182 protein-coding genes, 6 tRNA genes, 3 rRNA genes, 5 pseudogenes and 1 riboswitch (2 of these 197 running past the window's edge) are annotated in these 230,686 nt (G+C 70.8%); of the genes and pseudogenes, 60 read left to right on the top strand and 136 right to left on the bottom strand.

What is annotated here, in order from left to right; genetic code table 11:
• From QF034_RS29805 to QF034_RS29790, 4 genes are all read right to left on the bottom strand, one after another.
• On the bottom strand, positions 1-766 hold the 5' portion of the coding sequence (locus QF034_RS29805) for a helix-turn-helix domain-containing protein (protein WP_307177792.1). It extends 89 nt beyond the left edge of the window; 766 of the gene's 855 nt are visible here — the first part of the coding sequence; the start codon lies at positions 764-766; its stop codon lies off the left edge, out of view.
• A gap of 261 nt (positions 767-1,027) precedes the next feature.
• Positions 1,028-3,769 carry an FtsK/SpoIIIE family DNA translocase gene (locus QF034_RS29800; protein ID WP_307177791.1) on the bottom strand — a complete coding sequence of 914 codons (2,742 nt, stop codon included), beginning with the start codon at positions 3,767-3,769 and terminating at the stop codon, positions 1,028-1,030.
• Positions 3,770-3,896: 127 nt separating this feature from the next.
• Positions 3,897-4,577: a response regulator gene (locus tag QF034_RS29795; protein WP_059418393.1), complete on the bottom strand. Its 681-nt coding sequence runs from the start codon at positions 4,575-4,577 to the stop codon at positions 3,897-3,899.
• Positions 4,578-4,884: 307 nt separating this feature from the next.
• Positions 4,885-10,356, bottom strand: a complete 5,472-nt coding sequence (locus QF034_RS29790; protein ID WP_307177790.1) for a HAMP domain-containing protein — start codon at positions 10,354-10,356, stop codon at positions 4,885-4,887.
• Between the two features lie 378 nt (positions 10,357-10,734).
• Between QF034_RS29790 and QF034_RS29785 the strand changes: the two genes are divergently transcribed.
• Positions 10,735-13,488, top strand: coding sequence for a SpoIIE family protein phosphatase (locus tag QF034_RS29785; RefSeq protein WP_307177789.1), 2,754 nt, complete (start codon positions 10,735-10,737; stop codon positions 13,486-13,488).
• Positions 13,489-13,531: 43 nt separating this feature from the next.
• Here the strand turns inward: QF034_RS29785 and QF034_RS29780 are convergent.
• The 8 genes from QF034_RS29780 to thyX all read right to left on the bottom strand — a co-directional run bounded on the left by QF034_RS29780 (position 13,532) and on the right by thyX (position 23,796).
• Positions 13,532-13,607, bottom strand: a tRNA-Thr gene (locus QF034_RS29780).
• 74 nt (positions 13,608-13,681) lie between these two features.
• Positions 13,682-14,344 (bottom strand): DegT/DnrJ/EryC1/StrS family aminotransferase, encoded by a 663-nt coding sequence (locus QF034_RS29775; RefSeq protein ID WP_307180005.1) that lies wholly within the window; start codon positions 14,342-14,344, stop codon positions 13,682-13,684.
• Between the two features lie 114 nt (positions 14,345-14,458).
• Positions 14,459-14,575 (bottom strand): 5S ribosomal RNA (rrf, locus tag QF034_RS29770).
• 72 nt (positions 14,576-14,647) lie between these two features.
• Positions 14,648-17,771, bottom strand: a 23S ribosomal RNA gene (locus QF034_RS29765).
• Between the two features lie 303 nt (positions 17,772-18,074).
• A 16S ribosomal RNA gene (locus tag QF034_RS29760) occupies positions 18,075-19,602 on the bottom strand.
• The 16S, 23S and 5S rRNA genes sit together here, the layout of an rRNA operon.
• A gap of 502 nt (positions 19,603-20,104) precedes the next feature.
• On the bottom strand, positions 20,105-21,790 hold the full coding sequence (locus tag QF034_RS29755; RefSeq protein ID WP_307177788.1) for a ribonuclease J: 1,686 nt from the start codon (positions 21,788-21,790) through the stop codon (positions 20,105-20,107).
• Between the two features lie 154 nt (positions 21,791-21,944).
• Positions 21,945-22,844, bottom strand: a complete 900-nt coding sequence (dapA, locus tag QF034_RS29750) for a 4-hydroxy-tetrahydrodipicolinate synthase (RefSeq protein WP_307177787.1) — start codon at positions 22,842-22,844, stop codon at positions 21,945-21,947.
• Positions 22,845-23,055: 211 nt separating this feature from the next.
• The gene (thyX, locus tag QF034_RS29745; RefSeq protein WP_020273646.1) at positions 23,056-23,796 is read right to left on the bottom strand and encodes an FAD-dependent thymidylate synthase; all 741 of its coding nucleotides are present in this window, start codon (positions 23,794-23,796) and stop codon (positions 23,056-23,058) included.
• Between the two features lie 177 nt (positions 23,797-23,973).
• Between thyX and QF034_RS29740 the strand changes: the two genes are divergently transcribed.
• Both QF034_RS29740 and QF034_RS29735 read left to right on the top strand, forming a co-directional pair.
• A complete protein-coding gene (locus QF034_RS29740) occupies positions 23,974-24,216 on the top strand; it encodes a hypothetical protein (RefSeq protein WP_307177786.1) in 243 nt (80 codons plus the stop codon).
• Positions 24,217-24,328: 112 nt separating this feature from the next.
• Positions 24,329-24,883 (top strand): SCO5741 family PH domain-containing membrane protein, encoded by a 555-nt coding sequence (locus QF034_RS29735; RefSeq protein ID WP_307177785.1) that lies wholly within the window; start codon positions 24,329-24,331, stop codon positions 24,881-24,883.
• Between the two features lie 101 nt (positions 24,884-24,984).
• Here QF034_RS29735 and QF034_RS29730 read toward each other — a convergent pair whose 3' ends face one another.
• The 5 genes from QF034_RS29730 to rpsO all read right to left on the bottom strand — a co-directional run bounded on the left by QF034_RS29730 (position 24,985) and on the right by rpsO (position 30,419).
• Complete coding sequence (locus QF034_RS29730) at positions 24,985-25,440, bottom strand: tetratricopeptide repeat protein (protein WP_086563214.1); 456 nt, start codon at positions 25,438-25,440, stop codon at positions 24,985-24,987.
• 13 nt (positions 25,441-25,453) lie between these two features.
• A complete protein-coding gene (gene dapB, locus QF034_RS29725) occupies positions 25,454-26,206 on the bottom strand; it encodes a 4-hydroxy-tetrahydrodipicolinate reductase (RefSeq protein ID WP_086563213.1) in 753 nt (250 codons plus the stop codon).
• Between the two features lie 27 nt (positions 26,207-26,233).
• On the bottom strand, positions 26,234-27,613 hold the full coding sequence (locus QF034_RS29720; RefSeq protein ID WP_307177784.1) for a M16 family metallopeptidase: 1,380 nt from the start codon (positions 27,611-27,613) through the stop codon (positions 26,234-26,236).
• Positions 27,610-29,826, bottom strand: a complete 2,217-nt coding sequence (locus QF034_RS29715; protein WP_086563210.1) for a polyribonucleotide nucleotidyltransferase — start codon at positions 29,824-29,826, stop codon at positions 27,610-27,612. Before QF034_RS29715 ends, QF034_RS29720 begins: the two co-directional genes overlap by 4 nt.
• Before the next feature lie 305 nt (positions 29,827-30,131).
• A complete protein-coding gene (gene rpsO, locus QF034_RS29710) occupies positions 30,132-30,419 on the bottom strand; it encodes a 30S ribosomal protein S15 (RefSeq protein WP_010042739.1) in 288 nt (95 codons plus the stop codon).
• A gap of 297 nt (positions 30,420-30,716) precedes the next feature.
• On the opposite strand from rpsO, the gene QF034_RS29705 reads away from it, so the two are divergent.
• The 8 genes and pseudogenes from QF034_RS29705 (at position 30,717) to QF034_RS29675 (ending at position 41,363) form a co-directional block, all read left to right on the top strand.
• A complete protein-coding gene (locus tag QF034_RS29705) occupies positions 30,717-31,019 on the top strand; it encodes a DUF397 domain-containing protein (RefSeq protein ID WP_307177782.1) in 303 nt (100 codons plus the stop codon).
• 311 nt (positions 31,020-31,330) lie between these two features.
• A pseudogene (locus QF034_RS41590) lies at positions 31,331-31,564 on the top strand (hypothetical protein); the annotation flags it as partial.
• 585 nt (positions 31,565-32,149) lie between these two features.
• Complete coding sequence (locus tag QF034_RS29700) at positions 32,150-35,203, top strand: MinD/ParA family ATP-binding protein (protein WP_370880971.1); 3,054 nt, start codon at positions 32,150-32,152, stop codon at positions 35,201-35,203.
• A gap of 306 nt (positions 35,204-35,509) precedes the next feature.
• Positions 35,510-37,363, top strand: coding sequence for an ABC transporter substrate-binding protein (locus tag QF034_RS29695; protein WP_307177780.1), 1,854 nt, complete (start codon positions 35,510-35,512; stop codon positions 37,361-37,363).
• A 19-nt stretch (positions 37,364-37,382) separates the two neighbouring features.
• Complete coding sequence (locus QF034_RS29690; RefSeq protein ID WP_307177779.1) at positions 37,383-38,429, top strand: ABC transporter permease; 1,047 nt, start codon at positions 37,383-37,385, stop codon at positions 38,427-38,429.
• The gene (locus QF034_RS29685) at positions 38,426-39,340 is read left to right on the top strand and encodes an ABC transporter permease (RefSeq protein WP_307177778.1); all 915 of its coding nucleotides are present in this window, start codon (positions 38,426-38,428) and stop codon (positions 39,338-39,340) included. The genes QF034_RS29690 and QF034_RS29685 overlap by 4 nt, the downstream gene beginning before the upstream one ends.
• Positions 39,337-40,356: an ABC transporter ATP-binding protein gene (locus QF034_RS29680; protein ID WP_307177777.1), complete on the top strand. Its 1,020-nt coding sequence runs from the start codon at positions 39,337-39,339 to the stop codon at positions 40,354-40,356. Before QF034_RS29685 ends, QF034_RS29680 begins: the two co-directional genes overlap by 4 nt.
• On the top strand, positions 40,353-41,363 hold the full coding sequence (locus QF034_RS29675; RefSeq protein ID WP_307177776.1) for an ABC transporter ATP-binding protein: 1,011 nt from the start codon (positions 40,353-40,355) through the stop codon (positions 41,361-41,363). Before QF034_RS29680 ends, QF034_RS29675 begins: the two co-directional genes overlap by 4 nt.
• Here the strand turns inward: QF034_RS29675 and QF034_RS29670 are convergent.
• From QF034_RS29670 to rimP, 9 genes are all read right to left on the bottom strand, one after another.
• Complete coding sequence (locus QF034_RS29670) at positions 41,360-42,310, bottom strand: bifunctional riboflavin kinase/FAD synthetase (RefSeq protein WP_307177775.1); 951 nt, start codon at positions 42,308-42,310, stop codon at positions 41,360-41,362. The genes QF034_RS29675 and QF034_RS29670 overlap by 4 nt on opposite strands.
• 168 nt (positions 42,311-42,478) lie before the next feature.
• The gene (locus QF034_RS29665) at positions 42,479-45,988 is read right to left on the bottom strand and encodes a trypsin-like peptidase domain-containing protein (RefSeq protein ID WP_307177774.1); all 3,510 of its coding nucleotides are present in this window, start codon (positions 45,986-45,988) and stop codon (positions 42,479-42,481) included.
• Between the two features lie 255 nt (positions 45,989-46,243).
• Positions 46,244-47,149, bottom strand: coding sequence for a tRNA pseudouridine(55) synthase TruB (truB, locus tag QF034_RS29660; RefSeq protein ID WP_307177773.1), 906 nt, complete (start codon positions 47,147-47,149; stop codon positions 46,244-46,246).
• Entirely contained in the window at positions 47,146-47,598 is a 453-nt protein-coding gene (gene rbfA / locus QF034_RS29655) for a 30S ribosome-binding factor RbfA (RefSeq protein ID WP_020269629.1), read from the bottom strand. Before rbfA ends, truB begins: the two co-directional genes overlap by 4 nt.
• Positions 47,599-47,642: 44 nt before the next feature.
• On the bottom strand, positions 47,643-47,936 hold the full coding sequence (locus tag QF034_RS29650) for a DUF503 domain-containing protein (protein ID WP_086565388.1): 294 nt from the start codon (positions 47,934-47,936) through the stop codon (positions 47,643-47,645).
• A 321-nt stretch (positions 47,937-48,257) separates the two neighbouring features.
• Positions 48,258-51,353 carry a translation initiation factor IF-2 gene (gene infB / locus QF034_RS29645; RefSeq protein ID WP_307177772.1) on the bottom strand — a complete coding sequence of 1,032 codons (3,096 nt, stop codon included), beginning with the start codon at positions 51,351-51,353 and terminating at the stop codon, positions 48,258-48,260.
• Positions 51,354-51,499: 146 nt separating this feature from the next.
• Positions 51,500-51,796: a YlxR family protein gene (locus QF034_RS29640; RefSeq protein ID WP_086561166.1), complete on the bottom strand. Its 297-nt coding sequence runs from the start codon at positions 51,794-51,796 to the stop codon at positions 51,500-51,502.
• A gap of 102 nt (positions 51,797-51,898) precedes the next feature.
• A complete protein-coding gene (nusA, locus tag QF034_RS29635) occupies positions 51,899-52,897 on the bottom strand; it encodes a transcription termination factor NusA (RefSeq protein WP_307177771.1) in 999 nt (332 codons plus the stop codon).
• Positions 52,898-52,899: 2 nt separating this feature from the next.
• The gene (rimP, locus tag QF034_RS29630) at positions 52,900-53,400 is read right to left on the bottom strand and encodes a ribosome maturation factor RimP (protein ID WP_307177770.1); all 501 of its coding nucleotides are present in this window, start codon (positions 53,398-53,400) and stop codon (positions 52,900-52,902) included.
• Positions 53,401-53,605: 205 nt separating this feature from the next.
• On the opposite strand from rimP, the gene QF034_RS29625 reads away from it, so the two are divergent.
• The 3 genes from QF034_RS29625 to QF034_RS29615 are packed head-to-tail and all read left to right on the top strand — an operon-like array spanning position 53,606 to position 55,533.
• Positions 53,606-54,124, top strand: a complete 519-nt coding sequence (locus QF034_RS29625; RefSeq protein ID WP_307177769.1) for a hypothetical protein — start codon at positions 53,606-53,608, stop codon at positions 54,122-54,124.
• Positions 54,121-54,585, top strand: a complete 465-nt coding sequence (locus QF034_RS29620) for a ferritin-like domain-containing protein (RefSeq protein ID WP_307177768.1) — start codon at positions 54,121-54,123, stop codon at positions 54,583-54,585. Before QF034_RS29625 ends, QF034_RS29620 begins: the two co-directional genes overlap by 4 nt.
• 48 nt (positions 54,586-54,633) lie before the next feature.
• Positions 54,634-55,533, top strand: a complete 900-nt coding sequence (locus QF034_RS29615) for an aminoglycoside phosphotransferase family protein (protein WP_307177767.1) — start codon at positions 54,634-54,636, stop codon at positions 55,531-55,533.
• A gap of 39 nt (positions 55,534-55,572) precedes the next feature.
• On the opposite strand, the gene QF034_RS29610 is transcribed toward QF034_RS29615, so the two are convergent.
• The 7 genes from QF034_RS29610 to QF034_RS29580 all read right to left on the bottom strand — a co-directional run bounded on the left by QF034_RS29610 (position 55,573) and on the right by QF034_RS29580 (position 64,853).
• Positions 55,573-57,273 (bottom strand): proline--tRNA ligase, encoded by a 1,701-nt coding sequence (locus QF034_RS29610; protein WP_307177766.1) that lies wholly within the window; start codon positions 57,271-57,273, stop codon positions 55,573-55,575.
• 69 nt (positions 57,274-57,342) lie between these two features.
• The gene (locus QF034_RS29605; protein ID WP_307177765.1) at positions 57,343-57,873 is read right to left on the bottom strand and encodes a GNAT family N-acetyltransferase; all 531 of its coding nucleotides are present in this window, start codon (positions 57,871-57,873) and stop codon (positions 57,343-57,345) included.
• Between the two features lie 30 nt (positions 57,874-57,903).
• Positions 57,904-58,752, bottom strand: coding sequence for a GNAT family N-acetyltransferase (locus QF034_RS29600; protein WP_307177764.1), 849 nt, complete (start codon positions 58,750-58,752; stop codon positions 57,904-57,906).
• A gap of 182 nt (positions 58,753-58,934) precedes the next feature.
• On the bottom strand, positions 58,935-60,092 hold the full coding sequence (ispG, locus tag QF034_RS29595; RefSeq protein ID WP_307177763.1) for a flavodoxin-dependent (E)-4-hydroxy-3-methylbut-2-enyl-diphosphate synthase: 1,158 nt from the start codon (positions 60,090-60,092) through the stop codon (positions 58,935-58,937).
• Between the two features lie 167 nt (positions 60,093-60,259).
• On the bottom strand, positions 60,260-61,564 hold the full coding sequence (locus QF034_RS29590; protein ID WP_503167797.1) for a M50 family metallopeptidase: 1,305 nt from the start codon (positions 61,562-61,564) through the stop codon (positions 60,260-60,262).
• On the bottom strand, positions 61,561-62,817 hold the full coding sequence (gene dxr, locus QF034_RS29585) for a 1-deoxy-D-xylulose-5-phosphate reductoisomerase (RefSeq protein ID WP_307177762.1): 1,257 nt from the start codon (positions 62,815-62,817) through the stop codon (positions 61,561-61,563). Before dxr ends, QF034_RS29590 begins: the two co-directional genes overlap by 4 nt.
• Before the next feature lie 95 nt (positions 62,818-62,912).
• The gene (locus QF034_RS29580) at positions 62,913-64,853 is read right to left on the bottom strand and encodes an acyl-CoA dehydrogenase family protein (protein ID WP_307177761.1); all 1,941 of its coding nucleotides are present in this window, start codon (positions 64,851-64,853) and stop codon (positions 62,913-62,915) included.
• A 333-nt stretch (positions 64,854-65,186) separates the two neighbouring features.
• Between QF034_RS29580 and QF034_RS29575 the strand changes: the two genes are divergently transcribed.
• The 3 genes from QF034_RS29575 (at position 65,187) to QF034_RS29565 (ending at position 69,700) form a co-directional block, all read left to right on the top strand.
• Entirely contained in the window at positions 65,187-66,236 is a 1,050-nt protein-coding gene (locus QF034_RS29575) for a LacI family DNA-binding transcriptional regulator (RefSeq protein ID WP_307177760.1), read from the top strand.
• 122 nt (positions 66,237-66,358) lie between these two features.
• Positions 66,359-68,401: a glycoside hydrolase family 31 protein gene (locus QF034_RS29570; RefSeq protein ID WP_307177759.1), complete on the top strand. Its 2,043-nt coding sequence runs from the start codon at positions 66,359-66,361 to the stop codon at positions 68,399-68,401.
• Positions 68,402-68,512: 111 nt separating this feature from the next.
• Positions 68,513-69,700 carry a sulfotransferase family protein gene (locus QF034_RS29565; RefSeq protein ID WP_307177758.1) on the top strand — a complete coding sequence of 396 codons (1,188 nt, stop codon included), beginning with the start codon at positions 68,513-68,515 and terminating at the stop codon, positions 69,698-69,700.
• A gap of 31 nt (positions 69,701-69,731) precedes the next feature.
• On the opposite strand, the gene QF034_RS29560 is transcribed toward QF034_RS29565, so the two are convergent.
• The 7 genes from QF034_RS29560 to QF034_RS29530 all read right to left on the bottom strand — a co-directional run bounded on the left by QF034_RS29560 (position 69,732) and on the right by QF034_RS29530 (position 80,659).
• Positions 69,732-70,445, bottom strand: coding sequence for a glycoside hydrolase family 12 protein (locus QF034_RS29560; RefSeq protein WP_307177757.1), 714 nt, complete (start codon positions 70,443-70,445; stop codon positions 69,732-69,734).
• A gap of 35 nt (positions 70,446-70,480) precedes the next feature.
• Positions 70,481-72,670 carry a glycosyl hydrolase family 95 catalytic domain-containing protein gene (locus tag QF034_RS29555; RefSeq protein WP_307177756.1) on the bottom strand — a complete coding sequence of 730 codons (2,190 nt, stop codon included), beginning with the start codon at positions 72,668-72,670 and terminating at the stop codon, positions 70,481-70,483.
• Positions 72,667-74,631: a beta-galactosidase gene (locus tag QF034_RS29550; RefSeq protein WP_307177755.1), complete on the bottom strand. Its 1,965-nt coding sequence runs from the start codon at positions 74,629-74,631 to the stop codon at positions 72,667-72,669. Before QF034_RS29550 ends, QF034_RS29555 begins: the two co-directional genes overlap by 4 nt.
• On the bottom strand, positions 74,631-76,829 hold the full coding sequence (locus tag QF034_RS29545; protein WP_307177754.1) for an exo-alpha-sialidase: 2,199 nt from the start codon (positions 76,827-76,829) through the stop codon (positions 74,631-74,633). The genes QF034_RS29550 and QF034_RS29545 overlap by 1 nt, the downstream gene beginning before the upstream one ends.
• 114 nt (positions 76,830-76,943) lie before the next feature.
• Complete coding sequence (locus QF034_RS29540; protein WP_307177753.1) at positions 76,944-77,906, bottom strand: carbohydrate ABC transporter permease; 963 nt, start codon at positions 77,904-77,906, stop codon at positions 76,944-76,946.
• Positions 77,903-78,937, bottom strand: a complete 1,035-nt coding sequence (locus tag QF034_RS29535; protein WP_307177752.1) for an ABC transporter permease — start codon at positions 78,935-78,937, stop codon at positions 77,903-77,905. Before QF034_RS29535 ends, QF034_RS29540 begins: the two co-directional genes overlap by 4 nt.
• Before the next feature lie 27 nt (positions 78,938-78,964).
• Complete coding sequence (locus QF034_RS29530; RefSeq protein WP_307177751.1) at positions 78,965-80,659, bottom strand: extracellular solute-binding protein; 1,695 nt, start codon at positions 80,657-80,659, stop codon at positions 78,965-78,967.
• A 325-nt stretch (positions 80,660-80,984) separates the two neighbouring features.
• On the opposite strand from QF034_RS29530, the gene QF034_RS29525 reads away from it, so the two are divergent.
• The gene (locus QF034_RS29525; protein ID WP_307177750.1) at positions 80,985-83,819 is read left to right on the top strand and encodes a glycoside hydrolase family 3 C-terminal domain-containing protein; all 2,835 of its coding nucleotides are present in this window, start codon (positions 80,985-80,987) and stop codon (positions 83,817-83,819) included.
• Between the two features lie 111 nt (positions 83,820-83,930).
• On the opposite strand, the gene QF034_RS29520 is transcribed toward QF034_RS29525, so the two are convergent.
• The 3 genes from QF034_RS29520 to QF034_RS29510 all read right to left on the bottom strand — a co-directional run bounded on the left by QF034_RS29520 (position 83,931) and on the right by QF034_RS29510 (position 89,607).
• Positions 83,931-85,376 carry an aldehyde dehydrogenase family protein gene (locus QF034_RS29520; RefSeq protein WP_307177749.1) on the bottom strand — a complete coding sequence of 482 codons (1,446 nt, stop codon included), beginning with the start codon at positions 85,374-85,376 and terminating at the stop codon, positions 83,931-83,933.
• 122 nt (positions 85,377-85,498) lie between these two features.
• Positions 85,499-87,166: a PucR family transcriptional regulator gene (locus QF034_RS29515; RefSeq protein WP_307177748.1), complete on the bottom strand. Its 1,668-nt coding sequence runs from the start codon at positions 87,164-87,166 to the stop codon at positions 85,499-85,501.
• Positions 87,167-87,408: 242 nt separating this feature from the next.
• Entirely contained in the window at positions 87,409-89,607 is a 2,199-nt protein-coding gene (locus tag QF034_RS29510) for an ATP-binding protein (RefSeq protein ID WP_307177747.1), read from the bottom strand.
• Between the two features lie 252 nt (positions 89,608-89,859).
• On the opposite strand from QF034_RS29510, the gene gabT reads away from it, so the two are divergent.
• Both gabT and QF034_RS41585 read left to right on the top strand, forming a co-directional pair.
• Entirely contained in the window at positions 89,860-91,194 is a 1,335-nt protein-coding gene (gabT, locus tag QF034_RS29505; RefSeq protein ID WP_307177746.1) for a 4-aminobutyrate--2-oxoglutarate transaminase, read from the top strand.
• Positions 91,195-91,297: 103 nt separating this feature from the next.
• Positions 91,298-91,521: pseudogene (locus tag QF034_RS41585) on the top strand (phosphatase PAP2 family protein); the annotation flags it as partial.
• A gap of 10 nt (positions 91,522-91,531) precedes the next feature.
• On the opposite strand, the pseudogene QF034_RS29500 reads toward QF034_RS41585, so the two are convergent.
• Positions 91,532-93,278 (bottom strand): annotated as a pseudogene (locus QF034_RS29500) (acyltransferase).
• A gap of 65 nt (positions 93,279-93,343) precedes the next feature.
• On the opposite strand from QF034_RS29500, the gene QF034_RS29495 reads away from it, so the two are divergent.
• The gene (locus QF034_RS29495; RefSeq protein ID WP_307177745.1) at positions 93,344-94,024 is read left to right on the top strand and encodes a phosphatase PAP2 family protein; all 681 of its coding nucleotides are present in this window, start codon (positions 93,344-93,346) and stop codon (positions 94,022-94,024) included.
• A gap of 3 nt (positions 94,025-94,027) precedes the next feature.
• On the opposite strand, the gene QF034_RS29490 is transcribed toward QF034_RS29495, so the two are convergent.
• The 7 genes from QF034_RS29490 to QF034_RS29460 all read right to left on the bottom strand — a co-directional run bounded on the left by QF034_RS29490 (position 94,028) and on the right by QF034_RS29460 (position 101,793).
• Complete coding sequence (locus QF034_RS29490) at positions 94,028-94,483, bottom strand: bifunctional DNA primase/polymerase (protein ID WP_307177744.1); 456 nt, start codon at positions 94,481-94,483, stop codon at positions 94,028-94,030.
• A gap of 142 nt (positions 94,484-94,625) precedes the next feature.
• Positions 94,626-96,053 (bottom strand): NAD(P)/FAD-dependent oxidoreductase, encoded by a 1,428-nt coding sequence (locus QF034_RS29485; RefSeq protein WP_307177743.1) that lies wholly within the window; start codon positions 96,051-96,053, stop codon positions 94,626-94,628.
• Between the two features lie 18 nt (positions 96,054-96,071).
• Complete coding sequence (locus QF034_RS29480; protein WP_307177742.1) at positions 96,072-96,872, bottom strand: ABC transporter permease; 801 nt, start codon at positions 96,870-96,872, stop codon at positions 96,072-96,074.
• Positions 96,873-97,802 carry an ABC transporter permease gene (locus QF034_RS29475; RefSeq protein WP_307177741.1) on the bottom strand — a complete coding sequence of 310 codons (930 nt, stop codon included), beginning with the start codon at positions 97,800-97,802 and terminating at the stop codon, positions 96,873-96,875.
• Positions 97,802-98,947: an ABC transporter ATP-binding protein gene (locus QF034_RS29470; protein WP_307177740.1), complete on the bottom strand. Its 1,146-nt coding sequence runs from the start codon at positions 98,945-98,947 to the stop codon at positions 97,802-97,804. The genes QF034_RS29475 and QF034_RS29470 overlap by 1 nt, the downstream gene beginning before the upstream one ends.
• Positions 98,948-98,953: 6 nt before the next feature.
• Positions 98,954-100,201, bottom strand: coding sequence for a polyamine ABC transporter substrate-binding protein (locus tag QF034_RS29465; protein ID WP_307177739.1), 1,248 nt, complete (start codon positions 100,199-100,201; stop codon positions 98,954-98,956).
• A gap of 56 nt (positions 100,202-100,257) precedes the next feature.
• Entirely contained in the window at positions 100,258-101,793 is a 1,536-nt protein-coding gene (locus QF034_RS29460) for a gamma-aminobutyraldehyde dehydrogenase (RefSeq protein ID WP_307177738.1), read from the bottom strand.
• 200 nt (positions 101,794-101,993) lie between these two features.
• On the opposite strand from QF034_RS29460, the gene ybiA reads away from it, so the two are divergent.
• On the top strand, positions 101,994-102,563 hold the full coding sequence (gene ybiA / locus QF034_RS29455) for a riboflavin biosynthesis intermediates N-glycosidase (protein ID WP_307177737.1): 570 nt from the start codon (positions 101,994-101,996) through the stop codon (positions 102,561-102,563).
• A gap of 45 nt (positions 102,564-102,608) precedes the next feature.
• Here ybiA and QF034_RS29450 read toward each other — a convergent pair whose 3' ends face one another.
• Entirely contained in the window at positions 102,609-103,073 is a 465-nt protein-coding gene (locus tag QF034_RS29450; protein WP_307177736.1) for a DUF4190 domain-containing protein, read from the bottom strand.
• A gap of 69 nt (positions 103,074-103,142) precedes the next feature.
• Positions 103,143-103,772 carry a DUF4190 domain-containing protein gene (locus tag QF034_RS29445; RefSeq protein ID WP_307177735.1) on the bottom strand — a complete coding sequence of 210 codons (630 nt, stop codon included), beginning with the start codon at positions 103,770-103,772 and terminating at the stop codon, positions 103,143-103,145.
• Positions 103,773-104,009: 237 nt separating this feature from the next.
• Here QF034_RS29445 and QF034_RS29440 point away from each other — a divergent pair, with 237 nt between their 5' ends.
• Entirely contained in the window at positions 104,010-105,071 is a 1,062-nt protein-coding gene (locus tag QF034_RS29440) for an adenosine deaminase (RefSeq protein WP_370880863.1), read from the top strand.
• Positions 105,056-105,823 (top strand): glycerophosphodiester phosphodiesterase, encoded by a 768-nt coding sequence (locus QF034_RS29435; protein WP_307177733.1) that lies wholly within the window; start codon positions 105,056-105,058, stop codon positions 105,821-105,823. The genes QF034_RS29440 and QF034_RS29435 overlap by 16 nt, the downstream gene beginning before the upstream one ends.
• On the opposite strand, the gene QF034_RS29430 is transcribed toward QF034_RS29435, so the two are convergent.
• From QF034_RS29430 to QF034_RS29420, 3 genes are all read right to left on the bottom strand, one after another.
• Positions 105,768-107,405 (bottom strand): RNA polymerase sigma factor, encoded by a 1,638-nt coding sequence (locus tag QF034_RS29430; protein WP_307177732.1) that lies wholly within the window; start codon positions 107,403-107,405, stop codon positions 105,768-105,770. The genes QF034_RS29435 and QF034_RS29430 overlap by 56 nt on opposite strands.
• A 128-nt stretch (positions 107,406-107,533) precedes the next feature.
• The gene (locus tag QF034_RS29425) at positions 107,534-108,061 is read right to left on the bottom strand and encodes a hypothetical protein (RefSeq protein WP_307177731.1); all 528 of its coding nucleotides are present in this window, start codon (positions 108,059-108,061) and stop codon (positions 107,534-107,536) included.
• Between the two features lie 107 nt (positions 108,062-108,168).
• Entirely contained in the window at positions 108,169-109,608 is a 1,440-nt protein-coding gene (locus QF034_RS29420; protein ID WP_307177730.1) for a gamma-aminobutyraldehyde dehydrogenase, read from the bottom strand.
• A gap of 164 nt (positions 109,609-109,772) precedes the next feature.
• Here QF034_RS29420 and QF034_RS29415 point away from each other — a divergent pair, with 164 nt between their 5' ends.
• The 7 genes from QF034_RS29415 (at position 109,773) to QF034_RS29385 (ending at position 116,800) form a co-directional block, all read left to right on the top strand.
• The gene (locus tag QF034_RS29415; RefSeq protein ID WP_307177729.1) at positions 109,773-110,288 is read left to right on the top strand and encodes an Lrp/AsnC family transcriptional regulator; all 516 of its coding nucleotides are present in this window, start codon (positions 109,773-109,775) and stop codon (positions 110,286-110,288) included.
• A gap of 19 nt (positions 110,289-110,307) precedes the next feature.
• On the top strand, positions 110,308-111,669 hold the full coding sequence (locus QF034_RS29410) for an aspartate aminotransferase family protein (protein WP_307177728.1): 1,362 nt from the start codon (positions 110,308-110,310) through the stop codon (positions 111,667-111,669).
• Positions 111,670-111,876: 207 nt separating this feature from the next.
• The gene (locus tag QF034_RS29405) at positions 111,877-112,626 is read left to right on the top strand and encodes an ABC transporter ATP-binding protein (RefSeq protein ID WP_307177727.1); all 750 of its coding nucleotides are present in this window, start codon (positions 111,877-111,879) and stop codon (positions 112,624-112,626) included.
• Positions 112,608-114,251 carry a hypothetical protein gene (locus QF034_RS29400; protein WP_307177726.1) on the top strand — a complete coding sequence of 548 codons (1,644 nt, stop codon included), beginning with the start codon at positions 112,608-112,610 and terminating at the stop codon, positions 114,249-114,251. Before QF034_RS29405 ends, QF034_RS29400 begins: the two co-directional genes overlap by 19 nt.
• A gap of 131 nt (positions 114,252-114,382) precedes the next feature.
• Positions 114,383-114,790, top strand: a complete 408-nt coding sequence (locus QF034_RS29395) for a VOC family protein (RefSeq protein WP_307177725.1) — start codon at positions 114,383-114,385, stop codon at positions 114,788-114,790.
• A 24-nt stretch (positions 114,791-114,814) separates the two neighbouring features.
• On the top strand, positions 114,815-115,936 hold the full coding sequence (locus tag QF034_RS29390) for an LOG family protein (RefSeq protein ID WP_307177724.1): 1,122 nt from the start codon (positions 114,815-114,817) through the stop codon (positions 115,934-115,936).
• Positions 115,937-116,140: 204 nt separating this feature from the next.
• Entirely contained in the window at positions 116,141-116,800 is a 660-nt protein-coding gene (locus QF034_RS29385; RefSeq protein ID WP_307177723.1) for an LAETG motif-containing sortase-dependent surface protein, read from the top strand.
• 68 nt (positions 116,801-116,868) lie between these two features.
• Here QF034_RS29385 and QF034_RS29380 read toward each other — a convergent pair whose 3' ends face one another.
• The 11 genes from QF034_RS29380 to rpsB form a co-directional block, all read right to left on the bottom strand.
• Positions 116,869-117,666 carry a maleylpyruvate isomerase family mycothiol-dependent enzyme gene (locus tag QF034_RS29380; RefSeq protein WP_307177722.1) on the bottom strand — a complete coding sequence of 266 codons (798 nt, stop codon included), beginning with the start codon at positions 117,664-117,666 and terminating at the stop codon, positions 116,869-116,871.
• Between the two features lie 25 nt (positions 117,667-117,691).
• Positions 117,692-118,711, bottom strand: a complete 1,020-nt coding sequence (locus QF034_RS29375; RefSeq protein ID WP_307177721.1) for an ABC transporter ATP-binding protein — start codon at positions 118,709-118,711, stop codon at positions 117,692-117,694.
• The gene (locus tag QF034_RS29370; protein WP_307177720.1) at positions 118,711-120,390 is read right to left on the bottom strand and encodes an ABC transporter permease; all 1,680 of its coding nucleotides are present in this window, start codon (positions 120,388-120,390) and stop codon (positions 118,711-118,713) included. Before QF034_RS29370 ends, QF034_RS29375 begins: the two co-directional genes overlap by 1 nt.
• Positions 120,366-121,403: a thiamine ABC transporter substrate-binding protein gene (locus QF034_RS29365; protein WP_370880970.1), complete on the bottom strand. Its 1,038-nt coding sequence runs from the start codon at positions 121,401-121,403 to the stop codon at positions 120,366-120,368. The genes QF034_RS29370 and QF034_RS29365 overlap by 25 nt, the downstream gene beginning before the upstream one ends.
• A gap of 124 nt (positions 121,404-121,527) precedes the next feature.
• Positions 121,528-121,634, bottom strand: a riboswitch (TPP riboswitch).
• A gap of 40 nt (positions 121,635-121,674) precedes the next feature.
• A complete protein-coding gene (gene rlmN, locus QF034_RS29360) occupies positions 121,675-122,781 on the bottom strand; it encodes a dual-specificity RNA methyltransferase RlmN (RefSeq protein WP_307177718.1) in 1,107 nt (368 codons plus the stop codon).
• A 93-nt stretch (positions 122,782-122,874) separates the two neighbouring features.
• Entirely contained in the window at positions 122,875-123,324 is a 450-nt protein-coding gene (locus QF034_RS29355; protein ID WP_307177717.1) for an SRPBCC family protein, read from the bottom strand.
• Between the two features lie 150 nt (positions 123,325-123,474).
• Positions 123,475-124,602 (bottom strand): phosphatidate cytidylyltransferase, encoded by a 1,128-nt coding sequence (locus QF034_RS29350; protein WP_307177716.1) that lies wholly within the window; start codon positions 124,600-124,602, stop codon positions 123,475-123,477.
• Positions 124,602-125,159, bottom strand: a complete 558-nt coding sequence (frr, locus tag QF034_RS29345) for a ribosome recycling factor (RefSeq protein WP_086560067.1) — start codon at positions 125,157-125,159, stop codon at positions 124,602-124,604. The genes QF034_RS29350 and frr overlap by 1 nt, the downstream gene beginning before the upstream one ends.
• Before the next feature lie 165 nt (positions 125,160-125,324).
• A complete protein-coding gene (gene pyrH, locus QF034_RS29340; protein ID WP_010044452.1) occupies positions 125,325-126,083 on the bottom strand; it encodes a UMP kinase in 759 nt (252 codons plus the stop codon).
• A 184-nt stretch (positions 126,084-126,267) separates the two neighbouring features.
• A complete protein-coding gene (tsf, locus tag QF034_RS29335; protein ID WP_086560066.1) occupies positions 126,268-127,104 on the bottom strand; it encodes a translation elongation factor Ts in 837 nt (278 codons plus the stop codon).
• A gap of 176 nt (positions 127,105-127,280) precedes the next feature.
• Entirely contained in the window at positions 127,281-128,204 is a 924-nt protein-coding gene (gene rpsB, locus QF034_RS29330) for a 30S ribosomal protein S2 (RefSeq protein ID WP_307177715.1), read from the bottom strand.
• A 273-nt stretch (positions 128,205-128,477) separates the two neighbouring features.
• Here rpsB and QF034_RS29325 point away from each other — a divergent pair, with 273 nt between their 5' ends.
• Positions 128,478-129,053 carry a M23 family metallopeptidase gene (locus QF034_RS29325; RefSeq protein WP_307177714.1) on the top strand — a complete coding sequence of 192 codons (576 nt, stop codon included), beginning with the start codon at positions 128,478-128,480 and terminating at the stop codon, positions 129,051-129,053.
• 44 nt (positions 129,054-129,097) lie between these two features.
• On the opposite strand, the gene QF034_RS29320 is transcribed toward QF034_RS29325, so the two are convergent.
• From QF034_RS29320 to proS, 18 genes and pseudogenes are all read right to left on the bottom strand, one after another.
• Complete coding sequence (locus tag QF034_RS29320) at positions 129,098-129,655, bottom strand: TetR/AcrR family transcriptional regulator (protein ID WP_307180003.1); 558 nt, start codon at positions 129,653-129,655, stop codon at positions 129,098-129,100.
• A 94-nt stretch (positions 129,656-129,749) separates the two neighbouring features.
• Positions 129,750-130,592 carry an RNA polymerase sigma factor WhiG gene (gene whiG, locus QF034_RS29315; RefSeq protein ID WP_086560062.1) on the bottom strand — a complete coding sequence of 281 codons (843 nt, stop codon included), beginning with the start codon at positions 130,590-130,592 and terminating at the stop codon, positions 129,750-129,752.
• 275 nt (positions 130,593-130,867) lie between these two features.
• The gene (dprA, locus tag QF034_RS29310) at positions 130,868-131,965 is read right to left on the bottom strand and encodes a DNA-processing protein DprA (RefSeq protein ID WP_370880969.1); all 1,098 of its coding nucleotides are present in this window, start codon (positions 131,963-131,965) and stop codon (positions 130,868-130,870) included.
• A 56-nt stretch (positions 131,966-132,021) separates the two neighbouring features.
• Complete coding sequence (locus tag QF034_RS29305; RefSeq protein WP_307177712.1) at positions 132,022-133,647, bottom strand: YifB family Mg chelatase-like AAA ATPase; 1,626 nt, start codon at positions 133,645-133,647, stop codon at positions 132,022-132,024.
• A complete protein-coding gene (locus QF034_RS29300; RefSeq protein ID WP_307177711.1) occupies positions 133,647-134,039 on the bottom strand; it encodes a YraN family protein in 393 nt (130 codons plus the stop codon). The genes QF034_RS29305 and QF034_RS29300 overlap by 1 nt, the downstream gene beginning before the upstream one ends.
• Positions 134,040-134,135: 96 nt before the next feature.
• Positions 134,136-134,444, bottom strand: a complete 309-nt coding sequence (locus QF034_RS29295) for a DUF2469 domain-containing protein (RefSeq protein ID WP_003993268.1) — start codon at positions 134,442-134,444, stop codon at positions 134,136-134,138.
• Between the two features lie 56 nt (positions 134,445-134,500).
• Positions 134,501-135,025: an NUDIX hydrolase gene (locus QF034_RS29290; RefSeq protein ID WP_307177710.1), complete on the bottom strand. Its 525-nt coding sequence runs from the start codon at positions 135,023-135,025 to the stop codon at positions 134,501-134,503.
• Complete coding sequence (lepB, locus tag QF034_RS29285; RefSeq protein WP_307177709.1) at positions 135,015-135,794, bottom strand: signal peptidase I; 780 nt, start codon at positions 135,792-135,794, stop codon at positions 135,015-135,017. The genes QF034_RS29290 and lepB (QF034_RS29285) overlap by 11 nt, the downstream gene beginning before the upstream one ends.
• A 51-nt stretch (positions 135,795-135,845) precedes the next feature.
• Complete coding sequence (gene lepB, locus QF034_RS29280) at positions 135,846-136,808, bottom strand: signal peptidase I (RefSeq protein WP_307177708.1); 963 nt, start codon at positions 136,806-136,808, stop codon at positions 135,846-135,848.
• On the bottom strand, positions 136,696-137,787 hold the full coding sequence (gene lepB / locus QF034_RS29275; RefSeq protein WP_307177707.1) for a signal peptidase I: 1,092 nt from the start codon (positions 137,785-137,787) through the stop codon (positions 136,696-136,698). Before lepB (QF034_RS29275) ends, lepB (QF034_RS29280) begins: the two co-directional genes overlap by 113 nt.
• A complete protein-coding gene (lepB, locus tag QF034_RS29270; protein WP_307177706.1) occupies positions 137,780-138,505 on the bottom strand; it encodes a signal peptidase I in 726 nt (241 codons plus the stop codon). The genes lepB (QF034_RS29275) and lepB (QF034_RS29270) overlap by 8 nt, the downstream gene beginning before the upstream one ends.
• A gap of 45 nt (positions 138,506-138,550) precedes the next feature.
• A complete protein-coding gene (rplS, locus tag QF034_RS29265) occupies positions 138,551-138,901 on the bottom strand; it encodes a 50S ribosomal protein L19 (RefSeq protein ID WP_010044485.1) in 351 nt (116 codons plus the stop codon).
• 135 nt (positions 138,902-139,036) lie between these two features.
• On the bottom strand, positions 139,037-139,870 hold the full coding sequence (trmD, locus tag QF034_RS29260) for a tRNA (guanosine(37)-N1)-methyltransferase TrmD (RefSeq protein ID WP_307177705.1): 834 nt from the start codon (positions 139,868-139,870) through the stop codon (positions 139,037-139,039).
• Positions 139,870-140,466 carry a ribosome maturation factor RimM gene (rimM, locus tag QF034_RS29255; protein WP_307177704.1) on the bottom strand — a complete coding sequence of 199 codons (597 nt, stop codon included), beginning with the start codon at positions 140,464-140,466 and terminating at the stop codon, positions 139,870-139,872. The genes trmD and rimM overlap by 1 nt, the downstream gene beginning before the upstream one ends.
• Positions 140,467-140,547: 81 nt before the next feature.
• Positions 140,548-140,787 carry an RNA-binding protein gene (locus QF034_RS29250; protein WP_005479813.1) on the bottom strand — a complete coding sequence of 80 codons (240 nt, stop codon included), beginning with the start codon at positions 140,785-140,787 and terminating at the stop codon, positions 140,548-140,550.
• A gap of 2 nt (positions 140,788-140,789) precedes the next feature.
• Positions 140,790-141,209 (bottom strand): 30S ribosomal protein S16, encoded by a 420-nt coding sequence (rpsP, locus tag QF034_RS29245; RefSeq protein ID WP_307177703.1) that lies wholly within the window; start codon positions 141,207-141,209, stop codon positions 140,790-140,792.
• A 295-nt stretch (positions 141,210-141,504) separates the two neighbouring features.
• Positions 141,505-142,107, bottom strand: a complete 603-nt coding sequence (locus QF034_RS29240; RefSeq protein WP_020270731.1) for a hypothetical protein — start codon at positions 142,105-142,107, stop codon at positions 141,505-141,507.
• A gap of 327 nt (positions 142,108-142,434) precedes the next feature.
• Positions 142,435-143,852 (bottom strand): annotated as a pseudogene (gene proS / locus QF034_RS29235) (proline--tRNA ligase).
• A 199-nt stretch (positions 143,853-144,051) separates the two neighbouring features.
• Between proS and QF034_RS29230 the strand changes: the two are divergent.
• Entirely contained in the window at positions 144,052-144,906 is an 855-nt protein-coding gene (locus QF034_RS29230) for a methyltransferase domain-containing protein (protein ID WP_307177702.1), read from the top strand.
• A 158-nt stretch (positions 144,907-145,064) separates the two neighbouring features.
• Complete coding sequence (locus tag QF034_RS29225; RefSeq protein WP_307177701.1) at positions 145,065-145,667, top strand: hypothetical protein; 603 nt, start codon at positions 145,065-145,067, stop codon at positions 145,665-145,667.
• Positions 145,668-145,743: 76 nt separating this feature from the next.
• Here QF034_RS29225 and ffh read toward each other — a convergent pair whose 3' ends face one another.
• The 5 genes from ffh to nsdA all read right to left on the bottom strand — a co-directional run bounded on the left by ffh (position 145,744) and on the right by nsdA (position 153,362).
• Positions 145,744-147,294, bottom strand: coding sequence for a signal recognition particle protein (gene ffh, locus QF034_RS29220; RefSeq protein ID WP_307177700.1), 1,551 nt, complete (start codon positions 147,292-147,294; stop codon positions 145,744-145,746).
• Positions 147,295-147,377: 83 nt separating this feature from the next.
• The gene (locus QF034_RS29215; RefSeq protein WP_307177699.1) at positions 147,378-149,825 is read right to left on the bottom strand and encodes a [protein-PII] uridylyltransferase; all 2,448 of its coding nucleotides are present in this window, start codon (positions 149,823-149,825) and stop codon (positions 147,378-147,380) included.
• A 28-nt stretch (positions 149,826-149,853) separates the two neighbouring features.
• Positions 149,854-150,192, bottom strand: coding sequence for a P-II family nitrogen regulator (locus QF034_RS29210; protein ID WP_086560046.1), 339 nt, complete (start codon positions 150,190-150,192; stop codon positions 149,854-149,856).
• Entirely contained in the window at positions 150,189-151,532 is a 1,344-nt protein-coding gene (locus QF034_RS29205) for an ammonium transporter (RefSeq protein ID WP_307177698.1), read from the bottom strand. Before QF034_RS29205 ends, QF034_RS29210 begins: the two co-directional genes overlap by 4 nt.
• A gap of 339 nt (positions 151,533-151,871) precedes the next feature.
• On the bottom strand, positions 151,872-153,362 hold the full coding sequence (nsdA, locus tag QF034_RS29200; RefSeq protein WP_307177697.1) for a transcriptional repressor NsdA: 1,491 nt from the start codon (positions 153,360-153,362) through the stop codon (positions 151,872-151,874).
• A 444-nt stretch (positions 153,363-153,806) separates the two neighbouring features.
• Between nsdA and QF034_RS29195 the strand changes: the two genes are divergently transcribed.
• The gene (locus QF034_RS29195; RefSeq protein ID WP_086560043.1) at positions 153,807-154,472 is read left to right on the top strand and encodes a bifunctional DNA primase/polymerase; all 666 of its coding nucleotides are present in this window, start codon (positions 153,807-153,809) and stop codon (positions 154,470-154,472) included.
• 99 nt (positions 154,473-154,571) lie between these two features.
• Here the strand turns inward: QF034_RS29195 and ftsY are convergent, their stop codons facing one another.
• On the bottom strand, positions 154,572-155,771 hold the full coding sequence (ftsY, locus tag QF034_RS29190; RefSeq protein ID WP_307177696.1) for a signal recognition particle-docking protein FtsY: 1,200 nt from the start codon (positions 155,769-155,771) through the stop codon (positions 154,572-154,574).
• 150 nt (positions 155,772-155,921) lie between these two features.
• On the opposite strand from ftsY, the gene QF034_RS29185 reads away from it, so the two are divergent.
• Together QF034_RS29185 and QF034_RS29180 are read left to right on the top strand one after the other, a co-directional pair.
• On the top strand, positions 155,922-156,893 hold the full coding sequence (locus QF034_RS29185; RefSeq protein ID WP_307177695.1) for an LLM class flavin-dependent oxidoreductase: 972 nt from the start codon (positions 155,922-155,924) through the stop codon (positions 156,891-156,893).
• Between the two features lie 52 nt (positions 156,894-156,945).
• Entirely contained in the window at positions 156,946-157,323 is a 378-nt protein-coding gene (locus QF034_RS29180) for a hypothetical protein (protein WP_307177693.1), read from the top strand.
• 112 nt (positions 157,324-157,435) lie between these two features.
• Here QF034_RS29180 and QF034_RS29175 read toward each other — a convergent pair whose 3' ends face one another.
• The 4 genes from QF034_RS29175 to QF034_RS29160 form a co-directional block, all read right to left on the bottom strand.
• Positions 157,436-158,854, bottom strand: a complete 1,419-nt coding sequence (locus tag QF034_RS29175; RefSeq protein ID WP_307177692.1) for a sugar porter family MFS transporter — start codon at positions 158,852-158,854, stop codon at positions 157,436-157,438.
• Between the two features lie 222 nt (positions 158,855-159,076).
• Positions 159,077-162,655 (bottom strand): chromosome segregation protein SMC, encoded by a 3,579-nt coding sequence (gene smc, locus QF034_RS29170; protein WP_307177691.1) that lies wholly within the window; start codon positions 162,653-162,655, stop codon positions 159,077-159,079.
• Positions 162,656-162,868: 213 nt separating this feature from the next.
• Positions 162,869-163,072, bottom strand: coding sequence for a hypothetical protein (locus QF034_RS29165; protein ID WP_003993245.1), 204 nt, complete (start codon positions 163,070-163,072; stop codon positions 162,869-162,871).
• A 381-nt stretch (positions 163,073-163,453) separates the two neighbouring features.
• Positions 163,454-163,735 carry an acylphosphatase gene (locus QF034_RS29160; protein WP_010044525.1) on the bottom strand — a complete coding sequence of 94 codons (282 nt, stop codon included), beginning with the start codon at positions 163,733-163,735 and terminating at the stop codon, positions 163,454-163,456.
• 162 nt (positions 163,736-163,897) lie between these two features.
• On the opposite strand from QF034_RS29160, the gene QF034_RS29155 reads away from it, so the two are divergent.
• Both QF034_RS29155 and QF034_RS29150 read left to right on the top strand, forming a co-directional pair.
• Entirely contained in the window at positions 163,898-165,037 is a 1,140-nt protein-coding gene (locus QF034_RS29155) for a CAP domain-containing protein (RefSeq protein ID WP_307177690.1), read from the top strand.
• Between the two features lie 74 nt (positions 165,038-165,111).
• Complete coding sequence (locus QF034_RS29150) at positions 165,112-165,510, top strand: winged helix-turn-helix transcriptional regulator (RefSeq protein WP_307177689.1); 399 nt, start codon at positions 165,112-165,114, stop codon at positions 165,508-165,510.
• On the opposite strand, the gene mutM is transcribed toward QF034_RS29150, so the two are convergent.
• The 8 genes from mutM to recG form a co-directional block, all read right to left on the bottom strand.
• Positions 165,500-166,360, bottom strand: coding sequence for a bifunctional DNA-formamidopyrimidine glycosylase/DNA-(apurinic or apyrimidinic site) lyase (mutM, locus tag QF034_RS29145; protein ID WP_307177688.1), 861 nt, complete (start codon positions 166,358-166,360; stop codon positions 165,500-165,502). The two genes, QF034_RS29150 and mutM, sit on opposite strands and share 11 nt — an antisense overlap.
• Before the next feature lie 110 nt (positions 166,361-166,470).
• A complete protein-coding gene (gene rnc / locus QF034_RS29140; RefSeq protein WP_208641431.1) occupies positions 166,471-167,322 on the bottom strand; it encodes a ribonuclease III in 852 nt (283 codons plus the stop codon).
• Between the two features lie 7 nt (positions 167,323-167,329).
• The gene (gene rpmF, locus QF034_RS29135) at positions 167,330-167,503 is read right to left on the bottom strand and encodes a 50S ribosomal protein L32 (protein ID WP_003951102.1); all 174 of its coding nucleotides are present in this window, start codon (positions 167,501-167,503) and stop codon (positions 167,330-167,332) included.
• A 2-nt stretch (positions 167,504-167,505) separates the two neighbouring features.
• Positions 167,506-168,150 (bottom strand): YceD family protein, encoded by a 645-nt coding sequence (locus QF034_RS29130; RefSeq protein ID WP_086560034.1) that lies wholly within the window; start codon positions 168,148-168,150, stop codon positions 167,506-167,508.
• 129 nt (positions 168,151-168,279) lie between these two features.
• Entirely contained in the window at positions 168,280-169,350 is a 1,071-nt protein-coding gene (locus QF034_RS29125) for a F0F1 ATP synthase subunit B (protein WP_307177687.1), read from the bottom strand.
• Positions 169,351-169,471: 121 nt separating this feature from the next.
• A complete protein-coding gene (gene coaD, locus QF034_RS29120) occupies positions 169,472-169,951 on the bottom strand; it encodes a pantetheine-phosphate adenylyltransferase (RefSeq protein ID WP_086560032.1) in 480 nt (159 codons plus the stop codon).
• Between the two features lie 26 nt (positions 169,952-169,977).
• Entirely contained in the window at positions 169,978-170,565 is a 588-nt protein-coding gene (gene rsmD / locus QF034_RS29115; protein WP_307177686.1) for a 16S rRNA (guanine(966)-N(2))-methyltransferase RsmD, read from the bottom strand.
• A gap of 109 nt (positions 170,566-170,674) precedes the next feature.
• Positions 170,675-172,912 (bottom strand): ATP-dependent DNA helicase RecG, encoded by a 2,238-nt coding sequence (gene recG / locus QF034_RS29110; RefSeq protein ID WP_307177685.1) that lies wholly within the window; start codon positions 172,910-172,912, stop codon positions 170,675-170,677.
• 191 nt (positions 172,913-173,103) lie between these two features.
• Here recG and QF034_RS29105 point away from each other — a divergent pair, with 191 nt between their 5' ends.
• The 3 genes from QF034_RS29105 (at position 173,104) to rpmB (ending at position 180,378) form a co-directional block, all read left to right on the top strand.
• On the top strand, positions 173,104-174,942 hold the full coding sequence (locus QF034_RS29105; protein ID WP_307180002.1) for an HSP90 family protein: 1,839 nt from the start codon (positions 173,104-173,106) through the stop codon (positions 174,940-174,942).
• Entirely contained in the window at positions 174,939-179,984 is a 5,046-nt protein-coding gene (locus QF034_RS41810) for a hypothetical protein (RefSeq protein ID WP_503167796.1), read from the top strand. The genes QF034_RS29105 and QF034_RS41810 overlap by 4 nt, the downstream gene beginning before the upstream one ends.
• A gap of 208 nt (positions 179,985-180,192) precedes the next feature.
• Entirely contained in the window at positions 180,193-180,378 is a 186-nt protein-coding gene (gene rpmB / locus QF034_RS29090; protein WP_003993230.1) for a 50S ribosomal protein L28, read from the top strand.
• A 125-nt stretch (positions 180,379-180,503) separates the two neighbouring features.
• Here rpmB and thiD read toward each other — a convergent pair whose 3' ends face one another.
• Together thiD and QF034_RS29080 are read right to left on the bottom strand one after the other, a co-directional pair.
• The gene (gene thiD, locus QF034_RS29085) at positions 180,504-181,295 is read right to left on the bottom strand and encodes a bifunctional hydroxymethylpyrimidine kinase/phosphomethylpyrimidine kinase (RefSeq protein ID WP_307177683.1); all 792 of its coding nucleotides are present in this window, start codon (positions 181,293-181,295) and stop codon (positions 180,504-180,506) included.
• Positions 181,292-182,257, bottom strand: a complete 966-nt coding sequence (locus QF034_RS29080) for a thiamine-phosphate kinase (RefSeq protein WP_307177682.1) — start codon at positions 182,255-182,257, stop codon at positions 181,292-181,294. Before QF034_RS29080 ends, thiD begins: the two co-directional genes overlap by 4 nt.
• A gap of 206 nt (positions 182,258-182,463) precedes the next feature.
• On the opposite strand from QF034_RS29080, the gene QF034_RS29075 reads away from it, so the two are divergent.
• Both QF034_RS29075 and QF034_RS29070 read left to right on the top strand, forming a co-directional pair.
• Entirely contained in the window at positions 182,464-182,697 is a 234-nt protein-coding gene (locus tag QF034_RS29075) for an Lrp/AsnC family transcriptional regulator (RefSeq protein ID WP_003997603.1), read from the top strand.
• 20 nt (positions 182,698-182,717) lie between these two features.
• A complete protein-coding gene (locus QF034_RS29070; RefSeq protein ID WP_307180001.1) occupies positions 182,718-183,239 on the top strand; it encodes a DUF3515 domain-containing protein in 522 nt (173 codons plus the stop codon).
• Positions 183,240-183,272: 33 nt separating this feature from the next.
• Here the strand turns inward: QF034_RS29070 and QF034_RS29065 are convergent, their stop codons facing one another.
• From QF034_RS29065 to QF034_RS29055, 3 genes are read right to left on the bottom strand one after another with little or no spacing between them, the layout of a single operon-like run.
• The gene (locus QF034_RS29065; RefSeq protein ID WP_307177681.1) at positions 183,273-184,430 is read right to left on the bottom strand and encodes a D-alanine--D-alanine ligase family protein; all 1,158 of its coding nucleotides are present in this window, start codon (positions 184,428-184,430) and stop codon (positions 183,273-183,275) included.
• A 59-nt stretch (positions 184,431-184,489) separates the two neighbouring features.
• Complete coding sequence (locus QF034_RS29060) at positions 184,490-185,500, bottom strand: NAD(P)H-dependent glycerol-3-phosphate dehydrogenase (protein ID WP_307177680.1); 1,011 nt, start codon at positions 185,498-185,500, stop codon at positions 184,490-184,492.
• Positions 185,497-186,327: a lysophospholipid acyltransferase family protein gene (locus QF034_RS29055; RefSeq protein WP_307177679.1), complete on the bottom strand. Its 831-nt coding sequence runs from the start codon at positions 186,325-186,327 to the stop codon at positions 185,497-185,499. Before QF034_RS29055 ends, QF034_RS29060 begins: the two co-directional genes overlap by 4 nt.
• Before the next feature lie 158 nt (positions 186,328-186,485).
• Between QF034_RS29055 and cofC the strand changes: the two genes are divergently transcribed.
• Both cofC and QF034_RS29045 read left to right on the top strand, forming a co-directional pair.
• On the top strand, positions 186,486-187,124 hold the full coding sequence (gene cofC / locus QF034_RS29050) for a 2-phospho-L-lactate guanylyltransferase (protein WP_307177678.1): 639 nt from the start codon (positions 186,486-186,488) through the stop codon (positions 187,122-187,124).
• 9 nt (positions 187,125-187,133) lie between these two features.
• Positions 187,134-187,337: a hypothetical protein gene (locus tag QF034_RS29045; protein ID WP_307177677.1), complete on the top strand. Its 204-nt coding sequence runs from the start codon at positions 187,134-187,136 to the stop codon at positions 187,335-187,337.
• An 80-nt stretch (positions 187,338-187,417) separates the two neighbouring features.
• Here the strand turns inward: QF034_RS29045 and QF034_RS29040 are convergent.
• From QF034_RS29040 to leuC, 4 genes and pseudogenes are all read right to left on the bottom strand, one after another.
• A pseudogene (locus QF034_RS29040) lies at positions 187,418-188,057 on the bottom strand (HU family DNA-binding protein).
• A 136-nt stretch (positions 188,058-188,193) separates the two neighbouring features.
• Positions 188,194-188,424 (bottom strand): SCO5555 family protein, encoded by a 231-nt coding sequence (locus QF034_RS29035; RefSeq protein WP_020270054.1) that lies wholly within the window; start codon positions 188,422-188,424, stop codon positions 188,194-188,196.
• A 277-nt stretch (positions 188,425-188,701) separates the two neighbouring features.
• Entirely contained in the window at positions 188,702-189,295 is a 594-nt protein-coding gene (leuD, locus tag QF034_RS29030; protein WP_059421950.1) for a 3-isopropylmalate dehydratase small subunit, read from the bottom strand.
• A gap of 5 nt (positions 189,296-189,300) precedes the next feature.
• Complete coding sequence (leuC, locus tag QF034_RS29025) at positions 189,301-190,731, bottom strand: 3-isopropylmalate dehydratase large subunit (RefSeq protein WP_307177676.1); 1,431 nt, start codon at positions 190,729-190,731, stop codon at positions 189,301-189,303.
• Positions 190,732-190,928: 197 nt separating this feature from the next.
• On the opposite strand from leuC, the gene ndgR reads away from it, so the two are divergent.
• On the top strand, positions 190,929-191,645 hold the full coding sequence (ndgR, locus tag QF034_RS29020; protein WP_020270051.1) for an IclR family transcriptional regulator NdgR: 717 nt from the start codon (positions 190,929-190,931) through the stop codon (positions 191,643-191,645).
• Between the two features lie 175 nt (positions 191,646-191,820).
• Here the strand turns inward: ndgR and QF034_RS29015 are convergent.
• The 9 genes from QF034_RS29015 to QF034_RS28975 form a co-directional block, all read right to left on the bottom strand.
• Positions 191,821-191,893, bottom strand: a tRNA-Glu gene (locus tag QF034_RS29015).
• A 28-nt stretch (positions 191,894-191,921) separates the two neighbouring features.
• Positions 191,922-191,993, bottom strand: a tRNA-Gln gene (locus QF034_RS29010).
• Between the two features lie 20 nt (positions 191,994-192,013).
• Positions 192,014-192,086, bottom strand: a tRNA-Glu gene (locus tag QF034_RS29005).
• A gap of 39 nt (positions 192,087-192,125) precedes the next feature.
• Positions 192,126-192,198, bottom strand: a tRNA-Glu gene (locus tag QF034_RS29000).
• A 40-nt stretch (positions 192,199-192,238) separates the two neighbouring features.
• Positions 192,239-192,310 (bottom strand) — tRNA-Gln (locus QF034_RS28995).
• 92 nt (positions 192,311-192,402) lie between these two features.
• A complete protein-coding gene (locus tag QF034_RS28990; protein WP_307177675.1) occupies positions 192,403-193,134 on the bottom strand; it encodes an HAD family hydrolase in 732 nt (243 codons plus the stop codon).
• A gap of 125 nt (positions 193,135-193,259) precedes the next feature.
• Complete coding sequence (gene gltX / locus QF034_RS28985; protein WP_307177674.1) at positions 193,260-194,744, bottom strand: glutamate--tRNA ligase; 1,485 nt, start codon at positions 194,742-194,744, stop codon at positions 193,260-193,262.
• On the bottom strand, positions 194,737-195,513 hold the full coding sequence (locus tag QF034_RS28980; protein WP_307177673.1) for a fumarylacetoacetate hydrolase family protein: 777 nt from the start codon (positions 195,511-195,513) through the stop codon (positions 194,737-194,739). The genes gltX and QF034_RS28980 overlap by 8 nt, the downstream gene beginning before the upstream one ends.
• A 173-nt stretch (positions 195,514-195,686) precedes the next feature.
• Complete coding sequence (locus QF034_RS28975; protein WP_167409544.1) at positions 195,687-195,878, bottom strand: hypothetical protein; 192 nt, start codon at positions 195,876-195,878, stop codon at positions 195,687-195,689.
• A 601-nt stretch (positions 195,879-196,479) separates the two neighbouring features.
• On the opposite strand from QF034_RS28975, the gene QF034_RS28970 reads away from it, so the two are divergent.
• The 8 genes from QF034_RS28970 (at position 196,480) to QF034_RS28935 (ending at position 207,150) form a co-directional block, all read left to right on the top strand.
• Positions 196,480-200,277, top strand: coding sequence for a nitrate- and nitrite sensing domain-containing protein (locus QF034_RS28970; RefSeq protein ID WP_307177672.1), 3,798 nt, complete (start codon positions 196,480-196,482; stop codon positions 200,275-200,277).
• A 9-nt stretch (positions 200,278-200,286) separates the two neighbouring features.
• Entirely contained in the window at positions 200,287-200,700 is a 414-nt protein-coding gene (locus tag QF034_RS28965) for a roadblock/LC7 domain-containing protein (RefSeq protein WP_020271453.1), read from the top strand.
• Between the two features lie 111 nt (positions 200,701-200,811).
• Positions 200,812-201,207, top strand: coding sequence for a DUF742 domain-containing protein (locus QF034_RS28960; protein ID WP_010044602.1), 396 nt, complete (start codon positions 200,812-200,814; stop codon positions 201,205-201,207).
• Positions 201,188-201,763: a GTP-binding protein gene (locus QF034_RS28955; RefSeq protein ID WP_020271455.1), complete on the top strand. Its 576-nt coding sequence runs from the start codon at positions 201,188-201,190 to the stop codon at positions 201,761-201,763. The genes QF034_RS28960 and QF034_RS28955 overlap by 20 nt, the downstream gene beginning before the upstream one ends.
• 377 nt (positions 201,764-202,140) lie before the next feature.
• Complete coding sequence (locus QF034_RS28950) at positions 202,141-205,485, top strand: sensor histidine kinase (RefSeq protein ID WP_307177671.1); 3,345 nt, start codon at positions 202,141-202,143, stop codon at positions 205,483-205,485.
• Positions 205,486-205,495: 10 nt separating this feature from the next.
• A complete protein-coding gene (locus tag QF034_RS28945) occupies positions 205,496-205,909 on the top strand; it encodes a roadblock/LC7 domain-containing protein (protein ID WP_004983065.1) in 414 nt (137 codons plus the stop codon).
• 94 nt (positions 205,910-206,003) lie between these two features.
• The gene (locus QF034_RS28940; RefSeq protein ID WP_045297456.1) at positions 206,004-206,588 is read left to right on the top strand and encodes a DUF742 domain-containing protein; all 585 of its coding nucleotides are present in this window, start codon (positions 206,004-206,006) and stop codon (positions 206,586-206,588) included.
• Entirely contained in the window at positions 206,569-207,150 is a 582-nt protein-coding gene (locus QF034_RS28935) for a GTP-binding protein (protein WP_014675207.1), read from the top strand. The genes QF034_RS28940 and QF034_RS28935 overlap by 20 nt, the downstream gene beginning before the upstream one ends.
• Positions 207,151-207,300: 150 nt before the next feature.
• On the opposite strand, the gene QF034_RS28930 is transcribed toward QF034_RS28935, so the two are convergent.
• The 4 genes from QF034_RS28930 to QF034_RS28915 all read right to left on the bottom strand — a co-directional run bounded on the left by QF034_RS28930 (position 207,301) and on the right by QF034_RS28915 (position 212,765).
• The gene (locus QF034_RS28930; RefSeq protein ID WP_086560316.1) at positions 207,301-207,495 is read right to left on the bottom strand and encodes an acyl-CoA carboxylase subunit epsilon; all 195 of its coding nucleotides are present in this window, start codon (positions 207,493-207,495) and stop codon (positions 207,301-207,303) included.
• Positions 207,496-207,530: 35 nt separating this feature from the next.
• A complete protein-coding gene (locus QF034_RS28925; protein WP_307177670.1) occupies positions 207,531-209,114 on the bottom strand; it encodes an acyl-CoA carboxylase subunit beta in 1,584 nt (527 codons plus the stop codon).
• Positions 209,115-209,268: 154 nt separating this feature from the next.
• Positions 209,269-211,638: a polysaccharide lyase 8 family protein gene (locus QF034_RS28920; protein ID WP_307177669.1), complete on the bottom strand. Its 2,370-nt coding sequence runs from the start codon at positions 211,636-211,638 to the stop codon at positions 209,269-209,271.
• Between the two features lie 275 nt (positions 211,639-211,913).
• Positions 211,914-212,765, bottom strand: a complete 852-nt coding sequence (locus QF034_RS28915; protein WP_307177668.1) for an SDR family NAD(P)-dependent oxidoreductase — start codon at positions 212,763-212,765, stop codon at positions 211,914-211,916.
• Between the two features lie 269 nt (positions 212,766-213,034).
• On the opposite strand from QF034_RS28915, the gene QF034_RS28910 reads away from it, so the two are divergent.
• Both QF034_RS28910 and QF034_RS28905 read left to right on the top strand, forming a co-directional pair.
• Positions 213,035-213,634 carry a YceI family protein gene (locus QF034_RS28910; RefSeq protein ID WP_307177667.1) on the top strand — a complete coding sequence of 200 codons (600 nt, stop codon included), beginning with the start codon at positions 213,035-213,037 and terminating at the stop codon, positions 213,632-213,634.
• A gap of 134 nt (positions 213,635-213,768) precedes the next feature.
• The gene (locus tag QF034_RS28905) at positions 213,769-214,554 is read left to right on the top strand and encodes a S1 family peptidase (RefSeq protein ID WP_307177666.1); all 786 of its coding nucleotides are present in this window, start codon (positions 213,769-213,771) and stop codon (positions 214,552-214,554) included.
• Positions 214,555-214,614: 60 nt separating this feature from the next.
• Here the strand turns inward: QF034_RS28905 and QF034_RS28900 are convergent, their stop codons facing one another.
• Positions 214,615-215,187, bottom strand: a complete 573-nt coding sequence (locus QF034_RS28900) for a YdeI/OmpD-associated family protein (protein WP_307177665.1) — start codon at positions 215,185-215,187, stop codon at positions 214,615-214,617.
• 39 nt (positions 215,188-215,226) lie between these two features.
• Complete coding sequence (locus QF034_RS28895) at positions 215,227-215,811, bottom strand: TetR/AcrR family transcriptional regulator (RefSeq protein WP_307177664.1); 585 nt, start codon at positions 215,809-215,811, stop codon at positions 215,227-215,229.
• 70 nt (positions 215,812-215,881) lie between these two features.
• Here QF034_RS28895 and QF034_RS28890 point away from each other — a divergent pair, with 70 nt between their 5' ends.
• Both QF034_RS28890 and QF034_RS28885 read left to right on the top strand, forming a co-directional pair.
• Complete coding sequence (locus tag QF034_RS28890) at positions 215,882-216,820, top strand: DMT family transporter (protein WP_307180000.1); 939 nt, start codon at positions 215,882-215,884, stop codon at positions 216,818-216,820.
• Between the two features lie 156 nt (positions 216,821-216,976).
• On the top strand, positions 216,977-218,143 hold the full coding sequence (locus QF034_RS28885) for a Cmx/CmrA family chloramphenicol efflux MFS transporter (protein ID WP_307177663.1): 1,167 nt from the start codon (positions 216,977-216,979) through the stop codon (positions 218,141-218,143).
• A gap of 65 nt (positions 218,144-218,208) precedes the next feature.
• Here QF034_RS28885 and QF034_RS28880 read toward each other — a convergent pair whose 3' ends face one another.
• The 5 genes from QF034_RS28880 to QF034_RS28860 all read right to left on the bottom strand — a co-directional run bounded on the left by QF034_RS28880 (position 218,209) and on the right by QF034_RS28860 (position 225,540).
• Positions 218,209-219,552, bottom strand: a complete 1,344-nt coding sequence (locus QF034_RS28880; protein ID WP_307177662.1) for a hypothetical protein — start codon at positions 219,550-219,552, stop codon at positions 218,209-218,211.
• 140 nt (positions 219,553-219,692) lie between these two features.
• On the bottom strand, positions 219,693-221,297 hold the full coding sequence (gene cimA, locus QF034_RS28875; protein ID WP_307177661.1) for a citramalate synthase: 1,605 nt from the start codon (positions 221,295-221,297) through the stop codon (positions 219,693-219,695).
• A 300-nt stretch (positions 221,298-221,597) separates the two neighbouring features.
• Entirely contained in the window at positions 221,598-222,845 is a 1,248-nt protein-coding gene (locus QF034_RS28870; protein WP_307177660.1) for a TolB-like translocation protein, read from the bottom strand.
• A gap of 320 nt (positions 222,846-223,165) precedes the next feature.
• Entirely contained in the window at positions 223,166-224,254 is a 1,089-nt protein-coding gene (locus QF034_RS28865) for a branched-chain amino acid aminotransferase (RefSeq protein WP_307177659.1), read from the bottom strand.
• A 242-nt stretch (positions 224,255-224,496) separates the two neighbouring features.
• Positions 224,497-225,540 carry a 3-isopropylmalate dehydrogenase gene (locus tag QF034_RS28860; RefSeq protein WP_307177658.1) on the bottom strand — a complete coding sequence of 348 codons (1,044 nt, stop codon included), beginning with the start codon at positions 225,538-225,540 and terminating at the stop codon, positions 224,497-224,499.
• Positions 225,541-225,699: 159 nt separating this feature from the next.
• On the opposite strand from QF034_RS28860, the gene QF034_RS28855 reads away from it, so the two are divergent.
• Complete coding sequence (locus QF034_RS28855) at positions 225,700-227,268, top strand: purple acid phosphatase family protein (protein WP_307177657.1); 1,569 nt, start codon at positions 225,700-225,702, stop codon at positions 227,266-227,268.
• Between the two features lie 64 nt (positions 227,269-227,332).
• Here the strand turns inward: QF034_RS28855 and QF034_RS28850 are convergent, their stop codons facing one another.
• The 4 genes from QF034_RS28850 to QF034_RS28835 form a co-directional block, all read right to left on the bottom strand.
• Positions 227,333-227,464 (bottom strand): hypothetical protein, encoded by a 132-nt coding sequence (locus QF034_RS28850; protein WP_020271485.1) that lies wholly within the window; start codon positions 227,462-227,464, stop codon positions 227,333-227,335.
• A 244-nt stretch (positions 227,465-227,708) separates the two neighbouring features.
• Positions 227,709-228,251 carry a GNAT family N-acetyltransferase gene (locus QF034_RS28845; protein WP_307177656.1) on the bottom strand — a complete coding sequence of 181 codons (543 nt, stop codon included), beginning with the start codon at positions 228,249-228,251 and terminating at the stop codon, positions 227,709-227,711.
• 72 nt (positions 228,252-228,323) lie between these two features.
• Positions 228,324-229,955 (bottom strand): L-glutamate gamma-semialdehyde dehydrogenase, encoded by a 1,632-nt coding sequence (pruA, locus tag QF034_RS28840; protein WP_307177655.1) that lies wholly within the window; start codon positions 229,953-229,955, stop codon positions 228,324-228,326.
• Positions 229,956-230,045: 90 nt separating this feature from the next.
• On the bottom strand, positions 230,046-230,686 hold the 3' portion of the coding sequence (locus QF034_RS28835) for a proline dehydrogenase family protein (RefSeq protein WP_307177654.1). Its footprint extends 286 nt past the window's final position; only the last 641 of its 927 coding nucleotides appear in the window; its start codon lies beyond the right edge, outside the window; it ends in the stop codon at positions 230,046-230,048.

Raw genomic sequence — 230,686 nt, 5'->3', positions numbered from 1 at the left:
AGAGGTCGATCACGCCGGCGTCCCCGAGGACGAGGTGCACCTTCGAGCTGTCCTGGAAGGTCTTGGTCTCGCCCTGCTCGAGGACACCGTCGAAGATCATCCGGCCGTTGTGGTCCTTGGCGGCGATCCAGCTGCGGCCGTCGGCGGCGGCCACCTGGACGGTCACCTTGTCCTGGGGCGCGGCCGCGATGGCGCTGTCGGACGCCTCGGGCTTGGGGTCGGTGGGCTTCTTGGTCTTGGTGGTCGGGGAGGCGGAGCCGCCGGTCGTGGGCGTGGAGCCCTCGGCCACGTTCGCCTCGCCGCCGCTGTCGCCGCCGCCCTGGAACATCGTGAATCCGACGAATCCGATCACGGCGACGATCGCGGCGACCATGGCGGCGGTCCAGTTGGGCCCGCGCCGCTCCGGACGGATACGTTCCGCCTCGAAGAGGGGAGCTGCCGGGGTGGGAGCCGGGCGCCCGCCGTGCTCGTCGCCGTACTGGGCGAGCAGCGGCGCCGGGTCGAGGTGGACGGCCTTGGCGAGGGTCCTGATGTGCCCTCGGGCATAGACGTCCCCACCGCAGGCGGTGAAGTCGTCCGCCTCGATGGCGTGCACGATGTTCATGCGGACCCGGGTGGCGCTACTGATGTCGTCGACGGTCAGCCCAGCGGCGATACGCGCCTGCTGAAGGGCACGGCCGATGGAGGGGCGGGCTTCCTCGCGGTCTTCTTCGACGCGCTCGTCTTCGAACGGACGCTCGTCTTCAGGGGAGTTGCCGTTGGACACGGGGGCGCCTTTCGAGCGTGTAGCCGCCTGTGCTGGAGGTTCAGTCTAGGGGGGGTACAAAAGGGTGGGGCAACCGGGCGGTGACACTTTGTACGCCATCGGAATGGCCCGACATCCCGATGGCCGGGGAAGCTGTTCCTCGCTTCCCTCAACTTGACGTACGCCGAAGGGAAACGGTTGCTCAAGGATCCCTTACGGGTGAGTCACGATCCGGACACCCGATTGCAGTACCACTCGGCGTGGCGGCCGTGACCCGCTTCCCTACCCTTCAGACTCCCCCCGGATCAGCGCGAGCACGCCATCCAGCTCATCAGGCTTCACAAGAACGTCACGAGCCTTCGAACCCTCGCTCGGACCGACGATGTTCCGGGACTCCATGAGGTCCATCAGCCGCCCCGCCTTGGCGAAGCCGACGCGCAGTTTGCGCTGGAGCATGGACGTCGACCCGAACTGCGTGGAGACCACCAGTTCGGCCGCCTGGCACAGCAGGTCGAGGTCGTCGCCGATGTCCTCGTCGATCTCCTTCTTCTGCTTGGTGCCGACGGTGACGTCGTCCCGGAAGACGGGCGCCATCTGGTCCTTGCAGTGCTGGACGACGCCCGCGATCTCCTCCTCGGTGACGAAGGCGCCCTGCATACGGGTCGGCTTGTTGGCGCCCATCGGCAGGAACAGCCCGTCGCCCTTGCCGATGAGCTTCTCGGCGCCCGGCTGGTCGAGGATGACCCGCGAGTCGGCGAGCGACGAGGTGGCGAACGCCAGCCGCGACGGCACGTTCGCCTTGATCAGGCCCGTGACGACGTCGACCGACGGCCGCTGCGTGGCGAGCACCAGATGGATGCCGGCCGCGCGCGCGAGCTGTGTGATGCGCACGATCGCGTCCTCGACGTCCCGCGGCGCGACCATCATCAGGTCGGCCAGCTCGTCGACGATGACCAGCAGGTACGGGTACGGCTGGAGCTCGCGCTCGCTGCCCTCGGGCGGTTTGACCTTGCCCTCGCGCACGGCCCGGTTGAAGTCGTCGATGTGCCGGTAGCCGTAGGCGGCCAGGTCGTCGTAGCGCAGGTCCATCTCGCGCACGACCCACTGGAGCGCCTCGGCGGCCCGCTTGGGGTTGGTGATGATCGGTGTGATCAGGTGCGGGATGCCCTCGTAGGCGGTCAGCTCGACCCGCTTGGGGTCGACGAGGATCATCCGGACGTCCTCCGGCGTCGCCCGCATCATGATCGAGGTGATCAGGCAGTTGATGCAGGACGACTTGCCGGAGCCGGTGGCGCCGGCGACCAGCATGTGCGGCATCTTCGCCAGCGAGTGCATGACGTAGCCGCCCTCGACGTCCTTGCCGAAGGCGACCAGCATCGGGTCGTCGTCCTCCGCGGACTCCGCGAGCCGCAGGACGTCACCGAGGTTGACCATCTCCCGATCGGTGTTCGGGATCTCGATGCCGACCGCGGACTTGCCGGGGATCGGGCTGATGATCCGCACGTCCGGGCTGGCGACGGCGTAGGCGATGTTCTTGGCCAGCGCGGTGATCCGCTCGACCTTCACGGCCGGGCCGAGCTCGATCTCGTAGCGCGTGACCGTCGGCCCGCGCGTGAAGCCGGTGACGTTGGCGTCCACCTTGAACTCGGTGAAGACGTTGGTCAGCGCGGCGACTATGGCGTCGTTGGCGGCGCTGCGGGCCTTGCCGGGGCCCCCGCGCGTGAGGAGGTCGAGCGACGGCAGCGCGTACGTGATGTCCCCGGACAGCTGGAGCTGTTCCGCGCGTGGGGGCAGGTCGCGGGGCTTGGCGGGCGGGGACTTGGTGAGGTCGCGGACGCCCGCCTTCGGCCTCTCCTGCTCGGGCTCGTCCTGCTGGAGCTTCTCCTGCTGGGGCCGGGCTGCCGGGACGGGCGTCGGCGTGGTCGCCTCGCGGTCCCCGACGGTCACGCCCTGGGTGAGGTCCGCGACGACCGGCGACGGCGGCATCCCGTGCAGCACGGCCCCGTCGAGCGCGGCGGCAGCCGCCGCGGCGACGTCCACGGCGTCCTTGGGCCGGTCCATGTCGGGCTGCGGCACGGCGGAGCGCCGGGGACGGCCGCGGCGCCGGGAGAGCGCCTCCTGCTCGGCGCTGTCTGGGTCGTACGCCGCGGGCGCCGGCGTCCGCCTGCCGCGCGGGCGCGCGGGCAGCGCCTCCCGCCACTGTTCGTCGTAGCGCTCATCGTCCTCGGCGAAGCCGAACTCGTCCTCGGCCGGATCGCGGACGATCCCGAGCCGCACCCCGGCCTGCCGCAGCCGCTGCGGAATGGCGTTGACCGGGGTGGCCGTGACGACCAGCAGCCCGAAGACCGTCAGCAGCACGAGCAGCGGCACGGCGAGCATGTCGCCCATGGCGTACGACAGCGGGGTCGCCATGGCCCAGCCGATGAGGCCGCCGGCGGCCCTTATGGCCTGCATGCCGTCGCCGCGGGCGGGCGCGCCGCAGGCGATGTGGACCTGGCCGAGCACGCCGATGACGAGCGCGGACAGGCCGATGACGATGCGTCCGTTGGCCTCGGGTTTCTCCGGGTGGCGGATGAAGCGCACGGCGATGACGGCGAGCAGGATCGGCACGAGCAGGTCGAGCCGGCCGAAGGCACCGGTCACGAGGATCTCGACCAGGTCTCCCACGGGGCCCTTCAGGTCGGCCCAGGTGCCCGCGGCGACGATCAGGGCGATGCCGAGCAGCAGCAGGGCGACGCCGTCCTTGCGGTGTGCCGGATCGAGGTTCTTGGCGCCCTGCCCTATGCCGCGGAACACGGCGCCGACGGCGTGTGCGACCCCGAGCCACAGGGCGCGCACGAGCCGGTAGATGCCCCCGGTCGGGCTCGGCGCCGGTTTGGGCGCGGCTTTCTTCGCCGCGGCCTTCCTGGCGGGCGCCTTCTTCGCGGGAGCCTTTTTGGCAGCGGCCTTCTTCGCCGGAGCCTTCGCCGAACCGGCCGCCTTCTTCGCGGGCGGCTTCTTGGCTGCGGAGGGACGTGAGGCCATGGGTGTGAGGTTACCGGGGGAGACGACAAGGGACACGTGTGCCTACGGCTTCACCCGTTCGTGTCGCTCCGGGAGAGGCACAGAACTGACGCGGGTTCATGGGCGCGCAACCGCGCCTGCCCGGGCGTCAGTTCTGCGAGGACACCGACGACGTGCTTCCGGTGCCGGGCTCCAGTGCGTCCAGCGCCCGCCGCAACCCCGTGAGCTTGCGCTCCAGATGAGCCGCCGTGGCCACCGCCGCCGCGTCCGTCGAGTCGTCGTTGAGCTGCTTGGTCAGCGCCTCGGCCTGCTCCTCGACGGCCGCGAGCCGCGCGGAGAGCTCGGCGAGCAGCCCGGCCGACTCCTTGGCCTCGCCGTCCGCGTCCTTGCCGTTGCCCTCCAACTGGAGCCGCAGCAGCGACGCCTGCTCACGCAGCTGGCAGTTCTTCATGTACAGCTCGACGAAGACGGAGACCTTCGCGCGCAGCACCCACGGGTCGAACGGCTTGGAGATGTAGTCGACCGCGCCCGCCGCGTAACCCCGGAAGGTGTGGTGCGGCCCGTGGTTGATCGCGGTGAGGAAGATGATCGGGATGTCCCGGGTCCGCTCCCGCCGCTTGATGTGCGCGGCTGTTTCGAAGCCGTCCATACCCGGCATCTGGACATCCAGCAGAATGACCGCGAAGTCGTCCGTGAGCAGCGCTTTGAGCGCTTCCTCCCCGGACGATGCCCGCACCAGCGTCTGATCGAGCGCAGAGAGGATCGCCTCCAGCGCAAGCAGATTCTCCGGCCGGTCATCGACCAGGAGGATCTTGGCCTTCTGCACCATGGCCCGCCCTCCTCGCCCCGGCGTGGGGCCTCCCCTGTCCGCAGGACCTGGGGTTGCACCGGTGGGTGCCGCCCCAGGGGACGACTCCCTTGCGCCGCCCGTCCTTGTGCCGGTCATCGTAGCCGCACCCCGCCTGTCGCCACACCCTGTCACCGTGATGTCACTGTGCTCGTAGCAGAAACGCAGCAGGAGACCAGAAGGTTCCCCAGATCTCGTACTTCTACACGACTATGCGCACACTGAGTTCGCAACTCCGTGTGAACACCGAACCTTCCCGCCAACGTTGCGTAACGGTCCAACGTTCCCCTCATTCCCCTCGCATCCACTGATCCATCACCGTCAGCAGGTGATCGGGGTCGACCGGCTTCGTGACGTAGTCGGAGGCGCCCGACTCGATCGCCTTCTCCCGGTCGCCCTTCATCGCCTTCGCGGTCAGCGCGATGATCGGCAGCCCGGCGAACTGCGGCATCCTGCGGATCGCCGTGGTCGTCGCGTACCCGTCCATCTCGGGCATCATGATGTCCATCAGGACGACCGCCACGTCCTCGTGCTGCTCCAGCACCTCGATGCCCTCACGGCCGTTCTCGGCGTACAGCACGGACAGGCCGTGCTGCTCCAGGACGCTGGTCAGCGCGAAGACGTTGCGGATGTCGTCGTCGACGATCAGGACCTTCTGGCCGCCGAAGCGGATGCCGCGCCGCGGCTTCGGCGCCGCCTCCTGCTCCGCCGGCGTCCACTGCTCCGGCTGCGCCGGGCGCGGAGCCAGCTCCGGCATCCTGCGCCGCCGCCGGAACAGGGCGGCCGGCCCGTTCTGCGTCTCGCGGTACGACTTGACCTCGGCCGGGGTCTCGGCCTCGACCTCGGACAGCTCGGACATGTCCGACGTCGAGGCCATCAGGTCACCGGGCTCCAGGGACGGCAGTTGCTGCTGGTAGCCCTGCGGCGGCAGTTCGCTGGGGTGCAGGGGCAGATACAGCGTGAACGTCGAACCCCGGCCCGGCTCGCTCTGCGCGTAAATCTCACCGCCGAGCAGCTGGGCGATCTCCCGCGAGATGGACAACCCGAGGCCCGTACCGCCGTACTTGCGGCTGGTCGTGCCGTCGGCCTGCTTGAACGCCTCGAAGATCACCCGCATCTTGCTGGACGCGATGCCGATCCCGGTGTCGGTCACGGAGAACGCGATCAGCTCGGCGTCCGGATCGGTCAGCGACCCGGTCTCCAGCAACTGCTCCCGGATCTTCTGCGGCACGTCGTCCCGCGCCGGCCTGATGACCAGCTCCACCGACCCGGAGTCGGTGAACTTCACCGCGTTCGACAGCAGGTTGCGCAGCACCTGGAGCAGCCGCTGCTCGTCGGTGTGCAGCGTCGCGGGCAGCTCCGGCGACACCCGCACGGACAGGTCCAGGCCCTTCTCCGCGGTCAGCGGCCGGAAGGTGGCCTCCACGTAGTCCACGAGCTGGACCAGCGCGATGCGCGTCGGGGAGACGTCCATCTTGCCCGCCTCGACCTTCGACAGGTCGAGGATGTCGTTGATCAGCTGGAGCAGGTCGGAACCGGCCCCGTGGATCGTCTCGGCGAACTCGACCTGCTTCGGGGAGAGGTTCCCCTCGGCGTTGTCGGCGAGCAGCTTGGCCAGGATCAGCAGCGAGTTGAGCGGCGTACGCAGCTCGTGCGACATGTTCGCCAGGAACTCGCTCTTGTAGCGCATCGACACGGCGAGCTGCTCGGCGCGCTCCTCCAGGACCTGCCGCGCCTCCTCGATCTCGGTGTTCTTCACCTCGATGTCGCGGTTCTGCTGGGCCAGCAGCTCGGCCTTCTCCTCCAGTTCGGCGTTGGACGCCTGGAGTGCCTTCTGCCGCTGCTCCAACTCCGCGGAGCGCTCACGCAGCTGCTCGGTCAGCTCCTGCGACTGCGCCAGCAGCAGCTCGGTCTTGGTGTTGACGGAGATGGTGTTGACGCTGGTGGCGATCATCTCCGCGATCTGGTTGAGGAAGTCCTTCTGGATCTGCGTGAACGGCGTGAAGGACGCCAGCTCGATGACGCCGAGCACCTTCCCCTCGAACAGCACCGGCAACACGATCACCTGCGCGGGCGGCGCCTCACCGAGCCCCGAGGAGATCCTCAGGTAGCCGCTGGGCGCGTTCTCCACCAGGATCGTGCGCTTCTCCGTCGCGGCCGTGCCGATCAGCGCCTCACCCGGCTGGAACGACGTCGGCATGGAGCCCATCGAGTAGCCGTACGAACCGAGCATGCGCAGCTCGTACTGGTCGTCGTCGGCGGCGTTCATGTCCTCGCCGTCGACCAGCGGCATCGCCAGGAAGAACGCGCCGTGCTGTGCGGACACCACCGGCGTCAGCTCGCTCATGATCAGCGAGGCCACGTCCTCCAGGTCGCGGCGGCCCTGCATCAGCGCGGAGATCCGGGCCAGGTTGCCCTTGAGCCAGTCCTGCTCCTTGTTGGCGATCGTGGTGTCGCGCAGGTTGGCGATCATCTTGTTGATGTAGTCCTGGAGCTCCTGGATCTCCCCGGACGCGTCCACGTCGATCTTCAGGTTCAGGTCACCGCGGGTCACCGCCGTCGCCACGCGCGCGATGGCGCGCACCTGCCGGGTCAGGTTCCCGGCCATCTCGTTCACGGACTCGGTCAGGTCCCGCCACGTGCCGTCGACGTCACGCACGCGTGCCTGCCCGCCGAGCTGTCCCTCCGTGCCCACCTCGCGGGCGACCCGGGTGACCTCCTCGGCGAAGGACGACAGCTGGTCGACCATCGTGTTGATGGTCGTCTTCAGCTCCAGGATCTCCCCGCGCGCGTCGATGTCGATCTTCTTCGTCAGGTCACCCTTGGCGATGGCCGTGGTCACCATCGCGATGTTGCGCACCTGACCGGTCAGGTTGGACGCCATCTGGTTCACGGACTCGGTGAGGTCCTTCCACGTACCGGCCACACCCGGCACGTGCGCCTGCCCGCCGAGGATGCCGTCCGTGCCCACCTCACGGGCCACCTTGGTGACCTGCTCGGCGAACGAACTCAGCGTCTTGACCATCGTGTTGATGGTGTCGGCGAGCTGCGCGACCTCACCGCGCGCCTCGATCGTGACCTGCCGCGTCAGGTCACCGTTGGCGACCGCCGCCGAGACCTGCGAGATGTTCCGCACCTGTGTGGTGAGGTTCTTGGCCATCAGGTTGACGTTGTCGCTCAGGTCCTTCCAGATGCCCGTGACACCCGGCACGTGCGCCTGACCGCCCAGAATGCCCTCGGTGCCCACCTCACGGGCCACCCGGGTCACCTGCTCCGCGAAGGAGGACAGCTGATCCACCATCGTGTTGACGGTCGTGACGAGTTCGAGGATCTCGCCCTTGGCGTCGACGGTGATCTTCTTCGACAGATCACCCCGGGCGACCGCGGTCGTGACCTCGGCGATGTTGCGCACCTGGATGGTCAGGTTGTTGGCCATGCCGTTCACGGACTGGGTGAGGTCCTTCCAGGTGCCGGAGACGCCCTGTACCTCGGCCTGGCCGCCCAGGATGCCCTCCGTACCCACCTCACGGGCCACACGCGTGACCTCCTGGGCGAACGACGACAGCTGGTCCACCATCGTGTTCAGGGTGTTCTTCAGCTCCAGGATCTCGCCGCGCGCGTCGACGTCGATCTTCTGCGACAGATCACCCCGGGCCACCGCGGTCGCCACCTGCGCGATGTTGCGCACCTGCGCGGTGAGGTTCCCGGCCATGCCGTTCACGGAATCGGTGAGGTCACGCCACACACCGGCGACGCCGGGTACCTGCGCCTGTCCGCCCAGTCGGCCGTCCGTACCCACCTCGCGCGCGACCCGGGTCACCTGGTCGGCGAAGGCCGAGAGCTGGTCCACCATCGTGTTGATGGTGTTCTTCAGCTCCAGGATCTCGCCGCGCGCGTCCACGTCGATCTTCTGCGACAGGTCGCCCCGGGCCACCGCCGTCGTCACCTGCGCGATGTTGCGCACCTGGGAGGTGAGGTTCCCGGCCATGGAGTTGACGGAGTCGGTGAGCTCCTTCCACGTGCCGGACACGCCGTCCACCTGGGCCTGACCGCCGAGACGGCCCTCCGTGCCCACGTCCCGGGCCATCCGGGTCACCTGGTCGGCGAAGGACGACAGCTGATCCACCATGGTGTTCACGGTGTTCTTCATCTTGAGCATCTCGCCGGAGACGTCGACCGTGACCTTCTGCGAGAGGTCACCGTTGGCCACCGCCGTCGTCACCTGCGCGATGTTCCGCACCTGACCGGTGAGGTTCCGGAACGCCGTGTTGACGGAGTCCGTCAGGTCCTTCCAGGTCCCGGCCACGCCCGGCACCTGCGCCTGACCGCCCAGCTCACCCTCGACACCGATCTCCCGGGCCACACGGGTCACTTCAGCACCGAAGGCGGAGAGCTGGTCGACCATCGTGTTGACGGTGTTCTTCAGCTCCAGCATCTCGCCGGCCACGTCCACGGTGACCTTCTGCGACAGATCACCGTTGGCCACGGCCGTCGTCACGGCAGCGATGTCCCGCACCTGAGTGGTCAGATTCCGAAAGACCGTGTTCACCGAATCGGTGAGGTCCTTCCACGTCCCCGCCGCACCCGGCACATTCGCCTGACCGCCGAGCCGCCCCTCGGCCCCGACCTCGTTGGCCACCCGCGTGACCTCGTCCGCGAAGATCCGCAGCGTCTCGGTCATTTGATTGATCGTCTCGGCGAGCTGCGCGACCTCGCCCCGCGCCTGCACGGTCACCTTCCGCGACAGGTCACCGTTGGCGACCGCCGTCGTCACCTCCGCGATCCCGCGCACCTGGGCGGTGAGGTTCCCGGCCATGGTGTTGACGGAGTCGGTGAGCTCCTTCCACACGCCGTCCACCCCGGGCACCTGAGCCTGCCCGCCCAGGGCACCCTCCGTGCCCACCTCACGGGCCACCCGGGTCACCTCGGAGGAGAACGCCGACAGCTGGTCCACCATCGTGTTGACGGTGTTCTTCAGCTCCAGCATCTCGCCGGCCACCTGAACCGTGACCTTCCGGGACAGATCACCCTTGGCGACCGCCGTCGTCACCAGCGCGATATCCCGCACCTGAGCGGTGAGCCGGTACGCCATCGTGTTGACGGAGTCCGTGAGATCCCGCCACGAACCCGACATACCACGCACACGGGCCTGCCCGCCCAGCTTGCCTTCGGTGCCCACCTCACTGGCCACACGCGTGACCTCGTCGGTGAACGTCGACAACTGGTCGACCAGGTTGTTGACGGTCCGCCCGACCTTCAGGAACTCGCCGCGCAACGGCTGCCCGTTCCCGTCCGGCACCTGCGTCCGCAGCTCCATACGGGGCGACAGATCACCCTCGGCCACCGCGGACAGCACCCTGCTGACCTCGGAAACCGGCCGCACCAAGTCGTCCACCAGGGCGTTCGAGTTGTCGATCGCGGTCGCCCAGGAGCCCTCGCAGGCCCCCGTCTCCAGCCGCTCGGTGAGCTTGCCCTCCCGGCCCACCATCCGCCGCACCCGCGAGAGCTCACCCGTCAGATGCAGATTGCGGTCGGCCACCTCGTTGAAAACCGCCGCGATCTCGGCCATCACGCCGTCCCCGGACACCGTGAGCCGCTTGCGGAAGTTGCCGTCCCGCATCGCCACCAGAGCGACCATCAGCCGGTTCAGGGCTGCCGTGTCCACCTCAGTCGTGCCACTGCGCACTTTTCCCTGGTTGCTCGGGGACTGTCCGCCTTTCGCGCGCGTCCTCTTGCCACGCGTCGCTGCGCCAGACTCCACTGTGTCCCTCCCGCAGGGGTCGACCATCACTGCTGTGCTGGGGTACCGCGCTCGGCGTACCGGTTACTACTGCGTATTCTCCGCCCTGCAAGCCAGGCCGTGCCCAGGGGGCTGCTGCCCCCCGTACGCAGACGACACTCAGCCTGCCCGGACTTTCACAAGAAGCTTGCCCAGTGTTTCACCCTGCCCGAACCAGGCCATAACAGTTCGGCAGCTTCGCACATCGTCCGCACACCCTCCGGACGGAAACACTGCAGACCGGCATCCGCATGGACCGCGAAGGTAAGTAACCTTGCATCCGGCTGTCCAGCCGCGCCGGTTCGTCCGGCCTGGGCGGTGGCACGAAGACGAGCGGGCATCGGAGGGGCGGCCGCACACATGACCACCGGACTGATCCCTGGGGGACAGCCCCCGGACCCCCGGCCGACGGGCGACCTGCCGCAACAGCGGCGCGAGCCGGTCGGCCACGCAGCCCAGCACGTCGAGAACCGGTCGAGGAGTTCTGTGATCACCGCGCGCGCGGCCGCCAGTTTCGAGCCTGTCGGGCGATCTGTCGCGAGCGCCCGCTCCTTCGTCCGCGACACCCTCCAGGGCTGGGGCTTCGCCGACATCGTCGACGACGCCGTCGTTCTCACCAGCGAACTGGTGACCAACGCCGTGGTACACGCCGGCACCTCCGCCGACCTGCTCTGCCTGCGCACCGACGAGGGCGTGCGCATCGAGGTGGCCGACCGGTACCCCGAGCGCGAGATCCCGCTCCAGGCCTCGGCCATCAACATGGGCAGCCCCGACCGCGAGGGCGGACGCGGCCTCCAGCTGTGCGCGGCCCTCGCCGGCCGCTGGGGCGTCGAGTACACCCCCACCCACAAGACCGTCTGGTTCCAACTCGACCTCCCCGCCAGGGTGGTGGGCACCCGCGCGGCCGGCCCGGCCCTCCCCGCCGACCTCCTCCCCCTCGCCGACGGCCGGGTCCGCGTGGCCGTCATCCAGATCGACCGCACCGGCCACATCACCGCCTGGAACGAGGACGCCGAAGACCTCTTCGGCTACCCGGCCGAGCAGGTCACCGGCAAACCCCTGACCGACCTCGCGGCCTGGCCGCACACCCCGGGCACCAGCACCGGCATCGCGGACGCTCTCCAGCTCTCCCGCTGGGAAGGCAGCTACGGCATCCGCGCCGCCAACGGCCGCGTAACCCCCGTCTACGCCTCCCACCTGCGCGTCCGCGACACCGGCGGCGAACCGTCAACCGTGTGCCTCCTGGTACGGGACCACGAACGGGCCGTTCTCCAGACACCCCTGCGCGTCCCCGCCTCCGACACGTCCACCACCTCCGAGGGCCAGAGCACCGACCCCTTCGAGGTGTTCATCGGCTACCCCGCTCCGGACGACCTCGACGGCCTCCTCCAGCGCACGGTCGAACGCGCCCGCGACATGCTCGACGGCGACTCCGCGTTCCTCCTCCTGGCCACCGACGACGAGACGGAACTGGAGGTCCGCGCCTCCACGGGCCTGCCCTCCGCCCGCCAGCGCTTCGCCCGCGTCCCCGTCGAGGCGGGCTCCGGCCGCTACGGCTCCGCCCGCATGCCGGCCGTCCACGACGACCTGACGGCGGTCCCCGGCGCGGTCCCGCTGCTGAACGGCACGGGCATGCGCTCGGTCGTCACGGTCCCGCTGAAGGTCGAGGGCCGCCTCACCGGCTCCCTCGGCGTCGCCGCCGAGGCCCCCGGCAGATACTCCAACGAGGAAGCCCTCCGCCTCCAGTTCGCCGCCGACCGCATCGCGCTCGCCGTCGAATCGGCCCGCCTCGGCGAACTGGAACGCCTGCGCCGCGGCTCCCTGAACTTCCTGGTCGAGGCCTCCGACCTGCTCGCCGGCACCCTGGACCGCGACCAGACCCTGGCCCTGATGGCCCAGATGACCGTCCCCACCCTCGCCACCTGGTGTGCCGTCTACACGATCGCCCACCAGGCCTCGGAGCCGTACCTGTCGTACGTCCTGCACGAGGACGAGGAACTCATCGACGGCATCAAGTCCCTGCTGTCGAAGGTGCCCCCGCCCGACCCGGTCCCCACCCCCGGCGCACGCGTCTGGACGGCCCCCGCCGAGGTGGCCCACCAGGCGGCCCTGCGCAGCTCCATGCGCAGCCTCGGCCTCAGCGGCGGCCCGACCCACCAGGTCACCCCCGGCATCGGCCCGACCCTCGCCACGGCATCCGCGGTGGGCGGCGAGACGGTCGTGCTCCCGCTGGTCGCCCGCAACCGCGTCATCGGCATGCTCACCCTCGGCAAGCCGACCGACGAGCACTTCCGTCAGGAGATCCTGGAACTCGCCGAGGACCTGTCCCGCCGAGCCGCCCTGGCCCTGGACAACGCCCGCCTCTACTCCGAGCGCACGGCCATCAGCCAGTCCCTCCAGCGCAGCCTCCTCCCCCCGGAACTCCCCACGATCGAGGGAGTCGAGGTCGAGGTCATCTACCGCGCAGCCGGCGAGGGCAACGAGGTCGGCGGCGACTTCTACGACGTCTTCCCCATCCGCGACGGCGCCTACGGCTTCGCCATCGGCGACGTCTGCGGTACGGGCCCGAACGCGGCGGCGGTCACGGGCCTGGCCCGCCACGCCCTGCGCCTCCTGGCCCGCGAGGGCCTCAGCGGCCCGGCAGTCCTGGAACGTCTGAACTCCGCCATCCTCGACGAAGGCGCCCGCAGCCGCTTCCTCACCCTCCTCTACGGCGAGATGCGCCCCCAGGAGGACGGCAGCGCCGAACTGAAGGTCGTCTGCGCCGGCCACCCGCTCCCGCTGCGCCTGCGCCAGGACGGCTCGGTGGAACCGGCAGCCGAACCCCAGCCGCTCCTCGGCGTCATCGACGACCTGGAACTCTACGAGCAGACGGTCACCCTGGACCCGGGCGACGTCCTCCTGTGCGTCACGGACGGCGTCACCGAACGCCGCGAAGGCGCCCGCATGCTGGGCGACGACGGCCTCGCCGACGTCCTGACGACCTGCACGGGCCTTACCGCCGGCGCCGTCGCGGCCCGCATCATGCGCGCGGTGGAACGCTTCGCGTCGGACGCCCCGTCCGACGACATGGCGATCCTGGCAATGCGCGTCCCGGGCCTCCACAAGGACTAGGACACGAAAAAGGCCCCACCCTTGAGGGTGGGGCCTTTTCTGTTGGAGCCCCCAAACGGAATCGAACCGTTGACCTTCTCCTTACCATGGAGACGCTCTACCGACTGAGCTATAGGGGCCTGTCGCTTTGCGGGGTTTCCCGCGCGGCAACGGAATAGATCATACCCCGAACAGACCCGTGCTCCCAACCACGTCAGAAAGCGGGCTGGAGAAGCCCTCCAAGGGCATTACAGGCGGACACGATCCGCTGCATGTCCCGCTTGGTCAGGGTGGCGTCCACCGGCAGTGCGAGCGTCTCGTCGGAAGCGCGCTCCGTCTCCGGGAGAGAAACACACCGCCGGAATTCGGGCAGCCGGTGCACCGGAGTCTTCACCGGCACCCGGCACTCGACTCCCCGGCCCCGCACAGCCCGTGCGAAAGCGTCCCGATCCGGCCGTCCATTGCCCGGAACGCGCACGACGTACTGCTGATAGGTGTGCCCGTCACCGTCGTCCGGCGTCCGCACACCCCTCAACTTCGCATGGAGATAAGCCGCCCGCTCCCTGCGCTGGGCTATCTCGTCGTACGGCGCCTCGGACTCCCCCTGCTCCAGCACGAGCAGCCCGTGCCGTGCTCCCAGCTCGTGCAGCCGCGCGATGTCGGCGAGCCGGCCGAAGCGGTGTACGACCACCACGGCCGCGGTCCGCGGAGTCACCGCCGCTTCCACAGCGGAGGCATCGAGGCAGTAGGTGAAGGGATCTATGTCAGCGAACACGGGCAGCGCCCCGGCCTTGGCCACGGCCTCGGCCACCTCGACGTTCCCGAAGGCCGGCACGACGACTTCGTCACCGAGTCCGACTCCGGCGGCCCTGAGCATTGCAGCAGTACCCATGCTCTGGATGCTGATCGCGCAACGTGAACTTCAAGTGACGGAGAACAAAAAAGGGCTGGGCCCGTAACCGAAGTTACGGGCCCAGCCCTGTCAATAATTGTTCGGCGGCGTCCTACTCTCCCACAGGGTCCCCCCTGCAGTACCATCGGCGCTGTAAGGCTTAGCTTCCGGGTTCGGAATGTAACCGGGCGTTTCCCCTACGCTATAACCACCGAAACACTATGAAACTGACAACCGGCACTTTGGTTGTTCGTGGTTTCAGAACCAACACAGTGGACGCGAGCAACTGAGGACAAGCCCTCGGCCTATTAGTACCGGTCAACTCCACACGTTACCGTGCTTCCATATCCGGCCTATCAACCCAGTCGTCTACTGGGAGCCTTACCCTCTCTAGGAGGTGGGAGTCCTCATCTCGAAGCAGGCTTCCCGCTTAGATGCTTTCAGCGGTTATCCCTCCCGAACGTAGCCAACCAGCCATGCCCTTGGCAGAACAACTGGCACACCAGAGGTTCGTCCGTCCCGGTCCTCTCGTACTAGGGACAGCCCTTCTCAAGACTCCTACGCGCACAGCGGATAGGGACCGAACTGTCTCACGACGTTCTAAACCCAGCTCGCGTACCGCTTTAATGGGCGAACAGCCCAACCCTTGGGACCGACTCCAGCCCCAGGATGCGACGAGCCGACATCGAGGTGCCAAACCATCCCGTCGATATGGACTCTTGGGGAAGATCAGCCTGTTATCCCCGGGGTACCTTTTATCCGTTGAGCGACGGCGCTTCCACAAGCCACCGCCGGATCACTAGTCCCGACTTTCGTCCCTGCTCGACCCGTCGGTCTCACAGTCAAGCTCCCTTGTGCACTTACACTCAACACCTGATTGCCAACCAGGCTGAGGGAACCTTTGGGCGCCTCCGTTACTCTTTAGGAGGCAACCGCCCCAGTTAAACTACCCATCAGACACTGTCCCTGATCCGGATCACGGACCCAGGTTAGACATCCAGCACGACCAGACTGGTATTTCAACGACGACTCCACACTAACTGGCGTTAGCGCTTCACAGTCTCCCAGCTATCCTACACAAGCCGAACCGAACACCAATATCAAACTGTAGTAAAGGTCCCGGGGTCTTTCCGTCCTGCTGCGCGAAACGAGCATCTTTACTCGTAGTGCAATTTCACCGGGCCTATGGTTGAGACAGTCGAGAAGTCGTTACGCCATTCGTGCAGGTCGGAACTTACCCGACAAGGAATTTCGCTACCTTAGGATGGTTATAGTTACCACCGCCGTTTACTGGCGCTTAAGTTCTCAGCTTCGCCACCCCGAAGAGTGACTAACCGGTCCCCTTAACGTTCCAGCACCGGGCAGGCGTCAGTCCGTATACATCGCCTTACGGCTTCGCACGGACCTGTGTTTTTAGTAAACAGTCGCTTCTCGCTGGTCTCTGCGGCCACCCCCAGCTCAGAGCGCAAAGCTCATCACCGGATGTGGCCCCCCTTCTCCCGAAGTTACGGGGGCATTTTGCCGAGTTCCTTAACCATAGTTCACCCGAACGCCTCGGTATTCTCTACCTGACCACCTGAGTCGGTTTAGGGTACGGGCCGCCATGAAACTCGCTAGAGGCTTTTCTCGACAGCATAGGATCATCCACTTCACCACAATCGGCTCGGCATCAGGTCTCAGCCTTGTGTGCGACGGATTTACCTACCGCACGGCCTACACCCTTACCCCGGGACAACCACCGCCCGGGCTGGACTACCTTCCTGCGTCACCCCATCACTCACCTACTACCAGATTGGGTCACCGGCTCCACCACTTTCCTTTCCCCGAAGGGTCCGGAACGGCTTCACGGGCTTAGCATCACTGGATTCGATGTTTGACGCTTCACAGCGGGTACCGGAATATCAACCGGTTATCCATCGACTACGCCTGTCGGCCTCGCCTTAGGTCCCGACTTACCCTGGGCAGATCAGCTTGACCCAGGAACCCTTAGTCAATCGGCGCACACGTTTCTCACGTGTGAATCGCTACTCATGCCTGCATTCTCACTCGTCAACCGTCCACAACTACCTTCCGGTGCTGCTTCACCCGGCAGACGACGCTCCCCTACCCATCACAGCCGGCGTTGGCCGTATATGCTGCAATGACACGACTTCGGCGGTACGCTTGAGCCCCGCTACATTGTCGGCGCGGAATCACTAGACCAGTGAGCTATTACGCACTCTTTCAAGGGTGGCTGCTTCTAAGCCAACCTCCTGGTTGTCTGTGCGACTCCACATCCTTTCCCACTTAGCGTACGCTTAGGGGCCTTAGTCGATGCTCTGGGCTGTTTCCCTCTCGACCATGGAGCTTATCCCCCACAGTCTCACTGCCGCGCTCTCACTTACCGGCATTCGGAGTTTGGCTAAGGTCAGTAACCCGGTAGGGCCCATCGCCTATCCAGTGCTCTACCTCCGGCAAGAAACACACGACGCTGCACCTAAATGCATTTCGGGGAGAACCAGCTATCACGGAGTTTGATTGGCCTTTCACCCCTAACCACAGGTCATCCCCCAGGTTTTCAACCCTGGTGGGTTCGGTCCTCCACGAAGTCTTACCTCCGCTTCAACCTGCCCATGGCTAGATCACTCCGCTTCGGGTCTTGAGCGTGCTACTAAAATCGCCCTATTCGGACTCGCTTTCGCTACGGCTTCCCCACTCGGGTTAACCTCGCAACACACCGCAAACTCGCAGGCTCATTCTTCAAAAGGCACGCAGTCACGAGAATGAAGACAAGTCTTCATTCCGACGCTCCCACGGCTTGTAGGCACACGGTTTCAGGTACTATTTCACTCCGCTCCCGCGGTACTTTTCACCATTCCCTCACGGTACTATCCGCTATCGGTCACCAGGGAATATTTAGGCTTAGCGGGTGGTCCCGCCAGATTCACACGGGATTTCTCGGGCCCCGTGCTACTTGGGTGTCTCTCAAACGAGCCGCTGACGTTTCGACTACGGGGGTCTTACCCTCTACGCCGGACCTTTCGCATGTCCTTCGCCTACATCAACGGTTTCTGACTCGTCTCATGGCCGGCAGACCATGAAAGAGAGATCCCACAACCCCGTATACGCAACCCCTGCCGGGTCTCACACGCATACGGTTTGGCCTCATCCGGTTTCGCTCGCCACTACTCCCGGAATCACGGTTGTTTTCTCTTCCTGCGGGTACTGAGATGTTTCACTTCCCCGCGTTCCCTCCACACTGCCTATGTGTTCAGCAGCGGGTGACAGCCCATGACGACTGCCGGGTTTCCCCATTCGGAAACCCCCGGATCAAAGCCTGGTTGACGACTCCCCGGGGACTATCGTGGCCTCCCACGTCCTTCATCGGTTCCTGGTGCCAAGGCATCCACCGTGCGCCCTTAAAAACTTGGCCACAGATGCTCGCGTCCACTGTGCAGTTCTCAAACAACGACCAGCCACCCATCACCCCACCCTTTACAGGCGAGTTCACTGGGGCCGGCACTGAGGAAAGTTCATTCCCTCAGACACCCAACAGCGTGCCCAACACACTCCCCGCTTCCCTCAACGTTCCACGCTCTTGCGAGCAGTACTGGAAGGAGAAGACGATCAAGTGTGCCGAGTAGTCAACGTTCCACCCATGAGCAACCAGCATCAGACATTCGCTGATGTACTGGCCTCTGACCCGGACTAGGTCCGAGTAAGAAGTGCTCCTTAGAAAGGAGGTGATCCAGCCGCACCTTCCGGTACGGCTACCTTGTTACGACTTCGTCCCAATCGCCAGTCCCACCTTCGACAGCTCCCTCCCCACAAGGGGGTTGGGCCACCGGCTTCGGGTGTTACCGACTTTCGTGACGTGACGGGCGGTGTGTACAAGGCCCGGGAACGTATTCACCGCAGCAATGCTGATCTGCGATTACTAGCGACTCCGACTTCATGGGGTCGAGTTGCAGACCCCAATCCGAACTGAGACCGGCTTTTTGAGATTCGCTCCACCTCGCGGTATCGCAGCTCATTGTACCGGCCATTGTAGCACGTGTGCAGCCCAAGACATAAGGGGCATGATGACTTGACGTCGTCCCCACCTTCCTCCGAGTTGACCCCGGCGGTCTCCCGTGAGTCCCCAGCACCACAAGGGCCTGCTGGCAACACGGGACAAGGGTTGCGCTCGTTGCGGGACTTAACCCAACATCTCACGACACGAGCTGACGACAGCCATGCACCACCTGTACACCGACCACAAGGGGGACCCTGTCTCCAGGGTTTTCCGGTGTATGTCAAGCCTTGGTAAGGTTCTTCGCGTTGCGTCGAATTAAGCCACATGCTCCGCCGCTTGTGCGGGCCCCCGTCAATTCCTTTGAGTTTTAGCCTTGCGGCCGTACTCCCCAGGCGGGGCACTTAATGCGTTAGCTGCGGCACGGACAACGTGGAATGTTGCCCACACCTAGTGCCCACCGTTTACGGCGTGGACTACCAGGGTATCTAATCCTGTTCGCTCCCCACGCTTTCGCTCCTCAGCGTCAGTATCGGCCCAGAGATCCGCCTTCGCCACCGGTGTTCCTCCTGATATCTGCGCATTTCACCGCTACACCAGGAATTCCGATCTCCCCTACCGAACTCTAGCCTGCCCGTATCGACTGCAGACCCGGGGTTAAGCCCCGGGCTTTCACAACCGACGTGACAAGCCGCCTACGAGCTCTTTACGCCCAATAATTCCGGACAACGCTCGCGCCCTACGTATTACCGCGGCTGCTGGCACGTAGTTAGCCGGCGCTTCTTCTGCAGGTACCGTCACTTTCGCTTCTTCCCTGCTGAAAGAGGTTTACAACCCGAAGGCCGTCATCCCTCACGCGGCGTCGCTGCATCAGGCTTTCGCCCATTGTGCAATATTCCCCACTGCTGCCTCCCGTAGGAGTCTGGGCCGTGTCTCAGTCCCAGTGTGGCCGGTCGCCCTCTCAGGCCGGCTACCCGTCGTCGCCTTGGTGAGCCATTACCTCACCAACTAGCTGATAGGCCGCGGGCTCATCCTGCACCGCCGGAGCTTTCCACCACCAAGAGATGCCCCTAGTGGTTGTATCCGGTATTAGACCCCGTTTCCAGGGCTTGTCCCAGAGTGCAGGGCAGATTGCCCACGTGTTACTCACCCGTTCGCCACTAATCCCCACCGAAGTGGTTCATCGTTCGACTTGCATGTGTTAAGCACGCCGCCAGCGTTCGTCCTGAGCCAGGATCAAACTCTCCGTGAATGTTTTCCCGTAATCGGGATGAACACCACGAGAGCGGAACAGCCAGGCGGAATAAGCCCGGCCGTTCACAGCGTCCTCGCTGTGTTTTTTCAAAGGAACCTCGCCCCAGCAGATGCTGGAGACGGGGTATCAATATATCTGGCGTTGACTTTTGGCACGCTGTTGAGTTCTCAAGGAACGGTCGCTTCCTTTGTACTCACCCTCTCGGGCTTTCCTCCGGGCGCTTCCCTTCGGTCTTGCGTTTCCGACTCTATCAGATCTTTTCTCGACCCGATTTCCTCGGTGCTTTCCAGGTTCCCGCTTCCGCGTTTCCCTTTCCGGCGGTTCCGACTTTATCAGAAGTTCTGAGTCGGATTTCCCTTCCTCGGCCGGGCATGGTCCCCGTGCCTGAGTCGGCCGGGTGCCCCTTCGGAAGGAGTTGTAAACCTACTGGAGCGGGGCTCCTCGATGCAAATCGAGGGGCCCCGCTCCCAGTTGGCGCCTGCTCAGGCCCGACGGACCGTCAGACCTCCACCACCACAGGCAGGATCATCGGCCGGCGCCGGTACGTGTCCGAGACCCACTTGCCGAGCGTGCGGCGGACGAGCTGCTGGAGCTGGTGGGGTTCGACCACGCCGTCCTGGGCGGAGCGCTCGAGTGACTCCGTGATCCTGGGGATCACGTCACTGAAGGCGGAGTCCTCGATGCCGGAGCCGCGGGCCTGGATGTGCGGGCCTCCGGTGATCTTCCCGGTGGACGAGTCCATGACCACGAAGACCGAGATGATGCCCTCGTCACCGAGGATCTTGCGGTCCTTGAGGGCCGGCTCCCCCACATCGCCGACCGAGAGTCCGTCGACGTAGACGTAACCCGCCTGGACCTTGCCGGAGATCTTGGCCTTGCCCTCGACGAGGTCGACGGCGACGCCGTCCTCGGCGATCACGATGCGGTCGTGCGGGACGCCGGTCAGGGCGCCCAGCTCGGCGTTGGCGCGCAGGTGGCGCCATTCGCCGTGCACCGGCATCAGGTTCTTCGGGCGGCAGATGTTGTAGAAGTACAGCAGCTCGCCCGCGGAGGCGTGGCCGGAGACGTGGACCTTGGCATTGCCCTTGTGGACCACGTTGGCGCCCCAGCGGGTGAGGCCGTTGATCACGCGGTAGACCGCGTTCTCGTTGCCGGGGATCAGGGACGACGCGAGGATCACCGTGTCGCCCTGGACGATGCGGATCTGGTGGTCCCGGTTGGCCATCCTCGACAGGGCGGCCATGGGTTCGCCCTGGGAGCCGGTGCAGACGAGGACCACCTCACTGTCCGGGAGGTCGTCGAGCGTCTTGACGTCCACGACCAGGCCCGGGGGGACCTTCAGGTAGCCCAGGTCACGTGCGATGCCCATGTTGCGGACCATGGAGCGTCCGACGAAGGCGACGCGGCGGCCGTACTCGTGCGCCGCGTCCAGGATCTGCTGGATGCGGTGGACGTGGCTGGCGAAGCTCGCGACGATGATGCGCTTGCGGGCACTGGCGAAGACCTGGCGCAGGACGTTGGAGATCTCCCGCTCGGGCGGGACGAAGCCCGGGACCTCGGCGTTCGTCGAGTCCGAGAGCAGGAGGTCGATGCCCTCCTCGCTCAGGCGTGCGAATGCGTGGAGGTCCGTGAGGCGGTTGTCCAGCGGGAGCTGGTCCATCTTGAAGTCGCCGGTGTGCACCGCCATGCCCGCCGGGGTGCGGATGGCGACGGCCAGCGCGTCGGGGATGGAGTGGTTGACGGCGACGAACTCGCAGTCGAACGGGCCGATGCGCTCGCGGTGCCCTTCCGTCACCTCGAGGGTGTACGGGCGGATGCGGTGCTCCTGGAGCTTGGCCTCGATGAGGGCGAGGGTCAGCTTGGAGCCGATCAGCGGGATGTCGGGCTTCTCGCGCAGGAGGAAGGGGACGCCGCCGATGTGGTCCTCGTGGCCGTGCGTGAGGACGATGCCCTCGATGTCGTCGAGGCGGTCCCTGATGGACGAGAAGTCCGGCAGGATCAGGTCGATTCCGGGCTGCTCCTCCTCGGGGAAGAGCACTCCGCAGTCGACGATCAGCAGGCGGCCGCCGTACTCGAAGACCGTCATGTTCCGGCCGATTTCGCCGAGGCCGCCGAGCGGGGTGACCCGCAGGCCGCCTTCGGGGAGCGGCGGGGGCGGGCTGAGTTCGGGATGCGGATGACTCAAAAGACTCTCCTCAACCACGCGCGCCACGTACCGGTAGGGCACGTGGCGCGCGTGACGTTCGTGCAGAAGCAGTTGTCGTGTGGGTGGTGCGGGCACCGGTGGCCCGCTTATTCAGTTGTGAAGCAGGTGCGCGGGGGCCGCGCGAAGTCTGATGTCAGAGCTGTACCCCGCCGGCGGCAAGATCGATCTTGAGTTGCTCGATCTCCTCGGGCGCGCATTCGACCATGGGGGCGCGCAGGGGCCCGCCGGGCAGGCCCTTCAGGGCGAGCGCCGCCTTGGTCGTCATCACGCCCTGGGTGCGGAACATGCCCGTGTAGACCGAGAGCAGCTTCTGGTGGATCTCGGTGGCCTTCTGGACGTCGCCCGAGGTGTACGCGTCGACCAGGGCGCGCAGCTCGGGGGTGACGACGTGGCCGACGACCGAGACGAAGCCGACCGCGCCCACGGAGAGCAGGGGCAGGTTCAGCATGTCGTCGCCGGAGTACCAGGCGAGGCCGGAGCGGGCGATGGCCCAGCTCGCTCGGCCCAGGTCGCCCTTGGCGTCCTTGTTGGCGACGATCCGGGGGTGCTCGGCGAGGCGGACGAGCGTCTCCGTGTTGATCGGGACGCCGCTGCGGCCGGGGATGTCGTAGAGCATGACCGGCAGCTCGGTGGCGTCGGCGACGGCCGTGAAGTGCCGGTAGAGGCCCTCTTGCGGGGGCTTGTTGTAGTACGGGGTCACGAGGAGCAGGCCGTGTGCGCCGATGCGCTCCGCCGCGCGGGCGAGTTCGATGCTGTGGTGGGTGTCGTTGGTGCCGACACCGGCCACCACGTGGGCCCGGTCGCCGACCGCCTCCAGGACCGCCCGTACGAGATCCCTTTTCTCCGCATCGCTGGTGGTCGGCGACTCGCCCGTGGTGCCGTTGATGACTAGGCCGTCGTTGCCTGCGTCCACGAGGTGGGTGGCGAGCCGCTGCGCGCCGTCGAGGTCGAGTGCGCCGTCCGCCTTGAAGGGCGTGACCATGGCGGTGAGGACCCGCCCGAAGGGGGTCTGCGGAGTCGAGGTCGGAGCCATGGGTTACACGCTACTCGTTGCTCAGGACCGGGTCTGCCCAAGGGGGAGGCGACAAGTCGTGACAAAGGTGGAGCCCGGCACTGCCTGCTCGGGGGTTCAAGCAGTGCCGGACCCGTTTGATCAGGCTAGATGAACTTCGCGAAATGCCGCAATACGGACACTTCATGCGGCTGAACCGTACATCTGTACCTGATCGGGGAACCGGGGCGCGTTACGGCGCCACGCGTCCGTTCGCATTGAAGGCCGCGTAGGTGAGCGGCATGAGCCGGGCCCACTCGGCCTCCATCTTCTCCCCGACCATCTCGATCTCGCGCTGCGGGAAGGACGGGACCTTGGCCAGCTCGTGCTGGGTGCGCAGGCCGAGGAAGTGCATCAGCGAGCGGGCGTTGCAGGTGGCGTACATCGAGGAGTACAGGCCGACCGGGAGGACCGCGCGGGCGACCTCGCGGGCGACGCCGGCGGCGAGCATCTCCTGGTAGGCCTCGTACGCCTGCCGGTAGGAGTCCTCCATCACGCGGCCGACCAGCTCCTGCTGGGCCTGGGTGCCCTCGACGAAGACGTACTTGCCGGGGCGGCCCTCCTGGACGAGCTTGCGGGACTCGTCGGGGACGTAGAAGACCGGCTGGAGCTCCCGGTAGCGGCCGCTCTCCTCGTTGTACGACCAGCCGACGCGGTGCCGCATGAACTCGCGGAAGACGAAGATCGGGGCGCTGATGAAGAAGGTCATCGAGTTGTGCTCGAAGGGGCTGCCGTGCCGGTCCCGCATCAGGTAGTTGATCAGGCCCTTGGAGCGCTCGGGGTCCTTGTTCAGCTCGTCCAGGGACTGCTCGCCGATGGTCGAGACACGGGCGGCGAACAGGACGTCCGCGTCGGACGCGGTGTGCTTGACCAGCTCGACGGTCACATCGCTGCGGTAGCCGGGCTTGGGGTCGTCGGCGGGGGTGTCGGTCACGGTTGGCAGGGCCTTCCCATCTCGTCGTGTGGCGACGCCACTCTACGGCCCGGCGAAATGCGTGCGATCGGTGGCGTGCCGCAATGAAGTCGGTGAAACAGGGCACCACTGAGGGAGTTCGTTCGTCTTAACGGACGAGAGTGATTCGTTCCATCCTCGAAGGGAGAAGCACCCCTGATGTTCGGTCGGCGTGAACCCGTACCGTTTGCCTTCGTTGCTGAGGCCGACAGGTTCCGCAGTAATGTCACTCCCCCACCGCGTGAGCGGCTGTCCTTTGGCCAGATGGCCGGGCGCTGGCTGCTGGGTATGACCATCGTGGCGGGGCTCGTGGGTTCCCTGGTCATCGGGACGCCCGCGCTGTCGACGGGCGACCAGCAGGCCTCGCAGCCCCAGCAGTCGCAGGCGTCGCAGAAGAACTGAGCCGCCGCAGACCGGCGATGACTCCATCCGGCCCCCCGCCAGTGGTGACCGGGGACACAGATCGGTAGCCTCACCGGGCACAGCCCACGCATGGATCGAGTGAGGACCAGCCGTGCCCCTGCCCTTCCTGACGGCCGACCGCGTTTTCGAGGCGACGGACGACATTCCGCTGCCGTACGACGACCGTGACCGCTGGCGGCGGCCGTACCGGCCCGGGCCCTGGCGGGTGGGGGCGGCGGCGCTGGCGCTGCTGCTCGCCTCGTTCGTGCTGTTCGCGGCGGTCATCATCGCGGCGACGGCCGAACTGGCCTCGGGCGGTGTGGTCTTCGCGCTCGCGCTGCTGGTCATCGCCGGGGCGCTGCGGCTGCTGCGCGTGGGCGTGTGGGTGAGCGCGCGCGGGCTGCGGCACGTGGGCTTCCTCACGACCCGTACGGCGTCCTGGAACCAGGTCGCCGCCGTGCGCACGGTGCAGCAGCCGGTGCGCTGGCTGGGGCTGCCCCGGACGGTGCAGGGGCAGGCGCTGCTGCTCGTCCGGCAGGGGCAGTCGCCCGACGGTGGGTCGGCGCTGCTGACCACGCACAACGCGGACTTCGTGGGCCGGTTGGAGGCTTTCGACCGGGCGGCGGACGCGGTGGAGGCGTGGGCGGACGAGTACTGCCCGCACTGACGTTTCCGGGGTGACCCCGGATTCTCGTGCCGGAGGGGCCGGACCGTTCGCGGTCCGGCCCCTCCGGCACGAGGTCCGGCGTGAGCGTGAGTGGGTGCGGTTCAGGCCGTCTCGGGCTGTTTGCCGTCGTGCAGGGCGATTGCGCGTTGCATCGCCTTGCGGGCGCGCGGGGTGTCGCGGGCGTCGTGGTAGGCGACGGCGAGGCGGAACCAGGTGCGCCAGTCGTCGGGGGCGGCCTCCGTCTCGGCCTTGCGCCGGGCGAAGACCTCGTCGGCCGAGTCCCGGTCGATCCGCCCGCTGGGCGTGCGCCTCAGTTCGTCGACGGGCAGGCCGCCCTCGGCGTCGAGTTCGGCGGCGAGGGCGTTCGCCCTGCGGACGAACTGGGTGTTCTTCCACAGGAACCACAGGCCGATGCCCGGCAGGATCAGCACCGCGACCCCGAAGGTGACGGTGAGGGGCGTGCCGGTCTCGATGAGCAGGACGCCGCGGCTGCCGACCAGGACGAAGTAGACGACCAGGACGGCGGCCGTGAGGGCGTAGGTGAGCTTCGCGCGCATGACGGTCAGGGACTCAGCTCAGGTCCAGGAAGTGTTCCAGGCCGAAGGTCAGGCCCGGGACGCTCCCCACACGGCGGGCGCCGAGCAGGATGCCCGGCATGAAGCTGCTGTGGTGCAGCGAGTCGTGCCGGACCGTCAGGGTCTCCCCCTCGGCACCGAGCAGGACCTCCTGGTGGGCGAGCAGGCCGCGCAACCGGACGGCGTGCACCGGCACTCCGTCGACGTCGGCGCCGCGGGCACCGTCCAGGGCGGTGGCCGTGGCGTCCGGGGCCGGGGCCGAGCCGGCGGTGCGGCGGGCCTCGGCGATGAGCTGGGCGGTGCGCGTGGCGGTGCCGGAGGGGGCGTCCACCTTGTTCGGGTGGTGCAGCTCGACGACCTCGACGGACTCGAAGTACGGGGCGGCGATCTGCGCGAACTTCATGGTCAGGACGGCCCCGATGGAGAAGTTCGGCGCGATGAGCACGCCCGTCTCCGGGGACTGCTCCAGCCAGCCCTTCAGCTGCGCGAGGCGTTCGTCGGTCCAGCCGGTGGTGCCGACGACCGCGTGGATGCCGTGGCGTACGCAGTAGTCGAGGTTGGCCATGACCGAGTCGGGCGTGGTCAGTTCGACGGCGACCTGGGCGCCGGTCTCGGCCAGCGTCTCCAGCTTGTCGCCGCGGCTCAGCGCGGCGACCAGTTCCATGTCCTCGGCGGCCTCGACGGCCCGGACCGCTTCCGAGCCGATCCGGCCCTTGGCGCCGAGGACCGCCACGCGCAGCTTGCTCATCTCTTGTGCTTCCTTCACCAGGGGTTGTCAGGCGACGGCGTCGTGCAGGCGGGTCGCCTGTTTGTCCTTCAGCGGGCCGATGACCGACAGGGAGGGCCGCCGTCCCAGGATCTCGCGGGCGACCGAGCGGACGTCGTCCGGGGTGACCGAGGCTATCCGCGCCAGCATGTCGTCGACGGACATCTGCTCGCCCCAGCACAGCTCACTCTTGCCGATACGGTTCATCAGCGCGCCGGTGTCCTCCAGGCCGAGGACCGTGGAGCCCTGGAGCTGGCCGATCGCGCGCCCGATCTCGTCGTCCGAGAGGCCGTGCTCGGCGACGTGGTCGAGTTCGTCGCGGCAGATCTTCAGCACATCGTGCACCTGCGACGGCCTGCACCCCGCGTACACGCCGAACAGGCCGCAGTCGGCGAAGCCCGAGGTGTACGAGTACACGCTGTAGGCCAGGCCGCGCTTCTCGCGGACCTCCTGGAAGAGGCGGGACGACATGCCGCCGCCGAGGGCGGTGTTCAGCACACCCAGAGCCCAGCGGCGCTCGTCCGTGCGCGACAGGCCCGGCATGCCGAGCACGACATGGGCCTGCTCGGTCTTGCGGTCGATCAGCTCGACCCGGCCGGCGGTGCGCAGGGCACGCCGGCCGCTGCGCGGGGCGACGGGCTCGGCGACGGGTTCCTTGAAGGCACCGGCCTTCTCGAAGGCGGCGCGGACCTGGCGTACGACCTTGGAGTGGTCGATGTTGCCGGCGCACGCGACCACGAGGTGGGTCGGGTCGTAGTGCTTCTTGTAGAAGCGGCGGATGCGGTCGGCGGTGAGGGAGTTGACCGTGGCGACCGTGCCGAGGACCGGGCGGCCGAGGGGGTTGTCGCCGAACATGGTGTGCGCGAACAGGTCGTGCACGCAGTCGCCCGGGTCGTCCTCGGTCATGGCGATCTCTTCGAGGATGGCGCCGCGCTCGATGTCGACGTCCTCTTCGAGGATGAGCGAGCCGGTCAGCATGTCGCTGACGACGTCGATGGCGAGCGGCAGGTCGGTGTCGAGCACGCGCGCGTAGTAGCACGTGTACTCCTTCGCCGTGAACGCGTTCATCTCGCCGCCGACCGCGTCGATCGCGGAGGAGATGTCCAGGGCGGACCTGCGGCTCGTGCCCTTGAAGAGCAGGTGCTCCAGGTAGTGCGTGGCGCCGTTGAGCGCGGGCGTCTCGTCACGGGAGCCGACGTGGGCCCAGATGCCGAAGGTGGCCGAGCGGACCGAGGGGAGGGTCTCGGTGACGATGCGCAGGCCACCGGGGAGGGTGGTCTTGCGGACGACGCCGATGCCGTTGGTGCCCTTGATCAGGGTTTGGGTACGGGCGACGGCCCGCGCCTCCGAGGAGGTGCGGGCCGTCGCCGTCGAGCTGGTCGACGTCACTGGTCGGTGTCGTCCTTCTTGTCGTCGTCGCCTTCGCCCTCGATCACGGGGATGAGGGAGAGCTTGCCGCGCGAGTCGATCTCGGCGATCTCCACCTGGACCTTCGCGCCGACGCCGAGGACGTCCTCGACGTTCTCCACGCGCTTGCCGCCGGCGAGCTTGCGGATCTGCGAGATGTGCAGCAGACCGTCCTTGCCCGGGAGCAGCGACACGAAGGCGCCGAAGGTGGTCGTCTTCACGACCGTACCCAGGTAGCGCTCGCCGACCTCGGGCATCGTCGGGTTGGCGATGCCGTTGATTGTCGTACGGGCGGCCTCGGCGGACGGGCCGTCGACGGCGCCGATGTAGATCGTGCCGTCGTCCTCGATCGTGATGTCGGCGCCCGTGTCCTCCTGGATCTGGTTGATCATCTTGCCCTTGGGGCCGATGACCTCGCCGATCTTGTCCACGGGGATCTTGACGGTGATGATCCGCGGGGCGTTCGGGGACATCTCGTCCGGCGTGTCGATCGCTTCCATCATCACGTCGAGGATGTGGAGGCGGGCGTCACGGGCCTGCTTGAGGGCGGCGGCCAGGACGGAGGCGGGGATGCCGTCCAGCTTGGTGTCGAGCTGGAGGGCGGTCACGAACTCCTTGGTGCCGGCGACCTTGAAGTCCATGTCACCGAAGGCGTCCTCCGCACCGAGGATGTCGGTGAGGGTGACGTAGTGCGTCTCGCCCTCGATCTCCTGGGAGATCAGGCCCATGGCGATACCGGCGACGGGGGCCTTCAGCGGCACACCGGCGTTCAGCAGCGACATGGTGGAGGCGCAGACCGAGCCCATGGAGGTCGAGCCGTTCGAGCTGAGCGCCTCGGAGACCTGGCGGATCGCGTAGGGGAACTCCTCGCGCGTCGGCAGGACCGGGATCAGGGCGCGCTCGGCGAGGGCGCCGTGACCGATCTCGCGGCGCTTGGGGGAGCCGACGCGGCCGGTCTCGCCGGTGGAGTACGGCGGGAAGTTGTAGTTGTGCATGTAGCGCTTGCGGGTCACCGGCGACAGCGTGTCCAGCTGCTGCTCCATGCGGAGCATGTTCAGGGTGGTGACGCCCAGGATCTGGGTCTCGCCACGCTCGAACACCGCGGAGCCGTGGACCCGCGGGATCGCCTCGACCTCGGCGGCCAGCGTGCGGATGTCGGTGACACCGCGGCCGTCGATGCGCTTCTTCTCCTTGATGACGCGCTCCCGGACCAGGGTCTTGGTCAGCGAGCGGTACGCGGCGGAGATCTCCTTCTCGCGGCCCTCGAACTCCGGCAGGAGCTTCTCGGCGGCGAGCTGCTTGACGCGGTCCAGCTCGGCCTCGCGCTCCTGCTTGCCGGCGATGGTGAGCGCCTGGGCGAGCTCCGGCTTGACGGCGGCGGTGAGCGCCTCGAGGACGTCGTCCTGGTAGTCCAGGAAGATCGGGAACTCGCCGGTCGGCTTGGCGGCCTTGGAGGCGAGGTCCGACTGGGCCTTGCACAGGACCTTGATGAAGGGCTTCGCGGCTTCCAGACCGGCGGCGACGACCTCCTCGGTCGGCGCCTCGGCACCGCCCTTGACCAGCTGAATGGTCTTCTCGGTGGCCTCGGCCTCGACCATCATGATCGCGACGTCGCCGTCCTCCAGGACGCGGCCCGCGACGACCATGTCGAAGACGGCGTCCTCGAGCTCGGTGTGCGTCGGGAAGGCCACCCACTGGCCGTTGATCAGTGCGACGCGGACGCCGCCGATCGGGCCGGAGAAGGGCAGGCCGGCCAGCTGCGTGGACGCGGAGGCGGCGTTGATCGCCACGACGTCGTACAGGTGGTCGGGGTTGAGCGCCATGATCGTGGCGACGACCTGGATCTCGTTGCGCAGGCCCTTCTTGAAGGACGGGCGCAGCGGGCGGTCGATCAGGCGGCAGGTGAGGATCGCGTCCTCGGAGGGGCGGCCCTCACGGCGGAAGAAGCTGCCGGGGATCTTGCCGGCGGCGTACATCCGCTCCTCGACGTCCACCGTGAGCGGGAAGAAGTCGAGCTGGTCCTTGGGGTTCTTGGAGGCGGTGGTGGCCGACAGCACCATGGTGTCGTCGTCCAGGTACGCCACGGCGGAGCCGGCGGCCTGCTTGGCCAGGCGGCCCGTCTCGAAGCGGATGGTGCGGGTGCCGAAGGTGCCGTTGTCGATGACGGCCTCGGCGTAGTGGGTCTCGTTCTCCACTAGCGTTTTCTCCGTTACTTTGTCGTCTTTCGTCCCTCGCTGCCCGTGTGGCAGGGGGACGGTGGCGGAGAAGCGCTCCGTGCGGTGCGGGCCGGTCTTCGATCGAAGCACCCGGGGCTCGCTTCCCCCCGGGGGCCACTACCGAGGACCGGCGGCGGCTAGGCGCGCTTCTCCTCTTCTTCTTGTCGTGCGGTGTCGTCCGTATTGCGTTGTGCTACCACACTACAAAGCAGCGGTGACACTCCGCACGTACAGCAAAGGGAGCGGTCCCCTTTCCTGCCGGGAACCGCTCCCTTCACGGCGTCTTACTTGGCGCCCGCCGCACCGCGGCGGATGCCGAGGCGGTCGACCAGCGCACGGAAGCGCTGGATGTCCTTCTTCGCCAGGTACTGCAGCAGCCGGCGGCGCTGACCGACGAGGATCAGCAGGCCACGGCGCGAGTGGTGGTCGTGCTTGTGGGTCTTGAGGTGCTCGGTCAGGTCGGAGATCCGACGCGACAGCAGAGCGACCTGGACCTCGGGGGAGCCGGTGTCGCCCTCCTTGGTACCGAACTCGGACATGATCTGCTTCTTCGTAGCGGCGTCGAGCGACACGCGTACTCCTCATGGTCTGTGAAGGGCCACCGAGTGCCCCCGGTCTGCTTCTCGGGGGAGCTTCCTTGACTCGGAAGGCGGGGATCCGCTGGGCGCGGCCTCCAGGGCGAGAGCTCGCTCCGGGGGTGCGTACACAAACGGCCGTCGACCAGCGTACCAGGCGGCCAGGGGCGTCTTTGCGCCGGTCCCCGATCCTGCCGGACGGGGCGGCCGGCGCCACTAGGGTGAGCGGGTTCGGATCGTTCGTACGGCATCCGGACGTTCGGAACCGGTACGTCGGGAAGGGGTCGCTGCGGCATGGCGGAGACGGCTGAGGAGATCAAGGCACGCAAGGAGCGGGAGCGGGACGAGCTCTACGCCCTCGACATCTCCGGTGTCGAATGGCACTGCGCGCCGGGCACCGAGGAGCAGGAGGAGCGGGTCGAGATCGCCTACCTGCCCGAGGGGGCGGTGGCGATGCGGTCCTCGCTCGACCCGGAGACGGTGCTGCGCTACACCGAGGCGGAGTGGCGGGCGTTCGTGCTGGGAGCGCGGGACGGGGAGTTCGATCTGGAGCCGCGGTCGCACGACGGGGGCTCGCCGGCGGAGTCCGGGCAGTAGTCGCAGAGGCGCGGTAGTTTCCGCGAGGCGCGGTAGCTTCCGCGGAGCGCGACGAGGGGCGTGGCGGGCCGGTGGCCGGCCGTCCCTCGTCGCGCTTTCTTCGTGTGTGGTCGCGGCAAGGTGGTTCGCGGTTCTTCACCTTTATCGCCCTGATTGTTCACCAAAGTGTGTGCTGTGTACGTCACTTCCGGGCAGCTTCTGGGCAGGTTGTGACGCGGCGGACAGGTGCTCGGGGGTGGACGGGCCTGCCGAGGTGGCGCTTGTGGTGATTAGGCTGGGACGGGGCGCGACGTCAGAACCCGTGAGTAGGCGTGGGCGTCCCAGGGGGAGAGCGGGGGAGCCTGGATTCGGACGACCTCGGACGACCCTTCTTACGCCTCAGAACGACTTCGTACGACGTCGGACGACAAGCAAGGGTCGCCCCAGCACGGCATGAGGGTGCTCGACCAACCAGGAGGAACACTGTGAGCAGCGATCGGGACGGGAACCGCGGGGGCTGGGCGACACCCGGCGATGACCAGCCCGACGCGGAGTCCGCGGCAGAGGTGACGGGCGAGTTCACCATCGACTACGCGCCGCCGGCCTGGTACACGCAGAACGCCTCGGGGAGCTCCGGTTCGGGGCAGGGGGCGGGTGCGTCCGAGGACTCCAGTGCTTCCGGGGCGCGTGGGGGTTCCGGTGGACCGAGCGGGCCGGTTCCGCCGCTGCCGGGGCTCACTCCGCCGCCGCATGCCAATCCTTCCGGTGCGGCGTCGTCCATTCCGAGGCAGGGGCAAGGACACGGGCAGGGACAGGGGCAGGCCGCCGGCTCGGCTCCGGCACCGGCTCCCTCTCCAGCGCCTTCTCCGGCTCCAGGGGCGCCTTTCACGCCGCCTGCGCCGCCGCCTGCTCCGGGCGCTCCGTTCACGCCTCCCGCTCCTCCCTCTCCTCCCGCGCCCGGGCCGGGTACGCCCTTCACGCCGCCCGCGCCTGCTAGCGGGGGGCCGTCCGCCGGAGGGCCGGCTGCCGTGCCCCGGCTTCCGGTGGGGTTCGAGCCGCAGGGAGCGCAGTCGCCGGCGCCGCAGTCGCCGGCGCCGCAGCCGCAGGGGCGGGCCGAGGCGTCTGCGGCGGATCCGGCCTCTCCTACGGCCGTGCCGAACATCCCCGTCGGCGGGTATCAGGCGCAGTGGGCGCCGGCCGCTCCGTCGGAGCCTCCGGCTGCTCCGGCCACTCCCGAGGCTTCGGCGGCTCCTGCCGCTCCGGCCACTCCGGCTTCCGAGGACGCCGAGCCGGAGAACGGTGACCTGGAGAGCGGTGCCACGATGCGGTTCTCCGCCGTCGCCCTGAAGCGGGAGATCGAGGAGCGTGCCGCCGAGGTCGAGGCGCGGCTGGAGTCGGCCGACGACCACCAGGACGAGGGCGAGGGCGGGGACGAGTCCGGCGGTGACGTCGAGGACACTCCCAGCGGCGCCGACGCCGACGCCCAGGCCGATGAGGACGTCTCCTCTGACACGGCCGTCGCGGTCGATGCGGCTGACGCGCCCGGGGCGGAGGGTGCTGCTTCCGACGACGCCGACAGCGGGGACGTGGACGCTGCGGTGACCGCACCGGAGGAGGCTCCCGAGGACGCGACCTCTCAGGAAGCGACTTCGGAGGAAGCGACTTCGGAGGAAGCCGCTTCGGAGGAAGCGGCTTCGGAGGAGGCGACGCCGGAGGCGGAGACGGACGAGGCCGTGCCGCAGGATGCCGAGCCTGAGGACTCCGTGCCTGCGGATGCAGTGCCTGCCGACGAGGACCCGGCCGACGCAGCGCCTGGGGACGAGGTCCCTGCTGCTCCCGAGCCGGCCGATGCACACCCCGCCGACGCCCCGCCCGCCGACGCCGCTGCCGAGGACGCCGCTCCCGAGGACGGCGTTCCGCAGGGCGCCGCCGTGCCGGGTACGGCCGACGCCCAGCCCGCCTGGACTCCCCCGGCACCGCAGGCCATGCCGCCGCTGCCGCCGTCGTATCAGCCGGCCGCCCCGACGCCGGCCAGCCAGTGGCCCGCGCAGCCGCAGCACCAGCCTCAGGCGCAGCCCACGGACCCGAACGCTCCCGCGCAGGGGCAGCCGCCGTTCCAGCCGCAGGCGCCGCAGCCCGCGCCCGCCGCCTGGAACTCGCCGGCCGCACCGGCGACGCCGCCGGACCAGCCGCCCGCCCAACCCGCGCCGCAGCCCGGCGCCTACGGCTTCCCGCAGCCGGGTACTCCGACCCCGGCCGCACCCGACGCCCAGGGTGGCTACGGATTCCCGCACCCCGGCACCCCCGCCCAGCCCCCGGCCGCACAACAGCCGCCGGCCCAGCAGCCCAACACCCCGCCCAACCCCGCGCCCCACGCGCCGGACGGCTACGGCTTCCCCCACCCCGGCACCCCCACCCAGCCCCCGGCCGCACCACAGCCGCCAGCCCAGCAGCCCAACACCCCGCCCACCCCCACCCCGAACCCCCAAAGCGGCTACGGATTCCCGCAGCCCGGGCCCAACGCCCAAGGCGGCTACGGCTTCCCCCACCCCGGCGCTCCTGCCCAGCCTCCGGCCGCACAGCAGCAGCCGGCCGCACAACCCCCCGCCCAGCAGCCCAACACCCCGCCCGCCCCCGCGCCCCACGCGCCGGACGGCTACGGGTTCCCGCACCCCGGCGCTCCCGCCCCTGGCGCGCCCAACCCGCAGGGCGCCTACGGCTTCCCCCACCCGGGCGCCCAGGGCCCGGCCGCGCAGCAGCCCCACCCCGGTGTGCCGTCGCAGGCGCAACCGCAGCCCGAGGGGCCCGTGGATCCGCGGACCGGGGCCGCCTGGCCGCAGCCCATGCAGCACGACCAGCGGCAGCCGACCAACCCGGGTGCCGCGCCGCTCGGTTACACCGCTGCCGTGGAGCTGTCGTCCGACCGGCTGCTCAACAGCAAGAAGCAGAAGGCGAAGAGCAGCCGTCCGGCGGCCGGTGGCGGGCGGTTCAAGATCGGTGGGAAGAAGGAGGAGGCCGAGCGGCAGCGGAAGCTGGAGCTGATCCGCACGCCCGTGCTCTCCTGCTACCGGATCGCCGTGATCAGCCTCAAGGGCGGTGTCGGCAAGACCACCACGACCACCGCGCTCGGCTCCACGCTCGCCACGGAGCGGCAGGACAAGATCCTCGCGATCGACGCCAACCCGGACGCGGGAACCCTGGGGCGTCGCGTGCGGCGCGAGACCGGGGCCACCATCCGTGACCTCGTCCAGGCGATCCCGTACCTCAACTCGTACATGGACATCCGGCGGTTCACGTCCCAGGCGCCGTCCGGCCTGGAGATCATCGCCAACGACGTCGACCCGGCCGTGTCCACGACGTTCAACGACGAGGACTACCGGCGCGCGATCGACGTGCTGGGCAAGCAGTACCCGGTGATCCTCACCGACTCCGGTACCGGTCTGCTCTACAGCGCCATGCGCGGGGTGCTGGACCTCGCCGACCAGCTCATCATCATCTCGACGCCGTCGGTGGACGGTGCGAGCAGTGCGAGTACGACGCTGGACTGGCTGTCGGCGCACGGGTACGCCGACCTCGTGTCGCGGTCCATCACCGTCATCTCGGGTGTGCGCGAGACCGGCAAGATGATCAAGGTCGAGGACATCGTGTCGCACTTCGAGACGCGCTGCCGGGGCGTCATCGTCGTGCCGTTCGACGAGCATCTCGCCGCCGGTGCCGAGGTCGACCTCGACATGATGCGGCCCAAGGTGCGGGAGGCGTACTTCAACCTCGCGGCGATGGTCGCCGAGGACTTCACCCGCCACCAGCAGGCGCACGGCCTGTGGACCTCCGACGGCAACCCGCCGCCGGTGGCCGCCCCGCCGCTGCCCGGCCAGCAGGTCCCGGGCCAGCCCGTCCCCGGCCAGCCTCCGTACCCCGGACAGCAGCAGCCGGGCCCGTACCCGCAGCAGCCCCAGCAGCCGGGACAGCCGTACCCCCAGCCCGGCCAGCCCTACCCCCAGCCGGGGCAGCAGCCGTATCCGCAGGCGGCCGGCCAGCCGTACCCGCAGCCGGGACAGCCGTACCCCCAGCAGCCCCAGCCCGGGCAGCCCCCGGCCGCCCCTCCGCAGCCGGGCTACGGCTACCCGCAGCCGGGGCAGCCCGGCCACCCCGGGCAGCCCGACGGGCAGGGGCAGACGCCGCCGCCCCCGCCCCCGACGCAGTAATCGCCTCACCCGATCGGCCCCTTTCGAGGGGCCGGTCCCCTTTCCGGCCCGCGCCGTTCCGACTCGGCGCGGGCCGCCGTGCGTTCCGGGGCCGTCAAGGGCGAAATCCGTTGCCAGGCCCTGGCCAGGGGCGCGTCAGTGGTCTCGACCAATGGCCGTGAAAAGCTCGCCAATTCGTTATTTCCGCAGGCCACAAGGGGTGAACGCGCCGTTGACGGGTGGAGACGGCCGCTGATACACACTCAGCATCCACTGACAGCTGATCAACCCGTCCTTCCCGTCCGAGCGATGACGCGAGGTCCGACCATGGGCACGAAAGATCAGACACGCAGCCTCCCGCGCGGCCTCAGGCTCGTCGCCGTGGCCGGGGCGGCCGCGCTCACCCTCACCGCCGGTCTCGCGACCCCGCTCGACCCGGCGCCCCGGCAGGCCCGGGCGGCCGACGACGGCAAGAAGGTGCTGACCGTCGCGGTGGCGCAGAGCGTGGACTCGCTCAGCCCGTTCCTGGCGGTCCGGCTGCTCAGCACGAGCATCCACCGGCTCATGTACGAGTACCTGACGAACTACGACCCCAAGGACAACCACGCCATCCCGGGCCTGGCCACCAAGTGGGAGCCGTCGCCCGACAAGCTGACCTGGACGTACACGATCCGCTCCAACTCCAAGTGGTCGGACGGCGAGCAGGCCACCGCCGAGGACGCGGCGTGGACGTTCAACAAGATGATGACCGACTCGGGCGCGGCCACCGCGAACGGCAGCTACGTCGGCAACTTCCGGAAGGTGACGGCGCCCAGTCCGACCAAGCTGGTCATCGAGCTGAAGAAGCCGCAGGCCACGATGACCGCGCTCGATGTGCCGATCGTGCCGAAGCACGTGTGGGAGAAGGTCTCGGACTTCTCCGAGTTCAACAACGACAAGAGCTTCCCGGTGGTGGGCAACGGGCCGTTCGTGCTGACCGGGTACAAGGCCGACAGCTACGTCCGGCTCAAGGCCAGCAAGAGCTTCTGGCGCGGGGCGCCGAAGTTCGACGAGTTGGTCTTCCGCTACTACAAGGACCAGGACGCGGCGGTGTCGGCGCTGCGCAAGGGCGAGGTGTCGTTCGTCGCCGGGTCGCCGTCCCTGACGCCCGCTCAGGCGGCATCCCTGGAGGGCGCGGAGAACATCAAGGTCAACGACGCCCCCGGCCGCCGTTTCTACGCCCTCGCCACCAACCCGGGCGCGAAGGCCAAGAACGGCAAGAAGTTCGGCGACGGCCACCCGTCCCTGCTGGACCAGCGGGTGCGCAACGCGCTGTTCAAGGCCGTCGACCGCAGGGCCGTCATCGACAAGGTGTTCCAGGGGCACGCCGTCGAGGGCGAGGGCTACATCCCGCCGCGCTTCTCGCAGTACTTCTGGAAGCCGTCCGGCAGCCAGAAGCTGACGTACGACCCGGCCGAGGCGGCCCGGATGCTCGACCGGGCGGGTTACAAGAAGAACGGCGACGGCAAGCGCGTCGGCAAGGACGGCAAGCCGATCACCTACCGCGTCCTGTGCCACGCCACCGACCCGAACGACAAGGCGGTCGGCAAGTACCTCCAGGAGTGGTGGGGCGAGCTCGGCATCGGCGTCCAGCTCAACTGCCTGGACAACGTGACCGACCCCTGGCTCGCCGGCAAGTACGACCTGGCCTTCGACGGCTGGTCGGTCAACCCGGACCCGGACTTCGTGCTGTCCATCCACACCTGCGGCGCGCTCCCGGCGACCCCGCAGGAGACGGGCGCGACCGACAACTTCATCTGCGACAAGAAGTACGACGAGCTCTACGCCCGGCAGCTCGCCGAGTACGACCCCGCCAAACGGGCGGACATCGTCCAGCAGATGGAGTCGCGGCTGTACGACCTCGGGTACATGAACGTCATGGCGTATCCGAACGCGGTCGAGGCCTACCGGACGGACCAGATCAAGTCCATCACGACCATGCCGGCGAAGGCGGGGAACATCTACGGCCAGGACGGCTACTGGAGCTGGTGGTCGGCGGTCCCGGCGGAGTCGAGCGGCTCCTCGGACAACGCGTCGTCGACGGGGGTCGTGGCCGGGATCGTCGGAGCTGTCGTGGTCCTCGCCGGGCTCGGCGTCTTCGCGGCGATGCGGCGGCGCTCCACCGCCGAGGACCGCGAGTAGAGCGGGCGACGGGACACTCATGACCGCTGACGCGACACCCGCGCTGGTCGAGGACAAGCACACGGCGGCCGGGCCGCGGGTACACAAGAGCTCGGCGTACCCGCGGTACCTCGCGGGCAAGGTGGCGGGCGCGGCCGTCTCGCTGCTGGCCGTGCTCGTGACCAGCTTCTTCCTCTTCCGGCTGATCCCCGGCGACCCGGTGAAGACCATGACGGGCGGCCGTCAGGTCTCGGCCGAGCAGCTGGCCGCCTATCGCGAGGAGTTCGGGCTCGACCTGCCGCTGTGGCGGCAGTTCACGGACTACTGCGGCAAGGCGCTCACCGGCGACTTCGGGACGTCGTACCAGTTCCGGGCGCCCGTCGTCGACAAGATCACCGAGGCGCTGCCGAACACCCTGCTGCTGACCGGGACCGCCTTCGTCCTCTACACCTCGCTGGGCATCTTCCTCGGCACGCGCTCGGCATGGCGGCACGGCAAGCTGGGCGACCGGGTCAACACCGGTCTCGCGCTGACGCTGTACTCCATCCCGTCGTTCTGGCTCGGGCTGCTGCTGATCATCGTGCTGGCGGTGGGCATCGGCCCGGTCCCGGGCATGTTCCCCACCGGCGGCATGGAGTCGGGCGGCAAGGAGGGCTTCGCGTACGTCGTCGACGTGGCGCACCATCTGGTGTTGCCGGTGGTGACGCTGGTGGCCGTGGAGTACGGGCAGACGCTGCTGGTCACCCGGTCGGCGCTGCTGGACGAGATGGGCAGCGACTATCTGACGACCGCGCGGGCCAAGGGGCTGCGGGACGACCTGGTGCGGCGCCGGCACGCCGTGCCCAACGCGCTGCTGCCGACCGTCACGCTGATCTTCATCAACCTCGGCCGGACGGTCGCGGGCGTGATCCTGGTGGAGACGGTGTTCTCCTGGCCGGGGCTCGGCGGGCTGTTCTACCAGGCGCTGAGCGTGCCCGACCTGCCGCTGGTGCAGGGACTGTTCTTCGTGTTCGCCGCCGCGGTGATCGTGATGAACACCCTCGCCGACCTGGTCTATCCCCTGCTCGACCCCCGGGTGGCCCGATGACGACGACGACCGGCACGGGCCTGGGCCCGCGCGCCCTCGCCCGGCAACGGCGCCGGGCCTCCGTCGCGCGCTTCTGGCGGCAGTACCGCGCCGAGCGGGCGGGGCTGTACGGCCTGACCGCGCTCGCCCTGTGCGCGCTGCTGGCGCTGTTCGCGCCGCTGTTCGTCGGCTCCGACGTGAGCAGTGTGACCGACGCGCCGGGGCGTCCGATGCAGAGCCCGAGTGTGGAGTTCCCGCTCGGCACGGACCAGTTCGGGCGGGACCTGCTGGGCCTGGTGGTCTGGGGCTCGCGGGTGTCACTGCTGGTCGGGCTGCTCGCGGCCGTGCTGTCGGTGGCCATCGGCACCCTGATCGGGGTCACGGCGGGCCACTTCAAGGGCTGGTACGCGACGGTGATGATGCGGATCACCGACTGGTTCCTGGTCATGCCGACGCTGGTGCTGGCGATCGCCCTGGCGACCGTGATGTCCCGCTCGCTGACCACGACCGTCGTGGCGATCGGCGTCACCACCTGGCCGACCACGGCCCGGTTGGTGCGCGCGCAGACCCTCGCCGTGGAGACCCGGCCGTACATCGAGCGGGCGAGGGCGCTCGGCGGCGGCCACTGGCACACCATGTCGAGGCACGTCCTGCCCAATGTGATGCCGCTGGTGCTGGCGCAGACGACCCTGATCATCTCCTCGGCCATCCTCGCCGAGGCGACCCTCGCCTTCCTCGGCCTCGGCGACCCGACGGTCGTGTCGTGGGGCGGGCTGCTCCAGGACGCGCGCGAGGCGGGCGCGGTCAGCGCCGGGGACTGGTGGTACCTGGTGCCGCCGGGCATCGCCATCGCCGTGGTGGCGCTGGCGTTCACGCTGTGCGGGCGGGCCGTGGAGTCCGTCCTCAACCCCAGGCTGGGGGTGTCGCGGTGACGCTGCTCGACGTCAGGGACCTGTCGGTGACGTACCCGGGCGGGGCGGCCGCCGTGCGCGGCGTGGACCTGTGCCTGGACGCCGGGCAGAAGCTCGGCCTCGCCGGGGAGTCCGGCTGCGGCAAGTCCACGCTGGCGCTGGCCCTGCTGCGGCTGCTGCCCGCCGGGACCCGCATCACGGGTGAGGTCCTGCTGGACGGCGAGGACGTGCTGACGATGAAGTGGGGCCGGGTCCGGGCGGTCCGCTGGGCCGGGGCCTCGGTCGTGTTCCAGGGGGCGATGCACTCCCTGAACGCCGTGCACCGCATCGGCGACCAGATCGCCGAGCCGATCCTGCTGCACAAGAAGGCGACCCCGGCCGGGGCGAAGAAGAAGACCGGGGAGCTGCTGGAGCACGTCGGTCTGCCCGCCGCCCGGGCGGACGCCTACCCGCACGAGCTGTCCGGCGGGCAGCGCCAGCGCGTCATGATCGCCATGGCTCTGGCCTGCGACCCGCGGCTGATCATCGCCGACGAGCCGACCACCGCGCTCGACGTGATGATCCAGGCACAGATCCTCCGGCTCATCGAGCAGCTCGTCGCGGACCAGGACCTGGGCCTGATCATGATCAGCCACGATCTGGCGGTCCTCGCCGACACCTGCGACCGGCTCGCGGTGATGTACGCGGGCCGGGTGGTCGAGGAGGGCCCGGCCCGGCAGGTGTACGAGGACGCCCGGCACCCGTACGCCAGGGCCCTGTCGGCCGCGTTCCCGCGCATCGGCGACCCGTCGTCCCGGTTCGCTCCGCAGGGGCTGGCGGGCGACCCGCCCGACCCGGCGGCGCTGCCGTCCGGCTGTACGTTCCATCCGCGGTGCCCGGTGGCGCTGGAGTCCTGCCCGCAGGAGGACCCGGTGCTGCGCGAGGCGGGGCCGGAGCGCCGGGCGGCGTGCGTCCTGGTCGGGCCGTCGGCTCGGGAGCCAAGCGAGACTCGCGAGGACCCGGACACCCTGGAGGAAGCGAGGCCCAGTACGCCATGACCACATCCCCCACGGCCCCCGAGGTCACCACGGCGCCTCTGCTGAGCGCCCAGGACCTGCACGTCACCTTCCCCGGCCGGCACGGCGGCCCCCGGGCCCGCGCGGTGGACGGGGTCGACCTGGACATCCGGCCGGGCGAGATCGTCGCGCTGGTCGGCGAGTCCGGCTGCGGCAAGACGACCCTGGCCCGCTCTCTGCTGGGCCTGGTTCAGCCGACCTCGGGCCGGGTCACGTTCGACGGCCGCCCGCTGGAGTACTCCGGCCGGTCCCTCAAGGCGTACCGCAAGCGCGTCCAGCTGGTCCTCCAGGACCCGAGCGGCTCGCTCAACCCCCGGCACACGGTGTACGACGCGGTCGCCGAGGGCCTGCGCATCCACGGATACGGCGGCGACGAGCGAACGGCGGTCGCCGAGGCCCTGTCCCGGGCCGGGCTGCGGCCCCCGGAGCGCTTCTTCCTGCGCTATCCGCACGAACTGTCCGGCGGGCAGCGCCAGCGGGTCGTCATCGCGGGCGCCCTCGTCCTGGAACCCGAACTCCTCGTCGCCGACGAGCCGGTGGCGTCCCTCGACGCCTCCGTGCGCGGCGAGATCCTCGCCCTGCTACTGCGGCTGCGCACCGAGCTGGGCCTGTCCGCGCTGGTCGTCACGCACGACCTGGGGCTGGCCTGGAACATCGCCGACCGGGTCGCCGTGATGTATCTGGGCCGGATCGTGGAGACGGGCGCGGTGGAGCAGGTGCTGACGGCACCCCGGCATCCCTACACGCAGGCGCTTCTGTCCGTGCTGCCGGAGGCTCCCGGGGCCCCGGTGGTCCTCACAGGCGAGCCCCCCGACCCGTCGCGCGTACCCTCCGGCTGCCGCTTCCACGCCCGCTGCCAGATCCTCGCGAGCGGGGAGGCGGAAGAAGCGGGCGTGGCGGACCTGTGCAGGGGCAAGGACCTGGAGGTACTGAGCGGGGGCGGGGAATCCCAGGTCGCTTGTCACTGGGCGGTTGTGGCGCGCCCTTAGGGGACCTCGGCCGCCACCAACTCCCTGCACTTCTGAACGTCCCGCCCCATCTGCTCCAACAACTCGTCCAGCGTCTCGAACTTGGCCTGCCCCCGCACGAACGCCAAGAAGTCGACCGCGACATGCAACCCGTACAGGTCCAGCCCGACCCGGTCGATGGCATACGCCTCGACCGTGCGCTCGGTCCCCTCGAACTGCGGGTTCGTGCCGACGGAGATCGCGGCCGGCATCGCCTCGCCCTGCGTGTGCAGCCAGCCGGCGTACACACCGTCGGCCGGGATGGCCGTGTGCGGCAGCGTCTCGACGTTGGCGGTCGGGAAGCCGAGTTCGCGTCCGCGCTGGGCGCCCCGGACGACGACGCCCTCCACCCGGTGCGGCCGGCCCAGGATCTCCGCCGCGCCCTGGACGTCGCCCTCGGCGACCAGACGCCGGGTCAGCGTCGAGGAGAACGGCTCGCCGCCGCCCGCCTCGCCGGTCACGTACAGGTCGACGACCTCGACTTCGAAGTCGTAGGTCTTGCCCTGCGTGGCCAGGAACTCCACGTTGCCGGCGGCCTTGTGGCCGAAGCGGAAGTTGGGGCCCTCGACGACCGCCTTGGCGTGCAGCTTGTCGACGAGCACCTTGACGACGAAGTCGGCCGGGGACAGCTTCGAGAACTCGGTCGTGAAGGGCAGGATGAGCACCGCGTCCACGCCCAGGTCGGCCATCAGTTCGGCGCGGCGGTGGTGCGGGGCGAGCAGCGGCGGGTGGCTGCCGGGGCGGACGACCTCGCTGGGATGCGGGTCGAAGGTGACGACGACGGCGGGCACGCCCAGCTCCCGGGCGCGGTTCACGGCATGCCGGATGATCAGCTGGTGTCCGCGGTGGACTCCGTCGTAGGAGCCGATGGTGACGACGCTGCGCCCCCAGTCCTGGGGGATGTCCTCCAAGCCACGCCAGCGCTGCACTGTGCCTGCTCCTTGTCGAAAGCTCGTCGAACCCGTGTCCGTGGTTGTTTCGTGGTTGCCTCGTACGCAGGTCTAAGGGTGCCATGCCGGGTGCCTGCGGCCCGCATCGGCATGGGGGCTGTGACCGGGCGCACGACACCGCGGTCACTCCGGCCTGCGCGGGATCCGTCAGACGGGGACGCGTACGCCCGCCAGGTTCTCGATCGTCCGGTGGGAGCTCGGCCCGACCAGCGCCGCCCACTCCTCGGGCGCGGCGGCCAGCCAGCGGGCCACGCGGGCGGCGAAGCCGGGCACGTGCCGGCCGAGGTCGACCAGGGCGCGGTCGAAGCGGCAGGCACCCTCCGGGGTGCGCACGAGGAGCAGTCCGATGCGGCGGACGAGGTCGCGCAGGTCGTCACCGCCGTTCCGGGCGGCGGCGTGCAGCAGCGCGTCCAGGACGTCGGTGTCGTGCTCGCGGGCCAGGAGCGCGTCGCGCAGCTCGCGGCGCAGCGGGCGGGAGGCGGGGACGCCGGGCGGGGCGAGGACCGCGGCGAGGGCGCACCGCAGCCGTACCGGGCCGGCCTCCAGCAGGCCGGTGACCAGCGGCAGGAGCACGGCCCGGGCGGCGGGGCCCCGGTCGAGCCGCTGGTCCACGTACGCGGCCACGTGCCCGGCGAGTTCCGGCCGCCGCTGTACCGCCTGCCCCACCAGCGCGGCGACCCGACGGGCCAGGCCGGGCGGGGTGGCGTCGGCGAGCGCCCGCAGCGCCTCCTCCGCGTCCGGCCGCTCCAGCCGCGCCGCGAAGGCGCCGAGGACCGGCTCGGGGTGGGCGGGGAGGGCGGCGGCCGGCGCGTCCGGCGGGAGGTGCGGGTCGCCCGCCGCGAAGTGCTCCAGCGCCCTGGGGAGATAAAGGTCCCGGGTGCGCGGATCCTGGACGAGGAGGGCGAGTGCGCCGCCGTGCAGGGCGCGGTCGGCGGGGCCGGCGAGGAGCGTGAGGGCCGCGTAGCGCAGGAGGGCGCGGTCGCCTCCGGCGCTCACGTGCGGCGCGACCCGCAGGCCGTGCGCCATGGCGGCACTCCGTCGCGCCGGGCACTCGTCGCGCGCCCACCGGTCGACGGCCCGGCACATCGCCGAGGGTTCCTCCTCGGCCAGCACGGCGAGCAGTTCGTCGGCCCTCCGGTGCACGCGGTCGACGAGCACGTCCGCCAAGTCGTCCAGGGCGCCGCGTCGGTGGGTGTGCAGCAGCGCCTGCGCGGCCGTGGCCACGGTCGCGTGCGGGGTGGCGGGCAGCGGCTGCTCGTCGTCGAACCAGCGGGCCAGCAGCGGCTGTACGGCGGTGGGATCGGCGGCCAGCAGGTGCGCGACGGTGTCCAGAAACCGGGGACCGGCCTCGCACGGCGGGCCGTCGGCGTGCACCAGCCGCCTCAGCAGCGCGAAGCGCTCGTCCTCGGGCAGCCGCACGCAGGCCCAGAACGCGGGCCCGACCTCGTCCGGCACGGGCCTGTCCTGCCGCCGCCAGGCCACGATCCGGTCGGCGAGCAGCCGCAGCACCTCCGTGTACGGCGTCGCCTCGGGCACGGCCGACAGGGTCCCGGCGAGCAGCCGGGCGGCCCACCAGGACCGCGGATCGGCGTCCAGGGCGTGCACCAGGTCCGCCAGCCGGGACGCCAGGTGGCCGGTGCCGTGCTGGCGGGCGAGGAACAGCAGCGCCTGGACGACAGGTCCGATGCGGTGGTGCGGGACGGGGTCGGGCTGCGCGTCCGGCCGGCGCCGGGCAGGCGGGACTTTGCGGACACCCCCTAGGACGTGCAGGGCCTCGTCGAGGTCGAGGTGCAGGCCCTGGAGCCAGTCGGCGAGCTCCTCGTGGGCGAAGCGGTAGCCGGCTCCGGCGGGCACGAGCAGGCCCTCGGCGAGGACGGCCGACGCCCAGCCGGTGCCGCCGCCGAGCCGTGCCGGGGCGGGCCCCCACGGGAACACCGCCTCGAACGCCTCCCGGTCCAGATCGCCCAGCCCGGGTCCGAGGCCGCGCCGGGCCGCCTCGTGCACCTGCCCGGCGACCTTGGCGGCCAGCCGGCGTACGGCCCTGCCGCTCAGGCCGTTCCCGGCGGCCAGCCGCAGGGCGATGCGCAGGGACATCAGGTCCAGGTAGGCCGCGAAGACGTCGTCGCGGTCGACGGTGGCGCCGGGGCCGTCGGGGCTGGCTGGACTGTCGGGTGCGCCGGCGAGCGCCGCCCGGACCTCCGCGAGCAGTCGCAGCGTGAGAGGGTGCCGGGCGTCGGTGTGGACGAGGGCGCTCTCCGGGATGCCATGGCGCCGGCGGGCCTCCCGGGCCTCGTCCTCGGTGAGATCGCCGAGGCGCACACGCGCGGGCTCGCCGTCGGCACCGGCCGGCCGGTGCAGGACCTCCGCCGGGAACCCCGCCTCCTCCCAGTACTCCGCCCGGCACGCCACGATCAGCCGGACACCCGTCTCCCGCAGCCACCGCACCGTCCCGTCCGTCCAGTCGGCCAGGCGGCGGGCCAGCGCGGGGGGCATCTCCTCCGGGCCGTCTAGGAGCAGCAGCAGGGACCTGCCGAGGGCGCCGGCGAGTCCGGCGAGGCGCTCGGGCGTGGTGTCGCCCAGGTCGGTCGGCAAGTGACGGGGCCGGGACGCGGCCACGGCAGGGGCGGCCCGGGTCAGCGCCCGGCGTGCCGCGTCGGCCACCGAGGCGTCGTCGCCCCGCAGTTCGCAGCCGCGCAGCCACAGCGTGGGATGCCCGTCGCGGGCGCGGCGCGCGGCGAGCGCCGCGAGTTCCGTCGTACGACCGCTGCCGGGCGGCCCCACGAGGCCGAGCACGGCCGCCGGGCCTGCCGCGAAGGCGCCGAACTCGGCCACCACAGCCGCCCGTTCGACCGGCTCCGGGCGTCCCGGGCCGCCGGGCGGGCCGTCCAGCCCCACCGCGGTGCCGGTCAGCTCCAGCACCCCGGCCAGGTTGAGGTCGGCGCCGTACGCGGGGACCGTCGCCGCGTTCTCGGCGAGCAGCTCGGCGAGCGTCCCCGCCGCTCCGGGGGCGCGGGGATGCAGCGGTACGGCGAACCCGACGTCGCTGTGGTCGGAGCTGAGCGCGGTGCCGAGCACCCCGACGACGGCACCGGTCGCGGCGTCGAGCACCGGGCCGCCGGCCGCGCCTCCGCCGCGTCGCAGCGCGTCCCGCCCTGCCGTGCCGACCGCCAGCTCCAGCGCGCCGTCGAGGCGGTGGCGGCGGTCCGTGGCCGTGTACGTCACGGCGGCCGGGCCCAGCACCCTGGCCTCGCGCCAGCCGCCGGCGGCGATCCGCACATAGGTGCCCGTCCCGGCCCCGCCCCGCACGGTGACGGGCAGCGGCGGCACACCGAGGCCCTCGGTCCGTACGAGCGCCAGGTCGAGCGCGGGCAGCGGGGTCACCGCATCGGCGGACACGACCCGGCGGCGGTCCCCGGCCCCGCGCAGGACGAGCCGGGGCAGGCCGTCGACCGCCTCGTGGCTGGTGACGAGCGTGCCGTGGTGGTCGGCCAGGAAGCCGGTGCCCCGGGGCCGGCCGGCGAGGTCGTGGATGCGGACGAGGGCCGGGCCGGATGTCCCGGCGTCGCTTCCCTCGGTCGCCTGCTCCGCTGCTCCGGGGCGGTCCTGGGATCCTGGTGCGCTGTCTCGTGTCTCCCCGGACCGGTTCCGCGACGTCATCGTCGAGCCTCCCCGCCGTACACCCGTGCCCTTGTGTTCGACGGTAGGGGCGACATGATCAGCGGGAAAGATCGCTCGGCGAAAGCGCCCCCTTCCGCTCCCCCGGTTCACTCCGAGCGCCTGCACGGACGGGTGAACGGAGAGGGGCGGCTGGATACACCCTAGGGGTGGGGGAACCGAGGGGGGACCGTGGAGCGGCGGCAGTGGAGGTACCCCGTGGCCGCCGCTCCACGGGCGGACCGTCCCTGTGTGCCGTCAGCCGAAGACGGCCAGACTCTTGGCCTTGCCCCGCTGCTCCTCGACGAGGGCGAGGAAGCGGCCCTCCGGATCGAAGACGGCGACGGGCCCGGAGCCCGCGTACGTCTCGGGCATCTCCAGCCGTACGCCGTTGGTGAGCAGCTTGGCCCGCCGGGCGTCGACGTCCCAGCGCCGGAAGGCGGCCGCGGCGGCCTCGGCGACCGGCATCACGGTCAGCTCCTGCTGGAGCTGGTCGAGGGTGCGGGCCGCGTCCAGCTTGTAGGGGCCGACGCGGGTGCGGCGCAGGGCGGTGAGATGCCCTCCGACGCCGAGGTCGGCGCCCAGGTCGCGGGCCAGAGCCCGGATGTACGTGCCGGAGGAGCAGACGACGGAGACGACCAGGTCGAGTACGGCCGTGCCGTCCTCGGCGACTGCCTCCCGGACGTCGTACACGCCGAAGGAGGAGACCGTGACGGGACGGGCCGGGATGTCGAACTCCTCGCCCTCCCTGGCCCGCTTGTAGGACCGCACGCCGTTGATCTTGATGGCGCTGACCTTGGACGGCACCTGCATGATGTCGCCGGTCAGCTTGGCGACGCCGGCGTCGACGGCGTCGCGGGTGACCTCGGAGGCGTCCGTGGAGGAGGTGATGTCCCCCTCGGCGTCGTCGGTGAGGGTGTTCTGCCCGAGCCGGATGGTGCCCAGGTACTCCTTCTCGGTCAGCGCGAGGTGGCCGAGGAGCTTGGTGGCCTTCTCGACGCCGAGGACGAGGACGCCCGTCGCCATCGGGTCGAGGGTGCCGGCGTGCCCGACGCGTCGCGTTCTGGCGATGCCGCGCATCTTGGCGACGACGTCGTGCGAAGTGAAGCCCGACGGCTTGTCGACGATGACGAGGCCGTCGGGCGTGGTGTGCTTCTGGGTCATTCGGCGGTGTCGTCCGTCTCGTCGTCCTCGTCCGGCTTGCGGTACGGGTCGGCGTCGCCGGCGTACTTCGCGCCCGCGGACGCCTCGCGCACCTTCTCGTCGGACTGGCGCGCCTTGTCGAGGAGGTCCTCGATGGCACGGGCGGTGTCCGGAAGGGCGTCCATGACGAAGGTCAGGGTCGGCGTGAACTTCACACCGGCGGCCCGGCCGACCTCGGAGCGCAGGATGCCCTTGGCGCTCTCCAGTCCGGCCGCGGCCGCGTTCCGCTCCTCGTCGTCCCCGTATACGGTGTAGAAGACGGTCGCCTCCCGCAGATCGCCCGTGACCCGCGTGTCCGTGATGGTGACGTGCGAGCCGAGCCGCGGGTCCTTGATCCCGCGTTGCAGCTTCTGGGCCACCACTTCCCGGATGAGGTCCGCCAGCCTCTTGGCCCGCGCGTTGTCGGCCACTGGTCCGTCTCCCGTTCTTTCCTGTCTGGGTCGTTCTCGGTTCGTCAGTCGTCTTCGCCGTGGAAGCGCCGCCTGACGGACAGCAGCTCCACCTCGGGGCGGGCGGCGACCAGCCGTTCGCACCGGTCGAGGACCTCGCTCAGGTGCCCCGCGTCGCCGGACACCAGCGCGAGGCCGATGCCGGCCCTGCGGTGGAGGTCCATGTGATCCACCTCGGCCGCGCTCACCGCGTACTTGCGCTGGAGCTCGGCGACGATGGGGCGGACGACGGAGCGCTTCTCCTTCAACGACCGTACGTCGCCGAGGAGCAGGTCGAAGGACAGCGTCCCCACGTACATGTATGTATCCGGATGACCCGCCGGTACGGGATCGATGGCCCTGCGGTCGGAGCAGGGACATCAAGAACGGTACCGCGTACCTGCCGGTGGCTCGACGGGGTTTTCTTTGCCCGCCCACCCGCCCGACACGGTCGGCCAGGAGGCCCTGCCCCCCGGGGGCTCCGCCCCGGACCCCAGCGGGGACTGCGTCCCCTGCACCCCTCGCGCGGCTCCGCACGCACCCGGGGCGGGCGCGCGTCGATTCAGCGCCGCAGGAGAGGCAAACGGCCAGCCGGCCGACGCGGCAGGTGCCGCGTCGGCCGACCAAGGCGCCGTGGGGTGTTACACCCGCGGCTTCTCGCGCATCTCGTACGTCGCGATGACGTCGTCGACCTTGATGTCGTTGAAGTTGCCGAGGTTGATACCGCCCTCGAACCCTTCGCGGATCTCGGTGACGTCGTCCTTGAAGCGACGCAGGCCCTCGATGTTGAGGTTCTCCGCGACCACCTTGCCGTCGCGGATGAGGCGGGCCTTGGTGTTGCGCTTGACCTCGCCGGAGCGGATGAGAACACCCGCGATGTTGCCCAGCTTGGACGACTTGAAGACCTCGCGGATCTCCGCCGTACCGAGCTCGACCTCTTCGTACTCCGGCTTGAGCATGCCCTTGAGGGCCGCCTCGATCTCCTCGATCGCCTGGTAGATGACCGAGTAGTACCGGACGTCCACGCCCTCGCGCTCGGCCATCTGCTGCGCACGCCCGGCGGCGCGCACGTTGAAGCCGATCACGATGGCGTCCGAGCCCATGGCCAGGTCGATGTCGGACTCCGTGACCGCACCGACACCGCGGTGCAGGACGCGGATGTCGACCTCTTCGCCGACGTCCAGCTGGAGCAGGGAGGACTCGAGTGCCTCGACGGAACCGGAAGCGTCACCCTTGATGATCAGGTTCAGCTGCTGGACCTCGCCGGCCTTCAGCACCTTGTCCAGGTCCTCCAGCGACACACGGCGCGTGCGCTTCGCGAAGGCCGCGTTGCGCTCGCGCGCCGCACGCTTCTCCGCGATCTGACGGGCCGTACGGTCCTCGTCGACGACGAGGAAGTTGTCGCCCGCACCCGGGACGTTGGTCAGGCCCAGGACCTGCACCGGCGTCGACGGGCCGGCCTCGGTGACGAGGTTGCCGTTGTCGTCGTGCATCGCCCGGACCCGGCCGTACGCGTCGCCGACCACCATGGTGTCGCCGACCCGCAGCGTGCCGCGCTGGACGAGGACCGTCGACACGGCACCACGGCCGCGGTCGAGACGGGACTCGATCGCGATACCCTGCGCGTCCTGGTTCGGGTTGGCCCGCAGGTCGAGCGAGGCATCGGCCGTGAGGACCACGGCCTCCAGCAGGGAGTCGATGTTCAGACCCTGCTTGGCGGAGATGTCGACGAACATCGTGTCGCCGCCGTACTCCTCGGCCACCAGGCCGTACTCGGTCAGCTGACCGCGCACCTTGGTCGGGTCCGCACCCTCGACGTCGATCTTGTTGACCGCGACGACGATCGGGACGTCGGCCGCCTTGGCGTGGTTGAGCGCCTCGACCGTCTGCGGCATGACGCCGTCGTTGGCCGCGACGACCAGGATCGCGATGTCCGTCGACCGCGCACCACGGGCACGCATGGCGGTGAACGCCTCGTGACCCGGGGTGTCGATGAAGGTGATCTTGCGCTCTTCGTCGTTGACCTCGGTCGCGACCTGGTAGGCACCGATGTGCTGGGTGATGCCGCCGGCCTCACCCGCGATGACGTTCGTCTTGCGGATGGCGTCGAGGAGCCGGGTCTTACCGTGGTCGACGTGACCCATGACGGTGACGACCGGCGGGCGGACCATCAGGTCCTCCTCGTCGCCCTCGTCCTCGCCGAACTCGATGTCGAAGGACTCGAGGAGCTCGCGGTCCTCCTCCTCCGGGCTGACGATCTGAACCGTGTAGTTCATCTCGTCGGCGAGGAGCTGGAGCGTCTCGTCGGAGACGGACTGCGTGGCCGTGACCATCTCGCCGAGGTTCATCATGACCGCGACGAGCGACGCCGGGTTGGCGTTGATCTTCTCCGCGAAGTCGGTGAGCGAGGCACCGCGCGACAGGCGAACGGTCTCGCCGTTGCCGCGAGGCAGCATCACACCGCCGACCGACGGGGCCTGCATGGCCTCGTACTCCTGACGGCGCTGCCGCTTCGACTTGCGGCCACGACGCGCGGGACCGCCGGGACGGCCGAAGGCGCCCTGCGTGCCACCACGGCCACCGGGACCGCCGGGACGACCGCCGAAGCCGGGACGGCCACCGCCGCCACCGGGACGGCCGGCGAAACCGCCACCGCCGCCACCGGGACCACCGGGACGGCCGGCGAAACCGCCACCGCCGCCACCGGGACGACCCGCGAAGCCGCCGCCACCCGGGCGACCGCCGCCGCCACCGGGACGACCGCCGCCTCCGGGACCGCGGCCGCCGGGGCCACCGCCACCGGGACGCGGACCGGCAGCCGGACGCTGCGGCATCATGCCGGGGTTGGGACGCGGACCGCCGGGACCGCCGCCGGGACGCGGACCGCCGCCCTGCGGACGGGGCATGCCGCCGGGAGTGGGACGCGCGCCGCCCGGAGCCTGCGGACGAGGACCGCCGCCGGCACCCTGCGGACGGGGACCGCCCTGGCCCTGGCCCTGCGGACGCTGTGCGCCGCCGGGGGCACCGGGGCCGCCCGGACGCGGGGCACCGCCCGGACGGGGCGCCTGGGGGCGCGCCATGCCGGTGGAACCACCAGAGGTGAACGGGTTGTTGCCCGGACGGGGACCCGCCGGACGGGCACCGGGACGCGGGGCGCCGCCACCCGGACGCGAGGCGCCGGGACGCTCGCCGCGGTCACCGCGGCTCTGGCCGCCCTGGCCGGAACCACCCGGACGCGGGGCACCCGGACGCGGCGACTGGCCGGCCGGACGCGGGGCGCCCGGACGCGGACCGGAACCCTGCGAGGAGCCCTGCGAGGAGGGAGCCGCCGGGGGCGCCGTGAACTCGGGCGTGGTCGGAGCCGGGGACGCCGGGGCGGGCCGCGGCGCGGGCTTCGGGCCCGGGGTGGGACGGGGGCCGGGAGTGGCCGGTGCGGCCGGAGCCGCGGGCTTCTCGGCGGCTGCCGGCTTGGGGGCCGGCGGGCGCGGGGCGGCCGGACGGGCAGCCTGCGCCGGGGAAGGGGCTGCCGGCTTCGCCGGGGCAGCCTTGCGGGTGGGGGCGGACTTGCCGCCTCCGTTGCCCTGCTGGAGGGCGTCCGTCAGTTTGCGTACAACAGGCGCTTCGATCGTCGAAGACGCCGAACGGACGAATTCACCGAGCTCCTGGAGCTTGGCCATGACGACCTTGCTCTCGACACCGAACTCCTTGGCGAGTTCGTAGACCCGGACCTTAGCCACTTCGCTCCTTTGAGGTCCGGGTGAAGCCGGACCGTCGCTAGTTCATGGGCGTACTCATCGCGTACTCATCGAGTGCTCATCGCAATCTCGACCTGCTTTCGACTCGCGAGGTACCTAGACCGCACGGGGTTCCGTGCGGCGCGTTCTTACCGTGTTGCCTGATCGGCAACTGTCGTCTGCTCGACGTATTGGCGCAACGCCTTTGTGTCGGGCGCTCCCGGGGCGCGCAGTGCCCTCGTGAACGCCCGGCGGCGAACCGCCTGGTCGAGACAGACCGGTGTGGGATGCACATACGCACCCCGGCCGGGCAGCGTACCGCGTGGATCAGGGACGCATGCGCCCTCGGTCAACACGATCCGCAACAGATCGGCCTTGGCCACTCGCTCCCGACACCCCACACAGGTGCGTTCAGGGCATGCGCGGGTGCGCGTCCGGCCAGACACCGTTAAGTCTACCTCCCCGTAGGCGCCTCACCCCTTTGGGGCAGGATTCGAACAGTTGCCGCGCCCGAACCTGTCGTGATCTGAACGGCCCGCGGCTTGGATCTATTCCCCGGCCCGGTCCGCGGCGGGTTCCGTGTCCGGCCGGATGTCGATCCGCCAGCCGGTCAGCCGGGCCGCGAGGCGGGCGTTCTGCCCTTCCTTGCCGATGGCCAGGGACAGCTGGTAGTCGGGCACGGTCACCCGGGCCGACCTGGTCGCCATGTCCACGATCTCCACCTTGGAGACGCGGGCCGGGGACAGCGCGTTCGCCACCATCTCGGCCGGGTCCTCCGACCAGTCGACGATGTCGATCTTCTCGCCGTTCAGCTCGCCCATCACGTTGCGCACACGGCCGCCCATGGGGCCGATGCAGGCGCCCTTGGCGTTCAGGCCGGACCGGGTGGACCGTACGGCGATCTTCGTGCGGTGACCGGCCTCACGGGCGATCGCGGAGATCTCCACGGACCCGTCGGCGATCTCCGGCACCTCCAGGGCGAAGAGCTTCTTCACCAGATTGGGGTGCGTCCGGGACAGCGTCACGGACGGGCCGCGAACGCCCTTGGCCACCCGTACGACGTAACTGCGCAGCCGCATGCCGTGCGGGTACGTCTCCCCCGGCACCTGCTCCTGCACCGGCAGGATGGCCTCCAGCTTGCCGATGTCGACGAGCACGTTCTTCGGGTCGCGGCCCTGCTGGACCACGCCGGTGACGATGTCGCCCTCACGGCCGGCGTACTCGCCGAGCGTCGCGTCGTCCTCGGCGTCGCGCAGGCGCTGCAGGATGACCTGCTTGGCCGTGGTGGCGGCGATACGGCCGAAGCCGCTGGGGGTGTCGTCGAACTCGCGGGCCTCCTGGCCCTCCTCGAGGTCGTCGGGGTCCTCCTTCGCCCACACGGTCACATGGCCGGTCTCCCGGTTGAGCTCCACGCGCGCGTGGCGGCGGCTTCCCTCGGTGCGGTGGTAGGCGATGAGGAGGGCCGACTCGATCGCCTCGACCAGCAGGTCGAAGGAGATCTCCTTCTCCCGAACCAAGCCCCGCAGGGCACTCATGTCGATGTCCACGGCTACGCCTCCTCTTCCTTCTTGTTGTCCTTGCGGCTGAACTCGACCTGGACGCGTGCCCGGACGATGTCGTCGAAGGCGAGTCTGCGCGCGGTGGCCTTGCGGCCCTTCACCCCGGGCACCTCGGTGTCGATTCCCTCGTCGTCGACCTTGAGGATCCTGGCGACCAGCTCGCCGCCCTCGGCCAGCTGGAACTTCACCAGACGGTCCGTGGCGCGGACGTAGTGCCGGTGTTCCGTGAGGAGGCGCTCCGCGCCCGGGGTACCGACCTCGAGGGTGTACTCCCCCTCGCCCATCGCGTCCGTCTCGTCGAGCTTCGCCGAGAGCGCGCGGCTCACATCGGCGATCTGGTCCAGGTCGGCGCCCGTGTCCGAGTCGACGACGACGCGCAGCACACGCTTGCGGCCTACGGAGTCCACTTCGATCTCTTCGAGATCCAGGCCCTGGGATGTGACGAGCGGTTCCAGCAGGTTTCGCAGCCTCTCGCTCTGGGTGGTGCTCATCCGGGTGACTCCTCGGCCGCGTGTGCTGTTGTGGGATGGGTCGCGTGTCTGGTCAAAGGGTATCCGGTCGCGAGGTGTGTTGCCGTCCACCCGGTGACGAACGGTGCCGCTGAGTGGTCCCGGGCGGGGGCCCGGGTACCGTGATCACGGGCGTTCAGCCCTTAGAGTCGCTTCTTTCTCTCACGAGCTCCCGAGGACGTCTGACGTGCCGTTCCCCTCATCTCCGCGCGCCCGCTCGGGGCCGCGCAGAAGGACTCTGTTCGCCGTCGGCCCGGCGGCCCTCGCCCTGGCGGGCTGCACTGCCGGGGGCGAGGGCCCGGGTGCCTCGCATGACGGCCCGTCGGCGGCCGAGCGCCGGGCACGCGCGCGTGCGGCGCGGGACAGCGAGGGACTGGTGGAGCGGTACGACGCCGTGATCGCCGCCCGCCCGGGGCTCGCGGAGCGGCTGCGCCCGCTGCGGGAGGCGTCCGTGCGGCACGCACGGGCCTTCGGGGCGGGCCCGGGCCGGAAGGCGTCTCCTTCACCCTCCCCGTCTTCCTCGGCCGGCGCCGTGCCGGGCAGCGACAAGGACGCGCTGGCCGCCCTCGCCGCCGCGGAGCGGGAGCTCGCCGACCGGCGGGCCCAGGCGCTGCTCGACGTGCCGGGCGAGCTGGCCCGGCTGCTGGCCTCGGTGGCGGCGGCCGGGGCGGCACACGTGTATCTGCTGACGGAGGGTGGCGCGTGAGCGAGGCGAAGGACGGGGAGCTGCGGGCCGTCCAGGCGGCGCTGGCGGCCGAGCACGCTGCGGTGTACGGCTACGGCGTGGTCGGCGGCCGGATCAGCGACGGGCGGCGCGCCGAGGCACGGTCGGCGTACGACGCGCACCGGGCGCGCCGGGACGCGCTGGTGCGCGAGGTGAAGGACCTGGGAGGCAGGCCCGTGGCGGCGGCCGCCGGATACGCCCTGCCCTTCCCGGTGCCTGACGCGGCGGCGGCCGTGCGGCTCGCCGCCGAGCTGGAGGACCGGGTGGCCGGGGTGTACTCGGACCTGGTGCGCGCGGCGGGCGGCGCCCGACGGACCCTGGCCGCCGAGGCGCTGCGGGAGGCGGCGGTGCGGGCGGTGCGCTGGCGCGGCGAGAGCGTAGCCTTCCCTGGGCTCGCCGAGCGGGCCGGCACGGCCCCGCCCCTGGCGGCGCCGACGGCGTGACCCGCGCGGGGCACGCACCGCGGACCGTACGAAGGGAACGACTCGCGCATGGTTTTCGAACCGCCGAAGCGTCTGGTCAGGGCGCTCGGTGAGACGGCACCGGACGGTGACGACTGGCTGGAGAAGCTGCCCGAGGCGGCGCAGCAGGCCGTCGCGCTACGCGAGTTGACCGTGGAGCGGGTGCAGGTTCCCGGCGGGCGCAGCAGCCTGGTCGTGCTGGTGCGGACGGCCGACGGGACGCCCGCGGTGCTGAAGCTGGCGCCGGGCCGGGCCCGCCCGGAGGCGGAGCGGGCCGCGCTCGCGCGCTGGGCCGGGCGGGGCGCCGTACAGCTGTTCGAATCCTGCCGGACCGAGGGCGTGCTCTTGCTGGAGCGGCTGCATCCGGACGTGTCGGTGCGGTCGCTGCCGGAGGCGAAGGCGCTGCTGGAGGCGGCCGGGACGCTGCGGCGGCTGTGGGTGGAGCCGCCCGCCGGCTTCCCCTTCGAGACCGTGGCCGAGCGGACCGGGCGGCAGGCCGAGGCGATGCGGGCGCGTGCCCGGATCGATCCCGAGGTTGCGCCGCTGGTCGACGTGGCGCTCGCGGCGCGCGAGGAGTTGCTGGCCGCGCCGCCCGAACACCGGTTGCTGCACGGCACGTTCCGGCAGAGCAAGGTGCTCGCCGGGGAGCGGATGCCGTGGCTGGCCGTGGGGCCCGACCCGGTGGTCGGTGAGTGCGCGTTCGATCTGGCCCGGCTGGTCCGCGACCGGGTGGAGGACCTGATCGCCCAGCCGTCCGGCGCGGCGACGACCCGCCGGCGGATCAAGCGGCTCGCGGAGTCGCTCGATGTGGACCAGGACCGGCTGCGCGGCTGGACGCTGTTCCGGGCCGTGGAGTCGGGGGTGCGGGCGGGGCGGGTCGGACGCCCGCCGGACGCGGAGTTGCTGTTGGAGTTCGCGGGCTGGCTGTGAGCGCTCCGCAGGCCCGGAGCGCTCACAGGGCCACGGCCCTCAGGCGGTGAGCCGGGCGACGGCCTCCTCGACCGTCAGCTCCTCGCGTTCGCCGGTGCGGCGGTCCTTCAGTTCCACGACACCGTCGGCCGCGCGCCGCCCGGCCACCAGGATCTGCGGTACGCCGATCAGTTCGGAGTCGGTGAACTTGACGCCCGGGGAGACGCCGGCGCGGTCGTCGACCAGGACGCGGACACCGGCGGCGGCCAGCTTCCGGGAGATGTCGAGGGCCAGTTCGGTCTGGAGGGCCTTGCCTGCGGCGACCACGTGGACGTCGGCCGGGGCGACCTCCCTGGGCCAGCACAGGCCCTTGTCGTCGGCGCTCTGCTCGGCGAGGGCGGCGACCGCGCGGGAGACGCCGACGCCGTAGGAGCCCATGGTGACGCGGACCGGCTTGCCGTTCTGGCCGAGGACGTCGAGCTTGAGGGCGTCGGTGTACTTGCGGCCCAGCTGGAAGATGTGGCCGATCTCGATGGCCCGGTCGAGGACGAGGCCCGTGCCGCACTTCGGGCAGGGGTCGCCCTCCTGCACGACCACGACGTCGACGTAACGGTCGACCTCGAAGTCGCGGCCCGCGACGACGTTCTTCGTGTGCGTGCCGGCCTTGTTGGCGCCGGTGATCCAGGCCGTGCCCGGGGCCACGCGCGGGTCGGCGATGTACGTGACCTTGTCCAGGCCCTGCGGTCCGACGTAGCCGCGGACCAGGTCGGGGCGGGCCGCGAAGTCCGGCTCGGTGACCAGTTCGACGACGGCCGGGGCGAAGTGTGCCTCGACCTTGTCCATGTCGACCTCGCGGTCGCCGGGGACGCCGACGGCGACGATCTCGCCGTCGACCTTGACGAGGAGGTTCTTCAGCGTGGCCGAGGCCGGGACGCCGAGGGAGGCGGCGAGGGTCTCGATGGTCGGGGTGTCGGGGGTCGGGATGTCCTCGGCGGCCGGGACGTCCGTGGTGTCGACGGGCTTCAGCTCGTATGTGATCGCCTCGGTGTTGGCGGCGAAGTCGCAGTTCGGGCAGTCGGCGAAGGTGTCCTCGCCGGCCTCGGCCGGGGCGAGGAACTCCTCGGACTTGGAGCCGCCCATCGCGCCGGCCGTGGCGGCGCAGATGCGGTAGTCGAGGCCGAGGCGCGCGAAGATCTTCTGGTAGGCCTCGCGGTGCCGGGCGTAGGACCGGGCGAGGCCCTCGTCCTCGGTGTCGAAGGAGTAGGAGTCCTTCATCAGGAACTCGCGGCCGCGCAGGATGCCGGCGCGGGGCCGGGCCTCGTCGCGGTACTTGTTCTGGATCTGGTAGAGGATCACCGGCAGGTCCTTGTAGGAGGACGCCTGGTCCTTCACCAGCAGGGTGAAGATCTCCTCGTGGGTGGGGCCGAGGAGGTAGTCGCCGCCCTTGCGGTCCTGCAGGCGGAACAGTTCGGGGCCGTACTCCTCCCAGCGGCCGGTGGCCTCGTAGGGCTCGCGCGGCAGGATGGCGGGGAGCAGGACCTCCTGGGCGCCGATGGCGTCCATCTCCTCACGGACGATGCGCTCCACGTTGGACAGGACCCGCTTGCCGAGCGGCAGCCAGCTCCAGATTCCGGCGGCGGTGCGACGCACGTACCCGGCGCGGACGAGGAGTTTGTGGCTGAGGACCTCGGCGTCCGCCGGGTCGTCGCGCAACGTCTTCGCCATCAACTGGGACATGCGCTGGACCGGTACGTTCGCCATGGGTCTGCTCCTGCTGCGTGTGGGTGATGCCAGGAGGTTATCCGGGGGGTGCCGGGCGGTGGAAATCGGTTAACGGCGCAGGAGCGGGAGCGGGGCCCCCATCACCGCGTACGGCTTGGGGGCGCTCGGGAAGAGGACCTGGCGGGCCAGGTCCCGGTAGCCGAGGGAGCGGTAGAGCGCGCGGGCGGGGCTTTCGGTGTCGATCGCGGAGAGGATCGAGCGGGGTTCGGCGGCGCTGTCGGTGATCGTGGTGATCAGGGAGCGTCCGATGCCGCGGTTCTGGTGGGCGGGGTGGACGTGCAGTTCGGTGATCACGAAGGCGTCGTCGAGCCAGTGGTCGTGGTGGTTCGCCCTGAGGTACGGCTCCACGACGGTGGACCACCAGTGGGTTCGGTCGTTGGGCATGCCGTAGACGAAGCCCACGAGGTTGCCGCCGGTTGTCGCGCCGAGGGCTCGGGCGCCCGGGTAGGTCATGTGGCGCAGGACGATCTGGCGGCGGACTGCGACTTCGTCGGGGCCCAGCCCGAATGCCACGGCTTGGACTTCCAGGGCCTCGTCGACGTGGGCGGAGAGGTCGAGGGGGCCGATCACCAGGTCCATGGCGGGGAGCCTACAGGGGGCTTTCCGTTGTCAGAACAGCACGCTCATGAAGGCGCCGACCTCTTGGAAGCCCACCCTCTGGTAGGTCCTGCGGGCTGCCGTGTTGAAGTCGTTGACGTACAGGCTCGCCACCGGGGCCACGTCGGCCAGGGCGTAGCGCAGGACCGCCGCCATGCCGGGGGCGGCCAGGCCGGTGCCCCGGTACTCGGGGTCGACCCAGACGCCCTGGATCTGGCAGGCGCGGTCGGTCGCGGCGCCGATCTCGGCCTTGAAGACGACCTTGCCGTCCGCGTCGAAGCGGGCGAAGGCCCGGCCGGAGCCGACGAGTTCGGCGACGCGGGCCTGGTAGAGGAGGCCGCCGTCGCCGGCCAGCGGGGAGACGCCGACCTCCTCGGTGAACATGGCCACGCACGCCGGCATGATCTTCTCCATCTCGTCCTTGCGGACGCGACGGACGTAGGGGTCCGGGGCGATGCCGTCCGGCAGGCGGTCGGTGACCATGAGCGGCTGGTGGCGGCGGACGTCGCGGGCCGGGCCCCACTGGGGTTCCAGCAGCCGCCACAGGTCGGCGGTGGAGCCGGCCGGGCCGACGATGGAGGAGCAGCGGCGGCCGGCCCGGCGGGCGCGGTCGGCGAAGGCGCGGACGGCGCGCGGAGTGGCGCAGATGGGGACGAGGTTGGCGCCCGCGTAGCACAGGGACGTCAGCATGCCGTCCTCGTACCAGCCCCACATCTCGCCGCCGAGCCGCCACGGGTCGAGGCCGGCGATCTGCACGCGGGACGCCACGAAGGCGTTGGCCACCGGCTCGCGGTCGAGTATGGCGAGCGCGGCGTCCAGGTCGCTCGGTTCGAGGACCCGGGAGGTCGTCTGCGTCAACACGGGCGGGGCCTCACACACTCGGGTCTGCTGGTCTCCGCACTATAGCTGCGCTGCTTGGGCGGGCGCCCTCGAGCTCGGGAGCCTGGGGTTTGTCGGCGGGTGCGGGGTTTTCTGTGGCTGAGCGCGCAGTTCCCCGCGCCCCTTTCAGGGGCGCGGACCCAGAACTGGCGGCTTTTCAAACGTCAGCCCGCTACCGCCACCGACGGTTCGCCCGAGATGACGCCGTCCTTTTCCATCTGCTCGGCGAGCTTCATCGCCTCTTCGATCAGCGTCTCGACGATCTTGGACTCGGGGACGGTCTTGATGACCTCGCCCTTGACGAAGATCTGGCCCTTGCCGTTGCCGGAGGCGACGCCGAGGTCGGCCTCGCGGGCTTCGCCCGGGCCGTTGACGACGCAGCCCATGACGGCGACGCGGAGGGGGACCTCCATGCCGGTGAGGCCGGCCGTGACCTCTTCGGCCAGCTTGTAGACGTCGACCTGGGCGCGGCCGCAGGAGGGGCAGGAGACGATCTCCAGGCCGCGTTCCTTGAGGCCCAGCGACTCCAGGATCTGGAGGCCGACCTTCACTTCCTCGGCCGGGGGCGCACTCAGCGAGACGCGGATCGTGTCGCCGATGCCCTGGCTGAGCAGCGCGCCGAAGGCGACCGCCGACTTGATCGTGCCCTGGAAGGCGGGACCGGCCTCCGTGACGCCCAGGTGCAGCGGGTAGTCGCACTGCTCGGCGAGCTGCTTGTACGCCTCGATCATCACGACCGGGTCGTTGTGCTTGACGGAGATCTTGATGTCCCGGAAGTCGTGCTCCTCGAAGAGGGACGCCTCCCACAGGGCCGACTCGACCAGGGCCTCGGGGGTCGCCTTGCCGTACTTCTGCAGGAGGCGCTTGTCGAGGGAGCCCGCGTTGACGCCGATGCGGATCGGGGTGCCGTGGTCCCGGGCCGCCTTGGCGATCTCCTTGACCTTGTCGTCGAACTGCTTGATGTTGCCCGGGTTGACGCGGACCGCCGCGCAGCCGGCCTCGATCGCGGCGAAGACGTACTTCGGCTGGAAGTGGATGTCGGCGATGACCGGGATCTGCGACTTGCGGGCGATCGTCGAGAGGGCGTCGGCGTCGTCCTGGGTCGGGCAGGCGACACGGACGATCTGGCAGCCGGAGGCGGTGAGTTCGGCGATCTGCTGCAGGGTCGCGCCGATGTCGGACGTACGCGTCGTCGTCATCGACTGGACCGAGACGGGGGCGTCTCCGCCGACGGCCACGGATCCGACCTGGATCTGCCGGCTCTTCCGGCGCTCGGCGAGCTTGGTCGGAACGGACGGCATGCCGAGAGAAATCGCAGTCATCTGCTGTGCAACCCCAAGTCGTGGATCAAGGTCCGGTCCCGTGAGCAGCGGGCTCCGAGCTTCGAGATTACGGCACATGCCCTGGCGCGGGCACATCCCGCCCGCATGGCCACTCCATGGGGGCGGCCCGGCACACAGCATGCCGGGCCGCCGTGAACGCCGTATGACTAGGAGATTCTCACCGGGTTCACCACATCCGCGATCAGGACCAGGATCGTGAAGCAGACGAAGATCCCTGCGACCACGTAGGCGACGGGCATGAGCTTCGCCACGTCGAAGGGGCCCGGGTCCGGGCGGCGCAGGACCTTGGCCGTGTTGCGGCGCAGCGACTCCCACAGGGCGCCCGCGATGTGACCGCCGTCGAGCGGCAGCAGCGGGAGCATGTTGAACAGGAACAGGGAGAGGTTGAAGCCGGCGACCAGCATGAGGGCCATGGCCAGCTGCTGGGTCGGCGGTATGTCGAGGGTGAAGATCTCGCCGCCGACGCGGGCCGCGCCGACCACGCCCATCGGGGAGTCGGCCTCGCGCGGGGCGCCGTCGAAGGCCGCGTTCCACAGGGCCGGGATCTTGCCGGGGAGGTCGGCGAGGGAGTCGACGGCCTCGCCGATCCGGTCGCCCATCCAGGTCACGGACTCGCCGAAGTCCTGCTTGACCACGCCGGTGGCGGCGCTGAAGCCGAGGAATCCGGCCCGGACGTACTGGCCCTCGACGATCTGTCCCCCGGAGTCCTTCTTGGCTACCTGGTTGGTGGCGATCTTCGCGTGCAGGGTGACGTCCTGGCCCTTGCGGTCGACGACGATCGGCACCTCCTTGCCGGGGTTGGCGCGGATGAGGTCGGACAGCTTGTTCCAGTCGTCGGTCCTGACGCCGCCGAAGGAGACGATCTTGTCGCCCGCCTTGAGGCCCGCGGCGGCGGCCGGGCTCGCCGGGTCGCCCTTCTCGCACTTGTCGCGGTTCTCGCTCTGCGCGATGACGCACTGGGAGACCGAGCTGACCGTGGTCGTCTGCTGGGTGATGCCGAAGCCCATCAGGATGGTGAGGAACAGCGCCACGGCCAGGATCAGGTTCATGAAGGGGCCCGCGAACATCACGATCACGCGCTTCCAGGGCGCGCGCGTGTAGAACATGCGGTTCTCGTCACCCGGCCTGAGCTCCTCGTACGCGGCCGAGCGGGCGTCCTCGATCATGCCGCGCCACGGGGAGGTGGAGCGGACCTCCAGCCGGCCGTCGGGGCCGGGCGGGAACATCCCGATCATGCGGATGTAGCCGCCGAACGGGATGGCCTTGAGCCCGTACTCGGTCTCGCCCTTCTTGCGCGACCAGACGGTCGGGCCGAAACCGACCATGTACTGCGGCACGCGGATGCCGAACAGCTTGGCGGTGGACAGGTGCCCCAGCTCGTGCCACGCGATCGAGAACAGCAGCCCGACCACGAAGAGACCTATGCCGAGGATGAACATCAGGGTCGTCATGCACGGGCCTCCGCCGTCTGTGCCGCCAGTTCCCGGGCCCGGGTCCGCGCCCAGGTCTCCGCTTCGAGGACGTCCGACACGGTGAGTGAGGTTCCCGTACGCGGGGTGCCGTGCTCCTCGACGACCCGGGTGACGGTCTCCATGATCCCGTTGAAGGGCAGTGCGCCCTGGCGGAACGCCTCCACGCACTCCTCGTTGGCCGCATTGAACACCGCCGGGGCGGTGCCCGCGAGCGCGCCGACATGCCGCGCCAGGTTCACCGACGGGAAGGCCTCGTTGTCGAGCGGGAAGAACTCCCAGGTCGAGGCCTTGCTCCAGTCGAAGGTGGGCGCCGCGTCGGGCACGCGCTCGGGCCAGCCGAGGCCGATGGCGATCGGCCCGCGCATGTCGGGCGGGGTCGCCTGGGCCAGTGTCGATCCATCCGTGAACTCAACCATCGAGTGGACATACGACTGGGGATGCACGACGACCTCAATGCGGTCGAAGGGAATGTCGTAGAGCAGGTGTGCCTCGATCACTTCCAGGCCCTTGTTGACGAGGGTCGCGGAGTTGATCGTGATGACCGGGCCCATGGCCCAGGTGGGGTGCGCCAGGGCGTCGTCGACGGTGACATGGGCCAGCTCCGCCTTCGTACGGCCGCGGAAGGGGCCGCCGGAGGCGGTGACGACCAGCTTGCGGACGTCGGCGCGGGTGCCGGCGGCCAGGGCCTGGAAGAGGGCGGCGTGCTCGGAGTCGACCGGGATGATCTGCCCGGGCTTGGCGAGGGCCTTGACCAGCGGGCCGCCGACGATGAGCGACTCCTTGTTGGCGAGCGCGAGGGTGCGGCCCGCCTCCAGGGCGGCCAGGGTCGGGGCGAGGCCGATGGAGCCGGTGATGCCGTTCAGGACGGTGTGGCAGTCGGACGCCGCGAGCTGCGTGGCCGCGTCCGGGCCGGCGAGGATCTCGGGGAGCGGCTCGCCCGTGCCGTACTGCGCGGTGAGCGCCTCGCGCAGGGCCGGTACGACGTCCTCGCGGGCGACCGCGACCGTGCGCGCCCGCAGCCGGTACGCCTGCTCGGCGAGGAGGGCGACCCGGCCGCCGTTGGCGGACAGGCCGGTGACCCGGAACCGGCCGGGGTTGCGCAGCACGAGGTCGATGGCCTGCGTGCCGATCGACCCGGTGGAGCCGAGGATCACCACGTCCTTCGGGCCGTCGCCCGCTACGGGGTCGTAGACCAGATGGGGGTCGGCGAGGGGGGCTGGACTGTCGCTCATCCCTCCATTGTTGCCGTAAGCGTGGTGTGTGAGGACAGCGCATCCCCTTCGCGGGGGCGCGCGCCGCATCGGCCCGCGCCCCCATAAGTGCCGAGTTACCGGATCGGCCGGTGGACGTTCTCCTTCTGGCTCGGTCCCGGTGTCGCGTCCGCGATCCACGGTCCCTCGCCCGACGGGTCGACGATGCCGCGCTCCAGCCACTCGTACGTGCCCGACAGGACGCCCTTGACGACCTTGCGGTCGAGGTCGTCGGTGTTGGTCCACAGGCGGTTGAAGAGCTCCTCGATCCGGATGCGGGACTGGCGGCAGAAGATGTCGGCGAGCTGGTAGGCCTCGCGGCCGTGGTCGCCCTGGCTGCGCAGGAGTTCGGCCCGGACGCAGGACGCGCTCATGGCGAACAGTTCGGCGCCGATGTCGACGATCCGGCCGAGGAAGCCCTGCTTGGACTCCATCCGGCCCTGCCAGCGGGACATGGCGTAGAAGGTGGAGCGGGCGAGCTTGCGGGCGGTGCGCTCGACGTAGCGCAGGTGCCCGGAGAGGTCCACGCCGTGTTTGAACTCGCCGTAGGTGGCCGGGAGCTGGCCGGGGCCCGCGACGAGCTTGGGCAGCCACTTGGCGTAGAAGACGCCCGCGCCCGCGCCCGCGCGGGCCTTCTCGCCCAGGGATTTGTCGGGGTCGATGAGGTCACCGGCGACCGAGAGGTGGGCGTCGACGGCCTCGCGGGCGATGAGGAGGTGCATGATCTCCGTGGAGCCCTCGAAGATGCGGTTGATGCGCAGGTCGCGCAGGAGCTGCTCGGCGGGGACGCCGCGCTCGCCGCGGGCCCGGAGGGACTCGGCCGTCTCGAATCCGCGGCCGCCGCGGATCTGGACGAGTTCGTCGGCCATCGTCCAGGCCATCTCGGAGGCGTACAGCTTGGCGAGCGCGCCTTCGATACGGATGTCGTTGCGGTCCTCGTCGGCCATCTGCGAGGCCAGGTCCGTCACGGCCTCGAGGGCGAAGGTGGTGGCCGCGATGAAGGAGATCTTGGAGCCGACCGCCTCGTGGTGTGCGACCGGCTTGCCCCACTGCTCGCGGGCCACCGACCACTCCCGGGCGATCTTCAGGCACCACTTGCCGGCCGCGACGCAGGAGGCGGGCAGGGAGAGCCGTCCGGTGTTGAGCGTGGTCAGGGCGATCTTCAGGCCCTGGCCCTCCTCGCCGACGCGGTTGGCGGCGGGAACGCGGACCTGGTGGAAGCGGGTGACGCCGTTCTCGATGCCGCGCAGGCCCATGAAGGCGTTGCGGTTCTCGACGGTGACGCCGGGCGAGTTGGTCTCCACGACGAAGGCCGTGATGCCGCCCTTGTGGCCCTCGCTCCTCGGGACCCGGGCCATGACGACCAGCAGGTCGGCGACGACGCCGTTGGTGGTCCACAGCTTGACGCCGTCGAGGACGTAGTCGTCCCCTTCGGGCACGGCGGTGGTGGCGAGGCGGGCCGGGTCGGAGCCGACGTCGGGCTCGGTGAGCAGGAAGGCGCTGATGTCCGTGCGGGCGCAGCGCGGCAGGAAGCGCTCCTTCTGTTCCTGTGTGCCGAACAGCTTCAGCGGCTGCGGCACGCCGATCGACTGGTGCGCGGAGAGCAGCACGCCGATCGCGGGGCTGGCGGAGCCGACCAGGGAGAGCGCCTTGTTGTAGTACACCTGCGTGAGGCCGAGACCGCCGTACTTGGTGTCGATCTTCATGCCGAAGGCGCCGAGCTCCTTCAGTCCGTCGATCACCTCGTCGGGGATGCGGGCCTCGCGCTCGATGAGGGCCGCGTCGACCTTCGTCTCGACGAAGTCGCGGAGCTTGGCGAGGAACTCCTCGCCGCGCTGGGCCGCCTCGTCGGCCGGGAGGGGGTGGGGGTGGATGAGGTCGAGCCGGAAGCGGCCGAGGAAGAGCTCCTTGGCGAAGCTGGGCTTGCGCCAGTGCTGTTCCCGGGCGGCCTCCGCCACCTCACGGGCCTCCCGCTCGGTGACGGCGGGACGGGAAGAGGGGGTGGTGGAAGCGGACATGAGGGCCACCTCGCCGCATATAGGGATGTTGAGGACCGTACGTTACCGATCAGTGCTACTGGATCGTTGGTACCCGAAACCGGACGCTCCCACCAGTCCTCGCGCATCCGTTCAGCCGATGGGGCGGAACGCTCCCGGACTTGTCGGGGGCCTGACGACGGTGTTGCATCGGGGTGCCGGCCAGGAGTCGGACATCCCCCTGAGAAATAGGTATCGAAGCGCTTCGACAACCTATGGACACGTACTCCCGCTGGAGCTACTGTCGAACCACCCTCACCCACACACATCAGTAACGCGCATCGTCGAAGCGCTTCACAAAGCTTGGAGAGCTGGATGGTCACCCTCGCCGAGGTCGCCCAGCACGCCGGAGTCTCGGCGAGCACGGTGAGCTATGTCCTCAGCGGCAAGCGGTCCATCTCCGCGACCACCCGGCAGCGGGTCGAGCGGAGCATCCGCGAGCTCGGGTACCACCCGAACGCCGGGGCCCGTGCCCTGGCCAGCAGCAGGTCGAACATCATCGCGCTGATGATCCCGCTGCGCACGGACATGTACGTGCCCGTGATGATGGAGATCGCCATCGCGGTGGCGACCGCCGCCCGGACGCACGGGTACGACGTGCTGCTGCTCACCGGTGAGGAGGGCCCGGACGCGGTGCGCCGCGTCGCCGGGAGCGGGCTCGCCGACGGGATGATCCTGATGGACGTCGAACTCGACGACGAGCGGCTGCCCTTGCTGCGCGATGGGGGCGCCCCCGCTCGAGCGGAGTCGAGAGTGGGGGAGGACCAGCCGTCCGTGCTGATCGGGCTGCCCGCCGACACCACCGGGCTGACCTGCGTCGACCTGGACTTCCGGGCGACGGGCGCCCTGTGCGTGGAGCACCTGGCGAAGCAGGGGCATCAAGACATCGCTGTCATCGGCGAGGCCCCGGCCGTCTACGAGCGGCACACCGGTTTCGCCGAGCGCACCCTCGACGGGCTCCGGTCCCGTTCCCGGGAGCTGGGCGTGCGGTTGCTGCACCGGCCCTGCGAGGGCGGGTACGACGCGATGGCCGTGACACTCGCCCGGATCCTCGACGAACGCCCGGGGACCACGGGGATCATCGTGCAGAACGAGTCGGCGGTCGAGCCGCTGCTCGCGCTGCTGCGGCAGCAGGGCCGGGCCGTGCCGGAGGACGTGTCGGTGGTCGCGATCTGTCCCGACCAGGTCGCGACGCAGGCCTCGGTGCGGCTCACGTCGGTCGCCATCCCCGCGCAGGAGATGGGCCGGCACGCCGTGGAACAGCTGGTCGCCAAGTTCGAGGGGCGCGGCGGCGACGAGGTCGTGCTGCTCGCGCCCGAGCTGACGGTCCGGGGCAGCACGGGGCCGGCGCCCACCCGGCCGTAAGGCACACCACACCCCCCTTCTCCCGCCCTCCCAGGGCACCCCCATGTCCGCACACCTCTGTCTGAACACCTCTGTCTGAACACCTCTGTCTGCACTCCCCCAGGAGCACAGGAGCCCGCCACGTGAATCAGCCTGCTGAAACCCAGCCCCAGGTGAGTCTGGCGCAGTCCTCCCCCACCGTCGGCACGTTCCGCGAGCGGGGCGGCGCGCTGGAGTGGAGCGGCCGTCAGGAGACCGTACGGATCGAGCCGTGGGGTCCGGACGCGGTCCGGGTGCGGGCCCGGCTCGGCGGCCCGGTGCTCGAAGGGCTCCCGGGCGCGCTCCTCGCCGAGGCGCCCGCGACCCCGTCCACGGTGAAGATCGAGGACGGGCGCGGGCAGCTGACCGTCGGCACGCTCACCGTCGAGGTGAACGCCGAGGGCCTGATCCGCTTCCTGCGGACGGAGGACTCCGCCGAGCTGCTCGCCGAGGACCGCGCCCACTTCTGGTGGCCCGGCTCCCGCCTCTACACGGCCGTCGGCAATGGCCACCACCGCCTGGAGCAGCGCTTCGCCGCCTACGACGACGAGAAGCTGTACGGCCTCGGGCAGCACCAGCACGGGCGCCTGGACCAGAAGGGCCTGGTCCTCGACCTGGTGCAGCGCAACGCCGAGGTCGGCATCCCGGTGCTGACCTCCAGCCGCGGCTACACGCTGCTGTGGAACAACCCGGCGATCGGCCGCGTGGAGCTGGCACACAACGGCACGCGGTGGGTCGCCGACTCGGCCCGGCAGATCGACTACTGGATCACGGCGGGCGATCCGGCCGCCGCCCAGCGCCGCTACAGCGCGGTGACCGGCCGGACGCCGATGCTGCCGGAGTGGGCGGCGGGCTTCTGGCAGTGCAAGCTGCGCTACCGCACCCAGGACGAACTCATGACGGTGGCCCGGGAGTACAAGCGACGGGGCCTGCCCATCTCGGCGATCGTCTGCGACTTCTTCCACTGGACGCACCTCGGCGAGTGGAAGTTCGACCCGAAGGAGTGGCCGGACCCGGCGGCGATGGTGCGCGAGCTGGAAGAGCTCGGCATCAAGCTGGTGGTGAGCGTCTGGCCGTCGGTGTCGCCGCTCAGCGAGAACCACCCGGTCATGGAGCAGCGCGGCTGGTTCATCGGCACGCAGTACGGCCCCATGGCGCACGCCGACTGGCCCGACAAGGAGGTCGCCTCCACGGTCCAGGTGGCCTTCTACGACGCCACCAACCCGGAGGCCCGGGAGTTCGTGTGGTCGAAGGTGAAGGAGAACTACCTCGACCCGTACGGCATCACGGCGTTCTGGCTGGACGCCTGCGAGCCGGAGCTGAAGCCGGGCTTCCAGGAGAACCTGCGCTACTGGGCGGGCCCGGGCCTGGAGGTCGGCAACATCTACCCGGCCGAGAACGCCCGCACGTTCTACGAGGGCCTCGTCGCCACCGGCGAGGAGGAGGTCGTCAGCCTCAACCGCTCGGCCTGGGCGGGCAGTCAGCGCTACGGCGCCGCCCTGTGGTCCGGGGACATCGGCACGGACTTCCCGACCCTGCGCCGCCAGATCGCGGCCGGCCTCAACACCGCCCTGTCGGGCATCCCGTGGTGGAACACCGACATCGGCGGCTTCCACGGCGGCGACCCGGACGACCCGGCGTACCGGGAGGTGATGGTCCGCTGGTTCCAGTTCGGCGCGCTGTCCCCGCTGATGCGTCTGCACGGCTTCCGCGACCCGGGCATGCCGCTGGGCCCTGCGATGACCGGCGGCCCGAACGAGGTGTGGTCGTACGGCGAGGAGGCCGGGGCGATCCTGGAGCGGTATCTGCGGCTGCGCGAGCGTCTGAAGCCGTACGTGCTGCGCGTCATGCGGGAGGCGCACGAGGAGGGCCTGCCGGTGATGCGGCCGCTGTTCCTGGAGTTCCCGGACGACCAGGCGACCTGGTCGGTCGACGACTCCTACCTGTTCGGCCCGGACCTGCTGGTCGCCCCGGTGCTCACCGCCGGGGCCACCGCCCGCACGGCCTACCTCCCGGCGGGGGCCACCTGGACGGACGCGTGGACGGGTGAGACGTACGAGGGCGGCCGGTCCGTGACGGTCGACGCCCCACTGGACCGCATCCCGCTGTTTCTGCGGGACGGGGCGCGGCTGCCCGTAGCGGAGTAGCCGCGTCAGCGGGGGGGTGGCCGGTTCGATGGAGGTCATCCGGCCACCCCTTCCGCCTGTTCGGCCAACTTCCGTCCAGCGCAAGCGGGTTCGAGAGGATAAGTTCCCTGCGTGTCCACGTCTCCGCTCGCCCTCACGCTGGCGAACCTGTTGCTGCGGCCGGGCTTCGGCTCCCGCCGTGCCCCGGACCGGATCTTCGACCGTCTCGTGGTGGAGGCCGGTGAGGCGCCGGGCGACCGGGAGTTCGTCGACGGCTTCCGGTCGCTGCTGGGATGGTGGGCGAAGGCCGAGCGGCTGACCCCGGTCGGCTGGCAGTCGGCGCAGGTGCACGTGCGCCGGCACCTCACCAACCGGGCCCGCGTCCTGCGGCTGATCGCCGAGCATCCGGAGATCGAGCGGGAGCCGATCGAGAAGCCGGTGTTCGTCGTGGGGCTGCCGCGCACCGCCACCACGGTCACGCACGCGGTGCTGTCGATCTCGGACGGGCACCGGTGCCCCCTGCTGTGGGAACTGCTCGGGCCCGACCTGGAGCTGCCGCCCCGGCAGCGGCGCAGGGCGATCAGGGCCGGGCGTCGGCTGGTGCAGGGCACGGACCTCTTCGCGCCGCGTTTCCGGGACATCCACGCGATGGCCGCCGAGGGACCGGAGGAGTGCACGTTCGCGCTGCCGCACGCCCTGATGCCGTTCTCCCAGGCCCGTATCCCCGAGTACCAGGCGTGGCACTGCGCACGGGACTTCGTCGCCGACTACCGGTACCTCAAGCAGGTCTACCAGGTGCTCCAGTACGGCCGTCCGCGGCGGCGCTGGGTGCTGAAGTCCCCCATGCACCTGGAGAACCTGGACGCGCTGCGCACGGTGTTCCCCGACGCCACGATCGTGTGGTGCCACCGGGATCCGGTCACCGTCGTGGCGTCGTTCTGCTCGCTGATCGAGCACGGCATGGCCGTCAGCACCCGCCCGCTCGACCTGCCCGGCATCGGCGCCACCTGGCTGGGCCTGCTCAGCCGTGCCATGACGCGCGGCCTCGCGGCCCGGGCCGCCATCCCCGCCGAGCAGCTGGTGGACGCCCCGTACTCGTGGCTCGGCTCCGACCCCGCCACGGGCGCCCCGAAGCTCTACGCGGCCGTCGGCGCCCCCTGGACCGAGGGGGACACGGCCCGTCTCCCGGCGGCCGTCGCCCGCCCCAAGGGCACCCGGAAGCACACCTACGACCTGTCCCGCTACGGCCTGACCCGCGCCGACGTCGAGTCGGCGTTCGCGGACTACAACGCGCTGCGGGACGAGGTCGACCGCGCCTGAACGGCACGGCCGGCCCCGCCCCGGTGCGGCGTCAGCTGCTGCTGACGGACAGGCTGTTGGTGCGGAAGTCCAGGCCGCCGGACGACGAGGTGATCTCGTAGCCGAACTGGACGTCACCGATGGTCTCGTTGCCCATCCAGCGCTTGGTGTCCTTGATCCACTTCAGGATCGGCAGGATGTTCACGGTGCCGGAGCTGGAGTTGGAGGTGCGGATGAACGAGAACACCTCGTTGGAGCCGTTGGTGCCCTTGAAGACGTTCCAGGAGTGGCCGCCGAGACTGACGCTGCCCTGCGAGCTGCCGATCGGGCCGACGGGTCCGGTCTTGTTGACCCAGAGCATGATCTCGTAGTCGTGGTCCGTGTCCCAGATGTCGTACGACGTGTTGTACGCGCCGGAGGACGGGACGCTGACGTTGTAGCTGCTGGACAGCGAGCCCAGCGAGGTGATCGACTTGTTGATCGCCTTCGTCTGGTTCGGGTAGGACTTGATGCCGCCGGTGTTGGGGTGGTTGGCCCAGACGCCCCAGTTGGTGCCGGAGTTGGCCCAGATGCACTGGCTGCCGGCGCCGCCGCCCCAGATGTTGTTGTAGAGCGTGTAGCCGTTCAGGTTCGTGCTGGCCCACTGGTCGCAGGAGTTCCAGACGGCGGCCGAGGCGGGGGCGGAGGCGAGGCCGACGGTGGCGCCGAGTGCCAGGGCGGGAGCCAGCAGGGCTTTGGCGACCCTGTTCAGCGTGCGTGATGCCATGGTGTCCCTTCCATGGGGTGGGGGGATGGGGGGAACTACCACGCCCTCAGGGTGAGGACGTGGTCTTCTCCGGCGACCAGGTGGAGGGATTCTGCGCCGGAGGAAGTCCGCAGTTCGACGCGTTGGGTGCGGCCCGGCCTGATGACCACGGTGGCGCCGTCACGCGTCCAGGTGAGGTCGAGCTCCGCCCCGAACCGCGTGCGCACCCCGCGCAGCGCGCCGCTGGGGCAGTCGGCCGGCAGCGCGGGCAGCAGCACCAGCCGGTCGGGGGTCGACTGCACGAGCATCTCGATCAGCACGGCGGGCAGGGTGTGCGCGGCGTCGGCGTTGTAGACGTGCCGGTTCGGGTAGTGGGCGCTCATCAGGGAGGCGTGGAAGAAGTCACCGTCCAGGACCTGGCCGAGGGCGTGGGCGACGCGGTCGCCGTCCCTGAGCCGGGCCGCGATGAGGGCGTGGTGCAGGTGACCGTGCGCGGAGTCGTTCTCGGCGCCGCGCAGTTGGAGGGCGCGGTGCGCGGCGGCCGCGAGCTCGGGCGTGTCGTAGGGGGTGATCTCGTCGAGCGGCCAGACGCCGTAGAGGTGGCTGAGGTGGCGGTGGTCGTAGGAGTCCTCCAGGCCCGGCCAGGCCCACTCCGCCAGGGCCCCGTCGGCGTTGATCCGGTGCGCTGGGAGCCGGTCGGCGAGGGCGCGCCAGCGGTCGGCGTCGGGGCCCGGGTGGTAGGCGGCGGCCGTCAGCAGGGAGTGGCGGGCCGCCGAGAGGTCCATGGCGGCGTTGAGGGTGCCCCAGCTCGCGTTGGCGGGGCGGTTCTCGGGTGAGTAGGACGGAACGACGACGAGCCGGCCGTCCTCGTCCGTGCGGGTGAGGAAGTCCTCGTAGAAGAGGGCGACTTCGGCGAGGGTGGCGGCGGTCCGTGGGTCTCGGGTGCCGTGGGTCTCGTCGTGGTCGACGAGCGGCTTGAGCAGCCAGTCGGCGCCGGCGGTCCACAGGTGCAGCGGGTACTCGCGGCTGAAGTGGTACGAGTGGCCCGACTCGCCGTCGGTGTGGGCGGGGGCGACGGCGCCCCGGGTACCGAAGACCGCGCGGGCGTTGTCGCGCCAGTCGGGCAACTGGCGGTGGATCAGCGAGGCGTGGGCCTCCGTGACCTCGGGGAGGGCGGCGGCAGCGGCCGAGGCGGTCTGGAGGTTGAGATTCGCGTCTTGGGTGAACGCGCCCGACCAGGCCGTGTTCCAGTCACCGGTCCACAGTCCGGTCAGGCGGGGCGGGAAGAGGCCGCTCGCGGACAGCAGATGGTAGCGGCCGGCCGCGAACAGGCGCTCCAGCAGGGCGGCGCTGCGCGGCCGCTTCAGCAACTCCGAGCCCGGCAGCGCCCGTTCGGCGGGGTCGGCGGCCAGGTCGAGGGTGACGCGCTCGTAGGCGGCGCGGTGCAGGGCGGCATGGCGGTCGAGGAGCTCGTCGTACCCGATGAGCAGGTCCCGCAGGGCACGCCCCTGCGCCACCACGTCCAGTTCGCCGGTGTGCCGGTGCACTCGGGTGAGGAGCAGCACGGACCGGGCTCCCTCGATGTGCGCGCCGGGGGGCGTGAGGGTCGTCGTGCCGCCCGTGACCGCGAGCAGGGTGACGCCGGTGCAGACCAGGTCGCTGTCCGGGTAGCGGGCGCGCAGGCTCAGCAGGGCGCCCTCGGGGGTGAGGACGGCTCCGTGGCCGACGCCGAGTCCGGTGGGGGCGCCGGGCAGCCGGTGGTCCAGGTCGATGTCGAGGGTGAGGCCGGGACCGCTGACCTGCTGGACGATCACGTCGTCGGCGCGGGAGACGAAGACGCGGCTGGTCCAGCCGGTGCAGGCCGCCCGCACGACACCGGTGGCGAAGTCGACGTCGCGCCGGTAGTCGGGGCTCTCGCCCGGCGAGCGGCGCAGCCGGACCTGGAAGGCCGGGTGGAAGGGCTGCACCCACTGGAGCGGGCGGCCGTCCGTGAAGCTCTCGGCCGCGGTCGTGTCGCCCGCCAGGAGGCGGTCCTGGAGCGCGGGGAGCTCCGCGGCGAGCTGCGGGGGCCGGGGGTCCCTGCCGTTGGGCCGTACCAGGGTGTGGTGGGTGACGACGACCCGCTCATCGTTCGGGTCGCCGAACACAAGGGCGCCGTGGTGGCCGTTGCCGCTCAGAAAGCCGTCCTCCCAGCGCGCGGCCGGGTGCGGCTCCCACGTGCCGTGGACGGGTGCGGAGTCGGTCATGGCCTCAGCACCGCCGCCCCGTAGCGGCCGAGGGTGATCCGGTCGGTGACGGCCGTCCCCGTCAGCAGGTCGTGGTGGGTGCCGGGGACCTCGACGGTCACCGGCTCGCGGCCGTGGTTGAGCACGAACAGCACCTCGCCCCGCAGGACGGCCTCGACCTGCTCGGGCAGCCCGTCGAGCACCGGCCGGACGCCCGCGTCGCCGGCGATCCGGGCCAGCAGCTCGCGCAGGGCCTCGGGCTCCGGGAGCGTGGAGACGTACCAGGCCCGGCCCTTGCGCAGGACGGCGGGCATGCCGTCCAGTTCGCCGCCCTTGTAGCAGGTGGTGTGGTCGGGGTCGGCGGGCTCGATCTCCTCGGACCACAGGGTGCCCCGGAAGCCCTCGCACGCGATGGTCTCCTCCGCGTCCAGCGGCCACCACTCGTGCAGGGTGCGGATGCCGAACAGCTCCCGCAGCCGGGCGTCCATGCCGCCGGGGCGCACCCGGTCGTCCTCGTCGGCGACGCCCGTCAGGAACCCGCAGACGAGGGTGCCGCCGCCGCGGACGTAGGTGAGGAGGTTGTCGATCGCCGCGTCGGTGAGCGCGTACAGCTGCGGCACGACGACGACCGGGTACGGCGTCAGATCATGCTCGGGGTGGGCGAAGTCGGTGGTGAGGTGCGCCTGCCACAGGGCCCGGTGCCAGGCGCGCAGGACGTCCGGGTACTCCACCCGGCTGGACAGGCGGCCGTCGTGAGCGCCCGCCCACCAGGCGTTCCAGTCGTGCAGGACGGCGACGTTCGCGGTGATGTGCCGGCCGGCCACCTGCGGGGCGATCCTCGCCAGGTCGGCGCCGAGCTGCTTGACCTCCTGGTAGGTACGGCCCTCCTCCCCCGCGTGGCTGACCATGCCGGAGTGGAACTTCTCCGCGCCCTGGCGGGACTGACGCCACTGGAAGTAGCAGACCGCGTCGGCGCCCCGGGCCACGGCCTGGAGGGACCACAGCCGGTTGAGGCCGCGCGGCTTGGGGTGGTTCACACCGCGCCAGTTGACCGGACCGGCCGCCTGCTCCATGAGCATCCAGGGCCCGCGTGCCTGGGAGCGGGTCATGTCCTGCACGAGGGCACCGCTCTGGGCGCCGAGCGGGTCGCGCGGGTCCGGGTAGAGGTCGACGGAGACGACGTCCTCCTCCCCCGCCCAGCGCCAGGCGTCCTGCCCGAACCACAGCGGCATGAAGTTGCTGGTGACCGGGGTGTTCGGGGTGTGCCGCCGGACGATGTCCCGCTCGGCGGTGTAACACTCCAGGAGCATGTCGGAGGTGAAGCGCCGGAAGTCCAGGACCTGGGCGGGGTTGCGCATGTAGTGGGGCAGGCGGGGCGGCAGGATGCCGTCCCAGGTGTCGTAGCCCTGGCTCCAGAAGGCGGTGCCCCAGGCCTCGTTGAGGGCGCCGAGCGTGCCGTACTTCTGCCGCAGCCAGCGGCGGAAGGCGGCGGCGGCCTCGTCTCCGTAGTCGAAGGTGCAGTACTCGTTGTTGATGTGCCACATCGTCAGGGCCGGGTGGCCGCCGTAGCGGGCGGCCAGGTCCTCGGTGATGGCGGCGGCGTAGCGCCGGTAGGTGGCGCTGGAGTGCGAGAAGTGCTGCCGGCCGCCCCACCACTCGGTGCGGCCGTCCTCGGTGACGGGCAGGGTGTCGGGGTGCAGCCGGCCCATCCAGGGCGGGGGCGAGGAGGTGGGGGTGGCGAGGACGACACCGATGCCGTTCGCGTGCATCAGGTCCATCAGCGCGTCCAGCCAGCCGAACTCCCGCGCGCCGGGCTCCGGTTCCAGCGTCGACCACGAGAACACCCCGAGGGTGACGGAGTTGACGCCGGCGTCCTTCATCAGCCGGACGTCCTCGTGCCAGGTCTCCCGCGGCCACTGCTCCGGGTTGTAGTCGCCGCCGAAGAGGAGACGGCCTCGGGTCGCGTCACTCAACTCGGGCATCAGGCGGGCTCCCCGTACTGCACGCCACGCCCGTTGGTGGCGATGTAGACCCGGCCGTAGACGCGCGGATCCCCGGCGATGGCGGCGCCGATCCAGCCCCACTGGTGCTGGTCGTCGTTGACCCTGGTCCAGCTCTTCGCCTCGTCGTCGGAGCGGTAGACGGCGGTGATGGTCTCGGTGGAGCCGACCATGTAGACCGCCGGGTAGGAGGCGCCCTCGGCGGCCTTGCCGAAGCCGAGCGTGTACGACGCCCGGCAGCTGCCGACCTTGGTGAAGGCGGCACCGCCGTCGGTGGAGCGGTAGAGCCCGTTCCCCTTCAGGCTCAGCCACAGGTCCCCGGAGCGGCCCGGCGCCGCTGCCAGCTGGAACTCGGTGTCGCCCGAGTTCAGGCCGGTGGCCCGGGCGGTGAAGGTCCGGCCGCTGTCGGTGCTGGCGAACAGGGTGCCGGTGGTGGTGTCGAAGGCGTAGAAGCGCGCCGGATCCACGGGGTCCGCCACCGGGACGGCTCCCTTGGGGAAGGAGGCCACCTCGGACCAGGTGCCGCCGTTGTCCGCCGAGCGGTACCCCGGGTTGCCCGCACCGAAGGACCACAGCAGCACGCCGCCGTCGGCGTTGACGGCGATCGGGCCCGGCGCGGACTTGGCCACGTCCGGCTGCGTCTTGAAGGGGGCCCAGGTCTTGCCGCCGTCGTTCGACCAGGCCCCGTTGCCGTGGTCGCCCCAGCCGGCCCGCACGACGTACGACGGCTTTGCCGCGGCCAGTGCCAGCCCCGTCGCCGTGCCGAACACCGGGTTCGACGCCATGCCGCGCGAGGGGGACGCCGTGAGCCGCTCGTGATACATCACGCCGATGTCCCCGGACCCGCTGATCAGGTGCGCCTCCCCGGCCGGAGGGGAGATCAGCTGGCGGATGGACGCCTCCTCCAGACCGCGGATCTCCGGGGCCCAGTGCTTGAGGTCACGGGTGCCGTAGAGGGTCGCGCCGGTGCCGTAGACGATGTGCTGGGAGTCGTACGGGTCGAGGCCGACGGCCTGGATCCACCAGCCGAACTTGGGCTTGTCGGCGCCCCACTTGAGGTACGGCGTCTCGGAGACGTCGAGGACGGCCCGGTCCTTCAGGGACGTCCAGATGCGGCCGCCGTCGGTGGAACGGAAAACGGTGTCGATGTCGGCCCAGCGGTTGTTGGTGGAGACGACGAGGGTGCCGGGGCGGCGGGCGTCGACGGCGACACCGCCGTAGCCGAAGGTGTCGGCGGACCCGTCGGCCGTGGTGCCGCCGGGCTTGACCGGGGTGACGTCGCTCCATGTCCCGCTGGTGGTGCGCAGCTTGTGCACGCTGCCGTCGGACTGGCCGTTGGGGCCGGGGGCGTCGGCGTACGTCACGTACAGCTCGCGCGTGTGCCGGTCGTACGCGGCCCGGACCGGGACCTTGGCGGCGGTGCCCTTGGGCTGCCCGGGGACGGCCTCCCAGGTGGTGCCGTCGGCGGTCCGGTAGAGGTTCGCGGAGGTGCCGCCGGAGTCGCCCCATCCGGCGTAGACGCTGCGGCCCGCGGCGACGAGGAGGGTGATGCCCTGGCCGGTGGCGCCGGGGGCGGCCGGGAAGCTCACGGCCTTCCAGGTGGCGCCCCGGTCGGTGGACTTGAGCAGCCCGTCGTGCCGGGTGCCGAGCCACAGCGTGTCGCTGTCGCGCGGGTCGACGAGCAGCCGCTCCCCGCAGCCGCGCCCGTCCTCGTTGGCCCCGAGCTTCACGGCGAGGTCGGTGCGCTTCCAGGTGGCCCCCCGGTCCTCGGACCGCAGCACGGCCCCGTTGCCGGCCCAGGACTGCGCGTACGTGCCGAGGGCGAGGTACAGCCGGTTCGGGTGGGCCGGGTCGACGGCCATGGCCTCCACACCGAGCAGGTTCCAGTCGTCCGAGCCGAGGTGGTCGGTCAGCGGGATCCACCGGTCCCTCCGGTCGTCCCAGCGGTAGGCGCCGCCGATGTCGGTCCGGGCGTAGGCGAGGCCGCGGACGGAAGGGTGGAACAGGACACCGGTCACGAACCCGGTGCCGCCCTGGACGACGTTGCGCCAGCGGTAGGCACCACCTGCGGCGGGGGCGGCGGCCTGCGCACGTCCCTGGACCACCGGAAGGGCGGCGACGGCAGTGGTGGCAGCGGTCCCGGCAAGCACGGCTCTTCTGCTCAGGTGGAACGTGCGCATGACATACCTCGGTTCTTAAGGCGCTGGAGGGGCGCGGGGAACTGCGCGGTCAACCACGACGCGGCCGCAGCCAATACACGAGGGACAGCCCTACGGCGAGACTCGGAAAGGGCGTCAGCCCTTCACCGCCCCCGTCAGCATCCCCTTCTTGAAGTGCTTCTGGACGAAGGGCGACAGCACGGCGACCGGCAGCAGGGCCATCACCATGACCGCCATCTGGATGGCCAGCCCCGACAACTGCCCGGTCTTGATGGCCTGGCCCAGACCGACCGGTGCCTCCTGCCGCTGCACGAGCTGGATCATGACGTTCTGCAACGGCATCATGTCCTGCTGGTTCAGATAGATCGACGCGTTGAACCAGGCGCTCCAGTACCCGACGGCGTAGAACAGCGTGATCACCGCGAGCACCGCCCGCGACAGCGGCATGACGATCCGCCAGAGGATCCGGACGTCCCCGGCGCCGTCGATGCGCGCGCTGTCGATGAGTTCCTGGGAGATCCCCATGAAGAAGCCGCGCAGGACCAGGATGTTGAAGACGCTGATCGCGCTCGGCAGGATCAGCGCGAGGTAGGTGTCCGTCAGGCCGAGGGACTGCACCAGCAGGTAGGTGGGGATGAGGCCGGCGCTGAAGAACATGGTCGCCAGCAACGTCATCAGGATCCAGCGGTGGCCGAGGGACTCGCTGCGGGACAGGCCGTAAGCGCACAGGACGGACACCGTCATGGAGAACAGGGTGCCGACCAGGGTGACGAGGATGCTGATGATCGCGGCGCGGGTGACCTGGCCGCCGCTGAGCAGCTCCTGGTAGGCGATGAAGGTGATGCCCTTGGGCACCAGCACCAGGCCGCCCGCCTCGTCGATGGTCTTCCGCGAGGAGAGGCTGGTGACGATCACGATCCACAGCGGGAAGACGACCGCGAGACAGGCGAACGACAGGGCGATGGCCTTGCCCGCGAGGCCGGCCTTCGACGGCTCCTCCTCCCACGCCGGGCGGGGCGGGGCCTGCCACCAGCGGGGCGCCTTCTGCTGCTGGGCCGGCTCGGTGTCCTGGCGCGGCTCCCACATCACGGACGTCATTTCTTGTACACCCCCTGCTCGCCCATGAGGTGGGCCACCTTGTTCGCGGCGAGGACCAGGCCGATGCTGACCACGCCCTTGATGAGACCTGCGGCGGCCGCGTAGCCGAAGTCCTGGTTGCGGACGCCGTTCCACCACACGAAGGTGTCGAGGACCTCTCCCGCCCCCGGCCCGACGCCGTCGCGTTGCAGCAGGATCTGCTCGAACCCGACGGTCAGGGCGTCGCCGACGCGCAGCACGAGCAGCAGCGCGATCACCGGGCGCAGGGCGGGCAGCGTGACGTGCCACATGCGGCGCCAGCGTCCGGCGCCGTCCATCGCGGCGGCCTCGTAGTGGTCCTGCGGAACCGAGGCCAGCGCGGCGAGGAAGACGATGATCCCCCACCCGGCGTCCTTCCACACGCTCTGCGCAGTGAGCAGGAAGGGGAAGGTGTCCGGGTTGGTCATGATGTTGAGGCCGTCGTAGCCGTTCTGCCTGAGCAGCTGGGAGAGCATGCCCGCGCCGCCGAACATCTGCTGGAAGACGGCGATGACCAGCACCCACGAGAAGAAGTGCGGCAGATAGAGAACGGCCTGGGCGACGGCCCGCACCCGGGGCCGGACCACGCTGTTGATGAGCAGCGCGAGCAGGACCGGGATCGGGAAGAACAGCAGGAGCTGGACGAAGAACAGCACCAGCGTGTTCTCGACGGCGTTCCAGAAGGCGGAGTCCTCGAACATCCGCTGGAAGTTCTCCAGGCCCACGAAGGGGCTGTTCAGGATGGAGATGACGCCGTTGTCGCTGATGTAGGGGTCGTAGTCCTGGAAGGCGACGACGTTGCCGAGGATCGGCAGGTAGTTGAAGACCATGACCAGCACGACGGCCGGCAGCGTCATGAGGATCAGGGCACGGTCGCGTCTGAACCTGATCCTGAGGTTCAGCTTGCCCGAGCCTCTCTCCTCCCGGCCGCCGGTGACGTCGTCGGACGCCACCCGGGTCTTCGCCGGCGTGCTGGCCTCGGCGCTGCTCCGAGGCACCGTGCTGTGGGACACGGCTGTTCTCCTTGCCTCAGAGCCTGGTCAGCTCGCCGCCGAGCCGTTCTCGTCGAGAAGCTTCTTGTACCAGTCGCGCAGCTTGTCGCCGCCCTTGCTCTTCCAGTCGGAGACGGCCTGCTGCATGTCGCTGATCTTCTTGTGCCCGCGGATGATGTCGTCCTCGAGCTGCTCGAAGTCGTTGGCGAGATTGATGTAGCGGGAGGGCTCGGTGATCTGCAGACCCCAGAAGGACGACTTCTTGGTGAAGCCCCCCATCCGCTGCTCCCACTCGACCATGGCCTTGGTGATGTCCGGGAAGTCGGGGTAGGCCCTGGTCGCGGCGGGGCTCGCCACCATGACGTAGGCGTTGAGCACCTCGTTGTTGCCCTTGTCGTTCTTGACGGGGACCCCGTCCTTGATCGTGTAGTGGGTGCCCTCGACCCCGTAGTTGGTCATCATCCACTCCTTGGTGCCGTACGGCGCCGCGGTGACGTTGGCGACGGCCAGCACGTCGCGGATGACGGACTCGGAGGCCTTCTTGTTGACGAAGGCGAAGATGCCGGCCGGGTTCTGGGCGTACAGCGTCGGGTCACCGCCGTCGTGGTTCCAGATGTCCATGCCCCAGACCTTGAAGTCGGGGTTCTGGGTGGCCTGCTGGGCCTGCAGCCCCCACCAGTTGGTGATGTTGTTGTTCCAGATCAGGAACTCACCGGCGGCGAACTTGGGGGCGGGGTCGGTCGCCTGGCTCTTGCCCAGCTTGAAGTCGGGGTGGACGACACCGGCGGCGAACAGCTTGCGCGTCCACTCGATGGCTTCCAGGTACTCCGGGGTCTCGATGCGGTTGATCAGCTTGCCGTCGACCAGGTTCCACCACAGCGGCTTCTCGCCGCCGCCGAGCGCGCCGAACGTGTTGAACGCGGTCCACTTCATGTCACCGCAGGCCCACCGCTTGGCCCTGGGGTTGGTGATCTCCTTGCACAGGGCCATGAACTCCTCGGCGGACCGCGGGACTTCGTAGCCCTCCTTGTCGAAGATGTCCTGGCGGTAGAGGGGCACGATGTTCTGCACGGACGGGGCGGGCTGCGGCAGGCCCATCAGCTTGCCGCCGAAGATGGAGCGCTGCCAGGCGTCACTGGGGATCGCCGCGAGGTTCGGGTACTCCTTGACCTTGTCCCCGGACAGGTACGGGCCGAGGTCGGCGAACTTGCTGATGATGGCGCTGGGTATCTTGCCCATCATGTTCCAGCTGGGGACGACGACCACGTCCGGGACGTCGCTGGAGGCGAGGACCGCGCCGAGCTTCTGGTCGTAGGTGTTGCCGTCCTGGTTCCGCCACTGGACGTCGACGCCGATCAGGTCGTTCATCGACGTGTAGTAGGGGTTGTTCTGTTTCGGCGGCGAGCCCCAGAACGGCGACATGATGGTGACCTTGCCGCCCTTGCCGAGCTTCTTCGCGACGGAGGTCTTGAGGGCGTCGCCGTCGAGCTTGGTGGTGAAGCCCATCGACGAGCCGTTCCGGGCCGGGATGTCCGGCTTCACCACGTTGCTGGCCACGTAGCTGGGCAGGATCTTCTTGGCGTCCTTGCCCGACGTGGTGCCGTCCCGCGATCCACTGCCCGACCCGCCGCACGCGGCGAGCAGCGGCATTCCCCCGGCCACCGCTGCGGTGGCGACCGCCGTGGAGGCGAGGAAACTTCTCCGGCTCGGTCCGGAGGAGGCGGAGGCGGCGTTCGGCGTCATTGCGTCAACCCTTCATGGCGCACCAGGACACCCGGCGGTGGGCCGTCGGCTGCGGTGTCTCGAGTGGAACTGGCTGAGCCGAAGCGAGCCTTCGACCCGGAGGGGGCTCCCGTAGTCGAAGCGCTTCGATGTTGCTGTGAGGTTAAGTGAACGCCCAAGGGTGCACAAGGGTCGTCCCCAAACTTCCTCGAAGGCACGAGAGGCGACCGTTCCTCATGCACTGCTTGAAGGGACGGCACTGGTCCCTTGACACCCGACCCTTCGTCGACCCAGCATCGAAGCGCTTCGAAAGAGCCTTGCCGCTCCATCGCAAAGGGATTCCCACGTGACCGCACACCCGCCGCCCAGTCCGCCGTTCCGCGATCCGCGCCTGCCGTTCGCGAAGCGGATCGACGACCTCCTGTCGCGGCTCACGCCGGCGGAGAAGATCGCCTTCCTGCACCAGTTCGCGCCCGCCGTCGAACGGCTCGGCATCGCCGCCTTCCGCACCGGCCAGGAGGCCCTGCACGGCGTGGCGTGGATGGGCCCGGCGACGGTCTTCCCGCAGGCGGTCGGCCTCGGCGCCACCTGGAACCCGGAGCTGGTGCGACGCGTCGGCGACGCCGTGTCCAAGGAGGTCCGCGCGATGCGCGCCAAGGACGACCGCGTCGGCCTCAACGTCTGGGCGCCGACCGTCAACCTGCTGCGCCACCCCCTGTGGGGCCGCAACGAGGAGGGCTACTCGGAGGACCCGAAGCTCACCTCGGCGATCGCCACCGCCTACACGCACGGCCTGCGCGGCGACCACCCCACCTACTGGCGCACCGCGCCCGTGCTGAAGCACTGGCTCGCCCACAACAACGAGACCGACCGGTCCACGACGTCGAGCTCCGTGCGCCCGCGGGTGCTGCACGAGTACGACCTGCGGGCCTTCCGCGAGACCGTCGAGGCGGGCGCGGTGGCCGGGGTGATGCCGGCGTACAACCTGGTCAACGGCCGCCCCAACCATGCCTCCCCCTATCTGGGCGAGCACCTGCGCACCTGGACCGGCGAGGATCTGCTGGTCTGCTCCGACGCGGGCGCGCCGAGCAACCTGGTCGACTCCGAGCACTACTTCGACACGCACGAGGAGGCGACGGCGGCCTCCCTCGTGGCGGGCGTCGACAGCTTCACTGACCACGGCACGGACTCCTCGCAGATGACCGGCCGCCTGCAAAGGGCCCTGGAGCGCGGGCTGCTGACCGAGGCCGACGTCGACACCGCCGTCCGCCGGCAGCTCTCGGTCCGCTTCCGGCTCGGTGAGTTCGACCCGGAGTACGACCCGCACGGCGCCACCAGCGAGTTCGACACACCGGCGCACCGCGCCCTCGCGCAGGAGGCCGCCGAGCAGGCGATCGTGCTGCTCAAGAACGACGGGGTGCTGCCGCTCGCCCCGGACACCCGGGTCGCGGTGGTCGGTCTGCTGGCCGACGAGTGCAAGCTCGACTGGTACAGCGGCACGCTCCTGCACCGCTCGACCCCGCTGGAGGGTCTGTACGAGCGGTTCGGCGCGGAGCGGGTGGAGTTCGCCGAGGGTGCGGACCGGGTCCGGCTGAAGACCTCCACGGGCGCCTTCCTGCACGTACCGGTGGCCGAGGACGCCGCCGACGAGGTGCGCGGCGCCGAGGGCGCGCTGGACCCGGCGCTGCTCGCGGGCCGCACCGACCTGCCCGCGCTCACCACCGACGCGACCGGCACCGAGCTGGCACTGGTCGACTGGGGCGAGGGCGTGCTGACGCTGCGCGCGCCCGACGGGCGCTACCTCTCGGTCGCCGACGACGGCTGCGTCCGCGCCTCCGCCGACCAGCCGGGGGGCTGGGTCGTCCAGGAGACGTTCCGCCTGGAACCGCACGGGAACGGGCACCTCCTGAAGCACCTGGGAACGGGTCGCCACGTGTGTGTCTCCGCCGACGGCGTGAAGGTTGCCGCCGAAGATCCCGAGGTGTTCGAGCTGGTCGTCGCCGAGCGCGGCGAGGAGGCGGTGGCGCGGGCCGCCGCGGCGGCCGACGTGGTCGTGGTGGTGGCGGGCAACGACCCGCACATCAACGGCCGCGAGACCGAGGACCGTACGACCCTGCGGCTGCCCGGGCACCAGGAGCGGTTGCTGCGGGCCGCCCGCGCGGCGAACCCGGCGACCGTGCTGGCGCTGGTCTCCGCCTACCCCTACGCGGTCGACCCGGCGGACCTCCCGGCCGTGCTGTGGACCGCGCACGGCGGCCAGGCGGCCGGCACCGCCCTGGCCCGTGTGCTGGCCGGCGACGTCTCCCCCGCCGGCCGCCTCCCGCAGACCTGGTACGCCGACGACGCCGACCTGCCCGGCCTGCTCGACTACGACGTGATCGGGAGCCGGCAGACGTACCTGTACTTCGAGGGCACGCCCCTGTTCCCCTTCGGGCACGGCCTGTCGTACACGTCGTTCGCGTACGACGGCCTGACGGCCCGGGTGGCGGACGGGTCGGTGCACGTCTCCTTCACGGTCACCAACACCGGTGACGTCACCGCCGACGAGGTCGCGCAGCTCTACACCCGGGCCGTGGACCCGTCCGTGCCGCGCCCCCGCCGCGAGCTGCTGGACCACCGCCGCGTCACCCTCGCCCCCGGCGCGACGGCCCTGAGCTTCGAGGTCCCGCTGTCCGCCTTCGCGTTCTGGGACGTGGCCCAGGACCGGTGGCGTCTGGAGCCGGGCGCCTACGAGCTGCTGGCCGGGGCCTCCAGCGAGGACGTCCGGCTGCGGACGACCGTCACGCTCGACGGCGAGCCCGCCCTGCCGCGCGCGGTCGTCGCGGGTGGGCTGGCGGCGGCCGGCTTCGACGAACACAGCGGCATCGAGATCGTCGACCGTACGAAGGTGTCGGGCGACGCGGTGACTCCGGCGGGCGGGGCGACGGGCGAACTGGTCTACCGGCGCTGCGACTTCGGGCGCGGCATCGCAGGAGTCACGGTGGAGGTGGCCGGCGAGGGCGCGGTCGAGCTGTCCCTCGACGGCGGTCCGGCGCTCGCGGTGCTGTCGACCGCGACGCCCACATCGGGCCCGTACGACTACGTCTCGCTCGGCGCGTCCGTCGCCGCCGCGGGCGTGCACGACGTGCACCTGAGACTGCGCGGCCCGCTGCGGCTCGCGCACGTCGGCTTCTCCGGTTGAGGGTCCGGAGCAGGCCGACGTAACGGAGGGGCCCGGCACCGGAAGGCAACGGTGCCGGGCCTCTTCGCACAGCCTATATGAAAATGGTTCCCATGAGCTAGTGCCGGGGCGTCAGAGGGCGAGGCCGGTGAGGACCATCACGCGCTCGTAGGTGTAGTCCTCCATCGCGAACCGCACGCCCTCCCGGCCCACGCCGGACTGCTTGACGCCGCCGTACGGCATCTGGTCGGCGCGGTAGGACGGCACGTCGCCGACGACGACGCCGCCGACCTCCAGGGCGCGGTGGGCCCGGAAGGCGGTCTGCAGGTCGTGCGTGAACACACCCGCCTGGAGGCCGTACTTGGAGTCGTTGACGGCGGCGAAGGCCTCGGCCTCGCCGTTCACCTTCTGCACGGTGAGGACCGGCCCGAAGACCTCCTCGCAGGAGATGGTGACGTCGGCGGGTACGCCGGCCAGCACGGTCGGCGCGTACGAGGCGCCGTCGCGCTTGCCGCCGGTGAGCAGCGCGGCACCCGCGTCGACCGCCTCCCGGACCCACGTCTCGACGCGCTTCGCGGCGTCCTCGCTGACCAGCGGCCCGACGTCGGTCGCGTCGTCGCTCGGGTCGCCGGTGACCTGGGCCTCGACGGCCGCGACGATGCGCGGCAGCAGCCGGTCGTACACGGAGGCGTCCGCGATGACCCGCTGGACCGAGATGCAGGACTGGCCGCCCTGGTAGTTGGAGAAGGTGGCGATGCGGTTCGCCGCCCGGTCCAGGTCCTCGTCGCTCGCCCAGTCGGCGAGCACGACGGCCGCGCCGTTGCCGCCCAGCTCCAGGGTGCAGTGCTTGCGCGGCACCGAGTCCATGATCGCGTAGCCGACCTTCTCGGAGCCGGTGAACGAGATGACGGGCAGGCGCTCGTCCCGCACCAGGGCGGGCATCTTGTCGTTGGCGACCGGCAGGATGCTCCAGGAACCCGCCGGGAGCTCGGTCTCGGCGAGCAGCTCGCCGATGACCAGGCCGGACAGCGGGGTCGCGGGGGCCGGCTTCAGGATGATCGGCGCGCCGGCGGCGATGGCCGGGGCGACCTTGTGGGCACAGAGGTTGAGCGGGAAGTTGAAGGGCGCGATACCGAGCACCACGCCCTTCGGGAAGCGGCGGGTGAGGGCGAGCCGGCCCTGGCCGCCGAGGTCGGTGTCGAGCCGCTGGGCCTCGCCGCCGTTGAACCGCCGGGCCTCCTCGGCCGCGAACCGGAACACGGACACGGCCCGGCCGACCTCGCCGCGCGCCCACTTGAGCGGCTTGCCGTTCTCGGCGGAGATCAGCCGGGCGATCTCCTCGGTGCGCTCGACGAGGCGCTTGCTGACGTGGTCGAGGGCGGCGGCCCGGACGTGGGCCGGGGTGGCGGCGAACTCGTCCCGCACGGCGTAGGCGGCGGCCACGGCCTCCTCGACCTGCGCGTCGGTCGGCACGCTCACCTTGCCGACGAGCCGCCCGTCCCAGGGGGAGGTGACGTCGAAGGTGTCCTCGCCGGTGGCCTCACGGCCGGCGAGCCAGAAGGCGTGGGTGGAAGTCATAGGGGTTCCGGCCCTTCGGCGTTGGGGGTGGTCCTGTGGTTCGGGACCAACGGTAGGCGCGGGGTGGCCGAACGTCGTTTGTCCGGGGCGTAGCAATAAGGGGCGGGGACACTACGGTTTGGCTACTCGGAGCTGGTCGCCTTGAGGGCGAGCCAGAGTTCCATCCGGGCGTCGGCGTCGTCCAGGGAGCGGCCGAGGATCTCCTCGACCCGGCGCATGCGGTAGCGGAGGGTGTGGCGGTGGACGCCGAGGTCGGCCGCCGCCGCGTCCCACTGGCCGTGCCGGGACAGCCAGGCGCGCAGGGAGGCGACGAGGTCGCCGCGGCCCGTGGCGTCGTGCTCGTACAGCGGCCGCAGCATCCCGTCGGCGAAGGCCCGTACCGCGTCGTCCGCCAGCAGCGGGAGTACGGATCCGGCCGCCATCTGCTCGTGCTCCACGAGGACGCGCCCGCGCCGCCGCGCCACCGACAGCGCCTGCTCGGCCTGCTTGTACGCGGCGGACGCGGCGATGGGCCCGGCCGGCGCCGACAGGCCCACGACCAGCTCGTCCGGCTCGCCGCCCGGCACCTTCTCGCGTACGCCGGCCCGGGCCGACTCCAGTGCTGCCGCGTACTCCTCGCAGGCCGCCGCGGCGGCACCGCCGTCCGCGGCCAGCACCACCAGCCGCTCCCCCTCCGGCACGACGAGGACCGCCTCGCCGGCCCGGGCCGCGGCGGACTCCATGACGTCGGCGAGTGCCGCGAGGGGCTCGCCGTTCGGGTCGGCCGCGGCGAGCGCGGCGGCGGAGGGCCGGTCGACGGCCGGGGCGCCCGAGCGGGCCTCGGCACGGGCCCGCGCGGCCGAGGCCGGCACCCGCTCCGCGACCAGCAGCCGGAACGGCGCGTCCAGCAGCCCGCCGTACAGGTCCCCGGCGACCGCGCGCGCATGGTCCGGCTCCCCGGCCAGCAGCATGCGCAGCACGGCCGCGCCGATCCGCTGCTCGGCCGCCTGGAGGGACCGGGAACGTTCCGTGGTCAGGGTCAGCAGCGCGATGGCCGAGTGGACGGCGTAGCGCTCGGCGGTGCCCAGGGCGGCGGCCGTCCCGACGGCGAGCGCCGCGCGGGGCCGCCGGCCGGTGCCCACGGTGTGCAGCTCGACCCGGTCCTCGTTCTCCGGTCCGCCGACCACCGACGAGGCGGGCGCGGGCCGGTCGCGCAGCCGCTGCACGTCGCCGGTGAGCCGCGCGGCCCGCCGCCCGGCCCACTCCGGCGCCGTGGCGACGACGGCGCCCGAGGCGTCGTACAGCGCCGCCCAGCCGTCGACCTGCGAGGCCAGCGCGGCCAGCAGCCCCTCGGGCCCGCCCGTCTGCGCCTGCCGGGTCAGTTCGCGCTGGGCGGCGAACCCGGCCGTGACGGCGCGGTACTGGTCGGCGGCGATCGCGGCGGACACGGCCTTGCTGATGGCGAGGAACGGCGTGCGGCGCGGCACCTCCAGCAGCGGCAGGCCCTCCTCCTCGGCCGCGTCGACCAGGGCCTTGGGGATCTCCTCGTAGTTGACGCCGACGGCGAAGCCGAGCCCGACCACGCCGGCCCCGACCAGCCGCCGTACGTAGCGGCGCATGGCCTCCGGGTCCTCGGCGTCCAGCTTGAGCGCGGTGACCAGCAGCAGTTCCCCGCCGTCCATGTAGGGGACGGGGTCGGCGAGCTCGCTCACGTGCGCCCAGCGGACCGGCACGTCGAGGCGGTCTTCGCCCGCCCGCACGGTGAGTTTCAGCGCGGAGTGGTGGACGAGCGAGGCGAGCGTCGGGGGCATGAGGCCTTCAGGTCTGCGTCAGGGCGGTGTGATCGTTGTGCTCTTTTGGCCGCCGCGTATGAACGACCTGTGACGATTCTGCCTCACCGTACGGTCCCCGCGTACCGGCACGGCTGGAAGAGGCCAGCCCCTGGCAGCCCCTGACAGCCCGGTGAGTCCGGTAGGCCCGGTGAACCCGGCACATCCGGCGCATCCGGTACATCCGGTACATCCGGTGCATTTGGCGCATCCGGTAAGTCCGGTCAGCCCCGGAGATCCACGAGCAGCGGTGGCGCGTGCTCGCCCTTGACGTCGGTCAGCGACAGAACCGCGTGCCCGGCCGGCACCCCGTGCGCCAGCTCGGAGGCGGACCAGCGCTCCCGCTCGACCTGCCGCACCGTCACCGCCCGCGCGGTCGGGGCCTTGCCGGTGATCACCCGGCGCAGCATGTGGGCGGCCTTGCCCGCGGGCGTCTCCGCGATGATCTGCCGGTCGGTGACGTCCCGGGCCTCGGTCCACTCCTTGCCCCACACCTCGGCGAAGTCCTGCCCGTCCCAGGGGGTGAGGCCCGACAGCGCCATCCGGCACCCCGTGGCCCCGAGCAGGGGCCCGCGCAGGGGCCGGGGGACGTCGTCCAGCGTCCGCAGGGTCAGCACGACGCCGGCGTTGCCGGACCGCAGCCGCTGGATGCCGCGCACGGCCTCGGGCGTCACCACGCCGGTCGCGTCATCGAGCAGCAGACAGGCGAACAGCGACCGGTCCTCCCGTACGGCGGCACTCGCCGTGAACTGCGCGAGCACCAGCCGCGCCAGCATCCGGGAGGCGTCGGCGTGCCCGCGCTCGGGCAGGTCGATCCGCACGCGTACGGGATGGTCGAGGGCCTTGAGGGTGAAGGGACGGGTGGCCCCGGAGGTGTCGAAGAAGGAGGCGAAGGCGGGCCGGTCCAGCAAGGCGACCCGATCCGCGAGCACCCCGCCGACATCACCCGGCTGCCCCATCTGCCGCTCACGGGCATCCAGTTCCCGCAACAGCGACTCCTGCCCGGCCTCCTGGAGCCCCTGCCGCAGCGCCGCCAGCGGCCCCGGCGCCCCGTCCAGCAGCTGCCGCAGCTCCGGCACGGACGGAAAACGCCCGTGCACGGCCCGGAACGGCCCCAGCAACTGCGCGAGCACGGTCGTGGAACGCCGGCTGTCACTGCCCGGATGCGGATCGGCCAGATCCCCGACGAGCGCCTCGGCGAGCACGGCCGCGGCCTCGTCCGGGTCGCCGGTCCCCCCGTACAGATCCAGGTCGTACTCGGACTCCTGGTTCCCGATCCGCACGACGACGTCATACGCGTCGGCCGGCCCGAGCCCGGCCCCCGCAGCCCCGACCACGACGACAGCGGCCCGCCCGGCGAGAGCATGCAGACACAACGACTCGGCGAGCGGCCGCACAACGGCCCCGGTCTTGCCGGATCCGGCGGGGCCGACGGCCACGAGCGAGGTGCCGAGCAGCTCGGGCCCGAGACCGAGCCCCGCGCCACGGTAGGTGTAGGGATTTCGGGCGTCGTCCACGGTGGTCCCGATCCTGACCTGGCCGGTGACCAGGTCGTGCCGGGCGAGCCGGGCGGGCAGGTCACGCTCTCCGGAAGGGTGTAGGCAGGCGGCGGCGCCGTCCCGCAGGACCGTGGAACTGAAGGTGGCGAGGCTGTGCCGTCCCGTGCGCACGCCCTGCCAGGCACGGAGGATCCGGGCATGGTCGACGTCCCGCATGAGCCCGGAGCGGGCCTCGGCGGCGAGCCGCTCGGCGGCGTCGACGGCTCCCGCTGCGCGGAGTTCGTTCCACTGGGCCGGGTCGTCCTGGTCGGCCGGCTGCGCCTCCCGGGACTCCGGCCGGCGGAAACGGGGAACGACGAAGCGGCGCCAGACCTCCCCCCAGCGGCCGAGCCGAGCCACCCCGACCATGATCGCCAGGGCGACGAGCAGCTCGTACCCCTGGTACACCACGAACGTGCCGGTCTCGCCGATGGCACTGTCGGCGCCGCGCCAGGCGTCGGGAACGATCAGATCGAACGGCACCCACCACCAGTTGCCGAGGTAGCCGTTCTGCAGCAGCGACCAGATCAGCCATCCCACCAGGAAGGCGATCAGCGCCCCGCTCAGCAGCTGCCGCGTGGGGATCTCCTCCGGCTCCTCCGCCGGCCGCGGCCGATGCCCGAACCGCCACACGCCGGGCGGCGCCTCGGGCCGGGGCGTACGCAGCCACGTCAGAAAGGAGGACCCGTCCGGCATCGGAGGCACCCCGGGCGCCCGGGTCGGCCGGGGCGGCACACCGGATCCGTCCGGCGGCGCACTGTCGAAGCCGTTGGGCGGCGCGCTGTGGCCGTCCGGCGGCAACCCGGGCACCTCCGGCGGCCCCGCCGGACGCGGCACCGGGTTCGCATGCGTACCCCGCGCCTCCTGCGTCCCGTCGCTGTCCATCGCCCTTGCCCCCTGACCAGCCGCTCCGTCCACCATCAGCGAGCCAATCTAACGCCCTCCCCTGGGGAGTTCACCGCTTACACGGCCGGGGTGTGGGCACCAGCCCACAAGACCGCCATGTCCACCCCGGACAAGCCGCCTCTTCGACAACGCCCACATGGAGCATGCCCACCCCCCTCCCCCCGGCCTAGCCTGCGAGAAAAGAAGCGAAGTGGCTGTACACATTCGTCCGCACCACCCCAGGAGCCCCGCATGACCGCACTTCCGCAGGAGCGTCGCGTCGTCACCGTCATTCCCGGACCGAAGTCGCAGGAGTTGCAGGCCCGCCGTACCGCCGCGGTCGCGCAGGGTGTGGGGTCCGTGCTGCCCGTGTTCACGGCGCGGGCCGGGGGCGGGATCATCGAGGACGTCGACGGGAACCGGCTGATCGACTTCGGGTCGGGCATCGCCGTGACCTCCGTCGGCGCCTCCGCCGAGGCCGTCGTACGCCGGGCGTCCGCGCAGCTCGCCGACTTCACCCACACCTGTTTCATGGTCACGCCGTACGAGGGGTACGTCGAGGTCGCCGAGGCGCTCGCCGAGCTGACCCCGGGTGACCACGCCAAGAAGAGCGCGCTGTTCAACTCCGGCGCCGAGGCCGTCGAGAACGCCGTGAAGATCGCGCGGTCGTACACGAAGCGGCAGGCCGTCGTGGTGTTCGACCACGGCTACCACGGGCGGACCAACCTGACCATGGCGCTGACGTCCAAGAACATGCCGTACAAGCACGGCTTCGGGCCGTTCGCGCCCGAGGTGTACCGCGTGCCCGTGGCGTACGGCTACCGCTGGCCGACCGGCCCCGAGAACGCCGGTCCCGAGGCCGCCGCGCAGGCCATCGACCAGATCAGCAAGCAGGTCGGCGCGGAGAACGTCGCCGCGATCATCATCGAGCCGGTGCTCGGCGAGGGCGGTTTCATCGAGCCGGCCAAGGGCTTCCTGCCGGCGATCCGCCAGTTCGCCTCCGACCACGGCATCGTCTTCGTCGCCGACGAGATCCAGTCCGGCTTCTGCCGTACGGGGCAGTGGTTCGCGTGCGAGGACGAGGGGGTCGTCCCTGATCTGATCACCACGGCTAAGGGCATCGCCGGCGGTCTGCCGCTCGCCGCCGTGACCGGGCGCGCCGAGATCATGGACGCCGCGCACGCCGGCGGTCTGGGCGGCACCTACGGCGGCAACCCGGTCGCCTGCGCGGGCGCCCTGGGCGCGATCGAGACGATGAAGGAGCTCGACCTCAACGCCCGGGCGAAGCACATCGAGGCCGTGATGAAGACGCGCCTTTCCGCCATGCAGGACAAGTTCGAGGTCATCGGCGACGTCCGTGGCCGGGGCGCGATGATCGCCATCGAGCTGGTCAAGGACCGTACGACGAAGGAGCCCCACCCCGAGGCGACCGCCGCGCTCGCCAAGGCCTGCCACGCCGAGGGCCTGCTGGTCCTGACCTGTGGCACCTACGGCAATGTCCTCCGCTTCCTGCCCCCGCTGGTGATCGGCGAGGACCTGCTGAACGAGGGCCTCGACATCATCGAGCAGGCCTTCTCCCGCATCTGACGTCGGCAGAGCACGCAGAGCGTGTGAAGAAGGTGTGCGAGGTGGATGACAGCCGGCCCTACGGCCTGTCCTGCGCCCAGCCCCTGTCGTAGGTTCTACCCAGATGAGAGATACACCCCGCCCACAGGGGACTGTGGGTGACATCAGGCCGAGGCCTCCCCAGCTTCGACCTGGTCGTGCCCTCGCGCACACAACCGGAGCCTGAGGCTCTGGATCTCCTCACCGATCGGACAGTCGCCCGCCCCAAACCCCCCGGGGCGCGCGACGTTCCGGTCCGGACGGCCGCCCCGGAACTCCCCCCCTGTTCCGGGGCGGCCGACCTCCATTTCCGGGCGTCTCACAGATGTCCGAGCCCGGCGGGCAGTGCCGGCTCCGCGCGGTGTATCCCGCGCGGGCGATATCCCAGGACGTCCGCGAGCCCGACGAGATCCGCGAGCAGCCAGACGATGGCGAGCCACATCTCCGTGCCCTGGAGGCCGGGTTCACGGCCCGGGCCGGTGCCGTCGGGCGTGGGGCCGAAGGGGAAGCCCCGGCCCGGGTGCCAGTGGCGCAGGGCCGCGGTGAGCTGGGCCGACGCCCAGGAACGGGCCTCCTCGGCGCGGTGGGTGGTCTGCCGGGCGCAGAGCCACAACGGGTGGATCACGTCCAGGACGTTGCAGGCGTTCTCCCGGCCGGGTGAGAAGTGGCGGGGGTCGCGCGCGTGGTCGAGAACCGTGTCGATCACCCGCTCCGCGTACGGCACGGGCAGGCCGAACTGGGCGAAGGAGCCGCGGGTGAGCCGGTAGTAGCCGTTGACCATCTGGAGGCGCCCCGACTCGGGGGTGGGCGCGCCCCACATGCCCGTCCAGGGGTCGGCGTGGGTGTGCAGCCAGCCGAACAGCGCCTCCAGCGCCCCGGGTGCCGCGGCCTCCGTACCGAGGCGCCGGTTCCAGTGCGCGGCGGTGGCCCAGGAGTCGACCCACGCCCCGGCGTGCCAGGCACGGTCGTGCCAGGGCAGCTCGGCCAGGTGCCCGACCAGGCGGTCCGCCGTGGTGGTACGCACCGAGTGGACCGGGTGGGCGAAGCAACTGCCGAGCAGGTCCAGCGCGTAGCCCACGCACAGCACGTGATACGCCGAGGCCCCGTCCTCCGGCAGCCCGGCCGGGCCGGGGACCGGCGGTGCCGCGCCGAACTCGGGGACCAGTCCGGTGGCGGGGTCCTGGAGCGCACGCAGCCGGGCCGCGTGCTCGGCGGGGGGGCAGGTGGGGCGGTGCTTCCCCGAGCAGCAGCGCGGCGATCTCGACGGCGTCGCAGTGTGCCCGCACGGTCGGCTCGGCACCGGGCCGGTCGACGTACCGGCCGGCGTCGGGCTGCCAGCAGCGGTCGAGCAGGCCGGCGGCCTGCGCGGGGGCGTCGGTGACGAACGCGGACAGGTCAGACGCCACACCACCCGGCACCGCGTCGCGCGACGCCCCCACGCGCCCACCCGCCCCACGCGGCTCCCGACGGTCGCGTATCCGGCGGGCCGGATTGCCGGCCGCCACCGTCCACGCGGGCAGGTCCTTCGTGACGACCGCGCCGGCGCCGATGACGCAGTGGTCGCCGATGGTGACGCCGTCCACGACGACCACGTGGGAGCCGATCCACACATCGTCGCCGACCGTGATCCCGGCGCTGGTGACGGGCTGCTGATGGACCGGCAGGTCGGGCGAGGACCCGTGGTTGAAGCCGAGCAGCGAACTGTGGGCGCCGATGCGCACCCCGTTCCCGAGGGTGACGGTGCCGCGCACCACGGTGAAGGGGTTGATCGTGCAGTCGGCGCCGGTGCGTATCTCGCCGGTGACGTAGGCGTGGGCCGCGATGTACGAGCGGTCGCCCAGGGACAGATGCTCCGGGTACACGGCGGCCGTCTCCGCGACGAAGCAGCTCTCACCGAGCCGTACGGACGCCGCGCCCGGCCCCGCCCCGGCTCCCGCCCCCGCTCCCCCGAGCAGCCGCTTCTGCCGCTGCTCCTGTGCCGCCCGCTGCCCCGCCGTCGCCTGCTCGGCGAAGAGCCATGGGCAATGGTCGAAGAGGCCGTCGTCGTCGTTCGCCGGCTGGTTCACGTGATCCTCCACTGGGGTCGCGCGGGTGGACAGTGGACATCCGTGCCCGTGCCAAGCTGGTTCCCATGCCGATCTCCGGGGACCAGGATCTCGACAAGTCCGCCACCGCGCAGCACCCGCGCTTCCCGATTCTCCTGCTCGGCATCCCCGCGCTCCTCTTCGCCCTGATCACGTGGCAGGTCGTCGCGGAGGGGCCGCTCGTCCGTCTCGACGAGCGCGTCAGCCGCGGCCTCCTCCACCCGGACGGTCTCGCCGAGTTCCTCTCCGACCTCGGCAACGTCCAGGTCGCGCTCCCGGTCCTCGCCGTCGCCCTCGGATACGTCGCTCTACGGACCCGCGGCACGGACCGCTGGTGGCTGCCCGTCACCGCCGCGGTCCTCCTCATGGCGCTGGTTCCGGCACTGATCGTCCCGCTCAAGGAACTCACGGACCGCCCGGGCACCCCGGCCGTCCCGCCCGGCACCGGCTACTACCCCTCGGGCCACACCGCCACGGCCGCCATCGCCTACGGCAGCGCGACCCTGCTCCTGCTCCCGCGACTCGGCACGCCCCTCGCCCGCCGCACCCTCGTCACCGCCTGCCTGGCCCTCGTACTCGGCGTGAGCTACGGCCTGGTCCGCCATGGCTACCACTGGCCCCTGGACGTGATGGCCAGCTGGTGCCTGTGCGCGGTGCTGCTGTCGTCGCTGTGGCTGTTCCTCAGGCGCGCCCGGCGTCGGACGACACCACCCGAGCAACTCCGGTAGGCCCTAACCGTCGTGCTCCGTGGCCGGCCCCGCCGCCGCCTCGTGCATCGCCAGTTCCAGCAGAGCCGGGTCCGTCAGGGTGCCCGAGCCGTCCGGGGGGACGAGCCAGCGGACGCCGCCGGGTGAGGAACGGCCCGGGTACGGCACGACGATCCAGGTGCCGGCGCCCGCCGTGCGGATGCCGGTGCCGAGCCAGCGGGCCGCGGTGCCCGGCGGCACGAAGAACCCCATGCGCGCGTCGCCGAAGTCGACGAGCACGGGGCCCGGCTGGTCGAGGACGCGGCTGAGCACGTCGAGCGTGGCGTAGCCGAGTTCGCCGGGCAGGATGAGCACGTCCCAGGCGCTGCCGGCCGGCAGCAGCGCGACCCCGAGCGGGTTGCGTTCCCACTCCCGGCGGCAGGCCTCGGGATCGGGTGCGACGGATGCGAGCCACTCGACCGCCGTCTTCGCACCGGTCATCAGGAAGACCTCCTTCTCACTCGTGAACCTCGCGAACGCGTGGGGCGTCCTGAGGGCGTCACGAGGGAGAGGGAGGTCTCCTCGCGGTCATTACGCGGGTTGTGGCCCCTCGTTGGAGTGAACCGTCTCACACCCGGCTGGTTCAGCTGTCGAAACCCAGCCCCAGCCGGTCCATCGTGCGCAGCCACAGGTTGCGGCGGCCGCCCTGGGCGTCCGCGCGGGCCAGGGACCACTTGGTGAGGGCGATGCCCGTCCAGGCGAAGGGTTCCGGCGGGAACGGCAGCGGCTTCTTGCGGACCATCTCCAGCTCGGTGCGCTCCGTGCGCTCCCCCGCCAGCAGGTCCAGCATCACTTCGGCGCCGAAACGCGTCGCACCGACGCCCAGGCCCGTGTAGCCCGCCGCGTACGCGACCTTCCGCTGGTGCGCGGTGCCGAAGAACGCCGAGAAGCGGGAGCAGGTGTCGATCGCGCCGCCCCAGGCGTGGGTGAAGCGGACGCCCTCCAGTTGCGGGAAGCAGGTGAAGAAGTGCCCGGCGAGCTTGGCGTAGGTCTCGGGGCGGTCGTCGTACTCGGCGCGGACGCGGCCCCCGTAGGGGTAGACCGCGTCGTAGCCGCCCCAGAGGATCCGGTTGTCGGCGGACAGGCGGAAGTAGTGGAACTGGTTGGCGCTGTCCCCGAGGCCCTGGCGGTTCTTCCAGCCGATCGAGGCCAGCTGGGCGGGGGTGAGCGGCTCGGTCATCAGGGCGTAGTCGTAGACCGGGACGGTGTACGAGCGGACCCGTCGGACCAGGTTCGGGAAGATGTTCGTGCCGAGGGCGACCTGGCGGGCGCGGACCCGGCCGTAGGGGGTGCGTACGGCCATGCCGGCGCCGTACGGCTTCAGGGTGAGGGCGGGGGTGTGCTCGTAGACGCGGACGCCCAGCTCGACGCAGGCCCGCTTCAGGCCCCAGGCGAGCTTCGCGGGGTGCAGCATGGCCACGCCCCTGCGGTCCCACAGGCCGGCCTGGAAGGTGGGTGAGTTCACCTGTTCCCGGACCGCCTCGGTGTCCAGGAACTCGATGCCCTCGGCGAGGCCCCGGCGGGCCGTCTGCTCGTGCCAGTCGCGCAGTTCCGCCGCCTGGTAGGGCTCTGTGGCGACGTCGATCTCGCCTGTGCGTTCGAAGTCGCAGTCGAGGGAGTACCGGGCGACCGCCGCCTCGATCGCGTCGAGGTTGCGGGCGCCCAGTTCCTGGAGCTTGTGGATCTCGCCGGGCCAGCGGGCGAGGCCGTTGGGCAGGCCGTGGGTGAGGGAGGCGGCGCAGAATCCGCCGTTGCGGCCGGAGGCGGCCCAGCCCGCCTCGCGGCCCTCCACCAGCACCACGTCCCGCTGCGGCTGGCGTTCCTTGGCGATCAGCGCCGTCCACAGTCCGCTGTAGCCGCCGCCGACGACCAGCAGATCGCAGGTCTCGGAGGTGGTGAGGGCGGGTTCGGGGCGGGGCCGGCCGGGGTCGTCCAGCCAGTACGGGAGGGGCTGGGCTTCGGAAAGCGAACGAATCCACGTGTTCCGCTGGTTCATGGCGCTCGGGGCCATGATGTCAACTCCCTACGGTCATGCCTTTTGTCTGTTGCGGCGATTACCGACGGCCATGGAGGCCAGGACGAGCAGGACGGCGACGACGAACATGGTCGTGCCGATGACATTGATCTGAACGGGTGTTCCGCGCTGCGCCGAGCCCCAGACGAACATGGGGAAGGTGACGGTCGAGCCGGCGTTGAAATTGGTGATGATGAAGTCGTCGAAGGAGAGGGCGAAGGCGAGCAGGGCGCCCGCCGCGATGCCCGGCGCCGCGATCGGCAGGGTGACCCGGACGAAGGTCTGGAACGGGCCCGCGTACAGGTCCCGTGCCGCCTCCTCCAGTTTCGGGTCCATCGACATCACGCGCGCTTTGACGGCCGTGACCACGAAACTCAGGCAGAACATGATGTGCGCGATGAGGATCGTCCAGAAGCCGAGCTGGGCGCCCATGTTGAGGAACAGGGTGAGCAGGGAGGCGGCCATGACCACCTCGGGCATCGCCATCGGCAGGAAGATCAGCGAGTTCACGGCGCCGCGGGCGCGGAACCGGTAGCGGACCAGTGCGAAGGCGATGAGCGTGCCGAGGAGGGTGGCGCCGAGGGTCGCCCAGAACGCGAGCTGGAGGCTGACCGACAGTGAGCCGCACAGATCGGAGACGCCGCACGGGTCTTTCCAGGCGTCCAGGGAGAACTGCTGCCATTGGTAGTTGAAGCGCCCCTTCGGTTTGTTGAAGGAGAACACCGTGACGATGACGTTCGGCAGGAGCAGATAGCCGAGCGTGAGCAGTCCCGCGATGACGACGAGATTTCTTTTCAGCCAATTGACGAAGGGCATTTAGACCAGATCCTCCGTCCCGGACCGGCGGATGTAGAGGGTGACCATGAGGAGAATGGCCGCCATGAGAATGAAGGAGAGTGCCGCGGCGGTCGGATAGTCGAGCACTCTGAGGAACTGCGTCTGGATGACGTTGCCGACCATGCGGGTGTCCGTGGAGCCGAGGAGGTCGGCGTTGACGTAGTCGCCGGCCGCCGGGATGAAGGTCAGCAGCGTGCCGGAGACGACACCCGGCATCGACAGCGGGAAGGTGACCTTGCGGAAGGTCGTCCAGGGCCGCGCGTACAGATCACCGGCGGCCTCGTGGAGCCGACCGTCGATGCGCTCCAGCGAGGTGTAGAGCGGCAGGATCATGAACGGCAGGAAGTTGTACGTCAGTCCGCACACCACCGCGAGCGGTGTGGCCAGGACGCGGTCGCCGGCGGTCCAGCCGAGCCAGTCGGTGACGTCCAGGACGTGCAGCGTGTCGAGCGCGCCGACGAGCGGGCCGCCGTCCGCGAGGATCGTCTTCCAGGCCAGGGTGCGGATCAGGAAGCTGGTGAAGAACGGCGCGATCACCAGGATCATGATCAGGTTCCGCCAGCGGCCCGCCCGGAAGGCGATCAGATATGCGAGCGGATAGCCGAGCAGGAGGCACAGGATCGTCGCGGTGCCCGCGTAGAGCACCGAGCGGACGAACTGCGGCCAGTACGCGGACAGCGCGTCCCAGTACGTGGCGAAGTGCCAGGTGACCTTGTAGCCCTCCTCCAGGGAGCCCGTCTGCACGGACGTGGAGGCCTGGTAGATCATCGGCAGCGCGAAGAAGACCACCAGCCAGAGGATGCCGGGGAGCAGCAGCCAGTACGGCGTCCAGCGGCCCCTGCGCTTCGGGGGTTTCGGCTCGGGCGCTTCCGGCGCGAGCGGGGGTGGCGCCTCGGTGAGTGTCGACATCAGGCCGCCTCTTCCACTCCGGCATCGGCGTCCTGGGCGGCGTCCAGGCCGAAGGTGTGGGCCGGGTTCCAGTGCAGGACGACCTCGGCGCCGGGCACGAGCCGCGGGTCGCGGTCGATGTTCTGGGCGTAGACCTCGAAGTCGGAGCAGACCGGGCTGTCGACGACGTACTGCGTCGAGACGCCGATGAAGCTGGAGTCGGCGATCTTCCCGGTGATGCGGTTGCGGCCCTCGGGTATCTCGCCGGCGTCGTCCGCGTGGGTGAGGGAGATCTTCTCCGGGCGGACGCCGACCAGGACCTTGCCGCCGGTGGCCGCGGGGGCGGAACACCGCGCCTCGGGCAGGACGAGCTTGCCGCCGCCCGCCTTCAGCACGATCTCCCCGCCGGTCTTCGAGTCGACCTCGGCCTCGATGAAGTTCGAGGTGCCGAGGAAGTTCGCGACGAACGTGGTGCGCGGGTTCTCGTAGAGGTCGGCCGGCGAGCCGAGCTGCTCGACGCGGCCCGCGTTCATCACGGCGACCGTGTCGGCCATGGTCATGGCCTCCTCCTGGTCGTGCGTGACGTGGATGAAGGTGATACCGACCTCGGTCTGGATGCGCTTGAGCTCGAGCTGCATCTGACGGCGCAGCTTGAGGTCGAGGGCGCCGAGCGGCTCGTCGAGGAGGAGCACCTTGGGGTGGTTGATCAGCGCGCGGGCCACGGCGACGCGCTGCTGCTGGCCGCCGGAGAGCTGGTGCGGCTTCTTTCGGGCCTGCTCGCCGAGCTGGACGAGGTCGAGCATCTCCTCGACCTGCTTCTTCACCGATCTCAGGCCGCGCCGGCGCAGGCCGAAGGCGACGTTCTCGAAGATGTCGAGGTGCGGGAAGAGGGCGTAGGACTGGAAGACCGTGTTCACGGGCCGCTTGTACGGCGGGAGCGCGGTGACGTCCTGGCCGCCCAGCGACACGGTCCCGGAGGAAGGTTCCTCCAGACCGGCGATCATGCGCAGGGTGGTGGTCTTGCCGCAGCCGGAGGCGCCGAGCAGGGCGAAGAAGGAGCCCTGCGGCACGGTCAGGTCGAGCGGATGGACGGCGGTGAAGGCGCCGTAGGTCTTGGCTATGCCCGTGAGGCGGACGTCACCGGTGGGGTCTGTCTGGTTCGTCATCTTGGGTCACGCCCCCGTCAGCTTCGCGAACTTCTCTTCGAACTCGGTCTCTTCCTTCGAGCTCAGCGAGCGGAAGGCGTGCGACTTGGCGGCCATGGCCTTGTCGGGGATGATCAGCGGGTTGTTGGCCGCGTCCTCGTCGATCTTCGCCAGTTCGGCCTTGACGCCGTCGACGGGGCACACGTAGTTGATGTACGCGGCGAGTTCGGCGGCCGGTTTCGGCTCGTAGTAGTAGTCGATGAGCCGCTCGGCGTTCGTCTTGTGACGGGCTTTGTTGGGGATCAGCAGGTTGTCGGTCGACGTCATGTAGCCGCTGTCCGGGATGAGGAAGTCGATGTCGGGGCTGTCCGCCTTGAGCTGGACCACGTCACCGGCCCAGGCGACACAGGCCGCGAAGTCGCCGCTGGTCAGGTCCGAGGTGTAGTCGTTGCCGGTGAAGCGTCGGATCTGGCCCTTGTCGACGGCCTTCTGGAGCCGGGCGATCGCCGCGTCGTAGTCGTCGGCGGTGAAGTGCGCCGGGTCCTTTCCCATGTCGAGCAGCGTCATCCCGACGCTGTCGCGCATCTCCGACAGGAACCCGACCCGGCCCTTGAGCTTGGGGTTGTCCAGCAGATCGGACAGCGACGTCACCTCGACGCCGTCGAGGGCCTTCTTGTTGTACGCGATGACGGTCGAGATGCCCTGCCAGACGTACGAGTAGGCGCGGCCCGGGTCCCAGTCGGGGCTGCGGAACTGGGCCGACAGGTTGGCGTAGGCGTGCGGCAGGTTGGCCGGGTCGAGTTTCTGCACCCAGCCCAGGCGGATGAGGCGTCCGGCCAGCCAGTCGGTGAGGACGATCAGGTCCCGGCCGGTGTCCTGGCCCGCCGCGAGCTGCGGCTTGATCTTGCCGAAGAACTCGTTGTTGTCGTTGATGTCCTCGGTGTACTTGACCTTGACGCCGGTGCGTTGGGTGAACTCCTCCAGCGTCGGGTGGTGCTTGCCGCTGTCGTCGACGTCCATGTACTCGGTCCAGTTGGAGAAGCTCACGGTCTTCTCCTTGGCCGAGTGGTCCTCTGCGGAGACGCCGCCCTGCGACCGACCCGCCGCCGGGATGCCGCAGGCGCTCAGCGTCCCGATGCCGCCGGCCGCCAGCGCCCCGCCCGCGGAGGCGCGCAGCAGCGACCGCCGGGTGAGGGCGGCCCTGCCGTTGGTGAAACTGCGCCGCATGGCGGCCACTTGGGCCGGGGACAGGCGGTCGGGCTCGTACTGCTCCATGCGCGTGGTGCCCTTTCGGAGGGTGGACGGCCGTTGGTCAGGCGGCCTGCAAACGACTATCGGTCCCCGAAGACAGTGCGGTGCCAGTCCTTCGCGGCCACCGCGGTGTTGTCGAACATGACGTGTTTGATCTGGGTGTACTCCTCGAACGAGTACGCGGACATGTCCTTGCCGCAGCCGGAGGCCTTGTAGCCGCCGTGCGGCATCTCGCTGATGATCGGGATGTGGTCGTTGACCCACACACAGCCCGCCTCGATCTCGCGCGTGGCCCGGTTCGCCCGGTACACGTCCCGGCTCCACGCAGAGGCGGCCAGCCCGTACGGGGTGTCGTTGGCGAGCGCGATGCCCTCGTCGTCGGTGTCGAACGGCAGCACGACCAGGACCGGCCCGAAGATCTCGGACTGGACGACCTCGCTGTCCTGGGCGGCGTCGGCGATGAGGGTGGGCCGGTAGTAGGCGCCCTTGGCCAGCTCGCCCCCTGGTGCCGCTCCGCCGGTCACCACGCGCGCGTAGGAACGCGCCCGGTCGACGAAACCGGCGACCCGGTCGCGCTGGACGTGCGAGATGAGCGGGCCGAGGTCGGTGCCGGCGGCGAAGGGGTCGCCGAGCCGGACGGTCTCCATGAGCGCCGCCGTCCGCTCCACGAAGGCGTCGTACAGCGGCCGTTGCACGTACGCGCGCGTGGCGGCCGTGCAGTCCTGCCCGGTGTTGATGAGCGCGCCGGCGACCGCGCCGTGGGCGGCGGCCTCCAGGTCGGCGTCGTCGAAGACCACGAAGGGCGCCTTGCCGCCGAGCTCCAGGTGGAGGCGCTTGACGGTGGCGGTGGCGATCTCGGCGACGCGCTTGCCGACGGCGGTGGAGCCGGTGAAGGAGGTCATGGCCACGTCGGGGTGGCCGACGAGGTGCTCACCGGCCTCCCGGCCGGTGCCGGTGACGATGTTGATCACGCCGTCCGGGATCCCGGCGTCCGTGGCCGCCTGGGCGAACAGCAGCGAGGTCAGCGGGGTGAGCTCGGCGGGCTTGAGGACGATGGTGTTGCCCGCCGCGATCGCCGGCAGGACCTTCCAGGCGGCCATCTGGAGGGGGTAGTTCCAGGGCGCGACGGAGCCGACGGCACCGATGGGCTCGCGCCGGACGTACGAGGTGTGGTCCCCGGAGTACTCACCGGCTGACTGACCCTGGAGCAGCCGTGCGGCACCGGCGAAGAAGGCGGTGTTGTCGATCGTCCCGGGGACGTCGAACTCCCTGCTCAGCTTCAGCGGCTTGCCGCACTGGAGCGACTCGGCGCGGGCGAAGTCCTCGGCGCGGTCGGCCAGGACCGCGGCGAACCGGTGCAGGGCGTCGGAACGCTCGCCGGGCGTGGCCGCGGCCCAGCCCGGGAAGGCCTCGCGGGCGGCTGCGACGGCCCGGTCGACGTCGGCCGTGCCCGCCAGGTCGTAACGGAGCACCTCCTCGCCCGACGCCGGGTCGACGACCGCGTGCGTGCGGCCGGAGGTACCGCGGGTCAGGCGCCCGGCGATGTACTGCGCGCCCTGCGCGAAGCGCTCCTCGGCCGGGAATCGGTCCGCGGTGGCGTTGCCCGGGTTGTGCATGTCGCTCTCCTCCGTGTCCCCGTGGTGGGGCCGGCGTGGCTCAGGCTCGATTTGAGTGCCGATCCTGACAGAGGTATGGCACGCCAACAAGGGATTCCGTTGTTGATTTTTGGTTACGCGACGGAATCTGTCGGCCAGGTGTCGAGTTCGCCCTGCAGATGCAGGACGGTGTGTCAGTGGTGCGTGCCAGACTCGCGTGCATGGAGAAGACCACGGGGGCGGTCCGTTCCCGGGACGCCTTGATCAGGGCGGTCCGCGCGGGGGCCAGGATCGAGTATCTGCGTTTCTGGGGGCACCGGCCGCGGCCGGACGGCCGGATCGGTGCGAGCTGTCTGAGCCAGTGGTGGCCGGCGCCGTTCACGGTGGACGGCGCGGAGTACGCGACGGCCGAGCACTGGATGATGGCGGGCAAGGCCCGGCTCTTCGAGGACGCGGCGGCGGAGCGGGCCGTCCTGTCCGCCGCGCATCCCGCCGAGGCGAAGAAGGCCGGGCGGCTCGTGCGCGGGTTCGACGAGGCGATATGGGAGCGGGAGCGGTTCCGGATCGTCGTGGAGGGCAGCGTCCACAAGTTCGGCGCGCATCCCGAGCTGCGGGAGTTTCTGCTGGGCACAGATGATCTGGTGCTGGTCGAGGCGAGTCCGGTGGACCGCGTGTGGGGCATCGGGCTGGCCGCGGACGACGAGGCGGCGGCGGATCCGGAGCGGTGGCGGGGGCCGAACCTGCTGGGCTTCGCGCTGATGGAGGCGCGGGAGCGGCTGCGCGCGGCATGAGTGGGGGGCCGGCCCACGGACCGGCCCCCTCGTGAAGCATCAGCTTCAGGCAGCCGCGCCGAGCCCGCCCATGATGCTGGCGAAGAGCAGGAAGCCCAGCAGCGGAAGGATCACGGTGGCGATGATGCCGCAGACCAGTCCGGCGGTCGCCGCACCCTTGTTGGTGGCCTCGCCGCGGGTGGCCTTGCCCCGGCCGATGGCGCCGAAGATGATCGCGAGGATGCCCAGGATCACGCCGAAGAACCACAGCAGGAAGGTCAGGCTGCACACGACGCCGATGATGCCCAGCACCAGACCCGTGGTTCCCATGCCGTTGCTCGGCTGCGCGGGCATCGCGTAGCCGGGCGCCTGGGGGTAGCCCGCGGGGGGCGCGGCCGGGTAACCGGGGCTGCCCTGGGGGTAGCCGTAGCCGGGGCCGCCCTGCTGCGGATAGCCGTAGCCGGGGGGCGGCTGCTGCGGGGGCTGGGACGGCGGACCGAACCCACCGGGCGCGGGGTTGGTGTTGGACATGGACGATCTCCCCTCCGTTGTCAGACCAGGGAATCGTAATGGCCAAATCCGCCGCGTAGTACGGCTGTTTCAGCGGTGGAACGCGGCGGTGGCCACGGGACCCTGGGCGCCGTAGTACGGATCGTCGTCGTAGTCGTCGCTGTTGATCGCGGCCGTGATGCCGACGGCGATCAGGACGATCACGGTGATGCCGAGGATGATCCCGATGATGCCCATGATCAGACCCGCCTGTGCCTGACCGTGGTTGGTGGCCACGCCGGCCTCGGCGCGCTTGCGGCCCTTGATGCCGAAGACGACGGCGAGGATGCCGGTGACCAGGGAGACCACGCCGTACAGACAGAAGAGCGTGCAGGAGATGATGCCCAGCACCATCGCGGCGATGCCCATGCCGTTCTGGGGGGCCATGGGCATGGCCGGCCAGCCGTAGCCTCCCTGGGGGTAGCCGGGATAGCCGTACCCGCCGGGGGCGACGGGAGGGGGTGGGACGGCGCCGGTGCCGGAGGTGTCGAACGGGGGCGTGCCGGTGGGCGGCGTGCCGGTGGGCGGCGTGAAACCCACGCTCGGCATCGAAGTGACGGTGGCCTGGTCGTGCACGGACGGCGACGGCGGCGTCTGGTTCTTGTCGAGCGAGGTCTTGTTCTCCGGGGGCGCCCACGGGTCGTGGCCGCCGCCTCCGTCTGGTTGCGTCGCGTCCGTCATGGTGCATCCCCCCTGGGTCGATCGTGCCGCCATGCTACGGGGCCGTTCGGTGCATGCCACAGTGCGGGTGCCTGGGGGTTGTTCGCGCCCACGCGGCGGAGCCGCACATCGATACAGCCCCGCGCCCCTGAAAAGGGCGCTGAACCACGGCCTACGATGAACCCGAGTCATCGATCAGCCGATCACCAGCGCCCGCCCGCCACGCGCCGGCCGGGGCGCCGTTCCGGGGAGGAACCCTTGACCGAGCATCTCGTCGACCCCCGCGCCCCGCGCGATCTGAAGGCGTTCGTCGCCGGACTGCCCAAGGCCGAACTGCATGTGCACCACGTCGGGTCCGCCTCCCCCCGGATCGTGTCCGAGCTGGCCGCCCGCCACCCCGACTCGAAGGTCCCGACCGATCCCGCCGCCCTGGTCGACTACTTCTCCTTCACCGACTTCGCCCACTTCATCGAGGTGTACCTGTCGGTCGTCGACCTGATCCGCACGCCGGAGGACGTCCGGCTGCTGACCTTCGAGGTGGCGCGTGACCTGGCACGGCAGCAGGTGCGGTACGCCGAGCTGACCATCACCCCGTTCTCCTCCACCCGCCGCGGCATCGACGAGCGCGCCTTCATGGACGCGATCGAGGACGCCCGCAAGGCCGCGGAGGCCGATTTCGGGACCGTGCTGCGCTGGTGCTTCGACATCCCCGGCGAGGCGGGGCTCGAAGCCGCCGAGGAGACGACCCGGCTCGCCACCGACGACCGGCTGCGCCCGGAGGGCCTGGTCTCCTTCGGTCTGGGCGGGCCCGAAGTCGGCGTGCCGCGTCCGCAGTTCAAGCCCTACTTCGACCGGGCCATCGCCGCCGGGCTGCACTCCGTACCGCACGCCGGTGAGACCACCGGCCCCCAGACGGTGTGGGACGCCCTGACGCATCTGCGGGCCGAGCGCATCGGGCACGGCACCAGCTCCGCGCAGGACCCGAAGCTGCTCGCGCATCTCGCCGAGCACCGGATCCCGCTGGAGGTGTGCCCGACCTCCAACATCGCCACGCGCGCGGTCCGCACCCTCGACGAGCACCCGATCAAGGAGTTCGCCGAGGCCGGGGTCCTCGTCACGATCAACTCCGACGACCCGCCGATGTTCGGCACCGACCTCGACAACGAGTACGCGGTCGCCGCCCGGCTGCTCGACCTCGACGAGCGGGGCGTGGCCGACCTGGCGAAGAACGCCGTGGAGGCGTCCTTCCTGGACGCGGCGGGCAAGACCAGGATCAAGGAGGAGATCGACACGTACACCACGGGATGGCTCGACCGGTGACGTCCTCCCTCAAGCACCCCGAGCACCCCGGGCGGCGCGTGACCGCCGTGGCCCACCGGGGCGACCCCTACCGCCACCGCGAGAACACCGTCGCCTCGTTGCGTTCCGCGCTCGACCGGGGCGCGGACGCGGTGGAGATCGACGTGCGGCTCACCCGGGACGGCGTGCCGGTGCTGCTGCACGACGACACGCTGAAGCGGCTCTGGGAGCACGAGCGGCCGGTGCTCGCGCTGTCCTGGGAGGAGGTGCGCGGGCTGACCGGCGGTGGGGTCCCGGCCCTGACGGACGCGCTGGCCGCGACCGACGGCCACCGGGTGATGATCGACCTGCCCGGCTCGCCCGACGTGCGGGCGGTGCGGCGGGTGACGGACGCCGTACGGGAGGCCGGGGCGGCGGACCGCGTCTACTACTGCGCGGGCGCCGACGCCATGCTCGCCGTGCGCGCGGCGGACCCGGCCGCCGAGATCGCCCTCACCTGGACGACACTGGCGCCGCCCCGGCCCGTCCTGCTGGAGGCGATCCGCCCGCGCTGGCTCAACTACCGTTTCGGCCTGGTGGACCGGCCCCTCGCCGAGCGGGTCCACCGCGACGGCTACCTGCTGTCCGCCTGGACCCCCGACACGCGCCGCTCCATGCGACGGCTGCTGCACGCGGGGGTGGACTCGATCACGACCAACCGCGTCGACGTGCTGTGCGCTACACGCGCGAGCGCTGCGGGACCGTCGCCGGGTCGGCCGGGGTCGCACGTGTGACGTACTGCGGCACCGGCGCGCTGTCCGTGCCGGTGTCGCGGACGAGGCCGTAGCGGATGGCGCCCTGCGCGGGGCCCGTGTTGACGTCCTTGTCCACGGCCGCCCAGTCGGAGGGGAAGACGGCGATGCCGTAGTCGCAGCCGCGTTCGTTCTGCGTGAGGGTGACGGTGCCGTCGAGGTAGAAGTACTCGTTCTGCCACATCTGCTGGGTGCCGGGCGGCAGCACCGCGTATCCGATGTCCGGGCCGCCCATGCCGGTGACGTAGCCGTTCGGGGCGCCGGGCAGCGGGTCGTCCATACGGCGCGAGCCGCCGGAGGCCACGTGGAAGAGCTTGCCCTTCAGGCCGGTCCAGGTCGGCATGACCACCCCGCCGGGCCGGGCGTGCGGCGAGATCTGCCAGCGGACCAGGACGTAGCCCCGGCCGCTCAGCGTCACGCTGTCGCCGCGGTGCTGCATGACGGCCTTCGGGCCGCCGGTGCTGGTGACGCCGGACTCGGGGCGGCGGGGCAGGGCGGCGGGACGGGCGTCCGGGTCGGGAGCGCGGTCGACGGCGTCGACAACCGTGCCGTACAGGTCGGCCTCCCTCTTCGCCGACGGTGAGGGCGTGGGGGTCGGGCTGGGCGTGGCGGAGGGCGGCGGTTCGGACGTGGCCGTCGCCGTGGGGGTGACCGCGGCCCGGGGTGGCGGGACGTCCGGCGGCTGGGTGACGACGTACGCGCCGCCCGCCACGATCGTCGCGCCGGCCGTCATCGCGACGGCCGGCTTGGTGAGCGCGCCCAGCAGTTTGGCGGACCACCCGGCGGAGCCGGCGGCCACGGCCGTCTTGCCGCCGAAGGCGAGCGACAGGGTGAACCCGACGGGCAGCGGGACGAGCGCGATACCGACGAGGAGGCGTTCGGCCGGTACGACCGTCTCGCGCGGGTCGCCGCAGTAGCCGCAGCCGCGGATGTGCCGGGCCAGCCGCTTGCGCCACACCGAGTCGGGCCGGCCGTCCCAGCGGCCGGTCAGCTCGCGCAGGTCCGGGCAGGCGCCGTCCAGGGCGCGGACGATGCCGCGCGAGGTCTCCAGGCGCTCCTTCATCCGCTGCACGCGCACAGCGGCGTGCTGCCGGGTGATGCCGACGGCCGCGGCCAGTTCACGCCGGGTCAGTTCGCCCGCGACCTCCAGCCACCACAGTGACAGCAGTTGCCGGTCCTCGTCGTCGAGCCAGCGCACGGCCTCGGCGACCTCGCGCCGCTGCCCCTCCAGCTGCAGCCGCAGCACGGTCAGTTCGGCGAAGTCGGAGGCCGCCGCCTCCTCCAGCCGCTCCGGGGTGCGGCGCCGGGCGCGGTCGCGTATCTGGCGCATGGCGATCGCCACCAGCCAGGACCGGAAGCTGTCCGGGTCGCGCAGCGCACCGAGGTTGTCGACCGCGCGCAGCATGGTCTCCTGGACGACGTCGTCGACGTCGGCGTGGCCGTTCAGGGCCCGGCCCACGATGTTGTAGACCAGCGGCAGCCAGCCCGCGACCAGCTCGTCCAGCGCCTGCCGGTCGCCGGACTGCGCCGCCGTGATGACGGCGCGCCAGTGCTGACTGTCCACGGTGGCCTCTCGCCGGCTGAGATCAGTACTTTTCCGCACGCACCCTCTCAGGCAGGACGGGGGTCTTGGCTATGTGGGGGATCACATGCGGGGAGACGGCGTGAAGGTTCTCGGGATAACAGTTTTTCTCAGCCGCCCGGCACCGGGGCGGCGGCCGCCGGCGCGGTCAGCGCCTCCAGCCGCTTGATCCGCTGCCGTACGACGTACAGGGGGATCACCCCGAGCACCCCGAAGGCCATGTCGATCACCGACCACCAGAAGGGGATCCCGCGCAGCGGTCCGCAGATCAGCGCGAGCGGGATGATCCCCGCGCAGGCGATCATCCCGAACTCGACGACCCAGATGTTGCGGACCGGGTCGCGGTAGGGCCCGTAGAAGGCGACCGCGATCACCAGGTGCGCGAAGGCCAGCCAGTCCGTGCCGTAGAGCAGGAAGGGGTAGTCGGCGTCGGCCTCGTCGAGCCCGGCCCTGACCCGCTCGATCCAGTCGGTCAGACCCGGCAGGTACTCGCCCACGGACAGCGCGCGCAGCAGGTCCTCGGTCCAGCGCAGCTCGTGGACCAGGGGGAAGGCCGTGGCGCCGCTGAGCACCAGGCACACGACGAAGAAGACCAGCCACGCACGGATGCCCTTCAGCAGGGCGGCTCTGTCGCTCATGGCGGCACTCTACGCCCATGTTGAACATGTTCAAAAACAGTTCCGCGCGCAGACGGACGGCCCCGGGCGGCATCAGCGCCCGGGGCCGTCACAACGGAAGGGAACGACTACGCGTCCAGCGACGTCATCACGTGCTTGATCCGCGTGTAGTCGTCGAAGCCGTACGCCGACAGGTCCTTGCCGTAGCCGGACTTCTTGAAGCCGCCGTGCGGCATCTCGGCGACCAGCGGGATGTGCGTGTTGATCCAGACGCAGCCGAAGTCGAGCTTCTTGGACATCCGCATGGCGCGGCCGTGGTCCTTGGTCCACACGGAGGAGGCGAGCGCGTACTCGACACCGTTGGCCCACTGCACCGCCTGGTCCTCGTCGCGGAAGGACTGCACGGTGATGACCGGGCCGAAGACCTCCTTCTGGATGATCTCGTCGTCCTGCTTCAGGCCCGAGACGACGGTCGGCGCGTAGAAGTACCCCTTGTCGCCGACCCGCTTGCCGCCGGTCTCCACGCGCGCGTGCGCGGGCAGCCGCTCGATGAAGCCCTCGACCTGCTTGAGCTGGTTGGGGTTGTTGAGCGGGCCGAACAGCACGTCCTCGTCGTCCGGCTGCCCGGTCTTGGTCTCGGCGGCGGCCTTCGACAGCGCGGAGACGAACTCGTCGTGGATGGACTCGTGGACGAGGACGCGCGTGGCGGCCGTACAGTCCTGGCCGGCGTTGAAGTAGCCCGCGACCGAGATGTCCTCGACGGCCTTGGCGATGTCGGTGTCCTCGAAGACCACGACCGGCGCCTTGCCGCCCAGCTCCAGGTGGACGCGCTTGACGTCCTTGGAGGCGGACTCGGCGACCTGGATGCCGGCGCGCACCGAGCCGGTGATGGAGGCCATCGCCGGGATGTCGTGCTCGACCATCATGCGGCCGGTCTCGCGGTCGCCGCAGATGACGTTGAAGACGCCCTTCGGCAGGATCCCGCCGAGGATCTCCGCGATCAGCACCGTGGACGCCGGGGTGGTGTCGGACGGCTTCAGGACGACCGTGTTGCCCGCCGCGATCGCCGGGGCGAACTTCCACACGGCCATCATCATCGGGTAGTTCCACGGCGCGACCTGCGCGCAGACGCCGACCGGCTCCCGGCGGACGATGGAGGTCAGGCCCTCCATGTACTCACCGGCCGAGCGGCCCTCCAGCATCCGCGCCGCACCCGCGAAGAAGCGGATCTGGTCGACCATCGGCGGGATCTCCTCGGAGCGGGTCAGCCCGACCGGCTTGCCCGTGTTCTCCACCTCGGCCGCGATCAGTTCCTCGGCGCGCTCCTCGAAGGCGTCCGCGATCTTCAGCAGGGCCTTCTGGCGCTCGGCGGGCGTGGTGTCGCGCCAGCCGGGGAAGGCCTCGGCGGCCGCCGCCATCGCGGCGTCCACGTCCGCCTGCCCGGACAGCGGAGCGGTCGCGTACGCCTCGCCCGTCGCGGGATTGACCACCTCGGTGGTCCGTCCGTCGGCGGCGTCCCGGAACTCACCGCCGATGTAGTTGCGCAGACGACGCAGCTCGGTGCTCACTGCCGGCCCTCCAGTTCGGATGTCCAGTACTTGAGACACCCACCCTAGTCGGCCGGTTCACGTTTTCAACACCCCCACTCCCTTCGTTCGTGCGGAATCCGCAGATGTGAGCAACGCAAACAACGGATTTCATCGATCGGACCTTGCGGAAGTGTCGAGACCTCGTGCACAGTGAGCCGGTGGCCAGTCGAAGCGCAGACCAGAGGGACTCCCGCGAGTCCAGGAACGGCGGTCCCCAGCTGGACGCCGTCTCCCTCGCCATCATCGAGCAGCTCCAGGAGGACGGCCGCCGGCCGTACGCCGCCATCGGCAAGGCCGTGGGCCTGTCGGAGGCGGCCGTGCGCCAGCGCGTCCAGAAGCTGCTCGACCAGGGCGTGATGCAGATCGTCGCCGTCACGGACCCGCTCACCGTGGGCTTCCGCAGACAGGCGATGGTCGGCGTCAACGTCGAGGGCGACGTGGAGTCGGTGGCGGACGCGCTCGCGGCCATGTCCGAGTGCGAGTACGTGGTGATGACCGCGGGCTCCTTCGACCTGATGGTGGAGATCGTCTGCGAGGACGACGACCACCTCCTGGAGGTCATCAACAAACGCATCCGGGCCGTCCCCGGAGTGCGCTCCACCGAGAGCTTCGTCTACCTCAAGCTCAAGAAGCAGACCTACATGTGGGGAACCCGATAACCGTGAGGACCCGATAGCCGTGAGCAAGGACCTCTCCCAGACCGCGTACGACCACCTGTGGATGCACTTCACGCGCATGTCGTCGTACGAGAAGGCCCCCGTCCCCACCATCGTCCGGGGGGAGGGCACGTACATCTACGACGACCAGGGCAAGCGCTACCTCGACGGTCTCGCCGGCCTGTTCGTGGTGCAGGCCGGGCACGGCCGCGTCGAGCTCGCCGAGACCGCCTTCAAGCAGGCGCAGGAGCTGGCGTTCTTCCCGGTGTGGTCCTACGCCCACCCCAAGGCCGTCGAGCTGGCCGAGCGCCTCGCGCACCACGCCCCGGGCGACCTGAACAAGGTCTTCTTCACCACCGGCGGCGGTGAGGCGGTCGAGACCGCCTGGAAGCTGGCCAAGCAGTACTTCAAGCTGGTCGGCAAGCCCACCAAGCACAAGGTCATCTCCCGCGCCGTCGCCTACCACGGCACCCCGCAGGGCGCCCTGTCCATCACCGGACTGCCCGCTCTGAAGGCGCCCTTCGAGCCCCTCGTGCCGGGCGCCCACAAGGTCCCGAACACGAACATCTACCGGGCGCCGATCCACGGCGACGACCCCGAGGCCTTCGGCCGCTGGGCCGCCGACCAGATCGAGCAGCAGATCCTCTTCGAGGGCCCGGACACGGTCGCCGCGGTCTTCCTGGAGCCGGTGCAGAACGCGGGCGGCTGCTTCCCGCCCCCGCCCGGCTACTTCCGGCGGGTACGCGAGATCTGCGACCAGTACGACGTGCTGCTCGTCTCCGACGAGGTCATCTGCGCCTTCGGCCGCCTGGGCACGATGTTCGCCTGCGACAAGTTCGACTACGTCCCGGACATGATCACCTGTGCCAAGGGCATGACCTCGGGCTACTCCCCCATAGGCGCGTGCGTCGTCTCCGACCGCCTGGCCGAGCCGTTCTACAAGGGCGACAACACCTTCCTGCACGGCTACACCTTCGGCGGCCACCCGGTCTCCGCGGCCGTGGGCCTGGCCAACCTCGACCTGTTCGAGCGCGAGAACCTCAACCAGCACGTCCTCGACCACGAGGGCGCGTTCCGCTCCACCCTGGAGAAGCTCCACGACCTGCCGATCGTCGGCGACGTCCGCGGCAACGGCTTCTTCTACGGCATCGAGCTGGTCAAGGACAAGGACACCAAGGAGTCCTTCGACGCGGACGAGACCGAGCGGGTCCTGTACGGCTTCCTCTCCAAGAAGCTGTACGAGAACGGCCTGTACTGCCGTGCCGACGACCGCGGCGACCCGGTCGTCCAGCTCGCCCCGCCGCTGATCTCCGACCAGTCGACGTTCGACGAGATCGAGCAGATCCTGCGCGCCACCCTGTCGGAGGCGTGGACGAAGCTCTGAGCCCGCGTCGCTCCGATCGTCTGCATGGATGATCAACACCGGCCCCGGTGCCGCCCGTTCGAGTGAGAAACGGCGGTCCGGGGCCGCGTGCTGTCCGGCGTCCCGCCGCCTACTGCCTAGCGTGCCAGTGACCGATCGGCCCTGCCTTCGTTCCCCCGCACGGGGGATTGGCACGGGAACTACGGATCTGAACCGAGGTGTACGCCCATGGAGGCCCCGCCGGACAACGACGTGCTCTGGGCACGCGCCCTGCACTTCCAGCACGACGACGGCTCCCCCGCGCTCAGCGGTGTCTCGCTCGGCGTCCGGGAGGGCGAGATCCTCGCCGTCAGCGGCCCGCGCGGCAGCGGCAAGACCACCCTGCTGCGGTGCCTGTCCGGCCTGGTGCCCGTCCGGCGCGGCGAGGTCTGGTTCAACAGCGTGCCCGTGCACACCATGGGCGCCCTCACCCGCGAGCGGCTGCGCCGTGACCGCTTCGGCTGGATCGACCCGGCTCCCTCGCTGGTCCCGGAGCTCAACGCCTGGGAGAACACCGCCCTGCCGCTGATGCTGCGCGGCACCAGCCGGCGCCGCGCCAAGAAGGCGGCCCTGGAGTGGCTGGAGCGCCTGGACATCGGCGAGGGCGCCCGCAAACGCCCGCACCAGCTGGTGCAGGCCGAGCGGCAGCGGGTGTGCATCGCCCGTGCCCTCGCCCCCGCCCCGTCGGTCCTGTTCGCCGACGAGCCGACGGCGTCCCTGCACCGCGCCGACCGCGCCCATGCGCTGCGCACCCTCACCACGGCGGCCCGCTCCCACGGCATCACGGTCGTCCTGGCCACGCACGACCCGGAGACCGCGGCGCTCGCCGACCGCACGGTGTCCCTGCTCGACGGGCGGCGCGTGCAGACGGTGCACCTGCCCCCGGTCGGCGGGCCCACCGAGACGGAAGGCCGGGCCGCGTGCTCGCTCTCCGTCTGACCCGCGCCGCCCACCCCGCCGTCCAGCTGCGCCGCCTCCTGGTCGCGGCGGCCTCGGCGGGGACGGGTTTCCTGCTGCTGTGCGCCCTCGGCTACGCGCTGGGCCACCCCGGCTCCACCGGCGCCGCCCTGCTGCGGCTCGCCTGGTGCGCGGCTCCGCTGGCCGCCACGGTGTACTTCGCGGTCGCTGTGGCCCGCACCGACCCCGCCACGAAGCCCCGCTCCGGCCTCTCCGCGATCGGCCTCGGCCCGCTGCGCCTGATGGCCGTCTCGGCGACGACGACGGCCCTGTCCTGCACCCTGGGCTCGATGCTGGCCCTGCTGTTCTTCCTGCACCTGCGCGGCGACCTGACGGGCATGCCGTTCGACGGCGCGGCCGCCGAGTCCCTCGCGGCGGACCGGCCGCTCCCCCTGCCGGGAGCCCTGACGCTGCTCGCGCTCGTGCCCGGAGCGGCGTCGGTGGCGGTGGCGGTGGCGCTGACGCTGCGGCCGAGGGAGGCGGGCCCGGACCCGGCCCGGCCGTCCCGGCCGGCCGGGACGTACGGCCGTTTCGGCGCGTACCGGCGCACCGCCACACGCGAGACCTTCGGGGCGTACGGCCGTTTCGGCCGGCAGATCGTCCGGCCCGCGGACGGTCGTGCCACCGAGCCCGGCGCGTCGGCCGGGCAGAACGGCGGGCCGCCTCCGGCGCGGACGGGCGGGTCCGTCCCGGCGTCGGCCACGGGCCCGACCGCACGGGGCGCCGCGAGCACGCTGAGCGCGGTCGAGGACCCGGCCGAGCCGTCCGGGTCCGAGACGGTGGCACAGGGAACCGTGAGCGCGGTGATCCCTGCGGGCAGCGCCGCGCACGCGGCCGGAAGCCGCACGCATGCGACCGTGGACACCGCCGCGCGTGAGGTCGGGGACACCGCCCGGCGGTCGGCCCGGCACCCGGCGGCGCCGGGCGGCGACGGCGATCCCGCCGCTGCCGACGCGGCCCTGCCGGAAGCCGCCCTGCGCGACACCCTCCTGCCCGACAACGCCCCCACCACCGCCCCCTCCGGTCTCCCCTGGGGCATCACCGTCCTGGCCGCGGGTCTCGCCGTGGAGACGTACACCAGCCGCACCTCCCCCACGCCCCCCGACCTCACCTTCTCCGGTGCCTCCCCCGGCGTCCTCGCGGGCTGGGGGCTGGCCGCCGTCGGCCTGGCCCTGGCCGGTCCGGGCCTGACCCATCTGTGCGGACGGCTGCTCCAGTCGGCCCGCCCCGGCGCCCTCCGTCTCCTGGCCGGACGGATCCTCATGGCGGAGGCCACCCGGATCGGCCGCCCCCTGGGCGTGGTCTGCGCGGTGCTGACGGCGGCGTACGCCATGGCGCTGCTGCACGGCGCGGACGGACTGTCGCTCGGTCCGCTCACCACGCTGGGCGTGCTGCTGGTGACCGGCTGCACCGTGGCCACGGCCCTCATGTCCGCCGTCGAGGCCCGGCAGGCCCGCGCCGACACCACCGCCGCGCTGCTGCGGCTCGGCGCCCCCGCGACGATGCTGCGCAGTGCCGCCGCCCTCCGCGCGGGCGCGCTGCTCGCCCTGTTCGGTCCGCTCACCCTGACCATCGCCGAACTGGCGGCGCTGCCGCTGGCCCGCTGAAGCCGTCCTCCGGCCCGCCTCCGGCCCGCTGAAAAACTCGTACGAAAAAAATCTCCGTACGGCGATGAGTTCCGCACCGGCCCCCGGTCTGTCCCCGCGTAACGACACTGACCCGATGGGAGAGACCCCTCATGTACCAGCAGATGGTCTTCGTGAACCTGTGCGTGAGCGACCTCGGCGCCTCGAAGAAGTTCTTCACGGAGCTCGGCTACCAGATCAACGAGCAGTTCAGCGACGACACCACCGCCTCGGTCGTGATCAGCGAGACCATCGTGGTGATGGTGCACACCAAGGACAAGTACGCCCAGTTCACCCAGAAGGAGATCGCGGACTCGAAGAAGACCAGCGAGGTGTTGATCGCGCTGAGCTCCGAGAGCCGCGAGAAGGTCGACGAGCTGGTCGAGAAGGCGGTCGCGGCGGGCGGTTCCGTCTCCGGCGAGACCCAGGACCACGGGTTCATGTACGGCCGCGCCTTCGACGACCCGGACGGCCACACCTTCGAGGTCGTGTGGATGGACCCGGCGGCCGTCCAGGGCTGAGACACGCTGTGCCAGCATGGGCGCGTGCAGACGATGCCCGCCCATGCGGCCCACCATGACGACCGTGAGATCGAGACGCTGGAGGAGTTCGACGCCACCGTCGCGGCGCGCGGCACACTCGCCGGCCACCGCGTCCAGGCCGTCGACCTGACGGACCGTACGCGCGAACTGCTCGGCACGGACACGGCCGGTGCCGTCTTCCTCGGCTGCGCGATGCGCGAGGAGGCCGCCGCGAAGATCCGCACGGACGGCGCCCTGGTCTTCCCGCCGGTCCCGGGCCTGCCCTTCGACCCGTACCGCGGCCATGTCTACGCGCCGGACGAGCTCTTCGAGTCGCTGGCGGACGGCTACGAGGCCACGCCCGACGCCCGGGCCTACGCCTGGTTCCAGCGCACGAAGGCGGACCGGGACATCTACGCCTCCATGCTGCGCGCGGTCCACGACGACTCCGTCTCCGACGCGCTCGACGAACTCCTGTCCGGCGCCCGGGTCGTGGGCGTGATGGGCGGCCACGCGATGGCCCGTGGCACGCGGGAGTACGCGGGGGCGGCGCGCCTCGGCCGGGAGCTGGCCCGTGCCGGTCTCACGGTGGCCACGGGCGGCGGCCCGGGCGCGATGGAGGCCGCGAACCTCGGCGCGTACGCAGCCCCGTTCGACGACGAGATGCTCACCGACTCGCTCGAACTGCTCGCCAAGGCACCGCACTTCACGCCGTCGATCAGCCAGTGGGCGACGGCCGCCTTCGAGATACGCGCGCGCTGGCCCCAGGGCGGGCGTTCGGTGGGTATCCCGACCTGGTTCTACGGCCACGAGCCGCCGAACGCCTTCGCGTCGCACATCGCCAAGTACTTCGCCAACGCCACCCGCGAGGACGGCCTGCTGGCCCGGTCCAACGCGGGCGTGGTGTTCCTGCCGGGCGCCGCCGGCACCGTACAGGAGATCTTCGACAACGCGACGCCCAACTACTACGAGTCGCGCGGCGAGCCGACGCCGATGGTGCTCGTGGACCGGGCGCACTGGACGGAGAAGCTGCCGACGTGGCCGCTGCTCCGGTCACTGGCCAGGGGCCGTTCGATGGAGGCGCGGATCGCGCTCGTGGAGCGGATCGAGGAGGCGCCGGAGGCGTTGAAACGTCTCGGCGGTTAATAAGCTGGCAAAGCAAGTGCTTGCAACCTGCATATGCGTTGACACTACTTATGCGGCGCTTATAGACCTGAGAGCCTCCTGGTGGTGCTGATGTTCAGTCAACACCGCCTCCACCCCCCGCATTTGCGCATCCTGTAAAGGACAAACGTGGCAGTTCTGTCCGTATCACGCCGTACGGCTTCGCGCCGTACCGTCGCACGTTCCGTGCGGATCCTCGGTGTCGTCTCCGCCTCGGCCGCGCTCGCGCTCGGTGCCGCCGGCAACGCGCTCGCCTGCAACATCAACGAGTTCTCGGCCGAGGCCAAGTGCGATGGTGACAAGGGCGTCATCACCGTCACCGACGTGGACCCCGCCGGTGTCCCGGCGACCGTCACCGTGTACCTGGAGAACAACGGCGCCGACGTGAAGAAGGTCGGCGAGCAGGTGGTCAAGGGCTCGCGCGAAGGCACCACCATCACCTTCGCCGAGAACTGGAAGCCGAACGCGGAGTACCGCATCCACGTCACGGCCACTCCGTACGTCGACGAGGACATCAAGCCGAACCTCGTCACCCCGGCCACGGCCTGCAAGAAGGAAGAGGAGAAGCCGCCGGCGACCCCGCCGGCCACGCCGACCCCGTCGGCCTCCCCGTCGAAGCCGGCCGAGGAGACCGACACCCCGGCCCCGTCGCCGTCGGAGAGCGAGAGCACCGCGCCGGCGGGCAACGCGCCCGCGCCCGCGGCCGGTGAGTCCAACCTCGCCGAGACCGGTGCCGACTCCAACACCGGCATCATCGCCGGCATCGCGGCGGCCCTGGTCGTCGTCGGTGGCGGTGCGGTGTTCTTCGGCATGCGCCGTCGTGGGGCGAGCAGCAGCGACAGCTGACGCCCGCACTTCAGCACCCGGTGGTGGCCCGTCCCTCTCGTGGGGGCGGGCCATCGCCTGTTTCCGGCCTAGCCGAAGGTCGCCCGCTCCAGCCAGAACTCCAGCAGTTCCCGCTCCCCCAGCACCTCCAACTCCGGGGCAGCGAGCGGCAGTCGGCGGTAGAACGCGAGCAGGACGGCGGTGAGCGGCCCGCGCAGGGCGACGGTGGCCTTCTCGTGGCCCCGGCGCCAGGTGATGCCGGCTTCAGTGAGTTCGATGAGCCACTCGGCGTTCAGGTCGGCGCCGGTGTCGGTGGCGTGCAGATGGATGCTGCGGCCCGGGCCGCGCAGTTCCCGCGCCGCGTCGTGCGGTGCCGTCCGCTGCACGAACTCCACGATCTGGAGCCACTCGTCGATCGCGTCGGCGGCCACGTCGGGCGCGACCTCGTAGGGCAGTCCGGCGGCGAGCGCGGCGTCCGCGCGGTGCACGGTGATCTCGTGCGTCATCCGTCGGGCCCAGAACCCGGAGTTGAGGATCCCCGCCCAGCTCCAGACCTTCGTGTCCGGCCCGGCCTCCCGCAGCGCCGCGACGACCTGCTCGCCACCCTCCGCCAGCCATGCGTCCAGTACGGCGGCGTCACCCCGGGTTCCGGGGCCTGCGAGGCCCGGCACCCGCTCCTCGGACACCTCCTCCTCGGCCCGGGTCCGCACGATGAACTCCACCCAGCGCAGGGCGCCGCCCATGTGCCGGACCAGGTCCTCGAGCGACCAGTCAGGGCAGGTCGGCACAGTGCCGGACAGATCGGCGCCGGACGTGACCACGGACCGCAACAGAGCGACCTGGTGGGCGATTTCGTCGCAGTAGCGCTCGTGCGCGAGTGACGTCATGCCCCGCACCCTAAGCGGCAGCCGATCAGTCGAGCACCACGATTTCGGCCGCGTCGAACTCCACCCCGACCTCGTCCCCGGGCTCGGGCGCCGCCCGCAGCGCGCACGCCGCCTCCAGGCGCGGGGCGTCCTCCGGCTGGAGGTGGACGGCGACATGGGTGCCCTTGAAGGTGCGCGCGGTCACCGTGCAGCGCAGGCCCGTGCCGACGGGGACCAGGCGCACGCCGGCGGGCCGTACGAGCAGGGTCCGGGTGCCCTGCGGGGCGCCCTCCGGCACCGGCACCTTGCCCCACGGCGTGTCCGCGGCCTCCACCCCGACCGTCGCCTCGACGACGTTCTCGAAGCCGAGGAAGCGGGCCACGAACGCGTCGGCCGGCCGCTGCCACACCTGAAGCGGCGTACCCGACTGGGCGATCCGCCCGTCCCGCATCACCACGACCCGGTCGGCCAGCGCGAAGGCCTCCCCCTGGTCGTGCGTCACGGCGAGCACGGTCGTGCCCAAGCGGCCGAACAACTCCTTCAGTTCGACGACCAGCCGCTCCCTGAGCGACCGGTCGAGCTGCCCCAGCGGCTCGTCCAGCATCAGCAGCCGGGGGCTCGGCGCGAGGGCCCGGGCCAGCGCCACCCGCTGCTGCTCCCCGCCGGACAGCGCCGCGACGGCCCGGCGGGACGCGCCCGGCAGGCCGACCAGATCCAGCAACTCCTGTACGCGGTCCGTCTGTTGCCGCTTCGACGTCCCGCGCATCCGCAGTCCGAAGGCGACGTTGCCGCCCACGTCCCGCTGCGGGAACAGCTGGTGGTCCTGGAACATGAGCCCGACGCCGCGCCGGTGCGCGGGCACGCCCGCCTGGTCGCGCCCGTCGAGCACCACCCGCCCGGAGTCGAGTGGCTGAAGCCCCGCCACGACCCGCAGCAGCGTCGACTTGCCGCTGCCGCTGGGCCCGAGCACGCACACGATCTCGTGCTCGGCGACCTCCAGATCGACGGCGTCCAGCACGGCACGCCCGCCGAAGCGGACCGTCGCGCCCTCCAGGGCCAGCAGCATCAGAACTCCCCGCTCCGGTCCGTGCGAAGCCTCTCCAGCACCAGCAGGGACACGGCGCACACCACCATCAGAATCGTCGAAAGGGCCATCGCCTGGCCGTAGTTCAGCTCTCCGGGCCGCCCCAGCAGCCGCGCCACCGCCACCGGCAGTGTCGGGTTGTCCGGGCGCGCGATGAACACCGTCGCCCCGAACTCCCCGAGCGACACCGCGAAGGCGAACCCGGCCGCGATCAGCAGCGCCCGCCGCACCATCGGCAGATCCACCTCACGCCAGACCCGCCAGGGCGAGGCCCCCAGCACCGAGGCGGCCTCCCGCAGCCGCACGTCCACCGCCCGCAGCACGGGCAGCATCGTCCGCACGACGAACGGCACCCCGACCAGCGCCTGCGCGAGCGGCACCAGGAGCCACGAGGACCTCAGATCCAGCGGCGGCTCGTCCAACGCGATCAGGAACCCGAAGCCGACGGTCACCGCGGACACCCCGAGCGGCAGCATCAGCAGGGCGTCGAAGCCGCGCACGAACCGTCCGGCGTCCCGGCGGGTGAGCGAGACGGCGGCGAGACCGCCGATCACCACGGCGATGAGGGTGGCGGCGACGGCGTACGACAGGGAGTTGCCGATCGCCTCGATCGGCGCCACCAGGAACACCCCGCCGTCGTTCTTGGTCAGCGCCCGGTAGTAGCCGAAGCCGGGCGCGTCCAGAGACCGCTGCACCAGCACGGCGAGCGGCAGCAGGAGCAGCACGACAACGATGACGAGCACCCCGCCGAGCAGCGCCCACTGCCCGGCGCCGCGCGGCCGGCGTGCGGTACCGGCCGGGTCCACCAGCCGCAGCGCGGTCTCCCGCCGTCGTACGGTCCAGGCGTGCAGGGCGAGGATCGCGCCCACCGCGACGAACTGGATCAGCGTCAGCACGGCGGCCGTGGACAGGTCGAAGATCTCCGACGTCTGCCGGTAGATCTCCACCTCCAGGGTCGAGAAGGTGGGGCCGCCGAGGATCTGGACGACACCGAAGGAGGTGAAGGTGAACAGGAAGACCATCAGCGCGGCGGCGGCCACGGCGGGCGCGAGCGCCGGCAGCGTCACCTGCCGCCAGGCCCTCAGCGGCGACGCCCCGAGCATCCGCGCGGCCTCCTCCTGCCGCGGGTCGAGCTGCGCCCAGAGCCCGCCGACGGTCCGTACGACGACCGCGTAGTTGAAGAAGACGTGCGCGAGCAGGATCGCCCACACGGTGGTGTCCAGCCGCACGCCCCACAGCTCGTCGAGCAGCCCGCCGCGCCCGACCAGCGCCAGGAACGCGGTACCGACGACGACCGTCGGCAGCACGAACGGCACGGTCACGACCGCCCGCAGGACCTGCTTGCCCGGGAAGTCGAAGCGGGCGAAGACATACGCGCCGGGGAGCGCGACCAGCAGTGTGAGCGCGGTGGAGACGACCGCCTGCCAGGTGGTGAACCACAGGACGTGCCGGACGTCGGACTGCGCCAGCACTTCCCCGATCCGCCCGAACTGCCAGACCCCGTCGACCTTGAGACCGCGCGCGACGATCGCGGCGACGGGGTAGGCGAAGAAGACCGCGAAGAACGCGACGGGCACGGCGATGAGCCCGAGCCGCGCCGCACTCCCGCGCCGGTCCTTGCGGACGGCTGCTTCGGTTACTTCAGTACGAGCGAGGTCCACGACTTGACCCACTGATCACGGTTGTCGGCGATCTTCGCCGGGTCCATGGTCTCCGGGTCCTTGGCCTGCGGCCCGTACTTCACGAACTCCGGCGGCACCTGGGCGCCCTGGCGCACCGGGTACACGTACATGTTGAGCGGCATGTCCTGCTGGAAACGCTCGCTGATCAGGAAGTCGAGGAGCGCCTTGCCGCCCTTGGTGTTCTTCGCGTTGCTCAGCAGCCCGGCGTACTCGACCTGCCGGAAACAGGTGCCCTCGGCGACCCCGGTCGGGGCGGTGCTCGGCTTCGGGTCGGCGAAGACGACCTCGGCGGGCGGCGAGGAGGCGTACGACACGACGAGCGGCCGGTCGCCCTTGGCCTTCTTGCCGCCGGCCGAGCCGGAGAACTCCTCGTTGTAGGCCTGCTCCCAGCCGTCGACGACCTTCACGCCATTGGCCTTGAGCTTCTTCCAGTAGCCCTCCCAGCCCCCGTCGCCGTACTTCGCGGCAGAGCCGAGCAGGAAGCCGAGGCCGGGCGAGGAGGCGGAGGCGTTCTCGGTCACGAGCAGGTTTTTGTACCGGGGCTTGACCAGGTCGTCGAAGCTGCGCGGCGGGTCGAGCTTGTGGTCGGCGAAGTACTTCTTGTCGTAGTTGACGCAGATGTCGCCGGTGTCGATGGGCGTGACCCGGTGCTTGTCCTGGTCGGCCCGGTACTCCGGCGCGATCCGGTCCGAGCCCTTCGGCTCGTACGGCTGGAAGAGCCCGTTGTCGAGGGCGCGGGACAGCAGCGTGTTGTCGACGCCGAAGAAGACGTCGCCCTGCGGGTTGTCCTTGGTCAGGATGGCCTTGTTCACGGCCTGCCCGGCGTCACCGTCCTTGAGGACGTTCACCTTGTAGCCGGACTGCTTCTCGAAGGCCGCGATGACGTCCTTCGAGGCGGCCCACGAGTCGTGGCTGACGAGGGTCACGGTCTTGGAGTCGCCGGCCCCCTGGCCGCCGTCGGACGACCCGCACGCGGCGAGCGTGCCGGCCATGCCGAGCCCGACGGCCACCGCCGTCAGCCGCTTGATGGTGTTGCTCACTGGATTCCTCCTGGAGGACCAGGAGAAGACGCGGCCCTGCCCGGGATCTCTGGGAGTCCCGGGCAGGGCGCAACAGCTCGAGTGATGACCGATCTCCCTACCCAGAATGACCTGGGCCAGGTTCGGAGGGTCTGCGGCCGTGTGCCGCACTCTCAGCGCTGTGGCGCTCCCCTGTCGGAATATGAAGGTGTCGGAAAATACGGTTGTGCTTACGCCGGTCAGACTACCGTTCGGTGGCGGCGAGCTGACCACACGCCCCGTCGATCTCCTGACCACGGGTGTCCCGGATCGTCACCGGCACACCGTGCGCGGCGATGGCCTCCACGAACGCCTTCTCGTCCTCCGGCCGGGAAGCCGTCCACTTCGACCCGGGCGTCGGGTTGAGCGGGATCAGGTTCACGTGCACGGGCCTGCCCTTGAGCATGCGCCCGAGCCGGTCACCGCGCCAGGCCTGATCGTTGATGTCCCGGATCAGCGCGTACTCGATGGACAGCCGGCGCCCGGACTTGGCGCTGTACTCGAAGCCGGCGTCCAGCACCTCCCGGACCTTCCACCGCGTGTTCACGGGGACGAGGGTGTCGCGCAGCTCGTCGTCGGGGGCGTGCAGCGAGATGGCGAGGCGGCACTTGAAGCCCTCGTCGGAGAACCGGTGGATGGCCGGGACGAGCCCGACCGTCGAGACGGTGATGCCACGCTGCGAGAGGCCCACCCCGTCGGGCTCGGGGTCGGTGAGCCGCCGGATGGCGCCGGCGACCCGGTTGTAGTTGGCGAGCGGCTCGCCCATGCCCATGAACACGATGTTGCTGAGCCGCGCCGGACCGCCCGGCACCTCACCGTCCCTGAGCGCCCGCATACCGTCCACGATCTGGTGCACGATCTCGGCGGTGGACAGATTCCGGTCGAGCCCCGCCTGCCCGGTCGCGCAGAACGGGCAGTTCATCCCGCACCCGGCCTGCGAGCTGATGCACATGGTCACCCGGTCCGGGTAGCGCATCAGCACGGACTCGACGAGCGTCCCGTCGAACAGCCGCCACAGCGTCTTGCGCGTGGTGCCCTGGTCGGTCGACAGATGCCGCACGACGGTCATCAGCTCGGGAAGCAGCGCCTCCTGGAGCCGGCCGCGGGAGCCGGCCGGAATATCGGTCCACTGCTCCGGATCGTGCGCGTACCGCGCGAAGTAGTGCTGCGAGAGCTGCTTGGCACGAAACGGCTTCTCCCCGACAGCGGCAACGGCTTCCTTGCGCTCGGCAGGAGTGAGGTCGGCGAGATGCCGCGGCGGCTTCTTGGCTCCGCGCGGGGCGACGAAAGTGAGTTCTCCGGGCTTAGGCATGGCCGTACCAGTGTCGCAGATCCATTCAGGTGACCTGCGACCGTCACCCTTCGCCGGACCGTCACACCGGATCGCCTCGGGGGAACAGCTTCCCTACTGCCCCGTGTGCTCCAGGCGGTCCTTGAGGAGCTGCTCGTTGCGGGGGAGTTCCTTGCGGACCTGGGGACGTACGACGAGCGGGACGAGGACCTTGCCGACGCCGTGGCCCTCGAAGTCGATCTCGATCGTCACGTGGGAGCGCTGCCCCTCGTCGAACGGCTCGACCTCGCCGTGCACGCGCGCCCGGACCGGGCCGTCGACGCCTCGCATGCCCCAGCTGTGCGGCGGGTCGAACTCCGTGACCTCCATGGTCATCGGCATGACCCGGCGGCCGACGTGCCGGGTGACCCGCACCCGGGAGCCGATACCGACCGGCCCCTCGTCGAGTCGTTCCGCGGACACGGCGCTCAGCTGCCACTCCGGCAGCCGCGGGGCGTCCATGAGGTAGTCGTAGACGTCCTCGGGACGCCGGTCGACATCGATGGTCTGTCGAATACTGGACATGTTGTTCCCCTTTGCGACGTACACCTGAATCGTCCCACTTGGTGACGCCGCAGGCACCCCCGCACAACGACAGCGAGCCCCCGCCGACATCGGACGGGAGCTCGCCGAAAAAGCTGCAGAAGCCGCGAAGGCTGTGACAGTTGTACCGCCTCAGCCGGATCCCACGAACAGCACGAGCAACAGCCACACCACCGGAGCCGTGGGCAGCAGCGAGTCCAGCCGGTCCATGATGCCGCCGTGCCCCGGCAGCAGCGTGCCCATGTCCTTGATGCCGAGGTCCCGCTTGATCATGGACTCGCCGAGATCGCCCAGCGTGGCGCTGACCGCGACCGCGAGGCCGAGCACCAGACCCTGCCACCAGGCACCGTCGTCGATGAGGAACTGCATGCACAGCGCGCCCACGACCATGGCGAAGGAGACCGCGCCGAGCAGGCCCTCGCGGGTCTTGCCGGGGCTGATGCGCGGGGCGAGCTTGTGCCGGCCGAAGCGCCAGCCGACCGCGTAGGCACCGGTGTCGCTGACGACCGTGAGCAGCAGGAACGTGAGCACCCGCTGCGCCCCGTCGTCCGCCGTCAGCATCATCGCGACGAACGTCGCCAGGAACGGCACGTAGAACGCCGCGAAGACGCCCGCCGTGACGTCCCTGAGGTAGTTCTCGGGCGGTTCCGTCATGCGCCACACCAGCACGGCCAGTGCCGTGAGCGCCATGGCGACCCAGGCGCCCTCGGCGCCCCGGACGTATCCGGCGACGACCATCGCGGCACCGCCGAGCGCGAGCGGCACGAGGGGCGCCCGGATGCCCTTGCGTTCGTCCAGCCGCTTGGTCAGCTCCCACAGGCCCACCACGACGGCGACCGCGATCACGCCGACGAACACGGCCTTGACGACGAACAGCGACGCGACGATCACCGCGCCGAGTCCGACCCCGACCCCTATCGCGGCACTCAGGTCGCGACCCGCGCTCTTCTTCTGCGGCTTGGGTGCCGGCTCTGCGGCGTCGGGCATGGGCTCCGGATTCGTCTCGTTTCGGACCGGGGAGCCGCTCAGCCGAGCAGCCCCCCGGTCGTCATCCTGGTTTCCGCCGTGATCGGCTACGTCGGGCACGGTGGGCATGGGGCGAGTCTGAGGCGCTTCATGCGCATCGTATGCGGGACCCGCCGGAGCGGCTCCCTGGACGTGCCCATGGCCAGGGCTGTGGGCGTGCCCATGGCCATGCCCTTGGTCGGTGGGCCCCCAGTACCCGGCCTGTGACGGCGCCCCCCAGGAAGAGTCGTTCATCAGACCTCGAGCAGCTCCGCTTCCTTGTGCTTCAGGAGCTCGTCCACCTGCGCGACGTACTTCGACGTCGTGTCGTCGAGCTCCTTCTCCGCACGGCGGCCCTCGTCCTCGCCGACCTCGCCGTCCTTGATCAGCTTGTCGATGGCGTCCTTGGCCTTGCGGCGCACGGAGCGGATGGAGACCTTGGCGTCCTCACCCTTGCTCTTGGCGACCTTGATGTACTCGCGGCGGCGCTCCTCGGTCAGCTCGGGGAACACCACCCGGATGATGTTGCCGTCGTTGCTCGGGTTGACGCCCAGGTCGGAGTCGCGGATGGCCTGCTCGATGTTGCGCAGCGCGCTCTTGTCGAACGGGGTCACCACGGCCATGCGCGGCTCGGGCACCGAGAACGAGGCCAGCTGGTTGATCGGGGTCGGCGCACCGTAGTAGTCGGCCACGATCTTGTTGAACATCGCCGGGTGCGCACGGCCGGTGCGGATCGCGGCGAAGTCCTCCTTGGCGACCACGACGGCCTTCTCCATCTTCTCCTCGGCCTCGAGGAGGGTCTCTTCGATCACCACTTGCTCCTGCGTGTCTTGAGTAGGCCCGGCTGCGGTTCCATGTGGGGCGGCGGCCGGCTGCGTCGCGTCTTCTTCCTGCACGGTTCCCGACCGGCGGACCATTGTCCATCCCCCGGCCCGGCTCCGTCCCGTCCGTCCCCCGGACGGGGTTGTTCTCGGGTCTCAGTCCCGGCTGCCGGGGTCCCCCACCAGCGTGCCGATCTTCTCACCCTTGACGGCACGCCCGATGTTGCCCTCCGCCAGCAGCTCGAAGACCACGATCGGGAGCTTGTTGTCGCGGCACAGTGTCACGGCCGTGGCGTCGGCGACCTTCAGGTCGCGGGTGATGACCTCGCCGTAGCCGAGGTGGTCGAACTTCACCGCGTCCGGGTTGGTCTTCGGGTCGGAGTCGTAGACCCCGTCCACGCCGTTCTTGCCCATCAGCAGCGCCTCCGCGTCGATCTCCAGGGCACGCTGGGCGGCGGTGGTGTCGGTGGAGAAGTACGGCATGCCCATACCGGCACCGAAGATGACCACACGGCCCTTCTCCAGGTGCCGCACGGCGCGCAGCGGGATGTACGGCTCGGCGACCTGGCCCATGGTGATGGCGGTCTGCACCCGGCAGTCCACCCCCACCTTCTCCAGGAAGTCCTGGAGGGCCAGGCAGTTCATGACCGTGCCGAGCATGCCCATGTAGTCGGAGCGGGCCCGGTCCATGCCGCGCTGCTGGAGCTCGGCACCGCGGAAGAAGTTGCCGCCGCCGATCACGACCGCGATCTGCGCACCGTCGCGCACGACGGCCGCGATCTCACGGGCGATCTTGTGCACCACGTCGGGATCGACGCCCAGGCCCCCACCGCCGGAGAAGGCCTCTCCGGACAGCTTCAGCAGAAACCGGCCGCGCACTTTGCCGTCGTCGCTCTTCTGGGCCTTGGTGGTCATGGGGGATCCCGCCTCTTTCACGTGTTGCACATACGAAGAAGGCCATTGCCGGTGGGGCGTGGTTCACATCCCATACGGCAATGGCCTCCTCGTCAGATCTGCTGTCGTCCGCCACCCCTGTGACGGCGTACCGGGACGACTGCTGCCGACCCTATCGGGGTCGGGCGTCGATCGCGGTACGGACTCAGATGCCGACCTTGATGCGCGAGAAGCGCTTCAGGGTGACACCGGCCTCGTCCAGGACCTTCTGGACGGACTTCTTGTTGTCGAGCGCGTAGGGCTGGCCGAGCAGCGTGGCGTCCTTGAAGAAGCCGTTGAGGCGACCCTCGACGATCTTCGGCAGGGCGGCCTCGGGCTTGCCCTCGGCGCGGGTGGTCTCCTCGGCGACACGACGCTCGGACTCGACGACCTCGGCCGGGACGTCGTCCTTGGAGAGGTACTTCGGCGCGAAGGCGGCGATGTGCTGGGCGACGCCCTTGGCGATCTCCGCGTTCGGCTTGTCCAGCTCGACGAGGACACCGATCTGCGGGGGCAGGTCGGGCATCGTGCGGTGCATGTACGCGGTCACGTAACCGTCGGCGAACTGCGCGAAGCGGTCCAGGACGATCTTCTCGCCCAGGTTGGCGTTGGCCTCGTCCACGAACGCCTGGACGGTCTTGCCGGCCTCGATCTCGGAGGCGAGCAGGGCCTCGAGGTCGGCCGGGGAGGTCTTGGCGACGTGCTCGGCGATGGCCGTGGCCACGGCCTGGAACTTCTCGCCCTTGGCGACGAAGTCCGTCTCGCACTTCAGCTCGACGATGACACCGGAGGAGTTGTCGTCGGCGATGATCGAGACGACGGCACCGTTCTCGGCGGAACGGCCCTCGCGCTTGGCGACGCCCTTCTGGCCCTTGATGCGGAGCGCCTCGACGGCCTTCTCGACGTTGCCCTCGGCCTCGTCCAGCGCCTTCTTGCAGTCCATCATGCCGGCGCCCGTGAGCTCACGGAGCTTCTTGACGTCGGCGGCGGTGTAGTTCGCCATGAGTCTGTGAATCTCTCTCGAAGTCTGGAAGATCGAAGATCTGCGGATGCGCTCCATGCAGCCGGAGCGCGCTGTCCTTCCGCTGACCTACGGGTGAACGGCGGGAGCGGACTTCACACCGCGCCGAAGGCGCTGGTGATGCCGTACCGCTCCCGCCGTCACCTCGGACTGACGGGTCAGGCCTGCTCGGCCTCGGCGGCCTTCTCGCCCTCGGCCGGCTTCTCGGCCTCGGCGGCGGGGGCGGCCTCGGCGGCGGGGGCCTCGGCGGCCGGAGCAGCCTCAGCGGCCGGAGCGGCCTCAGCGGCGGGGGCAGCCTCGTCGGCCTTCTTCTCGCCCTCGAGCAGGTCGCGCTCCCACTCGGCCAGCGGCTCGCCCGCGGCCTTCTCGCCCTTGCCCTCGGTGGCGACACCGCTGCGGGCGATGAGGCCCTCGGCGACGGCGTCGGCGATGACGCGGGTGAGCAGGGTGACGGAGCGGATCGCGTCGTCGTTGCCCGGGATCTTGTAGTCGACCTCGTCGGGGTCGCAGTTGGTGTCGAGGATCGCGACGACCGGGATGTTCAGCTTCCGGGCCTCACCAACGGCGATGTGCTCCTTCTTGGTGTCCACGATCCAGACGGCGCTGGGCACCTTCTGCATCTCGCGGATACCGCCGAGGGTCTTCTCCAGCTTGGCCTTCTCGCGCGAGAGCACGAGAAGCTCCTTCTTGGTCAGACCGGACGCGGCGACGTCCTCGAAGTCGATCTGCTCGAGCTCCTTGAGGCGCTGCAGACGCTTGTAGACGGTCGAGAAGTTGGTGAGCATGCCGCCCAGCCAGCGCTGGTTGACGTAGGGCATGCCGACGCGGGTGGCCTGCTCGGCGATGGCCTCCTGCGCCTGCTTCTTCGTGCCGACGAACATGACCGTGCCGCCGTGGGCGACGGTCTCCTTGACGAACTCGTAGGCGCGGTCGATGTACGACAGCGACTGGAGCAGGTCGATGATGTAGATGCCGTTGCGCTCCGTGAAGATGAAGCGCTTCATCTTCGGGTTCCAACGACGGGTCTGGTGACCGAAGTGGACGCCGCTCTCCAGCAGCTCCCGCATCGTGACGACGGCCATGGCCGTATCTCCTTGTGCTTCTCGGTTGTGCCGCGGATGCCGGATGACCTCCGCGCCTGACGCCCGCTGCGCGCCGTGCCACGAGGGACCGAGGGGCGCTGATACGGCCCGTTGCCGGGGTGCGTATCGGGGCGTGCGAAGTCGACCCGGTGACCCGGATCGCCACCAGAAGTGTACGGGACCCGCGGGGCACCGGGTGACGCCGTTGTCCACAACCCGGCGGTGGTCCACAGCCGCGGTCGGTGACGGGGGGCGGTCCTGGACGCTTTCGGCATGCGAGCGAAGCGATGTGTGCGTGTCTGGACGCGGCTGGTCCTGCTGCTGGTCGTGACGGTGACGGCCCTGCTGGCCCCGCCTTTGCCCCTGTTCGCGGCCGGTGCCGCCCCGCCCGTCCCGGACGCCACCGTCCCGGCGGTGGGACACGCGTGGCCCGTGGGGTCACGCCCCCGGGTCCTGCGCGGGTGGGAGCCCCCGGCGTCGGCCTACGGCCCGGGCCATCGAGGCGTGGACCTGGCGGCACCCCCGGGGACGCCGGTACGGGCGGTGGCGGCGGGCCGGGTGTCCTTCGCGGGCCGGGTGGCCGGAAAGGGAGTGATCTCGCTGGAACTCCCGGGAACGGGCGACCCACCCCTGCGCACGACCTACGAGCCGGTGACGGCGACGGTGGAGGAGGACGAGGAGGTCGAACCGGGCGAGGTGATCGGCACGGTGGACGCGACCGGCTCCCACTGCACGACTCCGTGCGTGCACTGGGGCCTGCGGCGGGACGAGACCTACCTGAACCCGCTCGCGCTCCTGCCCCCATGGCTCCTGCACAGGGGCCCGTCGAGGCTCCTGCCGGTCCATTGACCGGGCTGCGGGCAGTCGTTCCGCTCCGCCGGCACCGACGCGGCTCAGCCCCGCACACCCCGCAGGGCCATACTCACCGCCGCGTCCGCGATGACGCCCGGCTCCTCTGCGGCCCCCAGCTCGATCCGCCGCACCGCCGCGTCCACAACCCCCTGCACCAGCATCGCCGCCAGCCGAGGCTGGTCATGCCCCATCTCGTCCAGCGCCTCGACGATCATCGCGACCAGCCCGCCGTGCGCCGCCCGGATCTTCTCCCTGGCCCCGGCGTCCAGCTCACTCGCCGAGATCGCCACAACGGCCCGATGCCGCCGGTCCCCCACCAGCTCCAGCTGCTGCCGCACATACGCCTCGACCTTGGCCTCGGCCGTCCCCGCCCGTTCCATCGCCGCCGACACATCCGCCGCCCAGACGGGAAAGTCGACCTCGCACAGCTCCTCGACCACGGCCGCCCGTGACCGGAAGTACTCGTAGACGGACGACCGCGCGAGCCCCGTCCGCTCGGCGAGGGCCGGGAAGGTCAGCGCCTCCGTACCGCCCTCGGACAACAAGGCACGAGCCGCGTCCAGCAGGGCGGCTCGCTGCATCGACCGGTGCTCGGCCACGGAGGCCGCTCGAATCCTTGGCACGTCAACCACTGTACGGACGCGCCCGGCCCGGCGGGAGTGGCTGCCGCCTCCCTGCCGCCATCCGGCCAGGTCAGCGGCCGAAGCTCGCCAGTTTCGCTCTCAGCTGGAGCACCGACTTGGTGTGGATCTGGCTGACCCGGCTCTCGGTCACACCCAGCACGTTCCCGATCTCGGCCAGGGTGAGCCCCTCGTAGTAGTACAGCGTGACCACGGTCTTCTCCCGCTCGGGCAGCGTGTTGATCGCCCGCGCGAGGAACCTGCGGAGCTCCCGGTCCTCGGCGACCTCGACCGGGTTGTCGGCGGCGGTGTCCTCCAGCGTGTCCATGACGCTCAGGCCGTCGCCGCCCTCGGCCCCGCCGTGCAGCAGCTCCTCCAGGGCCACCACGTTGGCCAGCGACAACTGGCTGAACACCGCGTGCAGTTCCTCCACCGCGATGCCCATCTCGGCGGCCACCTCGCCCTCGGTCGGCGTCCGCCGCAGCCGCGCCTCCAGCGTGGCGTACGCGCGCTCCACGTTGCGCGCCTTCTGCCGTACCGACCGGGGGATCCAGTCCAGGGCCCGCAGCTCGTCGATCATCGCGCCCCGGATCCGGGTGATCGCGTACGTCTCGAACTTGATCTCGCGGTCGATGTCGAACTTCTCGATCGCGTCGATCAGCCCGAACACCCCGGACGAGACGAAGTCCGCCTGCTCGACGTTGGACGGCAGGCCCACGCTGACCCGGCCGGCGACGTACTTCACGAGTGGCGAGTAGTGCAGGATCAGCTGCTCCCGCAGCCGCTCGTCCCCCGTCGCCTTGTACGACCGCCACAGCTCGTCGAGCGTCGAGGGAGCGGGCGGCCGCACGCTGCCACCGTCACGGGCGGCTGGGGGGATCGCCGCCCGGTCGGACCCGGAGGTGTGCTGGGGCATTCGTCGCCTTGTGCCGTTCTGCTGCGGAGTGGTGCTGCTGGGGTGCGCTGTCTGTCTGATGTCGAGTTGCCTGTCCGTGCCGTGATCCTCGTGAGCGTAGCGTGACTGTGGTGTCGCGGTGCGCGAAGGACGGAGGTCCAAAAGTGCGCAGATACGTTCCTCAGGGCGTCCGACCGGGTCGGCGAGCTCGCTCGGTGTGATCACCGGAGAACCCCAACTGGGGGAATTTCCAAGGGATGTCGGGGTTCCCCCGGACGGCCGAACAGGCGCGGCCGTCATGGCCCCGGACCGCCGCGGACCGACATCAGGGCCTGGCGTGTCAACTTCCAGCCGTCGCCGTGTCGTTCGACGTAACCGAGTGCCCGGAGTTCGTACAGTCTCGCGATCGCGTCGTCCTGTGCGGTCTGTGCGCGGCGCGCGATCTCGTCCGGGCGGGCCGCCCGGCCGCCCGGCAGCGCGGCGAGCACCTGCCGGGTGGCCGGTGCCAGCAGGTCCCGGGGCAGGACGGGACCGCGCCGGTCGGGGGCCAGCTGTCCGATGTCGCCGACCAGCTCGATGACGTCCGCGGCGTCGGTGACGAGGGCCGCCTCGCCGCGCAGCAGCTCGTGCACCCCCGCGGACAGCCCGCTGGTGGCCGGGCCCGGTACGCCCATGGTGTACCGGCCGAGGCGCTGTGCCGCCCGTGCCGTGACCAGCGAGCCGCTGCGGTGGGCGGCCTCGACGACCACGGTGCCGCGGGTGAGTGCCGCGATCACCCGGTTGCGCAGGATGAACCGGCTTGGTGTCGGGTGATCGCCGGGCGGCAACTCGCCGATGACCAGTCCCTGTTCGGCGATTCTGCTGATCAGCTGGGTGTGTCCGCGCGGGTAGGGGCGGTCGACGCCGCAGGCGAGGACGGCGACGGTGGCACCGCCCGCGCCGAGGGCGCCGCGGTGAGCGGCGCCGTCGACTCCGTAGGCGCCGCCGGACACCACGACCCAGCCCTGCTCGGCGAGGCCGGCGGCGAGGGCGGCCGCCATGTGCGCCCCGTACTCGGTGCAGGCGCGGGCACCGACGACGGCCACCGACCTCAGCGCCCACATCCGCAGACTGGCCCGCCCCCGCACCCACAGCCCGAGCGGCCGGGCATCCCCGAGATCATCGAGCTGCCCCGGCCACTCCGCGTCCCCCGGGGCGACGAACCGCACCCCGGCCTCCCGGGCGACGGCGAGGTCCGCGCGCGGCCGGGCCACCTCGGCCCGGGCCAGCAGACCCTTCCACCGCTTCCCGCTCACTCCGGCCAGGGGCCGCCCGCCCTCCGACAGCCGCCGCGCCACCTCCCGCACGCCGGACTCCCGCACCCACCGCCCGCCGGTCTCGTCACCGGGCTCCATGACACGGGTGAGAAACACCCGGGCGAGCAGCTCGTCGTCCGGTTCACCGGTGACGCTCACGTCAGCGCTCCGATGGCCATGGGAACGCCCCTCGGGACACCGGTGCGCAACTGGAGCGCGAGGGCCACGTCCGTCGCGTCGGGCCGGTCGTGGCCGACGAGATCGGCGACGGTCCAGGCCACGCGCAGGACGCGGTCGAGGCCGCGGGCGGTCAGGACGCCCCGCTCCAGATTCCGCTCGGCCTCGTCCATCGCCCCGGACACGGCGTACCAGCGGCTGCGCAGGTCACGGCCCGGCACCTCGCTGTTCGTGCGCCACGGAGTGCCGGCGAGACGCGCCGTGGCCCGCTCCCGCGCCGCTCGCACCCGGTCGGCGACCGTCGCGGTGGACTCGCCCCGCGCGCCGGAGGAGGTCAGCTCGGTGCGGGTGACGCGGTCGACCTCCACGCGCAGGTCGACCCGGTCGAGCAGCGGGCCGGAGAGCCTGGCCTGGTAGCGGCGGATCGCCGAGGGCGGGCACTCGCACAGGTCGTCCCGCTGCGAGAACCGGCCGCACGGGCAGGGGTTGGCCGCGAGCACCATCAGGAACTTCGCCGGGAAGCGCACCACTCCCGCACTGCGCGCGATGACGACATGCCCCGCCTCCAGCGGCTGGCGCAGGGCGTCCAGTGCCTGGCTGCTGAACTCCGGTGTCTCGTCCAGGAAGAGGACTCCCCGGTGGGACAGCGACACCGCGCCGGGCCGCGCGATGCCCGGGCCACCGCCGACGAGCGCCTGCATGGTGGCCGAGTGGTGCGGGGCGCAGTAGGGGGCGACGTCGATCAAGGGTTTGCCCGGGGGCAGCAGACCCGCCACCGAGTGGACCGCGGTGACCTCCAGTGACTCCTGCCGGCCGAGCCGGGGCAGGATGGCGGGCAGCCGCTCCGCGAGCATCGTCTTGCCGGCGCCGGGAGGCCCTTCCAGGAACAGGTGGTGTCCGCCCGCGGCGGCCACCTCCACCGCTGTGCGCGCCGAGATCTGCCCGACGACGTCCGCCAGGTCGTGGCCGGGCTCGTGCTGGGCGGCGCCGACGCTGTGCATGCCCGTGGCGGCGCCCGTGCCCGGCATGCGCAGGCCGGCGAGGAGCGGGTCCGGGCGGCCCTGCTCGTCGGGATCCTCGTCGGGCACGGGTTCGTCGGCCAGGATGGCGATCAGCTGGCGCAGGCTCCGCACGCCCAGGACGGAGATCCCGGGCACGAGGGACGCCTCGGCGGCAGCGGACTCGGGCACGACCACCTGCTCATACCCCGCATCAGCCGCCGCCAGCACCGCCGGCAAGACACCCCGCACCGGCCGTACCCGCCCGTCCAGCCCCAGTTCGCCGATCATCACGATGTCGGAGAGGACCCGTGGGTCGATGCGCTCCGCCGCGCCGAGAACCGCTGCCGCGACGGCCAGGTCGAAGCCGCTGCCGGACTTGGGGACGGAGGCCGGACTCAGGCCGACCGTGAGTTTCTTCTGGGGCCAGGCCGCGCCCGAGTTGACGACCGCGGCACGTACCCGGTCCCGGCTCTCCGTCAGGCTCTTGTCGGGCAGTCCGACCAGCGTGAACGCCGCGACGCCCGGCTCCAGGTCGGCCTGGACCTCGACGACCACGCCCTCGACGCCCACCAGCGCCACCGAACACGTACGGGCGAATCCCATCAGGCCACCCCCCGCGCGTGCTCGACCACGGCCGCGCCGCGGGCCGGCAGCAGCACCCCGACCACGTCGATGCGGACTCCGCCGGGCGGTGCGCCCCCGTGCGTCTGGATCCACCTCTCGGCGAGGTCTCGCAGCCGCTCCGCCTTCTGCGGGGTCACGGCGGCCATCGGATGCTCGAAGGGGCCCTCCCTGCGGGTCTTCACCTCGCAGACGACCAGGACGTCCCCGTCCCTGGCCACGATGTCGATCTCTCCGGCCCGGCCCGAGCGCCAGTTGCGCTCCAGGACCGTCAGTCCGCTCTCCGCGAGCCGCCGGGCCGCCAGCGTCTCTCCGTACCTGCCCATCGCACTGCGTGCGTTCATGTCGGCACCACCTCCGGCGCCAACGATCACGCACCCGTCCCCACGAAGTGGATCTTGGTGGACAGCTCAGAGGCTGTGGAAAACTCAGTCACCCTTACGGGTGAACGTCACCCTCCTGGAGGAACGTCATCCACTCGGCAGTTCGAGGTCGCTCTTGTTCAGCTCCTCGATGTTCACGTCCTTGAACGTGAGGACCCGGACCTGCTTCACGAACCGCGCCGGCCGGTACATGTCCCACACCCAGGCGTCCGCCATGGACACCTCGAAGAACACCTCACCCTGGACCGAGTGCACCTGCATCTCGTAGTCGTTGGTGAGGTAGAAGCGCCGTTCGGTCTCGATCACGTATTTGAACAGACCGACGACATCGCGGTACTCCCGGTAGAGCTTCAGCTCCATCTCGGTCTCGTACTTCTCGAGGTCCTCGGCGCTCATGGCATGTTCCCCTTCAGCCGTGCGATCCCACCATTGTGCGCCAGTCCCGTGTGCCCCTAGACGATTTCCGGGTCAAGGATCACGGGCCTGGCCGGGGGACCTTCGTCGAGCAGCGTGCGCAGCAGCCCGGCGAGTCTGGTCGGATACACCGTCTCATGTGCCCGGGAAAGTTCCGGACACGTCCACCAGCGCGCTCCGGCGACACTGCGCCGTTCCAGCTCGGTCAGCCCCGCGGCTTCGACCGCCGTACGGTCCGTTCGAGCCAGGAAGTACCACTCGTCCTGGTCCCAGCGACGGCCCGCGAACGGGAAGGAGCACATCCGCCGCCACAGCACCGGGCCCAGCTCGACCTCGGTGATGCCCGTCTCCTCGGCGAGTTCCCGCAGGGCGGCCTCCTCACGGGTCTCCTCGCCCTCCACACCGCCGCCGGGGGTGAACCACCAGTCGTCGGCCGGATCGTCCGGCTCGTGCCCGTGCAGCAGCAGGATGCGGTCCCGCGGGTCGAGCAGCACGACCCGGGCGACCTTGCGCAGCCCGCCCTCGTAGGTGTCCTGGCCCGCCCCCACGGCCTCAGCGGACACCGGCGGACTCCGCGCTCGCCCGCCGGGCCCGGGACGCGCCCGTGCGCTTGGCGACGGGACCGTAGGCGCCCCCGCCCAGGACGAGCACGGCACCGGCGAGCACCAGGGCGAGGATCGTCCGCAGCGGTCCGGGCGAGGACAGGGTGCCGAGCGGCTCGAAGCCGGTGGGGCGCTCCAGCATGCCCTTCATGGGCCAGACCACGGAGTCGACGCGGGCGTCCACGGCGGAGCGGGCCACCGTGCCGCTGGCGGCGTCGGTCAGGTGGGCGGTGGAGTCCACGGAGTTGCCCCGCTCGTCACCGAGCAGGAAGAGACGGCCCTCGGGGACGGTCACGGTCGGGAAGTTGCTCATCTCGGCCGGTGTGCCCTTGGGCAGGTACGTCTCGTCGATCTCCTTGCCGTTGACCTTGAGCTTGCCGTCCTGGCAGCAGGCGACCGTGTCGCCGCCGACGGCGACCACGCGCTTGACCATCGGGGCGTTGGCCCAGGTCGCGTCCTTGAAGACGACGACGTCACCGCGACGCACCTCGCCGCCGTCGACGCGCTGCGCCAGGATCCGGTCGCCCGCGTCGATCGTCGGCGTCATCGAACTGGTGGGCACCGTGTACGGCCGGTAGACCACCGCACCCCAGGCGAAACCCCCGAGGAACAGCACAAGGCCCAGTGCGACGGCCAGCCCGGACAACCGCTGTCCGGTCCGGCTGCCCACCGGGCCCGGGCCTGTGGCACCGCTGCGCGGGGCCGTGTGCGTGATGCTCTCGCCACCCATGGGTCCGCACCCTACCCGGGGGTACCGACCGGGGTCAGCCCACCGTCGGGATCACTGCTTCCTGCGGCGCCACAGCACCACCGGCACCACACCCAGCAGCGCCGCCCCCTGCGGTGCCACCGCCGGACCGGCCGCGGCCGGCTGGGCGTTCAGACCGGCCTGGTCGAAGGTGTCCGGCACCGGCAGGTTGTCCCAGCGGTTGATCGGCCAGGCGATGACGACGGCCCGGCCGACGACGTCCTTCACCGGGACCATGCCATGGTGCTCGTCCGACTGGTTGTAGCGGGAGTCCCGGGAGTTCTGCCGGTGGTCGCCCATGACCCAGATGTAGCCCTCGGGAACCTTTACCTTGAATTGACCGCCCTGGTCGTCGACGCTGCACGGCGTGTTGCCCGCGTAGACGTACGACCGCTCGTCGAGGGCCTTGCCGTTGACCTTCAGCGGGCCCGTGCCCTTGCACTCGACCGTGTCGCCGCCGACGCCGACGACGCGCTTGATGAGGTCCTTCTCCTCCGCCGACGGCATGAGGCCGATCCAGCTGAGGAACGTCTGCAAGGCGTTCGGATCCGCCGTCGGCTCGCCCGCCAGCCAGTTGTCCGGGTCGTGGAAGACGACGACCTCGCCGCGCTCGGGCTCGGAGCCGAACCAGGGGGTCAGCTTGTCGACCAGGACGCGGTCGCCCTGCTGGAGGGTGTTCTGCATCGAGTCGGAGGGGATGGAGAACGCCTGCACCAGGAACGTCTTGATCAGCAGCGCGAGAACCAGCGCGATGCCGATCAGAATGGGCAGCTCCTTCCAGAAGGAGCGTTGCTTCTTCGCCGTCCTGGCCGGCCCTCCCGGCCCCTCGCCCTCGGCTGTGCTGTACTCGCCTGTCACCCTGTCGCCCTCGGCTGCTCCGGAGTCATTCCCGGAGGTCACGGCGCTGTCCGCGGCCGGGACGGCGGATTGCGCGGGGCGTCCGCGGTGCTCCTCGCCGTCGTGTCCGGACCGTGCGCCAACCGCCACATCCCCCACGCCAACTCCTCACTCTGTGCCGCTGCCTGCCCCGCACACGACGCAGGCCCACCACTCCCATAACGAGCGGGAGTTCCGCAGGGGTCGGGAGCTGGATCGTTCCGTTCGAATCGTCGGAGGCAACCCTATGCGACAGTTCGGCAGCAGCGGTCGACCCTGTGGCCGAGTCGGACACGGAGGCGTATGTGTTCGGTTCCTCCAGGGTGGTCCAGTGCCCGAACGGCCAGGCGATAACCATGGCCCGGCCGACGACCTCCTCCTCGGAGACCGTGCCGCCGTAGTCGGTGTCCTGGTGGGCGCGGGAGTCCGCGGAGTTGTTCCGGTGGTCGCCCATCACCCACAGCCGGCCCGGAGGGACGGTGATGTCGAACGGCGTGTCGGACGGGGCGGCGCCGGGGTACAGGTAGTCCTCGTTCAGCGGGATGCCGTTGACGGTCACGCGCCCCTGGGTGTCGCAGCACTTGACGCGGTCTCCGCCGACGCCCACGACCCGCTTGATGAGGTCCTTCTCGTTGTCGGACGGCAGCAGGCCGATGAAGGTGAGCCCTTCCTTGACCTGCTTGACGACGATGGGGTCGTCCTTCGGAAGGGTGGTCTGCTCGTCCTGGAGCCAGCCGCCGGGGTCCTTGAAGACGACGACGTCCCCGCGCTGCGGCTTGGAGCCGAACCACGGGGTGAGCTTGTCGACCAGGACGCGGTCGCCGATCTGGATCGTCTGCTCCATGGAGCCGGACGGGATGACGAAGGCCTGGACGAGAAATGTCTTCAGTACGAGCGCTATGAGGACGGCGACGCCGACGAGGAGAGGGATCTCCTTGACGGCACCGCGCCTGCGGCGCCGCTTGACCTTCTTCTGGAGCTTGCGCCGCTCGGCGCGCGTACGGCCGCCGGACGGGCCGGAGGCGCGCCGGGCGCCGGTCGGCAGCAGGTTGTCGGCGGGGCTGGCGGGGGCGCCGCGCGGCTTGCCGCGGTTACCCATGGGCGCCCGCCCTTCCGGCGGCGGCAGCGGGCACGCGCGCGTAGGCGTCGGGGCGCTGCAGCCGGGTGGCGTGGCCGAAGGGCCAGACGATCCAGTCGGCGCGGCCGATCACCTCACCGACCGGGACCATGCCGCCGCCGGGCGAGCCGAGGTGGTCGCGGGAGTCGCTGGAGTCGCCGCGGTGGTCGCCGAGGAGGAACAGGGTGCCGCCGGGCACGACGACGTCGAAGGGCACGGTGGAGGGGCTGTCGCCGGGATACAGGAAGCCCGACTCGTCGACCGGCCGGCCGTTCACCTGGATCCTCCCCTCCCTGTCGCAGCAGACGACGTGGTCTCCCCCCACGCCGACAACGCGTTTGATGTAGTCCGCGTGCCCGAAGTACCCGGTCCCGTCGAACACGACGATGTCTCCCCGCCGCGGCTCGGCTCCGAAACGGTATGCCAACTTATTTACGAGAACCCGGTCCCCGATCCTCAATCCCCGTTCCATGGATCCGCTGGGGATCTGGAACGGCCGCAGCACGAACGTGCTGAGCACCAGCAGGAAGAGCAGGCAGGCCAGCAGCGTCAGGGTGATCCGGCCGCCCGGGACCCACTCGGTGACACGCGACAACGCGAAACGCGACCGGTCCTCCGGCCCTCCGGGATCCGAGGTGTCCTCGGAGTCGGAAGGGCGGGAGGAGCGGTCGCGCTCCGTCGGCTGAGCTTCGGTGTCCATCGGAGCCAGATGCTATCCGGCCCCGGTGTGAACTCCTCAGAGCGCTCAGTTCTCGCGCTTCTCCTTGATCTTCGCGGCCTTGCCGCGCAGCTCGCGCAGGTAGTACAGCTTGGCGCGGCGGACGTCACCCTTGGTGACGAGCTCGATCTTCTCCACGATCGGGGTGTGCACCGGGAAGGTGCGCTCGACGCCGACGGAGAAGGAGACCTTGCGGACCGTGAAGGTCTCGCGGACGCCGGCACCCTGGCGGCGGATCACCACACCCTTGAACTGCTGCACACGGGAGCGGTTGCCCTCGATGACGCGGACGTGCACGTTGACCGTGTCGCCCGGGCGGAAGGCGGGGACGTCGCTGCGCAGCGACGCGGAGTCGACGGTGTCGAGCAGGTGAGACATTTCGTCTGCTTTCCTCGCTGATGCCACAGGTCATCAACGGAAACTAGGTGTACTGGATCAGGGTTGTGCGGGTCGGAGCGGGCGTCGTCTCCCCCTGTGGCAGGGGCGCGCGCCGGACGGACGCACAACAGCTGGCTATTCTTCCACGCCCTCGGTCCTGCGCCAAAATCGGCCGTACGGCTCGCCCGCCGGGTCCGGCGCCCAGCCCAGGATGGACAGCATCTCGCGGTCCTTCTTGTCGAAGGCCTTGGGGTCGCACCGCTCGATGAGGTCGGGCCGGTGGGCCGTCGTGCGCTTCAGGGCCTCGTCCCGCCGCCAGCGGGCGATCTTCCCGTGGTGGCCGCTGAGCAGCACGTCGGGGATGTCCCGGCCGCGCCACTCGGGCGGCTTGGTGTAGACGGGCCCCTCCAGCAGGCTCGCCATGGCACCGGGCGCGAAGGAGTCGTCCCGGTGGGACTCGGCGTTGCCCAGGACGCCGGGCAGCAGCCGCGCCACGGCCTCCGTGACGACGAGGACGGCCGCCTCGCCGCCGGCCAGGACGTAGTCGCCGATGGACACCTCGTACACCGGCATCCGCGTCGCGTACTCCTCGACGACGCGCCGGTCGATGCCCTCGTAGCGGGCCGGCGTGAAGATCAGCCAGGGCCGCTCGGAGAGGTGGACGGCGAGCTCCTGGGTGAAGGGGCGGCCGCTGGGCGTGGGCACGATGAGGGCGGGCGCGTGGGAGCCGGTCTCGTAGCCGTCGGCCAGGACGGAGTCCAGCGCCTCTCCCCAGGGCTCGGTCTTCATGACCATGCCGGGGCCGCCGCCGTAGGGCGTGTCGTCGACGGTGTTGTGGCGGTCGTAGGTCCACGAACGCAGGTCGTGGACGTGCACGTTCAGCTGTCCACGCGCGCGTGCCTTGCCGACGAGGGAGACGTTCAGCGGTTCCAGGTACTCGGGGAAGATCGTGACGACGTCGAGGCGCATTACGGCTCTTCCCCGCGGGCGGTCTCGTCCCCGTCGGGGGTCTCGTCCCCGTCGGCGGCCTCTTCCCGGCTGGACGCGATCTCCGCGCGGTCGTCGATCAGGCCCGGCGGCGGGGTGATGACGGCCTTCTGCTCCTCCAGGTCGATCTCGGCGACGATCTCCTCGACGAAGGGGATCAGCACCTCGCTGCCGTCGGGGCGCTCCACGATGAACAGGTCCTGGGTGGGCAGGTGCGAGATCTCCGTGATCCGCCCGACCTCCGTGCCGTCCGCGGTGACCACGTCGAGGTCGATCAGCTGGTGGTCGTAGTACTCGTCCTCGCCCTCGGGCAGTTCCTCCGGGTCGATCTCGGCGATCAGGAGGGTGTTGCGCAGGGCCTCGGCGCCGGTGCGGTCGCTGACGCCCTCGAAGCGCAGCAGGAGACGGCCGCTGTGGACGCGGCCCGTCTCGATGGTGAGGGGTCCCGCGGTGGCGGGATCGGTGGCGAGGACGGCGCCGGGGGCGAGCCTGAGCTCAGGCTCGTCGGTCCGTACCTCGACGGTGACCTCGCCCTTGATGCCATGGGCGCGGCCGATCCGTGCGACTACCAACTGCACGTGTCCAGTCTCCTGTCATACGACTGCGGGCCGGGGACGGCCCTCAGGCCATCCCCGGCCCGAGCCGGTTGCATTGAAGCGTCAGCGGACGTGGTCCACGTCGACGAGGTCGACGCGGACACCGCGACCGCCGATGGCGCCCACGACGGTACGCAGGGCGCGTGCGGTGCGGCCGTTGCGGCCGATCACCTTGCCGAGGTCGTCCGGGTGGACCCGGACCTCGAGCACCCGCCCGCGGCGCAGGTCGCGCGAGGCGACCTGCACATCGTCAGGGTTGTCGACGATGCCCTTCACGAGGTGCTCGAGAGCCTCCTCGAGCATGCTCAGGCCTCGGTCGAAGCGGAGTCGGCGGCGGCCTCGTCCTTCTTCTCAGCCTTCTTCTTCTGGGTGATCGCCTCACCCTTGCCCTCGTCGTCACCGCCGAGAGCCTCGAACGACGGGCGCGCGGCCTTCTCGGGCTGCGTCAGCAGCGGAGCCGGGGCGGGCTCGCCCTTGAACTTCTGCCAGTCGCCGGTCTTCTTGAGGATGGCCATCACGGGCTCGGTCGGCTGGGCGCCGACACCGAGCCAGTACGCCACACGCTCGGCGTCGACCTCGATCACCGACGGGTTGTACGTCGGGTGGTACTTGCCGATCTCCTCGATCGCACGACCGTCACGACGGGTACGGGAGTCGGCGACGACGATGCGGTAGTGAGGCGAACGGATCTTGCCCAGACGCTTCAGCTTGATCTTGACTGCCACGGGAGTGGGTTCTCCTGGATTTGACGTGGTTGGGCACGGCGAGAGAAGCCGCGTGGGGTTGCGGTACCCGAGTGCCCGATGGACGCGTCAGCCGGAGGAGAGAGGGGTCCTGTGCGGCTGTCGAGTACAGCTAGCCATTGTGCCACACCCTGCCGGGCGGCTTTGACCGCGGGGTTCGCCGCCGTGCGGGCAGGCTGAGGGGGCACCCGGCGTGGAGGTGAATTACGTCGGGTGCCCTGCCCGGCAGTGGCGGGTGCTGTCCCGACCGGCAGCCACGAGATGCCGGTGGTGGACGTCAGCCGGCCACCGCTCCCACCACGTCCGGGATGCGGAACGGCTTGCCGCAGCCGCCGCAGACGATCGGCGCCTGGGCGAGGACCGACGGCACGACGCGTACGTTGCGGCCGCAGTCGCAGACCGCCTTGACGCGGACGCCGCCGCCGGAGGAGCCGTGCCGGGCGGCCGGGCCCCGGAAGGTGCGGGAGGTGTCGGAGGAGGTCGCGGCCGTGTGGGCCTTGAGGGCGCGCTGGAGGCGCTCCATCGTCGGGCGGTAGCGGCGCTTCGCCTCGGGGGTGAGCGTGACCAGGGAGAAGCCGCTGCTGGGATGCGGTTCCTCGGGGTGGTCCAGGCCCAGCTCCTCGGCGATCGCGAGGAATCTGCGGTTGTGGTAGCGGCCGGCACGGGAGGTGTCGCGGACGCCGCGGGCGGCGGCGATGCCATGGACTGCCTCATGGAGCAGTCGCTCGAAGGAGAGCTCGTGCCCGCACGCGGACGACGACTCCCCGATCAGGGACTCTGGCGCGGCAAGGTCGGGCAGCTCGGGGTGGTACCGCTGAATGTCGGCCCACGCCTGTGCCAGCTCTGCGGCGAGAACAGGTGGTGTCTGTGTCGTGCTCACGTAATGACAACGAGCCGGGGTGCCCCAGTGTTCCGATTCCGGGGCATCCCAAATAATTTGCACGTACCCGTCAGTTGCCTCTGATGCGTCCCGACGAGGGCGGGTGCGCTGATCTGTGGAGAAGCCTCACAGCTCACCACAAGGTGGTGCGTAGTCCCGCGTACGCCCACCCGTCTCCCGCCACCACCCTCAACCGAGGCCCTTCGGGCCGCCCCTCCCGGTCGGCGCGTAGAGCGCGTCTGCGCGCCGGGGGTATCAGGGGTCCGCGGTTACGCAAGAGGCGTTTCGGTCGCCTTGCGCCCCACTCGGTGAGCGCGTGGGCCCCACTCAGTAAGCGCGCGCGACGATCGCGACGTTACCGGGTGCGTCGTCGGCGTCCGGCACCGACCCGTCCTCGGCGACCAGACACCGTACGGTCACCGCGTGATCGGCCAGCTTCGCCTCGCCCTCCTCGCCGAGCACCGCCCACGGGATGCGCGCCCAGCCGCCGGCGCCCGTGACCTCGACCGCCTCGTCGATCGTCGAGACCTCGCTCGTACGGGACTCGCGGCGCTCCCGGGACTGCTTCAGCAGCAGGGCCTGGTCTTCTTCGAGGACCTGCGGCAGCAGCGACACCAGGGCGTCCAGGGAGACCGGCTCCTTGCCGCCCGGGATGCGGCGGGCCAGCATCGCGGTGCCGTTCTCCAGGTCGCGCGGGCCGATCTCGATCCGGACCGGCACGCCCTTGAGCTCCCAGTCGACGGCGCGGCGGCCGAAGGGGGTGTGTCGGTGCGGTCGTCGACGTGGACGCGGATCCCGGCCGCCTTCAGCCGGTCGCCGAGCTCGCGGACCTTGGCCAGAACCGCCTCGTCGCCCTTGATCGCGAGCACCACGGCCTGGGTCTGTGCCAGCCGCGGCGGGACGCGCAGGCCGTTGTCGTCGCCGTGCATCATCACCAGGGCGCCGATCATGCGGGTGGTGGAGCCCCACGAGGTCTGCCAGACCAGCTCCTGCTTGCCGTCCTTGGACAGGTACTGCGTGTTGAAGGCCTTGGCGAAGTTCTGGCCCAGTTCGTGGCTGGTGGCCATCTGGAGGGCCTTGCCGTCGCCCATCATGCCTTCGAGCGTGAGGGTGTTGATGGCGCCGGCGAACCGCTCCTTGACCGTCTTGCGGCCGGGGACGACGTCCATCGCGAGGACGTTCACCATGAAGTCCTCGTAGACCTGCCGGTGAATGTGCGCGGCGAAATCGCGCGCCTCCTCGTAGGTGGCGTGCGCGGTGTGGCCCTCCTGCCAGAGGAACTCGGTGGTGCGCAGGAACAGGCGGGGCCGCAGCTCCCAGCGCACGACATTCGCCCACTGGTTGATGAGCAGCGGCAGGTCGCGGTAGCTCTGGACCCACTTCGAGAAGTAATCGTTGATGATCATCTCGGAGGTGGGCCGGACCACGGCGGGCTCTTCGAGTTCCTTGCCGCCGCCGTGTGTGACCACGGCCAGCTCGGGCGCGAAGCCCTCGACGTGGTCCGCCTCGCGCGTGAGGTACGACTGCGGGATCAGGAGCGGGAAGTACGCGTTCTGGGTGCCCGTCTCCTTGATGCGGGCGTCCATCTCGGCCTGCATCCGCTCCCACAGCCCGTATCCGTACGGTCGGATGACCATGGTGCCACGCACCGGACCGTTGTCGGCGAGCTCCGCCTTGGTGATCAAGTCCTGGTACCAGCGCGGGAAATCGTCCGCCTGGGGGGTGAGAACGGGTGTCTTGGCCATGGCGAGATCGTACGGGCCCACGTTGCCGGAATGTGAAATCTCGCCATAGGCACATGACAACTCATATGCCGGGGCGCATTCCACTGGACGACAGGTCGAGGGGGGAGTTTCCTGGCATACGGGGGTAGTGCGAGCGCACTGTCACGGGGGCCATGGAATCGGGCAAGAGGCAACTCTCGGCGGATTGGGGCGCTTACTTATGACACCTACGCTCGTGCGGCAGCACCTGCCTCACGCGGGGTCCGCACTCCGCGTGGACCTGCGTGCACGCGCGCGTGACTGGTCCGAAATCCAGGAGCGGATGCTCGTACCGCTCTACGAGGCCGTCTACGAGCGACTGGACGTGGGTCCTGCGACGCGGCTGCTCGGCCTCGGCTGCGGTTCCGGACTCGCCCTGCTGATGGCCGCCGCCCGGGGAGCGACGGTCACCGGTGTCGACGCTTCCCCCGAAAGAATGGCCCTCGCACGGGAGCGACTGCTGCCCGAGGGCGGGGCCACGCACGCGCGTGCGAGCAACCGGCTGGTCGACGGCTCACCCCGGGACACGGCGGAGCCGGGCGCTCCGGCGTACACCCTGGTGACCGCCTTCGAGCCGATCGGGTGCCTGGCGGGCGACTCGGACGGGCTGGGTGGGCTGCTCGCGGAGGCGACGCCGCTGGCGGGGCGCGGAGCGGCCGTGGTGCTGGCCGGCTGGGGCCCGCCGGAGCGGTGCGCCACGACGTCCGTGCTGCGGGTCGCCACCAAGCTGGCGGAGCCGCTGCGCAGCACGGGCAGCTGGCGCCTCGCCCTCCGTGACGACCTGGAGGACGTCGCCCAGCGGGCCGGTCTCAGGCCGGACGGGTCCGGGCGGGTGGCGTGCCCCTTCGGATACGCCGATGTGGACAGCGCGGTACGCGGGCTCAAGTCGACGGGGCTGTTCGACGCGGCGATGACGGCGACGGACCAGGTGCAGGTGGACAAGGAGCTGACCGAGGCGCTGCATCCGCACCAGCGGCCGGACGGGACGGTGTGGATGCCGAACGTGTTCCGGTATCTGATCGCCCGGACGCCCTGACGCGACCGCCCGGACTCCATAGCGAACAGATCTTCAGTGCAGGTGTGAATGGTGTGAAGAAGGCACCATGGCGTGCTTTTGATTTCCCCAAGTGGATCATGAACGCTTAATGTGATCCACCGCTCGGGGGACCTACACATCTGCATACAGGAGTTGCTGTGCCGCACCACAAGACCGCGCTGCGTCTCGTCGCGCCCGTCGCCGTCCTCGCTCTGGCGCTCACCGCCTGCGGTGGCGGCGGCGACAAGGCCGACGCGAAGAGCCCGGACACCGAGAAGGCGAAGGTGTTCCCCTCGCCGGAGCCGTCTTCGGGCGGTGAACTGGGGACCGGCGAGAGCGCCACGGGCAAGGTCGCGGAGGACCCGGGCGAGGTCACCTACGAGGTCGTGGCGCAGAAGGTCGACGTGGGCACCGAGGCGGAGGCGGCCAAGGCCGTTTCGGAGCCGGACAAGGTCAAGGGCAAGGTGCTGGCCACCGCGTACGTGAAGTACACGCACAAGAGCGGCCCGGCACTCACCGACGGCTCCGACGTGCACGACGGCACGACGGTCTTCGCCGACGGGCAGCGCGGCACCGTCCTCATCGGCGCGTCCGAGGACGCGACCGGCTGTGAGGACCCGTACGACGTCGAGGCCTGGAAGCAGGGCGAGAGCCACGTCTTCTGCGAGACGTACGTGATCCCGGCGAGCGCCAAGAACGTCGAGGTCCACTGGTCCGAGGAGGACGGCGAGCCCTTCATCTGGACGTTCCCGAACACCTGACGGCAGGCCGTCGACAGACCACTGAGGGCGCCCCCTTTCGAAAAGGGGGCGCCCTCGGCGTCGTGCGGTAGGGCCGTCAGCCCATGAACTTCTTGAACTCGTCGGGGAGTTCGAAGTCCTTGCCGCCCTGCTGCGGCAGCCCGAAGGCGCTGCCGCCCTCGGCCGCGGCAGCCCGGCGGGCGGCCTCTTCCTGCTCCTGCTGCTTGCGCTTCATCGGGTTGCCGGAGCGCTGCTTGCCCTTGGCCTGCTTCTGCTTCTTCTTCGCCCGGCCGGGACCGCCGCCCATGCCCGGCATCCCGGGCATCCCCGGCATACCGCCGCCCTGGGCCATGCGGGACATCATCTTTCGGGCCTCGAAGAACCGCTCGACCAGGTTCTTCACCGCGCTGACCTCGACACCGGAACCCCGTGCGATACGGGCGCGGCGCGAGCCGTTGATGATCGTCGGCTCCTGGCGCTCGGCCGGGGTCATCGACTTGATGATGGCGGCCGTGCGGTCGACGTCCCGCTCGTCCAGGTTGTTGATCTGGTCCTTCATCTGGCCCATGCCCGGGAGCATGCCGAGCAGCTTGGAGATGGAGCCCATCTTCCTGACCTGCTCCATCTGGGCCAGGAAGTCGTCGAGGGTGAAGTCCTGGCCCTTCTTGGAGGCCAGCTTCTCGGCCATCTTCTGGGCTTCGGCCTGGTCGAAGGTCTTCTCCGCCTGCTCGATCAGGGTGAGCAGGTCACCCATGTCGAGGATGCGGGAGGCCATCCGGTCCGGGTGGAAGGCGTCGAAGTCGTCGAGCTTCTCGCCGTTCGACGCGAACATGATCGGCTTGCCGGTGATCTGCCGGATCGACAGGGCCGCACCACCGCGGGCGTCACCGTCGAGCTTGGAGAGCACCACGCCGTCGAAGCCGACGCCGTCGCGGAAGGACTCGGCGGTGTTGACGGCGTCCTGACCGATCATCGCGTCGACGACGAACAGGATCTCGTCGGGGCTGACCGCGTCCCGGATGTCCGCGGCCTGCTGCATCATCTCCTGGTCGATGCCCAGGCGGCCGGCGGTGTCCACGATCACGATGTCGTGGACCTTGGACTTGGCGAACTCGATGGAGTCCTTGGCGACCTTGACCGGGTCACCGACGCCGTTGCCCGGCTCCGGCGCGTAGACGCTGACGCCCGCGCGCTCGGCGACGACGCTGAGCTGGTTCACGGCGTTCGGGCGCTGGAGGTCACAGGCGACCAGCAGCGGCGAGTGGCCCTGCTCCTTCAGCCAGCGGCCGAGCTTGCCCGCGAGGGTGGTCTTACCGGCACCCTGCAGACCCGCCAGCATGATCACGGTGGGCGGCTGCTTGGCGAACCGCAGACGCCGGGTCTCGCCGCCGAGGATGGTGACCAGTTCGTCGTTGACGATCTTGAGCACCTGCTGGGCAGGGTTCAGCGCCCGCGATACCTCGGCGCCGAGTGCGCGCTCCTTGACGTTCTTGATGAACGTACGGACGACCGGCAGCGCCACATCCGCCTCGAGGAGCGCGATCCGGATCTCGCGCGCCGTGGCGTCGATGTCCGCCTCGGAGAGCCGTCCCTTGCCGCGCAGGTTCTTGAAGGTCGCTGAGAGGCGATCGGAAAGAGTATCGAACACGGCGCTCGCGGTCCTCGGGGTCGGAGACAGACTGGGGAATCGCCCTCCAGGGTATCCCGGCGTGACAAGTCGCCGGGTCGCCCTCACCCACGCAGTGTCTCCTCCAGCTTCCGCGCCACCGACTCGGCCTCGTCACCGGGTAGCGGCGCGCCCTTCGGACCGGTCACGTAGAAGGCGTCGACGGCGTTGGCGCCGAGCGTCGAGACGTGCGCGCTGCGCACCAGCACGCTCGCGTCCTCCAGGGCGCGGCCGATGCGGAACAGCAGGCCCGGAGCGTCCTGGGAACGGACCTCGATGACGGTGGCCAGCCGGGAGGCGGCCGGGTGGACCGACACCCGGGGCGGCGGGGCCACCACGCCCCGGCGGCGCGGATAGGCCGCGTCCCGTTCGGCGAGGCGGCCGGCGATGTCCAGGGAGCCGTCCAGCGCCCGCACGAGGTCGGCGCGCAGACGGGCGGCCTGCGGCAGGGAGCCGTACTCGGCGGCGACCCGCCAGTCCAGCAGCAGGACGGAGCCGTCGACGCCGTCCGGGAGGGTCAGGGACCGCAGTTCCGCCGTGCGTACGGTCAGCCGGTGCATGGCGAGGACACCGGCCACCGCGGGCAGCACACCCGGCTGGTCGGGGACGGCGATGAGCAGTTCCACGCCGAGCGGCTCGGGGTCGCCGGAGGGTTCCTGTCCGGCGGGCGGTTCGGTCTGGGCCCGCAGGGAGAGGACCGGGCTGCCCGTCGCGACCGCCTCGATGGCGAGCCGCTCCTGCTCGGCGGTCGGCGCGGCGTCCTCGGGGTCGTCCGGGGCGTCCCCGGCGAGCACCGCAGCAACCCGCTCGACCAGGTCGGCGACGAGCGAACCGCGCCAGGACGACCAGGCGGCCGGGCCGGTGGCCAGCGCGTCGGCCTCGGTGAGCGCGTGCAGCAGTTCCAGGGTGCTCTGGGAGCCGACGGCCTCGGCGACCGAGCGCACGGTGGCCGGGTCCTCCAGGTCACGCCGAGTGGCCGTCTCGACGAGCAGCAGGTGGTGGCGGACGAGGGTGGCGACGACCGTCACGTCGTGGCGGTCGAACCCGATGCGGGCGGCCACGTCCTTGGCGATGATCTCGCCGGCCACCGAGTGGTCGCCGGGCCAGCCCTTGCCGATGTCGTGCAGCAGCGCGGCGACCAGCAGCAGGTCGGGGCGGCTGACCCGGCGGGTGAACTCGGAGGCGCGCACGGCGGTCTCGATGAGATGCCGGTCGACGGTCCACAGGTGCACGGCGTTGCGCTGCGGGCGGCAGCGCACCCGCTCCCAGTCGGGCAGCAGCCGGGTGATCAGCCCCTCGGCCTCCAGTGCCTCCCAGACCTCGATGGTCGGGCGGCCGGAGCCGAGCAGGGTGACGAGCTGCTCGCGGGCCTCGGCGGGCCAGGGCGTGGGCACCGGGCGCACGGTGGCCGCCATGCGCCGTACGGCGTGCAGGGAGAGCGGGAGTCCGGCCTGGGCGGCGGCGGCCGCGGCGCGCAGCGGCAGCACGGGGTCGCGCTCGGGGCGCGCGGCGCGGGCGAGCACCACCTCGCCGTCCTGCTCCACCACGCCTTCGGCCAGCGGAGACCGCTCGGCGGTCGGCTTTCCGCCGCCCAGCATGGCGCGCAGCCGGGGCCGCACGGCGCGCGACCGCAGGACGCGACCCACCTCGCGCCAGGTGACGTCACTGGCGTACGAGATGAGCCGCGCCGCCTCGTACACCTGCCGCAGCAGCGTGTCCGCGTCGAGCAGGCCGAGCTCGGCGGCCACCTGGTCCTGCTCCTGGAGGGCGAGCCGGTCGGTGGCCCGCCCGGTGGCCAGGTGCAGGGCGTCCCGTACGTCGAGGAGCCGGCGCCGGGCGTCGGAGAGGCCCTCGCGCGGGGCGTCGGCGAGCCAGGAGGCGGCGACGGCGCGCAGCGCGGTGGCGTCGCGCAGCCCGCCGCGGGCCTCCTTCAGGTCGGGTTCCAGGAGGTACTGCAGCTCGCCCTGGCGCTCGGCGCGTTCGGCGCACAGCTCCTGGAGTTCGGGCAGGCGCTTGGGCGCCTGGTTGCGCCAGTCGGCCAGCACGGCCGTACGCAGCCCGGCCGTGAGGCCGAGGTCACCGGCGATGTGCCGGGCGTCCAGCAGGCCGAGCTGGACCTTGAGGTCCTCCCCCGCGGTCTTGCGGGCCTCGGCGGGCGTGCGGACGGAGTGGTCGAGGGCCAGGCCCAGGTCCCACACCGGGTACCAGAGCCGGTCGGCGAGGGCGGCGACCGCCTTGGGGTCGCTGCCGTCGTGCAGCAGGAGCAGGTCGAGGTCGCTGCGCGGGGAGAGCTCGCCGCGTCCGTAGCCGCCGACGGCGACCAGGGAGGCCCCGCGCAGCCCTTCCGCGCCCGCGGCGAACAGGCCGGTGAGCCAGTCGTCCGTCAGGTCGGCCAGGGCCGCACGGCGCGGCGGCCCGGACCGCGCCTCCTCGGTGAGGAGACGCAGTCGGGCCGCCGCGTAGCCGCTGGGTCCCGAGTCCTCTGCTTCCTTCTGCACGTCCGTACCCGTCACCCAGCGACTCCTGTTCTGTTTGCCTGCCTCAGAGCGCGTCGGGGCCGCGCTCGCCGGTCCGGACCCGTACGGCCGTGTCGACCGGGATGGACCAGACCTTGCCGTCACCGATCTTGCCGGTTCGGGCCGCCTTGACCACGACATCGATCAGCTGCTCGGCGTCGTCGTCCTCGACCAGGACCTCGATGCGGATCTTGGGGACCAGGTCGACCGTGTACTCGGCACCGCGGTAGACCTCGGTGTGGCCCCTCTGACGACCGTAGCCGCTGGCCTCGGTGACCGTCAGGCCGTGCACTCCGAAGCTCTGGAGGGCTTCCTTGATCTCGTCGAGCCGGTGCGGCTTCACGACGGCGGTGATGAGCTTCATGCGTCCACCTTCTTGCTCTCGGCTCCGGCCACGGCGGCCGCGACGGCGGCGGTCTTGGCGGCACCGCCACCGGCGCCGCTGAAGTCGTATGCGGTCTCGGCGTGCTCGGCCTGGTCGATGCCGGCGATCTCGTCGTCCTCGGTGACCCGCATACCGATGGTCTTGTCGAGGATGAAGGCGAGGATCGCGGATACGATCAGCGAGTAGGCGAGCACCGCGAAGACACCGGCGCACTGCTTCCAGAACTGGGTCAGGCCGCCGCCGTAGAAGAGGCCCTCGACGTCGGACTGGCCGTGGCCGCTGGCGAAGAAGCCGATCAGCAGGGAGCCGACGACACCGCCGACCAGGTGGACACCGACGACGTCGAGCGAGTCGTCGTAGCCGAACTTGTACTTCAGGCCGACGGCCATGGCGCACAGCACACCGGCGATGACGCCGACGGCGATCGCGCCGAGCGGGCTGACCGCACCGCCGGACGGGGTGATGGCGACCAGACCGGCGACCGCGCCGGAGGCGGCGCCCAGCGTGGTGAACGCGCCGTGGCGGATCTTCTCGTAGGCGAGCCAGGCCAGCATGGCGGCGGCGGTGGCGACCTGCGTGTTGACGAACATCAGCGCGCCGACACCGTCGTCGTTGCCGAGCCACGAGCCGGCGTTGAAGCCGAACCAGCCGAACCACAGCAGACCGGCACCGAGCATGACCAGCGGCAGGCTGTGCGGACGCATGGGGTCCCGCTTGAAGCCGACGCGCTTGCCGATGACCAGGATCACGCCGAGCGCGGCGGCGCCGGCGTTGATGTGGACCGCCGTACCACCGGCGAAGTCGATGACGCCCAGCTCGAAGGCCCAGCCGCCGGCGCCCCAGACCCAGTGCGCGACCGGGAAGTAGACGACCGTGGCCCACAGGGTGATGAACAGCGCCCACGCGCTGAACTTCACGCGGTCGGCGAGGGCACCGCTGATCAGGGCGGGTGTGATGATCGCGAACATCAGCTGGAAGACCATGAACACGAAGATCGGGATGGTGTAGCCGTCCCACAGCTGGGTCAGGCCGATGTTGCTGAGGCCGAGCCAGTCGGAGTTCCAGCCGATGAGGCTGCCGGAGTCGGTGCCGAACGCCATGGAGAAGCCGTACAGCACCCACAGGATGGTGACGATCCCCAGGCTGATGAAGCTCATCATCAGCATGTTCAGGGTGCTCTTGACGCGGACCATGCCTCCGTAGAAGAAGGCCAGGCCCGGAGTCATGAGCATCACCAGGGCGGAACAGATGAGCATGAACCCTGTGTTGGCGGCAGACAGCTTGGGTGCTTCTGCGGCAAGGGTGATGGCTGGTGCCATCGGCGTCTCCTCGTCATTGGTACGGCCCCGTGCGGGCGAAGCCTCGAGCGGAATGAGGGGTGGGCCGGTTATGCGCCACGAGATTGGCGCAGCGCGGTTTCGGTGGAAGCCCCTCGTTGTTTCGCCGCCGTGACGAAGGCGCTCTGTGTGTTACGCCTCGATGAACTGCCGGATTGCGGGCGCGTCGATCGTTATCGTGGCGCAATCTTCCGCGAGGAAGCAGGTCCGGCCGCGGTCGGCCTTCCGATGACCTGGCATGGGGGAGCCGAGTCGGGCAGTTCTGGAGGGCCGGCCGCGGCCGGGGTTCAGGGGTGGGGCGGGTTTTCGGAGGATCGCAGCTCAGACCGCCTCGGCCGTCTCGGGCAGCTCGACTGCGAGCCGCTCCGTGAGGTCGACGACCTCGCCGAGGTCACCGAAGTCGCGTGCGGCCGTGTCGACCGTCTTTCGAATACGAGTGTTGACCCGCTCGGAGCGGACCTTCTTGGCGACCTGCATGGCCTGGGAGGCGTAGACCGTGCACTGCTCGGGCTCACGCTGGAGGAGGTTCACCGTGGCCATGCCGATCAGGTTCAGCGCGTACGACCGCTGGTGCTCGTCGTCCTCGGCGAAGAGGTCCACGGCCCGCTTCATCAAGGGCTCGGCCAGTGAGGCGTACGCCGGGCTGCGGCCGGCGACATAGGCCAGGTCGCGGTACGAGTGCGAGTTCTCGCCGTACAGCTCGGCCTCGGAGAAGAAGCGGATCCAGTCGGGGTCCGGCTCGTCCCACTCGTCGGCCTCGGCGAAGGTGTCCTCGGCCATCCGGACCGCCCGCTTGCACTTGCCGGGCTGGCCCATGTTGGCGTAGGCGCGGGCCTCCATCGCATACAGCATCGACTGGGTGCGCGGGCTCGCGCAGTCCCGGCTGCCGTACTGCGCGAGGTGGATCAGCTCCAGCGCGTCGTCGGGCCGGCCGAGGTGGATCATCTGCCGGCTCATGCTGGACAGCACATACGAACCGAGCGGCCGGTCCCCGGCTTCCTTCGCAGCGTGCAGCGCGAGGACGAAGTACTTCTGGGCGGTCGGCTGGAGCCCGATGTCGTACGACATCCAGCCGGCCAGCTCGGCGAGCTCGGCGGCGACCTTGAACAGGCGCCGGGTGGTGGCCTCGGGCTGGGGCTCCTGGAGGAGGTCCGTCACCTCGTGGAGCTGGCCGACGACCGCCTTGCGGCGCAGACCGCCGCCGCACTGGGCGTCCCACTGCCGGAACATCACGGTCGTGGACTCCAGGAGGTCCAGCTCCGGCTTGGAGAGCCGGCCGCGGGCCCGACCGGAGGCACCGGCCGCGGGCTCGGGCTCCGACCGCGGGGCCGGGGGCGAGGGGACGAGCCAGCGCTGCATGGGCTCGATGAGGGCCGGGCCCGCAGACAGGACCAGCGAGCTCCCGAGGAAGCCGCGCCGCGCCAGCATCAGGTCGCTGCGCGAGAACTCGCTGAGCAGGGCCACGGTCTGCGGGCCCGTCCACGGCAGGTCGACGCCGGTCGCGGAGGGTGACTGGCGCGCCGTGCGAAGCCCCAGGTCCTCGACGGAGACGACGACGCCGAAGCGCTCCGAGAACAGCTCGGACAGGATCCTGGGGATCGGCTCGCGCGGGTTCTCGCCGTCGAGCCAGCGGCGCACCCGCGAGGTGTCCGTGGAGATGTGGTTGGCGCCCAGCTGGCGGGCCCGACGGTTGACCTGGCGGGCGAGCTCGCCCTTGGACCAGCCGCTGCGCACGAACCAGGAGGTGAGCAGCTCGTTCGGGCGCTTGTCAGCGTGTGCAGCGTTGGTCCCGCTTCCGCCGTTGCCGCTCACTGAACGCCCCCATCCCTGAGACCACTTGTCGCCGAGTGCGCCAAGCCCTATCAGCATGCCGGTCCGTACGGCCGTCCGTCCGGTCCTTGTCACCCTTCGAACGGAATACCGACTTGCCTCCGGCATACCCACGAGTGCATGTGCCCCCGGGACTCGTGCACACAAAGTAATCCTACGATCACCCGTCCAGCCACGGCTCACACGGAAACGCCACCATTCGCCACCCCTTCGAATGAACCCAGGTCCACGCCACCACGATTCACTTGACACAGGACGACCAGGAGCGGGTGCAGCGACGCACTCAGGGGCGCGTGTCGCCAGGCACACCACCCTGGGCACTTCCGGGCGCGGCGTGAACCGGTCGCCGCCGGGAAGGCCGGAACAGAGAGTCACGCATCGCGTCCGCAGCGTAACCACCGGTGCGTCGGACCCGTTGGAGGGGGCATGGGCTTCACGATCGGCATCAGCCGGGGCATGCGCGACATCCGGACCGGCTCCCGCCGCCGCAGCCGCACGTCGGACGGCACGGCCGTGGCCGAGTACACCGGCCTGTGGGGCTGGGACGTGGTGCCCGGCGCCCGAGCCGCGGCGGGCGCCTGCTCCTGCGGCCGCCGTGACTGCCCGGCGCCCGGCGCGCATCCGCTGGACTTCGCGCCGGTGATCCCCGCCGGGGCGACGCTGGACGACGTGACGGAGACCTGGGGCGAGTTCCCCGGCTCCTCGGTGATGCTGCCGGTCGGCCGGGCCTTCGACGTCATCGAGGTGGCCGAACCCGCGGGCTGCCGCGCCCTCGCCCGGCTGGAGCGCATGGGCCTGCCCGTCGGCCCGGTCGCGGCGACGCCGGACGGCCGCGCCCACTTCTTCGTCGCCCCCGGCGCCGCCGCCGACCTGCCCGGCCTGCTCTACCGCATGGGCTGGGACGACCCGGCCGCCCTGGACCTGCGCGGCCTCGGCCCCGGCGCGCACATCACGGCACCGCCCTCCGACCGCGGCGGCCTCGGCCCGGTGCGCTGGCTGCGCTCCCCCGCCCTGGACTCGGCGTCCCGGCCACCGGAGGCCCGCCTGGTGCTGGGCACGCTGGCCTATGTGGCCCACCGGTCGCGGGCCTGACCGCGTCACGGACGTACACAGCGAAGCGCCCGTCCCCGACTGCATCTCGGGGCGGGCGCTTCTGCGACGCACGGATCGCGCGGTACGGCTGCGGGGAGGTCACTCCCCGATAAGGGCGTCAACGAACGCCTCCGGCTCGAACGGCGCCAGGTCGTCCGCGCCCTCGCCGAGCCCGACCAGCTTGACCGGAACGCCCAGCTCGCGCTGGACAGCGACCACGATGCCGCCCTTGGCCGTGCCGTCCAGCTTGGTGAGGACGATGCCGGTGATGTCGACGACCTCGGCGAAGACCCGGGCCTGGACCAGGCCGTTCTGGCCGGTGGTGGCGTCGAGCACGAGCAGCACCTCGTCGACCGGGGCCTGCTTCTCCACGACCCGCTTGACCTTGCCGAGCTCGTCCATGAGGCCGGTCTTGGTGTGCAGACGGCCGGCGGTGTCGATGAGCACGACGTTCGCGCCCATCTCCTTGCCCTCCTTGACCGCGTCGAAGGCGACGGAGGCCGGGTCGCCGCCCTCCGGTCCGCGCACGGTGTGGGCGCCGACGCGCTCGCCCCACGTCTGGAGCTGGTCGGCGGCGGCGGCCCGGAAGGTGTCGGCGGCGCCGAGCACGACGCTCTGGCCGTCGGCCACCAGGACACGGGCGAGCTTGCCGGTGGTGGTGGTCTTGCCGGTGCCGTTGACACCGACGACCATCACGATGCCCGGCTTGCGGTCCTCCGGCTCGGTCCTGACCGCGCGGTCCATGTCCGGGCCGACCAGCGTGATCAGTTCCTCGCGCAGCAGGGTGCGCAGTTCGTCGGTGGTGCGGGTGCCGAGCACCTTCACGCGCTCGCGCAGGCGCTCGACCAGTTCCTGGGTGGGCTGCACGCCGACGTCGGCGGTGAGCAGCGTGTCCTCGATCTCCTCCCAGGTGTCCTCGTCGAGGTGCTCGCGCGACAGCAGGGTCAGCAGGCCCTTGCCGAGAGCGTTCTGCGAGCGGGAGAGCCGGGCCCGCAGCCGGACCAGGCGGCCCGCGGTGGGCTCCGGGATCTCGATCTCGGGAGCCTCGGCGGGCGGCTCCTCGACGACGACCGGAGCCGAGCCGTCCGGGAGATCCACCTCCTCTATCGTGCGCCGCGGTTCCTCCCGCGGCGTCTCGGCCTCGTCGCCGACGTGCGGCTCGGCCGGTGGGGCGGTGATGTCGGGCGCTGCGGGCGGGGGCGGGGGCAGCTGCTTCTTGCGCCGGCTGCCGACGATGAGCCCGCCGAGCGCGCCGAGCACGACCACGGCGATGACTACAGCAAGGATGACGATGTCCATAACGTGTCCAGTATCAGTCATGGGGCCCCGGGTCACGCGGCTTGTGCCGCCCTCCCGGCACCAGGGCCGCCGGATCTCCACACCCCTGGATGTCTGACGCCCCGTCAGCTAACGTCCTCCGGACACCCGCCCGGTGAAGGGAGACGTCCCATGCCCGTCTCGGTCGTACGCTTCAACCTCGTCGCTCCCGGGGCCGCCCCCGCCGAGCTCGGCGCCCGTTACCGGGCGGCCCTGGAAATGGCGTCGTACGCCGACGACCGGGGCGTGACCACCGTGCAGACCGAGGAGCACCACGGGGCCGGCAACAACTGGCTGCCGTCGCCGTTCGCCTTCGCGGGGGCCGTCTTCGGCGCGACCCGGCGTGTCGCGGTCACGGTCTCGGCGGTCATCGGCCCGCTGCACGACCCGCTGCGGCTCGCCGAGGAGATCGCCGTGCTGGACCTGCTGAGCGGCGGCCGGCTGGTGACGGTCGCCGGGATCGGGTACCGCCCCGAGGAGTACGAGCTGTTCGGGGTGGACTTCGCCCGGCGCGGGCGGCTCCAGGACGAGCTGTTGGAGACGCTGCTGAAGGCCTGGACGGGCGAGCCCTTCCCCTTCCGGGGCCGCACGGTCCGCGTCACCCCGCGTCCGTTCACCGAACCGCACCCCCTGCTCCTGGTCGGCGGCTCCTCCAGGGCAGCCGCCCGCCGGGCCGCCCGGCTCGGCCTGCCCTTCTTCCCCAGCGCGCATCTGCCGGAGCTGGAGGCGTACTACAAGGAGCGGCTCGCCGAGTACGGCACCGACGGCTGGGTGATGATGCCGGCCGCCGAGACACCGCTGCTGCATGTGGCCGAGGATCCGGACCGGGCCTGGGCTCAGTACGGGGAGCACTTCCTGCACGAGGCGCGGACGTACGCCTCCTGGCAGTCGGGCGGGGTGCGGTCCGCGGTGAAGTCGGCCGCGGCGACGGTGCAGGAGCTGCGCGCCGAGGGCGTGTACCGGATCCTCACGCCGGCCGCGTGCGTGGCGCTGGGTCTGGACTCCTACGTGCTGCATCCGCTGGCGGGCGGGATGCCGGTGGACGAGGGGTGGCGGAGCCTGCACCTGTTCTGTGAGCAGGTGCTGCCCGCGCTGGCGGGCTGACGCCCCCGATATCCGCTGGAACGCCGCCGCCCGTCGGTGCTGCACTGCGCGCATGACGTTGGCGGTGGATGTGTTCGTGCGCGATGCGAACGGAGAGTGGCGGGTCCTCGATGTCCCGGAGGGGGGCGACGACTCGGCCGGCTTCGAGTCCTGGCGCCGGACGGTGTGGGGTGCGGAGGCGGTGCGCTCGCTGGGTGCCCGACACCTTCCGGTCCTGGCCGAGGACAACCTGTTCGTCGAGGCCGGCGAGGTGCCCGGGTTCCTGCGGGAGATGGCACTGCTGCGGGCGAACCTCGATCTGATCGCCGCCGCCACCGAGCGGCCGCGCGGGATCGCGGAGCGCCGGTACCAGCTCGACTCACGGCTGCGGAACATCGAGGCGACCGCGCTGCGCGCCCTGGAGAGCGGTGCCGGCGTCCTGATCTGGTGAACGACGGACCGCCGCCCCGGCTCGGGCAGTGGCCGAACCGGGGCGGCGGGCGGGTTACGGGGAGAGGGGCAGCGGGGACTTTGGCCCTTCTCCCCGAGTGTGCGGGACGGGCTCAGCCCATCTCCTCCAGGGCCTTGCCCTTGGTCTCCTTGACGAACTTCAGGACGAACGGGATGGAGAGCGCGGCGAACACCGTGTAGATCACGTAGGTCGCGGAGAGGTTCCAGTCGGCCAGCGACGGGAAGCTCGCGGTGATCGCCCAGTTGGCGATCCACTGCGCGGCGGCGGCCACGCCCAGGGCTGCGGCACGGAGCTTGTTGGGGAACATCTCGCCGAGGAAGACCCAGACGACCACGCCCCAGGACAGGGCGAAGAAGAGGACGAAGATGTGCGCGGCGATCAGGGCGATCCAGCCCTGCGTGGCGGGCAGCTTGCCGTCGACCAGGTGGTACGAGAAAGCCCAGGCCTCCAGCGCCAGGCCGACGACCATGCCGACCGAGCCGATGATCGCGAGCGGCCGGCGGCCGATGCGGTCGACGAAGATCATCGCGATGACGGTGCCGACGATGTTGATGATCGAGGTGGTGAAGGAGTAGAAGAACGAGTCCGTCGGGTCGACGCCGACCGACTGCCACAGCGTCGAGGAGTAGTAGAACGCGACGTTGATGCCGACGAACTGCTGGAAGACCGACAGGCCGATGCCGACCCAGACGATCGGCTTGAAGAGGAAGCCGCCGCCGAGCAGGTCCTTGAAGCTGGACTTGTGCTCGCTCTTCATGGCGTGCTCGATCTCGGTGACACGGGCGTCCAGGTCGACGTCCTTGCCCTCGACCTCGGTGAGGATCTCCCGGGCGCGCTCGTGCTTGCCGACGGAGATGAGGAAGCGCGGGGACTCCGGGATGACGAAGGAGAGCAGCCCGTAGAGGACGGCCGGGACGACCATGACGCCGAGCATGACCTGCCAGGCCTCCAGGCCCATCAGCTTGCCGCGCTGGTCGCCGTCGGCGGCGTTCAGTACACCCCAGTTGACCAGCTGCGACACGGCGATGCCGATGACGATCGCGGCCTGCTGGAAGGAGCCGAGCCGGCCGCGGTAGGCGGGCGGGGCCACCTCGGCGATGTAGGCCGGGCCGATCACCGAGGCCATGCCGATGGCGAAGCCGCCGACGACGCGCCAGAAGGCGAGGTCGTACAGGGCGAAGGGCAGGGCCGAGCCGACGGCGCTGATCGTGAAGAGGACCGCGGCTATCTGCATGCACCGGATGCGGCCGATGCGGTCGGCGATGCGGCCGGCGGTCGCGGCGCCGATGGCGCAGCCGATGAGTGCGATGGCGATGACCTGGGCGAGGGCTGCGGAGCCGACGTCGTAGCGGCCCCGGATGGCCTCGACGGCGCCGTTGATCACGGAACTGTCGTAGCCGAAGAGGAAACCGCCCATCGCGGCCGCCGCCGCGATGAAGATGACATGCCCGAGATGCTCGGGATGAGCCGCCCTGGCTCCGGACTTGGGTGCCTGCGCTGTGCTGGTCACGTGTACTCCTCGGGCCACCGGCAACGCTGCCGGAGCGAATCAGCCTTCGAGGTGCCACCTGAAGGTACCTGAAGGTAAAAGGAACGTTGCCGAGACTATGCCTTCAAGTTTCGAAGTCAATAGGTCACTGCCTATGAATCTGAGGCAGGAGTGTGTCAGTGATGTGTTCAAGTATTGAAGTCATTGAGGGCCGCAGGTGAGACAGGTGTAGAGCACACCCATCTAGCGGAGACGCTGGCTGATGACCTTCGACACACCGTCGCCCTGCATGGAGACGCCGTACAGCGCGTCGGCGACCTCCATCGTGCGCTTCTGGTGGGTGATCACGATCAGCTGGGAGGCTTCCTGGAGCTCCTGCATGATCCGGATGAGCCGCTGGAGGTTGGTGTCGTCGAGGGCGGCCTCGACCTCGTCCATGACGTAGAACGGGCTGGGCCGGGCCTTGAAGATCGACACGAGCAGCGCCACGGCGGTCAGCGACCGCTCCCCGCCGGAGAGCAGCGACAGCCGCTTGACCTTCTTGCCCGGCGGACGGGCTTCGACGTCCACGCCCGTGGTGAGCATGTTGTCGGGGTCGGTCAGGATCAGCCGCCCCTCACCGCCCGGGAACAGCCGGCTGAAGACGCCCTCGAACTCCCGGGCCGTGTCCCGGTAGGCCTCGGTGAAGACCTGCTCGACACGCTCGTCGACCTCCTTCACCACCTGGAGGAGATCCGCCCGCGTCTTCTTGAGGTCCTCCAGCTGCTCGCTGAGGAACTGGTGGCGTTCCTCCAGCGCCGCGAACTCCTCCAGGGCAAGGGGGTTCACCTTGCCGAGCTGCTGGTAGGCGCGCTCGGCCGACTTCAGGCGCTTCTCCTGCTCAGACCGGAGATACGGCCTGGGCCGGTTGCGCGGGTGCTCCGGATCCTCCGGCAGCTCCTCGCCCTCGGCGGGGGGCGAGGGCGGCACGAGCTGGTGCGGTCCGTACTCCGCCACGAGCCCGGCCGGTTCGACACCCAGCTCCTCCAGCGCCTTGGTCTCCAGCTGCTCGATCCGCAGCCGCTTCTCGGCGCCGAGTACCTCGCCGCGGTGGACCGAATCCGTCAACTTGTCGAGTTCGGCCTTGAGATCGCGTCCCTCGGTGCGGGCACGGGCGAGTTCCTGTTCGCGGCGGGCCTTGGCGGCGTCGGCCGCGGTGCGCTCCTCGTCGGCGCGGGCGAGGGAGACCTCGACGTGCGCGAGCAGCTGCCGGGCGCCTGAGCCGACGGCCTCGGCGACGGCCGTCTCGTGCCGCAGGCGGGCCCGCCGCTGTTCGGCACGCGCGCGTGCCTCGCGCTCCGCGCGGGCGGCCCGGTCCAGGGAGTCGGCCCGTCCGGCCAGGCCCTTGACCCGTTCCTCGTGCGTACGGACCTGGAGGCGGGCCTCCATCTCCGTCTGCCGCGCGTTGGCGCCGTCGGCGGCGAGCCGCTCCCGCACGGAGGTGTCGGGCTCCTCCTCGATCGGCATCTCCTCGGCGACGGCGAGCCGCTCGGCGAGTTCCTCGACCTCTTGGAGCGCCTTGTCGAGGGCCTCCTGGGCACGGGCCGCGGCCGCGGTGGAGCGCTCGGCCTCCCCCGCCGCGCCCCGTGCCTGCCCGGCGAGCCGGCCGAGCTGCTGGGCGACGGCCGACTTCTCCCGGTCGGCGGCCCGGCGCCGCTCCCCCAGCTCCTCGACCAGGGCGGCGCACTCCTTGCGGCGTTCCACCGCCGCCTGCTGGGCCTCGCTCAGCTCCTCGCAGCGGACGTCCAGCTCTTCGAGCTCTGCGGCTGCCTGGTCGACGGAGGCCTGTACTTCGAGGAGGCTGGGGGCGCCGGCGGAGCCGCCGTGGGCGAAGTGGGCGCCGAGGAGGTCGCCTTCGGCCGTCACGGCGGTGAGGTCGGGGTGGGCGTAGACGAGGTCTTCGGCGTCTTCGAGGGTGTTGACTACGACGATGCCGTGGAGCAGCCGTCGGACGGCGGGCATGAGGTCGGCGGGGCCGCGGACCAGGTCTGCGGCGAAGGTGTGTCGTGCGTCTGCGGGCCCGTTGTGGCCGGTCGCGCAGTTCCCCGCGCCCCGGGGCAGAGGATCTCCCGCCAGGAGCAGAGTCGCCCGGCCTCCGTCCTGTTTGCGCAGCAGGCGGATGGCGTCGGCGGCCGCGGACGGGGTCGTGACGGCCAGGGCGTCAGCGGCGACACCGAACGCTGCGGCCAGGGCGACTTCATAGCCGGGGGTCACCGTCAGGAGTTCCGCCGCCGGGCCGAGGAGGCCGGAGAGGCGGTCCTTCGCCGCGAGCAGTGTCCCGGTGCCGTCCTTGCGGCGCAGGCCGAGTGCCAGGGCCTCGTGGCGGGCCTGGGTCGCGGCGCGCTTGCGTTCCGCCGCCGTGGTCGCCTCGCGGGCTGCCGTGAGAGCGGCCTCGGCCTCGGTGAGCTGCTGCTTCGCCGCCTCGTGCTGCTCGGCGAGTTCCGCGTCGCCGGCGTCGAGACCGTCGACCTCGGCCTTGAGGGCCTCGTACTCCTCCTGGGCTGCGACGGCACGTTCCTGCGCCTCGTCGCGGGCGGCGGCCAGGCGTTCGATCTCGGCCTGGGCGGAGGCAGCGCGGGAGCGGGCCGCGTTGACCTGGCCGCTGAGCCGGGCCAGGCCTTCGCGCCGGTCGGCGATGGCGCGGGCGGCGTCCCTCAGGCGCTGTTCCTCCTCGGTGAGGGCGCGCTCCAGCTCGGCGCGGTGGGCGACCGTGTCCTCCAGGGCGCGTTCGGCCGCCTCCAGGGCCGCTTCCAGCTCGGCCTCCTGCTCGCGGATGCGGGCGGCCTCGCGCTCCATGTCCTCCGGGTCGCGGCCGCGCCGTTCCTCGGGGGGCGCGGAGGTGGCGCTCTTCACGCGGGCGTCGGCCAGCGAGATCGTGCCGCGCACCCGCTCGGCGAGCTGGGAGAGCTCGTACCAGGTCTGCTGGGTGCGCTGGAGGCGGGGCGTGAGCTGCCGTACCTCGTCCTCCAGGAGCGCCTCGCGCTGGAGCGCCTTGCGCAGCTCCTGCTCGGCGGCCTCCTTGCGCTCCTTCAGGGCGGCCTCGTCGGCGACCTCGGCCTTGAGGGCGTCCCGGAGCCGTACGAGGTCGTCGGCCAGCAGGCGCAGCCGGGCGTCGCGCAGGTCGGCCTGGATGACGGCGGCCCGGCGCGCGACGGCGGCCTGGCGGCCGAGGGGCTTGAGCTGGCGTCGGAGTTCGTCGGTGAGGTCCTGCACGCGCGCGAGGTTGGCCTGCATCGCATCCAGCTTGCGCAGGGCCTTCTCCTTGCGCTTGCGGTGCTTGAGGACGCCGGCGGCCTCCTCGATGAAGGCGCGGCGGCCCATGGGGTCGGCGTGCAGCACGGAGTCGAGCTGGCCCTGTCCGACGATGACGTGCATCTCGCGGCCGATGCCGGAGTCGGAGAGGAGCTCCTGGATGTCGAGGAGGCGGCAGGTGTCGCCGTTGATCTGGTACTCGCTGCCGCCGTTGCGGAACATGATCCGCGTGATGGTGACCTCGGCGTACTCGATGGGCAGGGCCCCGTCGGAGTTGTCGATGGTCAGGGACACCTCGGCCCGGCCCAGCGGGGGGCGGCCGGTGGTGCCGGCGAAGATGACGTCCTCCATCTTGCCGCCGCGCAGCGACTTGGCGCCCTGCTCGCCCATGACCCAGCTGAGCGCGTCGACGACGTTGGACTTGCCCGAGCCGTTCGGTCCGACGACGCACGTGATGCCCGGCTCGAACCGGAGTGTGGTCGCCGATGCGAACGACTTGAACCCGCGGAGGGTCAGGGCCTTGAGGTGCACGCCGCTGGACTCTACCGCCCGGGTTCGTCTCACTCCATGAACCCACGGTTTCGCCGCTGAACGCGCAGGGCACACCAGACGTTAAAGACGGTGAAAGGATGCGCGGGGGAAAAGAAAGAAGGGACGCCAGCGGCGTCCCTTGCACTTCTGACAACTCAGCGGTTGTGACGGGCGGCCCAACCACTGCGGTGCTGTTGTGGAGCGGTGCAGTGATCAGGTGAGCGCAGGCTCCGCCTGGTGTGCGTCAACGCTCTCCATGATCCTGTCGTGAGAAGCGGCAGCCGTCAGCGCTTCGTTCTCGGCCTGGATCCGTACGAGCTCGGATTCCAGGTCCTGGACACGCTGCTGGAGCCGTCGCATCTCGGCGAGGAGTCGAGGGTCGGAGCCGCCGACGTAACCGAGAAGCGCCTTTGCCATGATGGATGGTCCTCCACAATGAGTGACCGACCGATGCGGTGTGGGTCGTGAGGGATTCCGCACCCGCAGTCTTGGCAGGGCCTGGAGTTGTGCTGCCGTTCAGCCATGCCAAACAGCTAGGTGCGCGGGGTGCTTTCAGCGTCTCACCAAAAAGTTTGACGGTCAACACGATCACGCCCCGTATTGGCGGCGACCCAGGCGCGCACGGCCTGGAACGGCGGTGTCGGCGCTTCTGCGGGGCCTTCGGGGCGTGACGATCATCCTTGCGGGTGCGGCCTGCCAAGGCAAGTGATTCTCGGCAATCACCAGCAAGTTTCCGTTCTGGGAGGCCCTCGGCGACTGGCTCGCGGGCGACCCCGGGGGCCGTCCGGCGGTGTGGGATCAGCGGATGGCGAAGCCCTCGTAGCCCCCGCGAGGTGTGTCCCAGATCTCGGTGACGCCGTCCACGCGGCCGGGCGTGTCGTCACTCTGGAGCCACTCCAGCAGCCCTTCACAGCCCTCTCTCGCGCCTTCCGCGACCACTTGGACGCGTCCGTCGCCCAAATTGAGAGCAAAACCACTCAGGCCGCCGATCTCCAGGGCCTTGGCCCGCGTGAACCAGCGGAAACCCACACCTTGGACGCGTCCACGCACCCAGGCGACCAGTCGCACATCCTCACTCATGACTGCAACCTAACCGCCCGATCTCTCTCCGGGTCACTTCCTCCACTTGCGCCATGCGGTACCGTCCCCACCCAACGAATCTCATATGAAACTCACACGATCGAGTGAGTTTGGTGTTGATCTCGAGGACGAGTCGACCGCCAGGACGAGGAAGGCCAGGACATGGGACGCCACCGACGCTCCGCCGCCGGCCGCGCCGCCGCGGGCCGCGCCACGGGGATCACGCAGGCCGACGGCTCCGTGGCAGGCCGGCACTCCCACGGGGAAGACGGCGCGGCGATGGGCATCGCGCCCTACCTGAACCCCGAGGCGTATGCCGGTGCCTATGCGAAGAGCGAGGCCTACCTGTTCGACACGGGCGCCTCCGAGCCGGGTGCCGGCTACGAGGCCCGGCGCGGCGACACGGCCGCCTTCTCGAGCGAAGGCTTCACGCCCGACGGCGGCGCCCGGCGCTCCGGCTCGCACCGCCGCCGGAAGAAGGCCGCCCGGCCGATGCGCACCGGGCTGCTCGGCGTGTCCGCGGCGGTCGCCCTCGGCACGGTCGCGGTCGCGACGGGCGCCGTGCCCGGCCTCGAGAACTTCGAGCTCGGTGGTGGCGGCGGTGCCGACAAGGTGCAGGCCGGGGACACGCCGACGAACAGCCCGATCGAGCAGGGCGGCACCACCGGCAGCGCCGACGACCGGGACGGCGCGCCCGCGAGCCGGGACGCCGAGCGCTCCCTGTCGCCGTCGCCGTCCGCCTCGAAGTCGTCGGCCGCCCCGACGAAGACACCGGAGAAGACCGAGAAGCCGGAGACGACGCCGGAGAAGACGCCGGAGAAGAAGGCCCCGGCGGCCACCCCCCGCGAGAAGCCGGACAACACCCCCTCCCGTACGGCCACGAAGGCGCCGGCGAAGCCCAGCGCGCCCGCCGCCCTCTCCGAGGAGTCCGCCGCCGCGGCCCAGGTGCTCAAGCTCGTGAACGAGGAGCGGGCCAAGGTGGGGTGCAGCGCGGTCGCCGCGAACAGCGCGCTGACCGAGCTGGCGCAGAACTACAGCGAGGACATGGCCGCGCGGGGCTTCTTCGACCACACCGACCCGGACGGCAGGACGCCGTGGGACCGGGCCGGGAAGGCCGGGATATCCAACCTCGGCGGGGAGAACATAGCCCGCGGCCAGGCCGACGCCGCGGCCGTGATGGATGCCTGGATGAACAGCCCCGGCCACCGCGCCAACATCCTGAACTGCGACTTCAAGACGCTGGGCGTCGGTGTCGAGTTCGGGTCGGGCGGGCCGTGGTGGACCCAGGACTTCGGATACTGAGCCCTGGCCCTGTCCCACTAACCAGCGGTTAGCGCAACCTGTTGGTGAGCGCTGCGCTGGCGTACGCTGGGTATATGACCACCACCCAGGAGCCCAGCGCGGGCCTGGACGAGTTCCCGTACAACGTGTTCGCCAAGGCCTGCCCCTCGCGCGGCACGCTGGAGCATGTGACGGGCCGCTGGGGCGCACTGACGCTGGGCGCCCTGTACGAGGGTTCGCTCCGCTTCAACGAGCTGCGTCGCCGCGTCGACGGCGTCAGCGAGAAGATGCTCTCCCAGACGCTGCACGCGCTGGAGCGCGACGGCCTGGTGCACCGCGAGGCGCAGCCGACCAACCCGCCCCGCGTGGACTACGAGCTGACGCCGCTGGGACGCGGCGTGGCCGAGCGGCTGCTCGCCCTGATCCACTTCGTGGAGGGCAGCATGGACGGCGTACTGGCCGCGCGCGAGCGGTACGACTCCGCTAGGGCGTGATCCGCGGCGGTCGCTGGCACTTGGGGCAGTAGTAGCTCGACCGGTTCATCCAGGGCCGCCGGCGTATCGGGGTGGCGCAGCGCCGGCAGGGCAGGCCCTCGCGGCCGTACGCGTCGAGGGACCGGTCGAAGTAGCCCGACTCGCCGTTGACGTTGACGTACAGGCTGTCGAAGCTGGTGCCGCCCACCGCGAGGGCCGCGTTCATCACGTCCCGTACATGGCCCAGGAGCAGCAGGCTGCGCGTGCGGGTGAAGGTCGCGGTCGGGCGCTCGTAGTGGATGCGGGCGCGCCACAGAGCCTCGTCCGCGTAGATGTTGCCGACGCCGCTGATCAGCGACTGGTCGAGCAGGGCGCGCTTGATCGTGGACCGCTTGCGGCGCAGCGCCCGGTGGAAGGCCTCGTCGTCGAAGAGCGGATCGAGCGGGTCGCGGGCGATGTGGGCGATGACGTCGGGCAGGCCGTCGGGGGTGTTGTCGTGCAGCGACAGGCCGCCGAAGGTGCGCTGGTCGACGAAGCGGAGCTCGGTGTCCAGGGCGTCGGTGAAGCGGACGCGGATGCGCAGGTGCTTCTCGTCCGGCGCCGTCTGCGGCTGGACCAGCAGCTGGCCGCTCATGCCGAGGTGGGCCAGGATCGACTGGTCCGTGTCCTCCAGGGGCAGCCACAGGTACTTGCCGCGGCGGCTCGGGGTGCCGATGCGGTGTCCCTTCAGGCGGTGCGCGAAGTCGTCGGCGCCCGCGAGGTGGCGGCGCACCGCGCGCGGGTGCAGCACCTCGGCCTCGGCGACGGTCCGGTGGGCGACCCACCGCTCCAGACCGCGCCGTACGACCTCGACCTCGGGCAACTCGGGCATGGGGATCCCCCGTCACAAACCTGCGGATGACCCGAGCGCCCGCCCCGGGCAGGGGCGGGCGCTCGGGTGCGCTGTGCTGTGCCGGCCGCCGGGTGAGGGCGGCCGGCTTGTCAGCCGTCGACGCTGCTGCCGTCGACGACCGTCTGGGCGGCCTGAGCCGCCGCCGTCTGCGTCGCCTCGGCGTCCTTCGCCGCCTTGGCGCGCTCGTCCGCCGCGGCCCGGATGGACCGCCACGCGGACTCGGCGGCCTGCTGCTCCGCCTCCTTCTTGCTGCGGCCGGTGCCGGTGCCGTACGAGACGCCTCCGACGCGGGCGGCAGCAGTGAAGGTCTTCTCGTGGTCGGGGCCGGTCTCCGTGACCAGGTACTCGGGCACGCCGAGCCCCTCCGTCGCGGTGAGCTCCTGGAGGCTGGTCTTCCAGTCCAGGCCGGCTCCGAGGTTCGAGGACTTCTCGATCAGGGGGTCGAACAGGCGGTGCACCAGCTCCGCCGCCGAGTCCAGGCCCTGGTCGAGATAGACCGCGCCGATCACCGCTTCGAGGGTGTCGGCGAGGATGGACGCCTTGTCCCGGCCGCCCGTGCCCTCTTCACCCCGGCCGAGCCGGATGAAGGAGCCCAGGTCGAGCCCGCGGCCCACCTCGGCGAGCGCACGCGAGTTCACCACCGCGGCCCGCAGCTTGGCCAGTTGGCCTTCGGGCAGGTCGGGGTGGGTGCGGTACAGCGTGTCCGTGACGACCAGGCCGAGCACGGAGTCCCCGAGGAACTCCAGACGCTCGTTGGTCGGCAGACCGCCGTTCTCGTATGCGTACGACCGGTGGGTCAGTGCTCGCACCAGAAGGGCGGACTCGACCTTGTAGCCGAGCCGCCCTTCCAGAAGCGTGTGGGACGAGGCCTGGTTGTCCGCCGTTGCGCTTCCGCTCACGCGGGAAGACTTGTTCTTAGGCGTGGACACAGTGCCTCTCACCAGCCGCTCAGACCTCGAGGACCTGGCGCTTGTTGTAAGTGCCGCACGAGGGGCACGCGATGTGCTGCTGCTTGGGCTCGTGGCAGCGCTCGCACGCAACCAGGGTGGGGACCGCAGCCTTCCACTGCGACCGGCGGTGGCGCGTGTTGCTGCGCGACATCTTCCGCTTCGGAACAGCCACGGCTACTTCTCCTGCTTCTCGTCGACGCCAGGTTCGGCGCCGCTCATCTCGTCCTTCTCGCCGTCCTTCATGGTGCCGGCGAGTCCCTGCAATGCCGCCCAACGGATGTCGACGGCGTCGTGGTGGTGGTCCGGGTCGTCCGCCAGTCGTGCGCCGCACTCGGCACACAGACCAGGGCAGTCTTCCTGGCACACCGGCTGCATCGGCAGTGCGAGCACCACCGCATCACGCAGCACGGGCTCGAGGTCGAACAGGCCGTCCTCGAGGAAGAGCCTGTCCTCGTCGTCCTCGGCGTCGTCGCCCGGTTCCGCGATCACGCGGCCCCGGTCGTCGGCGTCAGGGTACGAGAACATCTCCTGGAACTCCGCTTCGACGTCGAGCTGAAGCGGCTCCAGACACCTTACGCACTCCCCCTCGGCAGCGGCACGGGCGGTGCCTGTGACGAGCACCCCTTCCATGACCGACTCCAGGCGGAGTTCGAGCTCCACCGGGGCGCCTTCCGGCACTCCGATGACTCCCTTGATACCGAGGTCCTTGGGAGCGTCGACCGTGCGGGTCAGGCGCTGGAGCGCACCGGGCCGCCGGCCCAGCTCGTGCGTGTCGAACACGAGGGGGTTGCGGTGGTCGAGGCGGGCGTTCAGGGCCATTCCTGCTTTCGGTCTGCTGAGCTGAGGGAGACGCCGCCCTTCGGTGTTCCCGGGCAGCGGTGATCGCGGACGTACGCGCGACCGAAGAGCCAGGATACTGGACCTTTGCCTGTCGGCCCAATCCGGTGCTCAGCCGTTGCCGCGGCCCTGCTCGTAGGCCCGGAGCTGCTCGGCGCTGATCATGCCGGTGTCGAAGAGGCTGGTCTCGTCCAGGGCGTATGGCTGGTGGCTCTGAGGGCTCTGATGCCCCTGCTGTGGCTGCTGCGCCTGCTGGGCCTGGTTCGGGTCGTACGCGGCCTGCTGGGGGTCGTAGCCCTGGTAGGCGTAGGGATCGGCCTGATAGCCGTACTGGTCCTGCTGAGCGGCGTACTGCTGCTGCGGATAGCCGCCGTAGGGGTCGGGCTGCTGCTGGTAGGCATAGGCCGGCTGCGGCTGGCCGTAGTCCCGCTGCTGGGCGGGCTGCTCGGCCGGGGGCTTCTGGTCCGAGAGGGCGGCCAGGCCGGCGAGGTAGTCGGCGTCGCTGGAGTGCTGGACGGTGCTGGTGTCGTCGGCGAGTGAGCCGAGGTCGTCGGTGGCGATCCGGCCGTGCAGCTTCTGCCGGCCGCGGCCGACGGCGTCCAGGGTCTTGGCGAGGACCGCCTCGAAGGCGCCGAGCTTGACGTCGACGTACTCGTCGGCGCTGCGGCGCTGGGTCTCCGGGTCGTGGCTGCGCTCGGGGGCGTCCTCGTCCTCGTAGCCCTGCTCGTCGGTGCCGGGACCGGTGCCGAGGAGCTTCTCGCGGCCGCGGCCGACGGAGCCGAGGGTCTTGGTGAGGACGACCTCGAAGTTGGCGAGCTTGGAGTCGACGTACTCGTCGGCCTCGGCGCGGATCTCCTCGGCCTCCTGGCGGGCCTCGGCGAGGATCCGGTCGGCCTCGGCCTGGGAACGGCGTGCCACCTCGGTGTCGGAGATCAGCGATCCGCGCTCGGCGTGCGCGGCCTGGATGATCCGCTCGGCCTCCTGGCGGGCCTGCTCGACCATCTGCTCGCGGTCGCCGATCAGCTCCTGGGCCTGGGCGAGGGAGCCGGGCAGCTCCGCGCGCAGCTCTTCCAGCATGGAGAGCAGTTCGGCGCGATTGACCACGCACGAGGCCGACATGGGCATGGACCGGGCGCCGGAGACCGCGGCGACGATCTCGTCGAGCTTCTTCTGCACGTCCACCGTGTGCTCGCCACTCTCTACAGATGCGTTGGAGACGGACGGGACGACTGTACGGCCAGGGGGATGCCGGGGAACACCGGGTGACGGCCTGTCAGCGTCCGGTGGGGCGCCCGGGGCGGGTTCAGTCCTGCCGCAGGCGCTCGGTGAGGGCCTGGAGGACCTCCGCCGGGACCAGGTGCGATACGTCGCCGCCCCAGGTCGCGACCTCCTTGACCAGGGAGGACGACAGGAAGCTGTAGGTGGGGTTGGTGGGGATGAAGAGGGTCTCCACGCCCGAGAGGCCGTTGTTCATCTGGGCCATCTGCAGCTCGTAGTCGAAGTCGCTGACCGCGCGCAGGCCCTTGACGATGGCGGGGATGTCGCGCTGCTTGCAGAAGTCGACGAGCAGGCCGTGGAAGGCCTCGACGCGGACGTTGCCGTACTCGGCGGTGACCCGGCGGATCAGGTCGATCCGCTCGTCGATCTCGAACAGGCCCTTCTTCGACTGGTTGATCATCACCGCGACGTAGACCTCGTCGTACAGCCTGGAGGCGCGGGAAATGATGTCGAGGTGTCCGTTGGTGATCGGGTCGAACGACCCGGGACATACAGCGCGGCGCACTTGTGATCCCTCGCTCTCCGGTCCGGTCATCGTGCGTCTTCGCACGTAGAGGCGGCGCGACCGTACCAAAACGTTCCCTCGCCGTAGCGACGGGCCCGGAGGGCTTCGAAACCCTCGGGCCACCGGAATTCACCGCCTCTGGTGCTGCGCTCCACGGTGACGAGGGCTTCTCCGGTGAGCCAGCCTTCCGTGCGGAGTGTGAGCAGGATCTCGCGAAGATCGTCGTCCGTGACGGCGTACGGCGGGTCGAGGAAGACGAGGTCGTAGGGCTCGCCGGGGGGTGGTGTGCGGATGATCTGTTCCGCTTTGCCTGATCTGACCTCGGCGCCGGGGAGGCCGAGGGACTTCACGTTGCCGCGAACCGTCCGGACGGCTTTCGCGTCGGCCTCGACCAGGAGGGCGTGGCCGGCTCCCCGGGAGAGGGCCTCCAGGCCCACGGCTCCCGAGCCCGCGTAGAGGTCGAGGACGCGTTCGCCTTCCAGGGGGCCGCCGAGGAGGGACTGCCAGGTGGAGAAGAGACCTTCGCGTGCGCGGTCGGAGGTGGGGCGGGTACCGGTGCCTGGGGGTACGGCCAGGCGACGTCCGCCGGCCGTGCCGGCGATCACGCGGGTCATCTGTGGTCCTTGGGTGTGGGCGGCTTCAGGTACCAGTGTGGCTGGTCGCGCCCGCGCGGCGGTAGCCGCATATGGACTACTGCCCCGCGCCCCTTGGGGGCAATACCCGTCACCCCTTTTCCAGGTACTGTTCCCGCTCCTCGTCCAGGAGGGCGTCCAGTGCCGTCCGCAGGGCCGGGAGGTGGGTCAGCTCCGGGTCGGCGGCCACGACCGCCACTGCCTCTTCTCTCGCCTCCGCGATGATCTCCTCGTCCTCGATGACCGCGAGCATCCGCAGGCTGGTGCGGGCGCCCGACTGGGCCTGGCCGAGGACGTCGCCCTCGCGGCGTTGTTCCAGGTCGATGCGGGAGAGTTCGAAGCCGTCGAGGGTCGCGGCGACGGCGTTCAGGCGCTGGCGGGCCGGGCTCGCCTCGGGCATCTCGCTGACCAGGAGGCACAGGCCGGGGGCCGAGCCACGGCCCACGCGACCGCGCAACTGGTGGAGCTGGGAGACGCCGAAGCGGTCGGCGTCCATGATCACCATGACCGTGGCGTTGGGGACGTTGACGCCGACCTCGATGACCGTCGTGGCGACCAGGACGTCCGTCTCCCCGGCGGCGAAGCGGCGCATGACCGCGTCCTTGTCGTCGGGCTGCATGCGGCCGTGCAGCACCTCGACCCGGAGGCCCTGGAGGGGGCCCTTGGAGAGCTGGTCGGCGACGTCGAGGACCGCGAGGGGCGGGCGCTTCTCCGCGGCGTCCTCGGGGGACCCGGGGGCTCCGGAGGGCTTCTTCTTGCCGGCCTTCTTCGGGTCGTCCTCCTCGTCGCCGATGCGGGGGCAGACCACGTACGCCTGATGGCCGTTGCCCACCTCCTCGCGGACCCGTTCCCAGGCGCGGGACAGAAAGTGGGGCTTGTCGGCGGCCGGGACGACATGGCTGGCGATCGGCGAGCGGCCGGCCGGGAGCTGGTCCAGGACGGAGGTCTCCAGGTCACCGAAGACCGTCATCGCGACCGTGCGCGGAATCGGCGTGGCCGTCATGACCAGGAGGTGCGGGGGCTGTTTGCCCTTGCCGCGCAGGGCGTCGCGCTGCTCGACGCCGAAGCGGTGCTGTTCGTCGACCACGACCAGGCCCAGGTCGTGGAACTGCACCTTGTCCTCGATCAGCGCATGTGTGCCGATGACGATGCCGGCCTCACCGGTGGTGAGGTCGAGCAGCGCCTGGCGGCGGGCGGCCGCGCCCATGGAGCCGGTGAGCAGCACCACCTTGGTGGCCTGGTCGGCCCCGCCCAGCATGCCGCCCTCGGCCAGCTCGCCCATCATCTCGACGATCGACCGGTGGTGCTGCTGGGCGAGCACTTCGGTGGGCGCGAGCATGGCGGCCTGGCCGCCGGCGTCGACCACGGCGAGCATGGCGCGCAGGGCCACCATCGTTTTCCCGCTTCCGACCTCCCCTTGGAGCAGCCGGTGCATCGGGTGGTCCGTGGCCAGGTCGTCGAAGATCTCCCGGGAGACCCGCTGCTGGCCTTCGGTGAGGGTGAAGGGGAGGCGGGCGTCGAAGGCCGTGAGGAGGCCGTCGGGGGTGGGTGTGCGGGGGACCGCGGGGAGCTGGGCGTCCGCGTGGCGGCGGCGGGCGAGGGCGACCTGGAGGACGAAGGCCTCGTCCCATTTGAGGCGGGCGCGGGCGTCCTCGATGTCCGCCTTGGTGTGCGGGCGGTGGATCTTGAGGAGGGCCTCGGGGAGCGGGACCAGGCCGCGGCCCCGGCGCAGGGATTCCGGCAGTGGGTCGACGGCCTCCTGGGCCGTGGGCAGGACCGTCTGGAGCGCCTTGCCGATCTTCCAGGACTCCAGTTTGGCGGTCGCCGGGTAGATCGGGATCAGGGCGCCGGCCCATGTCTCGACGGACTCCTCCGGGTCGCCCCGTAGCAACTCGTAGGCCGGGTGGGCGAGTTGGAGGCGGCGGTTGAAGACGGAGACCTTGCCCGCGAACATCGCGCGCGTGCCCGGCAGGAGCTCCTTGTGGGGCTTGTGAACGCCGTTGCCGAAGAAGACCAGTTGCAGGCGGCCGCTGCCGTCCGTGATCGTGACCTCCAGGCGTTGGCCCTTGCCGCGCGGGGCCCTGGCGGAGGCGAAGGTGTGCAGGCGGGCGTCGGCGACCTGGGCGACCACCGTGACGTGCTCGTCCATGGGGAGGTCGGCGAGGTGCGTGAGCTGGCCGCGCTCCTCGTATCTGCGCGGGTAGTGGTGGAGCAGGTCACCGACGGTGCGCAGGCCGAGGTGCTCGGCCATCACCTTCGCGGTGGCGGGGCCGAGCACCGACTTCAGTGGTTGTTGCAGCGGTTCGTGAAGTGCGGGCACGAGATCCATTGCACACCACACCACTGACAATGCCGTAGAGGCCGCGGCGCACATCGCCGTATACGTCCCCGGAAACCCCTGGTCAGGCGGCTGGTTCCGGCCTTAGGATGACGCGCTCCCGGCCTCCTTTTCGCGGTCACCGCCTCACCGGGACCGCCCGACCCCGCGCCGTCGCGAGTCCCCCCACCGGCGCCGTGATGATGGACTCCCAGACCTCACAGGCATCCCAGCCATCCCCTTCGCCCCAGTCACCTCATACGTTCCAGGTCGACCTGCGTGGTCTGGTGGACCTGCTCTCCCACCACCTCTACTCCAGTCCGAAGGTGTATCTGCGCGAGCTGTTGCAGAACGCCGTGGACGCCATCACGGCCAGACGCGCGACGGAACCCGATGCTCCGGCCCGGGTGCGGCTGTCCGCGGAGGGCGGCACCCTGCGCGTCGAGGACACCGGCGTGGGGCTCACCGAGGCGGACGTGCACGACCTGCTCGCCACGATCGGGCGCAGTTCCAAGCGCGCCGAGGGCCTTCAGGAGGCGCGTTCCGACTTCCTCGGGCAGTTCGGCATCGGCCTGCTGGCCTGTTTCGTCGTCGCCGAGCGGATCCGGGTGGTCAGCCGCAGCGCCCGTACGCCCGGGGCGCCGCCGGTGGAGTGGACGGCGTCCGACGACGGTTCGTACACCGTGCGGACACTGCCGGACGCCGAGCGGCCCGAACCGGGCACCACCGTGCATCTGGTGGCCCGGGCGGGGGCCGCGGAGTGGCTCACGCCCGAGCGGGTCGGCACGCTGGCGCGGGACTTCGGGTCGCTGCTGCCGTACGACGTCCGGGTGGGCGACGAGCCCGTCACCGACCTCCCGGCGCCCTGGGACCGGTCGTATCCGGGCCCGGCCGCCCGCCGCGTCGCCCTCGCCCGGCACTGCCACGAGCTGTTCGGCTTCACCCCGCTGGACACGATCGACCTGTCCGTGCCGCTGGCGGGCGTCCGCGGGGTGGCGTACGTGCTGCCGTCGGCGGTCAGCCCGGCCCAGCGCGCGGGTCACCGCGTCCATCTCAAGGGCATGCTGCTCACCGAGCGGGCCGAACAGCTGCTGCCCGACTGGGCGTTCTTCGTGCGCTGCGTGCTCGACACGGACAGCCTGCGGCCGACGGCGTCGCGCGAGGCGCTGTACGAGGACGAGACGCTGGCCGCCGTACGGGAGGCGCTGGGCGAGCGGATCCGGGCCTGGCTGACCGGTCTGGCCGCCGGTGATCCGGAGCGGCTGGCCGCGTTCCTGGCGGTGCACCACCTGGGCGTGAAGTCCCTGGCCCGGCACGACCGGGAGATGCTGCGCACGATGCTGCCGTGGCTGCCCTTCGAGACGACCGACGGACGGTTGTCCCTGGAGGAGTTCGGGCAGCGGCACCCGGTGGTGCACTTCACGCGGACCGTCGAGGAGTACCGGCAGGTCGCGCCGATCGCGTCCGCGCAGGGCATCGGCGTGATCAACGGCGGCTACACGTACGACAGCGAGCTGGTGGAGGCGCTGCCGTCGGTGCGGCCGGGGACCGTGGTCGCCGAGCTGGACGCCGAGACGGTGACCGCGCATCTGGACGCGGTGGACCCGGCCGAGGAACTGGCCCTGTCCGGCTTCCTGGCGGCGGCGCGGGCCCGGCTCGACCCGCTGGGCTGCGACGTGGTGCTGCGGGCCTTCCACCCGCTCTCCGTGCCCGCGCTGCACCTCGACGACCGGGACGCCCGGCACGAACAGGCGCGGGCGGACGCCGAGGCACAGGCCGACGACCTCTGGGCGGGCATCCTCGGCTCCCTGCGCGGCAGCGCTCCCCGCGCGCGTCTGGTGCTCAACCATCTCAACCCGCTGGTCCGGCGGATCAGTTCGCTGCACGACCCGGAGCTGATCGGTACGGCCACGGAGTCGCTGTACGGGCAGGCGCTGCTGATGGCGCAGCGGCCGCTCAGGCCCGCCGACTCGGCGCTGCTCAACCGCGCGTTCATCGGCCTCCTGGAGTGGGCCACGCACAGCGAGGACGGTCAGGCATGAGTGAGATCACGGACTTCGACGCCCTGCGCCGGGCGATGGCGGAGAACGCCGAGCAGCCGGAGGGCCCGGCCCGCAACGCGCGCGCGGAGGAGCTGCTGACGGTGGCCGAGAAGCTGAACGTCCCGCTCGCCGTGATCGAGGCGCTCGGACACCAGCTGAAGGTCTACAACTACAGCTCCGAGAAGGGGAAGATGTTCGTCCCCTTCGCGCGTCTGCTGCGCATGTGGGACGAACGGCCCGAGGACTTCGACGAGTACGAGACCCACTCGCTGCACTGGGTCTTCAAGTGGGTGTCGTCCGGCATGCTCGACCAGCCGCACATCCCGCTCGCGTCGATCGAGAAGTGGCTCGGCGAGATGGAGCACCGCTACCGGCTCGCCGGGCACTCCGAGCGGGCCGTGCGCAGCGCCGAGCACAGTGTGGCCGCGCATGTCGGGGACCTGGCGCGGGCCGAGCGGGCGTATGCCGCGTGGCTGGCCGCCGACCGGGACAGCATGGCCGACTGCCACGCCTGCGAACTGCACGGGCAGGGCTGGTGGCAGGCGGAGCGGGGCCGGGACGCCGAGGCGCTGGAGCTGTGGCGGCCGGTGCTGGAGGGCGAGTACGCCTGCGCCCACGAGCCGCACACGGCCCTCGCCTCCTCCCTGGTGCCGTTGCTGCGGCTGGGCCGCCTGGACGAGGCCCGCGCGAACCATCTGCGGGGCTTCCGGCTCGTACGGGCCATGGAGAGCATGCGCGGCGCGTACGCGGAGCACGTGGAGTTCTGCGCGCTGACCGGCAACGAGGCGCGCGGTCTGGAGCTGCTCGCGGAGCGGCCGGCGTACTTCACGGACGACGGGCAGCCGCAGAGCAAGCTGGAGTTCATGAGCGTGGTGGCCCTGCTCATGGACCGTCTGACCGGGCTGGGGCTGGGTGACCGGCAGGTGCCCGGTCCGGCCGGCCGGGAGTGGACCGCCGGGGAACTGGCCGCGCACGCGCGTGCGGAGGCCCTCGCCCTGGCGGCGCGCTTCGACGAGCGCAACGGCACGACGTACGTCTCCGAGCGGGCCCGCGCGCGGATGGAGCGGCGCCCGCTGGCGGAGCGGCTGCCGCTGGGGGTGCGGTCGGTACGGCCGGTGCCTGCGCCCGCTCCCCCGGTGGTCACGGCCGCCGCGACCGGGCAGCCGGATCTGCCCGCGCTGCTGGCCGAGGCACGCCGGCTGTCGGACAACCTGCGGCCGGGCGCCGTGGAGGCGTGGGCGGCGGTCGCCGAGGCCGCGCAGGGCGTGGAGCTGGACCCGCGCGACCGCGCCGAGATCGCCGACCACGAGGCGATGGGCCTGGGCCCGGAGGGCACCGCGCTCTTCGAACGGGCCGCGCGGCTGTACGCGGCGGCGGGCGACCCCGGGGAGGCCCTGGCGGCACGCGCGCGTGCGGCGTACGTACGCGCTCTCGCGGGTGACGTGGCCGGGGCGCTCGCGGCCGTGTCCGGCCTCTACGACGAGATCCTCGCGCTGTACGCCGCCGGCGACACGGGGCTACGGCAGACGGCGTCCGTCCTGATGGCACGGGCCAGGATCCTGATGCGCCGGGCACACGAGACCGGGGCCGGCGGCGCCCAGGAGAGCTACGCCGAGGGCCACGACCCCGAGCCGATTCCGGCGCACACCGAGGGCCGGGGGCCGGATGCGGTTCTCGGGGAGGGCGCGGGGGCCAGGCCGGAAGCGACCGACGGCGAAGACGCGAGCTCCGGTCTGGAAACGGCCCTCGGCGACGACACGCGCCCGAGGCCGGAAACGGGCCTCGGCCAAGACACAGGCCCGAGGCCGGAAACAGATCTCGGCCAAGACACAGGCCCCAGGCCGGAAACGGCCCTCGACCAAGACCCGGGCCCCAGGCCCGAGACGGTTCCCGGCGACGGCGTGGGCGCCAGGCCGGGCTCGGTCGTCGCCGTGGCCGAAGCCGCTGTCCGGGAAGTCATCGCGCTCGTCGAAGGGCGGGCCGGGGAGGACGTGCGGCTGGCCGCGCGGGGCGCCGAGGCTCAGGCGATGCTCGCCGAGCTGGCCGGACTGGGCGGGGACCTGGAGACGGCCGCGGCACTGTTCGCGCGGGGCGCGGCGGCGTTCGTCGCGGCGGGGCTGCCGTGGTTCGCGGTGGAGTACGAGGCCCGGCTGGCCTCCCTGGCCCACCACCTCGGCGACATGGCGGAGGCGGAACGGGCACTGCGGGCGGCCCTGGAGCACGGCGGAGCCCATCTGGAGGCGCCCGGACGGGCCCAGCTGCACCTCCAGCTCGCCGAGTTGACCGGCGGCCGGGGCGAGGTCGTCGAGGCCTCCCAGCACGCCCTGGAGGCCGCGCACTGGGCCGACGAGGCGGGCGAGGGCGCGACGCTGGGCGCCTGGGCCCGGCAGCAGCTCGGCGGGTTCCTGCTGCGGCAGGGACGGTGGGCCGAGGCCGCGGAGGTCCTGGAGTCGGCACTGCCCGACCTGACCGCCGAGACGCACGGCGACGGGGCGGTCGTGCAGACACAGTGGTGGCTCGGCGACTGCCTGAGCGAACTCGGCGAGCACCGCGCTGCCGCCGAACGGCGTCTCCAGGCCGCCGAGACCGCCCGGCACTGGCCCGAACAGCACGACCACGCGACCCTCGCCCACCTGGCCGGGGAGTCCCTCGGGCAGGCCGGACTGGCCGACGAGGCGGACCGGGCCTACGCACGCGCGGGCGACCTGTGGCGCGAACTCGGCAACGTGCACGGGCTGATCCGGGCCCTGCGCGCCCGCGCCTGGCTGGCGTTGCGTACGGAGGACCGGCTCGACGAGGCGCGCGCCCTGATGGCGGACGCGGTCCGGGAGTGCGAGGCGGCACGGGACACGGCGGCCGATGTGGAGTCCCGGCAGCAGCTCGTCGCGGAACTCGGCCACACCCACCGCCAGTTCGGCGACCTGCTGGCCCCGGTCCGGTTCCGAGGGCGACGCGCAGGTCTCGCTCCCGGCCGTGTTCGAGGAGGCGCTGTCCCAACTGCTGCGGTCGGCCGAGGTGTTCGCCTCGCTCGGGGACGACGCCCTGCACAGCCGTACCGGCGCCGAACTCACCGCGGGCTGGCTGGAGATCGAGCTGGGCCGTCTCGCCGACGCGAGGGCACGCGCGCGTGCGGTGCTGGCGGCGTACGACGGACCCGACGAGGCGGAGGCCGACGACGGGGACGGCGACGCCGAGGCGGTGCGGGCCCGGCGGGCAGAGGCCGAGCACATGCTCCGCCTCGCGGCGGAGGACCAGGACTGAATCACCCGGTACCCGCCCTGCTCCTCCTACTCCACACCGATGAGCAGCACGGCCCCCTGCCGCCCGCCCCGGTACACGACCGTGTCGACGGCGAGGTACCCCTCGCGGACCCGACCCTCCAGGTGCTCCGCGATGGTGTCGGGAGCCTCGTCGCCGAGCACCAGGGTGACCATCTCGCCCCCGGCCGCGAGCATGCGGTCCAGGACGGACCGGGCGGTGGCCGTGACGTCCGAGCCGATCACGGCGACATCACCGTCGATCAGGCCGAGGACGTCGCCGGCCTGGCAGATGCCGGCCATCGTCCAGGCCTGACGCTCGGCGACGGTGACCTCGGCGTAGCGGGTCGCACCGGCCGCCGAGGTCATCGACACCACGTCCTCGTCGAAACGGCGCTCCGGCTCGTGCACGGCCAGCGCCGCGATGCCCTGGACCGCCGAGCGGGTCGGGATGAGGGCCACCCGGATGCCCTCGGTCCGGGCCTGCTCGGCCGCCGCCGCGGCGGTGTGGCGCAGCTCCGCGTCATTGGGCAGCAGCACGACCTCGCGCGCGTGGGCCCGTCGTACGGCCTGCACGAGCTCGCCGCTCGCGGGCGGCTCCCCGGGGCGTGCGAGCACGGTCGTCGCGCCGGCCTCGGCGTACAGCCCGGCCAGGCCCTCGCCGGGCACCACGGCCACGACGGCACGCTGGGCACGCTCACGGGGAGGCCGCTCGGCTCCGGTGGTGTGCACGTCGCCGGCGCCGAAGTGCGTGATGCGGATCCGGTAGGGCCGCCCGGCCTCGATACCGGCCTCGACGGCGGCGCCCGCGTCGTCGACATGGACGTGGACGTTCCAGAGCCCGTCACCGCCGACCACGACGAGCGAGTCCCCGAGCGCGTCGAGCCGCTCCCGCAACCGCGCCACGGCCGTGTCCTCCGCCTCCAGGAGGTAGATCACCTCGAAGGCGGGGCCGTCCTGGCCGGCCCCGGCGGCGGTGTCGGCACACGCGCCGTGCGGGCTTGCGTCCTCGCCCACCCCCGACGCACCCGCCGTCACCGTCGCCGCCCCGTCCCGCGGCCTCTCCCCCGTGAACGTCTCCACCAGCGCCCCGAGCACCGCCACCAGCCCCCGACCGCCGGCGTCGACCACTCCGGCGCGTTCGAGGACGGGCAGCTGGCCGGGGGTCGCGGCCAGGGCCGCGCTGGCTCCCTCGTAGGCCGCCCTGGCCACCGTCCCGCAGTCGCCCCGCGCACCGCAGGCCGCGTCGGCAGCGTCGGCAGCGGCCGAGGCGACCGTGAGGACCGTGCCCTCGACAGGGTGGGCCACGGCCTGCCGGGCGGAGTCGGCCGCGTGCCGCAGGGCCAGTCGCAGGCCCTGGCCGTCGGCGTGCGCGGTCTTGCCGTCGGCGTGCCCGCTCTCATGGTCGGCCAGCACCTGGGACATGCCGCGCAGCAGCTGGGCGAGGATCGTCCCGGAGTTCCCACGGGCACCGATGAGCGCCCCGTGCGCCATCGCCCGGACCGCGTCGGCCAGCGTCGGCCCCTCAGGGCCCGACCTCGCCGCATGCCCGGCGAACACGGCCTCGACCGCCGCGACGGCGGACTCCACGGTCAGATACAGATTCGTACCGGTGTCCCCGTCCGCCACGGGATAGACGTTGATCGCGTCGATCTCCTCACGCGCCCGCCCCAGCGTCTCGAGTGCGAGACCGCACCAGGTGCGCACCGCGAGAGCATCGAAGAATGTCTGCGGCACCTGCGCCACCGCGCCTCCCTGAGCTGCTGGACGTGGCACGCAGCGTAGACCCCGGGGCGGTGTCCGCCGGAAGTGGGACGGGAGAGCCCCCGGCCTGACCATGGTAGTTTCACTGCACGGGCGCAGTCGTTGTATGCTGCTCCGGTTGCCCGATCGAATCGGGCCATTCCCCTGGCAGCGCCACTCAGATCCTCTGATCCGGATCCCGGCATGCCGGGATCAACCGTAAGTGCATCTGAAGTCTTTGGAGTGACCCGTGGCTGCCAACTGCGACGTCTGCGGCAAGGGGCCGGGCTTCGGCAACAACATCTCGCACTCGCACCGCCGTACGTCCCGTCGCTGGAACCCGAACATCCAGCGTGTGCGTACCGTGGTGGGCGGGACGCCGAAGCGCGTGAACGCTTGCACCTCGTGCATCAAGGCCGGCAAGGTCTCGCGCTGACGCTCAGCTAGCGCGCGGCCACTGCTGGTTCGCTTACAGAGCCGGTCCACCTCTGGTGGACCGGCTCTTTGCGGTGCCCGGACGCCCGGGAACGGGCTCGGGCACCCGGGAACGAACCCGGACGCTCAGAACCCGGCCCGGAACCGCCAGCCATGATCCACCGGCCCGATCCCCCCGCCGAGTGCGAACCCGGCCGCGATCGCCCCGGTGACGTACTCCTTGGCCGCCGCCACCGCCTCCGGCACTGAGTGCCCCTTCGCGAGCTGTGACGCGATCGCCGAGGCCAGCGTGCAGCCCGTGCCGTGGGTATGCCGGTTGTCGTGGCGCGGCGCCCGCAGCCAGTGCTCCTCGGAGCCGTCCGTGAGCAGGTCCACGGCGTCCCCGGACAGATGGCCGCCCTTGATCAGCACCCACCGCGGCCCGTAGCCGAGCACGGCCGCCGCGGCCCGCCGCAGCTGCTCCTCCGATTCGACCCGGACGCCCGTCAGCTGGGCCACCTCGTCGAGGTTCGGAGTGGCGACCGTGGCCACCGGGAGCAGCTTCGTGCGGACGGAGTCCAGTGCGGACGCGGCGAGCAGGGAGTCGCCGTGCTTGGAGACGCCCACCGGGTCGACGACCGCCGGGGCGTCCGTGCCCGCGAGCAACTCGGCGACCGTCTCCACGAGTTCGGCGGAGGCCAGCATCCCGGTCTTGACCGCCTGGACGCCGATGTCGTCCACGACACTGCGGTACTGGGCCCGCACCGCCTCCACCGGAAGCTCCCAAGCCCCCTGCACGCCGAGGGAGTTCTGCGCGGTCACCGCCGTGAGGACGCTCATGCCGTGCACGCCGAGCGCGAGCATCGTCTTCAGGTCGGCCTGGATGCCGGCGCCGCCGCCCGAGTCGGAGCCCGCCACCGTGAGGACGTTGGGAATCATGACTCCATGTCCCCGAAGTGGTCCCAGCCGCCCTTGCTGGTCCACGGTGCCCCGTCGACCGTCACCTGGGGCAGCGCCGAGGGGTTGAGGACCTCGCCGATGACCTTCCAGCGGGCGGGCAGCTTCACGTCCGGCGGGAAGGTCGCCACGATCGCGTGGTCCTCTCCCCCGGTCAGCACCCACTGCATCGGGTCGACGCCGACGGCCTGCCCGATGTCGTTCATCTGCGAGGGGATGTCGATCGCCCCGGAGCGGATGTCGATCCGCACCTTGCTGGCCTCGGCGATGTGCCCCAGGTCGGCGATCAGCCCGTCGCTCACGTCGCACATCGCGGTCGCCCCGAGCCCGGCGGCGGCCGGACCCGCGTGGTACGGCGGCTCGGGCCGCCGGTGGGCCTCCACGAAGGCGCGCGGCGAGCGGAACCCGCGCGACAGCACCGCGTACCCGGCAGCCGACCAGCCCAGCCAGCCGGTCACCGCGACGAGGTCGCCGGGCTGCGCGCCCGCCCGTGTCACCGGCTCCTGGTTGCGCAGATCGCCCAGCGCGGTGATCGACACCATGATCGAGTCGCCGCGTACGACGTCACCGCCGACCACGGCGGCACCGGCCACCTGGCATTCGTCGCGCAGGCCGTCCATCAGCTCGCTCGCCCACGTCACCGGCAGCTCGGCCGGAACGACCAGACCGAGCAGCAGCGCGGTCGGTACGGCACCCATGGCGGCGATGTCGGCGAGGTTCTGCGCCGCCGCCTTGCGGCCCACGTCGTAGGCCGTCGACCAGTCCCGGCGGAAGTGCCGGCCCTCCACCAGGATGTCCGTACTGGCCACGACCCGGCGGTCGGGCGCGGCCACCACGGCGGCGTCGTCGCCGGGGCCGACCCGGACCGCCGGGGTGGTGGTCAGACGGGAGGTGAGCTCCCTGATGAGCCCGAACTCACCGAGCTCACCAACAGTGCCCTTCATTACCCTTTCTCCCCTTCTGTCCCTGTCCATGCCCGGTCGCGAGGCCTCTCGGTCCTCGCTACGGTCGAAGTGACCGTCAAGTTCTGCCGGACCTGCACCCCGGCGCGCAAGACCCGGTCCCCGCAGGTCTCCCCGCGACGAGCGGCGACGCGATACCGTGGCGTTCCTTTTCCCCACATGATCCTCGTGGCCGCCCTGGAGGTTCCGTGGTACAGGCGTACATCCTGATCCAGACGGAGGTCGGCAAGGCGTCGACCGTCGCAGAGACGATCAGCAAGATTCCTGGGGTCATCCAGGCCGAGGACGTCACAGGACCGTACGACGTGATCGTGCGGGCCCAGGCCGACACCGTCGACGACCTCGGACGCATGGTGGTCGCCAAGGTCCAGCAAGTCGACGGCATCACCCGCACTCTGACCTGCCCGGTCGTCCATCTCTAGCCCCCGTCTACCCTGTGCCGGTGAACTCTTTCCGTCACCGGCACCGTTCTGTGTTCCGTGTTTTCTTCCGCCTGCCCGCTCTCGCGCTGTTGATCACTGCCGCGGGCTGCTCCTCGGCAGACGACAGCGCGTCGGCGGCGGTTCCCAGTCCGGACGCGAAGGCCACGGAACTGTGCCGGAACCTGGACAAGGTACTGCCCGCGAAGGTGGACGGAGAGCGTCGTGAGGATCCCGAGCCCGCGTCGGCGTTGACGGCGGGCTGGGGGAGCCCGGCGATCATACTTCGCTGCGGTGTGCCGCAACCGCCCAAGATGGTCGATCCGAAGGTGGCGGACGGACGGGATCCGGATGCGGTCGCCGGCGGTGTGAACGGGGTCGACTGGCTGATGGAGAAGCAGGACGACGGGGGATACCGGTTCACCTCGGCGAACCGTGAGGTCTATGTCGAGGTGGCGGTGCCGGAGGGTGTGGACACCTCGGGGGCTCTCATCGATCTGGCTCCGGCTGTGAAAAAGGCGATCCCCGAGGGGATCGCCTCCTGAGCGCCGTGCTGTGCGGGTCGTCCTGAGTCCGCCCTAGCGAAGGCCCGTGGAACGGCGAAGTGCCGCCTGCACCAGACGGTCCACCAGCTCCGGGTAGCTCACCCCGCTCGCCTGCCACATCTGCGGATACATCGAGATGGGCGTGAAGCCGGGCATCGTGTTGATCTCGTTGATCACGAACTCGCCGTCCTCGGTGAGGAAGAAGTCCGCGCGGACCAGGCCCTCGCAGGACGCCGCCTCGAAGGCGTCGACCGCCAGGCGCTGCACCTGAGCCGTCTCCTCCGGCGTCAGGGGCGCCGGCACGAGCCCCGGCGTCGAGTCGATGTACTTGGCCTCGAAGTCGTAGTACGCGTGCGTCTCGGGAGAGGGGATCTCGGCGGGCACGGAGGCCCGGGGGCCGTCCTCGAACTCCAGGACGCCGCACTCGATCTCGCGGCCCCGCAGCGCGGCCTCCACGAGGATCTTCGGGTCGTGCCGCTGTGCCTCGGCGATGGCCTCGTCGAGGCCCGGGAGATCGTCGACCTTGGTGATGCCGATCGACGAACCGGCGCGCGCGGGCTTCACGAACAGCGGCCAGCCGTGCTCGCCGGCGAAGTCGACGATCTTCTTGCGGGCGGCGGCCTCGTCGCGCTCCCACTCGCGCGGCCGGATCACCACGTACGGGCCGACCGTCAGCCCGAACGAGGTGAACACCCGCTTCATGTACTCCTTGTCCTGGCCCACGGCCGAGGCGAGCACACCCGAACCGACGTACGGGACGCCGGAGAGCTCCAGGAGGCCCTGGAGGGTGCCGTCCTCGCCGTAGGGGCCGTGCAGCACCGGGAAGACCACGTCGACCTCGCCGAGCGCCTTGGGGACCGATCCCGGCTCGCTGTAGACGACTTCGCGGTTGGCCGGGTCGACCGGGAGGATCACTCCGCCCTCGGCGGACTCGGCGAGCAGGTCGACGCTCGGCTGGCGCCGGTCGACGATCGCCATCCGCTCCGGTTCGTCCGCCGTGAGCGCCCAACGGCCGTCCTGGGTGATGCCGATCGGCAGGACGTCGTACTTCGTCCGGTCGATGGCCTTGAGGACGGCGCCGGCCGTGACCACGGAGATCCCGTGTTCGGAGCTGCGCCCGCCGAACACGACGGCCACACGCGGCTTGCGAGGCGGCTGCTCGGGGCTCTGGGGGAGGTTCTCGGTGCTCATATCGCGTTGAGAGTACCCGTTGGTAAGGCCGGGATACAGCGCCCGCGGAGCCGCGTCGCTCAGCGTCGTTCCGGCTTCGCGCTGCGCGACATCAGCTCCTTGAGAGCCACCACCGGAGGCTTGCCCTCGTGCACGATGCCGACGACCGTCTCCGTGATGGGCATGTCGACGCCGTGCCGGCGGGCCAGATCCAGCACCGATTCGCAGGACTTGACGCCCTCGGCGGTCTGCTTGGTGACCGCGATGGTCTCCTGGAGCGTCATGCCCTTGCCGAGGTTGGTGCCGAAGGTGTGGTTGCGGGACAGCGGCGAGGAGCAGGTGGCCACCAGGTCGCCCAGGCCGGCGAGTCCGGAGAAGGTCAGCGGGTCGGCGCCGAGCGCGATGCCGAGCCGGGTGGTCTCGGCGAGGCCGCGCGTGATGAGCGAGCCCTTGGCGTTGTCGCCGAGGCCCATGCCGTCCGCGATGCCGACGGCCAGGCCGATGACGTTCTTCACGGCTCCGCCCAGTTCGCAACCCACCACGTCCGTATTGGTGTACGGGCGGAAGTACGGCGTGTGGCAGGCGGTCTGGAGCCGCTGGGCGACGGCCTCGTCGGTGCAGGCGACCACGGCGGCGGCCGGCATCCGCGCGGCGATCTCGCGGGCCAGGTTGGGTCCGGTCACCACCGCGATGCGCTCCGGGCCGACCTTGGCGACGTCGTCGATGACCTCGCTCATCCGCATCGCGGAGCCGAGTTCGACGCCCTTCATCAGCGACACGAGGACCGTGCCGGGGGCGAGCAGCGGAGCCCAGTCGGCGAGGTTGCCGCGCAGGGTCTGCGAGGGGACCGAGAGGACCGTGAAGTCGGCGTCCGCGGCGGCTTGTGCGGGATCCGTGGTGGCCCGGACGTTCTCCGGGAGCTCGACGCCCGGGAAGTAGTCGGGGTTGGTGCGGGTGGAGTTGATCGCGTCCACGACCTCCGGGCGGCGCCCCCACAGGGTGACCTCGCACCCGGCGTCGGCGAGCACCATGCCGAAGGCCGTGCCCCACGAACCGGCGCTCAGGACCGCCGCCTTGACCGGCTTGCTCACTTGCCCAGCCCCTCTTCCTGTCCCGACTGTGCCGACTGTGCCGATGGCGCCGACTGCACCGGTGACGCCGCCTGCTGCTCGCCCCGCTGTGTCTGCGCCTGGGTGCGGCGCCGCTGTTCGATCCGCTCCCGGCGCGGGTCGTAGGGCGTCTCGGGCGCCTTCTCGCCGCGGATCTCCTCCAGCTGGCGGGTGATGGCGGCCATGATGACCTCGGTGGCCTCCTTCAGGAGGTCCGTGGTCATCTCCCGGTCGTAGAACCGCGTGAGGTCCACCGGCGGTCCGGCGAGCACGCGGTGCGTCTTGCGCGGCAGGAGGTGCGGCTTCTTCGCGTACGGCGGCAGCAACTCGTTGCAGCCCCACTGGGCGACGGGGATCACCGGGCACTTGGTCTGGAGGGCGACGCGCGCGGCCCCGGTCTTGCCGGTCATGGGCCAGCCCGCCGGGTCGCGGGTGAGGGTGCCCTCGGGATAGAAGGCGACGCATTCCCCGCGGTCCACGGCTTCGATAGCGGCCCGGAAGGCGCTCAGCGCGTCCGTGCTCTCGCGGTAGACGGGGATCTGCCCCGTGCCGCGCATCGCGGCGCCGACGAATCCCTTCCTGAAAAGCCCGCTCTTCGCGAGGAATCGCGGGACGCGCCCGGTGTTGTACTGAAAGTGCGCGTAAGCGAAAGGGTCGATGTGCGAATTGTGGTTCACCGCGGTGATAAATCCACCCTCGGCCGGAATGTGCTCCATTCCGCGCCAGTCCCGCCTGAGCAGAACCACCAGCGGCGGTTTGCAGATCACCGCGGCGAAGCGGTACCAGAAGCCGATTCTGCGGCGGGGCACGCGGACACCTTCCTCTAGGGCCTGAAGCGGGGGCCTCGGGGGGCCGCACAAGTGTCGCCCCAGGCCGCCGGTCTGTCGAGAACACCGTACGCCCCGACACACCGGGCACCGGCGGCCCCGGGTGACAATGACCGCGACAAGAGAAGGACGGAACATCTGTGCAGTGGACCTTGGTCGTACCCCTGAAGCCCCTGGCCCAGGCCAAGAGCAGGCTCGCGGACACCGCGGACGACGGGCTGCGGCCGGACCTGGCGCTGGCCTTCGCCCAGGACACGGTGGCGGCCGCGCTGGCCTGCCCGGCGGTCCGGGATGTGGCAGTCGTCACGGACGACGCCAGGGCGGGCCGCGAGCTGGCCGCACTGGGCGCGGCGATCATCCCCGACGAGCCGGGAAGCGGCCTCAACGCCGCCCTCGCACACGCGGCGGGGGCCGTCCGGTCCGCACGTCCCGAAAGTCCGGTGGCCGCGCTGAACGCCGACCTGCCGGCGCTGCGCCCGCCGGAATTGACCCGGGTACTCGACGCCGCCGCTGAATTCCCGCGCGCTTTTCTCCCGGACGCGGCCGCAATCGGTACGACCCTGCTGGCCGCCGCCCCTGGACGGCAATTGTTCCCGGCATTCGGTGTCGATTCCCGCGCCCAGCACCGCGCGTCCGGTGCCGTGGAACTGTCCCTCGCCGCCGTGGATTCCGTACGCCAGGACGTGGACACCGGCGACGACCTGCGCACCGCGCTCGCCCTGGGGGTCGGTCCTCATACGGCCGCGGCCGCCGCGCGGTTGCTCATACCCGGGCAGTAGGCTGCGGCCATGCAGGCGACCGCGTACACGTACGACCCCGAAAGCCGCAGCGGGCAGGTGCTGCTGGACGACGGCACACCGGTGCCCTTCGACGCGGCGGCGTTCGACGCCGGGGGCCTGAGGCTGCTACGACCGGGACAGCGCGTGCGGATCGAGGTGGAGGGCGCGCAGGAGGACCTGCGGATCACTCTGGTGACCCTCCAGACCCTCTGAACCCTCTGCTCACTCCCTGAACGCACCGCGGGCCGGACTCCGTACGGAGTCCGGCCCGGCGCGTGAGTGCCCCAGCGCCCCTACTTCTTGCGGGCGGTGGTCTTCTTCGCGGTGGTCTTGCGCGCCGTCGACTTCTTGGCGGGCGCCTTCTTGGCGGTCGCCTTCTTCGCCGGTGCCTTCTTGGCGGTGGTCTTCTTCGCGGCGGTGGTCTTGGCCGTCGTGGTCTTCTTGGCCGGGGCCTTCTTCGCCGTGGTCTTCTTCGCGGCCGCCGTCTTGGTGGTGGCCTTCTTCGCCGTCGTCTTCTTGGCCGTGGTCTTCTTCGCGGCCGCCGTCTTGGTGGTGGCCTTCTTCGCGGCGGCCTTCTTGACCGTCGCGCCGGCGCCGCCGGTCAGGCTGCCCTTCGGAGCCTTCTTGACGGAGACCTCGCCGCCACGCGGCAGCTTCTTCGAGCCGCTGACCAGGTCCTTGAAGCCCTGGCCCGCACGGAAGCGCGGAACGGAGGTCTTCTTGACCCGAACCCGCTCGCCCGTCTGGGGAATTACGGGCGTAGCGGGCCGGACGGTCGACCTTCTCGAAGGAACCGAAGCCGGTGACGGAAACCCTCTCACCAGCGACGACCGCGCGGACGATGGCGTCCAGTACATGGTCGACAGCATCGGCGGCCTGCTGTCGGCCGCCCATCTTGTCGGCAATCGCTTCTACGAGCTGCGCCTTGTTCACGTCTTCCCCTTCGGAGACATCGCCAGAACGAAAGTGTTCAAGCTTTTTCGCACGTTAGGCAGATATATACCGCAAATCAAACACGAAACGGGCTTATCACCCTTGTGCCGCAACGAACTCGGCGGTGTCGTCCGGTTCAGCGTTCCTCGTCGGGGAGACGTCCCTCGTCGAGGTCCGCGGTGAACCGATCCAGCCTCCTTGCCGCGTCGGCGAGATCGTGCTTGGCCGCGGCCGTAATGACCAGCAGCTTCCGGGTCAGCGCCATCCGTACGCCCTCCGGGACTTGCAGTGCGCGCACTCTTGCGTGCGCTTCCTTGAGTTGGCCCGCGACTGCCGTATAGAGCTCGAGTTGGCCGTCGTGTTCCATGCACAGATTGTGCCATCTGGGGCGAGTTGTCGCCTGCGCAGGGGACAACTACCGCCTCAAACGGCCTTCCGGGCGCACACGGACGTCACGGCTGTACCACTCGCGTACCCCAACAACCACCGGCATAACGTGGGAAGTTGAGTGGCCGGCCCGACAGGGGCAGGGCCGTTCGGGTGCAGAAACAGCTGTACCCCCGATCGGGCTGATCAGGGGCACAGAGGGGGTGTTGCGGTGGCCGAAAGTCGCCTTGCTCCAGGGCGGCGGATCGTGCTCCGGGTCAGACCGGGAGCGTCCGCGGCTTGAACGATGGGCGCTTCGCCTCGTACGCGGCGATGTCCGCCTCGTTCTGGAGGGTGATCGAGATGTCGTCGAGGCCGTTCAGCAGCCGCCAGCGGGCGTTCTCGTCCAGCTCGAAGGAGGCGGTGATGCCCTCGGCGCGGACCTCGCGGGCGACCAGGTCGACGGTGATCTCGGCCTGCGGGTCCTTCTCGGTGAGCTCCCACAGCGCGTCCACGATCTTCTGCTCCAGAACGACCGTGAGCAGGCCGTTCTTCAGCGAGTTGCCGCGGAAGATGTCGGCGAAGCGGGAGGAGATCACGGCCTTGAAGCCGAAGTTCTGCAGCGCCCAGACGGCGTGCTCGCGGGAGGAGCCGGTGCCGAAGTCGGGGCCGGCGACCAGGACGGTCGCACCCTGCCGCTCGGGCTGGTTGAGCACGAACGACGCGTCCTTGCGCCAGGCCTCGAACAGCCCGTCCTCGAACCCGTCCCGCGTGACCTTCTTGAGCCAGTGGGCAGGGATGATCTGGTCGGTGTCGACGTTGCTGCGGCGCAGCGGGACGGCCCGGCCGGTGTGGGTGGTGAAGGCTTCCATGGTTCTCAGACTCCAGCGGGCGTACGGGTGTCGGCGGCGGACAGGTCGGCCGGGGAGGCCAGGTGGCCCAGGACGGCGGTGGCGGCCGCGACCTGCGGCGACACCAGGTGCGTCCGGCCGCCCTTGCCCTGCCGGCCCTCGAAGTTGCGGTTGGAGGTGGACGCGGAGCGCTCACCCGGGGCCAACTGGTCGGGGTTCATGCCCAGGCACATCGAGCAGCCCGCGTGCCGCCACTCGGCGCCGGCCTCCTTGAAGACGACGTCCAGACCCTCGGAGACGGCCTGGAGACCGACCCGCGCGGAGCCCGGGACGACCAGCATCCGTACGCCGTCGGCGACTTTGCGGCCCTTGATCAGCTCGGCCGCGGCGCGCAGGTCCTCGATGCGGCCGTTGGTGCAGGAGCCTACGAAGACGGTGTCCACCTTGATGGAGCGCAGCGGCTGCCCGGCCTCCAACCCCATGTACTCCAGGGCCTTTTCGGCGGCGTAGCGCTCCGATGCGTCTTCGTACGAAGCAGGATCGGGGACCGACGCCGAAAGCGGTGCGCCCTGGCCGGGGTTGGTGCCCCAGGTGACGAACGGCGACAGTTCGGCGGCGTCGATGACGACCTCGGCGTCGAACTCGGCGTCCTCGTCCGTCCTGAGCGTCTTCCAGTACGCGACGGCCGCGTCCCAGTCCGCGCCCTCGGGCGCGTGCGGGCGGCCCTTGAGGTAGGCGAAGGTGGTCTCGTCCGGGGCGATCATGCCCGCGCGGGCGCCGGCCTCGATCGACATGTTGCAGATGGTCATGCGCGCTTCCATCGAGAGCTTCTCGATGGCCTCGCCGCGGTACTCCAGGACGTAGCCCTGGCCGCCGCCGGTGCCGATCTTCGCGATGATCGCGAGGATCAGGTCCTTGGCGGTGACGCCCTCGGGCAGTTCGCCGTCGACCGTGATCGCCATGGTCTTCGGGCGGGACATCGGCAGCGTCTGGGTGGCCAGCACGTGCTCCACCTGGGAGGTGCCGATGCCGAACGCCAGCGCGCCGAAGGCGCCGTGCGTGGAGGTGTGGGAGTCGCCGCAGACGACGGTGGTGCCCGGCTGGGTCAGGCCCAGCTGCGGGCCGACGACGTGCACGACGCCCTGCTCGACGTCGCCCAGCGGGTGCAGCCGCACGCCGAAGTCGGCGGCGTTCTTGCGCAGCGTCTCCAGCTGGATCCGGGAGACCGGGTCCGCGATCGGCTTGTCGATGTCGAGGGTGGGGGTGTTGTGGTCCTCGGTCGCGATGGTGAGGTCGAGGCGCCGGACCTTGCGGCCGCTCTTGCGCAGGCCGTCGAAGGCCTGCGGGCTGGTCACCTCGTGCAGCAGGTGCAGATCGATGAAGAGAAGGTCGGGCTCGCCCTCCGCGCGCCGGACGACATGGTCGTCCCAGACTTTCTCCGCGAGTGTCCTACCCATCGCTGTTCCCTCCGGCCGACGACGATCCGCCGGCCCAACTAGAGATCTTGAGGAGGCGGGCCCGCGCCCCTGCGTTTCCGGGCAACCGCCGCCAGGCCCGTACGTCACGGGCCGCTGTGACTTCGTGGCTTCCAGAGTGGCGGGTTCCACGAGAATTTGAACTTGCGTTTCACAGAGTGAGACGCGAGTATCGTTTCATGGACAACAGTAGCGGCGTCGGCGTTCTGGACAAGGCGGCCCTCGTCCTGAGCGCTCTGGAGTCCGGTCCGGCCACCCTCGCGGGCCTGGTCGGCGCCACCGGACTGGCACGACCCACGGCCCACCGCCTGGCCGTGGCGCTGGAACACCACCGCATGGTGGCGCGCGACATGCAGGGCCGTTTCATTCTCGGCCCTCGCCTGGCAGAACTGGCCGCGGCCGCGGGTGAGGACCGTCTCCTCGCCACCGCGGGCCCGGTGCTCACCCACCTCCGTGACGTCACGGGCGAGAGCGCGCAGCTCTACCGCCGCCAGGGCGACATGCGCATCTGCGTGGCCGCGGCAGAGCGTCTGTCCGGACTTCGGGACACGGTCCCGGTCGGCTCGACGCTCACGATGAAGGCCGGCTCCTCGGCGCAGATCCTCATGGCCTGGGAGGAGCCGGAGCGGCTGCACCGCGGTCTGCAGGGCGCCCGCTTCACGGCGACGGCACTGTCGGGCGTACGGCGGCGGGGCTGGGCCCAGTCGATCGGTGAGCGCGAGCCGGGGGTGGCGTCCGTTTCCGCGCCGGTGCGGGGGCCTTCCAACCGGGTGGTGGCCGCGGTGTCGGTGTCCGGGCCGATCGAGCGGTTGACGCGGCATCCTGGCCGGATGCACGCGCAGGCCGTGATCGATGCGGCCGGACGTCTCTCCGAGGCGTTGCGGCGCACCGGCTGAACCGACGGGGCGTTCTCGGGGAGAGTCGGCCTCAACGCCGCGGCAGACTTTCCCCGAGCAGGCGCCGTTGGCGTGGGGTTTCGTATCGCGTCCGGCCGTCAGTGGTTGATCGCGCAGTTCCCCGCGCCCCCAAAACAAGAGGCCCCCCACCGAAGTGGAGGGCCTCTTCTGAAAGTACCCCCGACCGGATTCGAACCGGCGCTACCGCCTTGAGAGGGCGGCGTGCTAGGCCGCTACACAACGGGGGCGTGGACTCTGCGTTTCCGCAGGTCCGAGCTGGTCTACCTGGACTCGAACCAAGACTAACTGAACCAGAATCAGTCGTGCTGCCAATTACACCATAGACCAATGTGGTTTAGACCAGTCAGTACCCCCGACCGGATTCGAACCGGCGCTACCGCCTTGAGAGGGCGGCGTGCTAGGCCGCTACACAACGGGGGCCCTAGCAGTCCCGAGATGATCGTCGATCTTTCGGAACCGTACCCCCGACCGGATTCGAACCGGCGCTACTGCCTTGAGAGGGCAGCGTGCTAGGCCGCTACACAACGGGGGCTTGCGGATCGGAATCCGCTGGCGCAGATGAGCTCTGCGAGCTGGCCTACCTGGACTCGAACCAAGACTAACTGAACCAGAATCAGTCGTGCTGCCAATTACACCATAGGCCACTGGAACGCAAGCCCCCTGGGGGGATTTTGTTCTAGTAGTGCGCCTAGGGGTTCCTGCCTTCCGGCCCGCTCCCCGCGGCGCAGGAAGAACATTACCTGAAGGTGGACGGGGCTCCAAAACGACTATCCGTGCCGAGCACAGACGGCAGTTCGGCGAGGGAGGCGATGCGGCGCGGCCCGACCGGCGGGTCGATCGTGGCGTACACGCCCCCGCGGTCGATCCACACCGACAGCAGCCCGGCGTCGGCGGCGCCCCGTCCGTCGATCTCCGGGTGGTCGCCGACGTAGGCGACCTGGTGCGGCGGCAGGTCGAGGGCCTCGCAGGCCGCGAGGAACGCCCCGGCCTCGGGTTTGGAGACGCCGAGCTCGGCCGCGCACAGGATGCTCTCGAAGCGGTCGTGGACGCCGAGGACGCGCAGTTTGCGGTCCTGGACGTGGATGCTCGAGTTGGACAGCACGGCGTGCCGGTGGCTGGCGGCGAGGGAGTCGAGGACGGGCAGGACGTCCGGGAAGAGAGCCCAGACCGCCTCGTAGTGGGCGCGGTACCGCTTGAACCACGCGTCGGCCTCGGCGTCGGTGAGGTCGTGGCCGAGGAACACCCGTACGCGGTCGCGCCGCTGGTCCTCGAAGGTGGCCTCACCGGCCGCGTAGCGCGCCCATTGCACGTCGGTGATCTCCCGCCAGCGGGCGATGGCCTGCTCGACGGTGTCGTAGTCGTCGAGCAGGCCCTCGGCCGTCAGATGGGCGCGCATGCCGAGGCGGTCGGCGGTGGTGTAGTCGAAGAGGGTGTCGTCGACGTCCCAGACCACGGCGTGGATGCTCATGGTCCGACCGTACCCACCGCCCGGTGTTCTCAGCCCGGGGCCGGGCCGCGGGCCCTGTCCCCGGTGACGTACGCGGAAGGCGGCGCCCGAACCGGACGCCGCCCTCGCCGTGTGGGTGCTTCGCGTTACGCGGCCAGCTTCGCCAGCGCCGCGTCGATGCGGGTCAGGGTCTTCTCCTTGCCCAGGACCTCCAGCGACTCGAACAGCGGCAGGCCGACCGTGCGGCCGGTGACGGCGACGCGGACCGGGGCCTGGGCTTTGCCGAGCTTGAGGCCGTGGGCCTCGCCGGCGGCCAGGACGGCCTCCTTCAGCGACTCGGCGGAGGTCCAGTCGGCCGCCTCCAGCTTCTCGCGGGCGGTGCGCAGCAGGGCGTCCGAGCCCTCCTTCATGGCCTTGTTCCAGGAGGCCTCGTCCTCGGCCGGCTCCGGCAGGAACAGGAAGTCGACGTTGTCGGTGATCTCGGACAGCACCTTGAGGCGGGTCTGGGCGTGCGGGGCGATGGCCTGCCACTTGGCCTCGTCGAAGGCTTCCGGGGCCCAGGGGGCGAACGGCGCCTGGAGCCACGGGCGGCAGCGCTCGGTGAAGTCCTTCGCGTCCAGCATGCGGATGTGGTCGCCGTTGATGGCCTCGCACTTCTTCAGGTCGAAGCGGGCCGGGTTGGGGTTCACGTCGGAGATGTCGAACGCCGCGATCATCTCGTCGATGGTGAACACGTCCTGGTCGGCCGAGAGGGACCAGCCGAGCAGCGAGAGGTAGTTGAGCAGGCCCTCGGGGAGGAAGCCGCGCTCCCGGTAGAGGTTGAGGGACGACTGCGGGTCGCGCTTGGAGAGCTTCTTGTTGCCCTCGCCCATCACGTACGGCAGGTGGCCGAAGGCGGGGATCTGCTTGGCGATGCCCAGCTCGATCAGCGCCTTGTACAGGGCGATCTGGCGCGGGGTGGAGGAGAGCAGGTCCTCGCCGCGCAGGACGTGGGTGATCTCCATCAGGGCGTCGTCGACCGGGTTGACCAGCGTGTAGAGCGGGGCTCCGTTGGCGCGGACGATGCCGTAGTCCGGGACGTTCTCCGGGGTGAAGGTCAGCTCGCCGCGGACCAGGTCCGTGAAGGTGATCGTCTCGTCGGGCATCCGGAAACGGACGATCGGCTCCCGGCCCTGGGCCTGGTACTCGGCGACCTGGGCGTCGGTCAGCTCGCGGCAGTGGCCGTCGTAGCCGGAGGGCTTGCCGGCGGCGCGGGCGGCCTCGCGGCGGGTGTCCAGCTCCTCCTGGGAGCAGTAGCAGCGGTAGGCGTGGCCGGCGTCCAGGAGCTTGGCCGCGACGTCCTTGTACAGGTCCATGCGCTGCGACTGGCGGTACGGCGCGTGCGGGCCGCCGACCTCGGGGCCCTCGTCCCAGTCGAAGCCCAGCCAGCGCATCGAGTCGAGCAGCTGGGTGTACGACTCCTCCGAGTCGCGGGCCGCGTCGGTGTCCTCGATGCGGAAGACCAGGGTGCCCTGGTGGTGCTTGGCGAACGCCCAGTTGAACAGGGCGGTGCGCACGAGGCCCACGTGGGGGTTACCGGTGGGCGACGGACAGAAACGGACGCGTACGGGAGTGCCGGGTGCGCTATCCACGCTTGACAACCTTGTTGGTGAGAGTGCCGATGCCTTCGATGGTGACGGCGACCTCGTCGCCGACGTTGAGGGGGCCGACCCCAGCCGGGGTGCCCGTGAGGATCACGTCGCCGGGGAGCAGCGTCATGGCCTCGGAGATGTTGACGATCAGGTCCTCGATGGAGTGGATCATCTCGCTGGTGCGGCCCAGCTGGCGCTGCTGGCCGTTGACCGTGAGCTGGATGGTCAGGTCACCGGGGTCCAGGTCCGTCTCCACCCAGGGGCCGAGCGGGCAGGAGGTGTCGAAGCCCTTGGCCCGGGCCCACTGCTTCTCGCGCTTCTGGACGTCGCGGGCGGTGATGTCGTTGGCGCAGGTGTAGCCGAAGATCACGTCCTTGACGCGCTCGCGCGGGACCTCGCGGCACATCCGGCCGATGACGACGGCCAGCTCGGCCTCGTGGTGCACCTCGGCGGAGAAGGAGGGGTACTGGATCTCGTCGCCGGGACCGATCACCGAGGTGGACGGCTTGAAGAAGGCGAAGGGGGCGTCGGGCACCTCGTTGCCCAGCTCGCGCGCGTGCTCGGCGTAGTTGCGGCCGAAGGCCACGACCTTGTTGGGGAGCACCGGCGGCAGCAGCCTGACCTTGCCGACCGGCACCTTCGTGCCGGAGAGCTCGAAGTCCCCGAACGGGATGCCCTTGATGATGTCCAGGACGAGTTCGTCCTGCTTGTCGCCCTCGATGGCGCCGAAGGCGACGTTCCCGTCGATGGAGAATCTGGCGATGCGCACGGGATGCTTGGCCCCTTGACTGAAGCGGCTGGAGTCTGACGCTCCAGGCTAACGCGGGGAGGGGTCCGCGCCGCGCGCAATACCAAGGGGCGCCGCCGTCGCCGGGGCGCCCCTTCGGTGCCGGTGTCCCGCCGCCGTGAGCATCCGGCGGCCGGTGCGCGTACTACCTGGTGTCACTCCGCGGCAGCGGCGGCCGCGACCGGGACCTGGGTGAGGATGGTGCGCTTGGGGTTGGCAGTCTGGGTGGGGAGTTCGACGCGGTGCTCCGGCTGTTCCGGCGTCTGCAGTTCGTCGGCGTCGTCCAGGTGCGCCAGCGTCGTGCGTCGCGGGTTGGCGATCTTGTGGAACATCGTCGTCGTCTTCACTGTTTACTTGACCCTGTTCTGTGACGGGCGCCGGAGGGCGCGGAGGGCCCTCGCATCGGCGCGGGTTGTCGGTTCTGCCATCTCTGTAAAGCGTCAGGCTAAACACGGGATTCCCGGCGCAATCGTGGGGATCTCATGATCAGCATGTGAGTTTTCTCACGAATCAGGGGGCAATTCGGTCAATCCGGGCTTGCCCTTCGCTGCAGCGAAACGGACATTGACCCCCTGAAGCGCCCATTCCGCTGCTGATCATGGCGACTGGGACACCTGTCCCACCTCGGCGACTCGCGGGCATACGTCCGAAATGGACGAACTCACCTTCCACATCCGGTGATTCGGCACTCACGTGGTGTCACCTATGTCACGGCCTGGCCTACGAGCCTTGTTGGAGATCCTGTGCTGTGCTGGAATGCCACGGACCGCCGCAGGATCGAGCCGGCGCACAGGGGGCGCACAGACGCGCCGAGTGGCGGCCAGAAGGGGGAGCCAGCGCCGGTCACTCAAGACCACCACGGGGGCGTACTCAGGGCGTCCCCAGAACGCCGACACCGTGCCCCGCCGTTTAAACGATGGGGCGCCTGGTCCAGAGGTTGCGACGCTAGTGCAGGGACGTTTCAAGAGGGATGGCAGCGCTTCGGCGGAGCCGGAGCCGCACGGCGGGACCGACCGAGGTCCCTCGGCCCAGCACGCCCAGAACCAGGGCCCGGCGGGTGACGGCGGGGAGCGCCCCGGGCGCCCCGGCGCGTCGGCCCCCACGGGGTCCGCGAGCCCGGCTCCGGCCCTGAAGCCGCCGGCGGGTCCGGCAGGCCCCGGCCCGCGAATAGCCCTGCGCAACTGGCGCATCTCGACCCGTCTGGTCTCGCTGCTCGCCCTCCCGGTGGTCGCGGCCACCTCGCTGGGCGCGCTGCGTATCAACCAGTCCATGGACGACATCCAGCAGCTCGACAACATGAAGCTGCTGACGGACATGACCAAGCAGGCCACCGAGCTGTCCGCCGCCCTCCAGGAGGAGCGCGACCAGTCGGCCGGCCCGCTGGCGCACGGCGGCAAGGCGACCGACTTCACGGTCCGGGGTCTGCGCGAGAAGACCGACCGGGCGAGGAAGAACTTCCTCGACAGCTCCGAGCAGATCGACAGCGCCAGCAAGGACGGCAACCTCAAGGGCGTCCGCGAGTACCTCATCCAGCTCGCCGGCGAGCTGGGCGACCTGGAGCAGATCCGCAAGGGCGCCTACGCCTCCGACGGCAACTCCACGCAGACGATCGAGGCGTACCACCGCCTGATCGAGAACCTGATCGACCTCTCCCAGGACATGGCCGAGGCGACCAGCAACCCGGACATGATCCAGCGCACCCGGGCCCTGGCCGCGTTCAGCTCCGCCAAGGAGTACTCCTCGATCCAGCGCGCGGCCCTCGCGGCGGCGCTGCCCGCGAGCAACACCACGACCGGCAAGCTCTCGCCGAACGACCGGCTCTACGCCGAGTCGGCCCTGGAGAGCCAGAAGTCCGAGATCCGCAGCTTCAAGAGCATCTACGGCGAGGACTCCGCCGCCGAGCTGCTCAAGCCCATCGAGGACGGCGGCAACTCCACGATCAAGGCCACCGACACCTACGCGGGTCGGGCCCTGGTCTCCGCGAGCGGACTCGCGCAGCAGGACAAGCGGTCCTACCGCGACTGGCTGGACGACAGCTCCACCAAGATCCAGCAGATGAAGAACATCGAGCACACGCTGCTCGAGGAGATGGAACAGAAGGCCCGTGAGCTGCGCAGCGCCACCGAGCGCGACGCGATCATCTCCGGTGCGCTGATCCTCATCGTGCTCGGTGTGTCGCTGGTCGGCGCCTTCGTCGTGGCCCGCTCCATGATCCGCTCGCTGCGCCGGCTGGAGGAGACCGCGACCAAGGTCGCCTCCGACCGGCTGCCCGAGCTGGTCAAGCAGCTGTCCGAGTCCGACCCGCAGGACGTCGACACGTCCGTGGAGTCGGTCGGTGTGCACTCCCGGGACGAGATCGGCCGGGTGGCCGCGGCCTTCGACGACGTGCACCGCGAGGCGGTCCGCCTCGCCGCCGAGCAGGCCCTGCTGCGGGGCAACGTCAACGCGATGTTCACCAACCTCTCGCGCCGCTCCCAGGGCCTCATCCAGCGTCAGCTCTCGCTCATCTCCGAACTGGAGTCCCGCGAGGCCGACCCGGACCAGCTGTCCTCGCTGTTCAAGCTCGACCACCTCGCCACGCGTATGCGCCGTAACGGTGAGAACCTGCTGGTTCTCGCGGGTGAGGAGCCCGGCCGTCGGTGGACCCGTCCGGTCCCGCTGGTCGACGTGCTCCGTGCCGCCGCGTCCGAGGTGGAGCAGTACGAGCGCATCGAGCTGGCCTCCGTTCCGACCACCGAGGTGGCCGGCCGGGTCGTCAACGACCTCGTGCACCTGCTCGCCGAGCTGCTGGAGAACGCCACCTCGTTCTCCTCCCCGCAGACCAAGGTCAAGGTCACCGGTCACGCCCTGCCCGACGGCCGGGTGCTGATCGAGATCCACGACACCGGTATCGGTCTGTCGCCGGAGGACCTCGCCGCGATCAACGAGCGGCTCGCCTCTCCCCCGACGGTGGACGTCTCCGTCTCCCGCCGCATGGGTCTGTTCGTGGTCGGCCGGCTGTCGCAGCGGCACGGCATCCGCATCCAGCTGCGCCCGTCCGACTCCGGTGGTACGACCGCGCTGGTCATGCTGCCCGTCGATGTCGCCCAGGGCGGCAAGAAGCCCCAGCCCAAGCAGCCCGGCCAGCCGCCGGTCGGCGGTGGCGGTCCGGCCGCCGCGCAGGCTGCCGCGGGTGCGGCCGCGGCCCGGCGGGCCGCCGGTGCCGGCCAGGCGGGCGGCGGCGCCCTCGCGGCCGGCGCGTCCGGTGGCTTCGGCGGCGGTGCGTCGTCCGGCGGTGGCCGGCTCGGTGCCGGCCAGGGTCCGCGGGCCGCGCTGCCCGGGCGGGACGCGGACGGTGGCCGTCCGGGCGGCGGGCGCGGCCCGCAGGGTCCCGACAAGTCCCCGTCGCTGTTCGAGCAGAGTGGTCCCCCCGCGCCGCCGCAGGGCCGTCCGGCTCCCGCCGGTGCCGGGTTCGGGCAGGCGCCCGGTGCCCCGCAGGGTCTGCAGGCCGCGGGGACGAACGGGCCGCAGGGCCAGGACGGCTACGGCGGTGGCCGGGGCTCGCAGCGCCCGGGCAACGCCGAGCAGGGCCAGGGCCGTCGGCCGCAGCTGCCGCCGCGCGGCGGTCCGCGGGCCGAGCTGCCCGGCAGCGGTGACGCGCAGCCCCGCGTGCCGAGCTGGAGCGACGAGAACGCCCAGCCGCCGGTGCCGCGTGCCTCCCTGGACACCCCGCGCGGGCACGAGGAGCCGGATGTCTCCCGGACCTCCGCGATGCCGCGGATCGACGACCGGCAGGGCCCGGGCTCGACGGCGGAGATCCCCGCCGTCCCGCGCGACGACGACCGGCAGGGCCCCGGCTCTCCGGCCGACTTCGGCGCGCGCGGCCCCCAGCACTCGGACCGGTTCGGCCTTCCCGGCGCGGACGACGCGCAGGGTCCGGGCCAGTTCGTCCGCCCGGACGTCTTCGGCGCCACGGGCGGCCGCCGCGACCCGTCGTCCACGACGGGCCAGTACCCCGCGCCGCAGTCCTACGACAACGGCTCCACGGGCCAGTACGACAACGGCTCGACCGGCCAGTACCCGGCTCCGCGGCAGGACAGCGGCTCGACCGGCCAGTACCCCGCGCCGCGCCAGGACAACGGCTCCGGCCGGCCCACCCTCCCCGGTCCGGCCACCCCGGCCGACCCGGCGGGCACAGGCCAGTTCGAGCGGCCGCAGGTCAACGGCGGCCGGGGCGGTGCCGACTTCGGCGCCCCGCGTCCGCCCGCCCCGCAGGCACGGCCCGCGCGGCAGGAGCCCGAGGCCCTGCCCCCGGCGACCGGTCCGGGCGACGGCCGTACGCCGCTGTACGACACCCTCGAGACCAACTGGTTCCACGGCCAGCAGGAGCAGCAGCAGCCGTCGCAGAGCAACGGTTCGGCTCCGGCCCCGCAGCAGCCGCAGGAAACCGGCGGTCCGCAGCGGCCGGCCTCCGCCGGCTGGCGCAGCTCGCCGAACGACGACCTCGTCCGCCAGGCCGAGCGCGTCCGCCAGCCCGCTGCCGGCGGGGTCACCACCTCCGGCCTGCCGCGCCGAGTGCCCCGGGCGAACCTCGTCCCGGGCACGGCTCAGCAGCAGCCCCAGCAGAGCGGTCCGCAGATCTCGCGTGCCCCCGATGACGTACGCGGTCGGCTGACCAATCTCCGCCGCGGTATTGCACAGGGTCGTCAGGCCGGGTCCACCCAGACCGGCAGCTTCCCTCGGCCCTCTCACCAGCAGGAGCGTTAGTTGAGTCCGATGAGCCAGGCGGCACAGAATCTCAACTGGTTGATCACCAACTTCGTGGACAACACCCCAGGGGTGTCCCACACCGTCGTCGTGTCCGCCGACGGCCTCCTCCTGGCGATGTCGGAGGGCTTCCCGCGCGACCGCGCGGACCAGCTCGCGGCCGTCGCCTCCGGTCTGACGTCCCTGACGGCAGGCGCCTCCCGGATCTTCGAGGGCGGCGACGTGGCACAGACGGTCGTGGAGATGGAGCGGGGATTCGTCTTCCTCATGTCCGTCTCGGACGGCTCGTCGCTCGCCGTCCTCGCTCACCCCGAATGCGACATCGGCCTCGTCGGCTACGAGATGGCGCTCCTGGTCGACCGCGCGGGCGCGGTGCTCACCCCCGACCTGCGAGCTGAGCTCCAAGGCAGTCTGCTCCATTGATCGGCCCCGGCACCACCCGTCTCACCACATCACCGTCCGGCTGCCACACACCCCACACAGGCCTCGTCAGACGGCTCGACTGACCGACTTGTTGTCCCGCCCGGAGGACCCATGACCCCGCCCCCCGCCTCTCATGATCCGTACGCGGAGCCGTACGAGGACGAGGGCGACCAGCCGCTGGTCCGGCCGTACGCCATGACCGGCGGCCGGACCCGGCCGCGTTATCAGCTGGCCATCGAGGCACTGATCAGCACGACCGCTGATCCCGCGGCGCTCATGGGGCTGCTCCCGGAGCACCAGCGGATCTGCCACCTGTGCCGTGAGGTGAAGTCGGTCGCCGAGGTCTCGGCGCTGCTCAACATGCCGCTCGGTGTGGCCCGGATCCTGGTCGCGGACCTGGCGGAGGCCGGTCTCGTCGCGATCCACCAGCCGGGCGGCGACGAGGCCACCGGCGCACCGGACGTGACACTGCTCGAAAGGGTGCTCAGTGGACTTCGCAAGCTCTGACGCGGGTCGTTCCACCACCTCCGCGAAGATCGTGGTGGCGGGCGGCTTCGGCGTGGGCAAGACCACGTTCGTCGGCGCCGTCTCGGAGATCAACCCGCTGCGCACCGAGGCCGTGATGACCTCCGCCAGCGCGGGCATCGACGACCTCACGCACACCGGGGACAAGACCACCACCACGGTGGCCATGGACTTCGGCCGTATCACCCTGGACCAGGACCTGATCCTGTACCTGTTCGGTACGCCGGGCCAGGACCGCTTCTGGTTCATGTGGGACGACCTGGTGCGCGGCGCGATCGGTGCCGTCGTGCTGGTGGACACCCGCCGCCTCGCCGACTGCTTCCCCGCCGTCGACTACTTCGAGAACAGTGGTCTGCCCTTCGTCATCGCCCTCAACGGCTTCGACGGCCAGCAGCCCTACACCCCCGATGAGGTGCGGGAAGCTCTCCAGATCGGCCCCGACACCCCCATCATCACGACGGACGCCCGGCACCGGGCCGACGCGAAGAGTGCGCTGATCACGCTGGTCGAGCACGCTCTGATGGCACGGCTGAGGTAGCACCCAATTCAGAAGCGCCATACGGCAGTTGTCGTAGATGTACCGGAGCCGACTGTGTCCTTTGACACGGTCGGCCACGGTGTTCATAACGTTTCGGCAGAGGAATCAGGTGGTACGGCCACGCGTCGCGCACATCCGGTCTCGCTGCGCGCACAATCGCCCCGCCTTTTGGCGGGGCTCGCTCTTTATGACCGTTTTATCTGGGGCTTACATCCCTCGGAATCCCCACCCCGGACTGTTTGGAAGAGCGCAGGTCGTCGTGCTGGAATGCCTGAACTGCCCAATAGTCAATGGCGTACACGTCAGTCGATGGCGTACCGGGCTCTGAGAAACTGCGGCACAACGTTGGTGCCGACCGCCGAGAGGTTGTTGGTCGAGTGAGGCGAAGCAAGAACAGTCCCGAGCCGTCGGCCCGGGGCAACTTCACCCCGCCGCCGCGCACAGCGGCGCCCGCCCCCGTGCCCGGTTCGGAGCCGACGGCCGCGCCCGCCCAGAGCGGTGGCCGTCTCTCCCCGCGCAACTGGCGCGTGGCGACCAGGCTCAACGCGATCCTGCTCATACCCGTGCTGGTCGGCCTCGTCATGGGCGGCATCCAGGTGAAGAGCTCCATCGACACCTGGCAGGAGGCCGAGGACGCGGAGAACACCGCGCGTCTGGTGCGGGCCTCCCTGCTGTACGCCAATGCCCTGTACATCGAGCGCGACACCTCCGCGGCGCCCCTGCTGAAGGGCAGCGCCCAGACCGCCCGGGACAAGGCGACCGTCGCCCAGGTCCGCAAGGCCACCGACGAGGCGGCCGACGCCTTCGACGCCGCGGCCCAGAGCATGCCGGCCAAGCCCGGCCTGGAGCGCCGTCTGGACCTGTTCCGCAAGGCGGAGCCCAAGCTGCAGACCCTGCGCCAGGTCGCGTACTCCTCCAAGCTCAAGGGCGTACAGACGGAGGAGGGCTACGTCGAGATCGCCCACCCGCTGACGGAGTTCGCCAACGAGCTGGGCCTCGGCACCGGCAACATCACCAGCTACGGCCGGACCGTCTACGCCATCGAGCTCACCAAGGCGGCCCTGTCGCTGCAGCGCTCCATCGGCATGCACATCCTGACGAAGCCGGGCCCGGACGAGGGCAACCTCGCCAGCCAGCGCATCGCCCTGTCCTCGTACGCCTACCTCGAGCGCATCGCCATGCAGGAGTACATCGGCGGCGGTACCGAGGAGGACGCGGCCAAGCTCAAGGCCGCTGAGGCGAAGATGAGGACCGACGGTGCCGCGATGGCCCGGGAGGCCAAGGCCAAGAACCCGGACTACGTCGCCCCGCCGTCCAAGCCGGAGACGATGGTCTCGGCCGTCGCGACGCTCCAGACCACGGATCCGAGCGCCCGCGCCGCCCTCGCCGAGCAGGGCGTCACCGCCGAGAACTGGTGGGCGGTCAACACGCTCCGGTTCAACGCGTACGAGAAGATCGAGACGGACATGGCCGACAAGGCCGTGAGCGAGGCCTCCGACATCGCGGACGGCGCCCAGCGCGACGCCTACATCACCGGTGCCGCCGTCGTGGTCGCCCTGCTCCTGGCCTTCATCCTGGCCGGCGCGGTGGCCCGCCAGATGAGCCGCTCGATGCGCCAGCTGCGCAACGCCGCCTTCGGCATCGCCGAGCAGCGCCTGCCGATGCTCGTCGACCAGCTCTCGCGCACCGACCCCGGACGCGTCGACACCCGCGTGCAGGCCATCCCGATCACCACCACGGACGAGATCGGCGAGGTCGCCCGCGCCTTCGACCAGGTCCACCGCGAGGCCGTCCGGCTCGCCGCCGAGCAGGCCCTGCTGCGGGGCAACATCAACGCGATCTTCACCAACCTGTCGCGCCGCAACCAGTCGCTGATCGAGGGCCAGCTGACCCTGATCACCGACCTGGAGAACAACGAGGCCGACCCGGACCAGCTGGAGAACCTCTTCAAGCTGGACCACCTCGCGACCCGTATGCGCCGCAACGGCGAGAACCTCCTGGTCCTCGCCGGCGAGGAGCCCGGCCGCCGCTGGGACCAGCCGGTCCCGCTGGTCGACGTGCTGCGCGCCGCCTCCTCCGAGGTGGAGCAGTACGAGCGCATCGAGCTGTCCGGCGTCCCGGAGGCCGAGATCCACGGCCGGGCCGTGACCGACCTCGTGCACCTGCTCGCCGAGCTGCTGGAGAACGCGACCACGTTCTCCTCCCCGCAGACCAAGGTCCGTGTCACCGCGACCCGTCTCCCCGACGGCCGCGTGATGGTCGAGATCCACGACAAGGGCATCGGCCTGACCGCCGAGGACTTCGCGGACATCAACCACAAGCTGGCCAACCCGCCGACCGTGGACGCCGCGATCTCGCAGCGCATGGGCCTGTTCGTGGTCGGCCGGCTGTCCGACCGGCACGGCATCCGCGTCCAGCTGCGCCCCTCCGGCGAGCAGGCCGGCACCACCTCGCTGGTCATGCTGCCCGACGCGATCACCCACGGTGGCGGCGGCGAGCAGCACGTGGACCGCGATGAGTTCACCGTCTCGCAGATCATCCCGGAGCAGAACTTCGGCGGCGGCGAGAACTTCAACCAGCCGCCCATGCGCACGGCGGCGGAGCTCGGCTTCGACGACAGCCGCTACTCCGACGTCCCCGACGACATACGCGAGCTGGACCCCGTCGGCCGCTCCCTGATGCGCGAGGAGCGCCGGGCGGCCCTCGAGGCCCAGTCGCACGAACAGCCCGCCCTGCCCGGCCGGAACGGCCAGAACGCCCAGGAGCAGGCCGAGACGTCCGGATACGCCGAGGAGTTCCACGGGCGGCAGGGCTACGACAGCGGCCAGGGCTACGACTCCGGCCAGGGCTACGACACGGGCCGGACCGGTTACCCGGAGCAGCCCGCCGCGTACGACCGTCAGGCACCGTACGAGGAGCAGCAGCGGGCGCCGTACGAAGAGCAGCGGCAGTCGGCGTACGAGGAGCCGCAGCGGGCCGCGTACGACGAGCAGTACTACGCGCCGAACGGCGGTGTGCCGCAGAACGACACCTTCTCGCAGAACGGCGGCTACCCGGACCCCTCCTCCTATGCGGAGCCGGCCCAGGAGGAGCACTCGGGTCCGGACGCGGGCGGGCCCGGTGGCTTCGCCGCCTTCGAGCAGCGGCGTTACCAGGACGACTGGCCGCAGCAGGACGGTTACCAGAACGGCTACCCGAGCCAGTACCCTTCTCAGGCCCAGGAAACGGAATCTGCGCAGGCCGCTGACGCGAGTGAGCAGGACCGCGTAGGCTTCGACCGTCCGGGACCGGCCCACTCCGCCGCACCCTCGCTGACCGACGCCGGGCTTCCCCGCCGCGGGTCCGCCGCGAGCGGTGCGAACGGTGCGGGCGGCGCCCGGCACGCGAGCCAGGAGCCCCCGGCCTCCACCCCGGAGAGCAACGGCGACAGCGACTGGCGCTCGGCGAACGACGAGCGGTGGCAGCAGGCCTCGCAGCTCCGGAAGCCGAAGGCGGGCGGGGTCACCTCCTCCGGCCTGCCGAGGCGGGTGCCCAAGGCCAACCTGATCGAGGGTTCCGCCGAGAGCACTCCCCAGGGAGGCCCACAGGTCTCCCGCGCCCCGGAGGACGTCCGGGGCAGGCTGAGCAACCTGCGCCGCGGCGTACAGCGCGGACGCAACGCAGGCAGTGAAACGAACGGCCAGGGCTTCGGTCCTGACAGCACCTACAACCAGGAGCGTTAGTGTGAGCCCGATGAGCCAGGCGGCACAGAACCTGAACTGGTTGATCACCAACTTCGTGGACAACACCCCGGGGGTGTCCCACACGGTGGTGGTCTCCGCCGACGGACTCCTTCTGGCGATGTCCGAAGGCTTCCCCCGCGACCGTGCCGACCAGCTCGCGGCCGTCGCCTCCGGTCTGACATCTCTGACGGCAGGCGCCTCCCGGATCTTCGAGGGCGGAAGCGTCAATCAGACGGTTGTGGAGATGGAGCGGGGATTCCTCTTCATCATGTCCATCTCCGACGGCTCGTCGCTCGCGGTTCTCGCACATCCGGAGGCGGACATCGGCCTCATCGGATACGAGATGGCACTGCTCGTGGACCGAGCCGGTACGGTCCTGACACCGGACCTTCGCGCGGAGCTCCAGGGGAGCCTGCTCAACTAACAGACGGACGGTGCGTTTTGGCGCCCCGGGGCCGTAAGGTTTCGGGACGCGGCTCCACAGCGATGGGTGCCAGGCACAGTCGGAGGAGGAGAAAGTGGCAACACCCCCAGGCGGTTCGTCTTCGGGCAACTGGTCGTACGGCCCTGCCCAGGGCCAGGGCGACGGTGGACAGAACCCGAACCGTTACAACTTCCCCTCCGCACCGAGCCACCGGCAGCCGTACGCGCCACAGGGCCCCGGCCCGTCGCCGTACGACCAGCCGCCGGCCCCGCGCATCCAGCCCGTGCAGCCGCAGCGCCGCACCCCGGAGCCGGCGCCCGGTGGGGCGTCGAACAACCACAACCCGCTGGTGCGTCCGTACGCCATGACCGGTGGCCGGACCCGCCCGCGTTACCAGCTCGCCATCGAGGCGCTGGTGCACACCACTGCGCAGCCGCACCAGATGCAGGGCCAGTTGCCCGAGCATCAGCGGATCTGCAACCTCTGCCGGGAAATCAAGTCGGTCGCCGAGATCTCGGCGCTCCTCACGATCCCTCTCGGCGTGGCCAGGATCCTCGTCGCCGACTTGGCGGAGGCGGGACTGGTCGCCATCCATCAGCCCGGCGGCGACGAGAACGCCGGCGGCCAGCCAGACGTGACACTGCTCGAAAGGGTGCTCAGTGGACTTCGCAAGCTCTAGCGGCGGTCCTTCCCGCTCCACCACCTCGGCGAAGATCGTGGTGGCGGGTGGCTTCGGCGTGGGCAAGACCACGTTCGTCGGGGCCGTCTCGGAGATCAACCCGCTGCGTACCGAGGCCGTCATGACGTCAGCTTCGGCCGGCATCGACGACCTCACCCACACCGGGGACAAGACCACCACGACGGTCGCCATGGACTTCGGCCGTATCACCCTGGACCAGGACCTGATCCTGTACCTCTTCGGTACGCCGGGCCAGGACCGCTTCTGGTTCATGTGGGACGACCTCGTGCGCGGCGCCATCGGCGCGATCGTGCTGGTGGACACCCGCCGTCTCGCCGACTGCTTCCCGGCCGTCGACTACTTCGAGAACAGCGGCCTGCCGTTCGTCATCGCGCTGAACGGCTTCGACGGCCAGCAGCCGTACACCCCCGACGAGGTCCGGGAAGCCCTCCAGATCGGCCCCGACACCCCGATCATCACGACCGACGCCCGCCACCGGGCGGACGCGAAGTCGGCGCTGATCACGCTGGTCGAGCACGCGCTGATGGCCCGGCTGCGTTAGTTCTCTTGCTGTGGGACAGCCCCTGGCGGCCTCTGGGCTGCCGGGGGCTGTCGTATGCCGGGTGCGGGTCGTATGTGGCTTGTCGCGCAGTTCCCCGCGCCCCCAAAAAAGAAGGCCCCTCCATGAGGGGCCTTCTTTCTGGTTCTGGGGTCAGCGCCAGCTGTGCGGGGCGCGGAAGCCCGGCTCGCGTTCCAGGCGGCGCCAGCCCGCCTTCACGCGGCCGCGGTGCGTCGGGGTCGGGTCCGTGGGGCGGGCGGCGGCGCGGGCCAGGAGGATCGCCGTGATGGCGGCGACCTCCTCGGGCTCGGCGTGGCCCTTCTCGACGCGGATGTCAGGGATGTCCATGGGTCTCAGTCTCCAGGAGAGAGATGTCCGCGAGGTTACTGCGGAGGGTTGCCGTGCTTGCGGGAGGGCAGGTCGGCGTGCTTGGTCTGGAGCATCGCGAGGGACTTGATGAGCACCTCGCGGGTTTCCGCGGGGTCGATGACGTCGTCGACCAGGCCGCGCTCGGCCGCGTAGTAGGGGTGCATCAGCTCGGACTTGTACTCCTTGACCATGCGGGCCCGCATGGCCTCGGGGTCCTCGGCGTCGGCGATCTGGCGGCGGAAGATGACGTTGGCCGCGCCCTCCGCGCCCATGACGGCGATCTCGTTGGTCGGCCAGGCGTAGGTGAGGTCGGCACCGATGGACTGGCTGTCCATGACGATGTACGCACCTCCGTAGGCCTTGCGCAGGATCAGCGAGATCCTCGGCACGGTCGCGTTGCAGTACGCGTAGAGGAGCTTCGCGCCGTGGCGGATGATGCCACCGTGCTCCTGGTCGACGCCCGGGAGGAAGCCGGGGACGTCCAGAAGAGTGACGATCGGGATGTTGAAGGCATCACACATCTGGACGAAGCGGGCCGCCTTCTCGGAGGCCTCGATGTCCAGGACACCGGCGAGCACCTGCGGCTGGTTGGCGATGATGCCGACGACCTGGCCGTCCATCCGGCCCAGCGCGCAGATGATGTTGCGGGCCCAGCGCTCGTGGACCTCCAGGTAGTCGCCGTCGTCGACGATCTCCTCGATGACCTTGGCCATGTCGTACGGCCGGTTGCCGTCCGCCGGGACGAGGTCGAGGAGGACGTCCGAGCGGCGGTCGACCGGGTCGGAGGCCTCCGCGCGGGGCGGGTTCTCGCGGTTGTTCTGCGGCAGGAGGGTGAGGAGGTAGCGGACCTCGGCGATGCAGGTCTCCTCGTCGTCGTACGCGAAGTGGCACACACCGCTCGTCTCGGCGTGCACGTCCGCGCCGCCCAGGCCGTTCTGCGTGATCTCCTCGCCGGTGACGGCCTTGACGACGTCCGGGCCGGTGATGAACATCTGCGAGGTGTCGCGGACCATGAACACGAAGTCCGTCAGGGCCGGGCTGTAGGCCGCGCCGCCCGCGCACGGGCCGAGCATGACGCTGATCTGCGGGATGACGCCCGACGCCTTGGTGTTGCGCTGGAAGATGCCGCCGTAGCCGGCGAGCGCCGAGACGCCCTCCTGGATACGGGCGCCGGCGCCGTCGTTCAGGGAGACCAGAGGCGCACCGGCCGCGATGGCCATGTCCATGATCTTGTGGATCTTCGTGGCGTGGGCCTCGCCCAGCGCGCCGCCGAAGATGCGGAAGTCGTGGGCGTAGACGAAGACCGTCCGGCCTTCCACCGTGCCCCAGCCGGTGATCACACCGTCGGTGTACGGCTTCTTGGCCTCCAGGCCGAAGCCGGTCGCCCGGTGCCGGCGCAGCTGCTCGACCTCGCGGAAGGACTCCGGGTCGAGGAGAAGTTCGATGCGCTCGCGCGCGGTCAGCTTGCCCTTGGCGTGCTGTGCCTCGGTCGCCTTCTCGCTCGGTCCGGCCACCGCCTGCGCACGGATCTCGTGCAGTTCGGCCACGCGTCCACGCGCGTCGGTCGGCTCACCCGGCGCCTCATCCAAAACGGTCATGTAGCGACCTTACGAAGCCAACCAAGGATTGCGGGCCGTCGACTCCTCACAGTCTCCGGCGTGTTTTCCTGGTACCCCTGAACAGAACCATGGCGGAGTGCAGCCCTTCTGACTGCTCAGGGGGCGTGCGGCTTGTGGGGGTCTGACAAAGCCGTCAGCCGAGGGTCACCTCACAGAAGTGGGTGGCGCATGCCTCCCCGGGGGTGACGCGCACGCGCAGCCGGCGGCCTGTGGAGAGCACGTCGACCGTCTCGTCCGCGCGGGTGACCCGGCGGACCGGGCGGTTCCAGGTGATCTCCAGTGGTTCGCCCGTACGGGGTGGTTCGCTCAGGCAGAGAGTAGCGGTACGGCCCCGGCGGACGGTCAGCACGCTCGCGCCGGCGGAGGCGGTGAGCGGGCCCGCCGTGCCGGCCTGCCAGAAGTTCGCGGCCGTGAGGCCGAGGGAGGGCACACTGACCGCCTGGCGGCCGGCGTCGTTGGCGAGGATCGACAGCCAGTGGCGGTCGGCGGCGCGGCGCGCGACCGCGCGGCGGGACGCGCCGGGCATGAGGACGTAGGCGTACGTGGCGTCCTTCGGGTCGGTGCCGTGGTCGATCCGGAGGGTCTGCCAGCGGCGGGTGCGCCGCTGTGGCGTGCCGCCGGTGTTGATGTCGGACCAGGCGCCGGTGCGGTCCTCGCGCAGCGCCTGCGGCTCACCGTCGAGCAGGACCCAGCCGCCGTGGCCCTCCAAATGGGCCCAGCCCGGGCCCCGTACGAAGGTCTGGGTGCCGGACTCACCGAGGTTGCGGTTGTCGACGATCGTCTCCACCGGCACGCCGTCGGCGCAGCTGATCCCGGCGCCCAGGCAGATCACCGCGTCCGCGACGCAGAACCAGGACTTGCGGGCCTGGAGGGTGGAGCCGAGGCCCTTGAGGTGCTGGCCGAGCGCGGCGTACTCGCCGTCGGTGGTGCCGCCGACCCAGCGCGCGTCCGGGCGGGCCGTGCCCCACTCGCCGCCTTCCCGGTCGGCGAGGCGCTTGGTGGAGACGGTGGTGCCGGGCAGGCGGTACCAGTCCACGGTGGGCCAGAACCAGTCCGTGTACTGGTCGCCGGCGCCGGCCCACCAGGAGACCATCCCGGCACCCGTGTGCCAGCCGCGCGGGTTCTCGCCGTTGCCGCACTCGTAGTGGGCGATGCGGTCGCTGGCCATGGCGATGTTCACGGTGAAGCCGGGGCGGCGGTGGACGGCGCGGTCCATGGCGGCGAAGAGGCGGTGGCCGGTGGGCTCGGGGGCGGCCGGGAGGGGCGAGGCCGCGATCGCGTGCAGCCGGGCCAGGTCGGCGACGCCGAACTGGCGTGCCGTCAGGATCGGGGCGACCGTGTCCCGTTCGATCCAGCCCTTGATACGGGCGTGCCAGCGGTCGCGTTCCGCGGGGCTCGCGCCGGCCGCGAGGAGCGCGATGGCCGCGATGAGCTGCCGGCCGTGGAAGTGGTCGCTGCGCATGACCTTGCGGTCGTCGGCGGTGAGGAGACCGCGGCTGATGGCCCGGCCGTTGACGCTGTCCATGACGAGCCCGTCGTGGATGAGCGGTGCGTAGGCGTGCTCGACGCTGTCCAGGACGATCTGCCGGTTCGGGTCGGTGACCTCCCAGTCGGATCCGGCGAGCAGGGCGAAGAGGCGGCCCAGGCCGTCGAGCATGACCTGGCCGTACGTGCCCGAGTAGGCGACCCAGGTGTGCTGGACGAAGGAGCCGTCGGCGTAGAGGCCGTCGCCCCGGGTGACGTACGGGAAGACCGGGGAGAGCGCGTCGCGGGCGAGGGCGATCCTGTCCGGGGCGCGGCCGAGGATGCCGCGCAGGGCGACGGAGCGGCACAGGTCGACCCGGTTGGCGCCGGTGGACGTGCCGGTGTAGTCGCCGAGGGCCGAGTCGGGCACGAAGTGGTCGACGGCGGCGCAGGCGGCCTGGATCCGGGCGCCGAGCCGGTCGTACAGGGCCGCCGTGATGTCCATGAGCAGGCGGGGGCTGCCGATCTGCCATTCCCACCAGTTGCCGTAGCGGGTGGTGGCGGGGTTGTAGACGGTGGCGGACAGGTGGTCGAGGCCGCGCAGGATGCCGGCGAGCAGGTCCGGGTCGGCGGTCGAGCCGGTGCCCTGCTGGACCCAGGCCTGGGTCATGGTCCACAGGCGGCTGTAGCTCATGGTGATGCCGGCGGGCGGGTCGAAGGGGTGGCCGGGCCAGAGGGAGTCCGCCGCCGGGGCCATGGCCGAGTGCAGGGAGCGGGCGAGTTCGCCGGTCTCGGCGAGGCGGGAGGCGTACGGCTGCGCGGCCGGGTCGTAGCCGGCGCCGAGGGAGATGCCGAGCCAGCGCCGGCGGAGGGTGTCGTACGGGTCGGCGTCCTGCGCGTCGGTGCCCCGGGGCGTGGGCCTCGCGCCGCCGGTGGCCGCCAGGGCCGCGGCCGCGAGCAGCAGGGCGCGGCGGCCGGGGCCGGGCAGAGCGGCGGCCTCGGCCGTACGGCGGGAGAAGACGCGACGCTGGGGAGTCATGCCCATGCCCTACCACGCGAAGACGGTCACCTGAACGGAGGATCCGGCCGGAGTAGCCGGAACGGCGCAACGTGCCCCGGGGTAAGGCCGGGGCGGCCGAGGCGGGGAGCAGGATACCGGGACGCGGCCGGAGCAGCCCCAGCCGCAGAGCAGCACAAGGCGGGACACGGCCGGAGCAGCCCCAGCCACCGAGCAGCACAAACCGGGACGCCGCCGGAGCTGAGCCGCCGGATCAGCCGGGGCGGTCCGGCAGGGCATCGGGTGGTACGGCCGGGTCAGCCCCAGCGGTTCAGCAGGCGGCCGGACATCCTCGGGGCCAGGGCGCGGAGGCGGTCCGGGAGGGCCAGCCAGGCGGGGACGTAGACCTGGTCGCGGTCCTCGCGTACGGCCTCCCAGACGGCTGCGGCCACGCGGCCGGGCGGGATCTGCCGGGAGCGGGAGCGGTCGTAGGGTCTGCCGCGGCGGGCGTGGAAGGGCGTGTCGACGGGGCCGGCCACCACGAGGGTCACGCCCACGCCCGTGCCGCGCAGTTCCCGGCGCAGCGCTTGGGAGAAGGCGGCCAGCGCGGCCTTGGCTGCGGAGTACACCGCTTCCTCCCGTACGCCCACGCAGCCCGCGGCCGAGCCGAGCAGCACCACCCGGCCCCGCCCGGCCGCGATCATCGAGGGCAGCACCTCACGCACGAGGTGCAGCGTGGCGTTGAGGTCCAGGGCCAGTACGCGGTCGATGTCGGTGTGCGGCATGGCGGCGAACGGGCCCGCCCAGCCGATGCCCGCCCCGGCGACGAGGACGTCGACCCGGCCGGTCGTGTGCAGCGCGGACTGGGCCAGCAGGCGCGGGCCGTCCGGGGCGGCGAGGTCGGCGGGGAGCACGACGGCCGTGGTGCCGGACGCCGTCTGCTCCAGGCGGCGCCGGTCGCGGCCGCTGAGGAGCAGGTGCCAGCCGTCCATGGCGAAGCGCCGCGCCGTGGCCGCCCCGATGCCGGAGGAGGCTCCGGTGACGAGGGCCACCCGCCGGTCCAGGCGCCGTGGCGGCCCGTGCTCGCGCCCCGGAGAGGGGGCGGTGGGACGGCGTGCGGCGGCGCCCGCCGGTGGGTCGTAGGCCGAGCCGGAGCCGGTGAGTGTCATCGGTCGGTCTCCCTGCGCAGTACGTCCGCCGTGGTCTCGGCTGCCCCCGTGCCGGTCCCATGAAGTGGAACCTTGCCTTCCGGGCCCTGCGCCCAGGATGCGACAGGGCCACCCCTGCGTGCCGCCCGGTGCCGCCATGCGGCGGTATCGGCACCACGGCGCGACACACCCGCCAATAATGTTGAACATTGAACGGGAATAGGTCTACGGTGGGTCACGTTACATAGTTCAACGTTCAATATTCGCACAGAACGCAGGAGGCGTACCCCATGAGCATCTTCAGCCGCAAGGACACCGAGACCGCCACGACCGACGCCGTGCGCCCGGAGCTGGCCGCCCTGACCGGCGACTACACGATCGACCCCGCGCACTCGACGATCGGCTTCGTCGCCCGGCACGCCATGGTCACCAACGTCAAGGGCAGCTTCCAGGACTTCACGGGCACGCTCCACCTCGACGGCACCGACCCCTCGCGGTCCACGGCCTCCCTGGACGTCGTGATGGACAGCATCGAGACGGGCAACGCCGACCGCGACGGCCACCTGAAGAGCTCGGACTTCTTCAAGGCGGACGAGTTCCCGGCCATGACGTTCCGCTCCACCAAGGCGGAGGCCCTCGGCGGTGACGACTACCGCATCACCGGCGACCTGACGATCCTCGGCACGACCCGCCCCCTCACCATCGACCTCGAGTTCAACGGCGCCGCGAAGGACCCCTTCGGCAACGAGCGCGTCGGCTTCGAGGGCAAGGCGGAGATCCTGCGCTCCGAGTGGGGCCTGACCTGGAACGCCGCCCTGGAGACCGGCGGTGTCCTCGTCTCCGACAAGATCAAGCTCAACTTCGACATCTCGGCGATCAGGAACGCGTGAGCCCCGTTCGGCCGGCCCGGTGACCTACCACCGGGCCGGTTCTGGCCGAATCGCTCCTTTCACTGCTGTCATGCTCTCGACAATCTGATGCTTCGGTTGCACCTCCCCAGTCAACCCCCACGGAAGGCATCACGTTGAAGAGACTCCTGACCGCCCTCAAGAGATGCGCGGTCCTCGGGGCCGCCGCCCTCGCGATCGCCGGCCTGCAGCCCGTCACCGCCGCGCAGGCCGCCCCCTCCCCCGTCGTCGGCGGGACACGGGCCGCGCAGGGCGAGTTCCCGTTCATGGTCCGGCTCTCCATGGGCTGCGGCGGCGCGCTGTACACCCAGCAGATCGTGCTCACGGCCGCGCACTGCGTGGGCGCTTCCGGCAACAACACGAGCATCACCGCCACCGCGGGGGTCGTCGACCTCCAGTCCACCAGCGGCCGGGTCCAGGTCCGCTCCACCAAGGTGCTCCGCGCCCCCGGCTACAACGGCACCGGCAAGGACTGGGCGCTCATCAAGCTCGCCCAGCCCATCAACCTGCCGACCCTGAAGATCGCCACCACCACGCAGTACAACACCGGAGACTTCACCATCGCCGGCTGGGGCGCGAACCGCGAGGGCGGCTCCCAGCAGCGCTACCTGCTGAAGGCGACCGTGCCGTTCGTCGGCGACGCCGCCTGCAAGGCATACGGCGGCCTCTACAGCGGCCTCGTCGCGGGCGAGGAGATCTGCGCCGGCTTCGACGCGGGCGGTGTCGACACCTGCCAGGGCGACTCCGGCGGCCCCATGTTCCGCAAGGACAACGCCGGCGCCTGGATCCAGGTCGGCATCGTCAGCTGGGGTGAGGGCTGCGCCCGGCCCGAGGCCCCCGGGGTCTACACGGAGGTCTCGACGTTCGCCTCCGCCATCGCCTCGGCGGCGTCGACACTCTGACCCGCCCCCGACAACAGCCCGCGGGCCCGGTGCCGTACGGTGCCGGGCCCTGCCCCTGTCTCACCGGGTGTTCCGGCCGGCCTCCAGCTTCGCGACCGCCGCCGCCACCTGCGCCGCCCGGCTCCGCGGGGTCCGGGCGCGGAGCACGCCGAGCATCGCGAGGTACCGGTCCGTCCGCCCGAGCGCCTCGAAGGCCGCCGCGGCCCGCGGGCTCTCCTCCAGGGCCGCCGCGAGGTCCGCCGGGAGTTCGGCCTCCTGCTGGGAGGCGTACGCCGCCTCCCACCGTCCGTCCGCCCGTGCGGCCGCCACCTCCGCGAGGCCGCCGGGCCGCATCCGCCCGGCGGCGGTCAACTCCTCGACCCGGCGGACGTTGACCATGGACCAGAGGCTGCCGGGGCGCCTCGGGGTGATCCGCTGGAGGTAGTACGACCCGTCGAGTCCCTTGCGCTGCCCGGTGATCCAGCCGTGGCACAGTGCCACGTCGTTGACCTCGGCGGCGCTGACGGAGGGGATGCCCGAGCCCTTCTTGGCGACCTTGACCCAGAGGCCGGGATGCGGGGCGGGGTGTGCCGCCAGCCAGGAGTCCAGGTCGGCGGCGGCTGCGAAGGAGACGGCGTCTCCGGGGGCGGTCATGACACCACCGTAGGGACCGAGCAGGACGGATCCTGTCCGCTACGCGAGCAGCGCGCGGGCCTGTTCGCGGGCCTGGGCGATGGCGTCCGGGAAGATGCCGAGGCCGTGCGCGACGAGCGCTCCCTCGTGCAGCAGCATCAGCGCCCGGGCCAGGGCGTCGGCCCGCTCCGGGTCGATGTCCGAGGCGAGGCGGGTGAAGAGGGCGAGCATCCACTGCTTCTGACCGGTGATGACCGGGTGGGCCGGATGGGCGGGGTCGCTGATCTCCGCGTGGGCGTTGACCATGCTGCACCCCTTGGGACTGAGCTCCGCCGCCCATTCCCGCGAGGCGTCGAAGACCGCCAGGACTTGCTCCCCGGGCTCGGGCGGGGCCGCGTCGAGGCGTTCGGCGAGGAAGGCCCGCCAGCGCTCGTCGCGGTCCGCGAGGTACTCCACGACGATCTGCTCCTTGGAGCCGAACCGGTCGTAGAGGGTCTTCTTCGTCACCCCGGCCTCGGCGGCGATGAGGTCGACGCCGACGGCGTGGATGCCGCGCTCGTAGAACAGCCGGGCGGCCGCTGCCAGGACGCGACGGGCGGCGGGCGTCAGCGTGACCCGGTGCGGATTCTCGGCGGTGGTACCCATGGCACCCGAGTATACCGATCTGTATAGTGGGCCGAGAACTATACCGATCTGTCTACTGGTTGTGATGTCGGTGAACGTCTTCCTCTCCGTCGCCTTCGTCCTCTGCTGGAGCTCGGGGTTCATCGGGGCCAAGCTCGGCGCGGGCAACGCGTCCGCGATCACGGTCCTGATGTGGCGGTTCCTGCCTCTGGCCGTCGTCCTCGTCGCCGTCGCCGTCGTCATGCGCACGGCCTGGCGGGGTATCACCGCCCGGGACGTGTCCCGGCAGGCCGTCATCGGCGTGCTGTCGCAGAGCGGCTATCTGCTCAGCGTCTACTACGCCATCCAGCTCGGCGTCTCCAGCGGGACGACGGCCCTGATCGACGGGGTCCAGCCGCTCGTCGCCGGGGCCCTCGCGGGACCGCTGCTGGGGCAGTACGTCTCGGGCCGGCAGTGGGTCGGCCTGGGTCTGGGGCTGGGCGGTGTCTCGGTGGTCACCCTGGCCGACGCAGCGGCCGGGACCGGTGTGCCCTGGTGGGCCTACGCCGTTCCGCTGCTCGGCATGCTGTCGCTGGTCGCGGCCACCTTCCTGGAGAGCCGGTCCCGCTCGCGGGTCGCTCCCGCGGTGTCGCTGACCGTCCACTGCGCCACCAGCGCCGTCCTCTTCTCCGTGCTGGCGCTGAGCACGGGGGCCGCCGTGCCGCCCGCCGAGGGCGGGTTCTGGGTGGCCGTCGCCTGGCTCGTGGGTCTGTCCACGTTCGGCGGGTACGGGCTGTACTGGCTCATCCTGAAGCGGTCCGGGGTGACGAAGGTGAACACGCTGATGTTCCTCATGGCCCCGGTCACGGCCGTGTGGGGCGCGCTCGTGTTCGGTGAGCCGTTCGGCGTGCAGACCGCGCTCGGCCTGGCCGTCTGCCTCGCTGCCGTGGTCGTCGTGCACCGCGGTGGCGGCCGGAAGGGCCCGGCCGCCACCGCGGCCCGAGGAGAGCCGGAGGAAAACCGGTGGACCCGGGCACCCGGCTCCGCCTAACGTCTCCGCCATGTCCAGCCCCGAGGCGTCCAGAGTGCGGCCACCGGCTCTCCGGTGGCTGTTCGTGATGCCGGGCCGCTGAGCCCGCTCGCTCCGCTGCCGGAAGCCGTCCGACCTGTCGTGTCCGACGTCGACTTCGGGTTGCGGAGTTTCTTCATGCCGTTCGCTCTTCTTCTGCTGGGCCTTGCCGTGTTCGCGCAGGGAACGTCCGAGTTCATGCTGTCCGGTCTGGTGCCGGACATCGCGCGGGATCTGGGGGTGTCCGTTCCCTCGGCGGGGGCGCTGACCTCCGCCTTCGCGGTGGGGATGGTCGTGGGGGCGCCGCTGGTGGCGGGGCTCGCGCGGCGCTGGCCGCGGCGGGGTGCGCTGCTGGCGTTCCTCGTGGTGTTTCTCGCCGTCCATGTCGTCGGTGCTCTCACCGGCAGTTTCGAGGTGCTGCTCGCCACGCGGGTCGTGGGGGCGCTCGCCAACGCCGGGTTCCTCGCGGTCGCCCTGGTGGCCGCCGTGGACATGGTCCCGGCGGACGCGAAGGGGCGGGCCACCTCCATGCTGCTGGGCGGAGTGACGCTGGCGTGCGTGGCCGGGGTGCCCGCCGGGGCCGTGCTGGGCGGGCTGTGGGGCTGGCGTGCGGCGTTCTGGGCGGTGGCGCTGGTGTCGCTGCCCGCGCTGGCGGCGGTGGCGAGGTCGGTCCCGGGCGGTTCGGCGGGGGGTGCGCCGCCCGCGCTGGGCGGTGAACTGCGGTCGCTGCGCAGCCCCCGGCTGCTCGTCACGCTGGCGCTGGGCGCCCTCGTGAACGGTGCGACGTTCTGCACCTTCACCTATCTCGCGCCGCTGGTCACCGAGGTGACAGGGCTGGGCAGCGCCTGGGTCCCCGGGGTGCTCGCGCTGTTCGGGGCCGGGTCCTTCGCCGGGGTGAGCGCCGCCGGGCGGATCGCCGACCGGCACCCCGTCCCGGTCCTGGCCGGCGGGGCGGTCGCGACGTGCCTGGGCTGGTGCCTCCTGGCACTCGGGGCCGGCCACCCGGTCCTGGCACTCGGGCTCGTCTTCACCCAGGGGGCCCTGTCCTTCGGCGTCGGCTCCACGCTGATCTCCCAGGTGCTCTACGCGGCACCGGGCGCCCCCACCCTGGCCGGCGGTTTCGCCACGGCCGCGTTCAACGTCGGCGCCGCACTGGGCCCTTGGGCCGGCGGCATGGCGATCGCCGCGGGGCTCGGGTACCGGTCGCCGGTGTGGGTCAGCGCGGGCCTGGTCGCCCTCGCGGGCGTGGTGGCCGCGTGCGGACAGCGGGAGCAGGTTCTGCGGCGGGAAGGGGCGGGGCGCTGAACGCCGGCTCGGGCGCCGTGGACGCAGAGCGATGACCAGCGGGTGCGGGCCCGTCGCCGCTTGGGTCAGAAGCCGCCACCGAAGTCCCCGCCCCCGCCGAAGTCGCCGCCGCCGAAGCCCCCGTCACCGAAGCCGCCCCCGAAGTCGCCCGTGTCGAAGTCCGCGCCGGAGACGTCGCCGCCGCCGAAGTCGCCGTAGCCGGAGCCGTAGTCGGACGCGTAGGCGGGGCCGGCCATCATGCTGCCGAGCATGGTGCCGACGAGGAGGCCGGGCAGGAGGCCGCCGCCGAAGTAACCGCCGGCCCAGGGGCCGTACGCCGGGCCGGCCTCCCAGTACGGGCGGCGGCCGAGTTCGGTGTCGACCTCGCGGATCACCGGGTCCCGGCCCTCGGCGAGCCGGGTCCGGTCGGCCGCGCAGACGGGGACGTCACGCGTGGCACCGCCCGGGGGCGTCCAGCTCGCGTCGGCGACCGAGGGGCCGTGGCGCGGGTCGAAGAAGCAGGGCGGACGGCGCTCCGGCAGCGGGGCGCCCTCGCGGCGGGCCACGAGTCGCGCCAGGGAGAACCGGCCGTCCTCCACGGCCTGGGTGACGGCCCGCACGTCCTCCGGCTTGGTCGCGGCGGCCATCAGGGACTTCGCCTGCTCGTAGGCGTCCAGGGCGTGTTCGTAGTCGGCGCGCATCGCGTCGTCGGCACCGGGTTCGCCGGGGTGGAAGTCGAGGCGGTCGAGTTCCTCGCCGAAGGCGGTGATGTCCTCGTCGACCACCACGCGCAGCTTCTCCAGCGCGGCCCGCTGCTCCTCCTCGTGGCGGCGGCGGTTGCGGCGCACCAGCGCGTAGGCGCCCGCGCCGCCGGCCGCGACCAGGGCGCCGACCGTGACCAGGCTGCCGACCGGCACGTCACTGCCCGAGCCGTCGCTCCAGCTGCTGGGCGCCGAGCCGCCCACGTTGCGCAGGGCGCCGTCGACGAAGTCGTTCAGCTGGGCCTTGACGTCGCCCGCGCCCTGTACGGACGTGACCAGGTTGGACACCGCCTGGCGGCTCATCACCGCGCTGTCCGCACGGGCGTCGAACCGGTCTCCGAGGCGAATGCCGTACAGGCCGGTGATGCCGGTCTCGGTGCGGAGGTTCCTGAAGAGGTCCTGGGTGGGGAAACCGGCCGGGAGGACCGCCACGAAGACCGGCTTGTCCGCGTCCTTGATCTTGTCGGCGAGCGCCTCGGCGTCCGACGCGGCCAGCCGGCCGCGAGCGGCCGGATCGACGTAGACCGGGTTCTCGCGCAGTTCCGCGGCGATCTTCGAGACACCGGTGGCGGCCTGCGCACCGGGCGCGCCCGCCATCAGCGCCGCCAGGACGGCGACGACCGGCACGATCAGCAGACGTACGACGGTACGCACCAGCTCGGCCTTCATAGGTTCGAAGCTACCCGAATCGGCACAGAAAGGGATATCGGGCGGGGTGCGGATTTCGGGACACCGCTGACGGCGAACGGGACTGACGGCGGTCGGCGACGGCTCGGAAGGCGCCGTCGCCACCCGCCTGCCGGGCCCGTCTACTCGGCCGGGCTCACTCCCGCCCGCAGCAGCCCGTACGTGTACGCGTCCTCCAGGGCCTGCCAGCTCGCGGCGATGACGTTGTCGGCCACGCCCACCGTCGCCCACTCGCCCGTGCCGTCGGACGTGGAGATCAGCACGCGCGTCGTCGAGTTGGTGCCGTGCTTGCCCTCCAGGATGCGGACCTTGTAGTCCACGAGTTCCAGCTTGGCGAGCTGCGGGTAGATCTTCTCCAGGCCCACCCGCAGGGCCCGGTCCAGCGCGTTGACCGGGCCGTTGCCCTCGGCCGTGGCGACGATGCGCTCGCCCTTGGCCCAGAGCTTGACCGTGGCCTCGTTGGCGTGGGAGCCGTCGGGCCGGTCCTCGACGATGGCGCGCCAGGACTCGACCTCGAAGTAGCGCAGCGGCTTGCCCTGGACCTCCGTGCGCAGGAGGATCTCGAAGCTCGCGTCGGCCGCCTCGTACGTGTAGCCCCTCAGTTCGCGTTCCTTGACCCGCTCGACCACCCGGCCGACCAGCTCGCGGTCGCCGCCGAGGTCGATGCCGAGTTCCTTGCCCTTGAGCTCGATGGAGGCCCGGCCGGCCATGTCGGAGACCAGCATCCGCATGGTGTTGCCGACCTGCTCGGGGTCGATGTGCTGGTACAGGTCCGGGTCGACCTTGATGGCCGAGGCGTGCAGGCCGGCCTTGTGCGCGAAGGCCGACAGGCCCACGTAGGGCTGGTGCGTGGAGGGCGTGAGGTTGACGACCTCGGCGATCGCGTGCGAGATGCGCGTCATCTCGCGCAGGCGGCCCTCGGGCAGGACCTGCTTGCCGTACTTCAGCTCCAGGGCCGCCACGACCGGGAAGAGGTTGGCGTTGCCGACGCGTTCGCCGTAGCCGTTGGCCGTGCACTGGACGTGCGTCGCGCCGGCGTCGACGGCGGCCAGCGTGTTCGCCACCGCGCAGCCCGTGTCGTCCTGGGCATGGATGCCGAGCCGGGCGCCGGTGTCGGCCAGGACGGTACCGACGACCGCCTGGATCTGCGCCGGGAGCATGCCGCCGTTGGTGTCGCACAGGACCACCACGTCCGCGCCGGCCTCCGAGGCCGCACGGACGACCGACTTCGCGTACTCGGGGTTCGCGCGGTAGCCGTCGAAGAAGTGCTCGCAGTCGACGAAGACCCGGCGGCCCTGCTCCTTCAGGAACGAGACCGTGTCGCGGACCATCTCCAGGTTCTCGTCCAGGGTGGTGCGCAGGGCGAGCTCGACATGCCGGTCGTGGGACTTGGCGACCAGCGTGATCACCTCGGCACCCGACTCCAGCAGCGCCTTGACCTGCGGGTCCTCAGCCGCCTTCGCTCCCGCGCGGCGGGTCGCCCCGAACGCGACCAGCTGCGCGTGCCGGAGGCCGATCTCCTGCCGGGCGCGGGCGAAGAACTCGGTGTCCCGGGGGTTCGCGCCCGGCCAGCCGCCCTCGATGAAGCCGACGCCGAAGTCGTCCAGGTGCCGCGCGATGGCCAGCTTGTCCGCGACGGTGAGGTTGATGCCCTCCCGCTGGGCGCCGTCGCGCAGGGTGGTGTCGAAGACGTGGAAGGAATCGTCGAGCTCGCTGGTAGCGGTCATGGTGTCAAGGCTCCTGAGGATTGGACTCGGTCGTACCGGAATGACCGGCTCCACCGCCCCCACATACTCCCTCGCGCTCTCGCTCCTGACTGCGGGTGGGCCAGAAATGCGAAAAACCCCTCGCGGGTGCGAGAGGTCTGCGCGCGGGTCGAGGACGACGGTGTCCGCCCGTACCTGGTCGTACGTGGCGGTCACTGCGGACCGGCGCGCCTGCTGCCAATAATCATGGCGAACGAGAGCACGGGGGCAGTCTGGCACAACCCCCGTGCCCGGCTCACACTTGTCTCAGGATGCGGTCGGTCACTTCAGGTGACGGACGTAGACGTGCGAGCTGTCGTACGTGTCGCCCGGGACGAGGTCGGGCGCGGAGCTGCTGAAGGCGACCTGACGGCCGTGCCGGTCGATGACCGGGGCGGACACGCCCTGGTCGTTCGGCCCGCCCTGGGCGTCCGGGCTCGCCAGGACCGTGCGCCCGGTGCGCAGGTCGCGGACGTACGCGCGGGTGGTGTAGTTCGTGTCGCCCGGGTCGGCCGAGACGAAGGCCAGATACCGGTTGTCGGCGCTGAGCTGCGCAGAGGCGGTGAACGCGGCCGGGTCGACGGCGTCGATCCTGCGCAGCTCGCCCGTCTTCAGGTCGCGGATGAAGACGTTGTGTCCCTTGTTGGTGTCGCCCGGCGTGAGCCGCGAATCGAGGGAGTTGAAGAGGGCGTACCGCCCGTCGGCGCTGACCTGCGGGAACTCGGTCTGCCCGTCGGACTTCGCGCCGTCCGGCGCCCGGTCGGCCTGGAACAGCTCGCCGCTCGGCACGTCACGGACATAGGCGTCGCTCCAGTCGCCCGGCGCCGGGTGCGGGACGAAGAACTGGTAGCCGACGCGCTTGCCGTCGGCGCTGATGGACGGGTTGGTGGCGGCGGTCTTCCCGTCGCCGGCGGCGGGCACCTGGCTGACGCGGACGGCCTCGCCGCTGGTGCGGTCGACCCGGTAGACACGCCCCCAGCCGTCGTCGGACCGTGTGAGTTCCGAGCGCTGGGCGATGAAGGCGACGTAGCGGCCGTCGCCGCTGAGGGCGGGCCGCCGGCCGGAGTCGTAGCCGGTGTCGACGGTGTCCTCGATGCGCTGGAGCGCGCCGGTCTTCAGGTCCTTGACCCAGATGTGGCTGCGGCCGTCACCCGTGGCGGTGGCGCCGAAGGCCAAGTAGCGGCCGTCGCCGCTGAGGGCGACGTCGTCGACCGGGCCGACGTCCGTCCCGGTACTGGCCAGCCGGGTCGTGCCGGTCTTCAGGTCGCGCACGAAGGCGTCGGCGGCGCCGTCGGTGTCACCGGCGACGAGGTTGTCGGCGCTGGAGACGAAGGCCAGACGGCGGCCGTCGGCGCTCAGACTCGGCCCGCCGGAGTCGCCGTCGCCCTCGGTGCCGTCCGGGGCGACACTCGCCTTCTCGGTCCGCGGCACCGCCTCGGCGGCGGTCGCGGGCAGCGCGGCGACGCCGCCGAGCGTGACGGCCAGAGCCACGCCGAGCGCGCCGGACGTGGCCCTTGTGATGCTGGTCATGTGCTGTTCCCCCTGTGTTCCCCGTTGACGCTGCTCCCCCGGCCCCGCGCCGAGGGCTCCCCCAGAGCCAACAGCACCGCGCGCCACAGGGTCAATCCGTCGTATTGAGTACAACCCGGGCAGGCGTTCAGGCGTCCGCGAGGAGGCTGTCGGCCCAGGAACTCGTGCACGTCCCAAAGGATTCGGGCCCGTCGCGGGACTCGCCCCGCGCGATGCCCTCGGCGGGCAGGGCCACCAGGTCGCGGGGCCGGCCGCCCTCGATGGCGGCCTGCCACAGGCCGGGGGTCCGGGGGCGGGAGCCCCCGGAGGGGGTGTCGGACTCAGCCCAGCTGGTGCATCCAGCCGTGCTTGTCCTCCGCCGTACCGCGCTGGATGTCGAGCAGGGCCTGGCGGAGCCGGAGCGTGACCTCGCCCGGCTCGCCCCCGCTCTGCTGCCACTCCGCCCCGGCCCGCTTGACCGTCCCGACCGGCGTGATCACCGCGGCCGTACCGCAGGCGAACACCTCCGTGAGCGAGCCGTTCTCCGAGTCCCGCTGCCACTGGTCGACCGAGACCCGGCCCTCCTCGGCCTCGTACCCGAGGTCACGGGCGACGGCGAGCAGGGAGTCCCGGGTGACGCCCTCCAGGATGGAACCCGTGAGGGACGGCGTGATGATCTTGTTCCCGTACACGAAGTACAGGTTCATGCCACCCAGCTCCTCGACCCACTTGTGCTCGACCGCGTCGAGGTAGCAGACCTGGTCACAGCCCTTGGTCGCGGCCTCGGCCTGCGCCAGCAGGGACGCCGCGTAGTTGCCGCCGGTCTTCGCGGCGCCCATGCCGCCGGGGACGGCACGGACACGGTCCTCGGAGACCCAGATGGAGACCGGCTTGACGCCGCCCGGGAAGTACGCGCCGGCCGGGGAGGCGATGACCAGGAACAGGTACTCGTTGGCCGGCTTCACGCCCAGTCCGACCTCGGTCGCGATCATGAACGGGCGCAGGTAGAGGGACTCCTCCCCACCGTGCGCCGGGACCCACGCCTTGTCCTGCTTCACCAGCGCGTCGCACGCCTCGATGAACGTCTCGACCGGCAGCTCGGGCATCGCCAGCCGGCGCGCGGAGCTCTGGAAGCGCTCGGCGTTCTTCTCCGGACGGAACGTGGCGACCGAGCCGTCGGGGCGGCGGTAGGCCTTCAGCCCCTCGAAGATCTCCTGCGCGTAGTGCAGCACCGTGGTGGCGGGGTCGAGGGAGATCGGCGCGTACGGCACGAGCTGGCCGTCGTGCCAGCCCCGGCCTTCCGTCCACTTGATCGTCACCATGTGGTCGGTGAAGTGGCGGCCGAACCCGGGGTTGGCCAGGATCGCCTCCCGTTCTGCGGCGGAGAGCGGGTTGGCGGACGGCTTGAGCTCGATCGTGGGCGTCGTCATGGGTTGAAGTCCTTCACCGGTTGTAGTGACGGGCCGCGCTCGGTACAGCTCTGATGGTGACCAGTGCCAGGACGTCCGAGCAATCCCTCGTTCCGCGGCCTCGCGTTCGATTATCGCCCGGGGGCGACGGCGGACGGAACGGGGTGAATGCGGCCCGGTGGTCGATGGTGACACCCGGCGGGAACACGCGGAAGCCGCCGGGTGCGGATGCGACCCGGCGGCTTGGGTTGAGCAGCGGCGGGTCAGCCGGCTACGCGTACGGCGAGCGCGTCGCCGATCTCCGAGGTGGAGCGGGCGGGCTTGCCCGTGCGCTCCGACAGGTCGGCGGAGACCGCCTCGTCGATCCGGGCGGCCTCGGCCTCGTAGCCGAGGTGGCGTAGGAGCAGGGCGACGGACAGCACCGTGGCGGTCGGGTCGGCCTTGCCCTGGCCGGCGATGTCCGGGGCCGAGCCGTGCACGGGCTCGAACATCGAGGGGAACTCTCCGGAGGGGTTGATGTTGCCGGAGGCCGCCACGCCGATGCCGCCGGAGACGGCCGCGGCGAGGTCGGTGATGATGTCGCCGAAGAGGTTGTCGGTGACGATCACGTCGAAGCGCTCGGGCTGGGTGACCAGGTAGATGGTCGCCGCGTCGACGTGCATGTACTCGGTGGTGACCTCGGGGAACTCCTCGGCCACCTTGTTGAAGACGTTCGTCCACAGGTGACCCGCGAAGGTCAGCACGTTGTTCTTGTGGATCAGCGCCAGCTTCTTGCGCGGGCGGGCCTGGGCACGCGCGAAGGCGTCGCGGACCACGCGCTCGACACCGAAGGCCGTGTTGACGGACACCTCGGTGGCGACCTCGTGCTCGGTGCCCTTGCGGATCGTGCCGCCGTTGCCGGTGTACGGGCCCTCGGTGCCCTCGCGGACCACGACGAAGTCGATCTGCGGCTCGCCTGCCAGCGGGGTGGCGACACCCGGCAGCAGCTTCGACGGGCGCAGGTTGACGTGGTGGTCGAAGGCGAAGCGGAGCTTGAGCAGGAAGCCGCGCTCCAGGACGCCGGACGGCACGCTCGGGTCGCCGATCGCGCCGAGCAGGATGGCGTCGTGCTTCTTCAGGGCGTCGAGGTCGGCGTCGGTGAGGGTCTCACCGGTGGCGTGGTAGCGCTTGGCGCCGAAGTCGTACTCCTTGGTCTCCAGCTTCACATCCTGCGGAAGGACGGCGGAGAGGACCTTCAGGCCTTCGGCCACGACTTCCTGGCCGATGCCGTCACCGGGAATCACTGCGAGATTGATGCTGCGAGACATGCGGGCACCCTACTCCTCGTCCCATGGGATGACACAGGGTGTCCGTGATGCGGACAGGCGATACAGTCACCCGCCCGGGGGGTGACCGCACTCGGCCGACAGTTTCCGTTCACCCGTACGTGGGGCGGACGTTGGCCTTCGCTGGGAAGTTGACCCGACATGGAGACCCCCCACTTCGGCATCCCGCCCGAGCTCGCCCGCCGGATGAGCATGGCGGAACAGCACGAGTACCTGCGCACCCGGCTGTCGCGGCGCCGCACGCTGGTGACGGCGGGCGCGGTCGCGGGCGGCCTGCTGACCGGCTGCTCCGGCTCCGGGCCGGGGAGCGGCACGGCGACCGGGAGCCCGTCGCCGAGCACGTCGAAGGCGCCGGGCTCCTTCATCACGCCCTTCGGCCGCCATCTCGCCTTCGGCGGCGACCCGAAGACGCAGATGCGGATCTCCTGGCAGGTGCCGCTGGCGGTGAAGAAGCCGTACGTCCGGGTGGGCCTGCGCCCGGACGACCTCGGCCGCAAGATCGAGGCGGAGCTGCGCGACCTGCACACCCCGGAGCTGAAGGGCGTACGGCCGGCGGTCGACCAGTACTACCTGCACGCGGCGCTGGACGGCCTGCGCCCGGACACGACGTACTACTACGGCGTCGGCCACGACGGCTTCGACCCGGCGTCCCCGCGGCACCGCTCCACCGTCACGTCCTTCCGCACGGCCCCCGCGAGCCCGCCCGAGCGGTTCGTGTTCACCGCGTTCGGCGACCAGGGCGTCGGCGAGGAGGCGGCCCTCAACGACCGTCTGCTGCTGCGCCGGAGCCCGGCGTTCCATCTCCACGCCGGCGACATCTGCTACGCCGACCCGACCGGCAAGGGCAAGGAGTCGGACGTCTTCGACGCCGGGCAGTGGGACCGGTTCCTGAAGCAGACCGAGCCGGTGGCCAGGTCGGTGCCGTGGATGGTGACGACCGGCAACCACGACATGGAGGCCTGGTACTCGCCGGACGGCTACGGCGGCCAACTCGCCCGTTTCTCCCTGCCGGACAGCGGCTTCGACGCGCGCACGGCACCGGGGGTGTACGCCTTCACGTACGGCAACGTCGGCGTGGTCGCGCTGGACGCGAACGACGTGTCGTACGAGATCCCGGCCAACTTCGGCTACACGGAGGGCAGGCAGACCAAGTGGCTGGACCGGAAGCTCGGCGAGCTGAGGTCCTCGAAGGACGTCGACTTCGTCGTCGTCTTCTTCCACCACTGCGCGTACTCGACGTCCACGCACGCCTCCGACGGCGGGGTGCGCGCCGAGTGGCTGCCGCTGTTCGCCGAGCACGAGGTGGACTTGGTGATCAACGGGCACAACCACGTGTACGAGCGGACCGACGCCGTCAAGAACGGCGAGGTGGGCAGGCCTGTGCCGATCGGCGGGACGACGGATCCCAGGCGGGACGGGATCGTGTACGTGACCGCGGGCGGCGGCGGCAAAGAGCTGTACGGCTTCCCGGACGGCGTGAAGGAGAGCTACGAGGGGAACACCGCCGACCGCGAGTCGGTCGCCACGTTCCGGTGGACCAGATCCCAGGACCCGAAGGCGGAGTCGGTGCAGTGGTCGCGCGTGCGCTACCGCGGGTTCTCGTTCCTCTCGGTGGAGGCGGAGAGCGGCGCCGCGCCGCGGCTGAAGGTGTCGGCGCTGGCGTCGAGCGGTGAGCGGATCGACCATTTCGAGGTGCGGCGCGGGGCGTGAGCCCCGCACCGCGCCTCGTCGGGTGCGGCTCCCGGACCAGGGGTGTTACGGCTCAGGCGGATCCTCAGTGACCGGTGTTTCCGCCGTTGTCCCTGCGGTCGAGGGCGCGCTGGAGCGCTGCGGCGGCGTTCTTGCGGTCGGACTCGCTCGTGCGGGAGACGTGACGGACTCGGCGGCGGACGGTCGTCTCGGCCATGGGAAATCGACTCCTTCGACAGCATGGAGCGCAGAGAGATACGAGACGCCGGATGGGGCGGGGAGCGGTGCCGCAGGGGTTGCCTGCACGGGGCCCGGCTCACGACCGCCATTCGCTTGGTCGAGCGAGACGTTCGGCTCCTACAAAACTAAGGGAGGCCGGAGCGTCTGTCTCCACAATTACTCGGACTTCCTACTATCTGAGACGGTGGACTGCGTCACACTCGGCTGACCTGCGGCGATTCCTAGAGCACATCTCCGTCGCGCCAGTCGAAGAGCAGTTCGTGCGCCGGGTCGAGGGGGCCGGCGAGGGCGGGCCGGACGTAGGTGCTGTCCTCTTCCTCCGGCAGGCGGACGACGCCGTCGCGCGGGCTGAGGGCGTGCACCTGGCCGCGCCACAGCCGCCAGCCGCGGGAGGTGTAGAGCAGGGCGCCGTCGTCGCTGGCGGAGAGGGCGCCCAGGTCATACGCGCGGTCGACGACGCGTTCCAGTTCCGCCATGACCTGCCCGCCGAGGCCGGTGCGGCGGGCGTCGGCGCGTACGGCGACGTTCTCGACGTACCCGGCGCGCAGCCACCGGCCGCGGTGCCGCACCCGGCGCATCACGACCGCCCCGTGCGCGGCGAGCCCGGAGCCGTCGTGCACCAGGACGTGCATGCCGCCGAGGCCGTGGTCCCAGTCCTCGTCGCCGAAGTCGCCGTCGAAGGCGGCGTCCAGCAGGGCCCGTACGGCGTCGAGTTCGGCGGGGGTGAGGTCGGCGGTGTGGGCGGTGCGCGCTCGGGTGGTCATCGGCCCAGTCTTCCCGCGGACACGCCGACGGGCCAGGTCATTTGGTGACCCGGCCCGTCGGTGCCGCGGGGCTCAGCCCATGTGCGGGTAGGTGTAGTCGGTCGGCGGGACCAGCGTTTCCTTGATGGCGCGGGTCAGGGTCCAGCGCATCAGGTTCTGCGGGGCACCGGCCTTGTCGTTGGTGCCCGAGGCACGGCCGCCGCCGAAGGGCTGCTGGCCGACGACGGCGCCGGTCGACTTGTCGTTGATGTAGAAGTTGCCGGCCGCGTAGCGGAGCCGGTCCGCCGTGTAGGCCGCCGCCGCGCGGTCGTTCGCGATGACGGAGCCGGTCAGGGCGTAGTCGGAGACGGACTCCATCTGCGTCAGCATCTCGTCGTACTTCTCGTCCTCGTAGACGTGCACGGCGATGACCGGGCCGAAGTACTCGGTGCGGAAGACCTCGTTCTCCGGGTCGGTGCACTCGATGACGGTCGGGCGGACGAAGTAGCCGACCGAGTCGTCGTAGGAGCCGCCCGCCACGATCGTGCAGGACGGGTCTTCCTGGGCGCGGTCGATGGCGGCCTTGTTCTTGGCGAAGGCGCGCTCGTCGATGACCGCGCCGATGAAGTTCGACAGGTCGGTGACATCGCCCATCTTGATGCCGTCGACCTCGGCGGCCCACTCCTCCTTGAAGCCGGAGTTCCAGATCGAGGCGGGGATGTACGCCCGGGACGTGGCGCTGCACTTCTGGCCCTGGTACTCGAAGGCACCCCGGGTGAGCGCCGTCTTCAGGATGGCCGGGTCGGCGGACGGGTGGGCGACGAGGAAGTCCTTGCCGCCGGTCTCGCCGACCAGACGCGGGTAGGTGCGGTACTTCTCGATGTTGTTGCCGACCGTCTTCCACAGGTACTGGAAGGTCTTGGTCGAGCCGGTGAAGTGGATGCCGGCGAGATCGCGGTGTTCCAGGGCGACCTTGGAGACCTCGATGCCGTCACCGGTGACGAGGTTGATGACGCCCTTGGGCAGGCCTGCCTCCTCCAGGAGCTGCATGAGCAGCACGGCGGCGTGGGTCTGCGTCGGGGACGGCTTCCAGACGACGACGTTGCCCATCAGGGCCGGGGCCGTCGGCAGGTTGCCCGCGATGGCGGTGAAGTTGAAGGGCGTGATCGCGTAGACGAAGCCCTCCAGCGGGCGGTAGTCCAGACGGTTCCACACGCCCGGGGAGTTGGCCGGGGGCTGCTCGGCCAGGAGCTTGCGGGCGTAGGAGACGTTGAAGCGCCAGAAGTCGATCAGCTCGCAGGGCGTGTCGATCTCGGCCTGCTGGGCGGTCTTGGACTGGCCGAGCATGGTGGAGGCGGCGAGCGTCTCGCGCCAGGGGCCGGACAGCAGCTCGGCGGCGCGCAGGATGATCGCCGCGCGGTCGTCGAAGGACATTGCGCGCCAGGCGGGCGCGGCGGCCAGGGCCGCGTCGACGGCGTCCTGGGCGTCCGCCTGCGTGGCGTTGCGGTAGGTGCCGAGCACGGCCCGGTGGTTGTGCGGCTGGACGACCTTGAAGGCCTCACCGCCGCCCATCCGCTTCTCGCCGCCGATGGTGCAGGGCAGGTCGACGGGGTTGTCGGCCAGCTCCTTCAGCCGGGCCTCCAGCCGGGCGCGCTCCGGCGAGCCGGGGGCGTAGCCGTGCACCGGCTCGTTGACGGGGGTGGGGACCTGGGTCACAGCGTCCATGTTTTCCGTAACTCCTTACTGAGCGGTGATGCGGTCTCAGCCCTTGACGAGCCTCAGTCCTTGGGTGAGCTCTCGGCCCTTGTCGGGCTCTCAGCCCTTTGTGAGCATCGAGCGGGCGAAGAAGCGCAGGTTGGCCGGCTTCTCCGCGAGTCGGCGCATGAAGTAGCCGTACCAGTCGGTGCCGTACGCGGTGTACACGCGCATCCGGTGGCCCTCGGCGGCCAGCCGCAGGTGCTCCTCGGTGCGGATGCCGTAGAGCATCTGGAACTCGTACTCGTCGAGCTTTCGCCCGGCGCGGTGCGCGAGCTCCTGGCCGATGGCGATCAGGCGCGGGTCGTGGGACCCGATCATCGGGTACCCCTCCCCCTCCATCAACGTCCCCAGGACCCGAACGTATGCCCGGTCGATCTCGTGTTTGTCCTGGTACGCGACCGCGGCCGGTTCCTTGTACGCGCCCTTGACCAGGCGCACCCGGCTGCCGTTCGCGGCGAGGCGGCGGGCGTCGGCCTCGGTGCGGAAGAGGTAGGCCTGGATGACGCAGCCGGTCTGCGGGAAGTCCTTCCGCAGCTCCTCGTGGATGGCGAACATCGAGTCGAGGGTGGTGTGGTCCTCGGCGTCCAGGGTGACCGTGGTGCCGATCTCCGCGGCGGCCTCGACGACCGGGCGGACGTTGGCGAGGGCCAGTTCGTGACCGCCGTCCAGGGCCTGCCCGAACATCGTCAGCTTCACGG

Origin of the sequence: Streptomyces africanus (assembly GCF_030816955.1) — a bacterium.
Lineage (GTDB): Bacteria > Actinomycetota > Actinomycetes > Streptomycetales > Streptomycetaceae > Streptomyces > Streptomyces africanus.
Note: the sequence above shows the minus strand (reverse complement) of the source record. Positions and strands in the feature narration are given on the sequence as shown.

Bases quoted from the DNA above. Each gene is read 5' to 3' on its own strand.
- QF034_RS29800 (WP_307177791.1), bottom strand. From the start codon at position 3,769: ATGGCCTCACGTCCCTCCGCAGCCAAGAAGCCGCCCGCGAAGAAGGCG.
- QF034_RS29795 (WP_059418393.1), bottom strand. From the start codon at position 4,577: ATGGTGCAGAAGGCCAAGATCCTCCTGGTCGATGACCGGCCGGAGAAT.
- QF034_RS29785 (WP_307177789.1), top strand. From the start codon at position 10,735: ATGACCACCGGACTGATCCCTGGGGGACAGCCCCCGGACCCCCGGCCG.
- QF034_RS29775 (WP_307180005.1), bottom strand. From the start codon at position 14,344: ATGCTCAGGGCCGCCGGAGTCGGACTCGGTGACGAAGTCGTCGTGCCG.
- dapA (WP_307177787.1), bottom strand. From the start codon at position 22,844: ATGGCTCCGACCTCGACTCCGCAGACCCCCTTCGGGCGGGTCCTCACC.
- QF034_RS29740 (WP_307177786.1), top strand. From the start codon at position 23,974: ATGTTCGGTCGGCGTGAACCCGTACCGTTTGCCTTCGTTGCTGAGGCC.
- QF034_RS29730 (WP_086563214.1), bottom strand. From the start codon at position 25,440: ATGCGCGCGAAGCTCACCTACGCCCTCACGGCCGCCGTCCTGGTCGTC.
- dapB (WP_086563213.1), bottom strand. From the start codon at position 26,206: ATGAGCAAGCTGCGCGTGGCGGTCCTCGGCGCCAAGGGCCGGATCGGC.
- QF034_RS29705 (WP_307177782.1), top strand. From the start codon at position 30,717: ATGGCGGAGACGGCTGAGGAGATCAAGGCACGCAAGGAGCGGGAGCGG.
- QF034_RS29695 (WP_307177780.1), top strand. From the start codon at position 35,510: ATGGGCACGAAAGATCAGACACGCAGCCTCCCGCGCGGCCTCAGGCTC.
- QF034_RS29690 (WP_307177779.1), top strand. From the start codon at position 37,383: ATGACCGCTGACGCGACACCCGCGCTGGTCGAGGACAAGCACACGGCG.
- QF034_RS29685 (WP_307177778.1), top strand. From the start codon at position 38,426: ATGACGACGACGACCGGCACGGGCCTGGGCCCGCGCGCCCTCGCCCGG.
- QF034_RS29675 (WP_307177776.1), top strand. From the start codon at position 40,353: ATGACCACATCCCCCACGGCCCCCGAGGTCACCACGGCGCCTCTGCTG.
- QF034_RS29665 (WP_307177774.1), bottom strand. From the start codon at position 45,988: ATGACGTCGCGGAACCGGTCCGGGGAGACACGAGACAGCGCACCAGGA.
- truB (WP_307177773.1), bottom strand. From the start codon at position 47,149: ATGACCCAGAAGCACACCACGCCCGACGGCCTCGTCATCGTCGACAAG.
- QF034_RS29650 (WP_086565388.1), bottom strand. From the start codon at position 47,936: ATGTACGTGGGGACGCTGTCCTTCGACCTGCTCCTCGGCGACGTACGG.
- rimP (WP_307177770.1), bottom strand. From the start codon at position 53,400: ATGAGCACCACCCAGAGCGAGAGGCTGCGAAACCTGCTGGAACCGCTC.
- QF034_RS29615 (WP_307177767.1), top strand. From the start codon at position 54,634: ATGGTTTTCGAACCGCCGAAGCGTCTGGTCAGGGCGCTCGGTGAGACG.
- QF034_RS29610 (WP_307177766.1), bottom strand. From the start codon at position 57,273: ATGGCGAACGTACCGGTCCAGCGCATGTCCCAGTTGATGGCGAAGACG.
- QF034_RS29605 (WP_307177765.1), bottom strand. From the start codon at position 57,873: ATGGACCTGGTGATCGGCCCCCTCGACCTCTCCGCCCACGTCGACGAG.
- ispG (WP_307177763.1), bottom strand. From the start codon at position 60,092: ATGACTGCGATTTCTCTCGGCATGCCGTCCGTTCCGACCAAGCTCGCC.
- QF034_RS29590 (WP_503167797.1), bottom strand. From the start codon at position 61,564: ATGACGACCCTGATGTTCATCCTCGGCATAGGTCTCTTCGTGGTCGGG.
- dxr (WP_307177762.1), bottom strand. From the start codon at position 62,817: ATGAGCGACAGTCCAGCCCCCCTCGCCGACCCCCATCTGGTCTACGAC.
- QF034_RS29580 (WP_307177761.1), bottom strand. From the start codon at position 64,853: ATGTCCGCTTCCACCACCCCCTCTTCCCGTCCCGCCGTCACCGAGCGG.
- QF034_RS29575 (WP_307177760.1), top strand. From the start codon at position 65,187: ATGGTCACCCTCGCCGAGGTCGCCCAGCACGCCGGAGTCTCGGCGAGC.
- QF034_RS29560 (WP_307177757.1), bottom strand. From the start codon at position 70,445: ATGGCATCACGCACGCTGAACAGGGTCGCCAAAGCCCTGCTGGCTCCC.
- QF034_RS29555 (WP_307177756.1), bottom strand. From the start codon at position 72,670: ATGACCGACTCCGCACCCGTCCACGGCACGTGGGAGCCGCACCCGGCC.
- QF034_RS29550 (WP_307177755.1), bottom strand. From the start codon at position 74,631: ATGCCCGAGTTGAGTGACGCGACCCGAGGCCGTCTCCTCTTCGGCGGC.
- QF034_RS29545 (WP_307177754.1), bottom strand. From the start codon at position 76,829: ATGCGCACGTTCCACCTGAGCAGAAGAGCCGTGCTTGCCGGGACCGCT.
- QF034_RS29540 (WP_307177753.1), bottom strand. From the start codon at position 77,906: ATGACGTCCGTGATGTGGGAGCCGCGCCAGGACACCGAGCCGGCCCAG.
- QF034_RS29530 (WP_307177751.1), bottom strand. From the start codon at position 80,659: ATGACGCCGAACGCCGCCTCCGCCTCCTCCGGACCGAGCCGGAGAAGT.
- QF034_RS29520 (WP_307177749.1), bottom strand. From the start codon at position 85,376: ATGACTTCCACCCACGCCTTCTGGCTCGCCGGCCGTGAGGCCACCGGC.
- QF034_RS29515 (WP_307177748.1), bottom strand. From the start codon at position 87,166: ATGCCCCCGACGCTCGCCTCGCTCGTCCACCACTCCGCGCTGAAACTC.
- QF034_RS29510 (WP_307177747.1), bottom strand. From the start codon at position 89,607: ATGGACAGCGACGGGACGCAGGAGGCGCGGGGTACGCATGCGAACCCG.
- gabT (WP_307177746.1), top strand. From the start codon at position 89,860: ATGACCGCACTTCCGCAGGAGCGTCGCGTCGTCACCGTCATTCCCGGA.
- QF034_RS29495 (WP_307177745.1), top strand. From the start codon at position 93,344: ATGCCGATCTCCGGGGACCAGGATCTCGACAAGTCCGCCACCGCGCAG.
- QF034_RS29490 (WP_307177744.1), bottom strand. From the start codon at position 94,483: ATGACCGGTGCGAAGACGGCGGTCGAGTGGCTCGCATCCGTCGCACCC.
- QF034_RS29485 (WP_307177743.1), bottom strand. From the start codon at position 96,053: ATGGCCCCGAGCGCCATGAACCAGCGGAACACGTGGATTCGTTCGCTT.
- QF034_RS29480 (WP_307177742.1), bottom strand. From the start codon at position 96,872: ATGCCCTTCGTCAATTGGCTGAAAAGAAATCTCGTCGTCATCGCGGGA.
- QF034_RS29475 (WP_307177741.1), bottom strand. From the start codon at position 97,802: ATGTCGACACTCACCGAGGCGCCACCCCCGCTCGCGCCGGAAGCGCCC.
- QF034_RS29470 (WP_307177740.1), bottom strand. From the start codon at position 98,947: ATGACGAACCAGACAGACCCCACCGGTGACGTCCGCCTCACGGGCATA.
- QF034_RS29465 (WP_307177739.1), bottom strand. From the start codon at position 100,201: ATGGAGCAGTACGAGCCCGACCGCCTGTCCCCGGCCCAAGTGGCCGCC.
- QF034_RS29460 (WP_307177738.1), bottom strand. From the start codon at position 101,793: ATGCACAACCCGGGCAACGCCACCGCGGACCGATTCCCGGCCGAGGAG.
- ybiA (WP_307177737.1), top strand. From the start codon at position 101,994: ATGGAGAAGACCACGGGGGCGGTCCGTTCCCGGGACGCCTTGATCAGG.
- QF034_RS29450 (WP_307177736.1), bottom strand. From the start codon at position 103,073: ATGTCCAACACCAACCCCGCGCCCGGTGGGTTCGGTCCGCCGTCCCAG.
- QF034_RS29445 (WP_307177735.1), bottom strand. From the start codon at position 103,772: ATGACGGACGCGACGCAACCAGACGGAGGCGGCGGCCACGACCCGTGG.
- QF034_RS29435 (WP_307177733.1), top strand. From the start codon at position 105,056: ATGGCTCGACCGGTGACGTCCTCCCTCAAGCACCCCGAGCACCCCGGG.
- QF034_RS29425 (WP_307177731.1), bottom strand. From the start codon at position 108,061: ATGAGCGACAGAGCCGCCCTGCTGAAGGGCATCCGTGCGTGGCTGGTC.
- QF034_RS29405 (WP_307177727.1), top strand. From the start codon at position 111,877: ATGGAGGCCCCGCCGGACAACGACGTGCTCTGGGCACGCGCCCTGCAC.
- QF034_RS29395 (WP_307177725.1), top strand. From the start codon at position 114,383: ATGTACCAGCAGATGGTCTTCGTGAACCTGTGCGTGAGCGACCTCGGC.
- QF034_RS29380 (WP_307177722.1), bottom strand. From the start codon at position 117,666: ATGACGTCACTCGCGCACGAGCGCTACTGCGACGAAATCGCCCACCAG.
- QF034_RS29375 (WP_307177721.1), bottom strand. From the start codon at position 118,711: ATGCTGCTGGCCCTGGAGGGCGCGACGGTCCGCTTCGGCGGGCGTGCC.
- QF034_RS29365 (WP_370880970.1), bottom strand. From the start codon at position 121,403: ATGGCCGGCACGCTCGCCGCGTGCGGGTCGTCCGACGGCGGCCAGGGG.
- rlmN (WP_307177718.1), bottom strand. From the start codon at position 122,781: ATGCCTAAGCCCGGAGAACTCACTTTCGTCGCCCCGCGCGGAGCCAAG.
- QF034_RS29355 (WP_307177717.1), bottom strand. From the start codon at position 123,324: ATGTCCAGTATTCGACAGACCATCGATGTCGACCGGCGTCCCGAGGAC.
- QF034_RS29350 (WP_307177716.1), bottom strand. From the start codon at position 124,602: ATGAACGACTCTTCCTGGGGGGCGCCGTCACAGGCCGGGTACTGGGGG.
- pyrH (WP_010044452.1), bottom strand. From the start codon at position 126,083: ATGACCACCAAGGCCCAGAAGAGCGACGACGGCAAAGTGCGCGGCCGG.
- tsf (WP_086560066.1), bottom strand. From the start codon at position 127,104: ATGGCGAACTACACCGCCGCCGACGTCAAGAAGCTCCGTGAGCTCACG.
- rpsB (WP_307177715.1), bottom strand. From the start codon at position 128,204: ATGGCCGTCGTCACGATGCGGGAGCTGCTGGAGAGCGGCGTCCACTTC.
- QF034_RS29325 (WP_307177714.1), top strand. From the start codon at position 128,478: ATGCGAGCGAAGCGATGTGTGCGTGTCTGGACGCGGCTGGTCCTGCTG.
- whiG (WP_086560062.1), bottom strand. From the start codon at position 130,592: ATGCCCCAGCACACCTCCGGGTCCGACCGGGCGGCGATCCCCCCAGCC.
- dprA (WP_370880969.1), bottom strand. From the start codon at position 131,965: ATGGAGCCCGGTGACGAGACCGGCGGGCGGTGGGTGCGGGAGTCCGGC.
- QF034_RS29305 (WP_307177712.1), bottom strand. From the start codon at position 133,647: ATGGGATTCGCCCGTACGTGTTCGGTGGCGCTGGTGGGCGTCGAGGGC.
- QF034_RS29295 (WP_003993268.1), bottom strand. From the start codon at position 134,444: ATGAGCGCCGAGGACCTCGAGAAGTACGAGACCGAGATGGAGCTGAAG.
- lepB (WP_307177709.1), bottom strand. From the start codon at position 135,794: ATGGGTGGCGAGAGCATCACGCACACGGCCCCGCGCAGCGGTGCCACA.
- lepB (WP_307177707.1), bottom strand. From the start codon at position 137,787: ATGGGTAACCGCGGCAAGCCGCGCGGCGCCCCCGCCAGCCCCGCCGAC.
- lepB (WP_307177706.1), bottom strand. From the start codon at position 138,505: ATGGACACCGAAGCTCAGCCGACGGAGCGCGACCGCTCCTCCCGCCCT.
- rplS (WP_010044485.1), bottom strand. From the start codon at position 138,901: ATGTCTCACCTGCTCGACACCGTCGACTCCGCGTCGCTGCGCAGCGAC.
- trmD (WP_307177705.1), bottom strand. From the start codon at position 139,870: ATGCGCCTCGACGTCGTCACGATCTTCCCCGAGTACCTGGAACCGCTG.
- QF034_RS29250 (WP_005479813.1), bottom strand. From the start codon at position 140,787: ATGCTCGAGGAGGCTCTCGAGCACCTCGTGAAGGGCATCGTCGACAAC.
- QF034_RS29230 (WP_307177702.1), top strand. From the start codon at position 144,052: ATGACACCTACGCTCGTGCGGCAGCACCTGCCTCACGCGGGGTCCGCA.
- QF034_RS29210 (WP_086560046.1), bottom strand. From the start codon at position 150,192: ATGAAGCTCATCACCGCCGTCGTGAAGCCGCACCGGCTCGACGAGATC.
- QF034_RS29205 (WP_307177698.1), bottom strand. From the start codon at position 151,532: ATGGCACCAGCCATCACCCTTGCCGCAGAAGCACCCAAGCTGTCTGCC.
- QF034_RS29195 (WP_086560043.1), top strand. From the start codon at position 153,807: ATGGGCTTCACGATCGGCATCAGCCGGGGCATGCGCGACATCCGGACC.
- ftsY (WP_307177696.1), bottom strand. From the start codon at position 155,771: ATGGACATCGTCATCCTTGCTGTAGTCATCGCCGTGGTCGTGCTCGGC.
- QF034_RS29185 (WP_307177695.1), top strand. From the start codon at position 155,922: ATGCCCGTCTCGGTCGTACGCTTCAACCTCGTCGCTCCCGGGGCCGCC.
- QF034_RS29180 (WP_307177693.1), top strand. From the start codon at position 156,946: ATGACGTTGGCGGTGGATGTGTTCGTGCGCGATGCGAACGGAGAGTGG.
- QF034_RS29165 (WP_003993245.1), bottom strand. From the start codon at position 163,072: ATGGCAAAGGCGCTTCTCGGTTACGTCGGCGGCTCCGACCCTCGACTC.
- QF034_RS29160 (WP_010044525.1), bottom strand. From the start codon at position 163,735: ATGAGTGAGGATGTGCGACTGGTCGCCTGGGTGCGTGGACGCGTCCAA.
- QF034_RS29155 (WP_307177690.1), top strand. From the start codon at position 163,898: ATGGGACGCCACCGACGCTCCGCCGCCGGCCGCGCCGCCGCGGGCCGC.
- QF034_RS29150 (WP_307177689.1), top strand. From the start codon at position 165,112: ATGACCACCACCCAGGAGCCCAGCGCGGGCCTGGACGAGTTCCCGTAC.
- mutM (WP_307177688.1), bottom strand. From the start codon at position 166,360: ATGCCCGAGTTGCCCGAGGTCGAGGTCGTACGGCGCGGTCTGGAGCGG.
- QF034_RS29130 (WP_086560034.1), bottom strand. From the start codon at position 168,150: ATGGCCCTGAACGCCCGCCTCGACCACCGCAACCCCCTCGTGTTCGAC.
- rsmD (WP_307177686.1), bottom strand. From the start codon at position 170,565: ATGACCCGCGTGATCGCCGGCACGGCCGGCGGACGTCGCCTGGCCGTA.
- recG (WP_307177685.1), bottom strand. From the start codon at position 172,912: ATGGATCTCGTGCCCGCACTTCACGAACCGCTGCAACAACCACTGAAG.
- QF034_RS29105 (WP_307180002.1), top strand. From the start codon at position 173,104: ATGGACTCCCAGACCTCACAGGCATCCCAGCCATCCCCTTCGCCCCAG.
- QF034_RS41810 (WP_503167796.1), top strand. From the start codon at position 174,939: ATGAGTGAGATCACGGACTTCGACGCCCTGCGCCGGGCGATGGCGGAG.
- thiD (WP_307177683.1), bottom strand. From the start codon at position 181,295: ATGATTCCCAACGTCCTCACGGTGGCGGGCTCCGACTCGGGCGGCGGC.
- QF034_RS29080 (WP_307177682.1), bottom strand. From the start codon at position 182,257: ATGAAGGGCACTGTTGGTGAGCTCGGTGAGTTCGGGCTCATCAGGGAG.
- QF034_RS29065 (WP_307177681.1), bottom strand. From the start codon at position 184,430: ATGAGCACCGAGAACCTCCCCCAGAGCCCCGAGCAGCCGCCTCGCAAG.
- QF034_RS29045 (WP_307177677.1), top strand. From the start codon at position 187,134: ATGCAGGCGACCGCGTACACGTACGACCCCGAAAGCCGCAGCGGGCAG.
- QF034_RS29035 (WP_020270054.1), bottom strand. From the start codon at position 188,424: ATGGAACACGACGGCCAACTCGAGCTCTATACGGCAGTCGCGGGCCAA.
- leuD (WP_059421950.1), bottom strand. From the start codon at position 189,295: ATGGAAGCCTTCACCACCCACACCGGCCGGGCCGTCCCGCTGCGCCGC.
- leuC (WP_307177676.1), bottom strand. From the start codon at position 190,731: ATGGGTAGGACACTCGCGGAGAAAGTCTGGGACGACCATGTCGTCCGG.
- ndgR (WP_020270051.1), top strand. From the start codon at position 190,929: ATGGACAACAGTAGCGGCGTCGGCGTTCTGGACAAGGCGGCCCTCGTC.
- QF034_RS28990 (WP_307177675.1), bottom strand. From the start codon at position 193,134: ATGAGCATCCACGCCGTGGTCTGGGACGTCGACGACACCCTCTTCGAC.
- QF034_RS28965 (WP_020271453.1), top strand. From the start codon at position 200,287: ATGAGCCAGGCGGCACAGAATCTCAACTGGTTGATCACCAACTTCGTG.
- QF034_RS28960 (WP_010044602.1), top strand. From the start codon at position 200,812: ATGACCCCGCCCCCCGCCTCTCATGATCCGTACGCGGAGCCGTACGAG.
- QF034_RS28945 (WP_004983065.1), top strand. From the start codon at position 205,496: ATGAGCCAGGCGGCACAGAACCTGAACTGGTTGATCACCAACTTCGTG.
- QF034_RS28930 (WP_086560316.1), bottom strand. From the start codon at position 207,495: ATGGACATCCCTGACATCCGCGTCGAGAAGGGCCACGCCGAGCCCGAG.
- QF034_RS28925 (WP_307177670.1), bottom strand. From the start codon at position 209,114: ATGACCGTTTTGGATGAGGCGCCGGGTGAGCCGACCGACGCGCGTGGA.
- QF034_RS28920 (WP_307177669.1), bottom strand. From the start codon at position 211,638: ATGACTCCCCAGCGTCGCGTCTTCTCCCGCCGTACGGCCGAGGCCGCC.
- QF034_RS28915 (WP_307177668.1), bottom strand. From the start codon at position 212,765: ATGACACTCACCGGCTCCGGCTCGGCCTACGACCCACCGGCGGGCGCC.
- QF034_RS28910 (WP_307177667.1), top strand. From the start codon at position 213,035: ATGAGCATCTTCAGCCGCAAGGACACCGAGACCGCCACGACCGACGCC.
- QF034_RS28900 (WP_307177665.1), bottom strand. From the start codon at position 215,187: ATGACCGCCCCCGGAGACGCCGTCTCCTTCGCAGCCGCCGCCGACCTG.
- QF034_RS28895 (WP_307177664.1), bottom strand. From the start codon at position 215,811: ATGGGTACCACCGCCGAGAATCCGCACCGGGTCACGCTGACGCCCGCC.
- QF034_RS28885 (WP_307177663.1), top strand. From the start codon at position 216,977: ATGCCGTTCGCTCTTCTTCTGCTGGGCCTTGCCGTGTTCGCGCAGGGA.
- QF034_RS28880 (WP_307177662.1), bottom strand. From the start codon at position 219,552: ATGAAGGCCGAGCTGGTGCGTACCGTCGTACGTCTGCTGATCGTGCCG.
- cimA (WP_307177661.1), bottom strand. From the start codon at position 221,297: ATGACCGCTACCAGCGAGCTCGACGATTCCTTCCACGTCTTCGACACC.
- QF034_RS28870 (WP_307177660.1), bottom strand. From the start codon at position 222,845: ATGACCAGCATCACAAGGGCCACGTCCGGCGCGCTCGGCGTGGCTCTG.
- QF034_RS28865 (WP_307177659.1), bottom strand. From the start codon at position 224,254: ATGACGACGCCCACGATCGAGCTCAAGCCGTCCGCCAACCCGCTCTCC.
- QF034_RS28860 (WP_307177658.1), bottom strand. From the start codon at position 225,540: ATGTCTCGCAGCATCAATCTCGCAGTGATTCCCGGTGACGGCATCGGC.
- QF034_RS28855 (WP_307177657.1), top strand. From the start codon at position 225,700: ATGGAGACCCCCCACTTCGGCATCCCGCCCGAGCTCGCCCGCCGGATG.
- QF034_RS28850 (WP_020271485.1), bottom strand. From the start codon at position 227,464: ATGGCCGAGACGACCGTCCGCCGCCGAGTCCGTCACGTCTCCCGCACG.
- QF034_RS28845 (WP_307177656.1), bottom strand. From the start codon at position 228,251: ATGACCACCCGAGCGCGCACCGCCCACACCGCCGACCTCACCCCCGCC.
- pruA (WP_307177655.1), bottom strand. From the start codon at position 229,955: ATGGACGCTGTGACCCAGGTCCCCACCCCCGTCAACGAGCCGGTGCAC.